A 230686-nucleotide genomic window follows, 5' to 3' on the forward strand; every position below is an offset into this window, starting at 1 on the left:
CCGCTATGAAGGCGATGGACAGCAATCATCTGCCTTACGGATGGAAAACAGCCGGTTAAAACGAGAAAACAACGAACTTTCACATAAAGTGTCTCAACTAGAAGCTGAAGTGAAAAAGCTTGAAAAGGATCAGCTCACCATTCAAGAAGATTATGAAACACTCGTCAAAATCATGAACCGTGCAAGAAAACTAGTTTTGTTTGAAGAGGACGACAGTGCCGCACCAACCTTTAAAATGGACCGGAACGGCAACCTTGAAAAAATGGCAGAATAACCAAAAAGTGCTCCCCACCTGCGGGAAGCACTTTTTTAAATATCCAAAAATAGCATCACGCTAAAAAGGACATTGATCAAGAAGACGAACATAAAAATGTACCTAACTTGCCTCACCTGAAAATCACCAAAGATAAAAATATAAAGCCCTGCGATACCAAGCGTCAGTACAGGCTGAAGAAACGGCACGAAAAGCGAAATGCCGTAGCCGGCTCCTATGATGACAGGAAGCCATAATAAATAGAGATAACCGCCATTTTTGGATTTCAAGAAAACACTCCCTCTCTTTCTTCTATCTGCTTGATTTCAGGCTGAACAAACTTGAGTCCGGCCATTGTACGTCTGCGTTTTTGTGATGTCCAAATCGCAATCGCCGGCTGATCCGTTAGAGATTCTGTGTCAATGGTGATCCGCACTTTTCCATTTAATTCAATTGAATCTTCAAACTCAATTTTGCACCCAGATAAACTGATATCATGTATGATCACCGGCATCTTCTCTTCTAGTCGGTCCTCATAGGCGATCGTACCTGTCACACCTTGCAAAGGCCTTCTCATCCATTTGCGCCGCAGAGCCTTTGGTACCTTCTCCGTTTCTCTTAAAAAGCGGAGAAACGTCCGAACAGCATACGATTTTTTCTCACGATCCGTCATCGCTACATGCTCTCGTGTGAATAAGAAACGGATCAGTGATAAATACTCTGATTTTTGTGTGTCAGTAAAAGCAACACCAACCATCAGCTTGTCTCCCTCTGGATAGCTCCAAACCACGTCACACGCCACACTTTCATCCTCTGAAAAGAATAATTGCGTTTGTCCTTGATAAAGAGAAGACGCTTGGTCCAATGGAATGGATAGACGCGCACCTGAATCACTCATATCTAGTAGAAAACAAGCAATCGACTGATCTTGATGATCAGAACGAAGATGCCCCTCTTTTTCAATGACAAATCGCTCTGATTTCCGGTAACGCGGTCGATCAAACGCCACAAGCAGTGCCATGAATAAGCCTGCACCGTTATAAAGCACCCAAAAAATATTAATCAACATGAGATCAGCGTTCATCGTCCCATTTACCTTCACATCGTAACCTATTTTCACAAGGGCAAGCAATGAGAGCAGCAAGAAGATCAGATGGGGAATCATCGTTTTCAAATGAAAATGCCTTTTGTCCGTTTGAATTCCCTTCGGTGTGACCAGAAATTCAACACGTTTTTTCAAGAACAGTTCACTGAGTGCCACACCAGCTAAGTGGAATGCCATTGAACTTTCATAAATATGACTCCAAAACATACTTCTTTTTTGATTCGACACAAGTTTAAATGCTAAATACGAGCTAAAGAACGCCGGCAGCCAAAACATGAAAACCGACTGGAAATCTGCCCAGAAACTTTGAATACCAAACAATAAAAATAAAATCGGTGTGAGAATATAAATCATTTTAAACAAACCGTTAAACCAATATACAATGCCATCTAAATAAAGAACACGCTGCATAAGCGTTAAGCCGCGCACCTTCAAAGGATTAAACTTACGGGCACACTGAATGTTCCCTCTCGACCAGCGATCTCTTTGCTTTAACAGATCAAGCCAGCTTTCAGGTGCCAGACCGACGGCTAATACTTCTCCGACAGACACAGATTTGAATTTCCCCTGAAGAAGCATTCCTGTTGCCATGTCTTCTGTAATAACTCCAGTCGCAAATCCGCCAATTTCATCTAATGCCGTTCTTCTAAATACCGTATTACTCCCAACATACATGACGGCATTAAACCGATCCTTACCAGCTTGGAGAGTTTGCATGAAGAAGTCCTGCTCATTTGGAATTCGATCTTTCGAGAACATATTATATTGGAAAGGATCTTCGTTATAAAACGCCTGTGGAACTTGAACAAACGCAGTTGCTCCATCATGAAAATAGGGCACTGTTTTTTCTAAAAAGGAAGGAAGAGGGACCATATCTGCATCAAGTGTCAGAATCAGCTCTCCATCCGTTTGAGACATCGCATGATTTAAATTACCTGCCTTAGCAAATCTGTTATCTGTTCTTGTCAGATAATGAACACCAAACGCAGAAGCAAGCTGCTCTACTGCTTCCCTATTGCCATCATCACATAAATAAATTTGAACGCTTTCCTTCGGATAAGAGAGATTCAAACAACCTGCAACAGTGCGTTTCAGCACCTCAATTGGTTCATTATATGTAGCTATGAAAATATCAACTGTTGGCAGCCTTTCAAGATCACTGATCATGACTTGTTTCCGATTTGAAGGCTTCCAAACCAGTGTATAAAACACAAGCAACTGGATAAACCCAATGCATTCACAGGCAACAAGCAAAATGCCCATGACAACATTAAAAGTACCTTCATGCGGCAATGTAAAGAAGAGGCGCCAGCAAATATAGGCAGCATTTGTTAACACACATAGCACAATGATGACTTTTTTCACAGTAGAGGCCATTGGCTGGATACGATATATCATATACAACAGAGACAAAATACAAAGCATAAACAGCGGGTAATACGTGGTGATGAATGACAATACATTTTCCTTCTTTCTTATGTCATAAAGGACTATCACATATAAAATGTCATAGCAAAGGAGGGGATTCTTCCATTACATTGCCCCTCCATGTCTATATAAATCATTTCCACAATCGATCTAACTGATTTGAATAAAAATCAATGGCCTTTCGATAACTCAAAATAGCAGGATCGTTTGTCGTTTCAGTTAAACAGTTCAGTAATATTTCCATGGCTTTGTTATGTTCATTTAAATTATACAAAGTCATGGCATAAAACGTTTGAATGGCTTTATTATGCGGATAAGCTTCCATCGCATGGAGGAATATCTGTTTTGACTGTTCATATTCCCCTATGGTTCTGTATGTACTTCCTAATCCTAAAAAAGCATCTTCTCTTTCTTCTGAAGACAAACCTAGCTCAAGCGCCCTCTCATAAAAAAAGACAGCTTGTTTTTCCTTCCCTAACACATCATAGCTCCAAGCACATTGATAGTGAATGGAGGCATGATCTGGATACTCTTCTACAAGACGGATGAGCATGTCATTGGATTCTTGAAGATGTCCACTTTCTCGAAGTTCAATCGCTTTCAGAAGTTTCGTTTCCATTACATCACCCCTATTTTTAAGATGGCTGGAAAGATATGTTTACGAGAACACTTTCTCATTCCGCTCAATCATCCGTGTCATGTTCTTCTCAAACTCCAGTTGTTCCTCGGTGGTCAACCCTGAAGCGGTCAGTTGCTCGCTCAGCTTTTGAAGTTCTTCTAGTAAAAGACGCATGAGAAGCGCACAGTCAATGGGTTCTCCAGTTAATTCTGATAGGGATGCCATCGTATCAGGCTGTATATCAGGGAATACCGCTTTCACCTCATGCCGTTTATCCTTTAAGGCCGCCTCATAAAAACGGCGAATCAAATCAGCTCGTTCCCGGCCGCTTCCATCTGCACACAAATAGATCTGCACAGCGACCCCTCCGCGTAATCTACGCTGAGAAATGCCGGCAAATTTCTTTCCATTGATGCTTAGATCATAGCTGCCCGGACAATAAGATCCGACAATCTCATAAGCTTCAATGTCCACCTCATACAGCGACAGCATCCGGCGGATCAATTCCACCATCGCATCATATCCTCGGTCAATATCAATGCCCTTCTTTTGTTCCGCAAAGATTAAAGACACATTCAGTACGCCTTCATCCAGCACAACAGCAAGACCGCCTGAATTGCGCACAATCACGCGATATCCCTCTTTCGCAAGAAGCTTTACACCATCTTGGAGAAATGGAAGTCTTGTATCCTGAATCCCAAGAACGATCGTATTGTGGTGCACCCAAGAACGCGCTGTCGCTGGTGAGAGTCCTTTCCCGACCGACGCACAAAGCGTATCATCCATCGCAAAAGATTGCTTTGGGTCTACATAGAGACCAAGGCTCGATTGATCTATGATTCGCCATGTCGGCTGCGTCAATAACTCAATAGGTTCATTTTTCATGTCCTGCATATCCTCTCGTTCATAAACTGTGTTTATTATAACATGGAGGGAGAATGAGAGAGAAAAAAGCTCTATGACAAGGAACGTCACAGAGCTTTTCAACTGGATTTGGTTTTCTTGTTCTTCCTTTTCGAAATGAAATAAACAGCTGCAATCAAAACGACAGGAACCCCAACCACGAGGCATGCAGCGATCAATGTGTTCCACGGCAAATCGATCATCTCCTTAATAGACTAAACTTCTATGAAACAGCCGTGACTTACCCAGCTTAACAAGTCTTCAGCCACTAATTCCGCATGCTGAGGGTCCATCACACCAACATCGACGATCCACACTTTTTTCTCTTCTTCTGCCTGCCGCATAAGAAATACTCGCCCGCCGCCATCGTCACCAATGGCTACATAGCCGCTGGCATAATGATGGACTTCCCATGTTTTATTGCGTTCTACAATGTCTTCAGTTCCGTATAAAAGCAGGTCGCCTCCAATGGAACATCCATTTGATTGTTTCAGTAAGACTTGATGGGCATAAGGAAACATCATATTTAGTTCAGCTTCTGCCTCTTTGATATGTATATCACTTGCTGGTTTGTTTATGACCAGGTTGGGAATCTGAGAAAAATGAATCATTTTGAAAGCCTCCTAAAAGGTTGAACTAGCGTTTATTCAGCTGATTTTGTCATAATCATTTTATACACCCGCAGGAGCACCTTTAATAGAAAATAGAAAATGATGACATCGAGTATAAAACCAAAAAATAGAAATTCAACACCATAATTTGAATGCAGGACTAGCCAATCAATGGGAAAACCCCGATAAACCGAACCGGCATGTGGGACATAAACCCCTCTCATAAAAGCTGTCCCAATGACGAGAAGAACACTGATGCTTAATAGCCAATTGACTGTTTTTTTGTTGATGTGTTTTTTCTGATTCATACGAATTCCTTTCTGTGTTTTTGTATCGCTTTCTAATACAAAGACTTCTACCTATCACTATATAATCAATACAACAATTCTTTTAGTAGACTTTCCGCTTTATGTAATTCATCTAAGAATGGATTTAGATAGTCATTATGACTATCCAAGTAAGCCCTAACTCCGCCAATGATAAAGATCTTTTGGAGATCATCATTGGCTTGCATGATTCTTTGGGCATTCTTGTATCTTCTATATATTAATTCAAGTACACCTTGATGGATCTCTTGCGAATATTCTTTTTCTAGGATGTTGATGACCGTTTGGATTTGTTTCTTTAGTTCTTGTTTTTTGTGCATTTAATGCTCCTCAAGACTTCGGCTCATACTAATAAATATCTAACCGTTGACAATTAAAACTTATAAAATCGCCTTCATTTATATCTCCCGGTATATTGTAATCTAATTCTAATAAAAGTCCGCCTACCTTCACTTTTTCATCACGCTTATCAATTAATTGTCCTAAAAAACTATAACTGAAATTATCATCTAATTTTTCAATTCTATACTCTGACAATTCAGCTTTCACTAAGTCTGACACGTCTAAACAATAAATAGGTTCTAATAGTTCATTTTCTTCAAGGTAATTTAATGGTTGAGCAAAACACATTATTTCCAGTTCGCCATCTGTTACAATCACTTCAGCTTCTGAGGCTTCTTGTGAAATCCAGTTTATTTTTTTTATTTTCAATACGGTCACCTTTTCTATCACTTATTCTCATTTTTTTCGAAAAGAACCTGGTCTTTCCCACTCCTATTAGAGGTTCAGTTAACGATACATTCAGGTGAAAATTTCACAAAAACAGAGTTTGTACCATCATCCATCATTCTTTTTAATTCCTTACCTAATGAATAATTAGAATCTGGTTCTGTTTGCAATACACAAACAATATTTCCACCCTCACCTTGAGTAAGACAGGTTAATTGTAAATATTCATTGTTATCATAAATAAAAGAAACGATGTAATCATAGAAATTACCTTCTAGGTTATCCTTATTTAATTCCTCCGTAAAAACTCTAACTACGGTTCCGGCCCATATTTGAGTATCATCTTCAACTTCCTGAACAGTTATCCAATCATTATTCATCATTCTATTACATCCCTACTTTAATCCTACTTTCACTTCACCATCATGAAATATTTCAATAACATAACCAGAAGATGGTGAAAAAATCCATGTATCAAAACTGACTGCAGTAACATCATCTATAGCTTCAAAAACTTTATCTAAAGTAGATTGAATAATTGGTAACGTCCCTTCATCCCAAATGATATAAACAACATCATTATACTCATCCATTTTTTGATTTAAAAAGGATTGTATCTCATCAAACGTATTCACTTCAGCATAAGAAGATAAATTTTTCCATTCAATTTGCCCCCAATCAGAAAATGGAAATGAACTTTCAAAATGGCTTAATATTTTCTCCCTACTATTATCATATAAAACGTGTACATTCTCACCAAGTGCCTCAATACATTCTTCAAATAAACTCATATAAAATCTCCTTATCTATTCAGATGTTTTAATAAAGATTTAAAAGTACCTTCGTTACCTTCAAATGGTATAGCGATTTTCTTTGCATTAGCTCCTTTGCCATTACGAAAATCTTCAATATTTATATGTGGTCCCTTATTAGGATCATAATCTAATCTCCATCTTACTTTTCCGTCAGCAGACTGCCTACCAACAACTTTACCATACCCAGCACTCGACTTAAGCGTACCTGTATATGGTTGTGCATTGGGTCCTAGGTCTCCAACTAAGTCTACTGTCTTATTTCTGGCTTGTTCATAGGTTTTAACTTTATCTAATATTTGTTCTCCTCTTCCAATACCCTTTGCACTCTTCTCAACCCTCTTAGCTACCTTCTCCCCTTTAATAATCTTAAAAACATATTTCCCCACTTTAACAATGTTAGCGCTTGGAACCATGTACACCCCTGATACCAAACGATCCATACCTGCGACTTTATCACCTGTTATTGGATCTCTTCCTGTAATAACCCGAATCGCGTCGTTTATTCCTGTAAATTCAACTGCTGCATTTAAAATATTTTGGGGTTGATCGCCTGTTTTCACATCAGAAATCGGTTTAACGCTCTCAATCGTTACTTTGTTTTTTTCTGATATCCGTAACCGATACAGCATTCCATCTCTCATGACTTCAACCGTCTTTGCATTTTCGAAGTTAATCTTTTTGTACTCATTTAACTTGTATACTTTTCCATTTAAGGTTACGGTGGTTTGATTAATTTTACTAGACGACATTTCTCGAACCACCGTATCCACATTCGCCTGTTCTTTCTCATTCAATTTCTTCAGCATGATCATCATCGGATTGTCTTTCGGATTGTCTATTTTGTCATTCAATCCGCTGATCGTGCTGTTTATTTTTTCTTCTTTTCCATTTTTGAAAATAGACCCTTTTTGATAGCTCGTGATCTCGATTTTTGGACCGGTGAACATGGTGCTTAGCGTGTTGATGTATTGCTTCATTGTTTGCAATGCACTTGTTGTTTCATTCATAGCACTTGTTTGTTCTCTGTCAAAGGCATGGAGCAGTCCAATGGTTCTGGATGTCTCAAGCCACGCTTTTTGATAGCTCTGTTGAAAAGCAGACTCGTCTACATGAGGCAAGTGAACGATATGACTGACCCTGCCGATCGCCTGGCTCACATCTGAAACAATGTCAGAAATCGCTCGCTCTGCTTTTTTTAAGCCTTGATCAAGTTCGTGTTCAATAAATGCTTGTGATATAAAGCCGTGCTGATTTGATTCAAGTGTATGAAGCGCCTGCTTTGTTTGTTTGAGCGCAGAGCTGTATTCCTCAATGACAACCTGAAAAAATTGCAGGAAGGGAATATGGCATTCTGTATAAAAGGAGCGGATGGCTTGTCCCGCCTCTCCCTTTAGTGCGCCATCAAGTGAGATGATCTGTTGGATTTGTTTTTCTATGGAGCTAATCTGTTGTGATTGCTGTTTTAATGTATTCAGCGTTTGGTCAATTCCGTTTATTAGCGCAAAAGCATCAAGGGTTTTCATTGCGTTCTCCTTTATTTTCTTTTACTGCTGGAAGCAAGCGCCTTGTCCGTTTCGATCATGGTGTTCACCGCTTGTTCTGTTTGTACAAGTTGTTTCTGAAGAATGTCTATGTAGGACGTACTTAATTCGTTCAGCTGCTGATTGATTTTTTCTAATGTGTCTGCCGTCAGGAGCTGATTTCTTCCTTTGATGGTTGTTGGAAGTGTTGCATTCATTTGAGCGCCTGATTGTTTTGCATGCTGCAATACTCGTTTGACCTGACTGGCATCTATTTTAATTTCTCTGCTCATGTGACTACCCTCTTTTTTCTTCCAGTTGTTTCTGCTTTTCTTTCTCTATTTTTCTTTCAACCGAATGAATTTCATGTTCTAATGAATGGATCTCTGATTTTAAGTCGCTGATTTTCTCATCAATTCGGTTCACTAGATTGGTCAGCTGTACACTTTTTATCTCTTGACTGGCGGATACCATCTCGTCTCGAATGTCATCAAACGTATCTGCGAGATGGCCAAACCATGTATGTGATGTCAGATCTGGATGAGTCATTTTCTTGTTAGCATCTGCCAGAGCAGACTTTGCTTCTTTGATTTCTTTTCGACACATGTTCAGTTCTATGATTTGTTCTTTTTTTATGGATATGTCTGCCTTTAACGAATACAAGGCTGTTGTATAACCGATGATAGCTCCAGACATCGTCAAACACCTCTATTCCTCAAATAGTCCTCCGTTATGTTACCATTTACTAGCACAAGAGGCATATGATTGAAAACGAATTCACTAAAAAATGAATCGTATGTATTGGGTTTTTATACCTAATTCACATAAAAAAGCTGAATCCTTCGATAGGATCCAGCTTTTGATGGTTATTTTAAAGTTTCAGTGACTGATGCTGGGTCATGATCGTTACATGCAGCGTCTTTCTTCTCAGGGATATAATGGAGTGAAAACCCGACAAGGCTAAAAAAGGCACTTAACACCAGTGTTGGGTTTTTAAATAGGTTCGTACTAGCAATGATCATATCTCCCTTTTGCAAGAGTATTCCTAGTATTTGACCGAATACCAACAACGTTCCTGACGTTAGGAATAGGACAAGCAGCACTTTAAATAAGAATTCCATCAATACTCTCATCTGTTTCTCCTTTCTATACGGGAAGTATCTCCATTCCAATGAGCCAGCCAATGCCAACGATCGGAAGCATATAATAGAGGATCAGTGGGATAAAGGTTTTTTCTGGTCTGGCCCCTGCTAGACCAGAAGCGATAAATATGGACCCTGATGCAGGCGGGGAAGCGCCTTCAGTTGATGAAAAAGCAAGAATGGCAACTACAGCCACAACTGGGTCCACTCCAACTGAGATCAAAGCTGAAAATGAGACAAGCCCAACAGCAGTTAACGTGGCTGTTGAAGATAGAGGGCCTGCCACCAGTGTGACAAGAACACCCACAATGAGCACCATGAGCCATTTCGGAATGGTAAGTACTGATGTGATTTGCGTCAAATCTTCTGCGAGTCCTAATTCAGCAAGCACTTGACTAGCAGCCACTGCAAACAGCATCAAAGCGCCAATCGTTGTAAACTTAGGAATGGCAGACTTGAAAAACTGAGACCAATCTAAAGCAGACGCCTTGCTTCTTCCAATTGTTAAACTAATCAGCATCATGAGAATCGGAATCCATGTAATTAAAGATATTTGATCCATTGCCTCTGGTCCGATGTTTGGGTTACTTTTTAAATAGTTTGCCAGAGGACCAATCGTGACAATGATAGGAATCAAGGCACCGAAAAAAATAAAGATCGACTTCCACCCTTGTTTTACCGCTTCCCAGAAAGGAAGAATATCATCTGGCGGCATGGCCTGAATTTTATTCTTTTTCACCAGGAGATACACCAAAATAAATCGGTATACGACTTGATACAGTCCTCCTATTAGAAGGGCTATATATAAATCTCCCTCAGATACAAGGGCGGCAACTGGGGCAAACCCAAGCATGATAAACATGGAAGAGTTCGGAGGCAGTGCCGCTCCAAGTCCGCCATTCCCTGCTAGAATCGTGGCCGTATGGGTCCGGCTCCACCCGGATTTAATCATCCAAGAGGCCGTGATAGAGCCAGTCGCAGCTGTGTTTGCAGAATTTGAACCTGAAAGAGCGCCTAACACTGCTGAACCTAACGTACTCATATAAGCTGCTCCACCAGGAAGTTTCCCTACAACAGAATTCAAGATTCGTAAGAGTGCATGAATTAATTCCAACTTTTCGATTAAATAGGCCATGAATACAAATGCGACAGCTGCATAAAGCACCTCATATGTGGATGCAAAGATTAAACCATCCCAGAAAAGTCTTAACGCATCCAATCCGCCAAATAATGTGGTCGCAATAAAGCCTAATAGCATGGCTTCTCCCATATTCCGCTTCACGACGACATTCCATATAATGATGACAGCTATGAACACAATCAACGCAATAAAACCCATATCGTTTCTTCGCCTCCCCTTCATTAAATAAAACGCTTACAAATTATTCCCCTTGCTGCATCACGTCAATGACTTCTTCCCAGCTAGCAGGTTTTACCCCGTCAAATCGTTCAGCAAAGTGAAAATCTGCTAATCTCTCAAGCTTCTGTTGTGCTGCCCGAGACATACTGGCATCAATCTCTGCTTCATCTAGCATTTCAATAGAGCCAAGAAGCTCTACTGCCCGTCTTTTTGCATGCAATGCACTCCCTGTCACAAGACGGTTCATGGTCTCTTCAAAACTTTTGCTATCGATTGTATCGCTTAGTGAAGAAATCACTTGATGTTCCACATTATATTTTTTGGAAATTTCCAAAAATTCAATCAAGAGACCGACAATCCCCTTCATATAAATGCTTCTGATTAGCTTTAGTGCCGAAGCATCTCCTGGCTGGTCACTAATTTTTGTGATATTCATGCCATAAGCATTCATTACTTTCATGAATTGGTCAACTCCACTGCCGCTTGCCGTGATCGGAACCTTGTGTTTGTTGATTGGAAGAGGCCCTAGCATGGCGGCATCTACAAATAGAGCTTCTTGCTTTTCAATTTCGTTTGCTACTTGTTTTTTGATGTCTGGTGTTGATGCCGATACATCTACATATAATTGATTCTTTTTCAAACTTCCCGATACGGATTGTGCCACTTCTAAGGTTTTATTCGCTGGCACAGCTGCAATCACAAGATCAGATTTCTCAATGACTTCTCTAATACTGCTCGTTAATTGAACGCCTGTTTGCGATGCTTTTTCTTTCAACAAGCCAGCTAATTTCTCACTTTGTAATAGGACATCATACGCATAAAATTGATTTAACCCTTCTGTTTTCAATCCCGTTGACAGCTCATATGCTGCTTCACCATATCCGATAAAGCCTATTTTCATCACCGATTCCCCTATCCTTGAAATTTTCTCATTCTGCCTTCCAGCCATGCCGGTGCTAAGAGACTGATGTCTTGCTTTCCTTCGTCCACATACTGTTGAATCGTTTTTAATCTCTGATGTTCATACGCTTGTTTCTCTTCCGCTAGTGTCAGCAGGTGTTCCGCCCTTTCCTTTGGAACGATGACGACTCCATCATCGTCAGCAATGACTAGATCACCTGGGGCTACTTTGACACCGCCGCACGAGATGGTTTGATTCAATTCCCCAGGACCATCTTTATAAGGTCCGTTTGGCATAAATCCCTTACTGTAGATTGGAAAAGCCAGCTCCTCTAAAGAGAGTTTGTCGCGAACAAGCCCGTCAATCACGATTCCTTCTATTCCTACAGCCTTTGCTGAATGTGCCATCAATTCCCCTAAATAGGCATGACCCTTATGGTCTTTCCCATCCACAATCAGTACATCTCCTTCTTTAGCAGAGTAGATCGCTTGATGAAGAAATAAATTATCCCCTGGCCGTAAGCTAACAGTAAAAGCTGTGCCGACTACATTCATGCCTTTCGCAACTGGTTTGATTTGATGATCCATCGCGCCGGTGCATCCCATTACGTCTGACAGCAAGGTCGAGTTAAGCTTTTTTGCCCTAGCGATAAGATCATTTGACACGAAATGAACAGTACTCATTGTTTCCATCATCCCCTTTGAGTTATATTCATTACACTTATTTTTCTTAAAGTAATATTTATTACTTTCGTGCTATGATCATACCACCTCATTTTCAATTAGTAAAGCGCTTTCAAAAAATAAAAAAATGAGTTCCACACGACTAATGTGTTGTGTGGTAACTCATTTTCGTTAACATATGATTGATTTGATCTAAACGTGGTTTTGTTCTTTCAGGATCATTCATCGCTAAGGCACTTAAAATGTAATCGACGATAAAGATAGCAGATACGACAGAGTTATGAGAGCCGACACTTGCTGAGGAACATGGTAATACATATTGTGCATATTTGGTTAATGGAGAGCTGTAGCTGTCTGTGATTAAAAGCACTTCCACCCCATAAGACTTCGCTACTTCGAGCAAGTCCTTCATGCGTTTTGCATACCGCGGATAGCTGACAGCTATAATGAAATCACCCGAGTCGAAATGAACCAAATCATCCACCCAGTCGCTTTTGTCTGCATCAATGTATTGGCAATTCCCCAATAACCGATTGATTCCGAGTGACAGATACTCACCAACAGGTCTTCCACTTCGAACACTTGTACACAAAACGTGGCGTGCGCTGGCTATTTTCCCAACAATCTGCTGAAAGGTTTCTTCCGTGATATTGTCCAGTGCGTACTGGATATTTTGAAATTGAAGTTCTACATGTTCATGCAGGAGCTTATTCTTATTTGAATGCTTGAGATTCGCTTCAAGTCTCGTTTGAGGGTCGGCTTTATGCTTCATAGCTGACTGAAGCTCTTTTTGGAACTCAGAAAAACCGGAATACCCCATCGCAGCAGAGAATCGCATGATCGTTGCTGTACTCGTCCCGACTTTTGACGCCAATTTATCGACAGTTAAAAAAGCGACTTCCATTGGATTTTGTACGATATAATCTGCAATTCTTCTCTGCGCATCGGTTAAAAATGCGACCTTATGCTGAAGTTTATATATTAAATCCTCCATTATAGCACCTGCCTATCCTATCGGCTTTATCTACGATTCGTGTTTTCTTTTCACTCTTTATTGTACACATTTGGACAAAATAAAAAAACAGCCAGCACGAATCTATCGTACTGACTGCTCTAGTCGAGATGCTATTTTATAGTGCTTGAGCTGCTGTAATCAGCGCAAGATTGTAAACGTCTTCGGCATTACAGCCTCTTGAAAGATCGTTTACTGGCTGATTTAGACCTTGTAGGATTGGACCTACAGCTTCAAAGTTACCTAAGCGCTGGGCAATTTTGTAGCCAATGTTTCCTGCTTCAAGGCTAGGGAAAACAAATACGCTAGCATCGCCTTTGATGACGGAATCTGGTGCTTTTTTCGCTGCCACTGAAGGAACGAAAGCTGCATCGAATTGGAACTCTCCATCAAGAACAAGCTCAGGTGCTTTTTCTTTTGCAATGCGAACCGCTTCAGATACTTTGTCTGTTTCGTCTGATTTTGCTGAACCTTTTGTAGAGAAGCTAAGCATTGCTACACGTGGTTCGATGTCAAACATTTTTGCTGTGTTTGCACTTTCGATCGCAATTTCAGCAAGATCTTGGCTGTCTGGTGCAATGTTGATCGCACAATCAGCAAACACATATTGCTCTTCGCCGCGAGCCATAATGAAGACGCCAGAAGTTTTCTTTACGCCTTCTTTTGTTTTAATGATTTGAAGTGCTGGGCGCACTGTGTCAGCAGTTGAGTGTGCTGCTCCGCTTACAAGGCCGTCTGCAAGGCCTTTATACACAAGCATTGTACCGAAGTAGTTTTCATCCAGTAATGCTTTTCTCGCTTGCTCTTCTGTCGCTTTGCCTTTACGTCTTTCGACGAAAGCTTGTACAAGATCGTCAAAACCTTCATATGTATGAGGATCATACACGTCAACACCATCAAGTGTAAGACCTAATTCTTTTGCTTTTGCTTCTACTTCTTCCTTCTTACCTACAACAATTGGCTGCAATACTTTGCCATCTGCTAGTTTTTGAACGGCTGTTAGAATGCGTTCGTCCATTCCCTCAGGAAAAACGATCTTAACTCCTTTACCTGCAACCTTTTCCTGAACTGTTGAAAAAATATCTGCCACTTCAATACCCTCCTTGATTTTACAAAAAAAGCGTTCTCTTTTAAGCATACTCTTCTTCTACATAAATTCAAACTACCAACTTACATTATAGCGCTTACAATTTAAATTCTTATTTTTCAAACTAATTAAATCAATTTCTAGAAAAGCGTTTTCGTCGTTCAAGTTTTGATCACATCTTCATTTGGACAAACTATGTTATAGTTGGAACAGATGGAAAACTGTAAATAGGAGTGAAAGAAATGAGCGAACAACATACAACAAATGAAGCAGCTCAAACACTAGATGGCTGGTATGCGCTGCATGATTTTAGAACGATCGACTGGACAGCTTGGAAGCTGCTGACAAGCGATGAGCGTCAAGCCATCATTCATGAGTTCACAGGTCTATTAGAAAAATGGAAAACAGCCGAGCACCATCAGGCTGGAAGCCAAACAATCTATAGTATTGTCGGCCAAAAAGCAGATATTATGCTCATGATTTTACGTCCGACCATGGAAGAACTAGGTGAAATTGAACTTGAATTCAACAAGACACGACTAGCCGAGTTTACGATTCCAGCTTATTCTTACGTGTCAGTTGTTGAACTCAGCAACTACTTAGCAGGAGGCGGAGATGGCGGAGACCCTTACGAGAACCCACATGTACGTGCGCGCCTCTATCCTGAGCTTCCTTCTTCTCAATATGTCTGTTTCTATCCAATGGATAAAAGACGTTCTGGCAATGACAACTGGTACATGCTTTCAATGGATGAACGTAAATCCCTTATGAGAAGCCATGGCTTAATTGGCAGAAGCTATGCTGGGAAAGTAAAACAGATCATTACAGGTTCTGTTGGCTTTGATGATTATGAGTGGGGCGTCACTCTTTTCGCTGACGATGTGCTTCAATTTAAAAAATTGGTTTACGAAATGCGATTTGATGAAGTGAGTGCACGTTACGGCGAGTTTGGTTCCTTCTTTGTTGGAAACCGATTAGCAAACGAGCAGCTAGCGTCTTATTTCCATGTATGATAAACTCTTAAGGCTTCGGATCTCTCCGAAGCCTTTTTATGTATTTGTTTAGAAAGGTGATCTCATCATGAAAAACTTCCCCATCGCTATTTTTGCGTTAACGCTCGGTGCGTTTTCGATTGGCATGACTGAATTTGTGATCATGGGTCTTTTGCCAAATGTCGCAAATGATCTCCATGTATCTATTTCTGCTTCAGGTCAACTGATTACCGGATATGCACTCGGTGTCGCAGTTGGCGGCCCTATTTTAACGTTATCAACTGGAAAAATGTCGAGAAAACGTCTCCTCATCCTATTAATGATTCTTTTCGTGGCGGGAAATGCTGTCGCCGCTGTATCGACTTCTTATGGTCTGTTGATGGCTGCACGTATTTTAACGTCATTTGCTCATGGTACCTTCTTTGGTGTCGGCGCCATTATGGCTGCACGGCTTGTTCCTAAGGAGCGAAGCGCAAGTGCGATCAGCTTCATGTTTACAGGACTGACAGTAGCCAATGTACTGGGTGTGCCATTTGGTACCTTTATAGGAAATCAATTCGGCTGGCGCATGTCATTTCTCGTCATTGCCGTCATTGGTCTCATTTCCTTAATCGGTATTATCAGTTTAGTACCAAATCAATCGAAAGAAGAAGTATTAGATATTCGAAATGAAATATCGGTGTTGAAAAAGCCGCAGGTCCTCGTCTCCTTTGCGATGACGATTTTTGGTTTTGCGGGTGTGTTTACCGCCTTTACGTATATCAGCCCGATCCTGCTGCAAGTGACTGGCTTTCAGGAAAACGGGGTCACCCTCATTCTTGTCCTCTTTGGGCTTGGGGTCACCATTGGGAATTTAGTCGGCGGAAAGCTTGCCGACTGGAAGCTGATGCCGAGTATTATCATCACATTGATCTTGCTGATGGCTGTTCTGTTGTTATTCACATATACATCTGCCTTTAAAGTGCCTGCCGTGCTGACGATTTTTGTGTGGGGAATTATTTCATTTATTCTCGTTCCTACCTTGCAATTCCGCACGATGAACATGGCACATGAAGCCCCGACACTCGCATCAACGCTCAGTCATTCTGCCTTTAATATTGGAAATGCCGGCGGTGCAGCGCTTGGCGGTCTTGCTATTGAAATCACACATTTACAGCTTGTCCCGCTCTTTGCGGCAGGTGTGACATTCATTGGATTGATCATTACGATCATGAGCTATCAGTCAGATAAACGAATCAAAAGGACCTGAGGGCAGGTCCTTTTTCTATTTCACCACGGTCATTTCTGGCTCTTCTATTTGTTTCACACGTTCCTGAATGGGATGGGTAAAGGAATGCTCTGATAAGACAATATGGGAGACCGTTTTTGTAAAGCCAGACACATCTTGAATAAACGCTTCAATTTCTTCAAGAGAAGAAACAGACAGCTTAATGAAAAAACAGGACTGTCCTGCCACTCGATAAGCAAAGAATGCACGTGGATGCTGGTTCATAAATGTCACAAAACGCTGATACTCCCCATTTAATACGGTGACTTCCAGTAAACAGTCTATCATCAGACCCAGCTTTTTATAATTGACTTGAACAGAATACCCTTCGATAATCCCTGCATCCTCTAGTTTTCGCACTCTTTCTGCTACCGCAGGCGCCGATAAATTCACTCGTTTGGACAATTCCCTCATTGATAAGCGGGCATCTTCTCTCAATTCGTTTAAAATATGCACATCCACATCGGTGATTTTCATTCGTTACGCTCCTATCCCAAAATCGTTCCATTTGAAAAGTATTTTATGATGATACTTATGATACGAAATGTAAAATAAAACTAAATAATGGTAGAATTTATTTTAACGGAATTGAATGAAAAAGCAAGTATGGAGGGATCACTTGATGAAAGAATCTTTAGACAGCCAGGCTTCTAAAACATTTCCCATCACACTTGCCATTGCACTCACACTTGGCGTTTTTGCGGCGGGATCGGAGGAACTGGTGATTTCACCACTGCTGCCTGATTTATCAAACTCCTTTCAGCACTCTCTTGATGTTCTCGCTCTTTCCATCAGCATTTATGGGTTAGCTGTGCTGGTTGGAGCTCCGCTACTCGTTCCTTTAGGGGACCGATATTCAAGAGAGCTGTGTTTGATAATTGGGCTGTCCTTCTTTTTAATTGGAACAGTGATGTGTGCTGCTGCCCCAAATTTGGCAGTGTTTTTTGCAGGCCGTGCTATTTCAGGGCTGGCGACAGGTGTATTTGTGCCAACAGCCTATGCTCTTGTGGGCGACCGGGTTCCATACGAATACCGCGGCAAAGTGATGGGACTCATTGTATCGAGCTGGTCTCTTTCTCTTGTCCTTGGTGTGCCCATTGGCGCCTTTATCGGCCAGAGTTTAAACTGGCGCTGGACGTTTTGGATCTTCGCTATGATGAGTCTCATTGTCCTGCTGCTCGTCATCCTTGAATCAAGAAAACAAGTCAGAGCAGCTGATCCGAAGGCACCTCAAGCTAGAGAGACAACAGGCTCTTTATGGGGAGCTTTGAAAATTGATCGTGTGCCTGCCTATTTGACTGTGACGTTTTGCAATATGCTTGGATTTTACGGCATGTACTCGTTTTTAGGTGCTTATTTGCAAAGTCTGTTTGATGGCGGACAATCAACAGCTGGACTTCTTATTATGGCTTATGGCGTCGGCTTTTCTATGAGTATGTTTACTGGAAAATTAGCAGACTGGTTCGGTAAAACCCGTTCCCTTGTCTTCGTGCTGGGTGGAATTGCGCTTGTTCTAGCCTTGCTTCCTTATGCGCCATTCTCGTGGATGTTGCTGATTTTCGCCCTATTTATTTGGGGTGCAATGCAAAGCTTATCTGTCACGCTTCTAAGCACCGTTCTAAGCGACTGCTCTCAAACCCATCGCGGGAAAGTGATGGCTTTTTACAGCCTGGCCTCCAACCTTGCTGTTATGCTCGGTTCCGCACTGATGGGACCCGTTTATGTCCATTTCGGATATCATACGGTAGGTCTTGTCTGTGCATTGATCACACTTGTTGGTTTTATCATCAGCTTCGGCAGCTATAAACGAGAACGTGCCTTACAGAAAAAACAGCCAACTACACTTGAAACGTAAGCACATTTCACTGCACATCTCGATATGTGCAGTTTTTTAGATCAATTTTTAATATCATTGTATATTACATTTTTTATAAAATTTGTTGACAATTGCCAATTTTAAATTTTATAATCTAGTAAAAATTTGAAAAAGATTGGATGGTAAACATGATCCTAAAGAATGATGTGTTTCATTTCAAAGAAGAGCCTAGCCCTTCACCCAAGATGTTTACAGTCAACACACTAGGTCCTAAGGGGACAAGCAGTGAATACGCAGCAAAACATTTCATCTCTCAATCCACCACTACACTCGGCACTCATACGAAACTATCCCTTTATGACACATTCGAAACTTGCATTGAACATACTCTCTCTCAACCACTTCAATTTACTCTCGTCCCACACGCATATGAAGGCATCAAACACTTCTACATGAGACCAGATCTACAGCTTTTACAAATTTTCAGATGTGACACGCCCATGTATGGTTTGGCTGTCAGACCTGATTTCCCATTCAATGAACAAATGCTCCACCATTTAAAAATTGTCTCACATCCTGCACCTGTCAATTTAATTCAATATTTCATTCACCAAAATGCTGAATTTGAACTTGTTAATTCTACAAGTACTGCCGCGCAGAAAGTAAGGGACGGCGAATTTGATTTTGCTTTAACGAATGAGGTGGCAAGAGCCACATATGGCCTCATCTTCATTCGAACGTTTAAAAGTATACCCATGAGTTGGTCCATATTCGGAAAAGGAGAGATATAAGATGCAAACTGAACAAAAGACGCAAGAACGATATTTTCCTCAAGCGAAAAAATTAGAATGGGATAATGGCGTTATCCAATATTCCACTGTAAGAGGCGGTACGGAAGTGTTAATTTCATACGTCCCTCCCCACACAATCATTGAACCTCACGAACATCCCGAAGCACAAATCGGCATTGTATTAAAAGGCGAGCTTCAAATGACTGTCGGCCAATCGACTCAACTGCTCACCCCATTAGAATCAGCCTATATCGCACCACCGTTTGTCCTTCACGGCGCTTCAAATCTGACAGATGAAGAAGTGATCGCCATTGATATTAAGAGATTAAAGGATGACGAAGAATATACAGCTCCCCCCACTTATTTCTTAGACATTTTCAAAACACGGGATTTACTCCCTGGCATGGAAGTGACTTTTTTTGTGGAGGATTGGATGGAGCTGATGATTGCCAATATCCCTGGAAACGGTGGAGAAATGCCTTTTCATAAACATAGAAATGAACAAATCGGCATTTGCATCAGCGGAGGGTATGATATGACAATCGAAGGCTTTACAGAAAAGATGGAATTTGGCACCACCTATTTCTGTGACCCACGGGAAGATCACGGGGCCATCAATCCAAAGCCAGAAGCTTCAAAGTCTATTAATCTCTTCTTCCCTCCCCGCTATAATCGCTTAAAACCAAAAGCATCTAAGGTGAAGAAATGAAGTTAGACGGAAAAGTTGTCCTCATTACAGGAGGTGCGTCGGGTATTGGGCTTGCTGCTGTCAAGCTCTTCCTCGAGCATGGAGCAAAAGTAGCTGTCGCTGACATCAATGAAAGCAGCGGCAACCAACTCATTGAGTCATTACCGCATGAGCACCTTGCATTTTTTATAACAGATATTACGAAGGAGTCTGACTGTCACCAAACCGTTCAGAGCGTGCTGAGCCGATTCGGTGCCATTGATGTCCTCATTAACAATGCAGGCATCGAAATTGTCTCACCCATTCATGAGATGGCACTGGAGGATTGGCATCGTATTCTTCAGGTCAACCTGACCGGCGTCTTTCTCATGAGTAAGCATACATTGCCGCATATGCTTGAAAAGAAGAGTGGAAGTATTATCAATACCGGATCTGTCGGAGGTCTTGTGGGTTGGCCTGACATTCCTGCATACAACGCAACAAAAGGCGGTGTCATTCAGCTCACCAAATCAATGGCCATCGACTATGCCGCTCATCAAATCAGGGTGAATTGTATTGCCCCTGGCATCATTGATACACCATTAAACGAGAAGTCCTTTTTAGACAATCACACAGAAAGTCTCGAGATCGTCAAAAAGGAAAAAGCAAAGGTAAATCCTATGCTACGGCTTGGAAAACCTGAAGAAATTGCTGGCGTGATGCTGTTTCTCGCCTCTGACCTATCCAGCTATATGACTGGAAGTGTCGTCACTGCAGATGGCGGTTACACCGCTAGATAAAAGGAGTGCTTTCATTGAGTAAAAAAACTGTACTTGTCATTGCTGACTTAGGAGGGTGCCCGCCCCATATGTTTTATGAAAGCGTGGCGGCATCATACCATATCGTTTCTTATATCCCAAGACCCTTTGCGATTACAAAGGGACATGCCGAGCTAATCGAAAAATACTCCATTGCCGTCATCAAAGACCGTGATTATTTTGAGACACACCCTTCTTTTGAACACCCTGATTCTATTTACTGGGCACATGATGATTATCCAAAATCAGAAGAAGAAGTTGTGGAAGACTTCATTCGAGTGGCTTCCTTTTTCAAAGCAGATGCAATCACGACCAATAATGAATTATTCATTGCACCGATGGCAAAGGCCGCTGAACGTCTTGGGCTACGAGGTGCCGGTGTCAAGGCAGCCGAAATGGCGCGTGATAAAAGCCAAATGAGGGCTGCATTCAATGCCTCTGGCGTCAAAGCGGTGAAAACTCAGCCTGTCACGACTTTATCTGATTTCCAAAAAGCCATTGAGTCTATCGGAACACCGCTCATTTTAAAGCCTACATATTTAGCCAGTTCTATTGGCGTCACCTTGTTTCATGACAAAGCCGGAAGTGATGACTTGTTTTTACAAGTACAATCGTATTTGGAAACCATACCAGTCCCAGACGCTGTCACGTATGAAGCACCGTTTGTCGCTGAAACGTATTTAGAGGGTGCTTACGAAGATTGGTATGAAGATGAAGGATATGCTGATTATGTCAGTGTAGAAGGGCTGGTCGTAGAGGGCGAATATCTCCCTTTTGTCATACATGATAAAACCCCTCAAATCGGCTTTACAGAAACGGCTCATATCACTCCGACGATCTTAGACAATGAAGCCAAGCAAATCATCATTGAAGCAGCAAGGAAGGCAAATGAAGGGCTAGGTCTTGAACATTGTGCAACCCATACAGAAATCAAACTCATGAAAAATCGAGAAACTGGACTGATCGAATCAGCGGCTCGATTCGCTGGCTGGAATATGATCCCGAATATTAAAAAAGTCTTTGGCGTCGATATGGCGAAGCTATTGATTGATGTATTAGTTGATGGTAAAAAGGCTGTACTGCCAAAACAGCTACTTTCTGGACATACATTTTATGTAGCGGACTGCCACCTGTACCCTCAGCATTTTAAAGAGAGTGGGCACATACCACCTGAATCCACACATATCACCATTGATCATGTGTCTATTCCGCAGGAAGCATTCGTTGGAGATACTGCGATTGTCAGTCAATCATTCCCTACCAAAGGGACTATTGTGGATCTTGAATTATTTGAAGCTTTTAATGGAATCGTATCTCTTGAATTAAAAGGATCATCCTCACAAGATGTTGCCGCGTCCATCCGCAACATTCAGAAACAGGCAACGATTCAGTTAATGGATGAATTAGTGAAGGGATAGAAAGAGAGGCTGCTGTGGTGAAAATGTTAGCATCTAAAATGATTGAACGGCTGCCTGAACAGAAATTCGGCACCGTTTTTGAAAAAATAGCTCAAAAGACAAAAAACGGAGCAAACATCATGAATCTAGGTCAGGGGAACCCTGATCTACCAACTCCTGCCCATATCGTGAGTGCCCTACAGGAGTCAGCGGGTGTTTTGCCATTTCAACAATATGCCCCTTTTAGAGGCTTTGACTTTTTCAAACAAGCCATTGCAGATTTTTATAGATCGGAATTCGGTGCTGAGATTGATCCGCAGAAGGAAATTGCTCTTTTCACTGGCGGAAAAACGGGGCTGTATGTCATGAGTCAGTGTCTGCTTGATCCAGGAGATATCGCACTCGTTCCCGATCCAGGATACCCTGAATATCATTCAGGCATTTTGATGGCGGACGCCCAGCCATACAGTATCAAACTTGAAGAGAAAAATGGCTATTTACCAGATCTCTCCTCAATTGATCCTGACATAGTCAAAAAAGCAAAAGTACTGTTCTTGAATTATCCGAATAACCCCACGGGTGCTGTCGCAAATGAGGCATTTTTCGAAGAGGTTGCTGCCTTTGCGGCCGCTCACGAACTGTATGTTATTCATGATTTCGCCTATGGTTCATTTCATTATGAACAAACACCCGTGAGCTTCATGAATACTCCTCTCGGGAAAAGTGTAGGAGTGGAATTATATTCTCTATCAAAGACTTTTAATATGGCAGGATGGAGAGTCGCTTTTGCTGTTGGAAATGAGGAGATCATCCAAGCCATCAACACCTTCCAAGACCACGTGTTTGTCAGTATGTATGGCGGATTTCAACATGCAGCGACTGCTGCCTTGCAAAGTGATGACCGTCATATTCAATCATTAAAGGCGATATACCTTCAACGAATCAATTTCTTCATCCGGCAAGCGGCGAGAAAGCTTGGTTGGACAATCGAACGTCCACCCGGCGCCTTTTATTTATGGGCTCCGATTCCTGATGACTTTGAACATTCTCATGCCTTTGCTGACTATTTACTCGAACATGCCGATGTTGTCGTCACGCCTGGAGGAGTATTTGGAGCCAATGGAAGCCGTCATGTACGCATTTCCATGGTTGCCCCGATTGAGGAGCTTGCTCTCTTTATCGATCGCCTGTCCATCCTCCCCATTCGATTTCATCAAAAAACCCGCCTATAGCGGGTTTTTTTCAGTTTATATACTTTTCATCGTTCCACCGTCTACGGAGATTTGTTGACCTGTGATATAAGAAGCTTCCTCTGATGCCATAAAAGCTGCCAATGACGCCATCTCACTCGCTGAGCCCACTCTTTGCATTGGAATACCTGATGCGACAGCTTGTACAGCCTGCTCTCGTGACAATCCCTGATTCGTCATCATATTGCCGATAAATTGTTCATACCGATCGGTTGCAATAAAACCTGGATTTAAACAATTTACCGTAATACTAGACGACGCGAGCTGTGTCGCTGCATTTTTACTGGCATTAATAATCGCTGCATTCATCATACTATTCGTAAACATTTTTTCACCAGGTTCCTTCCACAGGTTCCCGACAATTTGAATGATCCGTCCATATTCATGTCTTTTCATCAATGCTGCTGCACGCTTCATTGTATCGACGTAGGCGATGGCTTTTTGGGAGAAAGCAGCCAGCATCTGGTCAGTTTCACATGAATCAAATGTATCTGGCTTTCCTCCTGGAATGTTATTGATCAGCACATCGAGTCTGCCAAACTCCTTTTCTATTTGTTCAAAGGCTTCCGACCTCACTGCTTCAAGCGACATATCTCCACAGAATAGAGACAGCGGTTCCTTTGTTTCTGTCATATCTTGAATGTGCTGTTTCGTCTGTTCAAGTGAGGCCATATTTCTAGAGTTGATGATCACCTTCATATCGCTCTGAGCGGCAAGTTTTATTGCGATTGCCTTTCCAATGCCTGTACTTGCCCCTGTTACAAATGCAATTCTTTTAGACAAACTCATCCACATCCCTTTTCATCAATATACATAAAATGACACATATAGAATGTATTTCAACAAAAAAAGACCTTTCTCCTGCGAAAGGCCTCTCTTCTCTATTTAAATGTCGTTTCCCAGTTAAATCCGATCGCCTCATCATTCCACGCAATTCTCTTCTCATCTGGGTTTTTTGGGTCGTACGATTCTGTTGTAAAATACACAATCTGCAGCGGCGTCTCCCCTAATACGCGGTAGCCATGTGCAACTCCCTTTGGGATGAGGAGCAGCATCGGATTATCTTCCCCCATATAATACACATCGGTTTGACCCTTTGTCGGGGAATCTTCTCTCAAATCGTATAAAACGACCTGTGCATGACCTGCTGGGAAAAACCAAACATCGTCTTGTTTTTCGTGATAATGAAAGGCTTTGATGACTCCCGGGAAACTTTTCGACCACGACGCCTGCCCAAAGCGCTTCAGCATCGGTTCGTCATCTCGAATAAGCTCTGCGAAAAAGCCGCGATCATCACAATGTTTCATGAGTTTTTTCGTTTGTACACCATCAATCATGCTGCTCGAATCTCCCTTCTTTCTGCAAGTATTCGTGAAGTGCATCTTTCCAATGTCTTGGCTTCCAGCCTGTCGCTTCAATCGCTTGCAGGTCTAACACAGAGTAGGCGGGCCGAGGTGTTTGGAAACCATACTCTTCAGTGGAAATGGGCTCAATTATCGTAGACAGACCGCTTGCTGCCACAATTTCTGTCGCAAAGTCAAACCATGAACAGCTTGCTCGGTTACTGACATGATAAATACCTGCTTTCTGGTCAAACAAGTGAATCAAAGCTTCTGCGGCATCCTTTGTATAAGTAGGAGACCCTAACTGATCATTGACGATGCGCAAATGATCCTTCGTTTCAGCCAGTCGAAGAATGGTATTCACAAAGTTATGTCCCTCATGTCCATAAAGCCACGATGTCCGAATGATCTTCACTTCATCTGACACAAGATGAATCAATTCTTCTCCAAGTTTTTTACTCTTTCCATAAATGGTTTGCGGATCTGCTTGTGCATCAACTTGGTAAGGGGTATTCGCTTGCCCATCAAACACATAATCTGTGCTGACATGTAATACATCAGCCCCTACGTTTTTAGCTTCAAGCGCTGTATAGTAGGCGCCAATCCCATTCACAAGATAGGCTTTTTCCGTTTCTATTTCGCATTGATCCACAGACGTATAAGCAGCCGCACTGACAACAATATCCGGACGGAAATGTCTCATTGCATGTCTGACTGCCTGTTGATCTGCGATATTCAGCATACTCCTTGTTAAAGCAATGACGGTAATGTCTTTTTCTTTCATCTGTTTCGTCAATTCTTTCCCTAATTGGCCGCCTGCACCGGTGATTAAAACTTTCATCGGTCACCCTTCTTCACTTTGATCATATTTGGCACGATACCAATCGATCGTTTTTTCGATACCTTTTTCGAATGAAGTTGCCTGCACCCAGCCGAGCTCTTCTTTTAGCTTACTGGCATCAATGGCATACCGCCTGTCATGCCCTTTCCGGTCTTGAATAAACGCGATTTGATCATGAGAGATGCCTAGATGTGTGAGAATGGTTTTGGTTAAATCAAGATTTGTTTTCTCGTTGCCGCCGCCAATATTGTACACCTGACCGGCTGTTCCGTTTTCTACTACTTGTTTTACGGCTCTCGCATGATCCTCTACATAGAGCCAATCGCGAATCTGCTGGCCGTCTCCGTAAATCGGAATCTTTTCACCATTGACCGCTTTTCTAATAATGGTTGGGATTAATTTTTCTTCATGCTGATAAGGTCCGTAGTTGTTGCTGCATCTTGTGATCATGGCGGGTAATTGGTGGGTGTGGATATAAGATTTCACAAGCAGGTCTGAACTTGCCTTGCTTGCTGAATAAGGATTATTCGGTGAGAGTGGTGTTTGTTCTGTGAAAGCAGGATCATCCGGCTCCAAATCTCCATATACTTCATCTGTGGAAATATGAATGAGTTTATTCGCCTTTCCCTTTAAGACCGCTTCAAGCATACGATAGGTACCAAGGACATTTGTTTGGATAAAGGGTTCTGCTGACTCAATACTGCGATCGACATGTGATTCTGCTGCGAAATGAATGATGGCATCATAGGCTTCATCAAATACTTGATCTAGTTCGTCTTGCAGCGTGATATCTCCTTGGACAAAACGGACATGAGGCAGCTTTGATAAATATTCCATCTCCTCTGGATGACTGGCATATGTTAATTTATCAAATACGGTCAGCCGGACATCGGATTCTTGAAGCAGCAGCTTCACAAAATTCAGTCCAATAAACCCTGCTCCACCTGTAATTAAATAAGACTTCGTCATTCGTATCCCTCTTTTTCCTTCATCGTTTCAAACATTTTTGTTGATGCTTCGTGGAGAGATTCATGAGTTCCTGCATCAATCCACCACCCTTTTAACATATCATAGGTCAGCTGGCTATTTGAGATGTAGAGATTATTCACATCAGTAATCTCTAGTTCACCTCGATCTGACGGCGAGATTTCCTCGATATATTGAAAGACGTCTTGATCATAAAAATAGATGCCCGTGACGCAGTAAGATGACGTCGGATGCTCTGGCTTTTCTTCAATTGATAAAATTCGGTGATGAGCAGGATCAATTTCTGCAATGCCAAACCGTTTTGGATCTGCCACCTCTTTCAATAAAACCTTGGCTCCGCTTTCTTGTTGCCTAAAGGCGTCGACAAAAGGGCGTAATGAATCTTCAAATACATTATCACCAAGCATCAGCACAAATTTTTCCCCTTGAGCAAAGGACTTTGCATAGGATAAACCATCGGAAATACCAGACGCTTCTGGCTGTACTTGATACACAATGTTCATCCCAAGTTCACGATCATCTTCCAGTAACTTTTGAAACAACGGAATTTGTTCTTCCTGTGAAATCAGCATCACATCTACAATTCCTGCTTCTTTCAGTTTGAATAATGACCAATAAATCATCGGGTATGGACCAACCGGCAGCAAGTGTTTGTTGAAAATCTTCGTTAATGGTGCCAGCCGTGATCCCTTTCCTCCTGCTAAAATAACTCCCTTCACATCTACACATCCTTATGTTCTTTTTGGTGTGAATTCATGAGGTGTATAAGAATGTTTTTCACTCGTTCGATTCCTTTTCCATCAATGAGTGAACGTCCATTAAGATGAATGCTTCTGCGGAGAAAATAGCTGTCAGACAGTTTTTGAACAGCTTGCAACAGGTCTTTTTCTTCCACAAGGTCACCTAATCCAAGGTGAAAACAAGCGCCCTTTTGCGCAAACATGCTCGCTGTCACTGCTTGGTGGTCTACTTGCGATAGGACAATGCTGGGCACCCCGATACAAATTACCTCATATAACGTCATACCGCCTGCTACGATAGCCACATCAGCTTCTGATAAAAGAACCGGTAGTTGATCTGTATGTTGAATGAATTGGATATGTTCCGCCTCTACTTGCTCTTTGATGTGAGAGGCTTTTCCTGCGACCGCTAAAATGTCTAGGTGATTTGTTTGAAGAAGCGCCGATACAGCCTTTGATAACAGGCCGCACGGATCACTACCGCCAAGACTGATGACCACCTTTTTACATTCTTTCCGAACCTCATATGTGTCTTTGAATCGTTTAAACTCGTGATCTAACAATAAATAGGGCGTTCCATGATAATAAGCCGTGCCATTAAGCTGCTCGTGCTTCCCGTCCAGACCGCCATAAATGCCGTTTATGACCGTGTCTGCAAGCTGACAGGCTTCCTCTCTTTTTTCCTCAAATAAGACCAGCCTCGCACTATCGCAGGAGTCTTTGATCATTTGAAGAAACTGAAGATCACAATCAAGGACATCTATGACTAAAAGGTCAGGCTTTAGCTTTTTGATGTCTTGTTGGACCTGGAGAAGCGCATTCGACTCATACACCATGTGAACGTGCCACTCTGGGTGCGAAAGCATTTCGACACAAATCTGATCATTTGTATAGAAATATAAGTCGTTCCCTTCCTGAAGCAGTTCTTTTGCCAAATGTTTCATTCTGACAACATGACCCATTCCTCTTAAAAAACCCCCATAAACAACAATCATGATTTTTTTGTTCATTCAGCATCCTTCTGTCTCACAGATTGATTCAAACGAACAATGTCTGGATGTTGTTCACAGATGGAAATGAGCTCAGCTGTCGGCACAGCAATAGAACCACCAGCTTTCTCTAGTAAACGGGTAGCAAACACATAATCTTCTTCTGTATCAATCGTGAATCGATAAGCAGGATATGCAAGTTCTTTGGGCGGTGTGAATAATTGAAGGGAAAATTGCTCGGGATGCTTTCTGATATACAGCGTGACATGCTCACGTTCTGAATAAGTGAGAGGAAATTTGTCGATTTCACATAAAATAGATGCTTCAATCATTTCCCCGGAAATACCGAGTGATGTTCCGTTCGTATATGTGTAATCAGCCTTTTCCTGTCTATGTTTTTCAAGCATTTTCGACAAAAGCGAAGGATCTATAAATGGATTGTCTCCCGTTAAACGTACAACCGTTTTAGGTTCAAATTGGCGGACAATCTGTGCAAACCGCTCAAGCACATCTGCCTCACTGCCTCGAAACACCTTATAACCCTTTGACATACAATATTGAGCCAAATAGTCATCCTCTGGCTCGACCGTTGTGGCAATCATAAGGTTTTGCATGTTGTGATGGTAATCATCTGATTGCTTCACCCGCTCCACAATCAAATCAATCAGCGCCATGCCGCCGATCGGTTTCATCACTTTTTTGGGCAGTCTTGTTGATCCCATCCTAGCCTGAATGACAAAAAGCACATCATGCATCATCTCGAGACTCCTGCATGAGTACGTCTTTCCACGAAACGCCTGTATGGGCTGGGATGTCTCTCACAGCCTTTGTGCCAAGTAAAATCGGCATATATCGCGGATGCAACCCCTGATTTTTTTGTCCAGGGCGCAGCACAGCTACATTTTCTGACGTGAGGATCTCTCCCTTTGCAATGCCTTTGGTCGTAAAAATTCCTCGATACGCAAATTCTCGAATCTGCCCTTCAATGGCTGTTGTCGTTTTATAAGAACTGCCAAGAAGCTCCTCTGGTAATGAATGAACGTCTATTTCCGCTTGATTCCGCTGCTTTTCTGCTGCTCGAATGTGCTGAACCATTTCCTTTAATTCTTCAGGACTAAGAGCAAATGAATGATCCGCTCCGGGTAATGTTTTATCTATTGTAAAATGTTTTTCAATCATTGCTGCACCGAGCTTCACAGCGGCTACTGGCGCTTCCGTCGGGTGTTCACTATGATCTGAAAAGCCAATGACTGCTTCAGGGAAAGCGGACCTTAAGGTTTGAATTACCCGCAGGTTCGTATATGCTCTAGGAGCTGGATACTTTGCCACACAATGCATGATGGCGACTTGCTTATTTTGCTGGCTCGTAATCGTTTCGTATGCTTCATGAACATCAGCAATGGTGGCCCCAGCTGTTGAAAAAATGATCGGCTTGTGAAAAGAAGCCGTATGACGCAAAAGAGGCAAATGGTTGATTTCATAGGATGCCAGTTTAAAAGCAGGCGGATTCGTTTGATTCAATAAATCAGCCGATTCTTCATCACACACGGTGCTTAAAAACATCAGTCCTTTCTCCTTACAACGTCTCAATAAGACAGGCAGCCATTCTGGCGGCAGCTCCATTTGTTCCACTAAAGAAAAAATAGACACTTCTTCTCCTTTGGCCGTTTCGTATAACCCCGGTTCCTTTTGATACATCCGATCCGCTTGAAACATTTGAAACTTCACCGCATCAGTCCCTGCTTCTTTTGCCACATCAATTAAAGCAAGTGCCTGATCCAGCTTTCCATCATGGTTAATGCCTGCCTCTGCAATGATAAAGACAGGCGCATCATCTCCCACTTTGCGATCTCCGATATAGAAATGCGCCATCTTACCTCTCTCCTTTTTTCGGCCACACATGGTAATACAAAAAGGCATTTGTTGTCCTAAACCCCATCTTTTCGTACAGCTGGATGGCTGTCGTATTATGAAGCTGTGTCCCCGCAGAAATGAAGTGATGCCCTCTGTGATGAGACACTTTCATCATCTCAATAAACAGCTTTTTTCCGATCCCTTTTCCTTGAACATCCGGTCTAATCGCAAAAAGCTCAAGCCCCATCTCATGCCCCTTTGTCATACCTTGAATCAAGCCAACCACTTCATCATTCACCTTGGCAACGAGGTTGATATCTGCGCGTCCGAGTAAGTTGTTTCTCATCCACTCCTGATAAAAATGCTGAACAACCCGCTGGTCTAAATATGGATCAAGGGCATAACGGCTTTTCACAAAAGCCTGATCACCTAGTAAGACCGCCTCATCGTAATCCTTTTCATCTGGCACACCCATCACCACATCTTGATCTGATGATGGCATCTCCATGAGGGCAGGCGGTGCCTCAAGCCTAGTGAGACCACCGACATAATACACATGGGATAGTTTTTGAACAATGCGGTTTTTTTCAAGATCAGCCGCCTCAAGACGTAAAAAGAAAAAATCACATTTTTCTGTTCTCATCCAATTGATGAATCTCTCCATCAATTCTTTAAAGAGCAGCGCTGATTCAGCTTTCACAAACTTCACATGAAAAATATGCTTGTCAAAAATGCCGCTCTCCCATTTGGACCATTCGTATAGCAGCACTGCTTTGAGCTTAGCACCGCTGACAAGAGCAAACTGCTTGAATCCTGCCATGCGTTCCGCTTCATGACCATATGTTTTGAGCCAAGCTGCCAGCGCCTGATCGTCTATTGCATGAACGACTTTCATGAAGAGGCCTTCTTGTCTTTTAAAATTGACACGACTGCGGTGATGACATCCTGCACATCTTCATCTGTCATACTTGGATAGAGCGGGAGCGAAAGCGTTCGTTTGTAATAAGTGAGTGCCTCAGGGAAATCCTCTGGTGAATGGTTATAGGTCTCTTGATAATATGGATGCAAGTGAACGGGAATAAAATGAACACTCGTGCCGATTTTATATTCCTTTTGCAGCTGATCAATCATGTCATCGCGTGTGATCAGTGCTTCTTTTGGATCAACTTGCAGCACATATAAATGCCACGCATGTCTTCCCTCATCATGTACAGGCGGCAAGATGAGACCAGCTTCATGTTGAAATGCCTGATTGTATGTCTTCGCAATCTGTTCTCTACGTGTCTGCATCTCCTTCAACCGGCTTAGCTGAACGAGCCCTAACGATGCTTGCACGTCAAACATGTTCATTTTATAGCCCGGTTCCTCGACCTCGTAATACCATGTTCCCTTTTCTCCATAACGATTCCACGCTCCCTTACTCATCCCGTGAAGCGCCAGCCTTCTGATTCTAGCCGCAAGTGCATCATCATTTGTCGTCAGCATGCCGCCTTCACCAGTCGCTATGTTTTTCGTTGCATAGAAGCTAAAAGCGGTCGCATCACCAATTGATCCAATCGGTTGATCATGATAGGTCGTATAGAGGGCATGAGCGGCATCCTCCAGCACGAACAAATCATATTTTCTGGCAATCGCTAAAATTTGGTCCATATCACACGATTGACCAGCAAAATGTACAGGGACAACCGCTTTCGTATGTGGTGTAATGGCCGCTTCTAATTTTTTCGCATCTAGATTGAGTGTCGCCGGATCAATATCCACGAAAATAGGGGCTGCCCCCGTATGGATGATCGTATTGGCTGTTGCGCAGAACGTCAGAGGCGTTGTGATGACCTCATCACCAGCTCCAATGCCTCTCGCCTTTAACGCTAAAAATAGAGCAGCTGTACATGAATTGACTGCTATTGCGTGCTTCGCTCCAGTCAGCTGCCTAAACTCTTCTTCAAACTGTCTAACTTTTGGTCCGGTGGACAACCAGCCGGACTTTAATGTTCCAATGACTTCATCAATTTCTTCCTGTTCAATAAAAGGCAGTGCATAAGGAAGAAATTGTGCTCTCTTTTGTCCCATATCGCTTGCACACCCCTATCTTCATCTCTGAAAATCCACGCCTGTTTTTGTTTTAAGCAGAGAAAGCAGAACATCGGTCGATTGTGCATGCGGATAATGCTCTTGAATGAAACGAGCACCTTGCTGTTTCGCCAGCTTCATTTCTTGTTCATCCGATAAAATACGGATCGCTTTCTCGGCCAACTCAATAGGGTTTTCCATGTGGCAGCTGCCAAGCGACTCGTAATAAGGGTATCTTCTGCCTTCTGTCATTTTTCCAATCAGTACACTCTTTTTAAAGAGCATTGCTTCCAGACCAACTGTTGATGTGAGCGTTATGACCATATCCATATACGGCAGGAGGTCATACAAGTCGATCTCTTTTTTAATTAATCTCACATGGTTCCCCGCACGTTCAATCGCTGTGTAGTCATTTAATCGATTTCGAGCGATTTCCCACGGATGCGGCTTCATAATCAGCTGAATATCTTTCCGTTTTGCAATCGTTTTAAGAACATCACCGTAAAAGGCTTCTGAAAACGGCTGTGTTGCCACGAGCACAGTCTTTTTGGCAGGATTGAAGTTCAATTTACGAAAGACCATTTCCTGTTGAAGCGGTGTTCGCTCCTGCACCAAATCAAATCTCGGGTGACCTGTGATCTCCACCTGCTCAGGCTGACAGCCTTTGTCTACATACCAGTCCTTTTCATATTTTCCAAACACTCCGTGGCAGGTGGTGAAAATCGGCAAAAAGGCTTCGTCTCCCATGAGCGCACCGTGCTGAAGACAAATACTTGTGAGATGGCGCTTCACGGTTTGCAAGGCGAGCACACGGCTATATGCATCCTCCGTCGTACCAACCACGACAGCTGTGATGGGCTGCATCTCAAATAGCGTTTCTATCTGGTCAATCACATCAATAAATTGCACAATGTCCTTCCGAAGCTTTTCTCTAAAAAAGACATTGCCAAAGACAGGATGCTGGGCGTAAGGTTTCAATAGAGCATTTGCTTTTTCAATATATTCAACATGGGCTTCTTTATTAACCTCTCCGGCTAATTCCGGCTTGCTGATCACCGGTAATCCGAAATAATCAGCCTTCTTCCAGCGCGCGAGCACAACTGTTTGGTTCGGATGGAACCGCGTGTAATTTTGTTCAGTAAAACGCAGGTGTTCAAAGTGAAGCAGCACCTTTCCATGACTCGGACGATAAGGGATACGCTTGATCTGCTGTTTATGCTGATCAAAAAAGGGCTGAATGTCTTGCGGCTTTGGACAAGTCGTTGTCAGCTCTTCACCAAACGCCTCATCTTCCATACGTTCCCTCACTTCAGGGCTGATGTATTGATAAAAATTACTGATTAATCCAAGGGGGATGTGGCGATAGGTTAAGTCTTTCATCAGATTCACATACTCAAAGTACACCTGCCAATAATGATGAATATAATGCGACACTTAAGGTCACCTCCCATGTCTTTGTTTTAATATATGACGGAGCTCCCTGCAGGTAGACTGTGGAGGAAGTGCTTGAATAAAATCGCTTTTCTCATCTTCTGCCAACTGATAATGAATAGACTGTTCTGTGATGTAGTTTGTATCCAATACCTCATCAAAAGGGTAGAACGGATAAAAGTGATTTAATCTAAAAAAGAACCGCGCATCCCCTATTCGATAAAAATGCGGACTCTCGTCCCAGTAGGATCCAAACTCAGCTCGAATCTTTGTTAAAATGGATGCACGATGTACAACTGAACAGTGATCAATAGCACAAGGTGCATTCCACTGCACTGTTTGCGCAGGTCGAATCGTTTCCTTTACTGGCTCTTTTTCGCTATTTAAATAGATAACTTTTGAACTAGAATAGACAATATGTTCATTTGGACGAGCATCTAAATAATTCGTGAGCTTCTCTAAACGGTCTGGTGCATAGACATTGTCATCTGTGGCATAGGAAATATACTCGCCCTTTGCCTGTTCTAATGCTTGATTAATGAGGACGGCATAGCGTGTTTTCGCCGTTCTTTCCTCCAGCGTTTTCACCCCGCTTTGGATAAAATGGATGCGTGGATCTTTACGGAAAGGCTCAATAGCAGCAAGGGTTTGTTCGTTTGATCCATCATCCATTATAAAAAGTTCAAAGTCTGACAAGGTCTGCTGCAGCACCGCTTCAATTGATCTTCCAACGTAGGCCGCTTTGTTGTAGCTCGTCATAATGACCGTTACTTTCGTCAATGTTTTCACCTCGGTCTCTTTTAAACTATGGTTATCATATGTGTCTCCTCTTAAAGAGACTGTAGAGTGACCTATTTTTTATAAAATTGGATTTTTTTCATGATCTATCTTTGAAAAACGTAAAAATTTTGGTAATATAAGTAATCATTTATGTGTATTAAAGGAGTAAAGAACATTGGAGTATATGAAGAGTGATCTCTCCCAAGAAGAGGAAGCAAAAGGTTTTTTTCGATTCTTTAAAATTTTTGTCGCGACAAAAACGATTATTCGCTCATATGAACATACCTCTATTCCCATGTGGCTGATGATACTCCTTGCAAGTATCGCTGGTACTAGCTGGATGTACGAAGGGTATTTTAGTGAGTATATGGGCAATCATATTCCATATCCTTTTATTCTGTTACACGGAGCAGGTTTTGGTATTTTAGTAGGCAATTTTCTTCTATTTTTCGGTTCATTCATTTTACAGTGGTTAGGGCGACTGTTTTTTGGCAGTAAAGCGCCGTATCGAGATGTGCTCAAAGCTTGCACACTGACGGTCATTTTTCCTTCCACCTTATTTGCTCTTACTTGGATTTTTACTGTGGGGTTGCTTGGTCCGTATACATTTGTGAAAATCTCACCCTATTTAGACCAGCACTATGAAGTATGGTATTATCTCAGTGTTTTACCACTGGTTGATGCGTATACCAAGACATGGATATTTGGGATGGCTGTTTTAGGCCTTGTCGCTGTGATGAAGCTGAGAATATGGCAGGCCTTTATCATTGCCATCACACCCATCGCCTTATTTTTCCTCATCATGACCCTTATCTATGACGTCCAGCGAGCTATGAATTGGTTGATGTAAACAGGCATTCCTTAGATTGTTGGAAACCTTTGCAGTCTAGGCAGTACGAATATGGGGTTTGTCTGAATACTGAGGAACTGCACAAAGCAGTTCCTCAGATTGTTGACAAAGGGCTAAAATGAACTTTATTTTAGCCCTTTGTCTTCTTTTCAGCGTGATAGAAAACCTTTGCAGTCTAGGAAGGACGAGCATCGGCGCGGAGCGAATTTGACATTCGTGAGCACCGAAGCGCAGGACTGACACCGAATGCGAGGGTTTGTCTACACGCTGAGGAACTGCACAAAGCAGTTCCTTTTTTTCGTTCAATGTACATATTCTCTCTTCCTGTCTCATAGTGTGAAAGAGAAAAAGAATGCTATGGAAACAACAGGCGCTTTTCCGCCTTCTGTTTAGAACACCATGAGGAAAGAGGAGGAACGTTATGAAATTGAAAAATCAATTTGGGCAAGGTTCGGGTTTCGAAGGTCAAGATTTTCGCCAGCAACAATATGGAGCAAATCCGTATCCTGCGCAGCAGATGGGTTATTCAGTCCCTCCCCAAACGCAGGGTCAAATGCAAGGTCAAATGCAGCAGGGGTATTCGCCAATGCCGTCTACTGGTACTTCACAAGGAGGCCAAGGTGGGCAAAGTGGCGGGCAGCCCTATCAAATTCCTTCGGGACCGATTTATCAGCAGAACGTCACCGGTCAGCTGCCGCTTGAGCAGTCCTATATTGAAAATATTTTACGATTAAACCGCGGCAAAGTAGCCACGATCTATATGACGTTTGAGGCAAGTAAAGAATGGAACTCTAAGATTTTTAGAGGAGTCATTGAGGCCGCAGGACGTGATCACATTATCATTAGTGATAACAAAACGGGGACACGATACTTATTGTTAACAATCTACCTTGATTACATTACGTTTGATGGGGAAATTCAATATGACTATCCATACTCGATGTCTACGTATTCTCCGAGATAACCTCAAGGTCATATCAGCAGCAAGGTGCAGACGCCCTTGCTTTTTTCTTTTGTCTAGGTTTTTGACACACCTTCGGGGGAAGGCTCATAAGATGCCTAGTAGTTTTTATTAAACGCCTAGAGGTGACATCAATGACTGTTGAGCTGGATTATACATCGCCGAATGTCAAATATTCATTTGATTTGAATCAAAGCCCCCTTGTGAAATATGACCAACACAACCTGATTAATGTTTTAGGAAAAAAACAATTAAATTCGCTCGATCAAGTATCTCTGCTGGATATATATTTGAGTAAAAGCAAAGTAGTAGAGCCTCATTATCATCAAAATGCTGCCGAGCTTGTTTATTGTATCGCCGGCTCTGCTGCTGTATCCATGCTGAACCCTTTTACAAAAAAGCTGTCCACCTACACCATTACCCCCGGGCAGGTAGCCAATGTGCCACAAGGCTGGTGGCATTACGAAGTCGCCTTACAGGACAAAACCCATTTGTTAGCCATTTTTAACGCATCGACGCCAGAAGTCATCTTAGGTTCAGACCTTCTAACCCTCACGCCTTCACACATCATGGCACATACTTATTGCATGAACGAAACGCAGTGGAAGCAGGCGACGCAGCCTGTGAAACCTGGTGTATTTATCGGGCCTTTCTGCCACCGGGAGGAAGAGACACAAACGCACCCTGTCCCGCCTTCTCACTATGTACCTTATTATCAAGCACCTCCGAACTATTCTCCTTATTGGAGTTAAGAAAAAAACCGATGCCCCTATGAGGGCATCGGTTTTCCTAGCTTATAAATTTTTTGCTGCTGCAATCACTAGCATGATCCAAGAAGCGATAAATGCCACTCCGCCAATTGGCGTAATAGCACCTAAAATCTTCACCTGAGTCAAGGCAAGCACATAAAGGCTTCCTGAGAAAAATAGAATGCCTGCCAGCATCACCCAGCCAGCGGTCGGCACTAGGGAAACACCTGACAGCTTATCTGCCAGAAAGGCGACAATAAACAGGCCAATGGCATGGAACATCTGATATTGAACCCCTTTATTCCATATCTCAATATACTTTTCAGGAATTTTCCCTTCCAGTCCATGTGCACCGAAGGCTCCAAGACCAACCGCAAGCATGGCGTTAATGGCACCTAATATGAAAAATAGTTTCATTCGTCATTCTCCTTATCTCATCAATTATGTTTATCATAGCGCGGGTCTTATCCAACATTCAACTTTCCTATGATGCTGACACGAGATTGTCGGATTTCTTCTTCTTTCGCAGCAGCACTTGATCGACCACAATCGCAATCAGTGTGCCAAGAACAAGACCATTGCTCAATAAAGAAATCAGCACAGGATGCATGCCTTTCAATGCCCCTTGTGGCACAAACATTGCGCCCACGCCTGCTAAAACAGCGATACCAAGCACAAATCGAATGCGCGGGATGTCTTCTTTTTCATACTGATCGAATTCTGACATGGCAATCCCAATCATAGAAGAGAACACCACAAAGTTCACAGCCAGCCCCACAGGTGAAGGCAATGCAGAGAAAAAGCTCATCAATAATGGAAATAAACTAATGAGGACAATGAGCAGACTGCCAAGGAAAAATGGCTTTCTCGATGGAATTTTGGTTGTTTGTATAAAACCCGCTGCCCCTGAAATAGGGACAGGCGCAATCGCACCAATCAGTCCGCTCAGCAAATGACCAAATGCGGCGACAAAACCAGCCGGTCTGGCTCGTTTCCGCTCACGCAGTTCACCAAATGCCTTGACGGAACTTTCCACAATTCGAATACTTGCCAGCATATTCACAATGAGTAAGATCGTAATAAAAAAGGACGTGACAAGCAGTCCACTGTCAAAGACCGGCATGCCAAACGGAAACAGTTTTGGAAACTCAATGATCTGCTCAGGAATGCGAACAGGCTTCGCTAGTCCGAGTAAAGCAAATAACAGCCAGCCGCCTGCAAGTGCAAATAACACAGAAAACTGTCTTAAATAATGCCATTTTGAGCGGCTGATCATGAAGGTGATGACAATAATCAAGATCGATAGACAAAAGACAAGCCCATCTACCTGATTTCCCCGATAGCCGATCCCCATCAGCCCTTTCATGATTGGCTGACTTAACTGCACAACAAGCAGCAGCAAATAAATACCTGTGACAACCGGCGTAAATAAAGACGCAAGCCAATTAATGATTTTAAAGAGACTAAAAATAAAAAAGAACGCTGCACTAAAAATTAACGCCCCTTGCAATGCTTGCAAGGTTTCAGGATATGTAGCAAAAATCGTCCCTGTCATGCCTGCATAAAGGGTATATACCCCCCACCACAGCCCTGCTGGACTTTCATTGATCGGCAGCATATGACCGCATAAACACTGCACCATCGCCACAAGTCCAAGTGAAAAGAATGTACTCTGAATCAGTTCCGCCGACTGCACTTGATTTAATTCAAATGCTTGTGCAATCGCAATCGGCACAGCAATAGAAGCTGCGATAAAAAATGCCATCCACTGAATGGCGCCCAAAAATAGTTTCAACCCGATCACCTTCCCTTTGTCGTGACAAGACCATTAAAAATCAAAAATAGAGTCACCGTTGCCATCTTTCTCTTGTTGACCCTCTTCTTTATGCTGAAATTTCTTTGCACCGCTAGTGCCCATCAATTTCTCTAGCATGGCTTGATCCGTAGACACAGCCGGTGCAGATGGTGTCTGTATAGATGGAGGTGGTGAAATGACCGAAGACTGCGGCATTTGCACCTGTGATGATGTGTCGAGAATGACATCACATAGTGAAGAGATGACCGCCGCTTGACGTTTCACCTCTTCATCATTTCCACTTTGTTTTGCTTTTTGAATGGCTTCCTCCATTTTTTGAAGCAGACTTGATATATGAATATTCAAGGGTAGACCCTCCAATCTAAAAAATTCGTTTTCCAACATTATTTTACCAAATGAACAAACCGAATGGGCTCATTTTTTCAAAGCTGTGTGCTTCTGTTCATCTGATTTGACCCTTCCCCAAGATTCACACATAATAAAAAAGAAACAATATCGTCTTTGAAAGGACTGAAAGATGAGCAAACTCACTGAACTCATTCACAAACAAAAAAACGTGCAAACACCAGCGGTTCAAGATCGAATCCGTCTTCTTAACGATTTAAAAAAAGCCATTAAACATCATGAAAAGGACATATTACAAGCCTTAGCCCATGATTTACATAAATCCGAACAGGAAGCCTATACAACAGAAATTGGCATGGTATATGAAGAGATCAATCATACCGTCAAACATCTTCACAAATGGGCCAAACCATCTCGCGCGAAAACACCTCTGACCCATATCGGATCAAAAAGTATGATCATTAAGGAACCGTACGGCAGTGTTCTGATTATTGCCCCTTGGAACTATCCTTTCCAATTGGCCCTCTCGCCATTAGTTGGAGCCATTTCTGCGGGAAATGCCGTTACTTTAAAACCGTCAGAATTAACGCCGCACGTCTCAAACGTGATTGGCACGATTGTGGAAAGCGTGTTTCAAGAAGATCTTGCAGCGGTCGTTGAAGGCGGTGTGGATGTCAGCACAGAGCTTCTGAAACTGCCATTTGATTATATTTTCTTTACTGGAAGTGTAGCCGTCGGCAAAGTCGTCATGGAAGCGGCCGCAAAACATCTGACACCTGTCACACTTGAGCTCGGCGGAAAAAGTCCATGCATTGTCATGCCTGATGCAGACATCAAGCTCGCTGCAAAACGAATCACCTTTGGTAAATTCACGAATGCTGGTCAAACATGCATTGCACCAGACTATTTACTTGTTCATGAATCGATCAAAGAGGACCTATTGCGTGAAATGACGACCTGTATCCGTGACTTTTACGGGGACCAGCCTGAAACAAATCCGCATTTCGGAAAAAATGTCAGCCAGCGTCATTTTGATCGGCTTTCACAATTTCTCTCAAATGGCACGATGGTGACAGGTGGACAGCGCAATGAACAAGAGCTCAAAATCGCACCGACCATTTTAGATCATATTACGTGGGAAGATCCTGTGATGCAGGAGGAAATTTTCGGACCTATTTTGCCTGTCATCACATTTGACTCTCTTCAAGAGGCAGCTGACATGATTAAGGCAAGACCGAAGCCGCTCGCTCTTTACTTATTTACAACAAATAAAGAAACAGAAGCTTATATTCTAGACAACCTCTCATTTGGCGGAGGCTGCATCAATGATACACTGATGCATGTCGCCACTCCATATTTACCATTTGGAGGCGTTGGTGAAAGCGGCATCGGACGATATCATGGAAAAGAAAGCTTTTTCACCTTTACCCATGAAAAAAGCGTTCTGCGCCAGACCAATCGCTTTGATTTTTCTTTCCGCTATCCAAATGCGAAAAACGGACTCGACATTGTCCGTAAATTTTTAAAATAAACAGGACGAAGGGATTTTCCCTCGTCCTATTTTGATTCAATGTCCTTGATACACCAGTTGATTTCATCGATCCCCATTTGCTTTAAATAGGCGTTTACTTTTGAGAACGGACGGCTGCCAAAAAAGCCGTTTCTTGCAGAAAAAGGACTTGGATGAGGTGACTCAATGATGTAATGCTTGCTTTGATCAATTCGTTCTTTTTTATTTTGCGCATGTCTGCCCCAAAGCACAAAAACGACTGGCTGATCTCGGTCATTCAGGACGTCGATGACGCGGTCTGTCACACGTTCCCAGCCTTTGCCTTTATGCGAGTTCGCTTCTCCTTTTCTTACAGTGAGCACGGTGTTTAACAGCAAGACACCCTGCTCTGCCCAGCTGACAAGCGAGCCATGGTTAGGGACCGGACAGCCGAGGTCATCCTTTAGCTCCTGAAAAATATTTCTCAAAGATGGCGGATGTTTGACACCAGGCTGAACAGAAAAGCTTAATCCGTGTGCCTGTCCTGGCCCATGATAAGGGTCTTGTCCCAAAATCACGACCTTCACATCTTCATACGACGTCAAATGGAGGGCACGATAAATGTCATCTGGCTTTGGAAACACGATCTGCGTACGATATTCTTCCTTTACCCACTCACGTAATTCCTGATAATATGGCTGTTCAAATTCACTTTTCATCACAGCCCACCAGCTATCATTTAAAAATGGCTTCATTTCGGTTGTCCTCCTTCTGTCTGCTGTGCCAATCTTGAGATCATCGGTTTTCCATCCCATACAATCTCACTCTCTGATTCTCGTTTTTTCATCGCTGGTTCTTCTAATAGGACAGCAAAGTTCGCTGTCGGCAAATCACCGAGCCCATGCTTTTCACTCAGATCATCTAAATAGTTCTTCCTTGTTTCACCAAGATCACTCGACTGATTGCCCCCACCATCAAAGAACGCATAGATCACACTGGCAGCTGGCACTCGTTTGGCTCGTGCATGCTGCGTAACACGCAGGAAAAAGTCCCAGTCCCAGTAGTGATGCATCGCTGGATCAAAATAGCCAATCTCATCATGTATGCGGCGTTTGTACATACTGCCAGAAGGAACATATGTAGAAAAAACACGCATGTCCTCAATGTCCGCTGTATAAGCAAACAAACGTCTTGATACTGGAAAACGAGTCGCACCTCGTTCTTCAAACGAAACAATTTCCGCATCCGAAAAGACAAAATCAGCGTCTTCCAGCGCCTTGCTCATACGTTCAATATGACAAGGTGTAAAATAATCATCGTCATCACTCAGCATAATGACGTCACCTGTCAGCTCCCGCACCCCAACATTTCTTGCGTTCACATGCTGGACATTCTCATCTAAATGAATCAAGCGGATTGGCAGCTCGGGATAGAGTTCCTGAATCACGTCCACTCGCTCTCCTGCATCATTTACGACCACAATTTCAAAAGGCTGTACGCTTTGTCTCGAGATGGATTCAAGCAGTTCACACAATGCGCTCAGCCGGTTATGTGTCACAATTAGTAAAGAAATCTTCATATCGGCCTAACTCCTTTAATAGATTCGTCTTTTTCATTAAAACATAAATCGGCTTTCTTCTCATGATATAAAAGGCGGTTTGATTGATCGAGAAAATGGGAATTTTTGATGAAAAGGAGTGATGATGATGGAATTTTTCACAGTTGAGAATAGTAAAGAAGCCAAACAGACGATCGAACAGATACAATCCACAAAGGACGATGTGTTTGTGTTTGCGTATGACCCCGAACGCTCTGATACCGTTACTGAGTACACGGAAGCAAAGAGCATGACAGCTGTCGATCAAGGGATTTTAGATCAGATCGCCAATGTCATTCGCACCAGGGATGATGAACTGATGGCCAAAATCATGTCGACCGGCGCCGATCAAGAATTAGCCTTAACGCTTTTAGAGGAGCTGAAAAAAGGGAAATTGGTGATTTGTAAAAGATAAAGAATGAGGCGTTCCATGAAGAGTGGAACGCTTTTTTATGCCGTTTCATTGTGATAAATGGAAAAGCTGATTATAATAAGGGATAGAACAGTAACTGTTACACATCACATTGGAGGTTCAGCAACTATGTCTATGAATAAAGCACTCACCATCGCAGGTTCGGATTCAAGCGGCGGTGCAGGTATCCAAGCAGATTTAAAAACGTTTCAAGAAAAAAACGTCTACGGGATGACAGCTTTAACCGTTGTCGTTGCAATGGATCCTCATAACAACTGGGATCATCAAGTGTTTCCAATCGATACATCAACAATCCGCGCGCAGCTCTCAACGATCGTGGAAGGCATCGGTGTAGATGCGTTAAAAACAGGTATGCTGCCAACAGTTGACGTCATTGAACTCGCAGCTGAAACGATCAAAACATATGAGCTGAAAAATGTCGTCATTGATCCTGTTATGGTATGTAAAGGTGCGAACGAAGTCCTTTACCCAGAGCATGCTGAAGCATTGCGCGAAAAGCTCACGCCACTGGCAACAGTTATCACACCTAACCTTTTCGAAGCAGGTCAATTAAGCGGCATTGGCGAGATCAAAACGATGGAACAAATGGAAGAAGCCGCAAAACGCATCCATGAACTTGGTGCAAAGTATGTGGTCATCACTGGCGGCGGTAAGCTAAGCCCTGATAAAGCGATTGATTTGCTTTATGATGGACAAACCTTCGAACGCCTTGAAACAGATAAGATCGACACAGAATACACACACGGTGCAGGCTGCACATTCTCAGCCGCAGTCACAGCTGAACTAGCCAACGGCTCAGACGTGAAAGAAGCCATTTATGCAGCAAAAGAATTCATCACAGCTGCCATTAAAGGCTCTTTCCAACTAAACGAATACATCGGACCAACGAAACATTCCGCACATCGTTTGGACAAATAAGGGGAAAATTATCGCAATAAACCATATGTATAAATAAATTTCAAAGTAATTTATAAAACTTACAGAGCGTATTGATGTGTAAACTAGTCATTCCTTTAATATTGCACAATTCATCAACAGTTGAACCCCCTTTTTATATTTGTTGCATTCTATATGTAATAAGTCAATTTTTGGGGTTCAACTTATATCAGTATTACAAGCCTTCCGCTCAGTCATTATAAGAGTTCTTCCACTTAGATATTTTCTGAAATCTCCTATTTTTATAAACTCCGAATGTTCCATTCATTTGATTTAATCAATCTTAATTCGTTTTGATACTATCTTTTCCAAAGATACCTTTCCACATCTTCCGTGGAACATAGAGTTCACATAAAGCGACAATTTTTGGTACTCTTTAAGTCGAACTTCTCCTGATTTCATCTCGTAGCAGTTATTAATATTAGGCGAGAAATCATCATCACGACAAATATTCTTATTTCAACCCGCAAAATAAACACAATTTCAATACTCAAATAAATATTAAACCAAGGTCAAGAAAAATAAGAAAAATAGTCGCCATTATGAATACATATGATGTTTTTCTATCTTCATTCCAAAAATAAAAAATTAAAATAAAAGATACTATTGTAGTGATTAAAGCCCAAATTATCATTTAGTCAACTCTCCTCTATATTTGTAATGCTGTTTATAAATAGTTCTCTACGCTTTTTTCAATTTCCAGGATTTATTATATTATGGTATGAACCATTCATAACATTTTAGTCAAATAAGACTGAAAGGGGACATTAAAATTGCTTAACAATATAGGACAGACTATGCGATCAATTAGAAAGAACAAAGGATATACTCAGCATTATGTTTCTAGTGGTTTGCTATCACAAAGTGCTTATTCAAAGTTTGAACTACATCGAATCGACATACTTGCGTCATCTTTTATGGCTTTACTGGAAAAAGTAGACGTTTCTTTAGATGAGTTTCACTATATTATGAACGATTTTCAATATACTCGAAGGCAAAAGTTTATTAACGATTTTTTTCGTACGACTTTCAATCATCCGAACAAATTAAGACAATTGATAACAGAATCTGAAAGGTTGCTATCAGATTCGGAGGACCAATTGGTCAGTGATATTCAATGTATTTGTACAGCTTTAATAGTGCTTCATGAAACGGGTAGTATTGAACAAGCTTGCAATCACGTAGATACTGTTTGGGAACGTCTTTCTAAGCATGAAAATTGGTACCTGATTGATATTAGACTGATAAACTCTATACTTTTTATATTTCCTATAGAAACCGCTATACATATAGCAAAGAATGCATTGAAAAGACTTAATATATATAAGAATTTTCAAGATACTTATAAAATTGAAATTAATATTCGAGTTAATTTTTCGCTTCTTTTAATAAAATACAATAAATTTAAGTCGGCATTAGTTGTATTAGAAGAAGCAATCCCTCTCTGTAAAAGACATGGTGCATACAGGGAGATGGCAATCTGCTATGGTCGTAAAGGGATATGTCTAAAAAACTTAAACATGGATTCACCTGAAGAGTATACTGAAAAAGCTGTAACAGTCCTTAGTATACTAGAGGAAAAAAAACTAGAAGAAATGTTATATACGGAGATCAAAAACTATTATTAAAGCCATAAAAATAAATTCCACAATTCCATAAGATACAAAATACAATAATTGATCTCACTTTACTGGATTGAAAGTGGGTTCAAGAAATACATAAAAGAATTTCAAAAAATAATCCTAAGACAGACCTTAGGATTATTTTTACTATCTACTCATATATTAAATAAAATATGGATATCAGTTCTCTGTTTTGAGAAGAATGGTTATCCTTCCGCATTGTAATGTTTCTTGCACTTTTATAACTCATATACATTAAATATTCTATCTACAAATTTCTATTATCTTCATACATTAAGATTTAGAATAAAACTGACATAGATAATCTTTAAATAAAAAAAGCATACCCGCTCCCAGGTACACTCTTTCACCATAATTTTTCACCTACTTTTGCTGATCAGATTCTTTCGCCATTTTTCGAATAAAGGCTTCAATGGATTCAACAAATAAGGCATATTCTTTCATTTGTTTATACGTATCTGACAGCTTCTCTTTTAATTCTTCCTGCTCTAGAGAAGGTTCACCGAGAATAGATTGGACTTGAATTAGCAATTCTTTATATTCTTCACGTTTATCTTCAACATGATCTGCCATTGTCTCCAAGCGTTTTCTAGTCGTCGGCTGCTGTTTTGAATTCAAGTAAACAACCCCTTTTTGTCCTACCGCATTTGGATAAACGTCAGCCTCAGCTGTATATATTTTAAAATGATACCATAATTGAACCTGTTATCATATATGTAAAACGTCATCAAACCGCTTCAGGCCAACCTTGTATATACATGATATAGGCTTTAAGATACAGGCTGATCTCACTAGAAAAAAGCAGATCATTGATCTGCTTCTTTTTGCAAATGCCACGTCTTCAATTTAAGCTTCGTTTCATTTCTACCACTGATGGAGATTGATTTATTTCCCGGGGAAGGAAAGTAACGTGCAGTAAATACTTCCCGGCCTCCGTTGACAAAAATCTCAATCGATGATGCATCAATAAAGATATGCAGATCCTGTAATTCATCAATTTCTACTTCACGAACTTCCTTTGTTCGATCTTCAAATCGATCTCGCTCTAATGTTAGTTTGCCTTCATCTTTATCATAAATGATACGAGCAGCAGCACGGATACAGCATTCAAATCCTTTTTGTGTTTCAATTTGATCAATGAATACCTCTGCGCTCGTCAAATCTTCAACAGGAATGGAGTGAACAGATCGTTTAACGTGAAAAACATGCTCCTGCTCATTTGTCCGCATAGATCGAAGTTCACTTACCGGCTTTTGAATAAGACGTCCTTCATCATCTAAACGAAGCTCTCTCGGAATCGTCAAACAATGGATCCATTGATAAGAGACAGTTGGATGATGCTCTTCCCCTTGATCTGGTACACCCATCCATCCCATTAAAATGCGTCTGCCCGATTCATCTTGGAAAGTCTGCTGTGCATAAAAGTCAAAGCCACGATCCAGCTCCTCAAACGCTCCATGCGTATATTGGTAGGTACGATCATCGAATGTACCAACAAAATAACCAGATTGATGTGTATTGTTGTATTTAAATCCATCAGGCTTCAGCCCCTGTGGTGACACGATCAATACATCCTGACCGTCTAATTCAAACAGATCTGGACATTCCCACATGTATCCGAAATGGTCTAATCCATTCTTTCCACTGCCTGCAATAATGCCTTGAAACGTCCAATTGTCTAATGTATCAGATGTGAATAAAACAAGATGTCCTTTGAGATCTTCACTTTGTGCTCCAAGGACCATGTACCACTTTCCATTCCGCTTCCACACCTTCGGGTCACGAAAATGTGCAGTGAATCCCGCTGGCAAAGTCGCCACGACACCTTTTTTCTCAAAATGAACCCCATCCTCTGACACAGCTAAACATTGATATGTCTCACGATTCCCTTGCTCGTCACGGACATTTCCGGTATACATCACGTACATACGACCATCGTCAATGACTGCACTGCCAGAATAACAGCCATTTTGATCAAACCAATCACTTGGCGTGAGGGCAGCCTCTTCATGCTGCCAATTCACTAGATCGGTTGATGTGTAGTGACCCCAGAATTTTGCCCCATGTCCTGTTTTAAATGGCTGCCATTGATAAAACACATGGTAGACTCCCTTCCACTGAATCAATCCATTCGGGTCATTTAAAAGACCGACTGGCGGCATTAAATGGAAGTTCTGACGGTACACATCTTTTTTCACCAAATGCTCATAGTTTCGAATACGATCTGTTACCTTTTGACGAAGTGCTGCGTCCGTTGTTGTCATCACTGTGACCACTCCTTGATTATTTTTCGACTTCTTTGACTTTAAAGATGATGGTAAGAATAAATGAAACAGCAACAGCTATTAACATACCAATAACATAATTTACCACATTTTGTAAACCAAATGGAGCTGCAATGGCAATCATCGGAATCCCTGTTAAACCATAAGCGTTGGCGGCTACCTTCGTGAAGACGACAAACGCCCCGCCTAATGCACCTCCGATCATTGCAGCAATAAATGGCTTACGATAACGAAGATTCACACCGAATATGACCGGCTCTGTAATACCTAAGAAAGCAGAAAATGCTGCTGGTAAAGCAATTTCTTTCGTTTTTGCACGCTTTGCTAAGAAAAAGACCGCTAGCCCAGCTCCGCCTTGAGCGACGTTGGACATGGCCCAGATCGGCAGCAAATAATTCCGTCCAATATCATTCAGAAGTCCTGCCTCAATCGCATGGAAGCTATGATGAACACCTGTCAGTACAATTAAAGAATAAGCACCTCCGAAAATCAGTCCAGCTAAGAATCCTGCATGGTCATAAACATAAGTGAGTGCATTCGAGATCCCTGTACCGAGCATTCTCCCTAGCGGTCCTACAGCAATAAACGTCACAAATCCAGTCACAATCACCGTCACAAACGGCGTCACAAGTAAATCAATACTGTTCGGCACAACTTTTCTTAAGTTCTTTTCAATCACGCACATGATATACACAGTTAATAACACGGGAATGACCGTTCCTTGGTAACCAAGAAGCGCAATATCAAAGTTGAATAGATGCATATATTCTGGTTTTGCGTCTGTCAGTCCCCATGGATTCAGCAAGCTCGGGTGAATCATAATGCCCCCAATGACAGCTCCTAAATATGGATTTCCACCAAACTCTTTGGCTGCACTAACCCCAATTAAAATCGGTAAAATGATAAAGGCAGCACTTGAGAACATATCTAGCATTTGGAAGATGGCAGAGCTTGGATCAGCCCATTTGAAGGCTTTCATCATACCTAATAGGCCCATTAATAAACCGCTTGCTACAATCGCTGGAATGATTGGTACAAAAATATTCGATAGCGTCTTGGCAAAACGTGCAAGTGGATTCATTTTTTGCTTCACGGCTTCATCATGGCTGGCTGGTTTTTGATTCTCGTCGTCTGCCTCAAGACCCGCCTCACGCGCAAAAGGCTCATATACTTTGTTGACAGAACCTGTTCCAAATATGATCTGGAATTGACCCGAGCTTGAGAAGGCACCCTTCACACCCTCAAGTTCTTCAATGGCATCTTTGTCAATTAACGCCTCATCTTTCATCACCAATCGGAGTCGTGTGGCACAATGTGTTGCGCTAATGACATTTTCTTTGCCGCCTAATAATGTTGTTAATTCTTTGGCTGTTTTTTGATAATCCATGTTGTCTCCCCCTTTTTTTAAAACAAAAAAGACCTAAAATTCACTAACGATGAAAGGACATACACGTCCCCTCGTTACGCAAATTTTAGGTCTTGCCTGCCTGACAGTCACAATCCCACGATATTGGTTTTTGATTACGCTTTCATCATAGTATAAGAGCGTGACCTGCGTCAACCTATTTTTTCGAATCAAATGACCCATATACACTAATTAGAGTAGTGTGCATAAAAAAAAGCCTGCGGACAGGCACAACCTTTACACCAATTCGGCATCCTGCAGACGCTGGACATGCAGCGTGATGTAGCCGATCTCCGATTCAGGGAGATGAAGTCCATATTCTTTTTTCAGCAAATCAGCCAGTCCAAGTGCACACCGGTAAGCCGAATCATACTTTGTTTGGATAAAAGTCAGCATGTCATCGTCCATGATTTGAAATGCTTCATTCGATTCCAACCTGCCTAATGCATACCTCAAATGTGTCACAAGGCGCTGATATGAAATACTATCCTCATCAATCGAGCGCTCAAAAACGCTTTCGATATGCTCGATCATTTCTTTGATCATCGTTGTGTATTTGACCGTCTTCTTCATGGACTCCGTATTCATTTTGGCCGTATGAATATGAAGTGCCACATACCCTGCCTCATCGTCCGGCAGGTCAACCCCAAGCCGCTCCTTTACATAACGAATGGCATACTTTCCAATATCATATTCCTGCTTATATAAGACTTTGATCTCACCAAGCAATTTATTATATAAGACAATGCCTTTTTGAACGCGTTCAATGGCAAAGGATAAATGATCTGTCAGTGAAATGTGGATATGATCACTGAGCGGCATCATGAGTTCACCCTCTGCATAACTAATAATATGCTCTGCCACCTCAATATGCGCTTCTGGCAATGTCGCAAGAATTTGTTTGAATTTCTCATTTTCTTCACGCACAACAAAAATCTTCTCTATTTTTTGAACGGGAACGACGTCATTTTTCCCCTTCTGAAAAGCAATTCCGGGCCCCATCACAATTTTCTCCTGATCACCCTCCTTTACAACCACTGCATTGTTATTCAATATTTTATATATCTTCAAGGGGCATCCTCTCCCACAGATAACGTGTCTTATGTGGGATTTTACCCTGTTTCAACTTTTCTGTAAAGATAAGAACGGACCGGCACGAGCCTCTCTCGTTGTCTTTTCATCAAGCATCATCAGACTTTCTTGAAACGGCTTTTCTATCCTGCGCTTCTTCTTCTTTTCAACTGCCAGTTTCTCTAGCTTTCTCTCATTCACCGCAAGAAAGAATCCTCCATCCACTGCTGTCACTTTCACCCCTTGCTTCTTCAGCAGCTCACCAGGATTCACAAGCACATTCATCACAAAACCAAACCATACACTCAACCAGTTCTTCCATTTCTTCACTGAACATCCCTCCGATTTACTTAGAATCTAGCAGTTCTAGCAAATTAACTGTTCCTATCATATCCCGAGAAAAAAGAGAGGTTTGTCACAATCTGGGTGAAAAAACGAACTAGTTTTCAGAAGTTTTGTTGAAAAGTGCAGAAGATGATCATGTTCCACAATGTTTCTATGAAAATTTTATACACACACTATCCCAAAGATAAGCACATCTTATCAACAGGGTTTATCCACATATCAACACCCTCTTACTAGATTTTGTGTATGAGGTTTTTTTATTTTCCATATATATATCTGAATAATCGAGTTATCAACAGATTATTGTGCATAAGTGTGACTTTATAAACAAAATAGTTCTTTATGACTATGTAAAATAAGACCATTTTAGTAAAGGAATTGGTTTCATCGTATGGAATACTTAATAACGGGCAGTGAATCTTTCCTATTTATCCACAAAAAGAAAGGCTATCTCCCTAAATACACAGCTAGAAAGGGGAAAATTAATTGAAAAAAGTAATCTCTCGTTCTTCTGTTCTATTGTTCTCCACTATTTTTACCTTATCCACATTCTTTTCAGGTCAGGCTGCTGCCGCTCCATCGAACAAACAGGTGGAACTGGAAAAAGCAGAAATCTTCGGCGAAATCAATGTTAAGTCTAGAAAACACACCACTGTCATTGTTGAATTAAAGGAAAAATCCTTAGTTGAAGCCAAGCAAGAAGGCGAAGCACAAACAAAGGCCTCCCTCAAAAAATCTCGAACGAAAGTAAAGAATGCAGCACTCAAAAAGTTAGATAAAGCGAGTGTTCGTCAAGAATATGAAAAAGTCTTCTCTGGTTTCTCTATGAAACTTCCTGCAAACGAAATCCCGAAACTGCTCGCAGTTGACGGAGTAAAAGCCGTTTATCCGGATGTTACATATCAAACAGATGAAGTGAAAAAGAAAAGCGTCCAGCTTCCTAATGAGGATGTCTCTCCACTCATGGATAAAAGTGCTCCATTTATCGGTGCCCCAAAAGCATGGGATGCCGGCTACTCTGGAAAAGGGGTAAAAGTCGCTGTCATTGATACTGGAGTAGACTATACCCACCCTGATTTAAAAGGAAACTTCGGATTATACAAAGGCTATGACTTTGTTGATAATGACTATTCTCCACAAGAAACACCAAAAGGAGATCCTAGAGGCGAATCGACAGATCATGGTACACACGTCGCAGGAACAATTGCGGCAAATGGACAAATTAAAGGTGTCGCTAAAGACGCTACCCTTCTCGCCTACCGTGTCCTTGGACCAGGCGGATCAGGAACAACTGAAAATGTCCTTGCAGGCATCGACCGGGCTGTCACTGACGGAGCCGATGTCATGAACCTTTCTCTTGGGAACAGTGTGAATAACCCTGATTATGCAACAAGCATCGCACTGGATTGGGCCATGTCTGAAGGGGTTGTTGCTGTGACATCAAACGGAAACAGTGGGCCAAACAGCTGGACCGTTGGATCTCCTGGGACATCAAGAGATGCTATTTCTGTCGGAGCCACTCAGCTTCCGTACAGTTTATACAACGTGAAATTCCCGAACTATTCAACAGCAAAAGTGATGGGCTACTATCAAGAAAATGATTTAAAAGCACTTGACCAAAAACAAGTCACACTCGTCCAAGCAGGCATCGGTGACGAAAAAGCTTTTGAAAACATCGATGTCAAAGGAAAGGTGGCAGTGATTGAACGTGGAGCCATTGCCTTTGTTGATAAAGTGGACAATGCGAAAGCTGCTGGTGCGATCGGCGTTGTCATGTACAACAATACCGATGGAGAAATCCCTGTGGATGTACCAGGTCTAGCCCTTCCGACGATTAAGCTGTCAAAAGCGGAAGGAACAGCACTTGTTAAAGCCATTGAGGCTGGTAACAATACAACAACTTTCTCGATTCAATTTGTGAAAGAGTTAAGTGAACAAGTCGCTGACTTCTCATCTCGCGGACCTGTTGTCGATACGTGGATGATCAAACCAGATCTTTCAGCACCTGGCGTGAGTATTGTCAGCACCATTCCGACACACGATCCTTCTCAGCCATACGGCTATGGATCGAAGCAAGGAACAAGCATGGCATCTCCTCATGTAGCCGGAGTAGCAGCGATTATTAAACAAGCAAAACCATCGTATTCTACAGAGCAAATTAAAGCGCTGATGATGAATACAGCAGAAACATTGTATGACCCAAATGGCAGCCAGTTCCCTCACAATACGCAGGGCACAGGCAGCGTTCGAATCATCGAATCACTTCAAGCGTCTTCTATTGTGTCTGATGCAAGCTATTCGTACGGCACTTTCTTAAAAGAAAAGGGCGTTCAAATCAAAACGAAGAAGTTCAAGGTAGAAAACCTGTCAAAAGCACCGAAAACCTATACCATTGATTACAAGTTCGATGGCAATGGCATTAGCACAAACGGCACGAAAAAAATCACAGTAAAAGGGAATTCCACAGGGTCCTTTACTTCCGCAGTACAAGTGAATTATGGAAAAACGAAAAAAGGAACGTACCAAGGCAGTATCACCATTCGCGAAAATGGCAGAAAGGTCACTGAAATCCCTACTTTATTGATTGTAAAAGAGCCTGATTACCCGCGCGTCACTTCGGTTTCCGTAGAGCCTGATAACCGTGCTGGAAGCTATGTCATTAGTAGCTATCTCCCAGGCGGTGCTGAAAATCTTGCATTCCTCGTCTACTCGACAGATGGAGAGTATTTAGGTGAAGCAGGAGTTTATCAACATGTTGATAAAGGAGAGCATCGTGTGAAATGGAATGGCACGATCAATAAAGGACAGAAGTTAGAAGCAGGTGAGTATACAATGCTTGCGTATGCAAGCCTGAAAGGCAAATCAGATACGGTTCAAACGAAAGAACCATTCGATATTTATCCTGAATAAACAAGAATCACATAATAAGCCTTGTATGAGCCCATCAGCTCAACAAGGCTTTTCTATCATATATGGAGGAAAGAGAAATTCATGTTGATATGGCTATGGATCGTTTCTTTTATGACGGCTTTTTTTCTCACGATCACCTTGGTTTATTTTTTTACCTTTTTACATGCAAAACAGCCTCGTCCTTTTCATCAAGCATGTGAACTGACTGTCTATACCACCTGCATTTATCCGCTTAGCTTGGCGGTGACAGCTGCCTTTATTCTCACCATGATGCTCCTCTATCCCTTTTATTGGCTGCGCAGACGGTAAATTCACATAAGTTATGCGTCAAAAGCTTCTTTTAATAAACGATACGATGTGAGACGTTCTTGCATGTGATGTGTGATGGTCACAGCGATCACTTCATCTGTACGATACGCCTTTGCGAGTTCTGTCAGCTGCTGCTTCACAGAGGCTGGCGTGCCAACAACCATTCTCTGTCGATTGGCTGCTACTCGTTTTTGTTCATATGGACTGTAGGAATAGTCCTTTGCCTGTTCAAATGAAGGAAAGCCGCCAAGGTTCTGTCCTTGTTCGTTAGCTAATAATGATAAATCTAAGCTAACAGCCAATTTTTCTGCCTGTTCCTCTGTTTCTGCACATAAAACGAAGACCGCAAGACTGACACGCGGCTCACCACCAAATTCTGAAGGTTCAAATCGGTTGATATACTGCGACACAGAGTCTTCTCCGCCTTCTCCATTAATGAAAAGAGCAAACGTATAGCCTGCACCTGCTTTTGCGGCAAGCCGTGCACTTCCTCCAGAGGAACCTAACATCCATACCTCTGGGGCAGTATCTACTTTCGGAGAAGCGGTCAGGTGAGGCAGCGGATAAAATTCATCGGCTAAATCATGTAAATACACCCTTAATTCTTCTACCTGCTCAGGGTATTGATCACCAAGTCGCTTCCGTTCTCCATGATGAAGGGCAATGGAGGAGATCGGCATACCTCCAGGAGCACGTCCAATGCCAAGATCAATTCTGCCCGGAGCCAAGGCTTCGAGCACTCTGAAGTTCTCTGCTACTTTATAGGCACTGTAGTGGGGCAGCATGACGCCACCTGAACCAATACGGATATGTGACGTCACAGCTGATAAATGACCGAGAAGCACCTCTGGACTCGATCCTGCGAGCCGGTTTGAAAAGTGATGCTCTGATACCCAAAATCGATGATAACCCCATTTCTCTGCCTGCTTCGCCAGCTCGACTGTTTGCTTCAGCGCCTCAGCAGGCGTCGCATCTCCAATCAATGGAGATTGATCCAGTATACTTAATTTCATGATGTCGCACCTCTTACAGAAATCCCCCTCTCTCACTTGAAAGGGGGATTTCCTGATTTATTTTCGATTAAAGCCCTTCTCTTTCACAAAATCTCCGAGGAAAGCACGTTTTGGCTGGCTAAAGCCTCGAAGCATTTGCTCAGACCATGTATCTTTTCTCTCACCGTTTGTTCGTTCTTCATAATATGATGAAATACGATCATCGTATTCTTTTAAATAACGATCCACATGAGCTTCGTCTTGCTGATATGTGTTTTCATGATAGATCAGCTCAACGGGCAACCGTTCCTTTTGAGATGATGAATTGGCAGGATGTCCTATGGCCAGGCCGAATAGCGGCAGCACATAGGAAGGCGTTTCAAGTAATTCTGATACTTCCTTCAGCTGATTACGCAGTCCGCCGATATAGCAGATGCCAAGTCCCATAGATTCTGCGGCGACACTGACATTTTGCGCAGCGAGCGCCGCATCAATCACACTGATCAGAAAGGCTTCAGTATTCTCAAGCGCTTCTTGATGGTTTTTCCCTGCTTTTTTTGCGATATAGTCGTGGCGTTTCAAGTCTGCACAGAAAACAAAAAAATGCCCATTCTTCTCAACGTATGGCTGATTTCCAGCCAGTTCAGCAAGCTTCGCCTTCTTCTCCTGATCTGTTACACCAATGATACTATACGCCTGTACATAGCTTGATGTCGAAGCAGCCTGTGCACTTTTGATAAGTGTCAGCACTTCTTCGTCTGTCAGACGCTCATCTGTAAACGAACGGATGGACCGATGATTTAAGATGGTTTCTATCGTTTTATTCAATTCGAAGACCTCCTTCACTCCTACTATCATAAGACAAATGAATATTGCTTTTCAAAAGTTAGAACTCACACCAAAAAGGCAGCCTACGCTTAGACTGCCCTTTACCCGTTTTATTTAAATAAATAACTTTGATATTTCGTTAATTGAACACTTGCATTATAGGCGATACCAAATCCAATCAGAACAGATAAAACAGAGCTTCCCCCGAAGCTGATGAATAAGAGCGGTATCCCTGTTACAGGCATGACGCCTATGTTCATGCCAATGTTCTGGAATGTATGGATGACAATCAATGCTGTATATCCTACACAGAAAAATGACGCAAACCGGCTATAAGGATGGATACGGTCAATCAACACAACAAGCCTGTAAATCAGGAAGAAGAACATGATCACAACAAATGCGCAGCCGACAAAACCAAAGGCTTCCCCTATGATAGAGAAAATCATATCTGTCTGTGCTTCTGGAACATACACTTTTAAGTTTTTAACACCGTTCCCGAAAATTTGTCCTGCCCCAATTGCCATAATGGCTTGCTCGACTTGATATTTATCAGATCCAGATGCATCCTGTGTCTGGGCTTGGTTGGCTGTCGAAGAACTATCAGGCAGCCAAGCGGTAATCCGATTGATCTGATACTGCTGAATCCCGATCTTTTGTGCAAAATCAGGGAATAGAATAATCACGGCTAACACAGCGGCAACTAAGAGCACAACCACTGAACCGATGAGAGAGATCAATTTCCAGTTGACCCCTGATAAAAAGACCATGACAACGACAATAAACATACATACCGCAGCCGTACCTGCATCTTGCAAAAAGATGAGTCCGACTGGTACAGCAGCCACGCCGGCAATTTTTAATAGTAGGAAAATATCATCTTCTAATGTTCGTTTTCCTCTTGGGGTTGCCTTCCCAATGACAGAGGCGAGCATCATAATCAAACCAATTTTCATGAACTCTGAAGGCTGAAATGTTCCAATTCCCGGTAACACAAACCAACTTTTTGCACCATTTTTAATTGGAGCAAAATCATGACCTGCAATTTGTGCAGGAGCAATTTTTAAAAGAATTAAGAGCATAATGCCGCCTATAAAAATATATAGGCTTAACTTTTCTAATTGTTCCAGATCGAAGTAATTAATAGCCACAATACAGATGACCCCGACCATGTAGTAAATGATCTGTCTGGTCCATGCATTAGATCCATATTGCCCAAACTGTCCCGCAGCATAAATAGCGATGACACTGATGGCAAAGAAGGCTAAAAATATAAAAATCAAATCTCCTTGATAGTAAGGAGATGTATTCTGCTTGTTCATGAACTAACCACCCTTATTACAAAACATAAAAGCCCTTATTTATATTAGATTGAAATTTTCACAAAAGCAACTCACCTTAAATATGACGGAAGTGACACCTGAAAGGTTCCATTCTAATTTCAAAAAATGAAATACTTTTCATCCTAACAATAGGAAAAAATTCCTTTCCACTCTATCATGACAACCGATCATAAGTCCTTTAAAAAGATTATTTTACAGATTTTAAGGGGAAAATTCAATGACTTATGTGGCGATATGAAAGGTGCACATCTTGCCAGCATAAGCTTAACTGAGGTATAAGAAAAAAAACAATTTCTGCGGAATAAGGCCCATTTTCCAATTATTGAGTTTACTTCAAAGTCAATTGTGGTATAATATTTGTAACAAAATGTTCACAATATCTCCTAAAAACAGACACAATTGCATCCTGACCTCTCATTTGAATTGAACATCAACTTACAAAGGAGTTGGATACGATGGATATGTTCTTTGCGTACCTATGTATTGCAACAGCTACACCCCTGTTTTTATGGTTGGAAAACAGAAAGATTGCATTAGCATCTATTCCACCCATCATGATTATGTGGATTTTCTTCGGTCTTTACATGACAAGCAGTTTATCTCCAGCAGGACATACCTTCATGATCGCATTCTTTGCCATTAACGTGATTCTGGCTCACATTGCAGCTTTCCTCATCTATGGACTTCCATTCATTCGCAAAAGATTCAGCAGCAGATAGATATCGCATCATCAATTGGAAGCGTTATCACAATCAGCATAAAAACCACTCACCTATGAAAGATGAGTGGTTTTTTATTATTTCTCTGAATGCTCAGACTGCTTTGGCGCAGATGGTGAATAACCGTCTTTGCTGTTCTCTCCGTGGCTGTAGTGAGCCGCAAAGATCCAAACAGACCCGATGACGAAAATGATCGCACAGAACAGACCAAACAAAGTATTTCCGACTTGAACAGTTCCGTTCTCACTCTCTGTCATGTGCATGAACATGAACAGCTGCAAGAATGCTTGAATGAAGGCAAAACCAAAGATAATCCATAGTTTCGCAGAACTGCCAATTTCAGCTCCGATGGCAATCCAGAATGCTAAGATGGTTAGCACAATGGAGAGAATGAAGCCGACTACGTGTTTCCAAGGGAAGTGTTCGTGCTCTGCTGAGGAATGTGTTTTTCCAGCCATATCACAAAAGCCCCCCTAATCCGATCAAGTACACAGCTGTGAAGATGAAAATCCATACAACATCAAGGAAATGCCAGTATAGACTTGAGATAAAGATCTTCGCTGCTGTTTGTGGTGTTAATCCACGTTTTTTAATTTGGAACAAGACACCTGTAATCCAGAAGATACCGATGGATACGTGTAATCCGTGAGTTCCTAAAAGAACAAAGAATGCAGACCAGTATGCACTTGTATGGATGCTCGCACCCTCATGTACATAATGGAAGAATTCGAAAATCTCAAAACCAACGAAACCTGCACCTAGAAGCAGTGTCAGAATCGTCCAAATGACAACCCCTTTTGTACTTCCACGGCGCATTTCATGAACGGCAATCCCACATGTAAATGAACTCACCAATAGCAGGAATGTCATGATCAATACAAGCTTCATATCAAATAGCTCAGCTGGCAAAACGCCGCCAGCTGTTCTGCCATGAAGAACAAAGTAGGTCGCAAAAAGTGTTGAGAATAACACGATTTCCGCGCCAAGGAATATCCAGAAACCAAGGATGTTTAAACGTCCTGTTTCAGACTGATATTCAAGCGGTGCATTTGCATAGCTGCTATCATTATGTCCCATTACTTCTGCGCCTCCTTATTCTTTTTCTCTGTTTCAATCACTTCTTCAACAGGAATATAGTAGCCATCGTCATATTCAAATGAACGTAAAATCATTGTTGCGAATACACCGATTAAGCCGATAACGCCAATCCAGTACCATTCAAATACAAGACCGAATGCACCAAGTCCGAAGAATGCAGACATGATTAGCGGTCTGCCTGAATTGTGCGGCATGTGAATTTTCTTGAATTCTTTTTCAGGATGAACGTCTACATTGTTTTGCTTCCAGTGATGGAATGCATCTGGTGACGTCACTTCTGGAAGTGCTGCAAAGTTATAATGCGGCGGAATTGCAGAAGATGTCGCCCAGTCAAGTGTACGTCCTTCTCCCCAGCTGTCTCCAGACACTTCACGTTTCGCGTGTCTCCAGCTGTAGTAAATGTTATAACAAAGGATGATGAATCCGATACCCATCATGAATGCACCAATTGTTGAAATAAAGTTTAGCGCAGTCCAGCCATCTTCTGGTCCATACGTATAAATACGTCTTGGCATTCCTTGCAGTCCTAAGAAGTACTGCGGGAAGAAACAGATGTTAAATCCGATCATGAATACCCAGAAGAACCATTTGCCGATTCGTTCGTTTAACTTGTAACCAAACATTTTCGGATACCAGAAAACAAGACCTGCAAAACAAGCAAATACAGTACCTGCGATTAATACATAGTGGAAGTGGGATACTAAGAAGTACGTGTTATGGTACTGGTAATCCGCAGCTGCCATCGCAAGCATAACCCCAGTCACACCACCGATTACGAAGTTCGGGATGAAACCAAGTGCCCAAAGCATTGGGGATGTAAAACTGATACGGCCTCGATACATTGTAAAGAGCCAGTTAAAGATTTTCACACCTGTTGGTACAGAAATCGCCATTGTTGTGATCGAGAAGAATGAGTTAACCGCTGCACTGTTCCCCATTGTAAAGAAGTGGTGAACCCACACAAGGAAACTAAGAACAGAGATTGCCACAATCGATACAACCATCGCTTTGTAACCAAACAACTGCTTTCTTGAGAACGTCGCAAAGATTTCTGAGAAAATACCGAAAGCTGGCAGGATAACGATATATACCTCAGGATGTCCCCAAATCCAGAAAAGGTTCGCCCAAAGCATTGGCATACCGCCCGCTTCGAGTGTAAAGAATGCTGAACCGAATAAACGATCGAATGTCATAAGTGCTAAAGCAACTGTTAAAACAGGGAATGCGAAAACGATAATGACAGACGTGATCAATGTTGTCCATGTAAACATCGGCATACGCATAAGCGTCATACCTTTTGTACGCATTTTTAAGATGGTCACCATGAAGTTAATACCTGTCATTAGTGTACCAATACCTGCAATTTGGAGCCCGAGCAAGTAGTAGTTCTGTCCAGGTCCTGGTGAGAAATCATTTCCGGCGAGCGGCATGTAACTCGTCCAGCCTGCACTTGGTGATCCTCCAATAACGAAGGAAATGTTGAACAGCATTGCTCCGACCATAAATGTCCAGAAGCTCAAGTTGTTCAAATACGGGAATGCAACGTCACGTGCACCAATTTGAAGAGGAACCACGACGTTGATTAAACCAATTAAGAATGGCATCGCCATGAATAAAATCATGATCGTACCATGCGTTGTGAAAATTTCATTATAGTGGTTTGAATCTAAAAACGTATTATTAGGAAGCGCCAGCTGCGCGCGCATCATCAGTCCGTCTACCCCACCGCGGAAGAACATAATCACAGCAGCAAGGATATACATGATTCCAAGCTTTTTATGATCAACTGATGTCAGCCATTCTTTCCAGAGCCATTTCCACTTTTTGAAGTAGGTTAAAACAAACACAATGGCAATGGAAGTAAGAGCGATAGAAATTTGCGCACCAAGAATTAATGGGTCTCCAGTTACAAAAAACTCATCCCATTTTAAATGCATAACGGCCTCCTCCTTTCCTTAGTCAGTTTATTCGTTTTCTAGTTTTCTTTTATAGTTCTTCACATTCTCGAAAGGATCTGTCTTGGAATGCGGAGAAACTGATTGGTAACCTAAACGTTTGCGTGCTTGGAGTGCATATTCAGAATCCTCTCCGTGCTTCGCAAAAGATAAATGTGTTGATGAGAATGTCTGCACATCTGCAGCATCAGGAAGCATCAAGTAGTCATACGTTTTCTTCGTTAACTTTGGTGCTTCTTTTTTCGTTTTATTTACCCATTTATCATAGTCAGACTGCGTCATCGCATTGACTTTGAATTTTTGCTGAGCAAAGCCTTCGCCTGTGAAGTTGGCGTTTCTTCCTTCATATGTGCCTACTTCATCAGCTTGAAGATATTGTTCCATTTCCATTCCAGCCATCGCATACTTCTCCCCGCCTAGCTGAGGAATCCATAGTGATGCCATTGTATCAGCGGAAGTGATTTTGAATAAAACCGGCTGATCTTTTGGAATGTTTAAGTAGTTCACTGTTTCAATATTTTCCTCTGGATAGCTGAAGATCCATTTCCAATCAACTGCTGTAGCATAAACGACAAGTGGATCTTTATGACTTGTTGCTTGAGGCGCCTCTTCCAAAGAGTAAATGGTTTTTACAGTTGGAACTGAAAGGGCAGCAACGATTAATATTGGGATCACTGTCCAGACAACTTCTAGAAGCGTATTCCCGTGTAGTTCTGGGTTATAAGAGGCGTTTCCAACGTCCTTACGCTCACGGTATTTAACCAAAATGATGGTAAACAGTACAAATACCGCACCAACGATAAAGAGCATGAATCCAATAGATAAAAGGATTAAGTCTTTTTGTTGTGCTGCGACTGGTCCTTTAGGATCTAAAACAGCGATATTGCTGCAACCTCCTAATACAAAAACACTCACGAGCATCGCTAATAAAAGCATAGGTTTAATGGCTCTGAACAAGAAGATCACCATCCTTCCTTAAATAATGTATAAATTGCTGAATAATTGTGAAAAGCCATCTGCCTTCGAAAACTTTTCTTCCCTTTGTAATGCTATCAAAATCTGTTGGAGTTAGCTCCCCTTTTTTCAAAAGTTCATTTATTTTTCAACAGATTTCTATTGAAATGTCATAAATTCGCCATAAATTTATATTATTGCACACACAATAAATTTCTAGGAATTTGAAAAGTTGAGAGTTGAAGGCAAAGGACAAACAATCAAGAACTTTGTCAAATTTAGGTTTACCACAATAAAAAAGTTTGGTCAAATTTCAATTTAACTTAATGAAATTTTATCTAGGTAAACAATTCTAAAATAGGTATCCCCATATTTAACAAAAACCTTACTCATTTTAACGCAAGTCGACAAGAAAAGAAAGTATCGATCCTCCGCCTATGCGCTGTAATGATTGGTAATGGTGATAAATGAGTGGAAACTCGCTAAAGACTTCCAGCAAAAAACCGGCTCATCGCCGGTTTCTCATTTATTCATCTCTCACCAAAATGTCTGGTCGTCTATAGATGCTTCCTTCATGTTCTATGTCTATATACGTCCACTTGCCTGTATAGGTTAAAAAGCGATTTCCTTCTTTCTCGACGACCATCGTATCTTCTGATTTCAATCCTGGTAAGGAAGGATTCCAAGTGAATACTTGATGAAGCTGGATCTCTTCCACCGATGAAGGAACTGCAATGATCTCTCTAGACACAAATCCAGTCTTGCCTCCTTGGTGAAGCTTTTTCCAGCTATCAGGAAATCCTTCTTTTTCATATTGAGCAATGCCTGCCTTCAATACATCTCCAATGGTTTTCCCTGGACGAGTAGCCGCATTCATGACCGTGTCAATTCGCGCAAGCCTTTCCTTGTTTTCTTCAAGCTCCTTTGGTAGCTGTCCAAAGTAAACGGATCTTGTGACATTTGCCACGAGTCCATGCCGTTCAGCACAAAGGACAACCAGTGCATGCTTTTGAAGTGCTTTTTCTGTTGGGATCGGGTGGCGATATTGATGAATCCGGTCATCTGTCGCCACAAGCAGCACTTCTATCGTCATCCCCTGCCCGATCGCTCTTTGAGCAACAAGCGAAGCAATTTCATGCTCCGTCTGTCCTGGAACGATTTCTTGGCAGACACTTTCTACAATAACCGCTGTTTCATGACAAAGGGTTTCGTATTGGCTGAGCTGTGGCGCTGAAAGGATCGATCGAACACGAGACAAATCAGGTTCGATCCATTCCACTCCTTCCATGTGAATGTCCGCACCGATTCGTTTGTCTTTTATGAGTGTTTGAATGTAAGGAGTCTCATCCTCAAACCAATCCATTGTGACGACTTGAAAGGGATGGTCAAAATACGCCATTTCTTCTTCAATGATTCGTTTTTCTTCCATTTGATTCACAACTAGGACAATATCGTCTTTCAACACAAGTAGCTGACAAACGCCCTCTGGCGTGTTTAACACAATGTGGTTTCTTCTTCCTCCTGTAAGCCAAGAAAAGTTATTACGCTTTTGAATGAGAACTCCGTCGAGTTGTTTTTCTTCCATTAAAGTTCTTACCTGTTCAATCATCAACTCATCACCTGCCTGTATGGAGTGTTTGAATGAAACGTTTAAATGCTGTTTTCCCTTGCTCTGTTCTTTTAAACACACCCGCCTGCGCGAGTATACGAGAAAAAATGAGGCCGATTTCTTTTTGTAAAATGGCTTCTACGTTGTCCTTCGTAAAGGTATTCTCTTCGATCAGACGCTCTGCCCATGACTCGTGCTTCATGATAGACGGGCAGGCTTTGATTTCTTCAAGAGGGTGTTTGGATAGCAGCGCCGCTTTTAGCTGGCTTAATTCCTCTGCTAATCTTCCAGGAAGGACGGCGAGACCCATGACCTCAATTAAACCGATATTCTCTTTTTTAATATGATGAACTTCTTTGTGCGGGTGGAAGATTCCGCCTGGGTGCTGCTTGTCTGTACGATTATTTCGTAGCACAAGATCTAATTCGTACTCATCCCCATGGCGGCGTGCAATTGGTGTAATGGTATTGTGCGGGGTCTCTCCTGTATGAGAGAACAGCCCCGCTTTTGGATCTGAATACATTTTCCACTCATGTAATATAAAATCCGCTGCCTCCGCAAGTGTCTGCTGGTCGCTGCTTTGAAGCCTGATCACTGACATCGGCCATTTCACAATGCCTGCCTTCACCCTCGGAAACTTTTCGAGAGAAAACACTTCTTCCCTCTCTGCTTTCGCCATCGGAAATTCATGAGCACCACCTTGAAAATGGTCATGACTTAATATGCTCCCTCCAACAATGGGAAGATCAGCATTTGATCCTATGAAATAGTGCGGATATATAGATATGAAGGAAAGCAGACGCTCGAAGGTCTTTTTAGATATCTGCATTGGTTCATGCTCGCCCTTGAACACAATACAATGTTCGTTGTAATACACATACGGCGAGAATTGCATAAACCACGACTCATTTGTAAGTGTCACCGGAATAATCCGGTGATTCTGTCTTGCTGGGTGATTGATGCGTCCCCCAAACCCAACGTTTTCTTTACAAAGGAGACAAAGAGGATATTGCTTTTGACTAAGCTTTTTGGCTTCAGCGATCGCTTTTGGGTCCTTTTCCGGTTTCGATAGATTAATCGTGATCTCAAGCTCACCATCTTCTGTCGGTGTAAACCACTGCACATTTTTGGCGATTCTGCCTGTATGAATATAGTGGGCATGCTGCTGCATTTCATAAAACCAGCTTGTCGCTGCCTTTGGTCCGCAATGCTTGCGTTTCTCTTCAAACTTTGCATAGATGACACTCGGAGGCGCCACCAAGCAGCCCATGATTTTGGCATCTAATAAATCACGATACGTATCTGTCCCGTCAGGAATAAGGCCTGTTTCAACTGCCCAATCGAGCATCGGCATTAAGATGTCTTCAAGGTCGTTGTCTCCTGAGACTGTTCTTGCCTCAGCATCATCGAGACCAAGCACCTCTAGCAGCCGGTTCCTTGTATAATCCATATCTAGTGGTGATATCAGCTCTTTATTAACCCCATATTGAATCAGCTGTTCTAGCTTTTCAAAAATATCAATCGCCATTCCCTTTGTCTCCTCCCCTGCCTGCTACACGTTACTCACTTTGATAGCCATCTGGATGTTTCTGAAACCACTCCCATGCACTTTGAATGATGGTGTGGAGATCTGCATATTGCGGCTTCCATCCTAGTTCTTTCAGCGCTTTTTCTGATGAAGCAATCAGCTTAGCTGGATCACCCGCACGTCTTTCTGCCACCTGTGCTGGAATGGCATGCCCCGTCACTTCTCTTGCAGCTTCTACGACCTGCTTCACAGAGAAGCCTGTGCCGTTCCCTAAGTTGTACGTCGCGCTTCCTTTTCCTTCACGCAGACGCTCAACCGCTAGAATGTGCGCCTCTACTAAATCCATGACATGAATGTAGTCTCTAATACATGTACCATCCTCTGTTTCATAATCATCACCGTAAATCATGATTTGATCACGTTTTCCTAAAGCCACTTGCAGAATAATTGGGATTAAATGCGTTTCTGGCTGATGATCTTCACCGACAATCCCTTCTGTATGAGCACCGGCTACATTAAAATAACGAAGCACAACGTATTCGATACCATATGCCTGCTCAGACCACTTCAGCATTTTCTCAATCGCGAGCTTCGTTTCCCCATAAGGATTTGTTGGGTTCGTCTCATCCGTTTCAACGATCGGTACACGCTTTGGTTCACCATATGTCGCAGCAGTTGAAGAGAATACAATGCGTTTTACATCAAATTCATTCATCACCTGAAGTAAAGCCGTTGCCCCTCCGACATTGTTGTCATAGTACTTCAGCGGGTCTGTTACACTTTCTCCAACAAGAGAATCTGCCGCAAAGTGCATGACCGCTTCAATGTCATGCGTTTGAAAAACCCGTCTTAAAAAAGCATGATCCCTTAAATCTCCCTCTTCTAATACGGCACCCTTTACGACTGCCTCTTTATGACCTGTCTGCAAATTATCCACAATCACCACTTGTTCTCCTTTAGCCAAAAGAGCCGCTACCGCATGACTGCCAATAAAACCTGCTCCCCCACATACTAAAATTGCCATCAAAATTCCTCCTTCGTTAATTCTCTAGCGCCGCCTCCAATTCCAGCTGTGTAAAAAGAGGCTTGAATGCCTGTTTTTTCTTGATAAATCGCACCTGTTTCTTCTATAAATGAGTCCAGAAGCTCTTCTTTCACAATGCTGACGGTACAACCCCCAAAGCCAGCACCTGTCATACGGGAACCAATCGCCCCTGGATGTTGCCATGCGGCTTCCGCCAGTGCATCTAGCTCAAGCCCAGTGACTTCATAATCATTCTTTAAAGAAAGGTGAGATGCCTTCATGAGTGCACCTAGTTCTTCCATTTTATCATCTTTCAGAAAATTTACTGCTTTCATGGTCCTCTCGTTTTCCGTGATGGCATGTCTTGCACGTCTTCTACACGTTTCATCTTGTATCAAATGTTCATGCTTAGCGAATTCATTCACCGTGAGCTCACATAAATGACCGATATCTAATTCTTTTCTAAGATCGCTTAAAGCAGATTGACATTCCGAACGGCGTTCATTGTATTTGGAATCTGCAAGTGTTCGTTTTTTATTTGTATTGGCAATGACTAGTGCCAGACCCTCTTGCCGAAATGGACTGTATTCAAAGGAAAGTGTGTCACAATTGAGCAAAATAGCGTGACCATCTTTTCCAAGACTAATTGAAAATTGATCCATGATGCCGCAATTCACACCAATGAACTCATTTTCAGCACGCTGCGCAAGAAGGGCTAGGTCGATTTGCGTTACGCCGAATGACGACCATTCATTGATCAAGACAGCCGTGACGAGCTCAATAGAGGCAGAAGATGACAGACCTGCGCCATTTGGAATATTGCCAGCATACACAATATCAAAGCCTTCTTTCACACCCATGCCTGCTTCAATAAACTGTTGGAATACTCCCTTCGGATAGTTCGCCCAGCCGTCCGATTCTGAGAAAGCGATTTCAAAAAGATCGAACTCTTTCACACCTTCTTCTTCAAAATTCAAGGAATACATTCTGACGCGTCCATCTGATCGTCTTGCTCCCGCAGCATATGTACCAAGAGTGAGTGCACATGGAAAGACATGGCCCCCATTATAATCTGTGTGTTCACCAATCAGATTGACTCTGCCTGGGGCGAAAAAATAGCGGAGTTCTTCCTGATCTCCAAATTGCTGGTGAAATGCTGCTCGTAATGTGTCGATCATATCCATTCCCCTTTTCTCTTCTGATAATCTTATTTTAGTTGCCCCATCAGCTGAAGTTCAATGGTAAAAAAATCGTTAAAAAATACCCTTTTTTTGCTGTGAATGGTACGATGTGATATGAGGTGTAACATGATTCAAAATAGAAAAAGGTTGTTTTTTGCTGTGAAGGAGGGTTTCCAATTTGAAGAAAGAAGCATTTGCATTTCGTTTTCACCATTCTGATGTGACATTGCCGGCCCAAATCTGGTCTGTTGGCTGGGAAGTTCAATCATCTTCGTTATACAGCTGGAATGGCGTAGAGCGGAAGGATCAGGGCAAGTGCATCTTTCAGCTCACACTGTCTGGACACGGCATGATTGAAATCGGACAGAAACGATTCAAAGTATTGCCTGGACAGGCCTTTCTGGTGAAAAGCCCCAGTGCTTATCAATACTATTTTCCAGAAGACAGTGAACATTGGGAATTTCTCTATTTAACACTTTATGGGGAAGCCTGTGACCTTTGCTTTGATCAATTTATCGATCAAGGAAAGCAGGTCATGCGTTTTCATCCGAATTCCAAACCGATCCGCCTGCTAAAGAAGATTTATGATGAAGCCAGTGAAAGACGGATTACCAATCCATTTGAGGGGTCTAGCCTTGCTTATCAATTTGTCATGGAACTGTATTCATATTTGCCAAAGCTTGAGGGACAAATGGAGAAATGGCCTGAGCCCATCGTCCAAGCGGCCTTATTTGCAAGCCACCATTTTCACGAGGAGATTGGGCCTGACGATATGGCAGCTGCGGCACGTTTATCCAAAAGTCATTTTACGAGGGAATTCAAAAAGGCAACTGGCTTCACACCGATTCATTATTTAACCAATATTCGTTTAGAAAAGGCGGAAACGTTACTGAAAACAACGAAATACTCGATTGAAGAAATCGCCACACAGTGCGGCTACCGAAACGCGAATTACTTGAATAAAGTCTTTCGAAAGAAAATCGGCATGTCTCCAAAGCAACTCCGGGAAACAAGCGATGCATAATAAAAAGCAGCCGCTTTTCAATTGGCTGCTTCTTTTACGCTTTCGTTAGGTCAACACGAATTCTCCCTTGTCTTAAAACAATGGTCATTTGCGTATCAGGGGTCATTAAATTTTCTAAAATGTCCGTCGCTGTTTGAAGCGCAATGTCCATTCGGTTGATCTTTTCCTTTTCTTGTTCAGAAAATGCTTCTGGATGTGCGGTCATTTCTTTGACTAGCCTCAACACTTGTTCATGCTGCTTTTCTGTTTGTTGATATATGGCATCATATAATTCGTCTGGCCTGCTGCTCATTTCACATCACCTATCTTTTTCATGTGTTAAATCGCATCTTCTTTTGTTTTCTTGAAGACGAACCATTTACTGGCGACATAATTGACCACGACAATCACAAAGTTAACAAGGATTTTTGCGACGGTTTCGTTGAGCGCCATTTGGCTCACAAATAAAATCATCAGCCCCAGATCTACACCTAGAGACATGAGACGGACACTAAAAAATGAAGAAAGCTCACGCATCAGGCTTTTTGTGTCACGAGCCTTTTGCTTGAAGACATACTTCTTATTGGTGATATAAGCAAAGAGCACAGCAAATACCCATGAAACAACCGTTGCTGTTTTGTAATCCATAGAAAACATCTCAACGAATAAATAGAAGCTGACTATGTTGACAATGGTTGTACACACACCCATGATCAGATACATGACAACTTCTTGATACTTTTGAAAAAGGCTATACATGTCTTTCTTCATTCCTTCTTGGTGAATTCTGTTTCTTTTAGAATACCATCTTAAGAAGAACTTCCCAAACGAACAATATGTGCGTCCTGTAAAGATGAAATTTGTTCTCGCTGATGGCATATGTCAACCTTATGGGTTTATATGAGTCAAATGATTTAGGTCTTTATCATTATTTTAATTTATAATCTTTTAACTGACTTTACAATTGTTTATTATGAGAAGTAAGAATTCAATATTTATGGGTTTTTTAGTCATTTTTTTAGGGACGTGGTAGGTGATAGATTTTACAAAATAGGTTAAATGTCATCATTTTTCGACAAAAATCTATTTTTGTACTCCATTCACATACACGTACAGTTACTAGACGGTTTGTTCAAGTCATTGGTTGCAGATGAATATGTCTTATTGAACTGGAGGATATTATGGATACGCAAGTGAAAAGAAGAGTTGACGAAGAGTGGGTTTATTTGATTCAAGAAGCGAAAAAAATTGGACTAGGCATCGAGGAAATACAAGCTTTTTTAACATCCAACGGTGATCAGAAGATGATAAACAAACCGTAATCAACGCCGTTATCCTTTGTCTTTCAGATTGCTTTGGCTAAAGTTCTAACCTGTCAATTGACCTTTTAAACATCCTTTCATGACGATACGCTACAATAATTGAACACCTCATCATACCAATCCCTTCCACTCAATGGGGTTCTGTCTTTCTATTTTTAGGAGGACAGTCCGTTCCCTGTTCTTTATATGACCCCTTTTTAGCTGTCATTCATGAAAATTGCCCATTTTCGTTATAAAACCAAGCTCCCCACCCATATATTAAGCATAAGACACAAGAAAGAAGAAAGGTGGGTGGCGCGTGAGTTCAGATTCCCTATCTTATTATCATCAAAAGAAGGATCAATATTATCACGGTGTGAACCCTGTGATTGTCCATCGTATTCGCAAGGAATGGACGTCTATCTTGGATATCGGATGCGGCACAGGTCAGCTTGGAAAAGTCTTAAAACAACAAGACCGTACCATATATGGAATTGAATCTTTTGAAGATGCGGCAAAGCAGGCTGAGAAAGCGCTGGATCATGTTTTATGCGGCAATATTGAACAGATGGCGCTGCCTTATCAGCATGAACAATTTGACTGCATCATTTTCGGAGATGTTCTTGAACATTTATTGGACCCTTGGGCCGTTTTAAAAAAGGTCAAACCCTTTCTAAAAAGGGAAGGGGCCATCTTGTCTTCCATTCCGAATATTGGTCATATTTCAACGGTTTTAGAATTACTGGCTGGGAGATTTTCTTATACAGATGCAGGGTTAATGGATCAAACACATTTACGCTTCTTTACCCTTCACGAAATTCATTCCCTCTTTCAGTCAGCCGGGTTTCATGTTCGTGAGCTTGAAACCATTCGTGTACAACACCCTTCCTATACGGGCGTCATGAATGATCTACATGAATTACTCGTAAAACATGGCATCCGTTTTGATTTTAACGAGGCAGCGACAGCCTATCAATACGTGGTTGAGGCGGTTCAACTCAATGAGTAGCCCCACCATCTTATTTGTTTTATGTGTAAATGATGAGTCGATGTTTCAAGCTTGCTTCCGGCAGCTCGCTTCACTTCCTGCTCCGCACGGGTATCATGTAGAGGTTTTGCCCATTAGACATGCATCAAGTATGGCCTCTGGATACAATGAAGCTCTCACTCATCCTGCACAGTTTAAAATTTATCTTCATCAAGATACACTCATCGTCAAACAGCATATGCTTCTCGAGCTGATCCCACTTTTCTTGCAAAATCCATCTCTTGGCATGCTTGGGGTAATAGGTGCAGAAAGTGTGCCAGACAATGGAATCTGGTGGGAGAGCCATGATTGCAGAGGGAAAGTCATTGAATATCGGCACGACACCTATCAGCTACTGACGTTTGAATCTGGTCATCCACAGACAGAGCCCCAAGGTTATATCAAAGCTTCTGCTATTGACGGTCTTTTTATGGCAACACAATATGATATCAAGTGGCGTGAGGATCTTTTAGACGGCTTTCATTTTTATGATGTGTCACAATCTTTTGAGTTTGCACAGCAAGGATATGAGGTTGGGATTGCAAGGCAAGTGGAGCCCTGGTGTATTCACAAATGCGGAGATCATTTTGATGCAGAAGCATATGAAAAAGCAAGACAAACATTTCTTGCGCATTATCGGTAGAAAGCACCCTTTTCGGGTGCCTTTTTTATGATATACTGTCATAAACAACCAGATCGTCTCATATGCATTGGAGTACCTTGTCCCTAATTCGTACAAAGGAGGAAACAATGGCAGACAAAAACGTTCATTATAAGAAGGTTGCCGCTTCAAAGGATTTTCGAAAACTTCTTGAGGAAAAACGCAGATTTATCGTACCGATGACGATTTTCTTTTTTCTCTTTTACTTTTCACTTCCGGTTGCTACATCCTACTTCACCTTTTTGAACACGCCAGCAATTGGAGCGATCACGTGGGCTTGGTTATTTGCCCTCACGCAATTTGTGATGACATGGGTTTTATGTGGGCTTTATGCAAAAAAAGCAGCTCAGTTCGACAAATATGTAAGCGCTTTAAAAATTGAATCAAGAGGTGATGACGAATGAGCATGACCGCTTTTATTTTATTCATAGCGATCGTAGGGCTCACATTGGTCATCACATATTTTGCTGCGAAAAAAACAAGCAATGCGAGTGATTTTTACACCGCAGGCGGCGGTCTGACTGGGTTTCAGAACGGCCTTGCCATTGCCGGGGACTATATGTCTGCTGCTTCATTTTTAGGGATCGCCGGCATGATCGCCTTAAATGGATTTGACGGCTTTTTCTATAGTATTGGCTTTCTTGTAGCGTATCTTGTCGTCCTTTATGTCGTGGCTGAACCGCTTCGAAATCTAGGAAAATATACGATGGCTGATATGATTGCTGCACGATTTAAGCGTCCTGCCATTCGAGGGGTAGCCGCATTTAACACAATCACAGTCTCGACTTTTTATATGATTGCGCAGCTTGTTGGGGCAGGTGCATTAATCAAACTGCTTCTTGGCATAGATTACTGGATTGCGGTGCTGATCGTAGGTGTCTTGATGACCATTTATGTCGTGTTTGGCGGCATGATCGCAACCAGCTGGGTACAGATCACGAAAGCTGTGCTTCTCATGCTGGGCACACTGATTATTTCGCTGCTTGTGTTTGCTAAGTTTGATTTTAGCCTGCTGAAGATGTTTGAACAGATGAAAACAGCGACCCCGCTTGGTGAAGCTTTTCTTCACCCGGGAAATAAATATGATGTGCCTTTAGAGACCTTGTCTCTGAACCTTGCACTTGTGCTTGGAACAGCAGGTTTGCCGCATATTTTGATCCGTTTTTATACGGTAAAGGATGCCATTTCTGCGCGTAAATCTGTTCTATCCGCTACGTGGATCATCGGGATTTTTTATTTAATGACGGTTTTCCTCGGCTTCGGTGCCGCTGCTTTTGTCGGAACAGATGCAATTACGGCAGCCGATGCAGCAGGAAACATGGCTGCACCACTGCTTGCACAGGCCCTAGGGGGAGATTTATTATTTGCCTTTGTTTCCGCTATTGCCTTTGCGACTATACTGGCAGTGGTCACCGGTCTCGTTTTATCCGCCGCGTCTGCCTTTGCCCATGATTTTTATAGCCAGATTATCCGCAAAGGGAAAGCGAGTGAACGGGAACAGGTGAAGGCGGCACGCTTTGCTTCCATCGGCGTGGCCATCCTTTCCATCATTCTTGCATTATTTGCGCAATCTTTAAACGTCGCTTTTCTTGTGTCACTTGCCTTCGCAGTGGCAGCAAGTGCGAATTTACCGTTGATTATCTTCACTGTCTTTTGGAAACGATTTAACTCAACAGGTGCTATCGCAGGAAGCTTAACAGGTCTTCTGAGCGCACTCCTGATCGTGTCACTCAGCCCAAGCGTCTGGGACCCATCAGGGGCAGCCATTTTCACAGGAGAGCCGCTTATCCCACTATCGAACCCTGGGATTATCTCGATCCCGCTCGGATTCCTTGCAGCTTACTTAGGCACCATTTTCTCCTCTGAAAAAGCAGATGAAGACACCTTTACAGAAATTCAAGTAAAAGCACACACAGGCATGCATATGGATACAGATTGATGAGAAAAAGCCGGCTACTCTGCCGGCTTTTTCAGTGTTCTTGCTATTTCAAAACTGTACTCAATATGGGATAAATTGGCCTTTTAATCTCTCTTTATATCTTTCTAACTTGTCACATTTCCTCAACGTGATCAACGAACAGCATGTGATGATGATCAATAGAATTTCATGAACTTCTCCTCTGTTATCAATGATTCTTTTCAACCCTATTACCCCCATAGACTTCAATTCTCTTGTTATTCCTATGTTATCATTTTAAACACATACTGGAAATTCACCCCACAAGGAAGAAGTGAAACATATGCATAAATTGTACTCAGCAAAATTATTATTTGAATCTAGCTCCTCACCAAAGGTGAGACCGGATAAAATCTTTGAGGAACGAATCATTTTAGTGAGAGCAAAAAACAAACGAAAAGTGAAACAAATCGTCAAAGACCATTTTCCAGATGAGACATTTGAAAATGGAGATCATGGACAAACAACCACAAAACTAGCAGCCGTACTAGATATCTTTGAGCTAGTTGAAAACTTAGACGAAGGTCCCCTGCATTTAAGCGAAGTGTACAGCCGATATCTTCTTTTTGATCAAGAAACATCTGCTAAAGAAGCGATTGACGCTTATTCGTTAGACAAATAAAAGAAGCCTAAGCTACCAGTGTGTGAACTCAAATTGCTAAACAGTTAGATAAGAGGGATAAGTGCACTAATAATGGTTGGGTAGATATATATTAGGAGGACTGTTGTGAAGAGGATAATCAAGTATGCAGTGATGATTTTATTTATGAGTGTATTTTTCTATTATTACAATATGTTTGTACCTAAAAACGTTCTGTACATTTTCATTGCATTTCCATTTTGTTTTGTTGCTATAAGTTTGATTGATAAGCTATTTACGGATAAATAAATCTGATAATAAGCAAGCCCCATGCTTGCTTATTATCTCATACTGTCTAATTAGAGGGGATAATATCCGCTCTGCCGGCTTTTTAATATCGCTGGAATAACTCTGGGTTTTTCGGGACGTTTTCTAAATAAACGATCTTTCCTTGATCATCCAGCTCCGCAATATCAATGCCTTCTGCTGTATATACACGACCGTCTGTTAACTTTCCGCAAACAGCCCAGTTTGTTTCATACTTCCCATCTTCTCGTTTCACCCAGCCATCCCACATGTGCTTAATGTCTTCATGTACGTGGAAAAATGTGTTCAAAAACTGTGTGAACGCTTGGATGCCAGGCTTTTCAGCACCATTTAAGACAATCATGACATCATCAGAAAACAATGCCAGCAATTCGTTCATTTGCTCTTGCCCTTTTCCCGCTTCATCATATCGGCGAAAATACGTATCGAGCACTTCCATGATTCATTCTCCTTTATTTACCTGTCATTTCGAAAACAATCAAACAATTTGATTGTACACAATTGTATCTCTTCTGTCTATTTTTCACGCAGGTAGAAAAGACATGGATGAGTCAATCCATGTCTTTTACAGATGAAAGAGCTGCTTTCTCTGACTCGACGAGAGATGTTAGTTCTTCCGCAGCTTTTTTCGGATTAGCGCTTTGGCTAATGGCGCTAATGATGCTAATGCCATCGGCTCCCGCTTGGATGACTGGTGCCGCATTTTCATATGTGATACCGCCGATGCCCACAATGGGAATGTGAAGAGCGTGTTGACGTACTTCGTTGATTAAAGAAACACCTTGGACACTGCGTGTATCCTTTTTTGTTTCTGTAGGATAGACTGGACCCATCCCAACGTAATCTGCCCCGTCCTTCATCGCTTGCCTCACTTCATCTAGATTGTGCGTGGACACGCCTAATATTTTATTCCCGATTCTTTGCCGTACATCTTGTGCAAGTGTATCTTCCTGCCCAACATGGACACCATCTGCATCAAGATCGATTGCAAGCTGTACATCATCATTTACGATAAAGGGGATATTCGCTTCTTGGCAAAGTGCTTGAATCTGCCGAGCGATTTTTTTCTTTTCTTCACCTTGCAGAGCACCTTCACCCTTTTCACGAAACTGAAACATCGTGATCCCGCCTTGAATGGCCTCTTTCACCACATCAAGCGGATGCCGGCTTGTATTCGCTGTTCCCATAATAAAATAAACCGATAATTGCTGTTTGATTAGCTGCTGATCAACCTTCGTCATGCAAAACTCCCCCTATTTTTCCTAACGTGATCACATCTTGACCATTTGTATTGGACAGCGCGTTTAACAATTCGATTTGAAAGGTCCCTGGCCCTTTCTCATTTGTCTGCTGAGCTGCCTTTTCTGCAGCGACACCATAAAACAGCAGAGCTGATGCCGACGCATGAATGGGACGTTCCCCTGTTGCACAAAATGCCCCTATGACAGAGGTGAGTAAACAGCCGGTCCCTGTCACCTTGGTTAACCATTCGTGTCCATTATGAATAGATAGAACCTCTTCTCCATCTGACACGACATCCACTTCCCCTGTAATCGTCACAACGGTTTGAAGTGCTTTTGCCGCCTGCTTTGCTAAAGACGATACATCTCCATTTGCCCCTTTTGCATCCACGCCTTTTGACTGCCAGCCCTCCACTCCAATTAAATGAGCCATTTCAGCAGCATTCCCTCTGACAACAGTGATGTCCACTTGCTGTAACAGCTGTTTCGCCGCACTCGTCCGAAACGTTGTCGCACCAACACCAACAGGATCTAATAGAACTGGTACACCTTTTTCATTGGCCGCTTGTCCAGCAATGACCATTGCCTCCACTGTATCCTGTGTTAGTGTGCCGATATTCAGCACAAGTGCATCCGCTAATTGCGCCATTTCTGCCACTTCTTCTTTGGCGTTTGCCATGACTGGAGAAGCACCTAAAGCAAGCAGTCCATTCGCTGTAAAGTTCGTCACAACTTGGTTGGTGATATTATGGACAAGCGGATTTTCCGCTCGAACCTTTTCCAAAAGATGAGACACGCAGCTTAATTTCATCTGTATCGTCCTCCCTTTTACTCTGCATCCCACACATAGGATTTTGTATGCTTTAACCATTCTCTTGCAGCAAAGGACAAGTAGCGGTCCTTTCGCCAAATGACACCCAAATGCCACGGAATAGACGGATTTAAGGAAATGATCCTCACTTTATCAGGATCTAGATCACGGCAAATCCGTTCAGGCAGAAGCCCGATTCCAAGGTTCTCAGCAACCATTTCACTGATGAAATCCCATTGTGACGTTTCATAAATAACGTTTGGCCTGAATCCCGCATTCATACATTCATTTAAGATTCGGCTGTGCAGAACGAAATCTTCTCGAAAGAAAATAAAAGACTCTTCCTTTAAATCAGCCAAATGAACCTCATCACGTCCTGCCATCGGATGTGATGGATGGGTGACAAGCTTCATATTCTCTTTAATGATGGTGTATGTATGAAAAATTTTATCATTTGCAGGCAGAACAATGACACCAATATCTAATGATCCATCCTCTACCCCTTCCTCTACTTTAATGGAGCCGTGCTCCACCAATTGAAAGGTGACATCTGGATACTGCTGGCGGAATTCCCCCATCACATTTGGGAAAAAGCTTGATCCAATCATGGGCGGCAGTCCTATTCGGATATGTCCTTTTTTCACATTCATTAAATCATTTAATTCACTCGTTAAATTCTGAAAGGATTGTGTGATTTCACTCGCCTGTGTATACATGGTTTGTCCAGCATCTGTCATTTCAACCTGTCTGCCATTACGGTAAAACAACTGCACACCTAGCTCATCCTCTAGGTTTTTGACCATCTTGGAAATGGTCGGCTGCGACACATAGAGCGATTGCGATGCTTTCGTAAAACTCTTTAACCGTGCCACTTCTAAAAAATATGTTAAATGTCTGATGTCCACATGGTTCACCCTTTCTATAGACAAAAGGAATACTAACTATTCGATATATGTATTTTACCTATAATAGAACGTGCTGTACACTTTAAAGTAAGCTCACCAATTAGAACGTTGTGTTGTTTTTGTGAAACAGTGAACAATTTATATAGAAAAAGGAGTGAACAGAAAGTGCAATTGCTCAAAACGTCGCTGATTGCTACCCTTCAGATTATGGCTTTATTTGCTTTTGCGAAATTGATGAATGTGCTGGCGGCCTTTTTGCATTTAAGAATTCCGGGCACGATCTTAGGCATTCTTGTCATTTTCTTATTACTTCATTTTAACATCATTAAATTAAAATGGATTGAACTTGGCGCCGTATGGCTGCTCGGAGAACTGCTGCTCTTCTTTATCCCTTCAGCAGTAGGTGTGATTGATTACGGAACATTACTTTCTCAATCTGGCACAAGTATTGTCCTTGTGGTTTTACTTAGTACCTTTGTGGTCATGCTCTCGACTGGCATGATGACGCAGATGATTGCGAAAAGAAAGGAGCGAAAAAAGCTATGTTAGTTGGCGGACTATTTTTGATCTTAACCATTCTGATCTATCTCGGATCAAAAGCGGTTTATAAACGTCATCCGAAAGTCTATGTCTCCCCTTTACTTGTGACACCGGTTGTTCTTGTGGTCTTGCTGTTAATCGTGAACATTCCTTACGATGCTTACAATCAAGGCGGAAAATGGCTGACAAATATGCTTCAACCTGCGACTGTGGCATTTGCCATTCCTTTATATAAGTATTTTCACATTCTGAAGAAGCATGCAGTAGAAATTATTTTAAATGTGGCTTGCGGTTCTATCGTTGCGATTTTATCAACAGCGTTTATCGCCAAATTGTTTCATTTGGATACGAGTCTGATCGAGAGCCTCGTCCCAAGATCCGTCACAACACCCGTTGCAATGAGTGTGTCTGAAATGATTGGCGGGATGCCGTCCGTTACGGCTGTATTCGTCATTTTAACAGCATTATTTGGCTCAATCATTGGGCCATTGGTTATCCGTTATTTCCGTATTGATAATGACATTGCAATGGGCGTTCTGCTTGGTACAGGAGCACATGGTGCAGGCACATCGAAGGCCTTTGAACTGAGCTCGGTCTCAGGCACGATCTCAAGTGTGTCCATGATCATTTCGGCCATTATTACATTATGTGCAGCGCCTGTCCTAATGTCGTTTGCCCTATAGAAAAAGCCATTTCCCCTTATCGGAAAATGGCTTTTTCTTATGCTTGGATGAAGACAACCTTTAAATAGTTCCCCTCAGGATAATTTTTCGTTGTACGGAAGTCCTCAGGAAGTGTATATTCCTCAAGAATACGATACGTTTTCCCAGATTCTTTAAAGGCCTGTGCAATAAATCCTTTAAACTTTTTCATCCCAAATGCACTGCTATTGGTTGACGCCACAATGACGCCGTTCTCAGCTGTGATCTGGATGGCTTCTTTTAATAGTTTCTTATAATCCTTCGCTGCACTGAATGTGTGTTTCTTCGTTCGTGCAAAGGATGGTGGGTCCAAGATCACAACATCATAGCTCCAGCCTTTTTTCGCCGCAAACGGGAAATATTTAAAGACATCCATGACTTTGATATCCTGCCCGTCTACATCAATGCCATTCACTTCAAACTGCTCAGATGTTTTTTTCAAACTGCGGTTTGCAACATCTACACTTGTCGTACGGTTTGCTCCGCCAAGCGCTGCTGCTACAGAGAAAGCGCCGGTATAGGAGAACGTATTAAGGACGGTCTTTCCTTTTGCATAGCGATCTCGAATTGCTTTTCGCACATGACGCTGATCAAGGAAAATACCTGTCATCGCACCATCATTTAGATAAACCGCCACGTTCATCCCGTTTTCTTTGACGATAAGAGGAAATTCACCTTTCTCCCCTTTTACAAAATCGTCATCTTCGATATATTGTCCAGACGTATCAAATCGTTTCTTTTCATAAATGCCTTTATAGTCAGGGTACACCTGCTCAATCGCAGCCAATACATCTTCTTTTAATGTATAAACACCTTCGCTATACCATTGGATGAGATAGAATCCATCATAATAATCAATCGTGATTCCACCAATTCCATCCCCTTCCCCATTGAACACACGGAAAGCTGTCGTCTGTGCATCACGAAATAGATGCGTTCTGCTTTTGGATGCCTGTTCAAGTTTAGAAACAAAAAAGGGCTGATCTATTTTTTCGTTAGCGTCAAAGGAAAGTACCCAACCGATGCCTTTATTTTGCACACCATAATATCCTTTCCCTAAAAAAGAGCCTCTTTCATCTACCCATTCAATGAGCTCGCCTTCCTGTACACCGTTCACACGCGACACAGCATCTTTTGAAATAAGCGGATATCCCTTTTTCACTTGTTCTGCAAATGTTTGTTTTAATGAGATTTTTTTCATTTGTGTCATCCTTATCCTAAATTGACTCTCTCTATCCTACCATATGAATGTATACGTTACTTCTATTATGATAAGATGAGGAGAAAAATATCAACTCGACATAGAGGAGGCTCTTTTTTGACAACATTACGCTTAGATCATACAGGGATTATGGTGACAAATATTGATCAGTCCATTGATTTTTATGAAAAAGTGGTGGGCATGAAATTAAAGGATCGCATCACTCATACAAACGGAGTCATTGAACTTGCCTTTCTTGGCTTTAAAGACGAAACGGAAACGGAAATTGAACTCATTCAAGGGTATAGCAGTGACCTTCCATCTGAAGGAAAGGTCCACCACCTCGCCTTCACAACAGATAATATTCACGCAGAATTTAACCGTATTCAAAAGCTGCAAATTGAGCTAATAGATGAAGAAATCACAACATTACCCAATGGCTATTGCTACTTCTTTTTCCGAGGGCCAGACCAAGAGTGGATTGAGTTCTTCCAACGATAATATTTCCTAGGAAATGCATGCGAATCGGTATATTCATTCTCGTCACAAAAGAAAAAGAGTAAGAGCATACCTGCTCTTACTCTTTTTTTATAGCACCTTACTAAGAAATGATTTGGTACGCTCATGCTGCGGGTTTCCAAAGAGTGCTTCTGGTTTGTCTTCTTCGACGATATATCCGCCATCCATAAAGATCACGCGGTCTCCCACTTCTCTTGCAAAGCCCATTTCATGTGTGACGACAATCATCGTCATTCCTTCGACTGCTAATTGTTTCATAACAGCTAAAACATCCCCAACGACCTCAGGGTCAAGAGCAGATGTCGGCTCATCGAATAAGAGCACTTTCGGGTCCATCGCCAAGGCTCTTGCAATGGCAACACGCTGTTTTTGTCCACCAGATAATTGGTTAGGGTAACTTTTGGCCTTGTCTTTCAAGCCGACCTTTTCAAGCAAGTCTAATGCTTTATCGACTGCCGCTTTCTTCTCCATCCCTTTTACTTTCACCGGTGCGATCGTGATATTTTCTAACACGGTTTTATGAGGAAATAAATTAAAGTGCTGAAACACCATGCCAACTTCTTGTCGTACTTTATTGATATTCACTTTTGGGTCTGTAATCGTATGTCCGTGGACAACAACTTCCCCAGCCGTAATATCCTCTAATTTATTGAGACATCTTAGAAATGTGCTTTTCCCTGATCCTGAAGGACCAATGACACATACAACCTCTTTTTCCTCGATGACTGCATTAATATCCTTTAAGACTTCGTTATCACCAAAGGATTTCTTCAAGTTTTTCACCGTAATCATACTCATTTCACATCAAATCTCCTTTCTGCGTAGCTAGCCAGTAGAGAAAGTAAATAAATGATCACGAAATAAATGACACCGACAATAAGCCAGACATTCAAAGGATCAAATGTAGCCGATGCTTGAACTTGTCCCCGCTGCATGATATCAGCAATACCGATAATCGATAAGAGAGAGGTGTCCTTCAAACTGATGATAGCTTGGTTAGTAATGGCTGGAAGCATACGGCGGAATGCCTGTGGAAGAACGATAAAACGCATGTTTTGTCCACCTGTGAATCCTAAAGAGCGTGCGGCTTCTGTTTGTCCTTTATCAATGGACTGAATCCCTGCACGAATAATTTCTGAGAAATAAGCCCCTGCATTAATCGCTACTGTAATAATCCCTGCTGGCACTCGATCAAGCGAAATGAATTCAAGTGTATTAAGCCCAAAATAAATGAAGAATAGCTGTACGATAAATGGCGTCCCTCGAATGGCATTGACAAAAACGAGTGAAATAAAGTTCAAGATTTTAAATGGTGACAGGCGGAATAGCGCCACAATCAACCCGATGATAAAACCTAAAATGATAGCAACAACAAAGATATATAAAGTGGTTTGCAAACCCTCCATTAAATACGGAAATGCATTAACAATCGTATCCATGTTTCTCCCTCCCTAATTCACATACGGTTGACACATAAAGAAAACGCGCTCTGAGCGCGCCTCGCTTGTGTTATGACTTCAAATATTTCTCAATAATTTTGTCATATTCACCGTTTTTCTTTAGGTTTTCCAGCCCTTTATTGATTTTCTTCAATAAGTCCTGGTTTTTCCCCTTCATCACTGAGATCCCGTATTGGTCTCCATTCAAGCGATCTCCAACTGTTTTCAATTTCAAGTCTTGCTGTGCGATCGCATACGTAATGACAGGGTAATCCTCAATTAAAGCATCTGCATTTCCATTAGATACTTCTTGGAACATAGATGGACTGTCATTGAATTGAACTACTTCATACCCATATTTGTCTGCGTTATCTGTTGCAAATTTTGCACCTGTTGTCCCATTTTTAACAGCTAGCTTTTTCCCCTTTAAATCATCAATCGATTTGATGCTGCTGTCCTTTTTCACAACAACTGTCAGACCAGCGTCGAAGTATGGATCTGAGAAATCCACTTTCTTTTTACGCTCATCTGTAATACTCATACCACCCATTCCAACATCAAGCTGACCTGCTTGCATCGCTGGAATGATCCCTGAGAAATCCATTGCTTCAAGCTTCACTTTGAAGTCTTGGTCTTTCGCAATGGCGTTAATTAAATCAACGTCTATTCCCTCATATTTACCGCCCTTTTCAAATTCAAATGGCGGATATGTTGTATCTATCCCGATTTTATATGTGCCTTTGCCTTCTCCCGAACCGCTGTCCGATTTTGAACCACAGGCTGCCATGACGAGCACAACAATTAGTCCCATGATCAGTAACATCGATTTCTTCATAAAACACGACCCCCAATTGTCAGTTTTGTCTAAATATTCGCAATAACAATCTTACTATACCACGCTAAAGCTATACTGTGTGATATTTTTTATCAATACCAAAGATCCATACAATTCTAGATCGATAGTCTCTTTAAATTTTACTTTTTTGCGAATAACTCATTTTATTCTGAAAGAAGCATGTTTCACAATATTCATGTGATATAATCTCACAAAAAACCGCGAACACTCCTTTATCAATACCACTTCTTTCTCACCTATGAAAAAACCCTCTTTCACTGTCTCTCTTCCTCTATTGATATCCTGATATATTTTTTTCAACATCCTCTTTTTACCTAAAAAAATGTAAGCGTATACAATTCGATCCCTACTCCCTATTTTTTTCACTACTGGTTGAATTTACATCAAAAAACATGTTTTACAAATTGAGATAGACCGCTTAAAATATAAGAAGATACTTAATATGGAAAGATGATTCAGACAAATAAGAATCAGCAGAAATGAATAGGTGAAGAAAGGAGGATACCAATTGGCAGAAACAGGTGTTTTGTCATCCGTTGATGTAGCAAATATGCTAAATGACTGGTATGTCTTGATGAAAAAAAGAGACATACAAGAAGCAATACAGCTAAAAGAAGAAATTCTTCAAGCATTTGATCGAATGGAAGAGAATCAAGACGTCTTACTCTACTATCAACTTTTAGAATATCGTTTCAAAGATTTAGTCGAAGATACAGCTTCGTTAGATCACAGTCTTTTTGTGGATGAAAATGCGATTCGTACAGATGATATGCTCAGCTACTATTTCTATTTCTTTAAAGGCATGTATGAAATGCGCAGAGGGAATCAAGATTCAGCATTTCACCATTTGAAATTGGCAGAGGATAAATTAGATCTCGTTCATGATGACATTGAAAAAGCAGAATTCCATTATAAAACAGGCTGTCTATACTATAATATAAGATCCACACTTCTCTCCATCCACCACTTAAAAAAGGCTTCGTCTATTTACGACGCAGATCCATGTTATGTGAAAAAATCAATCAGCTGTCAAATGATGCTTGCTCTGAATTATGCGGATCAATCGAAATATGAAGAGGCAGAAACTTTGTTTGGACAGGTGATTCACTCACTAGAACAGATGGAGGATCCAGATTTACTTGGTCACGCATATTGCAATGCAGCCTTTATTAAAAGTCTAAGAAGTGAATACAGTGAAGCTGTGCCGCTCCTAGAAAAAGCTTTATTGATTGAGGCATTCGAAACTTCTTCTCCAGGCGGTTATTTACTGGCCTTGTATGCCTACACGAAAGCGCTATTTAAGCTGAAAAAGCCTGGTTTGTTCCACTATTATGTACAGCTTTCACTTCAAAAAGCAGAAAATTTAAAACAACGAAACATTTCACTTAAATTATCCATTTTAGAAACATTGATGCTCCAGCCAAACAACATGATTGAGCAGATCATTTCTTATTGTGATCAATTAGAATCTATGAATTTCCTTGTTGATCTTGAGGCTATCTGTCAGGATGTAGCCGCCTACTTAACTGAAAATGGTCTTCCGAAAGAAGCAATGTATTTTCAGAACAAGGCATTGTCATTCAAAACTTGTTAAGAAGATGGAGTGATGTATGATGAAAAAATGGCTGATCTCAAGTGCGATTTTTGCGCTCTTGTTCACAGGTGTTTGGATTGGTACTTCTACACAAAAAGGCAGCCCGTCTGCACAATCGCAAGATGACGGTACGATCATTCAAAAGAGAGATCGAGGCACCAACCCTTAATAAGACTAAAAAGAGTAGCTGTCATTCAAAACAGCTACTCTTTTTATTGGTTAATCAATTTCTCGTTTGATATTTTGCATTTTTTCATCTAAGTAGTGAGCGATATCTGCCGCTTCCTTTAGTTCATCGGTGAGCTGATGAGGAACATCGTTTTGCAGTTTATAATAGATTTTATGTTCGAGACTCGCCCAGAAATCCATCGCAATGGTCCGCACCTGAATTTCAACCTTCACATGCTCCACACGATTCGTTAAGTAAACAGGAATCTCAACAATTAAATGAAGACTTCGATAGCCATTTGGTTTCGGATGCTGAATGTAATCCTTCACTTCAAGGATCTTTAAATCCTCTCTTTGCCTCAGAACATCAATAATGTTATAGATATCTTGAATAAACGAACAGATGATGCGGACACCAGCGATATCATGTATGTACTCCTTGGCACATTGTGTGGTGATGTCACATCCTTTTCTCGCTAGTTTATTCACGATGCTTTCAAAGGATTTGATCCGTGATTTAGTATGCTCTATTGGGTTGTGTCCATGGATTAAATTATATTCCTGACTAATAATCGAAAACTTTGTATCCATTTCATCTAATGCAAATTTATATACTAATAATTCATTTTTCCAGTCTTCCATGACACTTTTCAAATCTTCTACATGAGTTGCTGACATATTCATTTCTTTTTGTCATCTCCTTTTGGCAAACAGCTGTTACACTGCTTTCCGTTTACTAGACGGAGAGAGGACGCAAATGGTTTTAAAAAAATACATCTTAGCCACGCTGTTTGTAATAAGTCAGCGCGAGTGCCAGTGCAAGCACAGATCCTTTCACGATATCCATTGCATAATACGGGACAGACATCATCACAAGTCCATTTTGCAAAATACCGATGAGCACCGCACCAATAAACGTACCGAATGCGTTTGGTTTACCTGCTCCCATGACTGAAAACCCGATAAAAGCAGCAGCTACCCCATCCATTAAATATGGCGTTCCTGCGTTAATTTCTGCTGTCATCACCCTTGATGCCAGCACGATACCACCGATCGCCGCAAATAAGGCAGACAACAGATATGCTGCGATTTTGTATTTGTTCACATGAATACCAGATAATCGGGCGGCTTCTTTATTTCCACCAATGATATACATCAACCGCCCATGCTTTGTGTAAGTCATAAAAACATGTGCAAAAAGCACAATGGCCGCCATAATCAAAATGATATAGGGGACCTGCCCAATCTTGCTGAAAAAGGCAGGGATGGTGCCAGTTGAAAAAGTGCCATCAGGCAGCACCATATTTTCAGAAATGGTCGCACCTTTCGTATAGGTTTGTGCCAGCCCTTGAATGATAAACATCATGGCTAGTGTCATGAGCATATCTGGAATCTTCATTTTGACAATCATCCAAGCATTCAGCAAACCGACAATAAGAGAAGCCGCCAGCGCAGAAAGGATCGCAATGAGTGGGTTTTGCGAGAACCATACAAACATGGAAATCACAATTGCATTTGATAACGTTGCAACTGAACCTACAGATAAATCAAAGCCATTCACTGCTAATGAGATCGTCAGCCCTACTGCAATGATGGTTACAATCGAGATCGATCGTAAAATGTTGATGATATTTCCTGACTGTAAAAATGCCGGATTGGCTGCCGCAAAGACAACAATCAATACGACAATCGTTAAGATGGTGCCATATTGATAAAAGAAATCAAACAGATGAAAGGATGGCCGCTGTTTCTTGATTTGTTGAACTGGGGCTGAAACTTGTCGTTCACTCATGATTGTCCTCCTGTTGAATGATATAAAAGCTCTTCTTCAGTCATTGGTGCCGTCATTTCCCGGGCAATGCTGCCATCATATAAGACGTATACTCGGTCGGCAATTCCTGCAATTTCTGAAAGCTCACTTGAAGCATAAATAACCGCTTTTCCTCTTGCAGCTAGTTCTGCAATGAGGGAGAAAATGTCCTTTTTGGCTCCAACGTCTACACCTTTGGTTGGTTCATCAAAGAGATAGACATCTGCCTCAGCCAACAGCCATTTTCCAATCGCAATCTTTTGCTGATTTCCACCAGAGAGATGCTTCACCTTCGCTTCAAGAGAAGGTGTCTTGACGCCAAGCCGCTTGACGATTCCATCTGCTGCCTTCCGTTCCTTAGAACGATGTAAGAAGCTGAACGGCCGTGTAAACGAACGTAGACTTGCAGCTGTTACGTTCCATCCAACAGTTTCTTCTGTTAGAATCCCTTCTTTTCTCCGTTCTTCAGGCACAAGGGCAATACCCGCTCTCACAGCATGATGAGGCGACTTGATATGAATGGTTTGACCATGCAGCTGCACAGTGCCTGACTTTTTTTCTGAGGCGCCGAATAGGGCTTTGCACAATTCTGTTTTACCAGCACCGACTAGTCCTGCAATCCCGAGAATTTCTCCTTTTTTCACATGAAGATGAATGTTGTTTAATTTATGCTGGTCATGCAACTCTTTCACGTCAAGCACAATCGGTGCATCCTCAAGCGGTGTACGGGATGGGAATTGATCCTCTAATGGCGCGCCAAGCATTTCTTCAATGACCTGCTTTGGATCGGTTTCTTTAATGAGGTGCGCCGCCACATCGGTTCCATTCTTCATCACAGTCAGTTCATCACAGATGTTGAAAATTTCTGGCATGCGATGCGAGATAAAAATGATGCCTGTGCCGTTCTTTTTCAATTGATGAATCATTGAGAATAGCTTGCTTGTTTCTGCATGACTAAGTGGAGCGGTTGGTTCATCTAAAATTAAAATGCTGCATTTGATCGACACAGCCTTGGCAATGAGCACCATTTGTTTTTCTGCCAGTGTCAAATCACTCACAAGACGCTTCGTTGAGATGTCAATGTCCATCTCTTGTAACAGCTGTGCTGCCTTGCGGTGAATCTCTTTCCAACGGACGAATGTTTTTTTCTCCATTTCATGGATCATCATATTTTCGCCAACACTTAAATATGGCACTAGAGCTGTATCCACTTCTTGATGGACGGTCTGCACACCGTATGAGGCCGCATCCTTCGGTGTATGAATGGTCGCCGCCTCGCCATTGATGTGGATGGTTCCTTCAAAATGTGAATGAGCACCAGAGAGAACTTTCATTAACGTTGACTTCCCAGCGCCGTTCGCCCCAATCAGGGCATGGACTGTGCCTTTTTTTAATGTGAAATTTGCTTGATCTAACGCTTTGACTCCTGGGAATTCAATCGAAATGTTTTTCATATGAACAAGCGGCGTTGTCATAGGTGTCCTCCTTCTCTCCTGATCGTCAATTGAAAAACGAAACACCCTCTATGAAAAGAGAGTGCACGTTGTTTATTTTGCATAATGCTTCTTCAAGGTCTTCATCCAGTCTTCTTCAAAAGCAGTCGATGATCCGAATCCTTTTACTTCATCTGCAAGATTGACCATATTGATGGCCTTTCCTGCATCCTGAAGCTGCTTTTGTGAAATGAGAGAGGCCTCAAGGTCATAGGAAGATGGCGTTTTCTCGCCAGCTAGTTTCTTCGCAAGAATCCTTACGTCGATTGCGCCAATGAGCTTCGGGTCAACAGCGGCAGTGTACTTCCAAGGACTGTCTTTCGCAGTCATTTCTTGCAGATCGGCATTAGACACATCAATACCGTAAATCTTCACTTCGGTTCTCCCTGCTTCTTTTAAAGCTCTTGCGGCACCAATCGCAAATGCATCCCACGTGGCAAAAATCGCATCCAATTTGCCCTTTGGATATTTATTTAGCATAGCCGCAACCGCATTTTGTGTTTGAACTGATGTATCAGAGGCCGCAACGCCAAATCGGTCAAGTTCCTTGATTCCTGTATGCTGTTTGAGCGTTTCTTGGTACACTTTGTTTCGTCTCACCATTGGAGGAAATCCGTCTACCCAAAGATACGCAATATTTGCTTTCCCTTTAAAATCAGCCACGAGTGCATCTAATGATTTTTTCGCTAATTGCTCGTCATCTTGAGACGTCACTGTGACCCCTTTGATGTCCTTCAGCTTCGGATTTGAATCAAACGCCACAACTGGAATGCCTTTCGCTGTGATCTTCTTCACATCAGCGACTGTCGCCTCATCATCCCCATGAGAGATGATAAAGCCATCATAGTTTTCTTCTAGTGCTTGAGAAATGGCATCATGAAACTTCGCCGTATCACCATTTGCCGTGTAGACATCTACTGTAAAGCCTAGCGCTTCACCTTCTGCCTTCGTTCCTGCTAAAAACTGAGCAGTATGATCGTCTCCGCCAATTTTACGGATGACTTTAATTTTTGCTCCCTGTCCTTTTGCAAATCGCTTCGGGACATTGTCAAAGGAGACCTTTTCGTTTGCATTAGCCTTTGAGCCTGCGCTTGATCCCGTACCGCAACCAGATAATAGCACGGTCAGGACCGTCAATAATACAAGAGATGATGTCCAATATTTACGTTTCATTGCTGTTCCTCCTCAAGTTGTTTTATTTTTCACATCGGAAAACTAGGTAAAAAAGTGGAAATATGCTTGTGAACCCAGTCTTTTGATTCTAAAAAAAGAGATCAAAAAAAGCCTCTCTTGATAAAGAGAGGCTTGATCACCGTTGCATGAAACATGTATCGGGAAGTCTTCCTCTCTTATCTGTCAAAGCTGTAACAGCTTTGCAGGAATTAGCACCAATTTCTTAAATAGAAACGGTTGCTGGGCGTCATAGGGCCAGTCCCTCTGCCTCTCTTGATAAGAGATCCGTTATGAAATTTGTTTTAGTTGAAATGTCTTCTTTACTTTAATGTGATGTCTCATCAATGTCAATGACTTTTTTGAAAATTTCTAAAATGATCATTTGCACCGAATACCTTGTTTAACTGCCGATGATTTTCTTAGCAGGTGATGATGCCTTAAGACGGAAATCATATTTTTTCTCATTCACAAATTGGGGATTGAGGTGTGCTGATCCTTTATCTTGACCGCTTTTCGAGCGATACGTTTTGTAGCCTTCCAGCCATTTCCCGCGCCATACCCACTGTGAGGCTTTTGCACCTTTGCGGTCATCGTAGACATTCTTTTGGAATGTATTTTTCTTGTTCACTTCGTAGAGATTCACGACTAAGTAATGCGAAGCACTGGCTGTCATGATATTATTCGTGATTCGATTGTTCACCGATTGATATTGCATGAGCAATTGACCGCCTTCTAAGCCGGCTGTGTCATTTTTGTACAAAATGTTATGGGAGATGGTCGCGTTTGTGGTTCCGCCCCGCTTCTTGTCATAGCCGCCAATGGAGATGCCTGTATAACGATTTAAATATACTTGATTGTGCTCAATGCGAATGCGTTCGGCCATCTTCCCTTTATGTTCACTTGTGACCTCAATCCCAAGGTCATTATGATGGCTGATGTTATGATCAATCACGATGTCTTTCCCGCCATCCACATAGATTCCTCCTGCGGAGATGTCCTTGCCGTACGCTGGATTCCCAACACTCGTAATCTCATAAACTTTGTTTCTAGATACGACACCATTTCGCACTTGATCATACTTTTTAGAAGGTGCGACATTCTCAAAACCAATTAAATCAATCCCGATATTGTCCGTATGCCGGACTGTATTATGTGTCACGCGGAATTTTTTAACGTTTCCGTTTAGCACAAGGGCTTCACTAAAACCTAGCTTTAACTTTTCCACAGTGTTTCCTTTGATTTCAATGTCTTCAATGGCTGCAGGTGCTTTCGTTCCATAGACCGCAATGCCATGAGCATTCCCATTTTGATGTGTCGTCTGAATGTCGTACACACGGTTGTTAAGCAGTTTGACGCCTTTGCCGCTTCCTGTGATGAATATACCGATGGGTGTCACATCTTCTTGATTCGTTTTAATATGACCGACTGTCAGCCCTTTCAGGGTGATATAGCTTTTTTGATCAATCTTCACAAGACCACCGTCTGCTTGATTTCCTTTAAGAGATGCTCCGCTAATGACAGGCTTCTCTTTTCCATACGCTTGAAAAACAACTGGTGCTTTCTTTGTTCCAGAATGGCGGACAATCAATTTCTCTTTGTATGTACCGCCTCTCATATAAACTGTTGTTCCAGCTTTCGCGATACTTGCCGCTTTTTTCAGCGTACGGAAAGGCTTTTGCTTTGTCCCTGGATGTTTGTCGTTCCCATTTGCTGCGACGTAATAGGCAGTACCTTGCTTCGCACCAGCCTCCTCCGTCATCGCTTGACAGCCAAAACTAATGGCGGTCATCAATAAAATCAATAAGGCGCCTGATATCATTCGTTTCATCTCGTTGTTTGCTCCCTTCCACTCTCTTCTACCTTTATCGGTTAAAAAAAAGAGGATTAAAATATGGCAATGCCCCTTGCAATGTACTAGTCAAAAGGTGTATGGTTGAAAGAATATCTTACAGGAAAATAAATCGCTTTTAAATTGTCAGATTAATCAGTTAATAACGAAATTGGATTTTATTTCTAAGGGGAAACTTCAGTAAAACCACGACAGAGAGGAGGAAAGCGCTTTAACAGATTTTTCTTGTCTGAATTCCAGAAAACCTATTGCTAATATTTTGTGAAGGTATAGAATAGAATCATAATTATTTCATATTATTAGAATTTTCAAATAATCAAACAGCAAGGAGATTTACGATGCCAAAACAACCCATCCGCGTTGAACTTAGTTCAACAAAAAAACCAAAACCTCAATCTGATCAACTTGAATTCGGAAAAATCTTCACAGACCACATGTTTGTGATGGATTATTCAATTGATAAAGGCTGGTATGATCCGAGAATTATTCCTTATCAGGCGATTCCAATGGACCCAGCTTCTATGGTTTATCATTATGGCCAATCTGTTTTTGAAGGCTTGAAGGCGTATGTGTCTGAGGATCAAAAGATTCTCTTATTCCGTCCTGAAAAAAATATGGAACGCTTAAACAGATCAAATGACCGCCTATGTATCCCGCAAATTGATACAGAAACGGTTTTAGAAGGCTTAAATGAACTCATTCGCATTGATAAGGATTGGGTACCTGATGCAGAGGGCACTTCTTTGTATATTCGACCATTCATTATTTCTACTGAGCCCTATTTAGGTGTTGCACCGTCAAGCACCTACAAGCTGATCATCATTTTATCTCCAGTAGGTTCTTATTATAAAGAAGGCATCCATCCGGTCAAAATTGCGGTGGAAAACGAATTTGTCCGCGCTGTTAAAGGCGGAACAGGAAATGCCAAAACAGCTGGAAACTATGCATCGAGCTTGAAAGCACAGCAAGTTGCTGAAACAAAAGGATTTTCACAAGTCCTGTGGCTTGATGGCATCGAGAAAAAGTACATTGAAGAAGTCGGTAGTATGAATATCTTCTTTAAAATCAATGGAGAAATCGTGACGCCTGAACTGAACGGCAGCATTTTAGAAGGGATCACACGGAATTCTGTGCTTGAGCTGTTAAAGCATTGGGAAATCCCTGTGACAGAACGTAAAATTTCAATTGATGAGTTAATTGAAGCACATCAGTCAGGTGAACTTGAAGAAATCTTCGGAACAGGAACGGCAGCCGTCATTTCTCCTGTCGGTGAATTAATTTATCACGATCAGCCATACGTCATTCAAAATGGTCAAACAGGCGAAGTATCGAAGAAATTGTACGAAGCGATTACCGGAATCCAAAAAGGAACTCAGCCAGACATCTTCGGCTGGACAGTAGAAGTCGATTCGGTCGTCAAGCAGGCATAAGCTAGCGAAAGAACCTTTCATTTGATGAAGGGTTCTTTTTTTGTTTCTTTATCTCCTCCACTACCTCATAATGGAAAATATGGATCTATTCCACACTTAAGGAGTGATGGTATGTTTTTTACTTATTTACTTGCGTTCTTTGGGATTTGCATCGGATCAATCATCATCGCTACAGGTTTCGACGATTCACCGTTCTTCACCCGTTTTCTATTTAAGTTTCTCGGGATTTCTATCTTTGTTCTTTCCATTACTTTTGTAAAAGTGAGGCGAAAGAGGTTGCGCAACAAAAAGGCGAAAAAGACTTAGATGTCCATCAGCCTCTCATCAAATCGTGCACCAAAACAAGACCGTTATCCCCACAATGGCCCCTGCATATATCCACTGTTTGCCTTTGATACTCCGCTTTCTCTCGATCAGTAAAAAGATCTCTGGTAAAAAGACGATGATGATTTCTAGGATAAAAACAAGATGATAAACTGGCGGCATCGGCTGGAAATCAAAGTCTCTTTCATCTCCACCGATGGTTGCGAAATACATTAACAGATTGGTTACTGGAATGGTAAAACAAACGAGCAAGCGGAGAACATACATCCACACATCCTGTCTATGCCGAATCAGGCCAATAAATGAAGCGATGATTCCATACAAAAACAAAACCACTGTGCCGTAACTAAGTAGAGGTTGAACGATAAAGCCGTAAAGCATTAACCCAATTGCCACCATATTCTAACCGTCCTTTCTTTGAAGCAGTACATGTTGTTTTTTCTATCATACACTGCTTTCTCCGGTTTCCATATGAAAAAATCATAAAAAACGACCCCATAAAGGGGCCATTTTATTTTACGCATTTACTGATTTGAAGAACTGCGGTAAATATTCACGGTGCGCTTCAAGCATTTCATCTAAGATTTGTTTTGCAATTTCATCAGATGGAACGAGTGGATTGATGGTCATAGCGACAAGAGCCGTCTCGTAATCTCCTGTCACAGCTGCTTCAGCTGCCACACGCTCGAAAGACTTGATTTGTTGAACGAGTCCTCTCACAGCCACAGGCAGATCACCTGTCGCGATTGGTTTCGGTCCGTCCTTTGTAATGATACAGTTCACTTCAACCGCTGATTCGGCCGGAATACTGGCAATCGCTCCTCTGTTCACTGTATTTACTGGTTGAATGTCATGTTTATCATTATAGATGGAGCTGATCAAATTACATGCTGCATCGCTGTAATAAGCCCCGCCTCTTTTTTCGAGCTGCGGCGGTTTAATCGATAAATCTGGGTCTTTATATAACTCAAACAATTCATGCTCGACTTGCTGCACAACCTCTGCTCTTGTTCCTTTTTCTTGAGCCGCTTTTTGTTCTTCCTCCAGCATATCTTTCGTTTTATAGTAATAACGATGATACGGACATGGAATGACCCCTAAGCCTTTGACGAAAGAAGGCTCCCAGTTTTTCGCTTCAATATTCCTCATGGACCACTGGCTATTTGGATTTCCTAATTCATCGAGCACTTGATCCATAATGCTGACCCCGTCTAAATACACATCTAAGCCATAGACCATGTGATTGAGGCCTGCAAATTGTACTTCAATGCGTTCGACATCGACATCCAGCGCTTTTGCAATGCCCATTTTGATTCCAATCGGCACATTGCATAGACCGACCACTTTTTTCAGATTCGTGTAGCGTAACACCGCCTCTGTGACCATGCCTGCTGGATTTGTAAAGTTCACCAGCCAGGCATCTGGGCAAAGCTCTTCCATATCCTTCACGATGTCTAGAATGACTGGAATGGTGCGTAGACCTTTAAATAACCCGCCTGGACCATTCGTTTCCTGTCCAATGACGCCATATTTAAGCGGGATTCTCTCATCCTTGGCTCTGGCTTCGAGCAGTCCTACACGGAATTGTGTCGTGACAAAGTCCGCATCTTTCAGAGCTGCCCGGCGGTCAAGGGTGAGGTGCACTTCAATCGGCAAACCTGCTTTTTCAACCATACGTTTTGCAAGAGCACCCACGATGTTCAACTTTTCCTGACCTGCTTCAATATCCACAAGCCATAACTCCTTTACAGGCAATTCTTGATATCGTTTAATAAACCCTTCGACGAGCTCAGGCGTATAGCTTGATCCACCGCCTATTGTGACAATTTTAATTCCGTCTTTCATGAATTGACACCTCCGAATTGCTTCATTTTTTCATGGAGCTCAATGATTTCAGCTGCAAGCTCTTTGACGGTCATAGCGTTCATCAGATGATCCTGTGCATGAATCATCAAGAGACTGACGTCGGTTTTCTCTCCTCTGATTTCTCCTTGGATTAGCTCTGTCTGTGCGTGATGCGCCTCATTTAACGCGTCTTGTGCTTCCTGCAATTTTTGCTTCGCCTCATCAAAATTGCCTTGCTTTGCACATGTAATGGCCTCCATGGCCGAGCTTCTGCCATTACCACCGTGCAAGATGAGTTGAAACACAATTTGTTCCATTTCCATCGGCCGCATCCCCCTTGTTCCCTCTATTACATGCTGACAACATTTTCATCTGTTGATGCTTTTGCTTCAAGCTCATTTTCTTCTTTCAATTTCTGCTTATCCCACATTCTAAAGAATGGATAGTATAGCGCAAATGACAAGGCAAGGTTAATCAGCTGCATGACCGCGCCAGAGATTTTCCCGCCTGTTGCGAGATAGCCTGAAATGATTGGCGGCATTGTCCACGGGACAGCGATCCCTGCCGGTTTTGCTACAAGTCCTGTGCTCATTCCGATATATGTGGTGATGATCATCATAATTGGCGTAAGGATAAACGGAATGAGAAGCATTGGGTTCATCACAATCGGCATTCCAAAAATGATCGGTTCGTTGATGTTAAAGATGGCTGGCCCAATCGCAAGACGGCCAAGCTGTTTCATTTGTTTACTTCTCGCACGCAAGATCATGGTCAGTACCAAAGCAAGCGTCGCGCCGCTTCCGCCGACATTGATAAAGATTTCAAAGAACTGCGCTGTGAAAATATTCGGCAGCACTTCTCCTGCTTGGAAGGCAAGACGGTTTTCATCCATCGCACCGAGCCAAATCGGACCCATGACTCCTCCGACAATGGTGGCTCCGTGAATACCACATGCCCAGAGGAGCATTTGCACACCGATGGCAACGATACTTCCGCCTAAGCTTCCACCAAGAATGGATAGTGGTGTGCCGATTAAGACCGTGATGATATTATGAATACTCTCAAAAGGTGTCATCTCAATCAGAAGCCTAGCGACCCAGATCAGCGTGATGACCACAAAACCTGGAATAAGTGCGATAAACGATTTACTAACTGCTGGCGGTACACCATCAGGCATTTTGATGACGATATTCCGCTGTACAATAAAGCGATAAATTTCGGTGGAAAGCATGGCAATAATCATGGCAACGAATAGCCCTTTACTGCCCATCAGTGTGACGGGAATACCGCCATTCACTAGGATAGCTTCTGTTGATCCTTCAGGTGTGAACGGTACTTGATAAGGTGTGGCTAGGAGGAAAGCTGCGACAGCAATTGCACCAGATGACAGTGCATCGACTGCATACTTTTCAGCTAACCTGTACGCGATCCCAAAGGTCGCAACAAGTGCCATAATGTCAAAGGTGGCATTCACAGGATAGGATAGTTTCGTGGCCCATTCGGCTCCGAAGACACTTGCCATAAAATCGCTGTATCCTGGAATCGGAAGGTTGGCTAAAATAAGAAACAGTGAACCGACGATAATGAGAGGCATGGTTAAAACAATTCCGTCACGCAATGCTTGTAAATGTCTTTGAGCGGCAATCTTCCCTGCAAACGGCATAACCTTCTCTTCTAGAAATCGGTTGAATCCATTCATCCCTTCCGCCCCCTTTATCCGTTCACTAACTGTTCAGCAGATTTTAAAACCTCAGCGCCATTACATACGCCATAATGCACGGTATTAATCACATCTACTGGAATTCCTTTGTCTTCTCCGAGTTTTTTCATTTGCGGTAATAAATAACGAACTTGAGGTCCTAATAAAAGCACATCGGCTTGATCAATATGATTTTTAGCAGCATCTCCAGATACTGCCCAAATACGATAGTCTTTTCCTTGTTCTTGTGCACTCTTCTCCATTTTTGTGACAAGTAAGCTTGTTGACATACCTGCTGCACAAACTAATAAAATGTTCATTGTAAACGCCCCCTTTTTGAAGTATGAAGCTTTTCTTTACACATTCATCATATTATGAAACCGCTTTCATAAACACCCATACTTTTTCCTTTAGGAAGCGGAAAAAGTTAATATCACACCATTAGTTCTTGTACGAAGGCGCTTTTTTATCCATGACATCCAGCATGTCTTCAAAGGTGTCACAGGTGATGAGGTGCTGAATAAATTTCACATGATGGACAAGCTCTCCAAGCAGACGGTACATGCCTTTTAAGTCTTTGGCGTTCTCCTTTTCGACACAAAGCAAGCACACAAATTGAACTTTTTTCTCTCCCCAAATGATCGGTTTTTCTAATGTACAGATCGCCCAAAACGTCTCTTCTGTCAGCGGGGTCATCGGATGCGGAATCGCTGTATAATGCCCAAATGAAGTCGGTGCAGACTCTTCTCTTTCCATCACAGATTGTGTAAGTTCTGCTGGCGCTAAGCCCATGTCAATGACCTTTTGCGTGAGAAAGTGTATGACCTCTTCCTTTGTTTGAAAGGCGCATTTTGTAAAGACCAATTCCTTTTTCATATATTGCGTGGCTAATGTCACTCTTGTTTCACTTGTCAAAGCTTCTTCTATTTTTAAAAAATCACTGCCTCCTAAAATCGTGTTCACTTGAATGACCGGAATCGGTAACTCCATATGAATGGGAATGGTCGTAATAATTAAATCCAATGCATGTAAAGAGACATGCGGAAGGGAATAAAGCTCTGCTGTGCCTAAAATGGTCAGCTTCGACCCAAATTGTGACCGCAAACGATCTTGAAGTAGCCTTGCACTCCCTGCACCAGACGCACAGACAATCAGGCATCGCTTCGGTGGTATCTCCATTTTCCTGCGCTCTAAGGCCGCACCAAAATGAAGTGCCATATAGCCGATCTCATTTTCATGAATGGACAAACCTGTCTCTTCTTCAATGACCCTGCTCGCCACAATCCCTGCTTCAAAGGCAATTGGATAGCCCGCTTTGATCTCATCAAGCATTGGATTTCTTAAATTCATTCCATACTTACACCGATTGATCGCCGGCTTTAAGTGCAAACTGAGGCCAATCAGCAATTCCGCATCTCCCGCTAAATCCAGCTGCAATTTTTGATCAATGGCTTTCAGCATCAGCTGAACAAGACGGCTCGTGTCATCATCCACAATTTGTTTTTGACCGCCCGTTGAAAAAGACTGTACCATTTTGGCTGTTCCTAGCAAATGAATGGCGATATAAACGATTTCCTCTTGTGGAAATGAGACATCCAGCAGCCCTTCAAGACGCTCAACCATTTTTTTGGCTACCTTGTATTCTTTTGCCCTTGGGATTTCGTTGATTTCTTCAGGCAGCACAGATACATAGTTTCCGTGTCTAATCCGTTTGCAGGCAATAGCAATATGAACAATTAAATTATTCATGCAAATGTCTGATAGATTCATTTTTTCCTCGTTGATATAATCAATCATAGTTCTCTGAATCAATTCCAGCTCATGTTTTGGCAAAATCGTAACCGCCGTGTTCAGCATGGTTTGATAGGAACGCCGTTCATTGAATAAATATTCTGACATGCAATAACGGATTTTCATCTCAGATCCTTTGATCCGGCAGCCTTTATTCGGCTTTGCTTCCAGCTTCAGATCAAAGGGTTCGAGCTTACGTTTGACCCATTTCATGTCATTACTCATCGTCGATTTACTAATAAACAGCTGCTCCTGTAAGTCTTCCAGCTTCACATATGATTCCGCTAGAAGCAGCTTTTTCAAAATAAATCGAACTCGTTCTTCTGGAAGAACAGCAAGCGGTTCTTCCTGTTCGAGTTCTTCCTTCATAAAACGGCGAAAGGCATTCTCATCGTTGATCAACAGCTCATAGCCAGCGCCTCTAACAGCTGATACAGCTGCTTGATATGGGGCTAGACGCTCATTCAGTTCCTTGATGTCTGTTCGGATGGTGCGGCTTGTCACTTGTAAACTGACAGAAAGCGCTGCGCTCGTGAGAGGAGTCTCAGCTGCCATCAGCTGACTTAAAATGTGCGCCAGTCTTTTACTCAGCATTAGGTCGGCCTCCTTCATTTAGGGTGGAGAATCTGCCTTGTTTGGACAGGTTGTATACGCTTACAGTTCTCTTCATTACTCATATTCTACTGAAAAGAAATAAAAATTGCCAACTCATTTATATGACAAACGCCCCTATTTATACAACCAACCATATCTAATGACCTATGAATCTTCTTCTAAGATGCTGTTGTGGAAATCATGAAAAAAAGGCGTTACACCTCCGTGTATCCGCCTTTTTCTTATGAGGAAATCAGTTGTGTAAAGACAACCAATCTTTTTTCATGTGTACCGGCTGCATGATCAAAAGTTCCCGTACATGTGATGAAATTGAGATTCCGTGTAAAGGCGTACCCGAAAAAAGCATTTGGTTTCTCTTCGCGCGGATAGCTTTTCACCTTGAGAACCTCAAAGGTTCGCTTTTCCCCTGACGAGGATGTCACAATGACTTTGTCTCCCTTTTTTAGCTCCTTTAGTCGATAAAAAACAGCTGGACCCCATTTATTATCAACATGACCATTTATGACAGCATTCCCTTTATCACCAGGCTTCGGACCATCTTCAAACCAAGCCGTGTGATCTGTATTTTGCGGAACACCCATACTGCCATCCTTTGATAAAGTCGTTTTCTCCACTTTTGCTTGGACATCAATCGCTGGAATGGAGATGTCAGCGGGGACAATACCCGATGGCTCATCTTTTAACGTGTCGTGTGAATGAGATGGATTCTTGGCTTGTTTTGCTGTCATTGGCTCAGGAGATGATGCAGTTTCAGAGGATGACTTTTCATCTATTGATTGGGATGCGCAGCCCGTGATGATGAGAAGCGTAAGAATACTAAACAGCCATCTTTTCACGCAAGTCGACCTCCTTTTGAAGAAAGGAACGGCACGATTGTGCACGTTCCCTCTTGTCTTGATATTGTTTAATTTGATGGTTTACGGCGAATGAGGAAGAACGCCCCCACTGCACCTCCGGCTAAGATGAGACTTGCCATCATCCCAGCAAATGCTTCATATGACATACCTAATGGACCGGCTGTGCCTCCCATACCTGTTTTCGGCATCTCATTTGGCATGTTGGATTTGAATAATTCAGGATGCTGATCGACAATAGCTGATGCGACATCTTGACCAACCATGAACATATGGCCGTATGCTTCTCTGACAGTCGGGTACAGCTGATCATATTCGCCATTGTGATAAGACGTGTACGTTTTGATGAGCTCATCAATATGGGTTTTCAACCCGGCTTCTAAGTCAGCCGCCTTCAAGCGGCCATCTGTCGCTTGATCTAAAAATTTTGCTTGTTTCATACGGTAAGCATCTAAATCTTTAACAGCCTTCTCTTTTGCTTGCTCGTCTCCTGATGCATCCGCTTTAACATAATCAACTAAATATCCGATATGACTTGACCAGATCGTTTTAAATTGTTTTCCTGCATCTTTTCCATAAACAGAAGCGATCGCATCTGATAGATCATTCGTGTTTTCATTTAACGCTGCTGCCGCTTGGTCAAAGTCCTTGCTGCCATCATTCCCTTTTTGCATAGCCACTACCGCGAGTGCCAAATGCTCTGAGAACAAGTAGTTTAAATCCTCACGAAGATCTGCGGCTGGAGTATCGACTGATTTTTGATCAAATTTCCCAGGAAATTGATCTGTAATCGCCCATGATACACCTTTACCTACTTCAAACATATGATGAATGGATTTTCTGACCGTTTCATAGGTTGTATCAAAATCCTTTTCTGTGTAACTATCAAAAGCTTTTAGCAGTTCATTGACGTGCATTTTTAAACCTTCTTCAAGTTCACTTGCTTTCAATCTTCCATCCGTTGCTTTATCAAGCATATCAGCTTGTTTCATGCGGTATTGATCAAGCTCTTTGACCGCTTTCTTTTTACCTGCTTCATCTTTTTTCGCTGTTGCTTGTACATAATCAACAAAGTAACCGATATGGCTTGACCAAATCTCTTTGAATTGTTTCCCTGCTTTTTTTCCATACACAGAGGCGATCGCATCTGATAGATCATTCGTGTTTTCATTTAACGCTGCTGCTGCTTGGTCAAAATCTTTACTGCCATCAATTCCTTTTTGCATCGTGATCACTGCTAAATAAGCATGTTCTGAGAAGAGCTGATCAAGCGCTGCGCGAAGATCCGTTGCTTTATTTGACACCTCTTGTGATGATGACGACTTTTTTGCATCCCCATGCATATGTCCTTCGTGTGCACTTGCCATTTGAGCAGTTGGTAATAATAATGCTGCACTAAGCGGGATCGTTAAAAATGCTTTTTTCATTTTCATCTGTTTTGCCTCCTCTTTCCGTTTGTTATGTACTTAACGGCGAGAGAAGTGAAATGGATCATTCCCACAGCATATTTTTTTGTTTCATTCATTTCATAAAAAAAAGCCGGATTACCCGGCTGATACGTTACGACTTTTGGATGCTTTTCGTTCTTTGTATATTTTCCTCACCACTGGATAAATCACTGGTGCCCATTTGACAATTTGTTTCAGCCACTTTTTCATTTTCTCCCGCGCCTCCTTATTGTCATTCTTACAAGACAATTCCCGATCTTGTCATGAAATAAACAGGTGCGGGAGAGCAGGAGTTAAATGACGCCTTGTGCGATCATGGCATCTGCCACTTTGCGAAATCCTGCAATATTTGCGCCTACCATTAAGTTTCCAGCGTATCCGTATTCTTCAGCTGTCTCAGTACACTGACGATAAATCGACTGCATCATTTGTTTCAACTGACCATCTACTTCTTCAAAAGTCCAAGACATTCTCGCACTGTTTTGCGCCATTTCTAACGCCGAAACACCCACTCCGCCAGCATTTGCCGCTTTTGCTGGTGCAAACAAAATATCATGTTGTTCAAATACTTTGACGGCCCCAAGTGTGGACGGCATATTGGCCCCTTCTCCTACAGCGATGACACCGTTTGCCACTAGCTGCTGTGCTTGCGACTCTGAAATTTCATTTTGGGTCGCACATGGCAGCGCAATGTCACAAGGAAGAGACCAAATTTGTTCGCAATCTTCAATCAATTCAGCATGCGGGTGAATGTCTATGTAGGCAGCAATTCGCTGGTTGTCGACTTCCTTCAGCTGCTTCACTGTCTCAAGTGAAATGCCTTGAGGGTCGTAAATGGCTCCGCTTGAATCACTACAAGCCACAACCTTTCCGCCTAATTCCAATACTTTTTCCATCGCATAAATCGATACATTCCCTGAGCCAGACACAACAACAGATCGCCCTTCAAATTGCATTCCGTGGGCTTTTAACATTTCTTCCATAAAGTACACCAGTCCATAGCCTGTCGCTTCTTTTCTCGCTAAGCTGCCTCCAAAACCAGGACTTTTTCCTGTCAGGACACCTGCTTCATACGCACCACGCATTTTTTTGTACTGTCCGAACATATAGCCAATTTCGCGTGCACCTACCCCAATATCTCCTGCCGGTACATCTTGATCAGGTCCAATATAACGACTGAGTTCACTCATAAAACTTTGAACAAAACGCATGATTTCTCCATCAGATTTCCCTTTAGGGTCAAAATCTGATCCACCTTTCCCTCCGCCGATCGGCAAACCTGTCAGTGCGTTTTTAAAGATTTGTTCAAATCCTAAAAACTTGATGATGCTTGCATTGACCGATGGGTGAAACCGAATGCCCCCCTTATAAGGACCGATGGCACTATTAAATTGAACCCTGAATCCTCTGTTCACCTGTACTTTGCCTTCATCGTCTACCCACGGTACACGAAACATCACAAGCCGCTCAGGCTCAATTAAGCGTTCTAAGATCCCCTGTTTTTCATACTCTGGGTGTTTTGCAAAAACCGGGACGAGGGATTCCAGAATTTCTTTCACGGCTTGCTGGAATTCCGCCTCGCCTGGATTCCGTTTTTCTACATCCTCTAGCACACGGTGGATGTAGCTTTGTGCTGTTTGTGCTGCTCGATCTAAGGTCAACATGTCTCATCTGCCTCCTTGTCAATATCTCACTCTTTGGTTGTTAGATTTTCTAACGCATATTGAGATTAATTTAACACCATTTGTAAAAACTGATCAATATTGATAACAGATGAAAACGATGCCGAAATGAGATAGATCAAGCAGAATCACCTTCCGTCATGAAAATGACCCGTTCAAAAAATGACTATCGTGCTAGAAATGACGAACTGGACGTTCAACATCCCGCTTTCTTTGACACATTCATGAAACTTTCACTTTTTCTAGATGATGATCATTCAAAAAAAAGGTCAAAAGTTTTACAACGTCTTTCAATCTTTTCTGAGCTTTTCTCCTCTTTTCCGATCAGGTAAGACAACACACAGCCAATATAAAATAGAAGAAGATGGGAAGTTGATTAACCCAATGATACCCCAGAACCATTTATAACGCCCTCTTTTCTTGGCATCCATAAATAAGAGAAATCCCTGTGCAAACAGTAACGGTAATGCGCACAATAAGATGATCATTTCCGTCTGACTCATAAGGAAGACCCTCCTTTAATCTGTTGATATTCCTTGATGCCGACAACCACACAGAGTGGCACGCTCACCACTTGGAGAAGAATGAAGATGATGGGCAAATGAGTAATGGCAGCTGCAAAAAGTGTCATGATGGTCAGACTGACGAGGATGTACGCCAGCACTTCTTGTTTAAAACGTTTTTTCTCTTTTTCCTTTGCCTGCTTTAGCATCAACATCAAAGCTTGTTCACTCGGCTTTTCTACTTCGATTTGTTCATCGAGCTCCTGCAGCTCCTCTTTTAAACGATCGGCCAAACGATCTTCTTTCATCAGTCCCACTCCTTTCGAATTTTCTTGATCCCATGATGAACCCTCGATTTCACCGTACCTTCTCTCACCTCGAGCATCGAAGCGATTTCAGGGTAAGTAAAGCCATAATAGTAATGGAGAAGGATCGGTACTCTCTCCTGAGCCTTTAACTCATTTAAAGCATCCCACATGTCATGCCAAGTATGGCCTTTTTGCTGAACATCCCATTTGAACCGGCGGATGGCTTCTTGATTCGCCTTCCCTTCTCTCGTTTGTTCACGTTTTCTTTTCTTTTGATGATCTAAAAATTGTCTAGATGCAATGGACATGAGCCATGTTGAAAATAATGAATCTCCTCTAAAAGAAGAAAGTTTCATGTACGCTTTGAGCATCGTTTCTTGCATGATCTCCTCTGTCAGCTCTTGTTGAAGGGTCAATTTCATCAAATAACGGTAAAGAAACGAATAATGATGCCGATAAAGGGCGGTAAATGCGGCATCATCCCCCTGTTTTGCCCGCTTAATCCATAAAGTCTCCTCGGTCTGCTCCAAACACGTCCCTCCTTCCTTTCTATCTCTTATTGATTAGACGACACCAGTGATCGCATCGTTTAAAATAGACCTTCTTTTTTTTAATTGGAGCCTTGTCTACCTGTTGTTTAGCGCACGGATCTATTTGATATCCAATTTTTTCTTATGTAATGATTATGACATGTCTTTGTCTCTAACAAAATGACGCTTTCGTAATCATCTTGATTTTCCTTCAAATGGGGAACGTCCTTTTCATAATCACTAGGTTACCCCAATACCTATCGTCAATGATCCTTGTCTCATTTAGATAAATTGAAATAATCATTGCCTTAGTTTCCTTGAAAATCGTGGAATACTTCGTTTCAATTCTTAGCCGATGATACCTTTTTGCGTGCTATGCTCTTCCTACATTCCGAAAGAGGCGATGCTGGCAAAGGAAGGAGGAGCGGTTGAATCGCAGCTTATTTTGGAAACGTTTACATTAAAACAAAATAGAGAATGGAGATGTTCATGTTGAAGAAAAAAGTTCCAATGTTAGCTGGTGTGTTAGCGGTTGGTCTCGTGACTTCATTATTTGCGCCAAATGGGGAGGCAAAAGCAGCAACGAAATATCCAGAAAGCCCTTCGATTATGGCCAATTTTAATCAGCAAGGATTCTCCACATTAAATGGCGGTACAACAGGCGGTGAAGGCGGTAAAACGGTGACGGTGAAAACCGGAAATGAACTATTAGCTGCCCTCAAAAGCAAAGGAACAAATGAAAAATTGAAAATCGTGGTAGACGGAACGATTACTCCTTCTAATACATCGGCCAATAAAATTGATGTGAAAGATACAAACAATGTCTCCATCGTCGGTAAAGGGACAAACGGCGAATTTAATGGGATTGGTATTAAAGTATGGCGTGCCAATAACGTCATCATCCGCAACCTCAAAATCCATCACAGCAAAATCGGTGATAAAGATGCCATCGGAATCGAAGGTGGTTCTAAAAACGTATGGGTCGACCATAATGAACTCTACAACACTTTGAACTCTGGGAAAGATGACTATGATGGGTTATTCGATGTGAAAAATGACTCCGATTACATTACGTTCTCATGGAACTATGTCCATGACAGCTGGAAAACAATGCTGATGGGCAGCTCCGATAACGATAACTACAACAGAAAAATCACATTCCACAACAACCGCTTTGAAAACTTGAACTCTCGTGTACCGTCTATGCGCTACGGAGAAGGTCATGTGTATAACAACTACTACAAAGGCATCCATACAACTGCGATTAACTCTCGTATGGGCGCAAAAATGAGAATTGAGCACAACGTATTTGAAAATACAAACAATGCCATTGGCAGCTGGGACAGCCGTCAAGTCGGTACATGGCATGTCATCAACAACTCATATATTAACAGCACAGGTAGCCTGCCAACGTCTTCAACAGGTACGTACAACCCTCCTTATAACTACTCTTTGCTTAACGTGAACAATGTGAAATCAGAAGTTGTATCAAATGCGGGTGTAGGAAAAGTAAATCCTTAAGCTCAAAAAAACGTTCGGGCAGAAATCTTCTGTCCGAACGTTCTTGTCGTTCAATTTTTACACGACCGAAAATGGACGGTCCATTTCATACAGCTTTTGATAACGCACATTTTCTTTCAGCAAATCATGATGCTGCCCCTGCATCTCAATGCGTCCACCTTCAATAAACATCATACGATCGCATGCCTCACAGCCAGTGAGATGATGGGTGATCCACATGACTGTTTTTCCTTTTAACACACGGAAGATTGTTTCAAGCAATTCACGCTCTGTGCGTGGATCAAGCCCAACGGTTGGTTCATCTAATACAACAATCGGTGTGTTTTGCAGCAAAATCCGAGCTAGAGCCATACGCTGCCTTTCTCCACCAGAGAAACGAACCCCTGTCTCTTGTACACCTGTGTGATAACCTTCTGGTAAAGACTCAATGTAATCGTGCAGCTGCACTTGCCGCGCGGCTTCTTTTACTTGCTCTTCTGTCGCTTCTGGAGAGCCTAAGCGAATGTTGTTTAAAACAGATGTATCAAATAAATAGGGCTGTTGATTGAGCACAGACACATAAGAGGATACCTCCTCTTGAATGCTTTGTACCGGTTTCCCCTGAATGCTGACAACCCCTTGATTTGGCACGACTGCCCCTTCTAACAATTTTAAAATGGTCGATTTGCCTGCACCGCTTTTTCCTAAAAGAGCGAGCGATTCACCTTGCTTCAGTGAAAACGAAAAATGCTTGAGTACATGTTGATCTGCTTCATATCCGAAGGTGACTTGATCAAAACAGACCGCTTCAACGCCATCAGAGACGGGTGTCTCCTCTGCTGCCTTCCTCTCCACTAATCCTTCATACGACTGCTCTTCATAATGATTTAATCTGCTGACGGCATGCTGATAAACAGGAATATCGCCTGCTGCATCTGACAGCGGAAGAAAGGCTTCTGTTAATGGAAACAGCACAAGCACAAAGGCTGCGATGAGCGTGTGTGGCATAGAACCAGCCTGAACGACTGAGCCGCTCCAATACACAACAAGGACGACTGCTCCTCCAATGACTAGCTGTGCTAAAAATTGGCGCAGACGGATAAACCGATGCTTTGCCGCTTCGAGCGCTAATAGCTTTGCTTCTTTTCGTTCATAGCCTTCAACAAAATCGTTCTGTCTGCCGCTAAACAACCAGTCACTTACGCCCATGACGGCATCTGTTAAATGGCTGTACAGTTCATTTCTGCCTTTCTTCATTTGAATTTGTCGTGCCCGGTTCACAAGTACTGTGATGTATGGGAATACAAATACGAGCAGCGCCATATAAAGCAGCATCAATCCGGCAAAAGGCCAAGAAAAAAGCCCAAGTGCTCCAATCGAAGCGGCATATAAAAGCAGCGCACCGATGGATGGAAAAATTGTTTTTAAATACGCATCCTGTAATCTCTCCACATCTTCTGATAACAGCCCAAGCATTTCACCTGTTCCAAGCTTCGTCTGTTTGGCACTTCGTTCAGCCATGTCATAAAGACGTACCCGCATTTTTTCAATCATCGTCAAAATGAGCTGATGACTCGCCAGTCTCTCTGCATAACGAGCCGCTGAGCGTGAAATACCAAAGGTACGTACTGCCACGATTGGGACATAGACCATCAAAATATTCTCAGGTCTTGTGGCAGCTTTTGAAATGAGGAACCCTGACGTATACATGAGCATAGAAGCAGAAAACACCGCAATCGCCCCTAAAAAAAGCACCAAGGCAAACAGCTTTTGATTCTCCTTGATATAAGGTATAAACCAGCCTTTACTGACCATGTGTGACCGCCCCCATTTGTTCCTGTACCAATTGATAGTACACACCTTTTCTTTCCATTAATGATTCATGAGTCCCCATCTCTGCAATCGTCCCATGATCCATCACAATGATTTCATCCATATCCGTCATCCAATGAAGTCTGTGTGTGGCTAAGAACACAAGTTTATTTTCAAACAATGGAAGCATTGTTTTCTTCAATTCATACTCTGTCTCAATATCCAGATGAGCCGTTGGTTCATCTAACAGCATAATGGATCGCTGGCCGAGCACTGTACGAGCGAGGGCAATCCGCTGCGCTTGTCCACCGCTCAGTCCTCTGCCCTGTTCGCCAATGACCTCATCCAGTCCATTGGGGAGATCAGCTACGAGCTGAGACAAACCTGCCTCTTGCACCGCTCTTTCGACGTCTTCATCTGTTGCATTCGGTTCATAAAAACGAATGTTTTCTCTCAGTGACATGTAAAATAAATAAGGATGCTGCGGCATATAAACGACTTCTTTTTGCCATGCCGCCAGCTGTAAATGAGCAAGCGGCTTGCCGTTTAGGATGATTTCACCTGCAGACGGTTCAACAAAACCGCCGAGAACATCCGTTAACGTCGATTTCCCCGAACCACTGGCACCGATGATCCCAATCTTTTTCTTTCCTTTCACAGTGAGATCGACATCCTGAATCGAATAAGGAGCATGTTCATCATGCAAAACACTGACATCTTGCAGTGTGAGCTCAGATTGCTCATTCCACTCGTTCAGCTGCACAGATTGTGTCTCCTGCTCTCGGAAGCCCTTTTCCTCTAAAATCACTTGAATCGCCTCATTCGCTTCTTTACCGTTTAACGTCGCATGATAATCATTTCCCACTTCACGGACTGGCAAGAAATATTCTGGCGCAAGCATCAGTGCGGTCAAAGCCGGCAATAACAAAAGATCTCCTTCAATTAAGCGCAAGCCGAGAAATACAGCAACAGTCGCAATGGACAGCATAGAAAAGAAATCGAGAGCAAAAGATGAAAGAAAGGCGACTTTCAGTGTGCTCATCGTCGCCTTTCGATAACGCTTTGAGACCTCTCCAATATTGCGAGAATGCTTTTTGCTAATCCCTAAGTAGCGAAGCGTTTCGAGGCCACGGAGAGAATCAGTAAAATGATTGGATAATTTCTCATACGATTTCCATTGTTTGGCCGCTTTACGCTGAGCGACAAGTCCTAGCAAAATCATAAAAACAATTAAAATCGGCAGCGTGACAATGAGAATGACAGCAGATGTTTCATCTAATGTCCAAACATAGACAAGCACCATCACCGGAATAACTGCCATGTTCACCATTTTCGGCAAAAACAGCTGTAAATACTGACGATATTGGGCAATGCCCTCCATCGCCAATGTCACAAGCTTTCCTGTTCCTTTTTTCTTCGTGAAAGCTGGACCTAAACGAAACAGCTGGTCCAACAGCTGCTTTCTCACGTCTGCTCCAATTCGGGAAGAATAGGTGAACATGACCTTCTCCCGCATCAAGGTGAGACCGTGCCGCACCAGAAAGGCAGCAAGAAACAGCAAGACATAAGGCGTTGCCTGCATGAGGCTCTTCCCGTCAAACAGCGTTGTTATGGCATGTGCCAGCCACTGTGCTTGAAAAATAATACTTGCTCCTTGGATGATTGACACAATACCTAAGAGGGCAAGAAGCCCCCTCATTCCTTTTAGTTGAAGCAAACGTTTATCCATTAGTAGGTCATTGGCTCCTTACCGCTTACACGTTTACGGAAGACATAGTAGCTCCAGATTTGATACCCAAGCACAAAAGGTAGCAAAGAAATGGCAACAATCGTCATGACCGTCAGTGAATAAGATCCTGATGCAGCGTTTTGAATGGTGAGGTCGAATGCATGGTTGATCGAACTAATCATGACACGCGGGAATAATGCTGTGAAAAGCATGGTCACCGTCACCATAATACCTGCACCTGTGAATAAAAATGTCCATCCATCACGCTCTTTTCTCATAAAGAATAGAGCCGCTACATAACAAACCACAATGAGTACAGTTAAAGGGATTGTGATGATCGGACGCACGGTATAAATGTCTGTTTCAAGAATAGACACACCAACAAATAGAACAAGAACTGGTAGTGCAATCAATAAAACACGCTGACCGAGCTTTCTTGCACGATTTCTTAAATCACCCTCAGTGCGGAGTGTGACGAAAATCAATCCATGCAGAAGGCAAAGAACCGTCACGGCTACCCCGCCGATCACTGAATAAAGATTCACAAAGTCTGTAAATCCAGCGTACATATTCATGCTTTGATCAATGGGCATTCCTCGTAAAATACTTGTGAATAGCACGCCGAGTAAAAATGGCGGAAGTAGGCTGCCAAAGAAGATCACCCAGTCCCACGTTTTGATCCATGAAGCCTTCTCGACCTTCCCTCTAAATTCAAAGGCGACCCCCCGCCCAATGAGCGCTAATAAAAGAACTGCAAACGGAATATAGTATCCGCTGAACATCGTAGCGTACCAATGAGGAAAAGCGGCGAAAATAGCCCCGCCAGCTGTAATCAGCCAGACCTCATTCGCATCCCAGAAAGGGCCAATCGTATTGATTAAAATGCGGCGCTCATGTGCATCTTTTCCAAGAAGCTGCATGGACATCCCGACACCAAAATCAAATCCTTCTAAGAAGAAAAATCCAACAAACAGTACTGCGACAAGAATAAACCAAATCTCGTTAAGATATGCCATGATATGCGCCTCCATCAAATGGATCTGTAGACAGGTCCGTTTCATCCTTTTGATCTGTATTCTCTTCAGAATGTGCACCTTTTTTAATTTCTCGAATGAATAAGTAGGCAAGCACGATGGCAAGAATCAGATAAATGGTCGTAAAGCTAATGACTGAGAATAGCAACATGCCGTACGATACGTTTGGTGAAATGGATTGTGCGGTTGTCATCATACCAAAGACTGTCCACGGCTGACGCCCAATTTCCGTCATGATCCAACCAGCTGAGTTTGCAATAAACGGGAACGCAATCATCCATACCATGAAGCGTAAATACCATTTGTTTGATTCTAGTTTTTTTCTAAAGCTCAAATACAAACCAATCATACTAGCAAAAATCATCAACATGCCGGCACCCACCATGATTCTAAAGCTCCAGAAGGTTGTTTTGACTGGAGGAATGTAATCTCCAGGACCAAACTTGGCTTCATATTCTTTTTGAAGGGTCAGCATGCCTGGCACATCTCCACTAAACTTAGAATAGGCCAAGTAACTTAAAGCAAACGGGATATTGATCTCCGCAGAGTTTTCTTTTTATCTGTGTCAATGTTGGCAAATAGTGTCCAAGCCGCTGGATCTCCACTATCCTTCCAAAGGGCTTCACTTGCTGCCATCTTCATCGGCTGTGATTCCATTAAGTGTTTCGCTTGATCATGTCCAGAGAACGCTACACCTAAGCCAGAAATGAAAGCAAGCACCATGGCAATCTGGAAAGATTTTTTGAAAAAGGCGACTTCTTGTTTTTTGATCATTTTATAGGCACTGACTCCTGTGATAAAGAAAGCACCGGTTGCCAATGCACCAAACAGAACGTGCGGGAACTCTACCCAAAGTTGCGGGTTCGTTACAAGAGCGCCAAAGTCATTCATTTCTGCACGGCCATTTCTAATCACAAATCCAACTGGCTCCTGCATAAATGAGTTGGCGAGTAAAATCCAAAACGCCGAAAAGATCGTACCAAGAGAAACGAGCCAAATACATAACAAATGGATTTTTTTCGGTAGACGGTCCCAGCCGAATATCCAAAGACCAATAAAGGTCGATTCAAGGAAAAAGGCCAATAGCGCTTCAATGGCAAGCGGTGCACCAAAGACATCACCGACAAACCTTGAATAATCAGACCAGTTCATCCCAAACTGGAATTCTTGCAGAATCCCTGTCACCACACCTACTGCAAAGTTAATTAAGAAAAGGTGACCCCAAAATTTTGCCATCTTTTTATAGATGTCTTTTTTCTTCACCACATAAAGGGTTTGCATCAATGCAACGATAAATACCAAACCTATAGACATAGGAACAAAAATAAAATGAAATAATGTCGTTGAGGCAAATTGAAATCTTGCTAAAAACAGCTCACTCACAGCCTTACATCCTCCCTTACTTTCGCATGCCGAATGATTCGAGATATTTATGCTCAACATTTCACAAAAAGTTCACTATTTGTTCAATGATTCACAAATGAAAGTCCATTTGATATAGTTCACTCGGTGAAATTTTACTCTTGATTTTCATTCGGTTAGTTATTTATACCTGTACTTTACACCCATGCGCTTCAAAAATAAAGTAAATTTTACCTAAAATTTGGATGGGATTGTGTCAGTTGTTTGAATACTTTGTCAAAAATATGTGACGGAAAGAGACAATCACAAAAAAATAGCGCTGCTTCTTCGCTGCAGCGCTTTTGAATATTTAGGCTTTTTTCTGTAAAGCGGGTCTTGTGACTTGCACTTCATAGTACGTAATTTTGTTTTTTAACAGGCCTTCAGGTTTCGCCTTTCCATGAGCGTGCGCATCACCAAATGCCTGAGATTTTGTCCAATTCACAAAGTCTTCTTTTCGATTCCAGCGGGTGTGAATGGTCACTTCATCGTAATCAGTTGTCTGTTGAGTGACCCATACTTCCATTCCTAAAAAGCCTTCCATAAATTCTACTTGTCCCTGCTTGTTAAACCGTTTAACAAGGTGGTCTGCACTGCCTTTTTCTACTCTTACTTGGTTGTTTACAATAATCATGTTTGGTTCATCTCCCTTTTGTTGTTGAATGGAGGCAATGGGGATAATGAGCGGATGCGGTCCGTCTAAGTGAACCTCCGCCTGAATCCCAAAAACCTCCTTGAAAAAGTCTTCTGTTAACACTTCTTTTGGTGAGCCAATTTGATGCACTTGACCTCGCTTCATAGCAATGAGACGGTCACAATATTTTGCGGCCTGCTGCAAGTCATGGAGAACCATTAAAATGGTGATGCCATGTGTTTGATTCAGCTGTTTGAGCAGCTCCAGTAATTCAAGCTGATGCGCAATGTCTAAATAAGTGGTTGGCTCATCCAGAATGATAGTCTCTGTCTTCTGAGCCAGTGCCATTGCAATATATGCCTTTTGTCTTTCTCCGCCTGATAATGTATGGAGCATTCTGTTTTCATTCATGCGGCTATTCGTCACCTCAAGCGCCCACTCAATCGCTTCATGATCTGACGTGGTGCTTTTTTTCCAGATGGAACGATGCGGACTGCGTCCAAGTGCGACTAGCTCACGTACTGTCATCGATGGAATGGCGGTTCTTGTTTGCATGAGAACTGCCACCTCCTTGGCGATCTCCTGTGCCGTCATCTCTTTTTGCGGGATGTCGTGAATGTAAATCATGCCGCTTTCGATTGAGGTCAGTCGTGCGGCCGCTTTGATAAAAGTCGACTTACCTGACCCATTCGGGCCAATGATTCCGGTCACACTCCCTTTAGGAACAGCTGCTGAAATGGAAGACAGCCGAAAGCCGCCTTGACTGAGACTCACGTCATCCATTGCAATGACATCCATCTTAACCCCTCCCTTTCTTTTTTAATAAATAGAGGAAGAAAGGTGCACCGATGCAGGCAAGCAAGATCCCTACAGGCAATTCAACCGGTGTAAACCAGACCCGTGCCGCTGTATCGGCAAAGACCACAAGCACGCCCCCTCCAAGCATTGAAATCGGTAGCAAATACCGGTAGTCATCTCCGATTAAAAGACGGATAAAATGGGGTACAACAAGCCCGACAAAACCGATTAAACCGCTGACACTGACAGCTGCTCCAGCTAAAAGAGCGGCCAGCGCAATGAGAAAAAATCGAGTCCGCTCTACTCGAAGGCCCAATAGCTGAGCCGATTCATCGCCAAGCAAAAGGAGATTGGACGGTTTAATGGCGAAAAAACAAAGACATAATCCAGCCAGCGCATATGGCGACACAAAGCTAAGATGATGCCAGCTCCGCCCGTTTAATCCCCCTGATAGAAAAGGCAAAACAGCCTGCACACGCTCACTGTAAAGCACCATAAACCCATTCATCACCGCACCAAGCAAGGCATTGACGGCAACACCTGCCAAGATCAATTTAAGCGGTGAAACCCCTTGATCAAATGACAGCATATACACGACAAGAGCTGCTAATAAGGCGCCCAGAAAAGCGGCTGCCGGAAGCAAATACGTGAATTGCGGAAGAACAATCATGCTGAGGACAGCAGCTAACCCGCCGCCCGCAGTCACACCAATGATTCCAGGGTCAGCCAGTGGATTTCGGACAACTCCTTGTAAAATCGCTCCTGATGCTGCGAGGCAGGCCCCAACGAGAAAACCAATGAGCACACGCGGCAACCGTAAATCCATGACAATTTTTTCATGAACAGGCAGACCTGATCCCGTGAACACAGCCATTAAATCCGTCAGCGACAATTGGACAGAACCTACCGCAAGTCCTAGACAGACGCCCACACATAAAGAGAGGAACAATCCTGGTAACAGCCATTTTCGTCTTGACTGCCTTTTTTGAAAATCTAGTTCTGCATTCATCTTCATGATGACAATCGCTTCAATTTCTTCTCTAATTCATCGATCGCTCTGATGACTTCTGCGCCTGGATTTGTCCCAAATAGGTCACTTGGCAGAATCTCAACGTGTCCATTTTTGACAGCTGATACATCGTGCCACGCCGCATTTTGCTTCATTTCACTCATAAAGCCTGCTTTGACATCTTCAGGATTGCTGTGGGTCATCAGCAAGATGAGATCTGGATCGGCCTCGATTACCTTTTCTGCATTGATTTGTGCATATTGCGGAAACTTTTCGAGTGCTGGTTCATTTTCAGCAATATTCGCCCCACCAGCGATCCGCAGCAGATCACCACTTAAAGATTGTGGAAGTGCAGCCATATATGTGCCGGGCGCACCATATACAACGAGTGTCTTTACTTTTTTCTCAGGCTGCTTCACTTGCTTAATCCGCTGATCGATTTGAGTATTGAGCGCTTTGGCCTTTTGCTGCTTTCCAAGTAAATCACCAAATAAAGTAACTTGACGCTGGATATCCTTCACTGAGTTGGCACTTGTCAAAAGAAGCTGTGAACCAATTCCTTCTATAGTAGAGATATCCTTGCTGTTTAATGATTCATTCCCAAGCACCACATCGGGCTTTAAACTCGTGATCAGCTCGACATCAAATTGATGGGTTGTGCCAATTGATTGTACGGACTTTGCCTTTTGTAGATTGTCTGGCAATTCGGCAGTTGGCCGGCCGACAACCTGGCCACCTAAGGCATAAATGATGCTCATGTCGCCAGTTGACAACGAGACGATCCGTTCAGGTGATTCATGAAACGATAATGTTCTGCCGGCAAAATCCTGAATGTTGAGCGCACCTTGCTTGCTCCCATTCTCGACAGGCGCCGCCTGGCTGCATCCGCCGAGGAGAAGCACGACGACGAGTCCTGCCCAAATCACATGTAAACATTTCAACCGTCTGTCTCTCCTTTTCTAGTAAACTTTCTTTAGCTTCGCCTGTACCACGAGACGCTTGTTTTTAGGTGCCAGCACATGATCACAGGTCGATAATGTGAGAATCAAGTCATCTGTGGATACGTCTGTTTTCGTTTGATAGATGGACTTCTTACGCACAGCTTGCAAGTAGTGCGCATATTCACCAAGATCCTGAAAATCAGTCTGAATATAATCAAAGTCGACTGTCGTCTCATACACAGCAAAAATCTCTGCTTCATAGCTTTGGTACAGCGTATCGTACTGAAATGTGCGATGATCTTGGAAGAAATCTTTTTTCAAATAGTTTGTGAGACCAGCAAACATAGAGCCATCCCTCATTCGATGACCGTACACCACTGTATTGGGACTTTCATGCAAGACGTCATTACGATAATCCATAAAGATACTGCCTGCCCGTGTGTCATCCTTTACATAATTACGAGTTAAATAGAATGCATTATCGTTTGACTGAACAATTGGATACTGAATCATCGTGTCCTTCATATCAATCCAACCGACAATGTCTTCATTCACCTTTCGCAAATCATCAAATGACTGACGAATTTCTCCAGGTTTTCGCTGTTTCATTCCATCCTCGTGTGTGTAAAGTGTCTGAGCCTTTGCAAGCACCTGACGATTTTGATAATAGCCAAAGAGCTCCAAGCCAATGGCAGTACCGCTATATAGAAAAATACCTAAACAGACGATCGTCAGCATTCGCTGCCCGATCCTTTTCCCTCGTTTCACACTGTCTCACCTGCTTTTTGCACAACTTATATGCCTACAGGCACGATATACATCCCTGTTTCTGCATCCTGCTTAATTGTGACGGACACATGATAAATGTGCCGCACCATCTCTTCTGTTAACACATCATTGGGCCGTCCTTCGCGAATAATTTGTCCATCTTTCATGGCGATGATGACATCACTATAGCGAATCGCCTGATTCATATCGTGCAGGACCATCACGATGGTTAATCCATGCTCGACATTGAGCTCTCGAATGAGCTCCAGAATGTCAAATTGATAATACATATCCAAATAAGTCGTCGGTTCATCTAAGAAAAGCATCGGTGTTTTTTGCGCTAAAGCCATCGCAATCCATACACGCTGCCGTTCTCCGCCTGACAATGAGGCGAGTGGCACCTTTCGCTTATCCGTCAGCTTGGTACAGGACAGCGCCCACTCGATTGCTTTCTCATCTTCTTCCTTGTCACTACCGCGCATCGTTTGGTACGGCGTTCTCCCAAATGCCACGACTCGTTCGATCGTTAAATCGAGCGGCGCTTCATTTTGCTGATGTACGACTGCCAGCTTTCTCGCGAGTTCCCTTGGCTTGAACGCATTCAGCTCTTGTCCATTTAAATGAATCTGTCCTTTATGTGGACAATGGTTATGTGCCATCAAAGAAAGCAGCGTGGATTTGCCAGAGCCATTTGGACCGATAATGGTCGTGATTTTTCCTTTTTCGATGTGCGTGGTGACCGATTGAACAATGTCCCTCTGCCGATCATAGGAAAACGACACCTCACGAATGTCCATGCAGACGATCCCCCCTTCTTAATAAAAAGATCAGAAACGGTCCGCCAATGACAGCCATGATTGTAGAAGCAGGGATTTCATTTGGTGCCACTAGCGTTCTGCCGAGCGTATCAGCCGTCAAAATGAGCAAGGCCCCGCTTAACGCAGAAAATGGAATCAGTACCCGATGGTCCGAACCGACGAGCCTTCTAGAGATATGGGGAATGAGCAAACCGACAAAGGCAATCACGCCCGCTACCGCAGCAGTCACCGCTGCTAATAACACCGCCGTGATTGAAATCAAAAGGCGCATTCTGGTCACACGCAATCCTAAGTTTTTCGCCGTCTTATCCTGAAGGGCAAGCAAGTTACACCATCTGCTAAAGAAAAGCGCAACCACAAGCCCAATGACGCCATAGACACCAATTAAACGGACATCTCCCCACGTTTTCATCGTCAGATTCGACTGTCCCGACTGATTAATGGTGATATTGAAATAGCTGCAAATGGTCACAAACGCTTCTGCCATCCCTGTAAACATGGCATTGATGGCGATCCCCACCAAAATCATTCGAATCGGGCTTAAGCCGCCTTTCCAAGACAACACGTATACGAGGAAGCAGGCAATTGCCCCGCCTAAAACTGAAAATAAAGGAGAGTAGAAATAAAATTGAGGAAGCGCTGTAATTGCCATTAAAGAAAAGAAGCTAGCTCCCGATGAAATACCAATAACACCGGCATCTGCTAATGGATTCCTCATCACAGACTGCAAGAGGACACCGGAGACAGATAAAGCCGCCCCTGTAAACATCGCAATGAGCATGCGGGGGATTCTTAAATCTTTAATGATTTCTACCTGTGCATGTTGACCTGTCATAAGCCCTTCCAATAATTCAATCGGTGTAACATGAATGCTCCCCGTAATGGCGGAATAAATAAATACGCCGGCTAGTAAGAGACTGACTATCAGAAATAAAATCCCTGTTTTTTTCATCTTGAACGTCCTTTTATCATTAAGATTCGCCGCTTATGACGGGTACAACATACGAGTTAATTCATCTAATGCCTCTGCTGCCTTTAAGTTGCCTGTTGTCCCGAATAAGCTTTCTTCGAGGTCGTACACCCGGTCTTGTTTGACCGCATTAAAATGTTTCCAAATATCATTTGTTTTAAATTCTTGATCAAACATTTTGACGACTTCATCCGGCATCCCATGTGCGGCTCGGAGAATGATATCTGGATTGGCTTTTTGTAAATACTCCGTATTGGATGCCAAATACTCCATTTTCTCACCTTTTACGATGTTCTTTCCTCCTGCAATACGCACAAGATCACCGATATACGAATTCTCTGTTGCCACTAAATAACTGCCTGGTACACCAAGCAAAATGAGAACGGATGGCTTCGCTTTTCCCTTCGTTCTCTCTTGTATGTCTTTCTTTTTTTGTTCAAAATCATCCACAATGCGTTTCGCTTGTGTCTTTCTATCATATTTTTCTCCAAGCTTTGTGATGGCGTTCTCCATCTTGTCCAGGCTCTCAAGGTTGAGGTATGTCGCAGGGACAGAAGCTTGTTGAAAAGGCGTTTCTAAATCATATTGAAGGGTCGTGACAGACAGGACATCTGTCGGTTGAAGTGATTGGATGATTTCCATGTCCGGGCTCATTGGGTTACCGACTGCTGGGAGTCCTTTGTATCGAGCCGGCAAGGATTTTTGACTTGTTGGCACCCCGACAAGATCCACCTCTAGCGCATCCATGATCTCAGCAGCAGCTACAGTCGTTGCCACAATGCGGGCACTTGATGCTGCGCTTTTTTTGCCTTTCGCTGAGCTTTCAGCTGATTGTGAGCAGCCTGCTAAAAAGACGCACACACATAGAGCCGTGATCAGGGTACATAACATTCGATGCTTCAAAAAACGGAAGCCTCCTTTCGAAAAAAAGGAAGTGGATGCGCCGAGATGAATGGCGCACCTCACTTAACATAGATTCTTTATCTTGTACGAGTTTGATACTTTCTGACGAGCACGAATAGTGACCCGCCGAATAAAAGAATGTACACCCAAAGAAGTGAAGTATCTCCTGTTTTTGGGTTCAGCTGACCTGTCTCAGACTTGGTTTGGTCATCTGATGGCGTAAAGGTCATCTGCTCTGCACCCGTTTCCTCAGGGGCGAGATTCGCAAGCTGGTTTGGTTGAGAATCGTGATCATTTGGATTTTTCACAAATCCGATGCTCTCATCGTCTCCGATCACCGTCGCAATTCCGCTTCCTTCACCACTTGCGATACCTTTCGTATCATAGACAAGTTTGACATCGTACTGCTCATGATAATTTGCAGCTGGAATGTCAATTTTCACGCGTGCTGCCTGATCACTACTCAAACTTTTTGCTTCATATTGAATCACTCGTGTATCTGCTTTTTGATCAGCCTTTGCAACTAGCGTCTCTTCAAATTTACCGCCGGTTCCTACTTGGAACGACGTGATGGCTGAGCTGTTCTTCACAGTGTATGAAACGAAATGGCGGCCATTTTTCACCACCAATGTCGCAGGGCTCACGACGTAATCGTTCATGCGAGAAAGCTCATCTTTGTCTGCTTTTTTCATTGAAAAAGGAAGCTTGTACACTCCGTCTTTTAGCTGAACTGTCTCTTGATTCGTTCCGCCGTTCGTTGTGTCTGGTGCTGGTTTATTTGGTTTTGGTGTTTCTGGTGTAGCCGGGGTTTCTTCCTCTATTTGACCGTCCTTCAGTGGAACGATACTTTTTGAATCAAATTGAAAACGAATATCGTACGTTTGATCATAGTGAGCGGCTGCTACTACAATGTGTACTTTTCCGTTAACTGCTTTTTTCAGATCAGACACTTCAAATGAAACCACTCTTGTGTTCTTTGCTTGATCTGTGCTCACGTTTTTCACTTCTTGATAAGAACCGTTTCTCTCTATTTTCAAAGAATCAACTGACGTATGATCCTTCACCGTAAAGGAAACGGTTTGCGTTCCATTTTTAACGGTTAACGATGCTGGATGTGAGAAGTATTGGCTCATCCGAGATGCCTCATCCTCATCGCCCTTCAGCACACTGTAGTTGATACGATACACACCATCTTTTAATTGGTTCTGCGTCGAATCAACTGGTGTTGTGCCGTTTTGATCATCTGGCTTTGTTTCGCTGTCGCCTGGCGTCGTGCCACTTTGATCATCCGGCTTTGTTTCGCTGTCGCCTGGCGTCGTGCCGCTTTGATCATCCGGCTTTGTTTCGCTGTCGCCTGGCGTCGTACCATTTTGATCATCTAGTGTTGTTTCGCTGTCGCCTGGCGTCGTACCGTTTTGATCATCTGGTGTTGTTTCACTATCGTCTGGCTTCGCAGGCGTGACAAGTGTGAGACTGCTCTCGTCGAAAGCGATCTGTACGTCATACGCCTCATCATAAATAAAGCCGCCTAAGTCCCAGTAAATTTTGACCCAGCCATTTAATTTGGCTGATACATCGGCTACATCAAATTTGATCACACGCGTATTCGCTGTCTCATCTTCACTGACCGTTTCAGTGGTGACGAGAGAGCCATTTTGTTCGACCTTGAAATCTGTGATTTCTTTGCTTTGCTTCAGCGTAAGATAGGCAGTCGTCTTGCCATTTTCGATGATGAGCTTAGCTGGCTTTTCTGTATACGTATCCATCATGGATGCTTCAGTGCTGCCATTTTTTAAAATGGTGAATCCGGCCGTATATTCACCATCAGCCAATGATGCCGCCTGAGCCGTTCCTTGAGGCAGCTGAAACGCAGTCAACAAACTGAATAAAACGAGCAGAATAGCTGTCTGTAGATGAAAAAGACGTTTCAAAAGATGACACTTCCTTCCGTTAATGCTTGATGATCCACTTTCTCGCTAAAAACCCGCCTGAACATAAGACAAGCACAAGGAGCCATCCCATCTGGCTTGTATCACCAGTTTGAGGATTTTCTTCTTGTTTTGTTTTGGTGGATGAATCAGTTGTTTTGGTTGTTTCTTTTGATGTTTCTTGATGTTTTGCTGCACCTGCTGTTTCTTTTGAACTGTCAGAAGAAAGTGACTTGATGCTGCTTTCATCGAATTTCAGCTGGATGGTATAGTCGTGATCATAATCAGCCGATTTGACTGTGACATGGATTTTTGACTTGATTGGTTTAGACAAACTCTGTGCTTGGAATTGAACAAGCCTTGTATTGGCTTTCTTATTCGTTGATAGAACCGTCGTATCGACATAGCCACCATTTCCCGGCACTTTAAATTCCGTTACCCAGCTGCTGTTTTTAATGGTCATTTGCACAGTCAGCTTGCCATTTTTCACGATCACTTTTGCCGGCTTCAGCCAGTAATCATTTGCCATCGAAACGGCAGTTCCTTCGGCCTTCATCACAGTGTAATTGACGGAGTATGTACCATCATTTAATGAGGCAGCCTGTGCATTTGAAAAAGGCAGTATAAGTGCCAGCAATAATGCAGCCACAAAGGCTGGCATCCTGATCCATTTTTTCATCAGATGAATTTCCTCCCTTTTTATTGAACAGTTGCTGCATCAAACTTGACGCGAATATCGTAATTGCCTGTATATCCAATGACCGGTACAGTCACACTCACTTTAGCTGGTACAACATCTGTCAGGCTGTTGACATTGAACTCTACCGTTCTCTTGTTGGCAGCTGCGTTTGTACTGATCACCTTCGCATCTTTGTAGACACCTTGATCCAATGTTTTAAAGCTTGTAATCCAAGAGCTGTTCGTTAACGTGACTTGCGCTTTGATTTTTCCGTCCTTCACAACAAGCTTAGCTGGTTTTTCAAAATACGTATTTGCTGTTGAAGTTGAATCACTGTCTGCTTTCCATACCACATATTGTGCTGAATATTGACCATCTGCTAAGCCTGCTGCTGAGGCAGAGCTAACCGGGGCTAGAGCAAACAATAGAACAAAGCTAAAGAATAATAAGACGTGTGATGCTGAACGAAGTGATTTCATATATATCCTCCTAATTGATATTGATAATTATTCTCAATAGATAATAAAAAAAATAACCTTTATCAGCGTATGAATCACACTCATAAATGATTATGATAATCATTATCAATTGAGTTTAAAAAATAAATCTTTGCTTTCGACAAGTCAAAGATGTCTGCTGCTACATGATGTAGTGATACACGGTTTAGGTAATCTGTCCCATTCATGATACCATGGCATAACCTCCCCATTCCATTACAGGGAAAAGAACCCTCTTCTCCTTGATATTATATGATGAATGAATTTATTGTCAACATCATTTTTCATACTATTGACTTAGATTTTTGGAAAATCACAAAAAAAATCGATCAGGGACACTGATCGAAATCGATTAAGAAGGGACATGTTCACCCTTTTCACTATTTTTACGCTCTAAAGACCAAGCATACATTTCCCGTATGACTGGTTCAATTTTCTTTCCTTGTTCTGTTAGTTCATATTCAATCCGCACGGGAATGTCGGGATATACTTTTTTCTCAACAAGGCCTTCAGCTTCTAAATCTTTCAGCCTTTCTGATAATAACCGTCCGCTGATGTTCATTTCATTTTCTAGCTGACAAAAACGTTTTGGCCCTGTCAAAAGCTGATTGATGATGAGAATCACCCACTTCTTCCCTAAAATCTCCATGGCATCTGTAATTGGGCAGCCATCTACTTGAGCCATACTTTACTCCCTCCTGCTTTTCTCTACTTTTTTTCATTATAACATAATTAATTACTTGAAATAAGTCACTAACTATTATATAGTTTAGTTACTAAAAGTAACAAGGTAATCATTTTTATCAATTTTCAATAAACCATTGAACATACAGATGCATATAACATGAAGGAGATGACCGAGCTTTGAATACAATAGAGCAGGTAAGATTAGGTGTAACAGAATTACATGTGTCCAGCTTTGAGCGTTCTTTGCCTTTTTATACAGACATTTTAGGTTTTACTTTATTAGAACAAACGGATTCTACTGTCACGCTTGGCAGCAACTCAAAGGAACCAATCCTTGTGCTGAAAGAAGATGTGCAGCTGAAAGAGAAGCCGGATCATGAGCCAGGACTTTATCATTTTGCGGTTTTATTACCTACCAGAAAAAACCTGGGCACATGGCTGGCGCATGTGATCAAAAAAGGCTATCCTTTAATTGGAGCAAGCGATCACTTTTTCAGTGAAGCCATTTATTTAAGTGATCCAGATGGCATCGGCGTTGAGATTTATGCTGATCGTCCTCAGGACATATGGGTAGGTGAGCATGGAGAGCTGAAAGGTGGCGGAAATGCTCCGCTTGATGGAGATGGTCTCCTGCAAGAAGCCGCTGATTCCACCTGGGAAGGACTCCCGGCTGGTACAGTCATGGGACACTTGCATTTCCATCTCAACCCAGAAGAAGCCGATTCCTTTTATGTGAACACGCTCGGTTTTCATATCCGAATGGCTCCCCCAGCCAGCTTATTCGTTGCTGGTGGCGTCTATCATCACCACCTTGCCTTTAATGCATGGGGACGCGGGAGAAAAGGAGCCATTGATCCACGTTTTTCAGGAATTAGAAGCTATACACTGGTTTTCCCAAAAGAAGACGATAGAACATCCGTCGTCGAACGTCTGACAAAAGCAGGTGTTCACATGAACACGACAGGAAAAAGTAACGAATTTATTGATCCATTTGGCGTTCTCGTTCGTTTACAGATTGAAGAAACAGACAAAAAAGAAGGTGCAGAATATGGACAAACACACAGAGGTTAAAACAGCCATTTTAAAAGATAAAATCAAACGAGTACAGCAAGAAGACGGATTTATATATATCACTGGACCTATTAAACTGCCAGTGAATTTAGACGGTAGAACGGTCATGTTTAACTGGTATTCATGGTTAAAAGACGATGGGAAAGAACCATTATCAGATGAAGCTTTAATCGAAAGCCTTTCCTCCCGTGAGCTTGCAGATCATCAGCAATCAAGTGTCCTTGTTTACGGAGATTTCGAACATGCTGATGAAGCGCTGATCCGCATGCATTCCATCTGCCACACCGGCGATATTTTCGGAAGCAAACGCTGCGATTGCGGGTTCCAATTGAAACAGTCTATGCGAATGATTGAGGACAATGGAGCAGGCGCACTGTTTTATTTAGCCAACCATGAAGGACGCGGGATCGGTCTTTTCAGTAAAGCCATGGCCTACATCTTGCAAGAAAACGGCTACGATACAGTAGAAGCAAACGAAGCACTGGGCTTTGAAGATGATACACGTCAATATGAAGAAGCGATTGCTGTTCTTCAAACACTTCGTACAAAGCCAGTCAGACTTATCACAAATAATCCGAAAAAGACGGATGCCATCAGCCATGCAGGCCTTTCTCTTTCTGGACGGATTCCACTTTGGGGTGATGTCTCTGAGTTCAATGAGAAATACTTGCAGACAAAAATTAACCGCTCAGGTCATATGAAGGCGGATCAAGAGGTGCGTACGATTGCCACATCATGAGCGATATATGAAACTAGCCCTTGAAAATGCTGAAGCAATGAAAGGTCAGACATCTCCCAATCCGCTTGTCGGGGCTGTGATTGTGCGAGAAAATGAAATTGTTGGGGTCGGGGCGCATATGAAGGCCGGCGAACCACATGCAGAAATTCATGCACTTAAAATGGCTGGAGACAAGGCAAAAGGTGCCACGATCTATGTAACACTAGAGCCTTGTTCCCACCATGGCCGCACAGGCCCATGCGCTGAAGCACTTGTGAAAGCTGGCGTAGAAAAAGTCGTCGTTGCTGCACTGGATCCGAACCCGCTTGTTGCCGGGCGCGGGATTGCCATTTTACAAGATGCAGGTATTCAAGTCATCACAGGCGTCATGGAGCAGGAATCCATTCTCATGAATGAAGTGTTCAACCACTTTATTACGAAAAAAACGCCTTTCGTGACACTCAAAGCAGGCATTACGTTAGACGGAAAAATTGCATCTGCTACGTCTGACAGCAAGTGGATTACATCAGAAACGTCCCGTTATGATGCGCACCACATTCGCAGTATCAACGATGCGATCTTGGTCGGTGCGCAAACCGTCATTCACGACGATCCTTCATTAACAGCACGGATTCCAAACGGTCATCATCCAATTCGAATTGTCTTAGACTCTAAGCTGTCTATCCCGCTGACGGCAAAGGTGGTCACGGATCAAATGGCGCCAACATGGATCTTTACAACAAAACAAGCCGATGAAGAAAAACGAGCTGTTTTAGAAGCAGCTGGCGTCAGCGTCATCATGACGGATAGCGATATCCGGGTGCCCTTACAAGAAGTACTTCAAGTGCTCGGAGAAAGAAATATCTCCTCCCTGATGATTGAAGGCGGAGGACAAATCAATGCCTCATTTTTAGAACAGCAGCTGGTCGATAAACTCGTCATCTACATGGCGCCCAAGCTCATTGGCGGACGACTCTCTCCTTCTTTTTTCGGAGGCGAAGGCATACGCCTCATGAGTGATGCAATTGAACTCGATCAACTCTCTCTTGAACCACTCGGAAAAGATATAAAGATAACGGGTTATCCTGTTTATCAATAACCTACTTTCATAAAATAAGGATGTCGAGATTTTCTCGACATCCTTATTGTTTCTCACAAGATTTATTTTCTACAGTCTCTCTAAAAATTCAATTCGATTTCCAAATGGATCATCTACATAAAACCTGATGGCTCCATCTAACGGCTGATCTTCCTTTATAAGAATATGATGTTTCATTAATGTCTCTTTTAAATTTGATAATTTTTTTACTTGAAAAGCTGGATGAGCTTTTTTCGCTGCTTGAAACTGATCTTCAATGCCAATGTGAAGCTGTTGATTGCCACACTGAAACCAAACACCACCACGTTTTGCTAGGTGAACAGGCTTAGGTATTTCCTTCATTCCTAGAATCTCCCCAAAAAACAAACGTGCCTTCTCTTCACTCCCCTTTGGGGCAGCTAACTGGACATGATCAATTCCAAGAAAATTTGACATCTTTGCTCTCTCCCTTTTCACATCATTTAAAAAACATTATGTGTGACGTTCACGTCTGAAGAATATACCTAGATGTGTACTCAAGCCCGATGATGTTGTCGATCCACAAATCATCTCCACGAAACGTGTCGTAAAATGTTTCATGTGAAACATCTGTGATCTAATATTGATCAATTTCCCTCTATCAGCCTGCCGAAGCTTTCGGGTGAAAGTCCTGGTGAAATGCGAAGGCGGTGTAAGGACATCATGCCTTGTTCCTTTTTCGCATGTCCTGGTTCAGTGGTCACAGCCATTTCATATCCTGCTTCCTTCGCCAGCTTCAGTGTGTCTTCGTTATAGCGACCGACCGGATAGCTGACCATGATCGTTTGTTGAGAAAACCGCTGGTCAAAGAATACCTTCGATCCTTTTAATTCTTCTTCCTGCTGCTTCTGTGTTAAACGATTGAGTTCTAAATGATGAATGGTGTGACTCTCTATTGAAATACCATGCGCCATCATATCATCCATTTGAGCATCGGTTAAATGATGCGGACGGCCAATGGACTGCTCGATCATAAAAATCGTGGCTTTCATTCCATATTCTTTTAAAATCGGAAATGCCTTTGTGTAGTTATCCGTGTATCCATCGTCAAATGTGATAAGAACATACTTTTCACTTGGTGTCGAATTGGTCGCGAGAACTTGATATGCCTCTTTCGGCGACAGCGTGACATAGCCGTTGTCTTTCAGCCATTTCATATGAGCCGCAAATTCGCTTTTTGGCACACGTAACGAATTACCGCTGGAAATACTGTGATACATCAAGATTGGAAGCGCAACGGGTTCCTTTTGCTGAATCCAGTTTTGTTTGTCTATCTCTGCCGCTTCAATTTGCTGCGTTTCTGTTGTTTCTTTCGTTTGTACTTGACCCTTTACCTCTTTGATGGCTTGCTGGTTTCCTTCTGTTTGCTGTTTCGTACCCATACAGCCCGAAATGAGCAGCATGACTACACCAACTGCAAGCCACATACATGTTTTTTTCATTCACCAATCCTGCTTTCTCTTTATCTACCGAATGATTATAACAGAAATTGGTTAATAACTGATATCTATTTTGACAGGGTATTCATTTTTTTACACATTTCGATCATTTCAATGGCAAGCAGATGGATGGTCTCTGTTGTGAGCATTTGGTCTTCTGCATGTATGAGCAGTAAAGAAAAGGGAAGCTGTTCCCCTGCCGCCTCTTTTTGTATCAGCGACAAGTGCAGGTTATGGATGCTTCGAAACGCTTCCTCCCCTTTTTCAATCAACTGCTGCGCTGCTTCAAAGTCATCCGCTCTTGCTAGACGAATGGCTTCTACATAATGGCTTCGTGCCTCACCTGCATGGGCAATGATTTGAAAGGCTGCTCCCTGCATTTCCTCTAATACCGTCATCTGCTTCTCCTCCGATTGCTCAAGATTCATTTGCTAGTTTCAGTGCATGTTCTAGAATTTTTTCTCCATTCGCTGTTCCATATAATCTTACATTTATCACATCGACAGGTATATGATAAGGTGCCGCTGTTTTTTCTGCTGCCTTTCTCATAAAGCTAACTTGCGGCCCTAGCAAAATGACCTTTACATCGTCCCCATGCTCTTCTAATTCGTCCGCAATGGCCCCTTCAGGTATCGCATAAATTTCATAATCCAGCCCTTTTCCTTCTGCGGCTGCCTTCATTTTAGATACCACAATCGACGTCGACATTCCTGCTGCACAAGCGAGAATGATTCGCTTCATATCCCATCACTCCTATTGATAAATGACATCTGGTTCATCCCTTAATTTCCTCGTTTGGATTAATGTTTTGAACCAGTACCCTGACGCTTTCATCTGACGATTCCGTTCATTCTCCAGTTGGATCTCTACTAATCCGTAGCGATTCTTGAATGCATTCATCGGCGAGACATTATCCGTAAAAGCCCAGAGCATATATCCCTTACAGTTTGAACCTTCTTTTTTCGCTTGAAGGGCTTTTTTCAAATGCTGGCTGATAAATGAAATTCGGTACTGATCATCAATGATGCCGTCTTCGTTTTTAAACCGCTCTTCCTGCTCGACCCCCATACCGTTTTCAGCCACAAACCACTCGATATTGCCGTATTCTTCTTTTATTCTCATGCCCATATCATAGACGATACTCGGATAGATTTCCCAGCCTCTGAATGGATTCATTTTTCTCCCTGGGAGCTCAAATAGATCGTAATAATAAGATGGATGAAACGGTGTGTTTTCGTTCCAAGCCTTGCTAGGTGCCTTAACGCGATGCGGATAGTATAAATTAAGACCGACCACATCGACTGTATGATCTTTAATGATCTGAAGCTCTTCTTCCGTTGCATCGAAAAGAATGTCATGCTTTTTCAATACATCAAGCAGTTCTTCTGGATACTCGCCTTTAATGGAGGGATCTAAGAACACGCGATTAAAAAACAAATCATACATGCGGGCAGCTTCTTGATCATGCGACGCAGTCGATCTCGCATACGTCACTTCTGGATTGAGAATGACACCGATTTTTGCACCGGCTGATTCCTTCAAGTCCATTTCCTGAAACAGCTTCACCACTTTTGAAGTCGCCAAGGCTTTATGATAGTTCCACTGCATCCACTTCTTCGTATTTTGCTCGAAAGGATAACGAATAGCATCTAGATACACACGAGTCTGAACAACAATCGGTTCATTAAAGGTAAACCAATGTTTGACCCGGTCTCCATAGCGTTCAAACACCTTTTCTGCATAGAGAACAAACAGCTCGACAACATGTTTAGATGACCAGCCGCCGTACTTTTCAAGCAAAACGGCAGGAAGCTCATAATGCTCTAAGCAAAACATTGGCTCTACACCTGCTTCAAGTAATTCATTGATGAAATCATCAATATAACGAGCATAGGTCTCATCTACAATTCCATTCTCGTAATCTATGAGAAACCTCGACCAATTGATCGATGTCCGGTAATGAGATAACCCAATTTCCTTCATAAGGGCTACATCTTCAGGATAGCGCTCGTAAAAATTCGTTGCTCCTGCTGGTCCGTATCCTTCGTGCCATACGTGATACCCCTCCTTATACCAAAGGTCTATATACGAATCCTGATGCGGTTTCTTCCCTTTCCAACCCTCCGTCTGCCAAGCAGAAGCCGCAGCACCTAGAATAAAGTCATTGGGTATGTCGATTTTGTTCATGTTGCCACCTGACCTTTCTTCGTGTGAATTTGAAGTCCTTCCCACATCCCTTGTAAATACATAGCTCCAAGTGCTCGGTCGTATAATCCATAGCCAGGTCTGCCCGTCTCACCAAAGATCATTCGTCCATGATCTGGCCGGACATAGCCAGCAAATCCTTCCTTAAACAATGCGTTCACAATCGCTCCCATATCGAGGCTACCTGCTGACGACAGGTGTGCCGACTCTTCAAAATCACCGTTTTCATACAAATTGACATTGCGTAAATGAGCAAAGTGTATACGCCCTTTTTTGGCATACTTTCTCGCAAGTGAAGGAACATCATTTTTCGCATTACAGCCTAGGGAACCGGAACAAAAGGTCAGTCCATGCTGTGAGCGTTCATCGAGCTGAAGGATACGATCTATTTGTTCTTCACAACTGACAATGCGGGGCAGACCAAATATGTTCCAAGGAGGGTCATCTGGATGCAGTGCCATGTTCATGTTCTCTTCCGCTGCAACTGGAAGGATATTTCCCAAGAAATAGTCTAGGTTCTCAAACAACCCTTCCTCCCCCAATGCCCTGTATGCAGCCATCAACTTTCTCATTTCTTCCTGCGTATAAGACGTATCCCACCCTGGTAAGGAAAGTCGATCTTTTTCTATATCCATCTGTTCAAGCTGATGCTGAAAATAAACAAGAGTCGTCGATTGATCAGCTAGTGGGAAATCGAGCTGTGTTCGTGTCCAATCAAGGACTGGCATGAAGTTATAACAAATGACCTTCACACCATGCCTTGCTAATCTCCGGATATTTTCTTGATAATGCTCGATATAAACATCCCGGCTAGGCTTTCCCAGCTTAATATCTTCATGGACCGGGAGACTTTCTACGACTTCAAAAGCAAGATCGTGACGTTCGATTTCAGCTCTTAAGTGAGTAATACTTTCCTCCGGCCACAGATCACCAGCCGGCACATCATAGACTGCACTGACAATCCCTTTCATGCCGGGAATTTGCCGAATATATGAAAGGGAGACAGGATCTTCTTTGCCATACCATCTAAATTGCATGTTCATTCATGAGCCCTCCTTCTATTCTGAATCAGGTGCTGCTTCTGGCTTCCGGTTGGATAAGAGAACAAAAGGTAAATAGATGAAAACAGCGACAACAATACAGATAAGCTGTGTGATGACAGCCCCCATACTGCCAGCGGTAGACAGCCAAGCATTCACAATCGGAGGTGTCGTCCACGGCACCATCACCACCGCTTTCCCCGCAAAACCTGTAGCGGTTGCGATATAACCAATCGTACCTGTCACGAGTGGTGTAACAATAAACGGAATCGCCATCACAGGGTTCAGCATGACAGGTAATCCGAAAATAACTGGTTCATTGATGTTAAACAGTCCAGGTCCCGATGAAAGCTTGGCAATGCTACGCATCTCTTCCCTTCTACCCGCTATAAAAATGGCGATCAACAGACCAATCGTCACACCCGAACCACCAATGCTCATATACACATCCCAAAATGGCATCGTGATAATATTTGGAATCTCTTTGCCCTCTTGAAATGCTGTCATATTCACTGCAATTGATCCTAATAAGAGCGGCTCGCGAATCGGTTTAATCATTTGATTGCCATGTATACCGATCACCCAGAAAAATTGAGCCACAAACATTAACGTTAAAATACCAGGCAGTCCCTGCACAACACTTTCAAGCGGACGCTGCACGACGTTATACACCGCTTCATGCAAATAAATGCCTGTCAGACGGTGAAACGCAAATCCGAATGAACTAATGATTGTAATCGTAATAATTGATGGGAAAAGTGAAGAAAAAGATGTCGCCACATTTGATGGAACAGAATCTGGCATCTTAATTTGCAGCCACTTCACCTCGGTAAGCTTACAAAAGATCTCTACAGAGACGATGGCAATGATCATACCCAAAAATAAGCTTTTTGGATCGGAGAATTGCCTCGCCAACACATCGACAACCTCACGCATTGATCCATCGACTTCAAGAAGAAGTGTCGTCGGAATAACGGATATAAATGAAATCAATGCCATTAATCCTGGGAACAATGATTTGTGTCCATTGATTTTCCCGAGCTCAATCCCGATAAGGAACACAGCCCCGATCGTTAAAAAGTTCAGCGTGGCATAATTGATTGCCTTCATAATTGGCTGAAGCTCTGCTAAAAACCTGAATATCTCAAAATGGGCAAGCCCCGTTTCCGGGCTCATGATCATATTTGCGACCAGTACAGCAAATGCCCCCGTAATGATGATTGGCATTAATGTGACAAATGCTTGCTTAATCGCCATAATATATTTCTGATTTGTAATACGATAAGCGACATGTCCCATGACGTCGGCCGCTCTCTCTTTAAAGCTCATGATCCGTCTCCCCCTTTACAAAAACTCGTGATCATCCTCCTTTTTGATGTTATTTTAAAAGCGCTTTCATTAACATCCAATCTTTTTCCTCACAGATGCGGAAATGGGTGTCCTTTTTTTTCATCTGGCTGTTCCAACACGTGCAGCGCCGCCGTCAGTTCTTCAAATGAAGCAGCTTTGATGATTTGCTCCACCACTTCCTTCTGCTCTGTCAAACGCACAAGAAATTGATAAAGTGACTGCAATTCTTTCTGATACGTCTTCTGTATACTTAACAAACAGACGACCTGTACCCGATCGTCGCCCCACAGCACTGGTTTCCTCAACGTACAGATCGCACAAAACGTATCATCTGTTGCCGGTTTGATTGGGTGAGGGATCGCGACCAAATGACCGAACGACGTAGGTGACACTTCCTCTCTTTCCAGCAATAACTGTTCAAAATCATCCGGGATTCGGTTTTGTTCCTGCAATACATTCACGAAAAATTGAAGAACCTCTTCCCTTGTTTGTAGATCTTGCTGAAAAAAGGTCATCTTCGGACTGATATATCGCAAGACCCCCATTTCTTGTGACCCCTGTACAAATCGTTTCAGCCTCAACATATCGTCTTCACTGAGGATCGTATGTACATCAATCACTGGCACAGGTAGTGTGTTCTGAAGCGGGATGGTACTAATGATCAAATCAATACTTCTCAAGTCATACGACAAAAGGTCACTGACACTTGCAGTACCAGCAATCTCTAGCCTTTCGCTAAAGGCGGCCTTCAGCTTATGGAGAAGAAGCTGACTGCTCGCGACACCCGTTGCGCACACGATCAAGCATTTTTTTCTCACAGTCTGAGTTTTTGTCCGCTCTATGGCAGCACCAATATGCAGCGCCAAATATCCGATTTCATCTTCATGAATCTCTACATTCTCTTTTTCCTTCAACCATCTTCCCATATAGACACCTGCTTCAAAAGCAATCGGATAATGCCTTTTTATGTCTGATAAATAGGGGTTACGGATGTTCATATCATATCGGAACCGATGAATCGCTGATCTCAGGTGAAGACTTAGTCCCACAATCAATTCCTTGTCTGTCTGAATATCAAGTGACATGTGCTCTTCAACATAACCAAGTAATTGGTGAGTTAAACGGAAATGCTCTTCATCAAGCATGTGAAATAGCGTGTGGCCCGTTTCTCCATACGCCATCATTTTGGCCCCCATTAAATGAATCGCAATATAGGCCATTTCAGATAATGGAAAATCTATACCGAGTACGTGACGCATATCTTCTGCCATTTGCCTCGCCACTTGAAAAGCGGGCTGTGTTTGAATGTCTTTGAGTTCTCCTTCCGGCATCATCACCAATTTTTTCTCTTCAATTCGTTTGCACGCAATGGCGATATGTGTCACTAAGTTGCTTAAACCGATCTCTGACACATGAAGACCGCTTGCCTTTGTTCGTGAACGCACCATATCTTGAATCAATTGATATGTTTCTTCAGGTAAAAGGGCAGGGTTCGGATGCTCCTGCTGAAACACATGCTCAGCTAGACAATACCTTAATTTCATTTCATCTCCAGTCAGCCTCAGTCCATATTTAGGTCGATGTGCAACAGAGAGACCATGTAAAGAGAAAATATGCTTGACTGCTTTCAGGTCATTTTTCACAGTAGATTCACTCACAAATAATTCCTCGGCCAATTCATCTAATTTCATATAGTCTTCGGACAATAAAAGCCTTCTCAATAAATAAGAGATACGATCCTCCGGCTGATTTGGAATGACTTGATTCTTTTTTTCATTTCTTTCTCTCATTGAGTTTTTCAAAAAAGTACGAAATGCTCCATAATCTTCGACAGTCAATGTATACCCTGCTCCACGTTTCATATGAAGTGTTGCCCCATGTGCTTCTAATATTGATTTAAGCGCTTTCATATCTGTTCGAACTGTTCGTGATGTGACGCCTATCAGGCGTGCAATTTCTTCACCTGTCAGCTCCTGCTCTGCCTGCATTAACCGCCTCAACAGCTCCTCCTGACGTAGAGATAACATAGACTCCCCTCCCTTGGTCAATTACTTTTGCCTATCATCATAAACGAAAATAGAACTCTTTGCCCAGTTTTTCTTTCCGACCGGGAACTTTGTTATGGCTCAAACGTATGAATATGAAACAAGAGGAGGGATACATCATGTTTGTTATCATCATCATACTAGCTTCTTTAGGCGCCATTGCCGCCCACATGTTTACACCAAAAGATAAGCGATCATCTTCTAAGCATTCTGCACATCACAGTTCAACAACCAGTAACTATACTGATTCGTATACACATCACGCTTCTGATGCCTCCTGCGGTGGTGATTCAGGTGGTAGCGGCGGATGTGACTAAACCAAAAAAAACAGCCGCTTGTTCAGCCGGCTGTTTCGTTTATTTTATTAAAGAGCTTTCCAGCCCCGTTCAATTAAATGTTTGACATCCTTTGCAAAATCCTCGCCCTTTTCCATCACATCTTGGGCTCTTCCTGCAAAATTACTAGCGACAGCGAGTTCCATTTTTTTTAACTCAAAGTGCATAATTTTTTGGTCTATCTCCGTAATATAGGTTTCATACTCATTGTTCACAATGTCGTGCAGCACGTGATAGGCTTCTTTCCGATGACGGTGAAAGTCCGTTCCTCTCTCACCTTTCCATGACGAATCTAGAGCAGGCTTCTTGATTTCCTTTATGTCAGACTGCGCAAGATCTTGTTCTGTTCGAATATTACTTTTGGCTGTCTTTAACCGAGAGATCATTTCGTCAAATTCTGCACGTTTGTTTTCAATCCCCATATGCAGATGGTGCAGCATCTCGGATAAACTCATGTCATCCACCTCTATTAGACCTCATAAGAAAGCACGGCGTCAGCGTTTTTGAAACCGAGCAGATCATCTGCTTTTTCCAGTCCTGACATTTCTATCGTTCGCTTTCATTAAGTATAGTATAAGGTGAAAAGCCTTAGGCTTAAATAGGGAAAAGGTGTCCTTTTAACATGGTGTTTGGAAGAAAAACGGAATAATATAAGGTCATAAATCCCGAATTATATATGAGTCTTTACGACTATATTTTACATCGCACTCAGCTACGCTATCAATAAAACGATTGGGGCTTATGATTTTGCCGCAATCGCTTCATCCTGTTCTTTTAGCGTCTTCACATTTGAGCGTGTATCCTGAACGTTTTTGATCAAGGCTTCTTTAAAGCTTGAGACCATTTCGCCCACCTCTGCTTCACGTGCCGTCCATTTGGTTACAAATTCAAGGCTGTTTTCACCAGCTTTATCTGCTGCTTTTTTCATTGTTAAAGCTTCAACTGCTTGGGAGACTTCATCTAGTTTATCCATCACTGTTTGGTAGTTTAACTTAATTTGTCCCATTATGATATCCTCCAGATTTGTTCAGCAAGAAGCTCGCTTACAAGCTGCTCCATGCTTTTGAGATCAAGCGTTTTGCGTCTTCTACTGCGTCTTCTCCTTTTTCAGCCAAACGTGCGGCATCTCCAGCTAAAGAGCTGGCAAAGGATAAGGCAGCCTGCTCTGCTTCTAGTGTACTGATTTTGAATTCAATTCGGCTCACGTAGCGTGGGTATTTATCGCTTACGATCGTTTGCAGCGCATCATGCGCTTCATTTCGCTCTGATTTAAAATCTTGGCTTCGTTCACCTTTCCAAGAGGCCCCAAGCTTTGGCTGCTTGATTTGTTTTAGGTCTGTTTCTGCGGCATCTTGTTCACGTTCAATCTTACTTTTTGCCTTTTTGAGTCGAGCAATTTTCTCTTCGATCTCTGCCTTTTTATTTGAAATGCCACCGTTAAGGGCAGACAGCATATCCGATAAGCTCATATGGGTTCCTCCTCCTGTCAAAAATAAAAACGCTGCTTAGAGTCCTCTAAACGAGCGTAATGATGAATCGCACTTTTTCCAATATTGTTATTATAAGGTTCAAAGACTCATGTTTGAATAGGGATTTGTGCCCTTTTTATGGTATAAATATGCTTTCGATCTGCTTCATACCACACCTTAAGCCCTCTTTTATAGGGGGTCAAAATACACAACCACCCTTCTGGAAACACACATAGTCTTACGGTCCTAGGACAAACAAAAGCCGCCCGGGGGAGGGGCGGCTTTTGCAGTGGCTTATGATGCCGATTCTTCTGAGTCTTGTTGATTTTTCACGTACCAAATGAATTTCCCTGTATATCCGTAGATGATGGCAAGACCAATGGCAACAAAGCTCAGCCACATAAATGGTAAATAAGAGAATGTCGAGACGCCTAGAATCCCTGCCATGTAAATTCCGTTATCTGACCATGGAACCATACCAGACGTCATTGTTCCACCGACTTCAGCGTTTCTAGATAGAACACGTCTGTCTATTTTCAATTTATCGTAGCTTTTTTCCATAATTTTCGGTGTGAGAATTAATGAAACGTACATCGCACAGCCGAAGATATTTGCGAAGAATGCAACAACAAGTGTAGATAAGGTCACATTTCCCGCATTATATAATTTCTTCTCGAAAGTAGCGACAATTACTTTTAAGATGCCAAGATATTCAAGTACGCCACCAAAACCAAGTCCGAGAATAATGACCACTAGAGATCCAAGCATATTCACAATACCGCCACGATTTAACAGCGTATTTAAGAAATCTACATCTGAATTAATAGAGAAGCCATTGTATGCTGAGCCAATCGCATCTGCTGGATTCATTCCTTGGAAAGCCATTGCCCAAATGGCTCCTAAAAGTGCACCAATCGCAATAACTGGCATTGAAGGTTTCTTAAATACGAGCAGTAATACAACCACTACTGCTGGGATGACCATCCAAATGTTGATTGTGAATGTATCATGAAGGGCATTTTTCAAAAACTCTACTTTACCTTGATCAATGTTGCGTCCGCCATACATAAAGCCTGTAACCGTAAACATAATCGCTGTAATCACAAAGGCTGGTATGGATAAAACCATCATTGCTCGAACATGCGCCAGCACGTCCACTTTTGAAAGAGAGGAAGCGAGCACTGTACTATCTGATAATGGGGATAATTTATCTCCAAAATAAGCACCAGATAAGACGGCCCCTGCAACAATCGGAAGTGGAATACCAAGACCTTCACCAATTGCGATCATCGCAATCCCTGCCGTTCCAACTGTACCCCAAGAAGTTCCTGTTGCAATGGACATGATTGCACAGATGACAAGTGTAGCTAATAAGAAAATATTAGGATGAATGAATTCTAGACCATAGTAGATGAGCGTAGGAACAACTCCACCTGCAATCCATGTTCCAACAAGTGCACCTACTGCAATTAAGATCAAAATGGCTTCTAACCCATTCGATATCCCTTTTGTGATCGCATTTTGGAGATCCTTATAGGAATGCCCTAATCGAATACCTAATGCAATAACCATAAACCATGAGATGAACAATGCTAGCTGAATATCTAATTTGAAGTAAAGAGTGAATGATAAAACAATTGCTAAAAATAAGCCAAGTACAGACACGACTTCTAAAATAGACGGTAGACGTGGTGTTTTCATTTTGTTTCCTCCCTTTGTGCGTGCGTTAAGCGTTTTCAAAATATTGTGAAAAAAGTGTGTCAATTCGAAAGAAAGTGAATTGCCTGTTTTTCTCTATTTCACAGGCAATTCCACATATTAATAAAATAAAATTTTTGATATTATTATCGCTCTAGGAGCTCTGCACCCGCAATACCAGGCTTTGTCATCTCGTAAGGATTCAAAATAATATCAAGTTCTTCTTCTGTTAACACATCATTTTGCAGGCAAAGATCTCTGATCGATTGTCCTGTTAAAATGGCTTCCCTTGCGATTCTAGCCGCGGCTTCATAGCCTAAGTGAGGGTTTACCGCAGTAATGACACCTGCACTTTTTTCGACATATTCTTTCAAACGTTTTTCATTTGCTTCGATGTCCGCTAAACAATGATCTGTGAATGAGCGGAATCCGTTATTCATTATACTAATAGATTGAAGCAAGTTAAAGACCAGAACAGGCTCCATCACATTTAACTCAAGCTGGCCTGCTTCAGAAGCAAGACAGATGGTGTGGTCGTTCCCAATGACCTGGAATGCGATTTGGTTAATGAGCTCTGCCATGACTGGATTGACTTTCCCAGGCATAATGGATGATCCCGGCTGACGGGCTGGCAATGCAATCTCAGCAAGACCTGCACGTGGGCCAGATGCCATTAAGCGAAGGTCATTCGCAATTTTAGACATGTTCATCATGCATACTTTTAAGGCAGCAGATACTTCTGTGTATGCATCTGTATTTTGCGTCGCATCTACGAGGTGCTCTGCGCCTACTAATGGCAGTCCAGAAATATCAGCAAGCTTTTTCACTACGATTTCAATGTAGCGAGGATCTGCATTGAGGCCTGTCCCAACAGCGGTCGCACCCATATTTACTTCATATAAATGCTGTTTTGATTGGTTGATTCGTTTAATATCACGGCTGAGCACACGGCTGTATGCTTCAAACTCTTGTCCTAAACGGATCGGAACAGCGTCTTGTAAATGAGTACGCCCCATTTTGATGACATGATCGAATTCTTTTGCTTTCTTTTGAAATACGTCCTGCATGGCCTGCATCGTCTCAAGTAAAATGTCTAACTGCTTGAGCACTGCAATATGGATCGCCGTTGGGAACGAATCATTTGTCGATTGTGACATGTTCACATGTGTGTTTGGACTTAAATGAATGTATTCGCCCTTTTGATGTCCCATGATCTCGAGGGCTCTGTTTCCAATGACCTCATTGGCATTCATATTCATAGACGTTCCTGCGCCGCCTTGAATCGGGTCTACGATGAAATATTCATGGAATTTGCCTTCAATGACTTCATCTGAAGCTTGAACGATCGCATTTCCAATTCCTTCATATAAACGTCCGACTTCCATGTTGGCTTGAGCTGCTGCTTTTTTGACAATGGCAAATGCTCGAATGAGTTCTTCATGCATGCGATATCCTGTAATCGGGAAATTCTCTTTTGCACGAAGCGTTTGAACACCATAATACACGTCTGCGGGAATTTCTTTTTCACCTAGAAAATCCTTCTCGTAACGATAAGTTGCTTGAACCATCTCGTATGACCTGCTTTCTATAGAATAGTTAAATCACTAAATCTTCTGCGATTGGCGTTTCCATAATCTTTTTCACTTCTCGTGGATCTGTTGTTTTACCTAATGCCCACATGAGCTTTGGCACGATGGCTTCTGTGTTCATGTTTCTTGAACGAGCAACCAGTTCTTGATTGATTTTACGTCCTACCTCATACACACTCATGTCTTCTCCTTCTTCGAGACACTGAGTGGTGATCACAACAGAAATGCCTTCTTCCAGCAATTCGTTGATTTTTTCTAAAAGGTTTCTTCCTTCGAAAGGAATTCCGCCGCTGCCGTAGCTTTCAATGACGACCCCTTTGTACAAACCTTTGATTGAATCTAAAAACTCAGGCTTCAGTCCTGGATGCAGTTTTAATAAACAAACGTCTGTGTTCAAGGATGCATCTAATTTAAGCGGTTTCATTGATGATCTTTTTACTTTGCTATTGTATTCAATTTGATGATTTTCAATCGATGCAATATATGGGTAGTTAATACTTTCAAATGCATCGTAGCTTTTCGTTCTTAGTTTGATTGCGCGAGTTCCTTGAATGACTCTGCCATCAAACACGACGTATACGCCGCCAACACCGTCACATGCAAAACGAATCGCATCTGTAATGTTTTTCTTCGCATCTGTTTTCTTAAACGTAATTGGGATTTGTGATCCTGTAATGACAATTGGCTTATCAGGATTTTGCAGCATATACGATAGTGCTGCTGATGTATAGGCCATTGTGTCCGTACCATGCGTGACGACAAATCCGTCATATTGATCATAATTTTCATAAATGGCTGTTGCGATATCAACCCAGTATTCAGGCTGCATATTGGTACTATCTATACTCATTAGGGACTTTGTGTCCATTGTGTAGTCTGCATTAATTTCGTTTAAATAGCTTAAAAGGTCCTCAGCTTTAACACCTGGAGCTAAACCATTTTCACTCTCTACAGATGCAATCGTCCCACCAGTGGTTAAAAGCAATAATTTCTTCAACAGGTCCACCTCTTTCAGTAAAATTACTTCGTTTGTCACACATATTATAAGCCAGCTTGTGCTATTCTATAATATACGCTTTACGCGTACCTTCATTGCCATTATAGTCACATAACGCGAATTAATCAAGAAATTATTACGCATAACGCGTACACTCTTTGTCAAAATATGATATACTGTTGTTGTATATAAAGGAGCGTTCATGTATGATACTCGATCGTTTAACCACCCTTAGAAAAAAGAAAAAATGGTCTCTCCAGCATACGGCAGATCGCCTAGGTATCGCCAAAAGCACCTATGCCGGTTACGAATCTGGGTACCGACGACCTTCGCTTGAAGCAGTGAAACTGCTGGCTGATTTGTATGATACGTCCATTGATTTTTTACTTGGTAGAACGGACGAGCCAGAGATCCAACGCAAAATCTCTGATATCAAAATTGAGCTGACGGAAGCAAAAGAAGGAACCATCCATGTAGACGGCGTTCCACTAACAGATGAAGAAATCAAACAGCTTGTTGCCTTTATTCGGGCGAAAAACACTCTGAAAGTATAAACAACACAAAAAAGAGAGGTCCCTGTCATAGAGGGACCTCTCTTTTTCTGCTTACGACAGCTCACTTAATTCCTCTAACCGCCGCTTCGCTTCTTCTTTATTAAAGGAACTATAATAGCGATAATTCTCATCATCTAAGATTCGGTAATGCTGGCTTAGTACATTCTGCTGAAGACGAAACGTACCTTTTTTCACAGACGTCCGCCACCAAACCTTTCCACCAATCGTACGTTCAACAGATAAATGCAATTCATCGTGGGCGACGACTTCCAAAATCTCAAGCGGATCATCCCCAAGTGTCCCTTTTAAAATGTCACTATCCCTGAATAATGCACATACGGCCGCAGATTGCGTCCAGTTGAGGCGAAGACGATTCTTTTCTACCTGCTGCAAATGCCGCTTGGATAGACCAAGCACCTCAGCCATACGGTCCTGCGTATAGTCTTTTTCTTTTCGAATTCGTGCCATTTGTTCTGTGACGAGGTCGATTACCATTTCTTTGTCCATCTCTCATCACCTCTTGATTGTTCAGTCTTTACTGACATCATACACGATTTCTTAAAAAAAGTGGCGTCTCACCTCATGGAATGATGGCGAAAACATCTATTGATTCTGCTTTTCACCATGACCATGCTGCTGTTTCCAATTCTCTTGGGCAGTCTCATGTAAATATGGATAAATGTTTTGTTTCACCGTTTGCTCAAATACTTCTTCATCTAAAATACTGTACGCCGGAATCTTGATCAATTTCCCATCCATTTTCCGAATGAGCACATCCATGAACAGAAATCCCCTCATACTGTAACGATGCCTGCGCATATCAATAGATTGAATGTCTTGAAAAGGGATTGTTTGTTGCCGATATAAAACAGCGCCATTCTCTCCTCGCTGAATGCGAAAAATTACATTTCCCCTCTTCGTAAAAGCCGGAAGAATCATCAAAAAAGAGATCCACCCATAGACAATGCCTAATAATCCGCCTAAAAATAAAAACAACGTATAATTCGATTCAAATGTAAGAGCTTCTGAAAATAACCAAATACCGATGATGCCAAACCCGCCCGTTGCTAAGAATGCCCATACTCTTAGAAAGGGTCTGCTCCTCACTTCTATTACTTCACTTGGATTCAAGCGCCATTCTCCTTTTCTCCATTAGAATATAGAACGTAATCCGTCCCTATGAGCCGTCTCTATCCGAAATTCATTTTCCTTCATGCCCGACACTAGCCAAGAATGCTTCTGCCCCGGAATAACAAATATCATAGACTCTACATCCGGCGTATTATTTTTATCATAAGTGACCTTCATCAAAGAATCCATTTTTCCTTTTCTGACCCTTACATCAGAAACAAATGCCCGCACAAGCTCTTGGTTCTCTGCTTTATTTAGAAAAGAAGGGCAATCCTCATTCCCTTGACTGGCTTGTTCTAACAGCAGTTCAAATTCTTCCGCCTGCAAATTGATGACTGGTGTGAGGTGTTCACTCATGTGTATGTTCAAAAAGGTTGTCACTTGCTCCACAGTCTGCTGATCGTCTTTTAGTTTGTGAATCTGATGCACTTGTTGATCATAAAGCGTATGGTGTGAATACACACCTGCCTGAGTCGTATGAAAGGACGTACTGACCTCTTCATCTAATGCACCAAACCTTGAAGCTTTCACGGTATGTGATGCATCGTTCATGGCCTGAATAAAATGCCGGTATTTTTCTTTATAACGGTATTGTCTATTTCGAAATTCCAGCACGTCTTTTGCCAGCAAAGAGCGACATGCAATTTCAAATAAAAATCCAAGACGTTCATCCTCTACATCTGGATAATAGGCTTCCTTTAAAGACATCCCTTGCTCAAAATAGCCTTCACTGTAAAAACTAAAGATGAGTTCCTCGATACTTAGACTTAGCTGATCCAACTTGATCTCTCCTTATCCAAAAGAAAATGCGCCCTTCAAGAAATCACCTGCACCTTTCAACAGCGAATCTGCGGTTTCTTTTGTTTTTTCTATTCCTTTATGTATCACCTGATTTGCTTGATCAATGGTGTCATTGACTGCTTTAACACCTTGACCTGCCAGTTCAAATGCTTTTTTTCCTTTATCGACAACCGCATGAATTGGGTCTTTTAATTTCACTGCGACCTGTTCTGCAAAACCAGAAGTAAGCTTGGCGACTTTTTCACCAATAAAGCCACCTACTGCTGATCCTATCGCACCGCCAACCACTGTTCCAATCGGTCCTGCAAAGCTTCCAAGAGCGCCGCCCACAACGGCACCTGCAACAGATCCGCCTGCAATAAAGACCGTATTATTCACTGCATTTCCAACAGCCTTTGCATTTTCACGCTTGAGAACTTCTGGCTGATCCCCAAATTCCGCATAGTTCTCCGCAATTTTCAGACCGCAGCCAACCGTTTCTGTTGCACCCGTGACGACCGTTGCAATGATGGCATTTCCTTTCGCAAACCTTGCACCATTTTTCAGAACAGACTTGATGCCAGCTGTGTCCTTCCAATTGATACTTCCTTTTGTGAAATCACGTACACTGTTCGTGAACGCAACTGTATCGCTAGGATAAAATTTCGTAAATTTCTTATGGACTAGGTCAGCCATCGACCAATTCGATCGTTTTAATAATTCTTTTTTGCTCAGCCAAATCCTTGCCAGCCGGTCAAATCTCGTTCCTTCTACCCGTCCGGTCACATCAAGAAGGAGCTTTGAATGTTGCGCAGCATAGCGGCCATTTTCTTTGATAAAGGTTGTCATGCCAAGCCCATAGTATTTCGCCTGCATCATCACAATACCAGCTAAGCTCGTGAGTGTACCATATTGATCATACAAACTGTACATTTTCCTTAAAATATCATCAGCTTCGACCATTTTATCCGTTACATGACGAATGGCAATGTCGTCACTGCTCAATTTGCTCATTAAGGCTTGTCCAGAACCCCACGCATCTCCTACTCCAGAAAAACAGCTTCGATAACGGGGATCACAGCCTAGGATGAGGCCATCCAGTTCACTATGTAAATCGTGGTGCTTTGTTTCGATGGCCGAAAGCTCTCCTACAAAATCATTCGCCAGCCCTGTCAGCTGATCTGGATCTACTACAATGTCACGCGCCATCACATCATCTCCCTTCTCGGTTTCTTTCTCTCCGTTCTTCTCGCCTTTTTCGCTCAAGCTCTTCCATTCTGGCGATTTCAGCTTTACGTTCCTCGATTTTGACAGCAGCATCCCGCAGTTCCTGACTTGTTTCAAGCAAGTCCTTTTCAAATTGATCATAGCGTGTCACTGTTTCCTCAAAGCTTTGATCAAATTTATCTCTTGCTTCCCCATGCCAGCCTGATCCAACTGCCTTCAGCCGATTCTCAAGCAGCTGCTTCGACTGCCGAATGCCATCAGCAGCTTCCTGGAACTTTTGAGCGAGTGCAAGTGTTTGACTAGAATCCAACTTTCGCACCCCTTTCTCCCAAATTAACGTACAAATGGATGATTTTATATGTCCTCATTATAAATAAAAAGACACCCGAAAAAATCACCCTAAAGAACCATTCAGCACATCGCAAAATAAAAGTAGGTCTTTTTCCTCTCTAATTGCCAGAGAAAGCCTTTCTTGTTATGAAGCGCATTCAAGACATGATAAAATGAACATATTCTACAAAAGGAGTGACGTATTGATGAAAGAGGAAATGATCCAGCGATTCACAAGTTATGTAAAAGTGGATACACAGTCTGATGCAGACATAGAGAGCTGTCCATCCACTGAAGGACAGCTGAACTTAGCAAGGCAGCTTGTTGAAGAGATGAAATCCATCGGTATTCAAGAAGTGACAATGGATGAAAACGGTTATGTCATGGGCACGATCCCATCTAACACAGACAAAGAAGTGCCAACCATTGGCTTCCTAGCTCATATCGACACAGCCACTGACTTCACTGGCAAGAACGTGAAACCGCAGATTCATGAGAACTATCAAGGCGGGGACATCACGTTAAACGAAGATCTACATATCGTATTATCTCCAGCACAGTTTCCAAATTTACAAAAATACCAAGGACATACGCTCATCACGACTGATGGCACGACCCTGCTTGGTGCAGATAACAAAGCAGGTATCGCAGAAATTATGACCGCCATGCATTACCTGATTGAGCATCCAGAAATCAAGCATGGAAAAATTCGTGTCGCCTTCACACCAGATGAAGAGATCGGCAGAGGACCTCACAAATTCGATGTTGATGCCTTTGGCGCTTCTTATGCTTATACGATTGACGGCGGCCCGCTAGGAGAGCTTCAATATGAAAGCTTCAACGCCGCAGGTGCAAAAGTATCAATTAAAGGAAACAACGTCCATCCAGGGACAGCAAAAGACAAAATGGTCAGTGCTGCAAAGATCGGCATGCTCTTTCACAACAAACTTCCTTCAGATGAATCTCCAGAATACACAGAAGGATACGAAGGCTTTTTCCATCTCACAAGATTTGTAGGAGAAGTAGAAGAAGCAGAGCTACAATATATTATTCGTGATTTTGATAAAGAGAAATTCAACAAGCGCAAAGCACTGTTTGAAAAAATCGCACACGACTTAAAAGCGGTCTACGGCGAAAACAGCATCACCCTTAGCATTCAGGATCAATATTACAATATGAGAGAAAAAATTGAGCCAGTCAAACATATCGTAGACATCGCTCATGAAGCCATGGAAAACCGCTCAGTGACACCTGTCATTGAACCAATCCGCGGCGGTACAGATGGCTCACAGCTTTCATATAAAGGACTTCCAACGCCAAACATCTTTACTGGCGGGGAAAACTTCCACGGTAAATTTGAATTCATCTCTGTAGAGAACATGCTGAAAGCGTCAGAAGTGATCGTGGAAATTGCACGTTTATTTGAAGAAAAAGCATAAACATGTTTACAACCGTTCCTGTTCGGGAACGGTTTTTTAATAAAAGTTTACAATTTTCTGAAACTTTTATGACACTTAATCGTACTAATAGAGACAACCCCAGAAAAATTCTTCTTGACGAGTGAAATAACTGGAAATATAATAGTTAAAAACAACCAGTATTTTAGACCTAAAAAAACAACAAGAATAAACCTTTAGAACTAAACGCTATTTGCTAACTATTTTCAGTTATAAACATCACTCACCCTGTCTACACTTAAAGAATAGGATGAATTGGAGGAATGTCATATGATGATTTTATTGATTATCGCTTCACTTTGCTGCTACTTACTATTCTCTTTCAAAAAAGATAACCGCACCCAAAAACGAAAAAGCGCAGAGCTTTCGGAGTTTGAAATCTTTCGTATGCGCCGCCACTACAACGGCAAACGCCGTCACCCACTAAACGATGCACCCAAACAAGTATAAATGTAAAAGAAGAGCCTCATCACTAGGGGCTCTTTTTATGTATAAAAAAACGACCAAATTCATGGCCGTTTCTCTTGTTTATTTATACACCTTCGCAGGTACTTGAATCATAGGAATTCCTACATAGTACGGTGAAATTTCATATGGCTGGAAGACAACAGCGATTCCCTTTTTCGTGAAGTAGTACTGCGTGTCGTAGCCGATTTGAATATCGCTTTTTTTCAGATTCGCATAGAATTTACTTTTATGCTTCTTTGTGTAGTTATAGATATAATCTCTTACTTTTGTACGCTTTTTCTTTGTTTTTACCACATCTGTAAAGTACAGTTGCTTTGTTTTTTTCTTTGTTAACACATAGTTCATGCTCGTAACCATCGTATCCCCGTGCATACTACCGTCATTCATGTAATCATAGTTTAGGATACTTAGTTTCTTCCCATTGTTAAATTTCGTTTTAAACGATCTCTCGTATGTGATCTTCCCAATGCCTTCTTTTTTCGCTTCGTCCTTTAAGAACAAGTACGTAGAATAGGAAAATGCGATATCTTCTTTTAAATCATGGTTGATGGTTTTCATATGCGCTTTACTAAGGTTTTTCACCTGTGCATATTTAAACGTTTTTTTCTTTTTATAATAGTGTGTGCTTACTTTTGCTTTTTTCACTTGTTTGGCATCCGCAGATCCAACTGGCGCAAACAATGAAACAATCAGCGAAAAAATGAGCAGGCTGATCGTTAGGCCTTTTTTCATTGTCATAGTAAAAACCCCCATTTTTGTCTATTACCAATTGAGTATACCATGACAAAAGAACCAAAAGAAGTGTTCTTTTCCATATTATTCTTTATTTTTCATGTGAGGTTTGTTTACCGTTTTCATAAGTTCCTGTATGCTTAAGATAGAATGTTAGATGAAGTGTGGTGTTTATCATAGAAGAGAATATTTTTAGTCATATCCGGACAACATTTCATAGTTTGTCCCCTACCCAGAAAAAGATTGCCAATTACATTTTACAAAACCCTCAGAAAGTTGTGCTTCATTCGATTAGTGCACTCGCTGCTGAATGCAACACAAGTGAAACGACGATCTTTCGTTTTCTGCGAAAAATTGGCTATGAGTCCTATCAAGTGTTTCGTGTCCATGTCGCGCAGGATATTGCGACCAATACACCTCAATCCATATACGGTGAGATCGAAGCATCTGATAGTGTCGCAGATATTAAACATAAGGTCATAGAGTTAACAACCAACTCTATTCAGGATATGAAACATATTTTAGAAGACCAAGCTGTGACACAATTTATTGAACAAATGAAACAGGCTCATAAAACCGTCTTCTTTGGAGCAGGTGCCTCCAGTTTTATTGCCGGAGATGCCTATCATAAGTTTCTCCAGCTTGGCTTTGAAGTGAGTCTATGCAGTGATCCTCATATGATGAATATGATTGCAACACATGCAACGGAACATGATTTTATCGTCGCGATCTCACATTCAGGAGAAAGTAGAGAAATCCTTGATGCCGTGCAATTTGCAAAGGAAAAAGGTGCAACGGTCGCCTCGATCACGAGCTATCCGAAATCAGAGCTCGCCAAGAAATCCGACTTTCATCTGCTCAGTTCATCGAGAGAAACAACCTATCGTTCTGACTCAATGATTTCTCGTATTAATCAGCTTGTGATTATTGATGTTTTGTACGTCACAGCTGTTTTAGAATTAGGATCAAATGCAATCGACAACGTCAAACGTTCTCGATTAGCTGTAGCTAAAAATAAAACATAATCGACCATAGACCGGAGCTGTTTCCGGTCTTTTTTTTGTGACTTTTCTCATATTTTCCGTTGACACATTCCTATTTCGTCATGTACATTAAATGAACAATAGTTTATTTCCTACTATTAATTTAAATCGATAGTATATATACTAACAAAAAGAAAAGAAAGCGCTTTTTGTAAGGGGTTTCTAAATAGGAGGCGGACAAAATGGCAAAGAAAATTGGATTCATTGGATTAGGCATTATGGGGAAACCTATGGCCTTTAATCTATTAAAAGCCGGTCATACTGTGACTGTTTTCGATATTCATACAGAAGCTGTTCTAGCATTAAAAGAAGTGGGCGCAAATGCCGCTGCATCAGCTGCTGAGACAGCATCTGTAAGCGATATCATCATCACGATGCTTCCAAAAGGTGAGCATGTAGAAGCAGTCGTAGCAGGTGAACAAGGCATATTGGCTACAGCAAAACCTGGCACGATCATTATAGATATGAGCTCTATTTCACCTGTTACTTCTAGAGCTTTAGCGGCACTGGCAAAACAGCATCAGGTCGAATTTATCGATGCTCCTGTCAGTGGCGGAGAGCCAAAGGCGATAGACGGGACACTTGCGATTATGGCGGGCGGAGAAGAAGAGATCTTTGAACAAGTAAAGGATGTCCTCTATGCCATGGGCACAGATGTCGTATTAGTTGGTTCAAATGGAAGCGGGACAACCGCTAAGCTTGCGAATCAAATCATCGTCAACTTAAATATCGCTGCCATGTCCGAGGCACTCGTTCTTGCCGCTAAGTCTGGCATTGCGATTGATAAAATGTATGAAGCCATCCGAGGTGGACTGGCAGGAAGTGCTGTACTCGATGCGAAGGTTCCTCTCATTTTAGAACGAAACTTTGAGCCTGGCGGACGTATTGACATCAACTTAAAGGATTTAACCAATGTCATGGAAACTGCCCACGATATCGGCGTTCCTCTCCCGCTTTCTAGTCAGCTGCTAGAAATCTTCCACGCCCTCAAAGCGGACGGAAAGTCTGGACTTGATCACGGCGGGATCGTTCAATATTACGAAAAAATGGCTCATGTTGAAGTGAAGAAAGGATGAGGTTCTATGAAACAAAGCATTGAGATACTAAATGCCATTCCGAAAGCGGATTCAGCCCGCATTCAATCAGCATACGAACAAGCACTAAACCATTTTCACCATAAAGTGATTGTATTAGACGATGACCCAACAGGCATTCAAACCGTACACGGCGTCTCTGTTTTCACCGATTGGTCAGAGAAAAGCATTGAAGCTGGTTTTTTTGAAGACAGCCGTATGTTCTTTATCTTAACCAACTCTCGCAGTATGACAGAGAAAGAAACGGCGGTTCTTCATGAAACGATCGCATCAACGATTGTGAAAACGGCTGAACGGCTTGATCAAGATTTCATCATTGTCAGCCGGGGGGACTCCACCCTACGTGGACACTTCCCGCTAGAGACTGACATTCTCAGAACGACCATTGAACAGCAAAGCTCCCGCCAATTTGACGGCGAAATCCTTCTTCCCTTTTTTAAAGAAGGCGGCCGTTTTACGATTGGCAATATTCACTACGTACAGGAAGGTCACGAATTAATTCCTGCTGGTGACACAGAATTTGCATTGGATCGTACATTCGGATTTCAATCTTCCCACCTTGGAGAATGGATTGAAGAGAAATCAAACGGATCGTTCACTAAGGAAAACACTACTTATATTTCTTTAGAAGATATCCGGGCTTTACGTATTGAACAAATCAAGGATCAGCTGATGACCGTGAAGGATTTTCAAAAAGTGGTTGTCAATGCAGTAGACTATGACGATGTCAAAGTCTTTGTCGTTGCCCTCATAGATGCCATCAAAGCAGGTCAGCACTTTCTATTTAGAAGTGCAGCCGCTCTCACAAAAGTGCTTGGCGGCATTGAGGATCAAGCACTTTTAACTAGACAAGACTTAATACAGGAAGAAAGCACGCACGGTGGCCTCATCATGGTCGGTTCCCATGTCAAAAAAACAACCGAACAATTGCGAGCGCTGCAGCAAAATAAAGACATCGCATTTATTGAATTTGATACACACCTCGTGTTAGAACCTGAAGCATTTCAAGAGGAAATGGACCGCGTGATTCAACAAACTGAACGGCTTTTAACAACCGGGCAATCGGTTGCTATTTATACAAGGAGAGAACGGCTTGATCTTGGGGACGATCGTCAAGAGGAAGAATTGAAGCTGTCTGTTCAGATTAGTGATGCTGTGACAAGCATTGTTCAGCGCCTCTCCATTCGCCCTAAGTACCTCATTGCCAAAGGTGGAATTACCTCAAGCGATATTGGAACAAGAGGACTCAGCGTCAAACGTGCGACCGTCGCAGGTCAAATCAAACCAGGTATTCCCGTTTGGCAAACAGGAGAAGAAAGCAAATTCCCATTTATGTCTTATGTGATTTTCCCGGGAAATGTTGGCTCAAAGGATACGTTAAAAGAAGCAGTAGACATACTTGAAGGATAAAGCAGAGGGAGCGTTCACGCTCCCTTATGCAGCACAAAGGAGGAAAGATCATGTCGTTAGTTTTTATCGGACTTGGCGTTTTGTTATTACTTTTACTCATGGTTGTCTTTAAGTTAAACGCTTTCATTTCGTTGATTATTGTCTCTTTAATCGTTGCCGTTTTAGAAGGCATGTCACCACTTGAAGCGATTGCTTCAGTCGAAAAAGGGCTTGGAAGTACACTCGGCCATCTGGCGTTAGTTCTTGGCTTTGGAGCGATGCTTGGTAAATTGATGGCTGATTCTGGCGGTGCTCAGCGTATTGCCATGACACTCATCGACCGCTTTGGTATCGGGAAAATCCAATGGGCGACGATGCTGACTGGATTTGTTATCGGAATTGCTCTATTTTATGAAACCGGATTCATTATTCTTATTCCATTAGTCTTTACCATTGCTCAAGCCGCAAGACTCCCTGTGTTATATGTGGGAATGCCGCTCGTCGCTGCACTCATTACAACACATGGCTTCCTCCCTCCTCACCCAGGGCCGACAGCCATTGCCAATGTATTTCAAGCCAACATGGGACAAACCTTATTGGTTGGAATTATTTTAGCCATTCCTGCTGTTTTAGTAGGCGGACTTCTGTTTACGAAACTATTTAAGAAAGACCAACTGCATGCACACATTCCAAAGGACTTGTTTAATCCAAAGGAATTTACAGAAGAGGAAATGCCAAGCTTCGGCATTAGTATTTTCACCGCTATTTTACCTGTATTGCTCATGACATTCAGAGCATGTTTAGAAATTTTCTTCCCGTCCTCCCCGCTGCTACCGGCGGCTGAATTTTTAGGTGAGCCGGCGATTGCCCTATTAATCTCTGTGCTGCTTGCCATCTACACATTTGGTCTTGGCAGAGGAAAGAGCATGCAGGACGTCATGAAGTCGATTACGGATTCAATTGGCTCCATTGCGATGATTCTATTGATCATTGCAGGTGGCGGCGCCTTTAAACAGGTGCTCATTGACAGCGGCGTTGATCAATACATTGCAGGGATTATGCAAGGAAGCACACTGTCTCCTCTGCTCCTCACTTGGCTAATTGCAGCTGTCCTTCGTGTCTCTTTAGGGTCAGCGACTGTCGCGGGTCTCACAGCAGCTGGCATTTCTGCACCGCTGATTGGTTTGACGGGAGTCAGCCCAGAATTAATGGTGATTGCAACAGGCGCCGGCAGTATAACATTCTCTCATGTGAATGATGCAGGTTTCTGGATTTACAAAGAATACTTTAATTTGTCGATGGCTCAAACTTTTAAAACGTGGACATTGATGGTGACTGTTCTATCACTTGTTGGATTAGCAGGTGTTCTCGTCGCTGATTTGTTTATGTAGGAAAATAAATAGTAAAAACCATTGACTTTTTCTCGAAAAGATTGAATAATTGTGTTTATTAAGAAAATTGAATCAAAGGTAACCTTATTAAGAGTGGTGGAGGGACTGGCCCTGTGAAACCCGGCAACCGCTGTTCCTAGGAACAGAATGGTGCTAATTCCTTAAGCAAGCTGATGCTTGTTTGAAGATAAGGCAGAGATCTCACAGTATATGATGCTCTTCCTTATCTAAGGAAGAGCTTTTTTATTTGATTTATAACCTGAAGAAAGAAGGGATTCAGCATGACACAAGTACAAACCATTGGTAAGAAAACAACAAAGCCGCCATTTCGCGCAGATCAAGTAGGGAGTTTACTTCGTTCTGAACGCATCAAAGTAGCCCGCAAGCAAAAAGCAGACGGTACACTGACAGCAGAACAGCTCAGACAAATTGAAAACGAAGAAATCACTCGTATTGTAGAGAAGCAAAAGGAAATTGGATTAGAGGTTGTCACAGATGGAGAATTCAGACGTGCATGGTGGCATTTTGACTTTCTAGAAGGGCTTGATGGGGTCGAAGGATTTGAAGCAGACCAAGGCATTCAATTCCACAATACGACGACAAAAGCGAGAGGCATCAAAGTAACAGGTAAGATTGATTTTACTGATCATCCAATGCTAGAGGATTATCGCTTCCTTCACAGCATCGCGGGTGATCATACGGCTAAAATGACGATTCCAAGTCCGAATATGCTCTTTTTCCGTGGAAAGCTTGAAGAAGGTGTGTACGACAGCTTAGATGATTTTCACCATGACGTGGCACAAGCTTATAAAAAAGCCATCCGTGCTTTTTATGATGCAGGCTGCCGTTACTTACAGCTAGATGATACAGCTTGGGCTGTGTTCTTTTCTGAAAAAGGACATGAACAAATCAAAGCCTTTGGCCGCGAAGAAGATGAGCTTCGTGAATCGTTTGCGAAAACAATCAATGAAGCGGTTGCCGATCGACCAGATGATTTAGTGATCACCATGCACATTTGCCGTGGTAACTTTAAATCAACTTGGGCAGCCGAAGGTGGTTATGAGGCAGCGGCAGAAACGATTTTTGCGGGTCTCGATTTGGATGGTCTCTTCTTAGAATTCGACGATGACCGTTCTGGCGGATTTGAACCCCTGCGTTATGTGAAGAATCCAAACCTTCAAATCGTACTAGGTCTTGTTACTTCAAAGTACGGAGAACTTGAACCCGTCGATCAGATCAAAAGACGAATCGAGGCAGCGGCTCAATATGTGGACATCAACCAAATCTGTTTGAGCCCACAATGCGGATTCGCCTCAACAGAGGAAGGCAATTTGTTAACAGAAGAACAGCAATGGGAAAAGCTGCGTCATGTGATTGAGATTGCGGATCAAGTGTGGACATCATAGTCCACTGACAAAAAAAAGAGACAAACCGTTTTATCAGCGGTTTGTCTCTCTTTTTTATGCGTCTAAATGCTTTCCATTTGTCGCAATCACTTGTTTATACCAATCAAAGCTTTTCTTTTTCTTTCGATCTAATGTACCGTTACCTTCATTGTCGCGGTCGACATAAATGAAGCCGTAGCGTTTTTTCATTTCAGCTGTTGATGCACTGACAAGGTCAATTGGGCCCCAGCTTGTATAGCCGATCAGATCAACGCCGTCTGCGATCGCTTCTCTTGCCTCAAGCAAATGACTTCTGAGGTAATCAATTCGGTAATCGTCTTGAATGGAGCCGTCTTCTTCTACTTGATCCACAGCACCCAATCCATTTTCTACGATAAACAATGGTTTTTGGTAGCGGTCATATAGTTGGTTTAGTGTTGTACGAAGTCCTTTTGGATCAATTTGCCAGCCCCAATCACTTGCTTCTAGATAAGGGTTTTTCACGCCTTCAAATAGGTTACCACCAGTAACTTGTCCAAGAACCTCTGGATCTGTACTTGTCACAAAACTCATATAATAGCTGAAGCCAATATAGTCGACTGTATGGTTTCTTAGAATGTCTTCGTCACCGTCTTGGAATTCAATATTGATGTTATTTTCCAGGAAATAACGTTTCATGTATCCAGGGTAATAGCCTCTTGACTGTACATCTGAGAAGAACAATGTTTTACGATCTTGATCAATCGCAGCAAACATATCTTCAGGTCTTGAGCTGTACGGATATGTGGTCATCGCTGCAATCATACAACCTATTTTCGCATCTGGAATGATTTCGTGTCCTGCTTTAACAGCTAGAGCACTTGCAACAAACTGATGATGCGCTGCTTGATATTGAATGCTCTTCTCGTCTTCGCCTTCTTCAAATACAAGGCCACCCCCTGTGAAAGGAGCATGTAACACAACGTTGATTTCATTAAAAGTCATCCAATATTTCACTTTATCTTTAAAGCGAGTGAACAATGTTTTAGCGTATGTTTCATAAAGACCCACAAGCTTACGGTTTCTCCATCCGCCATAGTTTTTCACAAGTGCAAGCGGCATTTCATAGTGAGAGATCGTGACAACTGGCTCAATTCCATGCTTATGCAGTTCATCAAATACTTTTTCATAGAAAGCGAGGCCTGCTTCATTCGGTTCCGCATCGTCGCCATTTGGGAAAATACGTGGCCAAGAAATGGATAGTCTAAAGCACTTGAATCCCATTTCTGCAAACAGGGCAATATCTTCTTTGTAGCGATGATAGAAGTCGATCGCATCATGATATAAGTTAAGGTCTTTCATTGATTCATCGAATGGGTGCATAATACCATGTGGTGATACATCCGCTGTCGATAAGCCTTTTCCATCTTTGTTATAAGCGCCTTCAATTTGGTTGGCGGCTACTGCGCCGCCCCATAAGAAACCTTTAGGAAATGTTTTTTCTAAATTCGTCATGTTGAATGCCCTCCTCATTTTCTTCTACACTGACTGTAAGCAATGTCTCTTTTACTGTAATCGCCCCATCTGTTTTCGCATCAACTTGTGCAAAATCATTTGTGTTGGTGACGATAATTGGCGTTGTTACATCATAGCCATCTTGCTGAATGCCCTTGATATCAAATTCAACTAGCAGATCTCCTGCTTGAACGAGATCACCTGACTGCACATGACTTGTGAAATGTTTACCGCCAAGTTTTACTGTATCAATCCCCACATGGATGAGAAGTTCTGTGCCTTGATCACTCTTTAAACCAATGGCATGTTTTGTTTGGAAAATGGTTTCAACTCTGCCATTGAACGGTGCTACTACACGTCCAACTGTTGGGACAATGGCTGTTCCTTTACCCATGATTTCATTAGAGAATGTTGCATCATTTACTTGATTGAGCGGCTTTAGTTGACCTTCAAGCGGGCTTTGTACCACTTCATTTTGAAGCGCTACTGTGTCTTTCTTTTCTTCTGGTTTGTCTGCTTTTGTATCATCTTTCACTGGTACATCTTTGAATCCTAGAACAAGTGTCATGATGGTTGCTACAACAAAGCCGATCACTAATCCAATGATGGAGTAAACAAATGTCGGTCCAATGAACGTTGGGAGACCTGGGAGACCTGCTGATCCAGATATCACATATGACTTTACTTTGAAGATGGACATGAACACGCCGCCTGCTGCTGCACCAATGAGGGCTGCAAGGAACGGTTTTTTCAATCGCATGTTCACACCATACATAGCAGGTTCAGTAATACCCATTAATGCAGTGATACTTGTAGACATCGCCAATGATTTGAATGTTTTGTTTTTTGATCTTAAGAAGACACCGAATGCTGCGCCTGCTTGTGCCATATTCGCTACAAACATCATTGGAAGAATGAAGTCAAAACCGTTTAATGTAATGTTGTTGATCATGATTGGAAGTAGTGCATAGTGCATGCCCGTAATGATCAATGGTGACATAAAGCCACCGATTAAGAGTCCGGCCAAAATACCTGCATGTTTGAACAATAAATCAATTCCACCTGAAAGGCCATTTCCGATAATCCCACCAAGCGGTCCAACCGCGATGAGCATAACTGGTACCACGACAAGAAGTGTAACTGTTGGAACAAGAATGATTTTTAGTGATTTCGGACTGTATTTTTCTGCGAATCTTTCCACATATGAGCCGAGCCAGATAGTGAGTAGAATTGGAATCACCGATGAAGAGTACACAACGGCAACCACTGGCAAGCCTAGAAATTCTGTATTTCCTGCACCTAATAAAGCAGTGAGCTGCGGGTGCAGTGCGGCTGCTGCAATGGCAGCAGCGATATACTGATTTGTGCCAATTTTTTTGGCTACGCTTACAGCGAGCAGAATCGGTAAGAAGTAAAAGGCTCCGTCTCCGATAGCTGTTAAAATCGCATATGTGCTGCTTTTATCTGAGATCCATTGGAACGTCAGCATTAATGCCAAGATCCCTTTGATCATACCAGCTCCAGCGATGGCTGGAAGAATCGGTGTGAAGACACCAGAGATAAAATCGAAAAGCTTTGAAATCACATTTTGTTTTGATGCTTCTTCTGAATCGCCTGACTTTACATCTGTTGATAACCCAGAATCAGCAATCATTGCTTGATAGACGTTTGATACGTCGTTGCCAATAATGACATGGTATTGACCGCCGCTTTGATTCACGCCCATGACGCCATCTGTTGATTGCAGCTTCTCCTTATCCGCCTTGCCTTCATCGTATAAATTGAAGCGAAGTCTTGTCATACAATGCGTGACTTGCTTTACATTCTTTTCACCGCCGACAAGCTCTAGAACTTCTTTTGCTGTTTGTTTGTGGTTCATTGTGTTACCCTCCAATCGTTGATTTCATCTTGATATAGAAAAAACCTAAACATCCATTAATGCCCGAAAAATAGCGATTCAGACATTAATCGATATTTAGGTTTTGCCTGCTTAACCAGTAACAATCCTTCATAGCGATTGATCGTTATTCAATTTTATAAGCCTTTAGATACAAAAAAACCTAAATCATGCCTTATCAAAGATAGGGACAATGATTTAGGTTTTGCCTGCTTGACCAGTAACAATCCTAAAAGATTGTGGGTTATTGAGTTTATAGTTATAAATTAGCATGTTAATTTTGATATGTCAACGCTTTCTTTTTGATTTATTTTCTTTTTATGACTCGATCGATGTGCAAAGTTAAGTATAACATCTCATCTTCTATGAGACTTCGGTTGTATTCTTTTTGAACATAGTCATTAATTTTCTCCGCACATTGAAAAGCGGCTGTATTTTTTTCCTTTACCACTTCATACAGAAACTCATTTTGATTTTCCATTTGTGTTTCGTTAAACAGACGCTGTCCAAAAAACTTCAAATGCGTGACAAAACGGAAATAATTTAATGATTCTTCGTCCAAATCAATTTGGAAATGATACTTTACGATGTTCAAAATATCTTGAATCAGTTTTGTAATTTGAATGACATTCGGCATTTCCTCATTCAGTTCTGCATTGACAATATGCATCGCAATAAAGCCTGCTTCATCCTCGGGAAGATGGATGTTGAGCTTGTCCTGTATGATCCGAATCGCTTCTACACCACACATGAATTCCTCTTTGTACAGCCGTTTGATTTCCCAAAGCAAGGCATTTTTAATGTCCATTCCTTTTTGATGACGTTCAATAGCAAAGGTAATATGATCCGTTAATGTGACATAGATGCTGTCATTTAAATTTTTGTTAAGGGTCGTTCTCGCGTGATCGATAATTGCCTCACACACTTGCATATACTCGATCGGAATATCATAAAGCAGGGTTTTGAATTTTTCTGATATATCTTTATTTTGAATGGAAAATACTTTTTCGATACGTTCTTCGTCAATTGGGTCTCCGCTTTTCTTTTGAAACGCAATCCCTCTGCCCATAATGACCAGCTCATGCTGCTCGTCATCATACGCACTGACCACATTATTGTTGATTACTTTCGAAATGATCAATTGATCCCCCCCCAGTACATTCCGCTTTTTCGAGCATTTCATTGTTGATTGATATGTCATTTTATTATTATTTTCAAAAAAGAGGACTTTAAGATGATTTTACATTTTTTTTTGATACGGTCAACTAGAAAGAATGACATATTACCTCTCAGAAATGACGATTTAGGGGCAAAAAGGCTAAAAATAGACAAAAAACACTCTTCAAAAAGAGTGTTTTTTACAAAATTAGGAGCAATCCCAGTTATAGACGACATTTTCGAAATGTTTTCGTTTGAGGTCTTCTGGTTTGATAAAAAAGTTAGCAATGCCGCAATCTCCCCACAACATGTCCACTTCATCATCTGAGTCAATTTGCAATAATAGCACAGTATGTTCTTGGTCTACATAGGTACGCGGGTCTTCTTGTGTAAAACCTGGATATCCGCCAACTTTATGGCCAAAACCACTTGCTGTCTCATAAAATTCATCTAGCAATTGATCTGCTTCATCACCATCAATACCAACAGCATCTTCGAATAGATCCCAGCTTTGCTTTCCTGTGACTTTTTCAAAGCGGAAATCTCCTACACTGATCGTTTCGCTTGATAATTCACCTGTAATCGCACCTTCCTTCGTAACTGGAAAATAAAATTCGTCAGGAATTTTCACGAATGAAAAATCAGTCAATAAGTCTTCTTCAGCTAAGAAAGGTTCCTCAATAAATTTGATCCGAAAATCTTTTTGCTCTGTTTTTTGGTCAATATTCATCCCATAAAGATCATCATGTACAGAAATAAACACTTGCAAAAGTCCTGTTTCTGGGTAATCTTTCAGCTTTGGTAGCTGGCCGAAATTGATTTGTGCCAGCAGCTTCATAGGATGGCCTTCTCCATCAACGGGATATTCGTCGTTTTTGGGGAAATAAGGATCACCTGCTATTTTGCTGTCATATGGTCCTGTTTTTCCTTGTTTTATCTGTAATTGAATCAGTGGTTTTTCAGTTTGATCTAACGATGGACGGTAAGGCGCAAGTACTTCTTGCAGCTTTGCTGATTGTGTCAAGATGGTCTTCCTCCTTATGAATAGGTCTAATGATCAAAACAGGTCTATCTTTTTCTATCATACAGAAGTGTAACTTCCCTGTCAGTGAAAAACCCGTCAATATCATGACAAAAAACTCACTTCAACACGTTAAAAAACCTCCGATACGGCTGGAGGTTTTGTGATTCGTTTATTTATTTCACTTGATAATTCACTAAGTCTGTTGCCAATGTTTTCATCGTTTCGTTCGTTTCGTGCAGCCCCTCAATAATTTTTGTGAAAGTGCCAACGAGTTCTGCTTGATGTTCAGAAGAAGCCACGATTTGTGCTATTTCTTCTTCCATTCCTTTGATTGAGCCTTGCACATCTTTTAGCGCTGTTTCAATATCAGTCGTTGCTTGCTTCGCGTGAGTAGACAGCTTTCTCACTTCCGTAGCAACCACCCCAAAGCCTGCTCCTGCTTCACCGACTCTTGCAGCCTCAATGGATGCATTGAGTCCAAGTAAGTTCGTTTGATCAGAGATACCTTTGATGAGATTAGACACTTGGTTGATTTTAGAGGAATTTTCGACAGTGGTTTTTGTATTTTGTAGAATTTGTTCACTTGTCGCTTGTAGTTCCTCTGAATGTGCAGCCACTTGCTGTACCATCGCGACCAGTTTTTCGGAAGCATCGTTACTTTCCGTCATAATGTGTTCTAATCGTTGTTGATTCGTTTGGTCATATGCTACACAGAAGGCAGCGATCACTTGACCATTGTCATCTTTAATCGGGACGGCGACGATGTCCATAGGAATACCGTACACCTCTTTAGGAATCTGGATAAATGATGGCTCTCTCCCATTTTTCAACATCGAAAAGTTTTGGAACCCGGGAGCTACAACGTCCCCTGCTTTAAACCCTAAGTCAATGTTCCCGTGCTGCTGATAATAAAGAACCTTCTCTTTCCCTAATACAGAAAAGGTTAGCTGCTCTCTCATAGCTAGTCCAACGATTGGTAAAGCGTCTATTATGTTATCAATTCTCTGTGACATTCGCTCACGTTCATCCTCTCTTTTTCTCAGTACACTCTCTTTATCGGTTCTTTATATGATCTATTACAGCCTGCAATGTGTACTAATATCAACCAAATGACCTAAGACATATAAAACAGCCACATTCTATCAAGAGAATGTGGCTGTTTTTAAAAGAAGAAGATGCATATCAACACACTAATGACGATGAAAAAAAGATACATGCAGTCGATCCATGAAGTGCTGATGACATGATAATACGTTCTCTCCCTCGTCCCTGTGAAGCCTCTTGCTTCCATCGCAATGGCTAGTCGTTCAGATTTCCGTACGCCTTGCGTGAAAAGGGGGAGTGCATAACGTATAAAGGCTTTCCAGCTGTTTTTTTGCTTGTAACCTCTAATTTTATGTGCAGCCTTCATTTGCTTCAATTCACTTTGAAACAACGGGATAAACCGGAAGCCTGCCAGCATCCCATATGCCCATTTGGGTGACATTCGGCATTGATGGATTAAGCTCATCATAAAGGCCGTCAAATCAGTTGTTGATGTAAAAAGGAGACCAAATGTCACAAAGCCAAGCATTCTAAAAGAAATGGTCAGCCCATTTCTTAAACTCTCCTCTGTAATATGAAACCATGCCCACTTCCAAACTGTATGATCTCCCTTGCCAAAGGCCGCGATCATCCAAAACACGAGAATGAAAAAGAGCAGATAAGGTACAAGTCTGGTGATGAGGTATTTCAAATTCCAGCCGCCTAGGACAAGTCCAATTCCAAGTGCAAACAGCCAGATGATGAACGTCGTTTTAGGATCAGAAATCGCCATCAGACAGCACATCGCAAGGAGATGGGCGAGTAATTTCATGACTGGATTTACAGTGGATAGAAAGGAGTGATTACTTTGCAATCGTCATCACTTCCTTTCTTTCAGCCATATAGCGATAATGTATCGGCACTCTCAGCTCACAGGAAGTGACAAGTTCCTGATGAGAAAATAAATCAAAAGGCGTACCATCATAAACATGCTCCCCTTGATGAAAAACAAGCACCTGATCAGCGCACTCATCAACGAGTTCCATATCATGTGTGACCATGATAATGGTGGTGCCTTGTCGTTGCCGTTCTTTTAAACGCCGGATTAACTCCCTCGCCGTTTTCTCATCCTGCCCGAAGGTCGGCTCATCTAAAATGAGTACATCCTGATCAAAAAGAAGCATCGTGGCAACACTTAATCTTCTTTTTTGTCCTAAGCTTAAGGTGAAAGGATGCGCGTCTCTATGCTTCTCTAGACCGAACTCTGCCAATAGCTGATTCGTTTTTTCTTGCACCACAGACTCTGGCCAATTTCGCTGTCTCCCACCAAATGCGATTTCATCAAACACTGTGTCCTGTATAAATTGAAGTTCTGGATTTTGAAATACAAAGCCTGCTTTTTCATATAATGTTCGGTCAGACCAATTTTTCAGGTGTTTTCCTTTTAAAAAAATGTGACCTTTCTTTATTGGTTCTAAACGGATGACATGTTTAAGAAACGTACTTTTTCCGCTTCCATTTTCACCGATGATCGCAACCCAATCTCCGGCTTTTATATCAAGGTGCAGGTCATCTATAATGCTTTTTTTCCCGTAGCTTAATTGTAGATGATCTGTGCGAATGATTGTCTCTCGATTTGTTGATGTCTCATGACGTTCTTTTCTCGCCTCAAAGGTTTGCAAGAGTGTTTGACTCAGTGGATGAAACGGATTTTGTACGATAGTGGACCATTTCTCGGGAAATATTTTCGGACGCCAAATGCCGGCTTCTTTCATTTCTCCCTCAAATGTGTTCATCACGTCTTTTGGCGTTCCATCTGCTATGATACGGCCTTGATGATCTAATAAGATCACCCGATCCATCCACTCGATGACACCGTCTAACACATGCTCCACAAAAATCATCGTCTGATTCTGTTCAGCTGAAAGCTGCTGAAGCAATTGAAATATCTCCATTCTTCCTGCTGGGTCAAGCTGTGCAGTCGGTTCATCAAAGAACAGGACATCTGGCTCTAATGCTAGTAAACAAGCAAGCGCCAACCTCTGCTTCATTCCGCCAGATAAGGTATGAATATCTGTGTTTGGGTCGACATCCAGCTGTACCTTTTTCATGAGATGCTGAATCATGTCATCCATTTGTTCTCGAGGGACAGATCGATTCTCTAAGCTAAACGCAATTTCTTCATTGACTCGGTGCATACAAAACTGCGAATCTGGGTCTTGAAACATGACACCAGTATGCCTTTGCCGCATCACTTCTCCCTGTACTTCAGCTTCCATATGCTCTGGAATAATGCCAGCAAGCACAGAAATCAGCGTAGATTTCCCGCTTCCACTTGGTCCTAATATCAGCACCTTTTCCCCCTTTTGAATAGAAATAGATACTTGATGAAGAACGGGATTCGCCTGTTCATAAAAACGGACAGTGAGATTACTGCACGCGAGAAATGAATCCATGCTGGTCACCCTTACTTCGTTTTTCTTTCATGATGGCATATTGATTCAGCACACCCGTTTTAGATAAAGCATCCACCACAACCTTTGCCAAGCAACCACCGAGTAACATACCGCTGATGACTTGAGTGACAAGAGTCATGAGTAACACTTGAGGCGTGTAATAGCCGAATCCATTGGCAATGAGGCTATATGCCATTGCCCCTACTGCTGCAAAGGCACCAGACAACATGAGTGTCCACATGCGATATCGCTTATAGCCAAATAGAGCGAAGGCGATTTCTGCTCCAAGTCCTTGGCATACACCAATCAAAAGCGCAGAAAGACCGAAGTGGCTGCCTGTCAGTAATTCCACGGCAGCAGCAGCTGTTTCTGCGATGAGGGCAGCGCCTGGCTTTTGGATAATGTAAGCAACGATTGGACTAGCAATGACCCAAATTCCGAACATGATGTTGCCTCCTGCTGGACCGACAAGGGCTGTAATCGGTAAATAAAGCGTCGACCACCCTAAATAGATAACTCCGCATGCCACTGATAAAATGACAGCGAGAACGACTTCTTTCATCTTCCATGTCATGAAGAATGCACCTCCATTTGGACTGGCCACTCTTCGACAGTAAAGGCCATTTCCCAGAATTTATACTCAAGCTGACAGCTTAAGATGAAGTGCTGTTTCATTTTCTCCTTTTCCTTCTCACTTGCTCCTTCCGCCCACTGATCAAGCCGTTTGCAAAGCTCCACTGTAACAGAGTCCGTTAACCCGCCATAAAACGTGATCCACTCATAGAATGGATGGGCAGGATCGGGCTCTACATCTCTGAGCATTCGTTTGCCTATTTCCCAATAGGTCCAAGGGCAAGGGAGCAAAACCGCAATGATTTCTCCTAGCGTCCCTTCCTCGGCGACTTGCAGCATGTGATGAATATAGTGATGAGCACTTGGCGCCAAAGATGCACCTTGCAGTTCATCATAAGCGACACCTGCCACCCGGCAAAGGTTTTGATGAGGATGTGTCTCACTATCAAGGACAAAAGCCATTTGTTGATGGAAAAAGGTAATGTCCTCTCTGTCTGTACATCTGCTAATGGCTGCCGCATAAATTTTAATAAAGGCATTTAAATATTCTGCATCCTGTTTGACATAATGAATGATCTGTTCCTTTTCGAGTTCTCCTGCTGCGAGTCCTCTCACAAACGGATGCTGATAAATCGCTTCAAATAATGGTTCTGCTTCTTGCCTTAATTGGGTTGAAAATGTCATAAAAAAAGCCTCCTCTTCTTCAGTTGAATAAATGAAAAAGCCACCCCAAATGGAGCGGCCTTCTTATCGATTCAATCATGAATAAGACAAGGTCCAGCTCCACTTCCCTCCGCTAGTACAAACTAGATCAGGTTCAAAGGGTCCAAGATTTCCTCTTGTCTCAGTCATACATGACTCCCCTAGTGGACTTTTGTCATTTAATTATCTTTACTCTACACATGTGGCGATTTGATGTCAACCGCCGATCTTAATTCAATGTATTGATCGTTGGCAGCTTCTCAATCCCTGCTGCATAGTAGAAATTAAGGACACTGAAAAAATCAATTGGCTTTCCTGTCTTTAAATCAACAGCCAAAATATGATCGCCGTAATTTGTCAGGTCATCAATGTCTAAACGCCTTGGCGTTGTCTTTCCGAGAGTATCAACAAAGCTGCTATGGTAGTACTGCCCACTAGCAAACGATGATTCATGATACATAAATAATGTCTCCACATCTAAGTAGACAAGAATGGCCTCAGAGGAACTCGCATATGGAGCAGAGTACGATACTGGTGCCGAAATACTTTTCACTTTTACACTGTCAACAGAATGCGTTCTCTGTTGATATTTTCCATCATATGAGAAATAAAATACACGCTCCCATTTATAATCAGCGGTCTTAGATTGTTTGTTATACACTTTTGTACCATTTGCGAAAACATCCCCATTGGCATACGAAGCAACAAAGTATTGCAATGTTGATGACAGGGATTCAGCACCTGTGAAATTTGGTGGGTTTTTTGCATTCACCTGTAATGTATATGAGTCTCCAAAGTCTCCACCGCTAGTAATACCAAACGCATAATCACCCGCTGGTAAATTGCTTAACGCAAGCAGACTGCCTGCCGGTTGAATCAGATCCGTTGGATAAGCTTGTCCTTCTTCATAATCAATAACAAATAACTGAACGAAATAATCAGCATTTGGAGAGGTAATCCTGCTGATGAGCGCCTGAGGGGACGATGTACTTAAGAACCATAAATCAACTGGATCTTCCTCGTTTAAAACTGCCGATTGATTAATGGCTAGTCCATCAATAGAGCGAACGGCAGACGTGCGCATCTTTCCATCTGCAGCCGCTTTTCGTTTAATACTTATTCCCTTTTTCTTATCTACTTTAAATGATTTTTTTACTTCCTTCTGTTGAACCGCAGTCCCTTTATCCTGCTTTTCAAACGACTCTTGCACTTGCTGAATGGCTTTTTCAGTCAGTGACGATACTTTTTCACTTGATTTTGGTGCATCTTCTGCTTTGATTGCTGGTGAAAATAAACCTGTTGTGACCAATAAAATAGACAGTAAGGCGGCGGTGATTTTGACATAAAATGCTCTCACAGGAACATCCCCTTTTCCCTAATTTGGGTTTTTTACCCTGTGATTATTTTACCATTTTTCTAATACTTGTTTTGGACTTTTTTAGGAAATTTTTATAACAAAAAACCAGCCGTATGAGTCACGACTGGTTTTTTTGATGATTTATGCAATGGTTTTGACAAATAAGCGTGCTGTTTCTGCACTTGATCCTGGATTTTGTCCAGTAATGATTTGTCCATCTACAACAGCGAATGGCGCAAATGCATCGCCTTTTTCAAATGCTGCCCCTTGCTCGCGAAGTTTTGTTTCCAATAAAAATGGAACTTTAGATGTCAGCTGAACAGCATCCTCTTCCTCATTTGTGAATCCTGTTATTTTCTTGCCGTCGATAAATGATTTTCCATCACGATCCTTCACATCAACAAAGGCAGAAACGCCATGGCAAACTGCCCCAACGGCTCCATTTTTGTCTGAAATCGCTAAGATCGCATCGGCAACCAATTGATTGGATGCAAAGTCGATCATTGGGCCATGTCCTCCAGCAAAGAAAATGCCATCATACTCAGCTGGGTTTACATCTGTCAGTGCCTTTGTGTCTTGAAGTAATTCATACACATCTTGATATTGTGCTGGAACTCCTTCAGGAATTGAATTTTTATCGATCGGTACTGTTCCACCTTTTATTGAAACAATTTGCACGTTGAGTCCATTTTCTTTAAAAATATGAAATGGCTCGGCCAATTCTTCTAGCCATAAGCCTGTTGGGTGTCCGTTCATTTCTGAGCTGCTTGTTGATACTAATAAAACGTTCTTGCTCAACTTTATCATCCTTTCTATTTATCATGTGGCTATTTTATATTTTGCACAATTAAATATCAAGCAATCAGACTTGGATACAACTCTTTATGTTATACCCGATTTTTTAAAAAATATAGCCTCACTTCAAATCTAATCATTCTGTCACATTCTATTGACAGGGAATTTCATGTAAAATTGTGATGAAATGATATAATATGAGAAACAATTGACAGACCTCTTGCGCTAGAGGGAATTTAAAAGGAGTGGAAAAAGAGATGAAAACCTATTCGATTGTGATGATTATCATCACGCTCTGTATCATATTGGCTGTCTTTTTAATGAATCTTACGGGCGTCATGTATGGAAAAATCATATTGGCTGTCGCTGTTGCCCTTTGTCTTACGTCCATTATTCGTTTGATGGGAATGCGTAAAAGATAAAAGCCGCCCTCTGGGGCGGCTTTACTGTGTAGACAAACCCTCGCATTCGGTGTCAGTCCTGCGCTTCGGTGCTCACCAATGTCAAATTCGCTCCGATGCTCGTCCTTCCTAAACTGCAAAGGTTTTCTATCACGCTGATAGGATTATATAGCCAGGATAAGTGCAATTAATGCAAGAAAAGCTGGTAACCCTTGTTTGATGATAATCGATTTATTAGACGTCACCCCGCCAAATACTGCTGCGATGAACACACAAAGAACGAAAAATAGCTGAATCATATATCCTACGGTATTCGAACCAAGAATGAGCCCCCAAATGAGTCCAGCAGCTAGAAAGCCATTGTATAGCCCTTGATTAGCAAACATCACTTTCACATTTGGATCCTTTTGTAAGTGTTCAGGCAGATTGAAAGATCTTTTCGCCATTTTTGATTCCATAAAAAACATTTCTAGTAACATGATGACAATGTGCTCTAAAGCGACAATTCCTACTAAAATCATTGCTAAAATATTCAATTTAGTGAATTCCTTTCTGATAGACGGTCTCGTATTTGTATTTTGTCCGTGTATAAATCAAAGTCTTGGATTAGCTCTAACGCCTCATGAAAACGACTTTGTGGAATGTCTTTCATTTTTCTTACACCAAATTCCTTTTTAATAAAAGCCATGATGGTATTAATATGAAGCTTACCGTGGCCATCATACTCTAAATGGCTGCAAAAAGTCTGCATCGTCCCTCGAATCACCTTTAATTGCTTGGCAGTGACACAACTCATTGGTAACGCTCATCCTTTCTTGGTTTTTTAACAACTAAAAAGAACATTGAATGAAAGAAAAACCTTCCAACCTCTATTATATAATGGTTTCATTCGGATATCAAAATAAAAAAGAACAAACATTCGATCAAAGACGAGTCATACGCTAAAAATCCATGTCTTAACGTATCAAAAAGCCGGATTCATGGATAGAATCCGGCTTTTTGTTTAGTTGCTTTTAGAAATTAATACCTTTCCAACAGAACGGTCCTTACTTTGTCCGACGACTTTAAAGGATAGGCCGTATGTTGGCACATCACGTCCTGCATCCGGGTTATTTGGATTCACATAGTTCTTTTTATCACTAAATGTACGCGTTGGGCGGATATAACGATCCTCTAAGGTTAAGCCTGTTGTCGCTGTATAATCAATATTCAGCTTCGTGCTTGGATTCAAAGAGAATGCTGCATCATGTACTTGGAAACCTGTCGCTGCAATAGAGCCGTCACTCCATTTCAACACTTGTTGATCTGCATCTACGACTCCAAGGAAGCCGTTCCCTGGATGTTTTCCAACCCAGTTATCACTGTACGATTGATCGACGTACCACACGACCAAACCGTTATTATAGCTCATCAGACTTGCTCCTCGTTTGATATGCTTTAAGCCTTTATCGACATCAGCATAAGAGCGCCATTCTAGTAAATAATACTGAGCGGCATATTGTTTTCCATTAGATTGAGAGAATCCATTAAAAGTGAACGTGGACGTTCCCTCGGCATCATCTGACCACACTTTTGATCCATCTGCTGTAATCTTTAGATCATCTACAAATAAACCTGGCAGTGAATATCCTGCATCGGTTGTATAGCGGAATTGCAGATCGATCTTCTTCCCTGCATAAGCAGAAAGATCAAAGGATGCATCTACCCATCCATCTGATTTTCCATCGATGCCATTGCCTTCATTCGCTCCTGCCTCATTTCGATCATTCGTAATATTACCAGCAATGGTTGTCCATTTGTCTGTCCCAGTTTCACGAACTTCTACATACGCATAGTCATAATCTTCTTCGATATCGTACCATGCTTTAAACGTAAGCTCGGCTTTGCTTCCCTTCGACAAATCAATCCCAGATGTCGTCATGGTAGCATTCAAATTGTCACCTGTTCCGCTGAAGTATGAATATTGCCCTTGTGCAGGCTGAGTGACCACAATCTCTTTATCTGGCAAATCGACTCGAACCGCATCATGGTTGGTTCCTTTTGTTGCTGCTTCATCGATTAAAACTGTTTTGCTTTTTGTTAATGTCTTACCATCAATGGTTTTTCCAGAAAGCCAGTTGCCGCCATGCAAGTTTTGAAGCATTTCTTTTGCATATGGACTAAAACCTGTTGGTTCCGTACCAGGTACTTTACCTGCCCAGCTTCCGCTTGACATGATAGACCAATAAGAAACGGGCTCTCCTCTGCCTGTGTATTGTGTATCGTATTCATCAGGCAGACCAAGATCATGTCCAAATTCATGTGTGAACACACCTGCTGCGCCATCTTCAGGCTCAATCGTATAATCTAGAGCGCCTAACTTTCCGCCTTGACCCACTTCTGATTCAGTGTTTGGAATCTCAAATACATCACCAAGTGACCAGCGATGCGACCAAATCGCGTCAGAGCCAAGCTGTCCGCCGCCAGCTTCTTCACCTACGCCAGCGTGTACAACCATGAGGTGGTCAATGATACCGTCCGGCTCATTATAAACACCGTCCCCATCCATATCATAGCGGTCCCATTGATCATATTCACCAAGGTCAATGTTTGGATCCTTTGCCGCTGCTTCGAGGGCTTCTTTCACCAATTCGCGCGGTCTGCCGTCACTGCCTGATTCGTCTGGTACGTTCCCGCCATAATATGCTGCTTCATGCTTGGCTGTATACCATCCAGCTACTGTTCCACTAATCGTGTAGCTTCCACCGGACTGCTTTTCATAATACTGCTTCATAGATACTTTTCTTTTACCATCTGGACCAATGTAGCCATTTTTTCCGAAAAGCATATCTTGGTAGTGCTGCTGATCGTACTTGTCATAGTACATATCAGTCTCTTCTTTTTTAATACTATTATGCTTATAATCTTTAAAATCTACTAATAAGACCAAAACTTTATCATTACGGACGTCGCCTTTATATTTTTCCTTTTTCACCGGCTTTACTTGATTGCCTTCTTTTCCTTTATGCTTCTTTAACTTTTTCTTTTTGGCTAGTTTATTATGTACATTTTGTTTGTATTCTTTTAGGAATTCAGGTTCTTCTGTTAAGGTACTTGCGCTTTGTTTCATCGCTGCTTCTTCTTTTTTCTTTAGGTAGTTCTTTAATGCTTTTTGGGTTTCTGCCTCATTGGCATTCTTTTTGATCTTTCCTTGTTTTTTCAAGGCTTTGATGAGACGGTCTTCATTGACAACACTTGCGTCGAATGGAATACCTGAATAATGACCACCATCTGAGGATGTTGACTTTTCTGAGGTGTGGGCAGATAGAGGGGTGCTGAAAGCTGTCAATGTGCCTAAACTGAGGACAGCTGTTAGTGCGATGCTCGTCCATTTCCCTTTTTTCATATTGGTTCCTCCCTAATTTGGTAATAAATAATATCTAATTCTAGCATATTCCAATATACTTAAGTCGAAAAACATTTTATTTTCAGAAATTTTGTGGAAAATGCACAATACGAGATTGAAATAGGTGAAACGAATCGTCGAAAATAAAAGAACCCTAGGCTATAAATGCCTAGGGTGTTTGTTGTTTTTCTATGATAGCTGCTCTCCTTGATATGCAACAACATCAAGTGGAGCGGCTAAAAATTCTTTTGCCTTTGCGACGAAAGCTTGGAAATGTGCACTTGCATTATGGCTTTGAACCGCTGCTTCATCTTTCCACACTTCGACCATTAAAAAGGTGTTTTCTTTCTCTGTATCCTTGAAAAGCTTGTAGGACACATTTCCTACTTCTTCCTGTGAAGCTTTCATTAAACCGTTGATTTCTTCTAGAAATACGTTTTCTTTCTCTGGATGAATGGTCATCCCTGCATGAATAATAATCATATGATCGTCTCCCTTTTTTTAAAAATTATTTCCACTCTGTGATGCGATCGATCGGTAAACGGTAAGAAGCATAACCTTCGTCAGCCGCTTTCCCAATGGATAGAAGCATAACTGGTACATAGCGCTCTTTATCCCAGCCGAATGTTTCAGCGATGACTTCTTTGTCATATCCGCCAATTGGGTTTGTATCATAGCCATGCGCACGAGCAGCAAGCATCAGCTGCATTGACACAAGTCCACCGTCAATTAAGATCGTTTCACGATTCACTTGCTCTGGAAGAGCTTCAAAATGTGCAGTTAATGCAGCAATTTGTCTTTCTTTTACTTCCTGCGGCATGTAGCCATTTTCTACTGCTTTTGAATAAATTTCTTCTAAGTATTCATTGTTTTTCATATCTGCAAACACAGCGATGACAGCTGCTGATGTAGCTACTTGTGTTTGGTTGAATTTTGCGAGTGGTGCAAGCTTTTCTTTTCCTTCTGGGCTGTCAATGACCATGAAGCGCCAAGGCTGTGCATTCACTGATGATGGTGCTGTTGTTGCCTCTTCTAAAATCTCCGTCATTTCTTCTTTGCTAATTTTCACTGCTGGATCATAGTTACGAATGGAGCGGCGCCCTTTCATAATATCCATAAAATCGTTTGTTTTTAATGTTGTAGCCATGTGTAACACTCCTTTAGGTTGTTTGAATCTTTTCGATGTTTTGTTGTATACGGATGAGCACATCAGTGAGAAGCTTTCGTTCTTCATCACTTACGTTTTCAAGCATTTCTGAGATAAATCGTTCTTTTTCTTTTTTAGAAGCTTCGATTCTTGTTCTGCCTTCATCTGTCAGACGAACAAGCGTGACTCGATTATCTTCCGGCTTTCTTCTGCGCGTGACCATTCCTTTTGTTTCTAACTGTTTTAAGTGACGCGTCACAGCCGCACTATCAATATTTACTTTTTTCTGCAAATCGGATTGGCTGATTTCGTCGGCTTGGAATAACAGTGATAGTAACTCCAGTCTTGATTGGCTGATGCCCGTGCATGCTTCGAACTTCACACCCATCATACGGTTCACGCACTGCAAACGATATAATACCTCTGCTTCTTCAGAGCAAAATGCAGTCAATGCCATCCCCTCTTTTCTATTCAGATCAATTAGTTGATATATCAATCATTGACTCGTCAACTAATATACACCCATTGTTTCATGATTGCAAGAGGTTTGTTTCATAAAGTGAAATTTTTTATTTCAATTAAAAAAGACGAGCTTTTGCTCGTCTCAGACAGTAGACAAAGGGCTAAAATGTAGTTTATTTTAGCCCTTTGTCTTCTTTTCAGCGTGAAAGAAAACCTTTGCAGTCTAGAAAGGACAGCTACTTTTGCGGAGCGAATTTGACATTCGTGAGCACCAGCGCGCAGGACTGACACCGAATGCGAGGGTTTGTCTTCACGCTGGGACGAGCTTTTGCTCGCCTTAAGAACTTGGTGTCGATGTTGGTCCCACATAGTAGCTGATAAATCCAATAATCATCAAGACAACAAAAATAAAGAGAATGAGTTTGAGCATTCTCATGGTATATCCCCTCCCACTCATCTAACTTATCATATCTAGAAGAAGCGCTACCTAAAATTTACATAAAAAAAGACAAAAGCGATTCATCACTTTTGTCTTTTTCTCTTTATTCTGTAATCACTGTATGAATCAAAGTCGGAGCATCAGCATGGTCAGCGATGCGGATGTTGTCATAAATTTTCTCCATGACATTCGCTACATCTTCACGATTTGCATGCAGCGTCACGAGAGATTCACCTTTTTCTACACGATCGCCTACTTTTTTGTTAAGCATGATGCCAACAGATAGGTCGATATCGTCTTCTTTTGTTGCGCGTCCTGCTCCAAGAATCATCGCTGCAACACCGATTTCGTCTGCGACGATTTCAGCGATCACACCTGATTCTTTTGCCGGCACTTCGATTTGATAAGGTGCTTGTGGCAGTTTTTCCGGTTGATCTACAATCGAGCCGTCTCCACCTTGGTTTTCTAAAAATTCCTTGAATTTCTCAAGTGCTTTGCCGTTTTTCATGACTTCAATTAGCTTTTCTCTTGCTTCATCAAGTGTCTCTGCTTTTTTCGCAAGAACGACCATTTGACTTCCTAATGTGAGCACAAGCTCGTTTAAGTCTTCAGGGCCTTCGCCTTTAAGCGTGTCAATCGCCTCTTTCACTTCAAGGGAATTTCCAATCGCTAATCCTAGCGGCTGAGACATGTCTGAGATGACAGCCATCGTTTGTCTGCCAACATTATTTCCGATACGAACCATTGCTTTTGCAAGCTTCTCAGAGTCTTCAGGTGTTTTCATGAAAGCACCTGCACCTGTTTTCACATCTAATACGATTGCATCTGCGCCAGCAGCGATTTTCTTACTCATAATCGAGCTTGCAATGAGCGGGATTGAGTTAACAGTCCCTGTTACATCACGAAGGGCATACAGTTTTTTATCAGCAGGTGTCAGGTTGCCTGATTGTCCAATGACCGCTACTTTATGACGGTTCACCAGCTCGATGAACTCGTCTTTTGTAATTTCAACGTGGAAGCCTTTGACTGCCTCTAGCTTGTCGACAGTTCCACCCGTATGTCCAAGACCACGCCCAGACATTTTTGCAACAGGTACATCAAGTGCTGCAACAAGAGGAGCGAGTACAAGCGTTGTTGTATCGCCTACACCGCCTGTTGAATGCTTGTCTACTTTAATGCCGTCGATAGCAGACAGGTCAATTGTGTCCCCTGAGTTTGCCATAGCGAGTGTTAAATCTGCACGTTCTTGGTCCGTCATATCTTGGAAGAAAATCGCCATCGCCAAGGCGCTTGCTTGGTAGTCAGGAATTGTTCCGTCCGTATAACCTTTGACAAAGAAAGAAATTTCCTCTGAAGATAATTCTTTTCCGTCACGTTTTTTCGCAATGATATCTACCATTCTCATTGTTTTCACCATTCCTTTTTTAGTTTAGTAAATCAAACCGACAACGCCTGCTGTTAAGAAGCTGACGAGTGTTGCACCGAATAACAGCTTTAATCCAAAGCGTGCGACAACGTTTCCTTGTTTTTCATTTAAGCCTTTCACTGCTCCAGCAATGATACCGATAGACGAGAAGTTCGCAAATGACACAAGGAATACAGAAATGATCGCTTCTGTACGAGCAGTGAAATGAAGACCGTCGCCAGATAGAGCAAGCATCGCTACAAATTCGTTAGATACCATTTTAGTCGCCATAATACTTCCTGCTTGTACCGCTTCACTCCAAGGTACACCAACAAGGAAAGCAAATGGTGCAAACACATATCCAAGTACATCTTGGAAAGAAACACCGATGGCAGCTGTGAAAATACCATTAATCATCGCAATTAATGCAACAAATCCAATCAACATCGCAGCCACAACAATGGCTACTTTGAAACCATCCATAATGTATTCGCCGAGCATTTCGAAGAAAGATTGTCTTTCTTCTTCTACGACTTCAAGCATGTCTTCGTCTTTAGACACTTCATAAGGATTGATGATAGACGCAATAATAAATCCACCAAATAGGTTCAGCACAAGTGCTGTAACAACGTACTCCGGTTTAATCATTTGCATATACGCACCGACAATGGACATTGATACAGTCGACATCGCAGATGCACACAATGTATAAAGACGCTGTTGAGGTAATAATCCAAGCTGCTTCTTAATGGAAATGAACACTTCGGATTGACCTAAAATCGCTGACGCTACGGCGTTGTAAGATTCTAGTTTCCCCATTCCATTGACTTTACTAAGCAAATACCCAATTCCGCGTACGATCAGCGGAAGGATACGCCAATGCTGCAGGATACCAATCAAGGCAGAAATGAAGACGATCGGGAGCAAGACATTGATAAAGAAAGTTGACGCATTATCATTCATTAAACCACCAAATACGAAGTTGATCCCTTCACCAGCATAGCCTAGAAGCATTTGGAATCCTTTTGCAAAGCCCCCGACTAGGAAGTTCCCAACACCTGTATTGAGCAGAATATAACCTAAAATAAATTGCAGTACAATCATGACAATGACTGGACGGAATTTCACTCGCTTTTTCCCGTTACTTGCCAGCCATGCAATGGCGAGAATCACCAGCAAACCGATAATACCAATGACGTATTTCATGTTTTTCCTCCTTGAATGAATTCGTTTACATTAATGTGCTTGTATGGAACAAACCCTATTTCGCAAACAAATTGCGGAAGAAAATCCCAGAAATGAGATCCTTCCGCATATGACTTTTTCATCATCTAATGAGTCATGATTGTTATCCTACCATAGGATCGTATGAATTAATAGTCTTTAGAAGGAGCTGATTGATCCCCTTTAATAATGGAAACGCCTGCACTGGCACCAATACGGGTTGCGCCTGCAGCTGTCATCGCTTCTACGTCTTCTTTTGTTCTCACGCCGCCTGATGCTTTGACACCGATATCAGGTCCAACTGTTTTACGCATTAATGCGATGTCCTCAGCTGTTGCACCGCCTGTACTAAATCCAGTCGATGTTTTGACGAAATCAGCGCCAGCTTTTACAGAAAGTTCACAAGCTCGTACTTTCTCTTCATCTGTGAGTAGACAAGTTTCAATGATGACTTTCACTAAGGCTTTGCCTTTTGCTGCGTCTACAACGGCACGAATATCTTGTTCAACTGCATCATATTCGCCATCTTTCAATGCCGCAATATTGATGACCATGTCCACTTCAGTTGCACCGTTTTCAATGGCATCCTTTGTTTCAAATGCTTTCACTGCTGTGGTGTTTGCACCTAACGGGAAACCGATGACTGTACATACATCAACGCCTGTTCCTTCTAGTTCTTTCGCCGCAAGAGATACCCAAGTTGGGTTCACACAAACGGAAGCAAATTGATATGTCTTTGCTTCTTCTAGTAACTGCATGATCGCAGCTTTAGATGTATCTGGTTTTAGTGCTGTATGATCAATGAGCTTTGCTATTGTCATGATTCACACTTCCTTTTAAATATGATACTTTCATCTTAAATGACTATTGAACAATTGTAAATATAGTTATGAAATTTTGTTCATTTATTTTGTGACATTTAAAAGAGCTCTTGCTGTGTGCTGATCGATCACCAATACGTTCGCATATTTTCCTCTCAGCGCCCCATGGATAGAGGCAACCTTTCGATGTCCACCAGCCACAAGAATGGAGCGCTCTTTTGTTCTCAAATCATCCAGCTCCACACCGATTGTGCGATTGTTAATCGCTTCACTGCAAATGCGTCCTTCTTGATCATAAAAACGCGAACAGATATCTCCGACACTGGATGTCTTGAGCAGCGCCTTTTCTTCTTCACGGAAATAACCAAGCCTAAACAAAAGCGCCTCATCTCTTACCGTCCCAACAGTAAACACAGCGATATTTGCCTGTTTGCCCATTTCAATAATGCGATGAATATGTCTGTCCTGTTCGACCATCTCTTTAACGGCGGCACTATCGAACACAACAGGCAGTGGCAAATAGCGTGGTGCCGTTTGAAAAGCTGATGCGAACAGCTGAATCGTTTCCGCAGAATATGTATTCACATGTGAATGGCTGATTCCACCTTTCAACTGAACAACTTCTACCCCTTTTACCTGTTTAGGTTGCATCTTTTGAGCAATTTGATACATCGTGGTGCCCCAGCTCACTCCAACGATATCGCCGTCTTTCACCGTATTCTGAAGATAATCTGCACCAAACCGGCTCAAGTAATCCGTAATCGTTGGATAATCGTCCTTTGGTGAAAATACCACATGAGCCTCGAGCAGATCATATTTTTCTTTCAGCAATAAGGACAGCTCATTTAAATCCTCAAATGGGTCCATCACTGTAATTTGGACGTACCCTTTTTCCTTCGCATACTGAAGCAGACGAGACACCGTTGGCCTCGACAGGTCAAGCTGCTTGGCGATTTCCTGCTGACTGTAATCAGATAAGTAATAGAGCCTTGCTGCTTCAATACTTAATTGCTGTTTGTCCCGATCCATTCGTACGCCTCCTTTTTTCCTCTATCATAACAAATTGTTCACTTCACCATGCACAAATGTTCATTTAAAGAAAATGGTGTAAGCTGCGTGAAAGGTCTCTTGCTTCTCTAAGGTTTGAATGCCGAATTTCTCCTTATACTGCCCGTTTGTCCCTTCCATATCAGCGATCCCATACCAAGGCTCAATACAAACAAAAGGAGCCATTGTTCCCTTTTCTTGATCATATGGAGACCAAATACCAACGAACGGAAAACCACTGAGATCGACCTCAACGCCGTGACCTGCTTGAGAAGTCAATGATACTTGCTCAATATGACTAAAGATCATTGCATCGTTCTGAAAAAGTTCTGGGCGAAGTTGAATCGACTCAAACTCAACACCTTTCTTCTTCTCTCTCACAAGTGAATCATGAAGTTCATATTGAATTGGATCATGTTCGGTGGAAGGGATCAATGTGAGTGAATAATCAGCTGTCTGCTCGCCTTCAACAAGCGGGACATGAAATGCCGGATGCCCACCAATCGAGAAATACATCGTGCCATCTCCTTCATGAACAATTTCCCAGGAAATCGTTAGTCCATTTTCCGACAGTGCATAACTGATGCGCGCTGTAAATTCATACGGATATTGTGACGTGTGACGGCCATTTGATTGATATTGAAAAATCACCTGATCTTTTGCTTCTTCAAATAGTTCAAAATCAACATCACGCAAAAATCCATGCTGCGAGAGTTGATACGTTTGATCGTCTATCTTGTATTGATCATCCTTCAACCGTCCGACAATCGGAAATAAGACGGGCGACACCCTGCCCCAATAAGCAGGGTCACCAGACCACATATATTGACGTCCACTTTCTTTATGAAGCACCTCTCTCACCTCGGCACCTCTCTCATTGATTTGAACCAATAACAGATCATTTTCAATCGTTCTCATTCAACACATCCCCTTTCCTTCTTCTTTTATTATGACAGGGATTTTCGGTTTGAGTATAAAAATAAGAATCCCTCAAGCCTTAGAATAATTCTTCATATAAAAAAATTTTAAAAAAGACAGAAATTCGCCAACAAAATGTAATGCTGATTCGTCTAATCTTATATAAAATAAAAGAATCGTTGTTCTTTTGGAGTGACAACAAAAAAGACGCGTTTGACATTGATGGGGGATTCTTTTTCATGAACAGCAAGGAAAACCGTTTACGTTACATATTAGGATTAGATGGGCTGAGAGCTGTTGCCGTATTGGCGGTCATTGCTTATCACTTACATATTGAACCCGCAAGCGGCGGGTTTCTTGGCGTTGATTTGTTTTTTGTGATTTCTGGTTACTTGATTACAACCATCTTGCTGCATAAGCAGGATTTGGGCTATCAAGAGCTTCTGCCTTTTTGGATGGGCCGCATCAGAAGGCTGCTTCCAGCTGCCTACGTCATGATTTTTTTAATCGTCAGCTGGTGCGCCATTGCTGGTTCAAATGCATTAATGTCCATTCGTGGCGATGCCTTATCGTCCTTTTTTTATGTGAGTAACTGGTGGTATATTTTTCATCAGCTCTCTTACTTTGACAGCTTCAATGCTGTATCTCCACTAAAAAATTTATGGTCTTTGGCGATTGAAGAGCAATTTTATCTCATTTGGCCGGTACTGTTGATTGCTGGACTGAAATGGGTGAAAAATAGATCCCATCTTCCTATGATCACCTTTGGTCTGGCACTTGTATCTGCGTTATGGATGGCCATTCTCTATTCACCGGATACTGACCCGAGCAGGATCTATTATGGAACAGACACACGTGCGTTTGCACTCCTCATCGGGTGCAGTCTTGCATTTGTCTGGCCCATGCACAGACTTTCCAGCAGAAAATTACTTCCTGTCGGCAGACGTATACTACATATAGCCGGATTCGGTTCGATGGTCATTTTCCTCTTATGTGTTTATGCAGTCGATGAATTTGACGGCTTTCTCTACCAAGGCGGTATGCTTTTATTCTGTCTGAATGCAGCGATCTTAATTGCGTGTGTCTGCCATCCTGCCAGTCTTATTGGGAAATGGCTGTCTTTTCAACCACTCGTTTGGCTCGGGAAGCGGTCTTATGGCATCTACCTATGGCATTATCCAATTATCGTGCTGACCACACCGGTCATTGAGATTGGACAGCCTTCTATGGGACGTGTCACATTGCAGCTCATCGCAATTCTACTCATATCAGAGGCTTCCTATCATTTGATCGAACAGCCGATTCGTAAACTCGGGTTTAGACACTATTTTGCCTCTTGGTCGATTTGGAAAACAGGAATCAAGCAATGGTCTATGTCCAATAAAGTGTTTCTTGGGATTGCCGCAGTCCTTTTGATTTTATTTACCATTGGCATGTCTAGCTCGTCTCATACATCCCCGCATGCACAAGAAGTAACACAAATTAAGACAGCGCCCCAAAAGGCAGGCGGTCAGACAGAATCAAAAGTGAAGAAAAAGAAAGACAAACATGAGAAAAAAGCAGCGGATCCTAAACAATTTCACCAAGTTCTTGCCATTGGTGATTCCGTCATGTTAGACATTGCTTCAAATTTAGAAAAAGCCTATGAACCCATCACCATTGACGCAAGGGTCGGAAGGCAAATGAACGAAGCCATCCGCATCGCCCCTCAATATGCTTCTTTTAACAAGGCTGATGCCGCTGTTATTATTGAGCTTGGCACAAATGGTTATTTTACAGAGGGGACTTTGACCTCATTCATTCAACATTTCTCGAAGGCTCATATTTTTCTTGTGAACACTCGCGTTCCAAGATCTTGGGAAAATGATGTGAATGCAGTCATTGAACGTGTGGCCAATCAACATCACAACGTGAGCTTAGTCGATTGGCATTCAGCTGCCACAGGACAGCCATCCTATTTTCAGCCAGATGGTGTTCATCTTTCCACAAAAGGCTCTGACACATTGACTGAGCTCATTAAAGCCAGTATCAAGAAAAAAGGAGATGTGTCCTCGGCATCATAAGAAGACTAGCATCCTGTGAAGAGAGATTCAAAAAAGACATGCTTTCCTATGATTGGAGGCATGTCTTTTTTTGTGATGGATGAGCACGGAGCTGCATTATGTTTTACTTTTAAAAGACCAAACGATGACAGGGATGAGAATTAACGATAAAATTCCTCCGCTTAAAGATAATGTAGCATAACTCGTATTCGCAACGACCATTCCTGAAAGGGCACCGCCAGAAGCACCTGCTAACGCAACAAAAACATCGAGTGTTCCTTGGGTTTTTGCCCGGGTTGATGGATCTGTAGAATCCACTATTTGAGCAGTACCACTAATTAAACCAAAGTTCCATCCCAATCCAAGTAAAGACAAAGCAATGATTAATAGAATCATTGAATCACTTGGTGCGAATGCTGCTAATAAACCAGCAAGTAACAATGTGATGCCCGACGCTATGCTCATAGCTGTTCGTCCTAGTTTATCTACAAGTACACCCGTGATAGGTGAAGGAAGATACATGGCCCCTATATGAAAACCAATCACAATGCCCACTTCGGCTAATCCATGACCATGATGCTGCATATGCACCGGTGTCATGGTCATGAGTGCCACCATGACAATTTGAGTTAAGATCATCACTGTGGCACCTACTGTAAGCCCTTTTTTATCTGTTTTTTTATCAGCAGCATCTGCTTTATTTCCATGCCCATGTTCTGCTTTGTAAGTTGCTATTCTTCGGGCAATGTCTAATGGATCAGGACGCAGCAGAATAAAAAGAACAAGACCAGCTACAATAAATGCTGCTGCTGATAAAATAAAAGGACCGGCAAGTGCTGGAACACCAATGGACACTGCAAATTTACCCATCACTTCAACTAAATTCGGACCTGCTACTGCTCCAAATGTTGTCATGACCATTGTTGTACTAATGGCAGTTGCACGCTGTTTAGAATTCGCTAAGTCCGTCCCAGCATAACGCGCTTGTAAGTTCGTGGATGTTCCTGCTCCGTAAATGAAGAGCGATGCAAATAATAAAGTGACACTATTCATCATAGCTGCCAGCACAACGCCAATTGCTCCGAGCCCTCCAGCAACAAAACCTGTCGATAAACCGATGCGTCGTCCATAACATTGCGAAAGCTTTCCTACAATGAAAGCTGACCCAGCTGACCCCAAAGTAAATAAAGCGATTGGGACTCCTGCATAGGCTTCAGTTCCAAGCATTTGTTGCGCTAAAATGGCACCTACCGTAATTCCTGCAGCTATTCCAGCCCCTCCAAATATTTGCGATAGACTGACAACGAACAATACTCGTTTATATAATTTTTTCAATTTTTGGGGTGAATCTATATAATTCTTCACTACATCTTGTTCTGTATCTAACACTTGTAAACACCCACTTGAGATTTATTTGCCCAATGTAACCATTATATCAGCTCCGACTACCATCTTTGATTGCCTCTCGGCCATTTACATGGAGAGCAAGCGGTTGTTTTCGGATCATGAATAAAGCGCCCACATGACTGACCTGTACTTTTGAGCTGATGCGTATCTTTTGTCGTTTTCTTTTATGCCGTTAAAAGGCTGGCTCTCAATGCTAATGCGTGCTTTTCCTTCGTTTTTTGATCCACCAACGCAAAATCACCATTCTCATACGCTAATGAAAATAATTCTTCGATATGAAAGACACCTGCCTGAAACTGCCTGCTCAATACATGCAGTGCCGCAGCACTGGCGACTTGAGCCGTTGCTTGAGACTCATCGCGACCTTTTATTCCAAGCGCTGCTTGATGAATTTCGTTACCCTTCATTCCTACCGCTTCCACTTTCACTGCATATTGATCTGTACCCATTTGAGCAGATTGAATCAGTGAAATGGCTCGTTCCTTGATTTTCGGCATCGTGAGAAGGGACGTCATTCCGAGTTTCCTTGTGAGAGCAAATGCACGTGTCGCTACACCAGAATCAAAACAGAGCCTTGTTGTCACAGAAGGCACATGGAGCGTTGAAGGCAATGTTTGCTGGTCAGAGAAAGGGAATTGATAGGCTTGCCGCTTTCCAAGCGTTTTGCCAAAATCAATGCGTTTCCCTCCAGTAAAACTTTTGACTTTCTTTCGCTGATGATTCTTCGTTAGCTCATAATCCGTATGCACATGATCAAGCGTCCATTCAATAGCTGCTTTTCCATGCTGGTCACCTAGCCCAAGCATGATACTAATATCAATTTGCTCCACAGAGGTCAGAATAGATGCCGCCTTCGCTGCAAGCAAATTGGTGAGACCAGGTGCAAGACCTACGCTCAGCACAGCCGTTGCGTTCAATTGCTGTTGATGGACCTTTGCTAGCTTCTCAATATAGGCTCCTTTTGCCGAAATATCGAGATAATCAATACCTGACCGTAAGCATGTTTCAGCAAATGACGTGTCATCTTGATCCAGACACATGATTACGAGTTTCGTTTCATCCATCCAGTCCGTATCCATTGGTTGTCTGACATCTATCTGAAATGGACGTACACGCCCATTCGTTTGGCGTGCAAATTGTTCAGCCTTCTCATAACTTCGGCCAGCCGCAAAGACTTGCCCAGGATACACGTCACTTAATTGAAGACATATTTGCTGCCCCACATGTCCATAACCGCCTATCACCATCACTTTTGACCTCATTTTCCAACCGCCTTTCTATCGCCTCTTTTACAAACAATCCCTTTGATCATGCCCGCTTGAAAATAAGGTCTGATGTCTTGAAATCCTGCTTCGGTTAATTGTGCTGTCATCTTTTCTTCAGACACGGGATATGTTGTGACACCCAGCCTTTCTCGGAAGGACGTAAACACTTCCTTTCCCAAGCCTTGACGATTCATGAATAGAGAAAGCATATGAAGCTCCTGCTGAAATGTCGGCGTTTCCAGGTCTCCTTGAATAAACGCCAACACGAGAGGAGCACCTGGTTGAAGCCGGCGGGCGATCTCCTGTAAAAAGGTCAGCTGATCTTTTACAAAATGAATGACAAGCAAACTTACTGCTGCATCGTACGACTTTTCAACCGGCACTTTGTCTAAGGCCATTTCATACCATGTGACGCGATCTTGCATATGAAGCTGTGCCACTCTGCGCTTGGCCATCTCAAGCATGGTTGGAGATGGATCAACCCCTGTGATATGCCAGTCTTTATTTCTTTGAAGCATGTTGATAATCTCTTCGCCCCCACCTGCTCCGACTGTTAACATGCGAGAAGCCGCTCCCATTAATTCGATTTCTACTCTATCCACTGTCAGCTCATGCAAAAGATGATAGCCCGGTACTTTATGTGCAATTGTCGCTGCATAGGATTCAGCAACAGGATCATGCCAATGTTGATTTACACTCATATGTCTTCTCCTCCAGTTTCCGCTTTGCTTCGTTTCCTTTACACTAACGGTATGTTATCTTCATTGTAAGAAGATAGATGAGAAAAAACGATCCCTAAAAGTAGGGATATTGAGGAGGAGATCAAATGAACAATCCAGCCGCTCATTTTCAGCAGCTGAGAAAAAGCATTCGAGATGAACTTGCTGCTATCTGTGATTTTGATGCTGCCTGTATCACAACCATTGATCCAGCTACTCTCCTCTCGACGGGTTCTTTTACAGATGAACCGATTGAAGCCATACATAACGAGCTGTTTCAAAATGAATATTTAAAAAAAGATGTGCACCAGCATGAAGATCTAGCGAAAGGTCCTGTCCACGCTGCAAGTCTCGTCCAAAGCGGAGAATACATCAATAGTGGTCGATACCAGCACATTTTGTTACCTAACGGATGGACAGATGAATTGCGGGCAGCCCTTGTGATTCAAGGTGAATGCTGGGGAATTGCCAGCCTTTATCGGAAAAAGGAGAAGGAACCTTTTCATGAACAAGATATACAAGCGGTTAGTCGCCAAACACCAGCACTCGCAGCCAAGCTGAGAGATGAACTTTTTAAAAGAAGAGAAACGGAAGAAGATGAAACGGCGGAACACCAAGGCTTCCTCATTCTTTCACACGATTACCATCTTCTTTATGGAAATGAAACCGGACTTCATTGGCTCCACACCTTCCAAACCTTTGAGCAAATTCATGACGGTGCCATCATGCCCCGTCCGTTTAGAGCATTAGGTGCTAAGCTTTTATATGGCGGCGGTGACCAAACAGCGGTCAGCATCACCAGAATGCCGACAGGGCGTTTTCTCTCTCTTCAAGCATTTCGATTAGCACAGGCAGCCGGGGAGGAAGAGGCTGTCATGATTCATATTAAGCGAGCTCAAACAAGTGACATCCTTCCTTATATAGCGAAAACATATCGGCTAACAGAAAGAGAAATGAACGTCCTTGACTGTTTAATAAAAGGACAATCCACAAAGGAAATTGCCAGTACGTTATTTATCTCGCCTCATACGGTGCATGATCATGTAAAGGCGATGCTCGAAAAAACAAATTTGAACAGCAGACGTATGCTTGTTTACTTTTTCTCACACATATAAAAAAGCGGCTACCTCGGGACTGACCCCCGTTTTTGAGACAGGGATCAAAACACCTTTATGAAACAGCCAATTGCCGATAGTTTATCGGTGATTGGTTGTTTAGTTTCGTTTGAATACGAATGTTGTTATAATAATAAATGTATTCTTTGACAGTGCGTTCTACGATGGTGGTCGTAGTGCGATCAATCCTGTTAAGATAGAACGTTTCAGACTTTAGTGAGGAATGAAACGATTCGATGGAGGCATTATCAGCGGGCGTCCCTTTACGGGACATGCTCATGGTAATGCCTTTTATATGAACAGCTTTCTGATACTCGTAAGATGTATACACAGAACCTTGATCGCTATGTAACACGCAATTCTCAGGAAGTGCTGGGAGCTGATTAAGTGTGTTTAAGATAAAGTCTGTGTCCTGCTTATCACCAATTGTAAAAGCAATCACTTCTCCATTATATAAATCCAATATACTGGAAAGGTACAATTGTTTCTGTCCATAAGGCAAATACGTGATGTCCGTGACTAGTTTTTCAAGAGGGCGATCAGACTGAAAATTCCGATCCAGTATATTACCAGCCACGGCATAGGGCTGCCCATTCTTCTTACGCTTTTTCATTTTAACCCGGCATTGCCACTGGTTTTTCTGCATGATACGTTGAACAGTTTTATGGTTAATACGCATTCCCATTTTTAGTATGGCTGTGATTTTCCGATAACCATATCGATATTTGTGCTTTCGGCACAACGTGCCGACCTGTTTCTCTAGTTGTCTTTTAGAATGATTCTGAGTCAGATTCTTTTTCCATCTATAATACGAAGTGCGTGAGATGCCTAAATGGACACAGATGTCCTGTACCGTCATCGTTTTGCACAATTCATCTACCAGTTTGCTTGACGTTTCCTTATCAACTTCCTTTCCAATTCGTTGTACTTTTTTAAAACCTCATTCTGTTGACTCAAATAGCGATTTTCTGCCTGAAGTCTCTCTAATTCTGAAGAGTACTCGGGACCCTTTCCATAGGTATATTGTTTTCCAACAGGTTGTTCGAACCTGTGTGTATCCCCAGTTTTATGCCATCTCACCCATGTCTGAACCTGCGTCTTATTCTTGATATTCAATTCCTGCATGATCTCTTTCATAGGTACGCCTGCCAATCTCATTTCTACAGCCTTCTGTTTGACTTCAACCGGATAACTCACTCTTGTCCCCATAGAAAAAACACCTCCATGTTTTATTTCGGATCACAACGATCCGTTTTCAAACTTAAAGGTGTTTTTTATTTGTCTCATCTTTTGGGGTCAGTCCCCTCATTGGTAGACCGCTCTTTCTTTATTTTCCGATGACTCGCTCATGCAAGATATGTGCGACTCCTGCTTCGTTATTGGATTTTGTCACAACATCCGCAACTGCTTTGACATCTTCAATGGCATTTCCCATCGCAACGCCACAGCCCGCAAATTCTAGCATCGACACGTCGTTCCCATTGTCACCAATCGCCATCACTTCTTCACGAGAAATCCCAAGTTCATGCGCTAGAAGCTTCACGGCATTCCCTTTGCTCACATCAGGATGAAGAATTTCTAGGAAGAAATCTGTGCTTTTTACCATCATGTACTGATCCTTCACTTCAGATGGAATGGCTTGTATCGTCTTTTCCAAACGTTCCGGCTGATCAATATACATCATCTTCGGAAGTCTCATGGATGGGTCTGCCTCTTCGACAGGTAAATACTTAAGCGGCAATTTCGTTAAATACGATTCAAGTACCGTGTATTCACTAATATCCCGATTTGGTGTGTATAGATGAGCCGAATCGAAATAATGCATAGGTGTATCCAGCTGACGGCTCAGTTCATATAAAGAAGTCAAATCATCATAGGATAAAGTTAATTCTGATACGACTTCATTTGTATGGCTGTTTTGTACAAGCGCTCCATTATAGGCGATGACATAATCCCCCTCTTGATCAAGCTGCAGCTCTTTTAAATAGCGGTGCACCCCGCCAATCGGCCGGCCTGTACATAAAACAATTTTAACGCCTTCTGCCTTCGCCTGTTGAATCGCAGCGAACACCTCATCCGGCACCATATGCTGATCATTTAATAACGTACCATCCATATCAATTGCGACTAATTTATACATTCACTGCTCCCCTTTTCTCAGCAAAACGTGCTGTCACTATTTTGAGTGATCGTCTACATGATCACATGCTATTCATCATACTATATACCTATTTTAGCCTATCGTTTTTTTCTCACGCTGTCTACTTGTTCCTATCTGTAACAAAAAATCACTTCATCCTCATCTATTATAACCTATTCTATAGAATCCGCTGTGAATAGAAGAGACCTGTCATTTTAACAGTATGAAAAGGAACAAATGTTCATCGGAGAATATTTTGAAACTAGCAAATCTAATTGTATGATGGATAGCAAAGAAAGGAGGTGCAGGGAATGATTACATTTACGAGAGGAAAATTGTCAAAAATGTCTGGTGTACATATTGAAACCATTCGTTTTTATGAAAATGAGGGTGTGCTCCCCGAGCCTAAGAGAGCACATAACGGCTATCGTTTATATGATAAAAAATATGTACTCATGCTATCCTTTATCACTGAAGCAAGAAAGCTAGATTTCTCACTCAAAGAAATTCGAGAAATTATCACGTCACTATTCGAGAAACAGTCGAAAACAGAAGCGGAACAGCTGCTCGAACAAAAAGTAGAAGATATTCAAAAATCCATTCAAGAGTTAAAAAAGAGGAAGGCGGCCATTCAACTGTTAACGAAACAAACATTAGCTAACATTAGTTAATTGTAGAGACTGCCAAAGATGTGCCGGTATTTTTTACTGGCACCCCTCTGCGCCTAGCTGTTAAGTACACGTTGTATGAAAACATCAGGTATACTAGAGACAGCTTGACGTGACATCAATCGTATGGAAGGGGTTATGAATAGAATGAGAATAGCAACCATTGGAACAGGTGTGATTGTGGAAGGTTTCCTCCAGGCAATTGAACAGCTTGAAGGTGCTTCTTGCCACGCTGTCTATTCAAGAAAGGAAGCGACGGCAAAGAAACTCGCAGATCAATTTGGGGTGCAAACGACTTATACGGATTTAACCACTATGTTAGAAGATCCCCATATAGAAGCGGTATATATCGCATCACCCAATCGTTTACATAGCGAGCATGCCACGGCTGCATTGAAACACGGAAAACATGTGATTTGCGAAAAGCCTTTTACCTCTAATGTGAAAGAGCTAGAAGCCTTAATCGCTCTCGCAAAGGAAAAGCAGCTCTTCCTATTTGAAGCCATTACGACCGTTCATATGCCCAACTATCATTTAATCAAAAAACACCTTCATCAATTAGGCAGAATCAAACTCGTTCAATGCAACTATAGTCAATATTCAAGTAAATATAATCAGCTGCTCGCCGGGGAAACGCCGAATGTCTTTAACCCAGAGTTTTCTGGCGGTGCCCTCATGGATATTAACATTTACAATGTTCATTTCATTATGAATCTATTTGGTTCACCGAAAGACGTTCGTTACCAGGCCAACCGCCATCCAAACGGCATCGACACATCTGGTGTTTTAACTTTTACTTACAATGATTTCATCGCCACAAGTGTTGGCAGCAAAGATACAAGCAGTATGAATTTCGCTTTGATTCAAGGGGAAAAAGGGTTCCTGCATGTCAAAAATGGTGCGAATGGCTGTGAGGAAGTGTTGCTGCATATAGGAGACCAAGTCACTTCACTCAATGCACAAACCAATTCAAACCGCCTGTTTTATGAAGCAGAAGCATTTCAGCATATCATTGAAACAGGAAATGTCGAAAAGTGTTATGAATGGCTTGATGACAGTCTTTCTGTCATGAAGGTTCTTGAAGACGCTAGGAAAGACGCCGGTATTGTTTTCCCAGCAGATCATGCTTAAATAAAAAAACCGCCTTCTGATGAAAAGGCGGTTTTTTGTGACATTAGATACTCTTTGAATATGCCACCAGACGCTGAGACATATGATTCACTTCATCAACTGAAGCGTTCACTTGCTCTGTTAAAGCAGCCTGTGTTTGCGTAAGAGCTGTCATATTGGAGATATTTTCAAGAATTTGATCGATTTGTGTTTTCATTTCAGTTAAACTAGATTCGATATTTTCTGTCGCATTGGCACTATGAAGCGCTAGCTTACGTACTTCATCGGCAACGACTGAGAAACCGCGGCCCTGCTCGCCTGCTCTTGCTGCTTCAATTGCGGCATTCAAACCAAGCAGATTCGTTTGGTTTGCCACTTCTTTGATTAAGTCTGAAATGTTCTTCGTCTCATCTGCACTGTTTTTCGCCAAATTAGCAGCAGACGTTGACTGCTCTTGGGCGACAGCAAGCTCTTGTGCTTGGTTTGTCACAGAACTGATGCCAGATACCATTTCACTAATAGAACTTGAAAGCTGCTCTACTTGGGAAGCCATTTCATTGGCTGTTTTTTCTTTATTTTTTTCTAACGTAATATCACGAATCGTTCCTGCGACACGTAAAGGGACACCCTTCTCATCACGAATGGTTTCACCGCCCGCATGATACCAGCGATACTCGCCATTTTTACTCTGCAATCTATAATCAATGTCAAATGGTGTGCGCCCAGAATGGTCATTTAAGTGATCCGCAAAGGCTTGGAGAGCCGATTCTTTATCTTCAGGATGCAAACGATCACTCCAGCTGCTCAATACGTTCGGGAAATCTTTTTCATCTGTAAAACCAAGCGTTTTTCTAAACTGTGGAGACCACCAGAATTCATTGTTTGGATTGACAGAATCGCCAGCCTCTACAACCATATCCCAAGGCGCTTCCACAAGCGCACGGTTGATCAAGTCATATCTTGTCACGAATGCTTGCAGCTCTTCTTCTTTCAATTTCTGATCATGAATATCAAAAAGAGCCCCTGCCACACGAAGAGGTACCCCATTTCGATCTCGAATCGTCGTTCCAGTTGCTTTGAACCAGCGATACTCGCCATTTTTCAACTTCAGACGATACTCGATATCATACGGTGTACGGCCAGAATGATCCAATAAATGCGTAGAGAATGCATTCAAGGTGTATTCCTGCTCATCTGGATGAATTCGAGATGCCCAGCTGTCTAAGACATTAGGAAAATCGTTTTCATTTTGAAAACCTAGCATTCTGCGGAAATCATCTGTCCATGTGAATTCGTTTTTTGGATTCACAGGATCTCCTGCTACAACCGTCATATCCCATAGACCCACTTTAATCGCTTTTGTCACTAAATTCATACGCATATGAATATCTTCTTGCGCTTCTTGCATCTTTTGCAACGCTTCATTTATTTGAGCCACTGCTTCTATTGTTTGACTAGAAGAGAATGCAGCAGTATCAATTCTGGCTGAAAAATCTCCCTTCTCAATTCGTTCAACTAATTGACTGCTTTCACTAAGAAGGGCCCCCGACGATGAATCACTTGCTTTTCTCATAAACATCTTCAATAACTCCTTTCATTCTTCCATACTTTTTTGAAATATTTTACAGTTATAAATAATTCTTTATTAGGACTTTAGTAATACAAAAGATATATCGACAAAAACTGAAAATTGTTTATGTCAGAATGAAGGCAAATGATCATTTTTTCACGAAGTTTCAGATTTTGGGGATGGGTCATGGAAAGGATTTATGGAAGAAAACGGATCATTTGATAGAATCAACCACCTATTTTGTCTGAAAAATCTCTTTTTTTATATTGACACTGACCGCTCGAAAAAAGAAAATGGAACATAAGCATTTTAAAAAAGGAGAACGTCATGAGCGCGAATCAGGAACAACACGAATTAAAAAAGCTTTTATCGCCGCGTCATATTCGCATGATTGCGATGGGCGGGGTCATTGGTACAGGAATCTTTAAAGGAAGTGCCGATACAATCGGCTTAGCAGGTCCTGGAGTCATCTTTTCCTATGTATTTGCTGGATTGCTTCTTCTCATTGTCATGGCGGCTTTAGCTGAAATGGCCATCGTCTACCCGGGGAATAACCTTCGCGACCTCATACAGATTGCGCTTGGTCAACGTTTTTCATTTGTTGTCGGATGGGTTTACTGTTTTATGTGGCTCACTGTATGTGTCATTGAAATCATTGCAGCGGGGAGTTTACTTCAATATTGGATGCCAAACGTACCTTTATGGTCTTTATGTTTACTTTGCTCACTCTTAGTCATCGGAATTAATTTAAATAATGTAAAATACTTTGGTGAAATTGAGTTTTGGTTCGCTGGAATGAAGATTTTCGTTATTATTGTGTTTATTATTCTCGGTGCTGCATTATTATTTGGAATCATTCCGAGCGAACAAAGCACGCCTGTTCTCACCAATTACCAAAACTTTGTCCCGAACGGATGGGGCGCTGTCTTTGCTTCATTATTAGTGGTGATCTTCTCATATGGAGGCTCAGAATTGATCGGGCTGACCATTACAGAAACAAAGGATGCAGAAAAGGTGTTACCTGGTGTTGTCAAAAGTATGATGTGGCGCATCATCTTGTTTTACACACTGCCGATTTTGATTATTTGTGGACTCATTCCTTGGAATCAAATTGATCCGAATAACAGTCCATTTGTCCAAGTCTTTTCAGCAGCTGGCATGCAAGGTGCCTCTCACTTCATTAATTTCGTCTTAATTACAGCTGTTCTATCTGCCGCCAACTCTGGTATTTACGGTACGACGAGAATGATTCATTCTCTATCTAAATCAGACGGCGGTCCAAAAAAGCTGGCACAGGTCAACAAAAGAGGTGTACCTATTTTAAGTTTATGGGTGACCGTTCTGTTTCTTTTAATCGGAACATTCTTTGCTTACTTGTACCCAGATCAAATTTTCAGCTATATGCTGGCTATCCCTGGTTTTGCGGTTTCTCTTATTTGGATCAGCATCTGTCTGGCACATTTGAAACTGCGTCCAAGATATCCGCAAGAGCCGTATTTCAAAGTTTGGTTATTTCCGTATTTCACTTTATTTGCTGGTCTTGTACTCAGTGTCAGTTTTGTTCTGTTCCTATTCAGACCGGAGAACTTACCTAGCTCGATTATCAGCATTGGTTTCTTAGCAGCCGCCATCATTGCTTCATTTTTAATGAAAAAGAAAGCTTAGAAACGAAGCAAAAACCCGCCTCAGTGGCGGGTATCAAATTGTTGACAAAGGGCTAAAATGAACTTGATTTTAGCCCTTTGTCTTCTTTTCAGCGTGATAGAAAACCTTTGCAGTCTAGGAAGGACGAGTACTGGCGCGGAGCGAATTTGACATTCGTGAGCACCAGCGCGCAGGACTGACACCGAATGCGAGGGTTTGTCTACACGCTGAAACCCGCCTCAGTGGCGGGTTTTTTCATGAGCAGCTGCTGCGACTTCGAAATCAACAGACGCTTTTGGGATGCCGTTGATGATGATGGTTAATGTATGAATGCCCTCATAGTGCTTTCTCGTTGTCATATTTTGAAACGACTGTGACCGGACAAATTCTCTATGCAGCGTCGATCCTGTTTCAAATTCTGTGATTTTAAATACCTTTTGATTGCGTGTACCACGAGCTTTCACGTAATCAACAGCATACTCTACGCGCAGCTTTAATGGCTTATCTGCCTGAAGAATAAAATGAAAGGTCAGCTTCTCTCCAATACGAACGGGGTCTTGCATCACCTTCAAATCCATTACTTGGATAGACGGATCATCTCCATAGCCAAATAAAGCCATGATATCTGGATCGCCTTTTTTCAATAACGTACGGGATGCATGTTTGACAATCCAGTTTGTATGTTCATTGGTTCCATACCAGCTTTTGACCATTTGCTTCATGAGGTCTGGCTGAATTGCAGAAATATCATTTAAATGATTCGCTACACTTTTTTGCACATACTTGGCCGAATCTGACTTCAAGTTTTCCAAAATGGGCAGCGTGACAGAAGGGTCCTTTTTCAGCGCAGGGACGGATAATCCCCACGGCAAACGAGGCCTGCATCCTTCACTAGCGAGACGGCGAATATGTTCATTTTGATCCTGTGACCACACAAGCATCTGCGCCAGCATTTTCTCTTGATCTTGTATGAGAAAAGGTCGAACGGCAAATTCAGCAGTGGAAAACGGTGTAAAGAATTCAAGTGTTTTGATCGAGATATCCCAATGGTCAACACCATATGTCTCGACGTAGTCTGGAAATACGAGCGCACTGAGCCCTGTAAAATGCGGTGCTGTCTGACGCAGTACATCGATTGCCTTCTCATAATCCTCAGGCAGACAAGCGTGCATCGATTCAGTCACTCTTCTCATTCGTCCTTTTAACTCCAGCTGCTCCCAATCCTCTTGAAACACGAGCTGCTGAAAGTGATCAGCATCAAATACAGTTGACGCTTGCGCAAGTTTTTCTGCTAAATGTTGAATAAATGGTTCATTATATACATGTTTTAAAGGTTCGATCATGTCCGCCTCCCATAGCTCAATATCATTATTTTATCCTAAATTGTCAAAAGCGGCATAACAACAAGCCAAAAACAGCCCAATCCCGAAGAATTGAGCTGTTGTGCCGTTATATAAACATATTAATGATCATAATAAATGCAATGGCGCTAACGGAAATGATGGTCTCCATAGCCGTCCATGTCAAGAACGTCTCTTTAATGGTCATACCAAAATACTCTTTGATCAGCCAAAAACCAGAATCATTGACATGAGACAAAATCAGTGAACCCGCTCCTGTTGCTAAAACAAGCAGCTCTCTGCTCACATCCGGCATGGATGCAGCGATTGGGGCTACAATTCCGGCCGCTGTCATCATGGATACTGTAGCAGATCCTGTTGCCACACGAATAACCGCAGCAATTAGCCAGCTAAGTAAAATCGGTGAGATTGGGGAGTGTTTGGCTAAATCAGCAATATAATCCCCAACACCTGAATCGATCAGTACATTATTGAACGCTCCGCCTGCACCAATCACAAGCAGAATGGAAGCGATCGGTCCCAAACATTCATTACTAAATGACAGCACTCGGTCACGGCTCATCCCTTGTATAAAGCCAAGGCTAAAGAAAGAATACACTGTTGCAATCAATAAAGCTGTTATGGGATCTCCAATGTACTTGAACATCTGATACCACATACTATCCTCTGGCAAAATAATATCCGCCAACGTGGCAAGCAGCATAAGAATGACCGGCACCAAAATGGTAAACATCGTATTCGCAAAACCAGGAAGCTTCCGATCAGCATGTCGTTCCGTGAATTGCTTTCTGAGCATCTCTGGAACTGGTTTATGTATTCGTTTTCCAATCCACTTACCATACAACGGTCCAGCAATAATAGCTGTTGGCAAACCGACGATGATTGAAAAGAAAATCGTTTTCCCCACGTTGGCATGATAGATGCCTACTGCTGCCATTGCAGCTGGATGAGGCGGGACTAGCCCATGCACAACAGACAAGCCTGCGATTAATGAAATCCCAATCGTCACGAGCGAAATGCCCGTTTCAATCGCAATGGTAAAGAGTAAGGGAATGAGAAGAACAAATCCGACCTGGAAAAAGACAGGTATCCCCACGATAAAGGCTACAAACATCATCGCCCAATGCACATTCTTCGTCCCAAAACGACTGATGAGTGTTTGAGCGATCCGCTCAGCGCCCCCTGACTCAGCCATCATTTTCCCAAGCATGGTCCCAAGCGCTAGCACAATCGCCAGTAACGATAACGTGTTCCCTAATCCCGTTTTAATCGATTGAATGATTTCCTGTAAATCCATTCCTGTAGCAAAACCTACTAGCATAGAGGTAATAATCAAACTCACAAACGGATTCAACTTAGCGACTGTAATGAGAATGAGTAAAAGGACAATCGCCGCAATCACAATGAATAAAAGCATGTTCTCCCACCTTTTCCCCGATGTTTAACGATTTTGTTTTAATTGCAACGCACTAATGACATCAAATTCATCCTTCAGTTTGTCATAGAGACGCTCATATAAATAAAATAGCTCTATGTATGTTTCGTTGTTCTCCATATTTGGTTCATGGCGAGCAGAAATACGAATCCATTCCTGTACTTCTTCTATCTCTTCCATATGACCTAAACTATGAAGTGCAAGGACAGCCGCCCCAAGTGCGGAAGCCTCGTAGCTTTCTGGAACGAGAACTTCTCTGCCCATCGTATCCGCCAAAATCTGCCTCCATAGCGGGGATCTCGCAAATCCACCAGAAGCCCGGACATCCTTCGCTGGACCTGTTAAATCTCTTAGTGCCACACCGATCGAGAAAACACTCATAATGACGCCTTCTAACACGGCTCTAATAAAGTGCTCGCGCTTATGCTGAAGACCAATCCCGAAGAACGTGCCTCTTGCGTTTGGATTCCAATAAGGTGCACGCTCACCTGTTAAAAATGGTAGAAACAGCAGTCCTTCTGAGCCAGCTGGAACCTTCTCTGCAATATCAATCATCAGATCGTAAGGGTCTACACCTAGACGCTTCGCTACCTCCACCTCTGACGACCCAAATTCATCCTTCAGCCATCTCAGCATAATCCCGCCGTTATTGGTCGGTCCTCCGACTACCCAGTGCTTGTCCGTCAATGCATAGCAAAATGTTCTTGATTGCTCATCTGTAATCGGCTGATCTACGACTGTACGTACTGCACCACTTGTCCCAATCGTGACTGCTACCTCACCTTTGCCAATCGCACCAACACCAAGATTCGCTAGGACACCGTCATTTGCACCCACAACAAATGGTGTATCTTCTTCAATGCCCATTCGCAGCGCAATTTCTGGCTGAAGCCCACGCAGCTGATGCGTCGTTGGAACAAGTTCAGACAGCTGATTCACCTGAATTCCTGCAATACGTAGGGCCTCCTCGTCCCATTGAAGCGTTTCCAATCGGAACAGTCCTGTTGCTGATGCAATTGAATAATCGACCACATACTGACCGAAGAAATGATAAAGAACATACTCTTTGATGGAAATGAATTTTGCTGCCTGATTGAAGACGTCAGGTGTCATTTCCTTGATCCATCGTATTTTTGAAAGCGGTGACATTGGATGGATCGGTGTTCCGGTTCTTTTATAAATTTGAAAGCCATCTAAGTCCGTTATGATTCGTTTCGCTTGTTCTGCACTTCTGTTATCAGCCCAAATGATACTGTTTGTTAATGCTTTTCCATTCTCATCCATGACGATTAACGAATGCATCGCCGTACTAATTCCCACACCTATGAGGTTTTTTGCATCAAATGCTGCTTTCGTCAATGCGCCTCTTACACTCGCAATCACAGCATCTAAAATATGTTCAGGGTTCTGCTCAACCCATGCTGGCTGGGGGTGAATGAGGTCATAAGGAACAGAATGTTTTGATATGACTTTCCCCTGTGGTCCAAATAGAACCGCCTTTGTACTTGTTGTTCCAATATCCAAACCAATTACCGCCTGGTTTCCCTTCATCTGTATCACGCCCAATCATTGATTTGAAATAAAGTGTCGTGGTGCCGGTGTACCTGATAAATCCCATTATAGGAATATTTTTTTCGACATTCAACGATCAAAAAGAAAATAATTTTCATTTAAAACCTTAGAATCGTTACCACAACAGCATTTTTCACTAATAGAAAAATTTATTTTTGAAACCATTACACTCTTTTTTGAGAGATGGTTTCTCTCATTTGCTTTAAGTTTGTTAATGTTTCCTGCTGCCTTAAATGTGCAAGCGCAAAATATAGCACATCAATCACAGTAAGCTGGGCAAGCCTAGCAGACATCGCTTCCGTTCGGAAAGCCGTTTCTTGCGTTGATGTATACAGCGTGACATCTGCAAGCTGACTCAATGGAGAACGCTGATAGCTTGTAATGCCAATGGTTTTCGCTCCTTTTTCCTTGGCTGTTTTCATCGCATCCAGTAAATCCTTATTTCGACCAGAATGAGATATACCAAGCACTGTGCTCTTTTGATCAAGCAGACCTGCCGACATCGCTTGAAAGTGAGAATCTGTATGAACAATACAGTTGATGCCTGTTCTCATAAATTTGTGGAAAGCATCTGTGGCGATGAGGCCAGACCCACCACTGCCATAAAACTCTAAGCGCTCTGCCCCATGGATTAATTGTACGGCTTTTTCTACATCTTCTGGATTCAACAATTGAAAACTATCCTTTAATGCAGTGATGTTTGCCTGAAATACCTTTTGCATAAAAACGGCAGTATCATCGTCAAGACTCATCTCTTCATCTACATAATCAGGCTTCGTTTGGTCTATTTCCTGGGCAATAGCAATCTTCAAATCTTGATACCCCTCAAATCCAAGCCTTTTACAAAGACGAAAAATCGTTGCCTCTGAGCTCGCTGTCTTTTTGGCAAGCTCGACAATCGACAAATGGATGATGTCGCGGGGCTCACTTGTAATGTGCTCAGCAATTGCTTTCAGTTTTGGCGGCAATCCTCTGCTTGCTGCCCTTATCTTATCCATACTACTTAAAATGACAGAAGCCAATTGACTTCACTCCTTCCTCATTCATGTGAGCGCATACATTCCCTCATGTTCCCATCTTATAAAAAAGAAGCCTGTTTGCACAGACTTCTTTTTTAAGAATTCAAGACTTTGATCATTAAATCAAAAAACCCTTCAGCATCTACATCCATACACACTTGAAGATTGCGATCTTTTCCCCATTGATGCTGAAAATCACATATCATTTGACCATCGCAGAACTCACTCTTCGTCTCCACTTCTACATGAAAAGCCTGTGTATTCACAAGTTGTTTATCAATTGCAAGACTTACAGCAAGCGGATCATGCATGGCACATGCCCACACCCCATTCCGCTCAAAATAGCGCTGGCGGTAAATGCTTGTGCTCTCTCTGATATAAATGGCTAACGTTTCATTTTGAATGGCATCAATTCTCTCATCCGTTAACAAGACCTGTCTTGTGACATCAAGCCCTACTTGAGTCAATGAAGGGAAACCAGCCTCCAGCACCAATTTCGCCGCTTCTGGATCTGCATATGTATTAAATTCCGCAACCGGTGTGACATTTCCCTGTCCCTGCACGACACCCCCCATAAAAATGACTTCTTTCACATGATGAATCAGCTCAGGGCATTTTTTTACCGCAAGGGCTAAATTCGTTAACGGCCCTGTCAACACGAGCGTAACCTGCTTCGAATACTTCAGCACTTGGTCAATGATAAAATCAGGCGCAAAACCTTCATCCGCGGTCTTCTTAGGCCGGGCGTCCTTTAAAGCGCCGCCAATTCCATCCTCCCCATGCACCCGATGTTCATAATGAGGGGCTCTCAAAAGAGGCGTCGCTGCACCTTTGATGACAGGGATTTCCTCTGCCTCAACCAGCTCAAGCACTTTACACGTATTCAACGTAGCCGCTTCAACAGACACATTCCCGCACACCGTTGTGATCCCCAACATATCAAATCGCTTACTTTTCACTGCAAGCAAAATACCAATCGCATCATCAATTCCAGTGTCTACATCCAAGATCAATTTCTTTTTATTTGCCATGTTTGAAAGCTCTCCCTTGTTTGTAAGTGTTGTTAGGGGAATGATAGCATATTACTTTGGTCATCGTTTTTTAAAGAACATACGGCTAACGGATATTTTTCACTCTTTTTCTCCAATGTCTCTCAGATACTGTTCACGTTCCTCCTTAGTAAAACTTTTAAGGTAATTTTCTTTCACTTCCGGCTCATCTTTATATTCTTCCCAATCTATAAAGCGGTCTGATAATTCAGGGTCATAACTCATTGAACCGATTTTTTTAGCTCTATATTGTAAAGAAGCTGAGAAACCGTACTTTTCCGGTTCATCATTTATATATCCTCTAATTACGATGTAGCCCATTGGATCAATAGTTACCCTCTTCTTAAACGTTATGGTCTTAATAAAGTGATGGATGTCTTCTTTGCGTAAACATTCTTCTATTTTAGGCTTCATTTTTTCTGCGAGCTCTTCTGCTTTTTCTTGATCGCTCTTTTCTTTTACCACATCATTTGTTTTACTTTGCTTATTGTGCTGAGTGATTAACGAAGTCACTGAGACAATGATGATAACGACCAAAACAGATACAAGTTTTAAAGTATTTTTCATACAACGCAACACTCCTTACAATCAAAACTTCTCAATTAATGATAATAAAAAAATAAAACAGGTGGGTAGACACCTGCTTCACTCTTTTTCTCCAATGTCCTTTAGATATTGCTCTCGTTCTTTTTCAGAGAGTCGTTTAAGATAGTTTTCCTTTAATTCTGGTTCATCTTTAAATTTATCCCAATCTTTAAAACGATATGACAACTCAGGATCATAACTCATTGAACCTATTTTTTTAGCTCTATATTGTAAAGAAGCTGAAAATCCGAACTTCTCCGGTTCATTATTTATATAGCCATCGATTATAATATCCCCCATAGGATTGATGGTCACATCTTTTTCAAACGTTATGGTTTTAATAAAGTGATGAATGTCTCTTTTATGTAAATGCTCTTCTATCTTAGGCTTCATCTTCTCTGCGAGTTCTTCTGCTTTTTCTTCATCGCTCTTCTCTTCCACTACATCATCCGACAGACTCTGATTAATGTACTCTACAATGAAAGCAGTTACTGAGATGATGACGACCACAATTAATATAGAAAATTTCATTGTATTTCTCATAAAAAATAAAAACTCCTTTATGAACCTTTAATCAATCTACCAATGAAATTGACACAAATAAAAACAGGTAAGTGAGTACCTGCTTTACTCTTTTTCTCCAATGTCCTTTAGATATTGCTCCCGTTCTTTTTCAGAGAGTCTGTTAAGGTAGTTTTCTTTTATCTCAGGCTCATCTTTATATTTATTCCAGTCTTTAAAACGATATGACAACTCTGGGGAAAAGCTCATAGAACCAATTTCATTAGATTTATGCATTAAAGATGCTGAGAAATAAAATTTTTCAGGATCATCATTTATATAACCATCAACTGTTACATATCCCATTGGACTAATGGATACCTTTTTTTTGAATGTTATTTTTTCTATAAAATGATAGATATCCTTTTTATGTAATCTTTCTTCTATTTTTGGTTTCATTTTCTCTGCGAACTCTTCTGCTTTTTCTTGATCACTTTTCTCTTTCACAACAGTTTCCCCTCCTGAATCATTCGATTTTTCTTTCTTATTTTGTTGGATAATAAGAGAAACTATTAGAATAATAACGATAGTAAATAATATAATCACAACTTTGATTGTGTTTTTCATTAGATAAATCCACCTTTGTTAATCTAGAGGATTTTAATCCTCTTTTTATAGATATCTATCATACAATATCATATAATATATAAGATAAATATTACAGGAGTGACAATTTTGTCTAAAACCGTAGCCCAAAACGAACTTTCTGATAAAGACTATAATCTTATTTCCAATGCATCTTATAAAATAGATTACTATAGAATTTCTAGTGAAATAGAAATTAGTAAAAATAAGACCATGTATGTCATTGATTATAAAGAAACAACTAAAGGTCTTAATGCACTAACTATCGTTTCCGAAGAAGATTTTGATCGCTCCGATGGAGGAAAAGACCTCACAAAAATCAAAAACGCCGTCATCGCCTACCGCGGCTCAGAACCGATTGGGGCAGGCCAATATAAAGATACCATTAAAAAACATGGAAAAAAAGAGTCAGATGATCTTCTTTCTACCATTTTGACAAAGCTTCCTCCTTTTAGCCAGTCAGAGACGTCAAAGGAAGTCACGACGAAGATGACGACAGGGACAACGACCTATACAAATGAGATTGTACAAGATTGGTTGATTTCAGATACGAAGTATTTGATTAAAAATATCCCTTTTGAACACGGTGCAGAGAATCAAATGGTGCAAGCGGACCGGTATGCGAAAGAGATCCATAAGAAAATGCCGAATGCGAAGATGTATGTGACAGGGCATTCACTTGGCGGATCAAATGCTTCTTATGTTCTTGTCAAAAATGATTTTATTCAAGGCGGGGTCACCTTTGAGAATCCGAATATTTACCCAAATCTATCGGATGGTCTGCAAGCCAAAGCATTAAAAGGTGATTACCGTAGTAGATTAACAGAATATATCAATCTCAATGACGGGCTATCTCTCTTAAATCGTCATACGACAGAAATCGGTCGTGTGAAAGTGATGTATGATGCCGCTTTACCTGAAGGCGTCGATTACACTGAGGACTCCTCAAAGGCCGTCCAGTTTATGAAAAATCTCCTCAATCGGGCAATGAGTGTGAACCCTTCACTTGATGCGAATTTATTTCTTGAAGCCCTCGCCGGCAGCCATGGCTTAGACCGGTATTCCTTTTCGTCAGATGGCTCCGTTCAAACCATTGATGATATGTTGAGAAAAAACCCTTCTCTCACTGCCGCCATGTTACATCAATTGAGCCAATCAAATGTCCATCCGCAAAGTGTGGTAGCGATTTTAATCAAGTCGCATGTTCTCATGAACACAGGTCGTACATTCTCTACATATGCCGAGCACCATATGCAGCAAATCATTCGCAAAATTGAGAAACTCGATGACAAAGTGGATCAATCGGTGGAACGCGTTCGTTCAAGATACAAACAAATTGTCGGTTTTGGTTCGTATGACCAGCTGACGGCTTCAGATGTGGATGCTGTCATTCGCCACTTAAAAACAGAGGGTCTTGAAAATGAGTTCTATTCGGTCAAAAAGTATGATGCAGCGATTGATCATGCGATGGATATGAAAAGGTGGATGGACTCAATATCAGATGATATGAGCCAGCTAGGAAAACAATACCACGATGCAGATACAACCCTTGCCAAGAATATGGGTATTTCTTAAGGAGTACGACAAATGGAATTTTCAAAGAAACAACCAACAGACGCAGATCGTTTTTTGCAGAGAGTCACAGATACGCATACATCTAGCTCCATCTTCTCTCAAGCAAACTTTAACACGGAAGACATGACACCAGCAGAGCTGGCTGCTTTGAAGGCAAAGATCAAAGAAGAACAGAAAACAGCGCTTATCAGAGCCATCCGGCATCAGCTGCAAAATGAATTTGCAGAGGATCGCCAAGAAGCCAAAAAAATAGTAGATCTGATTGATGACCTTCTGATTAACGTGTACAAACATCAAAGGAACATCCAAATCCATATGTCAGGTGAAGCCATTGACGCCTTAATCGAAAAAATCGAACAAAGACTCACATTTTTTGAACTGAAAGAAGATGTTCAATCCGCCATCGACTCGATCGGCATTTAAATGAACCTGTCATCCGGTGAATCTTTTCCCCGTCTCACTCGTATATACTAAAAGAGTGATTGATTTGAAAGGAGATCTGTTTGTGGGATATATGTTGTTATTTTCGGTTGTGATCGGTCTTGTCCTGACCCTTTTGCTCACACCACTCAGGTTAATCGTTAGAAAGAAAGGAACTGAACAACAGGTGCCGCTTATGTGGATTGCGGGACTGGCACTGCTGTTTATCATCGGGATTTTCGGCTTCTACTACATCACCAATTTAGACCGCAACCCATCATCACTGTGGCTCATTGGACTTGTTGTGACAGCAGCAGGTGCCTTTTTATCAGTGGGATTGGAGCGGAAGATCAAGGGCGTTTTATTTCTCATATTATTGTTGCTCGGTGTTTATATGGCAACCGCTTTTCTATTCAATGCAAATGAGAAATTCGACGTGTCTAAGATGGATCAAAAAGTCGAAATCAAAGCGTTTGATGAGACAGAAACACCTGCGAGTGTACCACCGCAATTTGCTCGCAATAAGATGAAGAAATCGTTCGGACAGGTGCCAAACACGAGCTACTACGAGCTTGGCAGCTTGCAAATTCAGAAGGTCAATGGTGAGTATGTGTATATCGCACCCGTCGAGTTCTCCGATTTCTTTAAATGGATTCGTTCTGGTAGCACACCAGGTTACTTTACATTAAGTGCGACCGACTCATCTGCCAATCCAAAGTTTGTGAAAACCGAGATGGTCTATACGCCTTCTTCCTATTTCAATAAGGAAATTGAGCGGCATATCCGTCTTCAGTATCCAGATTTGATTTTCTATGGAGATACGCAGCTCGAGATCAATGATGATGGCAAGCCTTATTACATCCAAACATTTGGAGATTTCATCTCTGCACGAAACGGGTTTAAAGCTTCAGGTGTGGTTGTTGTGGATGCCAAAACGGGTGAAACGAAGAAATATTCCTTAGACAAAGTACCAGCCTTTATTGATGGCGCTGTTTCGCCAGAGGCCGTCAGTCTGCAAAATAGTTACTTCGGCAACTATGTTCATGGTTTCTGGAACAGTATGTTTGGAAAATCAGATGTGAAACTGCCTTCAGACGAGGGAACGGAAGCCAATGTAAGTCCAGTGTTTGATTCAAAAGGGGATATGTATTACTTCACAGATTTCACCAGTCCAAAAGAGGGCGTTGATTCCATGCTCGGGTATGCACTGACAAATGCCCGAACAGGAAAAGCTACGTATTATACGGGTAATCTTGAAGAATCCTACATGGATTCACAGGGAGCTTTGCAAATTATTGAGAAACGATTTATCGAGAAGAAATGGAAGGGCCGCATGCCGATTCTTTATAATTTCTACGGGGAAGCCAGCTGGCTTACACCTGTTCTCGATTCAAACGGGTTCCTGCAAAACTACTTTATTGTTTCGGCAGCCAATCCTGAAATCGCCGCATATGCTTCTACACCAAACGAAGCACTAAGAGCCTATAAAACAGCTCTTCAAAAAGGCGGCGGTACCGTCAATAGTTCATCAAAGCAAGAAAAGAAAGAGTCGACAGGCAAAGTGAAGAGGGTGTATAAGGAAAAGACCGGTGATTATACAACCGTCACCTTCTTACTAGACGATGGGAAAAACTACACCATGTCATCTGAAAAAGAGCCTCTTATTATTTATTTAAAAGAAGGCGATCAAGTCAACATGAAGTACACAGATACAGGTGAGATTTTCCTCCCAGTCGATGAAATCAACATCAAAGGGTTATAAAAAAAGACGTTTCTCCCTACTGCGGAGAAGCGTCTTTTTTCTCTTTTCTCAACAACTCAACAAGCAATTCCTTATTTTTATTCCCACCTGTCATCGGGGATTCGACATAGGAAAATGTCCGTTTAAAGTCCATTCCCCTCACAGAAATGACAGCCAATTCCCCGCCAATGCTGCCCCGCTGGAGGACATATTTAGATAAAACAGACAGCCCCATTCCATGAATGACAGCTTCTTTAATCGCTTGATTGCTGCTAAATGTCACAAAGGTCCGCGCTTTCAGTCCATTTGATTTCAGGACGTGCTGTAAGTATTCTCCTGTCCCAGATCCTTCTTCTCTTGTGATCCATGTTTCATTTTGCAATTGATCAATGGTGACATCCTTTTTCTTTGCAAACGGATGGTCTAATGGGGCAACGATATACAGTTCATCCTCTAGGAACGTTTCTACAGAGAGTTCTTTGTCATTGGTTTGTCCTTCAATCAGTCCGATGTCGACATGGAACAACCGAACATGTCTAGCGATCGCCTCTGTATTATCAATGACTACCTCAATATCAACATGCGGATAGAGCTGATGAAATTGTGCCAAAATTTGCGGCAGCACATACTCCCCAATGGTAAAACTCGCTCCAATCGTGAGCTTTCCTCGTGCCAGATGATGATGCTCATAAATATCCTGCTTCGCCTGTTCATATAAACGAATGATTTGTTTTGATCGATGGTACAGCATATCCCCAGTTGGCGTCACCGTTAATTGCTTTGGCGAACGATTGAGCAGAACCGTCTGAAATTCCTGCTCCAAGTTCTTAATGTGAAGACTGACACTCGGTTGAGAAATCCGTAGCTTCTGAGCTGCTTTTGTAAAGTTTTTCTCTTCTACCACTGTCACAAATGTCTTCAGTGCATCATAATACATCTGTCCCTCTCCTATCAGAAATCTTAATCCTACATCTTCAATACATATATCTTACTAATTCCTTTCCAACTCGTAAAGAATAGCCTAAACCAATCAATTTAATAAAAATATTTACTAATTTTTTTAAAGACTCTATACTGAAAGGAGATATTTTCTATAGGAGGTGCTGACTTGGCAGCTAAAATAAAGGACATTGCGGAAAAAGCCGGATTATCCATCGCCACCGTGTCTCGCGTACTGAACCAAGATCCCAACCTATCGGTTACGGATCAAACACGTGAGAGAGTATACGCGGCAGCAGAAGCTTTGTCCTATCAAAAAAAGACATTCAAACATTCACTAAAAAAAATTGCCTTTCTCTATTGGATGACCGAAAAAGAAGAGCTTGAAGATATTTATTTTAAATCCATTCGTCTAGGCATTGAGGAACTCACCAATACCAGAAGCTTAAATGTTACCGCTTACAACCCATCTGATGGTCTTCAATCGATTGATCCTTCTACAGAAGGCATCATCGCCATCGGTCGATTTAAAAAAACTGAGCTTGATCAATTATATGCGATCACAAAACATATCGTCTTTATTGATACATCACCAGATGAAGACCGCTTTGATTCTGTGAAACCAAACCTGAAACGAATTGTAGAAAAGATTATTGATTCTTTTATCGAAAAACAGCACACATCCATCGGATTTATTGGCGGGACAGATCTTGATCTCAATACAAATAGGCGTATTCCAGATATTCGTGAAACGACCTTCCGCCAGTACATGACAGCACACAACAAACTGGATGAACAATTGGTCTATATCGGTCACCACTTCTCTGTAGATGAAGGCTATTCATTGATGATGAAGGCGATCGACGAGCTCGGCGATCACCTGCCAACCGCTTTTTGTGTCGCAAGTGATCCTCTTGCGATAGGCTGTTTACAAGCATTAAATGAACGCGGTTTTTCTTTACCAAATCGAGTGAGTGTCTTTAGTATCAACGATATTCACGTCTCTCAATATGTGTCACCACCGCTCACAACTTATCACATCCATACCTCTTTACTTTGCGAAACAGCTGTCGATTTACTTTTAGAAAGACTTGTTGATGGCAGAACATTACCAAAAACCGTGCTGATTGCCTCAGAACCTGTCTTTCGGAAAAGCACGATATAAACAGCTGGAAGGCCTGCCGTATATGGTGGGCTTCTTTTCTCTTTATTTCAGTAAAAAATTTTACTTAATAAATTTAATAAAATGTGTTTACTTTTTTTACTCAAGTTGATATTCTCACATTAAGAAAGCGTTTTCTTATCATCTGTGAAAAAAGAACGAGAGGGGATTACGAATGAAAAAGGGAAAATGGGCGACATTATCGGCAGTCGTTGGTACTGCTGTGCTGCTACTGTCAGCATGCGGACCAGGAGATGACAATTCAAGCGGTACACAGCCGGCATCTACAGGTACAAAGACCTTGCTAGTGTGGGAGGATGTCAAAAAGTCTGATGGGATTCAAGACGCTGTCAAAGAATTTGAAAAACAAAACGACGTGAAAGTCAAAGTAGTCGAAAAAGCATATGCCGACCAAATTGAAGCGCTTCGTCTTGATGGCGCAGCCGGCACTGGTCCAGATGTCATCACCATGCCTCACGACCAAATTGGATCAGCTGTCACAGAGGGATTGTTACAAGAAATCAAACCAGATGAAAAAGTGATCAATTCCTTCACAGACGAATCGATTCAATCACAAACGGTAGATGGTAAGCTGTATGGCCTGCCAAAATCCGTTGAAACCACTGTGCTTTTCTATAACAAAGACCTTGTGAAAAAGGCACCAACGACACTCGATGGCTGGTATGACCTTTCGAAAAAGCTGACAAAGGACGGGAAATACGGTTTTGTTGCGAAGTGGGATGAAATTTATTACGCACAAAGTGTATTAGGCGGTTCAGGCGGCTATATTTTCAAACAGAAAAACGATGGGTCTTATGACGTCAATGATATTGGTCTTAATAACGATGGTGCCATCGAAGGCGGAAAATACATTCAGACATTCTTTAGCGAAGGACTTTTCCCCAAAGGCATCATTGGTGAGCAAGGAATCAATGTCCTCAATTCCTTATTCACTGAGAAAAAGGCAGCGGCTGTGATTTCTGGTCCATGGTCATTTGGTCCTTATAAAGAAGCGGGTATCGACTATGGCGTGACAGAACTGCCAACACTCCCTAACGGAAAACATATGAGCTCGTTCTTAGGTGTAAAGAGCTACAACGTCTCCTCTTATTCTAAAAATAAAGAACTTGCCGAGAAATTTGTTGAGTTTATCACGAACGAAAAAAATTCGAAAAAGCGCTTTGAAGTCACAGAGGAAATTCCACCAGTGAAAAAGCTGATGAAAGACCCAGTGATTACTGAAAACGCAAATGCGGATGCTGTTTCAAAGCAAACGAAATATGCCACGCTGACACCGAACAATCCAGAAATGGCAGAGGTGTGGAAGCCGATTGACAGCGCATTAGGGCTGATTGCGACTGGCCGTACCGATGTGAAAAAGGCATTTGATGACGCGGTCAAACAAATCGACTCGCAAATTAAAGCGAATCACTCCAAATAAACATCAAGCGCAGGTAGCTGTTCATCTATCATGCTGCCTGCACTTGTTCTAATTTCATATGAAGTAGGTGTTAGACGTGACGGGTAACCTTGAACTAGACCGCACACACATAGTGGAATCAAAGACACACCGGAGACGGGCGCTAATGTTCTCTCTTATACCCGGGATGGGGCAAATATACAACAAACAGTATGGCAAAGGGGCACTCTTTTTCCTGTTTGGCGTTTCTTTTCTAGTAGTGTTTTATGATTTATTCAATATTGGCTTCTGGGGGCTGTTCACACTTGGTACAATGCTGCCTCGTGACAACTCTGTTTTCCTTTTAGCAAAAGGAATTATTGCACTTTTAACAGCTGGATTTGGCATCGGTTTTTATGTACTCATGATACGAGATGCATTTATGAACGGAAAGAAACGTGATCAAGGGGTTCCGCTTCATTCCATCCGTGCTCAATACCATCAGCTCATCGACCAAGGCTTTCCTTACTTAATGAGCACTCCTGCTTTCTTTTTACTTCTATTCTCTGTTGTCTTTCCTATTATGTTCAGCTTTGCGCTGGCCTTTACAAACTATGATTTATACCACTCGCCTCCTGCCAATCTCATTGATTGGGTAGGCATCAAAAACTTTCAAAATATCTTTTCAATCGATATTTGGAGAGACACATTCATTGATGTACTGGGCTGGACGGTCGTATGGACGTTGGCTGCATCGACCCTTCAATGTGCTGTCGGCATTTTCCTAGCGGTTCTGCTCAATCAAAAAGATTTAAAAGGAAAACGGTTTTTCAGAACGATTTTGATTCTGCCGTGGGCTGTTCCAGGATTTGTGACCATTTTGGTGTTTGCTGGATTGTTTAACGACACGTTTGGTGCGATCAACAATACCCTTTTTGCATCGATTGGAATTGATCCAAAACCATGGCTGACAGATCCATTTTGGAGCAAAATCGCTCTTATTGCGATGCAAACTTGGCTTGGTTTTCCTTTTGTGTTCATTATGACAACCGGTGTTTTGCAGGCCATTCCTGAAGATTTATACGAGGCTGCAACCATTGATGGGGCAAATTTCTTCCAGAAATTCCGTTCCATTACATTACCGCTTGTCCTCTATTCAATTGCACCTATATTAATCACGCAATATACGTTTAACTTTAACAACTTTAATATCATCTACCTATTTAATGGCGGAGGACCGCCTGTGGCTGGATCTACAGCGGGGGGCACAGACATCTTGGTGTCTTGGATTTACAAACTGACGATGCAGTCTTCTCAATATGCACTCGCTGCCGCTGTTACGATCTTACTGTCAATCTTCGTCATTGCCATTGCACTTTGGCAGTTTAAGAGAACGAATTCATTCAAAGAGGAGGACATGATGTGATATGGGATCAAAACAAAATAAGCTCATTCGCCTGAGTATCACTTATTTCATCCTTTTCATTGCCTCCGTTTGTATTCTATATCCACTCCTTTGGACGATCGGCGCTTCCTTTAATCCTGGGAACAGCCTGATGAGCACAAGCATGTTTCCGAAGAATCCAACGTTCAGCCACTTTACAGAACTCTTCTTCGGTCAGGGAGCACTTTATGCAAAATGGTATTGGAACTCAATGAAAATCAGTATTGCGACTATGCTCTTAACGTTGATACTTGTCAGCTTTACAGGTTATGCCTTTTCTAGGTTCCGATTCAAAGGACGCAAGAATGGACTGATGCTCTTTTTGCTGCTGCAAATGATTCCTCAATTTTCAGCGCTGATTGCCATTTTTGTATTGGCACAAATGCTTGGACTCATTAACAGCCACCTCGCATTGATTTTGATTTATGCAGGCGGACAAATTCCGATGAATACGTATTTAATGAAAGGCTATCTTGATGCGATTCCAAAGGATCTCGATGAATCAGCCAGAATGGATGGCGCAGGGCATTTCCGGATTTTCATCCAAATTATTATGCCGCTTGCCAAGCCGATTTTAGCCGTTGTTGCCATCAACTCATTTACAGGACCGCTGGGTGATTTCATCATCTCCAGTGTCATTGTCCGTTCACCCGAAATGTATACGCTCCCAATTGGTCTATACAATCTTGTATCAGACAAAATGGGTGCCAGCTACACGACCTTTGCAGCCGGGGCTTTACTCATTGCGATTCCAGTTGCTTTATTGTTTCTTGTTTTACAAAAACAATTTGTATCCGGCCTCACACAAGGCGGGACAAAAGGATAAGGGGAGATTTGATGAAGAAATGGTTGCTTGTCACTGTTGTCGTTTTCTTTCTGATGGGGTTAGGTATTCTGCCTGAAGCAAAGGCTGATACGATTTCGGTGAAACCGATCAATGGATTGCAAGGTGATTTCATCAAAGGAGCCGATATCTCCATGCTCGCAGAAGTGGAGCGAAGCGGCGGCAAATACTACAACCAAAACTGGCAGCAGGTTGATCCGCTCAAGCTATTAAAAGAGAAAGGTGTCAACTATGTGCGCATCAGACTCTGGAACCATCCATACGACAACCAAGGCCGTGCCTATAACGGGGGGACAAACGATTTAAATACCGCCATTGCTCTATCGAAACGTGCAAAAGCACAAAATATGAAAGTGCTCCTTGATTTTCACTACAGTGATTTCTGGACCGATCCCGGTAAACAGTTCAAACCGAAAGCTTGGACCAATCTCTCCCAAAGCGATTTAGAAAAAGCTGTTGGCACTTACACAAGCGATGTACTTAAAGCGATGAAAGCACAAAATGCCCTACCAAATATGGTACAGGTCGGGAATGAATTAAATTCAGGTATGCTTTGGCCGAACGGAAAGAGCTGGGGTGAAGGCGGCGGTGAATTTGACCGACTCGCTGCTTTGCTAAAAGCGGGGACAAATGCTGTCCGCTCTGTCGATTCAAACATCAAAGTCATGCTTCATCTTGCACATGGAGGGGACAATGGTGCATCTCGCTGGTGGTTTGATGAAATCACCAAACGAGGCGTTTCGTTCGATACGATCGGTTTATCTTACTACCCGTATTGGGACGGGGGATTTAGCGGTCTTACTAACAACATGAATGATATTAGCGCCCGCTATAACAAAGATGTCATCGTGGTAGAAACCGCCTACGGCTTTACAACAGCAAATGGTGACAACCTCGATAACTCATTTAACCAAGATTCAGTCAATACGGCCGGTTATCCAGCATCACCACAAGGGCAGGCATCTTTTATACGAGATCTATCAGAAAAAATTTCACAAGTAAAAAACAATCGCGGGAAAGGGTTCTTTTATTGGGAGCCGCTTTGGATTCCAGCAAAAGGTGCTCCGTGGTCTAGTCAATACGGGCTCGCTTATATTCAAACAACCGGCACAGTCGGGAATGCTTGGGAAAATCAGGCCATGTTTGATTTCAACGGAAAAGCCCTGCCTTCTCTTGATGTATTTAAACAAATGACACCGTAATTAAACAGATAGGACGTGACAAAATGGGAAAGCGTTACCCACTCGTTCACCCAAATGTGAAAGGCTTTTTGCATGGTGGCGACTATAATCCTGATCAATGGCTTCATATGCCGGAGATCATTGACGAAGATTTTCGATTAATGAAGCTTGCACACTGTCAAACATTCTCTATCAACATTTTCGCTTGGAGCAAGCTCGAGCCAAAAGAAGGGGAATATGATTTTGCCTGGCTGGATGATATCATGGACCGCTTGGCAGCGCAGGGGGCTCACGCCATTCTCGCCACGCCAAGCGGAGCAAGACCTGCTTGGCTCTCGCAAACATATCCAGAAGTCTTACGCGTTGAAGCAAACCGCCAGCGCAACTTACACGGACTTCGCCATAATCATTGCTTCACCTCACCGGTTTATCGAGAAAAAACGAATACACTCAATCGTTTGCTTGCTGAACGCTACAAGGACCATCCAGCGCTGATCATGTGGCACATTTCAAATGAATACGGCGGCGAATGTCATTGTGATCTTTGCCAAGAAGCATTTAGAGACTATTTGAAAGACAAATACAACCATGACCTTGAAGCTTTGAATCAAGCATGGTGGACGGGATTTTGGAGCCACACATATAGTGATTGGTCACAAATCGAGTCACCTGCACCGCACGGAGAGCACATGATTCACGGCATGAACCTAGACTGGAAGCGTTTTGTCACAGCGCAAACGATCAATTTTTATCAAAATGAAATTGAACCTCTGAGAGAATTAACACCTCATGTGCCAGTAACCACCAATTTTATGGGCGACTATCCGCATATGCGTCCATTCCTTGGACTGGATTATCATCAATTTGCAAAAGAAGTCGACGTGATCTCATGGGATAGCTATCCAGCATGGCATAGCGGCAGAGAAACCACTGCAGAATTAGCGTCAAACGTCGCCTTCGTTCACGATTTGTATCGTTCATTAAAGGGCGGTCAGCCGTTTCTTGTGATGGAAAGCACACCAAGCCTCGTGAACTGGCATGAAGTGAATAAGGTGAAGCATAAAGGAATGGCACACCTCTCTGCCATGCAGGCGATTGCCCACGGGTCCGACTCCGTCCTTTATTTCCAGTGGAGACAAGGCCGGGGCGCCTCTGAAAAATTCCACGGCGCTGTTGTGGATCATTCAGGACATGAACACACGCGTGTGTTTCAAGAAGTCGCTGATTTAGGAAAACAGCTGGAGCAGCTTCAACCGATTGCGGGTACATCCGTTCAACCAGAAGTCGCCATCATATATGATTGGGAAAACCATTGGGCAATTGATGATGCGCAAGGCTTAAATAATACCAACAAACGCTATGTAGAGGCTTGCCAAACTCACTATCGCAGTTTCTGGAAAAAGGGCATCCCTGTTGATATTGTCGGGATGGAAAAGGATTTCTCATCCTATCGAGTGCTTGTGGGACCAATGCTTTACATGATCAAACCAGGTGTGGCAGAAAAGATCGAAGCATTTGTCAAAGAGGGCGGCATTTTTGTGGCAACGTACTGGAGCGGCATGGTCGATGAAAACGACCTCTGTTTCCTTGGTGGTTTCCCCGGTCCTCTCCGTCATGTACTTGGTATTTGGGCAGAGGAAATCAACACATTGATGCCAGATGAACACGTCTTAATGACCACAGGAAATGGTCGCACTTATCATGTCGGGCAATATTGCGAGTCCATTCATCCTGAAACAGCCTCTGTGTTAGGGCATTTTGAGAATGGCTGCTATGAAGGACAGCCCGCCCTTACTGTCCGTCCATTTGGCAAAGGGAAAGCATACTATATGGCTTCTGAAAATGAGCAGGCGTTTTATGATGATTTTTACGAAGATCTCATCACAGGAATAGGGATAAAACCGATCCTATCCTCTTCAATTCCAGAGGGCGTCAGTGTCCAGAAACGAACAGATGGATCGCAGGACTTTGTGTTTATGATGAATTTTACAGAACAGCAACAGAACATTTCACTAGATTCAGCGGAAAGCTATGAAAATATGCTGACTGGACAGCATACATCTCAACGGTTACAACTGAATCCTTACGAATATGTTATTTTGAAAAAATAGTGTGAAAGAAGCGTCCATCCAAAGGGCGCTTTTTACTTTTTGTTGAATCTAAATACCTGTATATTTTCTCCCGATAGTAGATTATAAATAGAAGTATTATTTTTTATCTAAATTTTTTGACATATTAAACACCACACCCTGATTGGCCCCGCCATCCTTTTTTACCATTGTATAGGTATGAAAGCGGTTGCCTAATACTCATATTTTTGATACTCTTTTTTTCAATGCAAATGTGGGATTGCATTGGTAAAAAAACAAACAAATGTAAACGGTTTATTGTAGGGGGAGGGGCTTATGTTAACGTTTGTTGGATTGTTGATTATTTTAACGATTGTTGTTTTGCTGATTTGGGGGAAAGCAAGTCCAATTGTCGCCATGGTCATGGTGCCTTTAATAGGGGCGCTCATCGCAGGATTTGGTATCAATGACATTCAAACTTTCTTTGAACAAGGGATTATCAAAGTATTGCCAGTGGCGACCATGTTCATCTTCGCCATTTTATTTTTTGGCATTTTACAAGATACAGGGTTCTTTGAACCTGTAATTAAAGCGTTAATCAAGCTGACAAAAGGGAATGTTGTCACAGTTGCGATGGGAACTGCCTTGATTGGAGTCATCGCACACTTAGACGGAGCAGGCGCTACAACCTTTTTATTAACTGTACCTGCACTGCTTCCACTTTATAAAAAATTACATATGAGTCCTTACTTACTGCTATTGTTAATCGGGACAAGTGCTGGATTAACCAATATGGTGCCTTGGGCCGGCCCCACAGGACGGGCAGCGAGTGTCCTTAATATGGACCCATCTGAACTGTGGGTACCGCTCATTCCAATTCAGTTGATCGGGGTCGTGCTCATATTAGGAATGGCATTCATTTTAGGAAAAAGAGAAGAAAAACGAATTCGGGTGAAAGTTGCAGCAAATGAAGTAGCTGCGGTTCAATTAGAAGGCGCTGATTGGGATCGTGCCATTCAATCAATCAGCGAAACAGGCGATGCGTCTTTAAAGCGTTATCACTTAATCTGGGTCAACTTCATTCTATTTTTAGCTGTTGTTGTCCTTCTCGTGCTGAACGTGATTCCTGCTAGTTATATGTTTATGATTGGTCTTTCACTAGCACTTTTGGTGAACTATCCGAATGTGAATGTACAAATGGAGCGAATTAAGGCACATGCTCCAAGTGCACTAATGATGGCGGCTGTTATTTTCTCCGCAGGTTCTTTTTTAGGGATTCTTGAAGGAACGGGCATGCTGAAGGCGATTGCAGTGGACAGTATTCACATTTTGCCAGCTTTCTTACTGCCATTTTTACATATCATTGTGGGGATATTTGGGGTTCCGCTTGATATGCTGACAAGTACGGATGCCTATTATTATGCACTCTTGCCGATTGTCGAATCGATTACATCAGAGGTTGGTGTGTCAGGGACATCTGCGGCATACGCCATGATGATTGGAAATATCATCGGCACCTTTGTCAGCCCCCTTGCACCTGCTGTATGGCTTGCCATCGGTCTTGCAGGGGTCGATATGGGGAAACATATCCGCTACTCCTTCTTTTGGATGTGGGGGTTCAGTATCGTTTTACTCATCATCGCCAAACTGATTGGCATCATATAAAAAGAAAGACATGCGCAAACCAGCGCATGTCTTTTTCTTTTGAATTATGAAGGATATTCACTCGTGTGAATGTCTGTTTTCGGTTTTCTAATCAGTGACATCAATCCAACGATTAGCAACAAGATCATCGGAACGAAAGCAAGACCAACAGTTCCAATTAAAAGAGTCACAGCGGAAACCAAGAAAAGAATACCAGAAAGCACGGCACGGCGGTCTGTTTTCAAAACAATCACACCAACAAGGGCTAAAACAGCCGCAATTGCGGAAACAACCATAAACTGAACGCCAAAGGCATGAACCGATGCCTCGAGTGTTTCAACTGGCAAGGCGCTGCCTTCCTCTTGTAAAATTTCATTCATTTCTTCATAAAATGCTGGGTCCACAGAGAGCATCAATGCCCCAAAACCAACACCAATTACGTTGAGGACAATACTGATAATCCCCATAATTTTTTCACCTTTACGCTTAATCATTGATAGAAACCTCCTAAAAAGTTAAATTAACCTGTTTTTACTTCTCGCTTTTGGAAGACGATTAAAGCAACCGCCAAGAAGATGGCCCAATAAATGACTAGGACCGTTAGTGAGAAACCTAGGGACATGCCTTCGATAACAGTAACCTGTTCCATAAAGTATTGGGATGGATCATTTGCGAATAACAAATATTTTGTCCAATCAAAGAAGAGCATTAAAATACCTGTAATCGTTCCACCTACAATATAAGCTAACACACTAATGGCAATGGAGATAGCTTCACTTCTGAAAATTGTTGATATAGCGAACGAAAGTGTCCCTAACACAACAAACATTGCGCAATTAGCTAAATAATAAAAAACCATATTGGCAAACTGCGAACGTTCAATCACTTCACCATTTTGATAGATCACACTCACATAATCAGTATTGAGTCCGAAGAAAATGGCACCCAATATAAATGACAAGATAAACAGCACCACCACCAGTAGAAGAGCATACAGTTGCACCGTAATATATTTAGATATTAAGATTTTTAGTCTTGATGGTGGGCGAATCAATAATAATTTAATTGTACCATGCTTGTATTCAGCCGAGACAATGGTGGAAGCGATAATGATCACAAACACACCTACAAGCTGAAGTAAACTGGCGTTTGTTTTCACATAGTCCCATACACTGTCGCTAAACTGATCAGCTGGCGGCAAGTTATGCTTAATTCGATAATCATTAATAGCGATCTCTTTTTCAAGGTTTCTTTTAAAGTAACCATTTTCTATTTCTTTGAGTTCCTTCTTGTTCTCAGTATTCATCATCTCTAGCTGGGCTTTCCATGCTCCAGATGATTGATCTTCGTCGTTTGTTTTAAGTGCAAAAATCAACGTCGCAATCATACCTAAAACAAGAAGCCCAACCATAATCCAAGTACCCACACGATAACTGATTTTCATCCACTCGTTTTGAATGAGGCGAATCATACGTCTGCCTCCTTTTTACCTGTTAAGCTTAAGAACTTATCTTCTAAGGTTTGTTTTTCTATTTTGATTTCGTACAAATGAATAGAAGCCTCGCTCAAATGACGAATCAATTGTGGCATTTTCTCTTCTAGGATGGAGAAGAATAAGTACTGCTCCTCTTCTCTAACTGTGATGCCTTCCTCAAATGCTTTAATGAGCTTTTGAGTTTCTTCTAGCTCACTTGATGCTACTTTCATACGATAGTTGACCAAATCATCCTGCTTCGTCTCTGCACGCTGATCCTCAATCGCAATCAGCTTTCCTTTTTGGATAATGGCGAAACGATCACACATCAATTCCATTTCTGACATGAGGTGACTTGAAACAATGACAGCAAGCCCTTCTTCCTTTGCCAGCCTTCTCAAGTAATCTCGTATCATACGAATTCCCTCTGGATCTAGTCCATTGGTCGGCTCATCTAAGATTAGCAGTTTCGGTTTATGTATCAATGCCTGAGCAATCCCCAAACGCTGCTTCATTCCTAATGAAAACGTACGGACACGCTTATGTTTCACATGCTGCAAACTAACTAGTTCTAGCAGTTCATCAATTCGACCTTCATCCACTTTTCCATTCATTCTGGCAAAATGAACAAGGTTTTGTCTTGCCGTTAAATGATTATACATTTCTGGATTTTCAATAATTGCACCGACATCTTGGATGGCATGCTGATATGAGGTTTGAATACTATGACCATTAATCAGAATGTCACCGGATGTAATGGGAGAAAGACCGACCATCATGCGAATGGTTGTCGTTTTTCCTGCGCCATTCGGTCCTAAGAAGCCAAAGACTTCGCCCGCTTGGACAGAGAAACTCAAGTCTTGAACAATCTTTTTCCCGCGAATATGCCTAGATACATGTTGCAGTTCTAAAACGTTCGTCACGTTACCTCTCCTTCTTTGTCTAAGTATCATCTATCATCTATTTCCTGATAAACACCATGATCCGTCAAAAATAGAAGAACACTTCCATATGGTACAGCAATGCCCAAAAGTTGTGAAGGGGATTAGGCAAAATTTAGAGAATCATCTGCCTTTTTTAAGGTAGAGTTAAGAAAAGCGTGAATTTTTATAAGAAAAGAGGCTTGATTTTTTAAAAAAAGAATGATTTTCAATAGGTACATATGTATGAAATGATGTTTAAGATTATACCTTTCACCTATAAATATCGAAATAAAAAAGAGGCTGATGATCGACAGCCTCTTTTCATATATTATACTTTCTTCACAAACTCCGATTTTAACTTCATCGCGCCAAAGCTAGGAATTTTACAATCAATGTTATGATCGCCTTCGACTAAACGAATCCCTTTGACCTTCGTCCCTATTTTTAAAACCGAAGAAGAACCTTTGACTTTTAAATCTTTAATCACAGTGACCGTGTCACCATCACTTAATAGATTTCCATTCGCATCTTTGACAACAAGCTGCTCCTCTGCCGCTTGTTCTTGTTCTAGCGACCATTCATGCGCACATTCTGGACAAATAAGCATGCTGCCATCCTCGTATGTATAGGTTGAACTGCACGATGGACAATTCGGTAGATTAGACATTTGTGTTTCCTCCAACTTTTTTTCATTTAGAACCATTTTACCACATTTCTATAGAAAGGAATGTGATAGAAAAGGAAACATTTTTCATCATTTACTTATCTCTTCCAAATGTTATGACAGCCGCAATATTCCTTGCTGTTCTCTCTACATGCACACTAGCATCATGCATGGCTTCAGCCAGAGTCGTGATGCCTGGGACAATACTAAAAAGTGCATCAATGCCATGATCATGTACGACTGCACTGTCTTTTGAGAGGGACCCAGCGATGCCAATGACAGGGAGTCCATATTGTTTCGCAGCTTTGGCTACACCGATCGGCGTTTTGCCGTAAATGGTCTGCTGATCAATCCGCCCTTCCCCTGTAATGACTAGGTCAGCGTCCTTGAGTACGTCAGCAAAATGTACGGCTTTCAGTACAATATCAATTCCCTTTTGCAGATCAGCCTGTAAAAAGCCTAATAAACTCGCGCCGAGTCCTCCTGCCGCTCCTGCACCTGCCGCATCCCCAAAGGAGACATGAAGCTGCTGCTTAGCCACTTGTGCAAAATGAGATAAATTCTTGTCCAACAGTTGAACCATTTCTGTATCTGCTCCCTTTTGAGGACCGAACACAGCAGACGCTCCTCTTTCACCAGTTAAAGGATTATCCACATCACACGCCACTTCCAGACGGACTGATCGCAATCTTGGATCCAGTCGAGATAGATCAATAGAAGCTAATTGATTCAGTGATCCACCGCCCGGCGTGAGGTCTTGGCCTGCTTTATCGAGAAAAGAAGCACCTAAACCTTGCATCATGCCAACGCCACCATCATTTGTTGCGCTTCCGCCAAGCCCAATGATTAAATGCTTCGCTCCTTTATCCAGCGCTGCAAGCATTAATTCTCCTGTCCCTCTAGACGTTGTGAATAAGGGGTTCCGTTTTTCTGGCGGGACAAGATGTAATCCTGATGCTGCTGCCATCTCTATGACAGCTGTCTGCCCATCTCCCAACATACCAAAAAAGGCATCCACAGGTTTGTCAAGCGGACCTGTGACCACTTGCTGGACAATGGTTCCGCCTGTCGCATCCACTAACGATTGAACTGTGCCTTCTCCTCCATCTGCCATTGGGATTTTCATATATTCTGCATATGGCAAAATAGAGCGAAATCCTCGTTCGATGGCACATGCTGTCTCATAAGCAGATAAACTTTCTTTAAATGAATCTGGTGCGATCACAATTTTCATCCAAAAACCCCTCGTTTCTCATTAAGTCCTCAGCCGAACAGCTGGAAAATACCAAAGATAATGGTCGATACCACAGTTAATGTCAAACCAATTAACGATTCAAAGGGCATTAATTTCAACCGTTCTTTTATATCCATTTGAACACTTCCCGCCGTTGCATGGAAAAAGCTTCCGTGCGGCATATGATCGAGAACAGTTGCGCCAGCGTGAATCATAGCTGCGCCTGAAAGGGCAGATACACCAAGACCAATAAGAGTTCCGCTAAATACACCACTTGCAACTGCCGTCCCTGCAGTTGTCGAAGCTGTGGCTGCCGACATAAAAATTCCAGACGTTGGTGCAAGCAAGTAAGGAGGTAATCCCGAAGCGTCAAGCGCCTGAATAAATACCTCTTTCATGGAAGAATTCGATACAATTCCAGCTAATGTGCCTGTCCCTAGTAACATGATCGCTACACCTGACATTTTATGCAGCCCTGACATCGCATAATCATTGAGAAACTTCCCTTTTTTCATGAAAAGAGCGCCAACAATTCCTCCTATTGGTAAGGCAATCATTGGATCAATATTTATTTGAAACAACGGTCTTAAGGCTAACAAGAGAATGGTCACAAGCGGGCCTATAAGCGCTTGTAGAAAACCAGGTACTTGAACCTCGCCTTGGTCAGCTCCCTCTTCCAGAACAGGTGTCCCTTTATTCGCAAGCTTTTTGGCTAATACATATGTGACGGCTATCCCGAAAATAGCCGGTATGACACCTGCCGCCATCAGGGAAGTAAGCGGTACACCAAAGGCATCAGAGGCTGCAATGGCATTCGGATTCGGTGACATGATATTCCCCGCCTTCCCTCCTCCAATCATCGCAAGTAAAATCCCCGTTTTAGAAAGTTTTGCACGCTTGGCAATGGCAAGTGCGATTGGTGCTACTGTAATGACTGCTACATCTACAAAAACACCCACCGTTGTTAAAATCATTGTTGCAAGTGCGAGTGCTAAAAGTGCCCTCGCCTCTCCAAGTTTTTTCACGATGGCCTCCGCAATAGATAACGCTGCACCCGACTCAATTAAAACCCCTGCCAGTACACCTGCCGCCATGATTCGAAGAACAGCCGGAATCATGTCCTTTGCGCCTTCCATCATGACGTTCACGGTCTGCACAACATCTACACCGCCAACCAAACCGCCAATAAATGCGCCTGCCAGCATGCCATAAGCAGGTGATACTTTTTTTAGAATGAGAACAATAGCGATCACAAGCGCAGTCAATGCGCCCAATGTACTTACTGTCACATCTCCACCCATACTCCATCCCTCCTGATTGTCTTTTCTTAATTGTAAGCGTTTACCCATTGGGATCGAGTTGTGAATCTAGATGAACTTCTTTTATTTATTTCTTTATCCAGTTGTGCAAATGCACAATTAAGACAGTTGATGGTCCAATTGTGCTATGTACAGCTCCATCAACTGTTTCACATGACGAGGATCTTTTCCGGTCAATGCCTGGATTTTATCTAAACGATATCGCAGTGTATTGCGGTGAATAAATAGACGATCAACGATTCTTTGTAAGTCCCCGCCCTCTTCAATGTAAACCTTTAACGTTTGAACGAGTTCCGTTTCTTGTATCAGCGGATGATAAAAATCACTCCACCGTTTGCCCTCTTTGGCGGCTCTCGCTTTTATAAACAAGCTTTCAAGCTGATAAGATTCAAAGACATATATGCTTTCCTCTGGATGGAGCACCTTTCCTAACCGCAGGGCCTCTCTCGCATGCTGAAAGGACAACGGTAATTGACTCATATCCTCAGCGACAGTTCCTACACCCACGAGCACTTGTCCATCAACTGCACCTGCCATTGTTTGTTGTAGCTGTTTCATCACATGCTTGAATTGATGGTCACATATCGGCTGTCTTAACAGGATCAATTCATGACGGAAGGTCATGCCTAGTAAATCATCCGCATTCTTATCGTATTGAATGGCATGCATCATTTTGTGTACCGTATCCTCGGACGATGGAATCGGCTGAAAAACAATAGCCATTCGCCGCTTGTCTAAATCCATTCCAAGCCAGTCAGCACGGTGCTTCAGCTGATGATCACCCATGTCAGACTCGGAGATGAGCTGATTCACAATTTCACTCTCTATTCGCTGCCGCCACTGGAAGCGTTCAAGTAGAAAAGACTGCTCTAATACGAGCTCAGCTGCCATTTTCACCAGCTCGGCATGATGACGAATATCCCCTGGCTCACCCGTAATCCCAATGACACCAACAACTTGTTCGCGAAAGCAAATAGGCAGATTGATTCCAGGTCTCACGCCTTTTAAGCGGTGGGATGTCTCCTGATCAATCTCCACACTATCTCCGCTTGACAGCACTAGACGTGCTCCATCATGTTTTTGTCCAATCCTTTTTCGTTCACCAGACCCAATAATGACACCATCCGCATTCATGACATTGATGTTTTGATGTAAAATATGCATCGTACGTTCAACCATCTCTTGCGCCAATTCACTGGTTAAAAATTGCATTCAGCATCTCTCCTGAAGGGGTTTTCATTCAATGTATCATAGTGTCATTGCACAATAAATGCAAAGCTGAAAAAAACAGCCGTTGACAAAGATACGCCAAAAAGTGTTTAATCAAATCAAGGGACCGACCGACAGTCTAGTCAAAAGAAAGGATGGCTTTATGAGAACCGTTAAACATCCTGAGGAACGCAAAAATGACATCTTAAATGCAGCAGAGAAGCTTTTTTCAACCAAAGGCTATCAGCAAACCACAATTATTGACATCCTCAAAGCCGTTGGCATTGCAAAAGGCACATTCTATTATTACTTTACTTCCAAAGAAGAAGTGATGGATGCAATCATTGACCGGATCATAAAAGCAGATATCATCGAGGCAAAGCGTATTGCCGCTGATCCAGATATCTCAGTGGTTGATAAATTATTTCGCATCATCATGGCACAATCTCCTAAACAGGGCAGCCATAAAGAAGGCATGATCGAACAATTTCATCAGCCTGCTAATGCAGAGATGCATCAAAAAAGCTTGATCAAAGCCATTACAGAGCTATCACCCGTTTTAGCAGAAGTCATTCAGCAAGGGGTAGAAGAAGGGATATTTCAAACGGATTACCCGCAAGAAACTGTCGAATTTCTCCTCGCTTCTGCTCAGGTTATCTTTGATGAGGGACTTTTCCAATGGACCGCAGCGGAAAGCATACAACGAGCTCTAGCATTTATCGCAATCCTTGAAGCCTCATTACATGCAGAAAAGGGAAGTTTCTCCTTCCTTCTCCAACGTTTAACTGGAGAACCGGAAGACAATAATCAGTGATTGGTCACTTCAATACCAATCCTGCATACATTATAGACTGACGGTCGGTCTAAAAGGAGAGTGATTTTCATGTCGTTATCAGCCAAAAATGGCTCCACCCATTTTATCTATCTCGTTCTCGGGCAAATTATTTCCGTTTTCGGGTCTTCCTTGATTCGTTTTGTTCTATCTTTACACGTCTTGGATATGACACATCGTGTTGATTTATATGCTCTGCTTTTCGCTTTATCCAATATCCCGCTCCTCCTTTCGCCATTAGCAGGAGCAATTGCTGACCGGTTTAACAGAAGAAATTTGATGATTTTATTTGATGTTCTTACTGGCATTATGATTCTGGCTTTTTATTTCTGGTTATTTTCAGGTCATGATTCACTTTATATGATTGGAGCCGTCATGATTCTCCTTGGTGTCATGAGTACGTTTTATGCTCCTGCTGTGATGTCCAGTATTCCTCAGCTAGTGAAAGAAGACAAATTAGAACAAGCGAATGGCATCGTGAATGGCGTGCAGGCCCTTTCAGGTGTTGTCGCTCCTATCATTGGCGGCGTTTTATACGGACTCATTGGGAGCCAGGTCATCATAGGCGCTAGCAGCATTGTATTTTTTCTATCAGCATGCATGCTTTTACGGTTAAATATCTCTTTCTCACCTAGCCCACTCGCAGAACCGATGACCAAAGTACTCTTGAAAGATATGAAACAAGGATTTTCCTATATCGGAAGCCAGCCATTTTTAAAAAGAGCCATGCTGCTTGCAGCGCTGCTAAATTTCATCCTCACACCATTTTTTATCGTTGGAGGTCCCATTATTTTAAGGGTCACAATGAAAAGCAGTGACATCATGTACGGAATAGGAATGGGTATCATTGAGTTTGCCGTCATCGCAGGCGCCCTGCTAGTTGGGCTTGTAGCGAAACATTGGCGCATTCCTACTTTGTATCGCTGGCTGCTCGTCATCGCAGTCATTTTGCTGCCTGTTGCTTTTTCAACATCCAAGATGGCTCTTCAATTTGGTACATTTCCAGCCTATTTTCTCTTTTTAGCAGGGTGTCTCCCAATTGCCATGCTGCTCACCATGATTTCGATCGTTGTCATCTCACATGTGCAAAAGAAAACACCCAATGCTCAATTAGGAAAAGTCATGGCCAATCTGACAATGGTCTCTCAATGTGCTGCACCGCTCGGTCAAATGATGTACGGGTTCTTGTTCAACACTTTTTCCGCCAGCATGTATGTGACCGTGTTAATCGTCAGTGCCTTGATGTTTGCACTTGCCTTCCTTACAAAAAATATGCTTCGACATGAAGGAGAATCAGCCTCATGAGATTGACGTTTATCAAGAAAGACCTAACCCGCCACCGTCTCATTTCAATCGGCTTAACCCTTTGCATCATGATGACATCATTTTTAGCAACAAGCGCTGCGCAAATGACGGTCCAGCTGAATGGTTCCATTTCTGATCTACTCCAATCAGCCAAAGCACCAGACTTTGTCCAAATGCACGATGGCAGCTTAGATGAAAAAGCGGTCGATATATTTTCAAGTAAACAGTCGATGGTAAAGGCACATCAAATTGTTCCAATGATTCCGATCGAACACGTCAGCATCAAGTTCGGGCAGGAGCCTGCTCAAGCGGGTGTGATGGATCATTTATTTGTAAAACAAAATCGCTATTTTGATTTTCTTTTAAACGAACGAAATGAAAAGCTCACTGTCAATAAAGGAGAAGTAGCAGTCCCTATTTATTTTCAACAAAAATACCATTTAAAGATTGGCGAAAGGTTACTCATTACAAAAGGCTCTCATCAATTCTCTTTTCAAATCAAAACGTTCTTACGAGATGCCCAAATGAATCCAAGTCTTGTCAGTTCAAAGAGATTTCTTCTGCATGATGCGGACTGGGCGACACTGAATCAAGTGTTTCAAAAAAAGGAGTACTTAATTGAATTCTTATTGCATGATGCTAGTCAAGCAGATGCTTTTCAATCACTCTATCAATCATCTGAGCTGCCACAACAAGGGCCTGCTGTCACATTACCCCTGCTTCACATGCTGAATGCCCTAACAGATGGTATGGTGATCGCCATTCTCCTTCTTGTCTGCTTTCTGCTCATTAGCATTTCCCTCCTCTCTCTTCGTCTCGCTATGACGGCCGCTATAGAAGAGGATGAACGTGAAATTGGAATCTTAAAAGTGCTAGGAATTCCTTTATCAAAAATCAAAAAATTATACGTTGGGAAGTATGCTGTGCTTGCCTGTATAGGGTGTATAGCAGGATATTTGATGACACTCATGTTTGGTGATTTGTTTACAACCAATATTCAGCAATATATGGGGAATCGCCTCTCTTTTATTCATCAGGTGATCCCGCTTTTGGTATCAATTTTGACGGCAATGATCGTCATCTCATTCAGCTATACTGTCCTAAGAAGATTTGGTCAAATATCAGCAGCTCAAGCCATTCAAGGCGGCATAAGCTCACCAAGCCATAAAAAACAAATTCCTATGCACCTCCAGAAAAACAGATTCCTCCCAGTCAATTTTTGGTTTGGTTTGAAAGATCTGTTCTCGCGAATAAAGATGTATTCAACAATTACCTGTATTATTGCGCTTTGTACATTTTTAATGTTAATGCCGATTCAGTTATGGTACACATTACAATCACCAGATTTCGTCACATATCTTGGCTCAGGAAAAAGTGACCTTCGAATTGATATTCGGCAGGGAAATCATTTAGAGAAAAGTACAAATAAAATAGAGTCTATGATTAGCGTAGACCAAGACATTCAAACATTTGCCGTCTATGAAACAACTTCTCTACAAGCCAAAACAATGGAGAATACACTAGAAACGCTCTATTTAGAAACAGGTGATCTATCAGCATTCCCTCTCACCTATTTACAAGGAAGGGAACCGTTGAAGGAGGAAGAGATTGCTTTATCGGTGTTAAGTGCTGACTCACTTCAGAAAAAGATAGGCGAAAAAGTCACTCTCGCCACAAATGGACAGCAAGTTCAAAAAATGGTTACCGGCATTTATCAAGACGTCACTAACGGAGGGAAAACAGCTAAATCATTATCTCAGCCTTTTCCTCATTCATCCCTTTGGAAAACCATTCAAATACAATTAAAACAAGGAATAGATATGGCAGGGAAAAAAGCAGCACTTGAAACAAATATGTCTCCTGCAAAAGTGACGGATATGAAAGAATATGTGCATCAAACAATAGGAAGCACCGCATCTCTAGTAAAAGTGATTGCATTATTTTCAACCATCGCAGCTTTTGGAACAGCCAGCCTCATGTTAATGATGTTTCTGCACATGTTAAGGGCGAAAGATTTAAATCGTACTCACTTGTTAAGGACGATTGGTTTTTCTCAAAAAGATTTAACCTATCAATACTTAACAAGTTTTATCGTCGTTCTCTCTATTGGTGCCTTCATTGGAGCAATCGCTGTTCATACTATTGGTCCGGCGTTGATGAGTGCAGGCGGCGCATCATTAGGAGCATCCAGCCTTCAGTGGTTAGCCCCGAAATGGGTTTGGATTGTGTATCCTCTCCTGCTGTTTATAGTGAATTTAACTGTCATCTCGTGGTTATTGAAGTCCTTTTTTTCTAGTAAAATCAGTCGTCATACTCTTTCATAAGGAGATGTTTCACATGGAACAATTAATTGAAGCGAAACAATTGTCTTTACAAATTGATTCATTTAAAGGACAAAAACAGACCATTCTTAGAAATATTCACTTAACCATTAAACGTGGAGAATTTGTCACCATTATGGGACCTTCAGGGTGCGGAAAAACCTCTTTGCTTTATCAACTTAGCTGTATAGAGACATCCTCCAGAGGAGAAATCAAATATAAAGGTCAACTGCTATCAGAAATGACAGACAAACAGTTAACAGCTTTGCGCTTATCAGAGATGGGATTCGTCTTTCAACACAGCCACTTACTAAAAAACCTCAATCTATTTGATAACATCATTGCTGCAGCTTACTTAGCGAAGAAAATGCCGAGAAAAGAAGTCAATGAACGAGCAAAATATCTAATGGAGAAACTTGATATTGATCATTTAGCTGATAGATATTTATCAGAAGTATCAGGAGGACAGCTCCAAAGAGCCTCTATCTGTCGAGCTCTTATGAATGAACCAAACATTCTTTTTGCCGATGAGCCCACAGGTGCTCTTAATTCAAGCACCACAAAGGAAGTCATGGATATTTTTTCACAAATCAATTCTGAAGGAACAACTTTGCTTCTCGTCACCCATGATCCAAAAGTGGCCCTTTGCTCTGAAAGAATTTTATTTATGAATGACGGTGAAATTTCAGCCCATTTAAATTTAGGAAAATACGATCGCTTCACCGCTGAGAAACGAGAGGCCTTGTTAAACAAGTGGTTACAAAACTTAGGGTTTTAATTGGTGTCAAACAGGCAGAAAGCTGCCTGTTTTATTTTTTCTTACACTCAAAGGAGTAATCCATAGTCATACTATTTGTTTCTAGTATGATTTTGCCGTCTTCTTGTTGACAAGATTCTGTCAGCAACTCAATTTCTTTGCTATAAAAGTATCTCTTTGAGATATAAAGAGTGACTAAAACAAGTAAAAGCGTCGTCATCACAATTGTCATTTGCCAGTTTAACATTTGAAATCTTTTTTTCATTTCAACATCCTTTCTGAAAGGTCAACACTTGTCTCGGATATTCACCTTTCTCAGTAACTTCCAGTTTCTTTTCCAAAATCATCTAGCAACATCATAACTGATTTTCCCTTCTAGATCGACCTTTCATTGTTCTTTTCTCATAGCTAAAATAGCTTTATTTCATATATTCAGATGGTATTTTCGACCATAAACTTAAAACTAATAGTATCTATCACGTTTTTAGACTTCCAAAAAAAGATTTTACTCATTTGAATAAACAATCAATCATCATTACAATAACGTACATCTCATGACATAAGGTCCTTTTTATTACCTCCTGTCAATCACCTCCCAGAAACGATTATATTTTACCAAAAATTGTGATATCGTTTTTTATTGAAACAGGCGAAAGGATGTTAAAGAGGTGAAATTTCCATGAAAATCATTTCAGCTGAACAGGTGGGGAACCGTTTAAATGATTGGCGAATTGCCATTCGTAAGCATGATGTACACAATGCAAAGACACTCTACACAGAATTAAAGGAATTACTTCAAGAGATGGAAGAGAATCAGGAGGTCTTGACCTACTATTCATTGCTAGAAGGCAAGTTTAAGCTCATGTTATATGAACGAAGAGGTAAAAAACTGAATGAACCGACAGTGCTAGAATACCCTTCTAAAACAAACGACTTAATTGAATATTATTTTTACCTATATAAAGCCCTTTACGCTTCATATAACAGAGACTATGCATCAGCCATCGGACTGTTTAAAATTGCTGAGAAAAAACTACAAAACATTCCTGATGAAATAGAAGTAGCAGAATTCCATACGAAGGTCGCAAACCTATATATGATGCTTCACCAAAGCCTGATTTCACTTCATTATATTCAGAATGCCATCGATATTTTCAAAGGTCATGATGGCTATGAAAGAAGACTGGCAGCAGCTTTTGTGATCGCAGCCACCAACTTCATGGATATTGGCGATTTCAAAAGAGCTGAGAATTACTACACAAAAGCATTACACATCTCAAATCAATTAAACGATCATTTTCTAGCATCACAGCTTTATCACAATATCAGTATTCTATATGCCGAAGTTGGAGAATCAAAAAAATGTATTGATGCCCTAGAAAAGGCTCTTAGTGATGATGACTACCTTTCATCTTGTTATTTCGAACACTCCATGTTTATGTTACTAAAAGAGCTACTCTCCATTGATGAAAAGTCGCAAGCTCTCTATTATTTTGACTTGGTCAAACAAAAACAAGAAATAGACAGAAACCCCATCTATACAGCAAAAATGAATTTTCTCTATCACCTATATTTCACTGAAGACATATCCAAAAAAGCTCAAACCTGTTTCGATGACATCAGTATTCTGAAAGAATTAAAGGATGTTGAAGGTGCCCGTGAATTAAGTGCACTAGCTGCCAAACACTTTGAAGAGCTGGGTTCAATTCACCAAGCATATCTCTTTTTGAAGGATGCCTATCAATTGGAACACACTACACTTAACTGGAGGAATTATGATGAAAAAAGTGAGTTTACTCATTTTCGCTTTAGCCATCGTTGTTTTCGGACAAACGGTGTCTTACAATTCGTTAAATGATACAAATCTTAACCCAACAGAACGACCTATCGGAACATAAACCGATACAATACAAATAACCACTTGCCTCATTACAAGGCAAGTGGTCCACATTTATTTTAGTTCTTGATAAGAAATGAGGCGGTGAATATGTACCGCCAGATACGTAAGTTCGTCATTTGGAATAACAATACTGTGCACCTGTTTAATATAATCTTTGATTTTGAAAGCCACATCCATCGCTTGAGGATACAAGTGTGCAATTTGTTCAAACAACTCATTTTCTTGATCTGATAATAATTTATTTGCGTAAAATCTTTCAACAAAGAATTTCACATGTGTAATAAATCGGCTGTAATGAATATTCTCTTGATCCATTTTCATATTCAACGTATAGCGGACGAGATTCACAATACTTCCGATCATCTTGGCATACTTCATGCCATCTTTGGAATCGGACTCTTCACCTAACGCATTAATTAAATGAAAGGCGATATTGGCCGCTTCTTCCTTTGGTAATTGTATGCCCAATGTATCGTTGACTAACTCAAGCGCATAATTACCTACTTCAAATTCTTCAGTATAGTAGTTTTTGATTTCCCAGTATACTCGATTTGTAATATTAATATTCTTCTTGTGCCGTTCTACTGCAAAATTCAAGTGGTCCATCAAGGTAAAATAGACACCAGAATTCAGACTTGAGTTTAAGCGCTTTTCAGCATATTGAACAATATGCTGAGTTAAATCGATAAACTCTTGTGGCATTGAATCTAATAGTTGGAGAAATTCCTTCGCTCTCATGTTATCGACAGACATAAACACTTGATCTGCCTTCTTTTCTTCAATCATTTGACCTGGTTTTTGTCCATAACCAATCCCCCGGCCGAATAGAACCATCTCCTGTTGGTTCTGATCTTCAGCCAGAACCACACTCGAGTTTAAAACTTTTTTGATTTTAAACATCGTCATCACCTGTTTTCATGATTGTGGTTTTTCAATCAAGCGATTCACCATTTGTTTCAATGACCTTTTTGTACCAATAAAATGAGTCTTTACGAGAACGTTTTAATGTACCGTTTCCATCGTCATCTTGATCTACATGAATGAACCCGTATCGTTTTGACATCTGTGATGTACCTGCACTAATAATATCAATTGAGCCCCAGCTCGTATATCCGAAGAGGTCAACGCCTTCTTCCACCGCTTCTCTCATTTGGCGGAAATGCTCTTTGAAATAGTTAATACGATAATCATCGTGAATTGATCCATCACTTTCAACAACATCTTTTGCACCCATGCCGTTTTCTACAATGATCAGTGGTTTTTGATAACGATCATATAATTCTATTAAAGAAATTTTCAGACCAACCGGATCAATTTGCCATCCCCAATCAGTAGATGGAAGGTAAGGATTTTTGACCCCACGGATGGTATTTCCATCCGTTTTTTCTAATCCTTCATCAGCTGATTCAGTTAAAGACATATAGTAGCTGAACGAGATAAAATCTACTGTATTTTCTTTTAAAATAGAAAGATCATCTGATTCCATTTGGATATGAATGTTTTTTCTCTCAAGCATGCGCTTGATAAGCGGCGGGTATTCACCAAATACCTGAACATCTGCATAGAAATAGTTTTCTAAGTTTTGTTTCAATGCCCGCTCCACATCATTCGGATGACAAGTGTGCGGATACGTTGTTAATTTTGTCAGCATACACCCTACTTGACTGCCTGGTATGATGCGATGACAATCTGCTGTTACGAGTGCAGAGGCAATGAATTGATGATGGAGTGCTTGATAAACCGTCTCTTCCTCTTTCCCTTCTGGACAGCGATCAGGAATAATTCCTGCTGTAATAAAAGAGTGGCGGTGAATACTATCTATTTCATTAAAGGTCAGCCAATATTTCACATCATGTTTATAGCGTTCAAAACATACATTGGCGAACTTAACAAAGAGATCAACGACTTTTCTTTCAACCCAGCCATTATATTTCACGCTCAGTGCTAACGGCATTTCATAATGTGACAGTGTCACAATCGGTTCTATGTTGTGTTTTTTCATTTCTGCAAATACACGATCGTAAAATTGGAGTCCTTTTTCATTTGGTTCGTTCTCTTCTCCAGTTGGGAAGATACGGCTCCATGCAATAGAAATGCGAAGAGTTTTAAAACCCATTTCAGCAAATAGAGCCAAATCCTCTTTATAGTGATGATAGAAATCAACACCTCTGCGTTTTGGATACTTTTTATCATCTGGGTCTTTCATCGCTCGATCTATATTTTCAGAAGTAACAGCTAGATGCCCTTCATAATCTTCTACACTCAAATTAGACCGGTACATCGCAATATCAGCAACAGATGGGCCCTTTCCATCTACATTCCAAGCGCCTTCTGCTTGGTTGGCGGCAATGGCGCCGCCCCATAAAAATCCTTTTGGAAAACCTTTTATTGTCGTCATATGTTTAGCCTCCTAATTGGGTGATAACCATCAATGTATCTTGGCGATTGACCTCTTGTAATGGCTGTACCTTAATATCATATTGATCTGTATTCGTGATGACAGCAAGCGTAACTGGATCGTATCCTGCTTCCATGATTTTTTCTACATCAAATTCAATGAGTAAATCCCCTGCTTGTACACGATCTCCTGCCTGCACTTTTGGATAAAAATACTGTCCTTCCAACTGTACAGTATCAATGCCAATATGGAATAATACTTCAACCCCTTTGTCCGTTTTCATACCAAGTGCATGGTTTGTTTCGAACAGCAAGGTGACCTCACCATCTACTGGTGCATATAACGCTCCTTCTGAAGGAATAATGGCAATTCCGTCTCCCATGACCTTTGAAGAGAAAATATCATCTTTTACTTCAGCTAGAGAGATCATTTGACCAATCACAGGGCTTTTGAAAGTTTCCCCTGCTCCAATTTGTTCAGCAAATGCATCTTGATCATTTGTCTTTTCTTCTACTTTTTTATCCTTACCTAATACAAAAGCAGCGATAAAAGCAACAACGAAGGAAATGACAGCTCCAATGACAGCAAACATTAGATTTCGTGGAAGCTCATCTGATATAAACATCGACATACTTGCTAATCCAGGACCAACAAGTACAAAAGCTTGTATACCAACTAATCCAATGAAGATCCCGCCAACAAACGAACCAATCATGACACTTCCAAGTACGCGTTTATTTTGAAGTGTCACACCATACAAAGCAGGCTCTGTGATGCCAAAAAATGCTGAAATTCCTGCCGAAATAGCTGTTGATCTGAGTACCTTGTCTTTCGTGCGTAGTGCCACTGCGAAACATGCTCCACTTTCCGCAATATTATGCGCAAGTGATGCTGGTAAATAAAGTGCTTCTTTCCCGAGGTTCCCCATCGTTGTCACTGCATAAGGGACCATTGCTTTGTGCATGCCTGATGCAACCATAAACGGGAGTACCGCTGCTAAAATTGCGACAGCTACCCAACCTACTGTATTAAACATCGCAAGAATAACGGATGAAAACCCTTGTCCTGCTGTAAAACCAAGTGGTCCTAATAACAGTAACGTAACGGGTACAGTAATGACTAATGACATCATTGGGACAAAGAAAATCCGAATTGGTTTTGGTGAAAATCGTGTGAAGAATTTTTCCATTTGAGCGTAAAGCAATACAGAAAGGATTGCTGGAAACACTTGATACGCATAAGCTATATTTTTTACGTCGAATGACATTAATTGCGCACCTTCAGTAAGCATGGCTGTCATGTTCGGAAGAAGGAGTGCACCGACTGCTGATAATGCGACCAGTGGGTTTACCTTTAGTTTATTTGCCGTTGTGACAGCGACTAGTAATGGCAGGAAGTATAGTGGTGCGTCACCCACCATGTTCAGTATTTGATAGGTTTGGCCTTTTGCATCCACCCATCCTAATAAAGAGAAGAGGAGAAGAAATGATTTTAAAATCCCTCCGCCTGCGATAGCCGGAACAAGCGGCTGGAAGACACCCACAATGAAATCTAATAGAACTGTGCCTGCTTTTCTTTTTTCTTTTGGCTGATTGGATGGCATGCTTTGCCCAGACGAGCTGCCGCCCATTAAATTTGTTACCTGTTGATACACTTCAATCACGTCATTCCCAATGACCACTTGGCATTGTCCTGACATTCTGACAGCTATGACACCTGGTGTTTTTTCTAATGCTGGTACATCTGCTTTTTTCTGATCAATTAGTGTGAAGCGAAGTCTTGTTGAGCAGTGTTCAAGGTGCGCAATGTTTTCTTTACCACCTACATGCTGTAAAACATCTTTGGCGACTTGTGTGTAATCCATTTTTTCTCCTCCTTTTCTCATACATGAGACCTATATTTTGGCAATAAAAAAAGGATCTAAAACGACAAATTAAAGAAATTCATCGTTTTTAGATCCTGCCTGCATGACCAGTCACATGTCTAATTTATTTATATTGGATTTGTTTTTAGTATATATTGATTATATGAAAGCGTCAACATTTATTTTTCTGAAATTTATTAAGGTCTATATACCCAAAATACTTTTCTTTATTTACTTAAAGCAACTCTTTTGTTCCTTCTATCATCAATCAACAAAATGTTTCTCCATAAAAAACCAGATAAGTTGATTCACTCATCTGGTTTAAGACGCCTATTTTCTCTTTTCTTCTGCTTTCTTTTTAAATGCTTTCGCTTGTTTTTCATATTCCTTTTTCGTGACAGCTTTTAACTCTACCGAATCGCCTGTCATGATATATGGTTTAGGGAGTTTTTTATATTCCTGACGCGTGAAAGCTCTTAACTCTATTGTACCGTTGGTCTTTTTAACTGGCAGTTTGATTGATTTTGCATCTCGATCAGTCGAACCTATCAGTACACCTTGTTCAATTATAGGATCATAGCTCATGTCTAAAAATCCTCCACCATCCGTAAAGCCTCCGACTTCTAATTTCATTTCTTTATATGGCTTACAACCATCTTCAGAAACAGTTGTTATTAGAAAAGAGCCGAGCCATCCATTCTCAATATGCATGCTTTCCACTTGTAAAAATAGTTGTTTGTCCTCTGCCGTATATAGAAAACCATATACCTTGGCTACTTTATCCCTGAAGTGCCTCATATTGTCATAAAATCTAGTTTCTGATGTATCAACTAGATGTTGATGTCGATCTTGAATTTTTTTGTGATACGAATCTAGCTTTTTTCGATTGATTGCTTTATATATTCTGCTTTTCTTATCACCTTGTTTTTTCACAGATAGGTCTTTACCGGACATTTGAACTTCGTATATGATTGTTTCTTTGCCTTGTTTGACTCGAAATTCATAACCGTTTTCCTTTGAACTCCCGGACACTACATATTGTTTTTTATATATTTTGGGATCCCACCATATTTCTTCTATATACTTTTCATTCAAATGCCCCGTTACTTTGCCTTTATTCTCAGATATCTCAAACCAGCTCATTTTATCCTTCGTTTTATACGCAAATGCATAGGCATGATTCAATGAATTCTTTTGTGCAATTGCTTGATATGCTGTCCAGCCGCCTCCACCTAAGATGAGTA

Annotated in this window: 228 protein-coding genes, 2 pseudogenes and 3 riboswitches (2 of these 233 only partly in view); of the genes and pseudogenes, 66 read left to right on the forward strand and 164 right to left on the reverse strand. The window is 42.0% G+C overall.

Annotated elements, in window-relative coordinates:
- Positions 1 to 274 carry the end of an RsfA family transcriptional regulator gene (locus LCD32_RS16895; RefSeq protein WP_007497717.1) on the forward strand. It extends 527 nt beyond the left edge of the window, so 274 of the gene's 801 nt are visible here — the last part of the coding sequence; its start codon lies beyond the left edge, outside the window; the stop codon is at positions 272 to 274.
- A gap of 35 nt (positions 275 to 309) precedes the next feature.
- On the opposite strand, the gene LCD32_RS16900 is transcribed toward LCD32_RS16895, so the two are convergent.
- From LCD32_RS16900 to pta, 19 genes are all read right to left on the reverse strand, one after another.
- Entirely contained in the window at positions 310 to 543 is a 234-nt protein-coding gene (locus LCD32_RS16900) for a DUF5970 family protein (RefSeq protein WP_008343557.1), read from the reverse strand.
- Positions 540 to 2816 carry a glycosyltransferase gene (locus tag LCD32_RS16905; protein WP_224564307.1) on the reverse strand — a complete coding sequence of 759 codons (2277 nt, stop codon included), beginning with the start codon at positions 2814 to 2816 and terminating at the stop codon, positions 540 to 542. Before LCD32_RS16905 ends, LCD32_RS16900 begins: the two co-directional genes overlap by 4 nt.
- A 103-nt stretch (positions 2817 to 2919) precedes the next feature.
- Positions 2920 to 3405, reverse strand: a complete 486-nt coding sequence (locus LCD32_RS16910; RefSeq protein WP_008343561.1) for a tetratricopeptide repeat protein — start codon at positions 3403 to 3405, stop codon at positions 2920 to 2922.
- 39 nt (positions 3406 to 3444) lie between these two features.
- The gene (locus LCD32_RS16915; RefSeq protein ID WP_008343563.1) at positions 3445 to 4290 is read right to left on the reverse strand and encodes a biotin/lipoate A/B protein ligase family protein; all 846 of its coding nucleotides are present in this window, start codon (positions 4288 to 4290) and stop codon (positions 3445 to 3447) included.
- A 233-nt stretch (positions 4291 to 4523) separates the two neighbouring features.
- Entirely contained in the window at positions 4524 to 4919 is a 396-nt protein-coding gene (locus LCD32_RS16920; RefSeq protein ID WP_224564310.1) for an SMI1/KNR4 family protein, read from the reverse strand.
- A gap of 32 nt (positions 4920 to 4951) precedes the next feature.
- Positions 4952 to 5227, reverse strand: a complete 276-nt coding sequence (locus LCD32_RS16925; protein WP_048002983.1) for a hypothetical protein — start codon at positions 5225 to 5227, stop codon at positions 4952 to 4954.
- Positions 5228 to 5292: 65 nt separating this feature from the next.
- Positions 5293 to 5565: a hypothetical protein gene (locus LCD32_RS16930; RefSeq protein WP_048002984.1), complete on the reverse strand. Its 273-nt coding sequence runs from the start codon at positions 5563 to 5565 to the stop codon at positions 5293 to 5295.
- 28 nt (positions 5566 to 5593) lie between these two features.
- Complete coding sequence (locus LCD32_RS16935; protein WP_017360093.1) at positions 5594 to 5956, reverse strand: hypothetical protein; 363 nt, start codon at positions 5954 to 5956, stop codon at positions 5594 to 5596.
- Between the two features lie 74 nt (positions 5957 to 6030).
- Complete coding sequence (locus LCD32_RS16940) at positions 6031 to 6357, reverse strand: hypothetical protein (RefSeq protein ID WP_048002985.1); 327 nt, start codon at positions 6355 to 6357, stop codon at positions 6031 to 6033.
- Between the two features lie 12 nt (positions 6358 to 6369).
- Positions 6370 to 6765 (reverse strand): hypothetical protein, encoded by a 396-nt coding sequence (locus LCD32_RS16945; protein ID WP_017360095.1) that lies wholly within the window; start codon positions 6763 to 6765, stop codon positions 6370 to 6372.
- A gap of 11 nt (positions 6766 to 6776) precedes the next feature.
- Positions 6777 to 8312: a T7SS effector LXG polymorphic toxin gene (locus tag LCD32_RS16950; protein ID WP_224564317.1), complete on the reverse strand. Its 1536-nt coding sequence runs from the start codon at positions 8310 to 8312 to the stop codon at positions 6777 to 6779.
- An 11-nt stretch (positions 8313 to 8323) separates the two neighbouring features.
- On the reverse strand, positions 8324 to 8602 hold the full coding sequence (locus tag LCD32_RS16955; protein WP_008343583.1) for a YwqI/YxiC family protein: 279 nt from the start codon (positions 8600 to 8602) through the stop codon (positions 8324 to 8326).
- A gap of 4 nt (positions 8603 to 8606) precedes the next feature.
- Positions 8607 to 9005: a DUF5082 family protein gene (locus LCD32_RS16960; RefSeq protein ID WP_224564320.1), complete on the reverse strand. Its 399-nt coding sequence runs from the start codon at positions 9003 to 9005 to the stop codon at positions 8607 to 8609.
- A gap of 170 nt (positions 9006 to 9175) precedes the next feature.
- Complete coding sequence (locus LCD32_RS16965; RefSeq protein ID WP_045033886.1) at positions 9176 to 9442, reverse strand: hypothetical protein; 267 nt, start codon at positions 9440 to 9442, stop codon at positions 9176 to 9178.
- 13 nt (positions 9443 to 9455) lie between these two features.
- Positions 9456 to 10790, reverse strand: coding sequence for a TRAP transporter large permease subunit (locus tag LCD32_RS16970; RefSeq protein ID WP_045033885.1), 1335 nt, complete (start codon positions 10788 to 10790; stop codon positions 9456 to 9458).
- Positions 10791 to 10833: 43 nt separating this feature from the next.
- Positions 10834 to 11712 (reverse strand): prephenate dehydrogenase/arogenate dehydrogenase family protein, encoded by an 879-nt coding sequence (locus LCD32_RS16975; RefSeq protein WP_224564322.1) that lies wholly within the window; start codon positions 11710 to 11712, stop codon positions 10834 to 10836.
- Positions 11713 to 11723: 11 nt separating this feature from the next.
- Entirely contained in the window at positions 11724 to 12395 is a 672-nt protein-coding gene (locus LCD32_RS16980) for an RraA family protein (RefSeq protein ID WP_224564324.1), read from the reverse strand.
- A 142-nt stretch (positions 12396 to 12537) separates the two neighbouring features.
- Entirely contained in the window at positions 12538 to 13389 is an 852-nt protein-coding gene (locus tag LCD32_RS16985) for a MurR/RpiR family transcriptional regulator (protein WP_224564326.1), read from the reverse strand.
- A 136-nt stretch (positions 13390 to 13525) separates the two neighbouring features.
- Complete coding sequence (gene pta / locus LCD32_RS16990) at positions 13526 to 14497, reverse strand: phosphate acetyltransferase (RefSeq protein WP_017360101.1); 972 nt, start codon at positions 14495 to 14497, stop codon at positions 13526 to 13528.
- Positions 14498 to 14736: 239 nt separating this feature from the next.
- Between pta and hemQ the strand changes: the two genes are divergently transcribed.
- Together hemQ and LCD32_RS17000 are read left to right on the forward strand one after the other, a co-directional pair.
- Complete coding sequence (hemQ, locus tag LCD32_RS16995; protein WP_017360102.1) at positions 14737 to 15507, forward strand: hydrogen peroxide-dependent heme synthase; 771 nt, start codon at positions 14737 to 14739, stop codon at positions 15505 to 15507.
- Between the two features lie 67 nt (positions 15508 to 15574).
- Positions 15575 to 16735 carry an MFS transporter gene (locus LCD32_RS17000; protein WP_017360103.1) on the forward strand — a complete coding sequence of 387 codons (1161 nt, stop codon included), beginning with the start codon at positions 15575 to 15577 and terminating at the stop codon, positions 16733 to 16735.
- 15 nt (positions 16736 to 16750) lie between these two features.
- On the opposite strand, the gene LCD32_RS17005 is transcribed toward LCD32_RS17000, so the two are convergent.
- The gene (locus tag LCD32_RS17005; protein WP_008343601.1) at positions 16751 to 17230 is read right to left on the reverse strand and encodes an Lrp/AsnC family transcriptional regulator; all 480 of its coding nucleotides are present in this window, start codon (positions 17228 to 17230) and stop codon (positions 16751 to 16753) included.
- Positions 17231 to 17375: 145 nt separating this feature from the next.
- Here LCD32_RS17005 and LCD32_RS17010 point away from each other — a divergent pair, with 145 nt between their 5' ends.
- The 6 genes from LCD32_RS17010 to LCD32_RS17035 all read left to right on the forward strand — a co-directional run bounded on the left by LCD32_RS17010 (position 17376) and on the right by LCD32_RS17035 (position 23474).
- Positions 17376 to 18608, forward strand: coding sequence for an MFS transporter (locus LCD32_RS17010; RefSeq protein WP_039963017.1), 1233 nt, complete (start codon positions 17376 to 17378; stop codon positions 18606 to 18608).
- A gap of 149 nt (positions 18609 to 18757) precedes the next feature.
- Positions 18758 to 19360, forward strand: coding sequence for a bacilysin biosynthesis protein BacA (locus tag LCD32_RS17015; protein ID WP_065461268.1), 603 nt, complete (start codon positions 18758 to 18760; stop codon positions 19358 to 19360).
- 1 nt (position 19361) lies between these two features.
- On the forward strand, positions 19362 to 20069 hold the full coding sequence (locus tag LCD32_RS17020) for a cupin domain-containing protein (protein ID WP_065461270.1): 708 nt from the start codon (positions 19362 to 19364) through the stop codon (positions 20067 to 20069).
- Positions 20066 to 20827 (forward strand): SDR family NAD(P)-dependent oxidoreductase, encoded by a 762-nt coding sequence (locus LCD32_RS17025; RefSeq protein WP_007497757.1) that lies wholly within the window; start codon positions 20066 to 20068, stop codon positions 20825 to 20827. Before LCD32_RS17020 ends, LCD32_RS17025 begins: the two co-directional genes overlap by 4 nt.
- Before the next feature lie 14 nt (positions 20828 to 20841).
- A complete protein-coding gene (locus tag LCD32_RS17030) occupies positions 20842 to 22263 on the forward strand; it encodes an acetyl-CoA carboxylase biotin carboxylase subunit family protein (RefSeq protein WP_046526759.1) in 1422 nt (473 codons plus the stop codon).
- A 17-nt stretch (positions 22264 to 22280) separates the two neighbouring features.
- Positions 22281 to 23474 carry an aminotransferase class I/II-fold pyridoxal phosphate-dependent enzyme gene (locus tag LCD32_RS17035; protein ID WP_046526810.1) on the forward strand — a complete coding sequence of 398 codons (1194 nt, stop codon included), beginning with the start codon at positions 22281 to 22283 and terminating at the stop codon, positions 23472 to 23474.
- A 15-nt stretch (positions 23475 to 23489) separates the two neighbouring features.
- Here LCD32_RS17035 and LCD32_RS17040 read toward each other — a convergent pair whose 3' ends face one another.
- The 12 genes from LCD32_RS17040 to LCD32_RS17095 all read right to left on the reverse strand — a co-directional run bounded on the left by LCD32_RS17040 (position 23490) and on the right by LCD32_RS17095 (position 34527).
- Entirely contained in the window at positions 23490 to 24281 is a 792-nt protein-coding gene (locus LCD32_RS17040; RefSeq protein ID WP_318010840.1) for an SDR family oxidoreductase, read from the reverse strand.
- Between the two features lie 92 nt (positions 24282 to 24373).
- Entirely contained in the window at positions 24374 to 24829 is a 456-nt protein-coding gene (locus LCD32_RS17045) for a dTDP-4-dehydrorhamnose 3,5-epimerase family protein (protein WP_008343612.1), read from the reverse strand.
- Entirely contained in the window at positions 24822 to 25676 is an 855-nt protein-coding gene (rfbD, locus tag LCD32_RS17050; RefSeq protein ID WP_224564343.1) for a dTDP-4-dehydrorhamnose reductase, read from the reverse strand. Before rfbD ends, LCD32_RS17045 begins: the two co-directional genes overlap by 8 nt.
- Before the next feature lie 3 nt (positions 25677 to 25679).
- Positions 25680 to 26645, reverse strand: a complete 966-nt coding sequence (gene rfbB / locus LCD32_RS17055) for a dTDP-glucose 4,6-dehydratase (RefSeq protein ID WP_098680519.1) — start codon at positions 26643 to 26645, stop codon at positions 25680 to 25682.
- Positions 26642 to 27382 (reverse strand): sugar phosphate nucleotidyltransferase, encoded by a 741-nt coding sequence (locus tag LCD32_RS17060; protein ID WP_017360113.1) that lies wholly within the window; start codon positions 27380 to 27382, stop codon positions 26642 to 26644. Before LCD32_RS17060 ends, rfbB begins: the two co-directional genes overlap by 4 nt.
- Before the next feature lie 2 nt (positions 27383 to 27384).
- Positions 27385 to 28413: a glycosyltransferase gene (locus LCD32_RS17065; RefSeq protein ID WP_017368265.1), complete on the reverse strand. Its 1029-nt coding sequence runs from the start codon at positions 28411 to 28413 to the stop codon at positions 27385 to 27387.
- Entirely contained in the window at positions 28410 to 29150 is a 741-nt protein-coding gene (locus LCD32_RS17070) for a cytidylyltransferase domain-containing protein (RefSeq protein ID WP_224564347.1), read from the reverse strand. The genes LCD32_RS17065 and LCD32_RS17070 overlap by 4 nt, the downstream gene beginning before the upstream one ends.
- Positions 29140 to 30264 carry an N-acetylneuraminate synthase family protein gene (locus LCD32_RS17075; RefSeq protein WP_052320456.1) on the reverse strand — a complete coding sequence of 375 codons (1125 nt, stop codon included), beginning with the start codon at positions 30262 to 30264 and terminating at the stop codon, positions 29140 to 29142. The genes LCD32_RS17070 and LCD32_RS17075 overlap by 11 nt, the downstream gene beginning before the upstream one ends.
- A gap of 1 nt (position 30265) precedes the next feature.
- Positions 30266 to 31141 (reverse strand): GNAT family N-acetyltransferase, encoded by an 876-nt coding sequence (locus LCD32_RS17080; RefSeq protein WP_224564350.1) that lies wholly within the window; start codon positions 31139 to 31141, stop codon positions 30266 to 30268.
- The gene (locus tag LCD32_RS17085; RefSeq protein ID WP_045033856.1) at positions 31138 to 32316 is read right to left on the reverse strand and encodes a DegT/DnrJ/EryC1/StrS family aminotransferase; all 1179 of its coding nucleotides are present in this window, start codon (positions 32314 to 32316) and stop codon (positions 31138 to 31140) included. The genes LCD32_RS17080 and LCD32_RS17085 overlap by 4 nt, the downstream gene beginning before the upstream one ends.
- Positions 32317 to 32337: 21 nt before the next feature.
- Entirely contained in the window at positions 32338 to 33750 is a 1413-nt protein-coding gene (locus LCD32_RS17090; protein WP_052320458.1) for a CDP-glycerol glycerophosphotransferase family protein, read from the reverse strand.
- Between the two features lie 6 nt (positions 33751 to 33756).
- Positions 33757 to 34527, reverse strand: coding sequence for a glycosyltransferase family 2 protein (locus tag LCD32_RS17095; RefSeq protein WP_041508123.1), 771 nt, complete (start codon positions 34525 to 34527; stop codon positions 33757 to 33759).
- A gap of 175 nt (positions 34528 to 34702) precedes the next feature.
- On the opposite strand from LCD32_RS17095, the gene LCD32_RS17100 reads away from it, so the two are divergent.
- From LCD32_RS17100 to LCD32_RS17110, 3 genes are all read left to right on the forward strand, one after another.
- Complete coding sequence (locus tag LCD32_RS17100; protein WP_052320459.1) at positions 34703 to 35377, forward strand: YIP1 family protein; 675 nt, start codon at positions 34703 to 34705, stop codon at positions 35375 to 35377.
- Between the two features lie 421 nt (positions 35378 to 35798).
- Positions 35799 to 36341, forward strand: coding sequence for a spore coat protein GerQ (gene gerQ, locus LCD32_RS17105; RefSeq protein WP_007497781.1), 543 nt, complete (start codon positions 35799 to 35801; stop codon positions 36339 to 36341).
- Positions 36342 to 36472: 131 nt separating this feature from the next.
- Positions 36473 to 37090: a cupin domain-containing protein gene (locus tag LCD32_RS17110; protein WP_019743221.1), complete on the forward strand. Its 618-nt coding sequence runs from the start codon at positions 36473 to 36475 to the stop codon at positions 37088 to 37090.
- A 42-nt stretch (positions 37091 to 37132) separates the two neighbouring features.
- Here LCD32_RS17110 and LCD32_RS17115 read toward each other — a convergent pair whose 3' ends face one another.
- From LCD32_RS17115 to LCD32_RS17125, 3 genes are all read right to left on the reverse strand, one after another.
- Entirely contained in the window at positions 37133 to 37504 is a 372-nt protein-coding gene (locus tag LCD32_RS17115) for a DUF423 domain-containing protein (RefSeq protein ID WP_003215282.1), read from the reverse strand.
- Between the two features lie 67 nt (positions 37505 to 37571).
- Entirely contained in the window at positions 37572 to 38882 is a 1311-nt protein-coding gene (locus LCD32_RS17120) for a purine/pyrimidine permease (RefSeq protein ID WP_007497786.1), read from the reverse strand.
- Positions 38883 to 38915: 33 nt separating this feature from the next.
- Positions 38916 to 39248 carry a YwdI family protein gene (locus tag LCD32_RS17125; protein ID WP_008343634.1) on the reverse strand — a complete coding sequence of 111 codons (333 nt, stop codon included), beginning with the start codon at positions 39246 to 39248 and terminating at the stop codon, positions 38916 to 38918.
- A 172-nt stretch (positions 39249 to 39420) separates the two neighbouring features.
- On the opposite strand from LCD32_RS17125, the gene LCD32_RS17130 reads away from it, so the two are divergent.
- Entirely contained in the window at positions 39421 to 40779 is a 1359-nt protein-coding gene (locus tag LCD32_RS17130; protein WP_035389868.1) for an aldehyde dehydrogenase, read from the forward strand.
- 26 nt (positions 40780 to 40805) lie between these two features.
- Here the strand turns inward: LCD32_RS17130 and LCD32_RS17135 are convergent, their stop codons facing one another.
- Both LCD32_RS17135 and LCD32_RS17140 read right to left on the reverse strand, forming a co-directional pair.
- The gene (locus LCD32_RS17135; protein ID WP_017360124.1) at positions 40806 to 41492 is read right to left on the reverse strand and encodes a uracil-DNA glycosylase; all 687 of its coding nucleotides are present in this window, start codon (positions 41490 to 41492) and stop codon (positions 40806 to 40808) included.
- Complete coding sequence (locus LCD32_RS17140) at positions 41489 to 42316, reverse strand: glycosyltransferase family 2 protein (RefSeq protein ID WP_008343643.1); 828 nt, start codon at positions 42314 to 42316, stop codon at positions 41489 to 41491. Before LCD32_RS17140 ends, LCD32_RS17135 begins: the two co-directional genes overlap by 4 nt.
- A 127-nt stretch (positions 42317 to 42443) precedes the next feature.
- Between LCD32_RS17140 and LCD32_RS17145 the strand changes: the two genes are divergently transcribed.
- From LCD32_RS17145 to LCD32_RS17155, 3 genes are all read left to right on the forward strand, one after another.
- On the forward strand, positions 42444 to 42749 hold the full coding sequence (locus LCD32_RS17145) for a general stress protein (RefSeq protein ID WP_025208177.1): 306 nt from the start codon (positions 42444 to 42446) through the stop codon (positions 42747 to 42749).
- Between the two features lie 126 nt (positions 42750 to 42875).
- A complete protein-coding gene (locus LCD32_RS17150; protein WP_008343648.1) occupies positions 42876 to 43685 on the forward strand; it encodes a bifunctional hydroxymethylpyrimidine kinase/phosphomethylpyrimidine kinase in 810 nt (269 codons plus the stop codon).
- 791 nt (positions 43686 to 44476) lie between these two features.
- Positions 44477 to 45331, forward strand: a complete 855-nt coding sequence (locus tag LCD32_RS17155; protein ID WP_056704120.1) for a helix-turn-helix domain-containing protein — start codon at positions 44477 to 44479, stop codon at positions 45329 to 45331.
- Positions 45332 to 45709: 378 nt separating this feature from the next.
- On the opposite strand, the gene LCD32_RS17160 is transcribed toward LCD32_RS17155, so the two are convergent.
- The 5 genes from LCD32_RS17160 to LCD32_RS17180 all read right to left on the reverse strand — a co-directional run bounded on the left by LCD32_RS17160 (position 45710) and on the right by LCD32_RS17180 (position 50437).
- The gene (locus tag LCD32_RS17160) at positions 45710 to 45964 is read right to left on the reverse strand and encodes a hypothetical protein (protein ID WP_008359596.1); all 255 of its coding nucleotides are present in this window, start codon (positions 45962 to 45964) and stop codon (positions 45710 to 45712) included.
- 188 nt (positions 45965 to 46152) lie between these two features.
- On the reverse strand, positions 46153 to 47610 hold the full coding sequence (locus LCD32_RS17165) for a glycoside hydrolase family 32 protein (protein WP_017360128.1): 1458 nt from the start codon (positions 47608 to 47610) through the stop codon (positions 46153 to 46155).
- Positions 47611 to 47629: 19 nt separating this feature from the next.
- The gene (locus tag LCD32_RS17170; protein ID WP_008345474.1) at positions 47630 to 49018 is read right to left on the reverse strand and encodes a sucrose-specific PTS transporter subunit IIBC; all 1389 of its coding nucleotides are present in this window, start codon (positions 49016 to 49018) and stop codon (positions 47630 to 47632) included.
- 255 nt (positions 49019 to 49273) lie between these two features.
- Entirely contained in the window at positions 49274 to 50107 is an 834-nt protein-coding gene (locus tag LCD32_RS17175) for a PRD domain-containing protein (protein ID WP_026050173.1), read from the reverse strand.
- A gap of 51 nt (positions 50108 to 50158) precedes the next feature.
- Entirely contained in the window at positions 50159 to 50437 is a 279-nt protein-coding gene (locus LCD32_RS17180) for a hypothetical protein (protein ID WP_048002996.1), read from the reverse strand.
- Positions 50438 to 50938: 501 nt separating this feature from the next.
- On the opposite strand from LCD32_RS17180, the gene LCD32_RS17185 reads away from it, so the two are divergent.
- Both LCD32_RS17185 and LCD32_RS17190 read left to right on the forward strand, forming a co-directional pair.
- Entirely contained in the window at positions 50939 to 53362 is a 2424-nt protein-coding gene (locus tag LCD32_RS17185; protein ID WP_060781539.1) for a S8 family peptidase, read from the forward strand.
- Between the two features lie 81 nt (positions 53363 to 53443).
- Positions 53444 to 53671: a hypothetical protein gene (locus LCD32_RS17190; RefSeq protein ID WP_017360133.1), complete on the forward strand. Its 228-nt coding sequence runs from the start codon at positions 53444 to 53446 to the stop codon at positions 53669 to 53671.
- A gap of 11 nt (positions 53672 to 53682) precedes the next feature.
- Here LCD32_RS17190 and LCD32_RS17195 read toward each other — a convergent pair whose 3' ends face one another.
- The 3 genes from LCD32_RS17195 to LCD32_RS17205 all read right to left on the reverse strand — a co-directional run bounded on the left by LCD32_RS17195 (position 53683) and on the right by LCD32_RS17205 (position 56813).
- A complete protein-coding gene (locus LCD32_RS17195; protein ID WP_304362746.1) occupies positions 53683 to 54687 on the reverse strand; it encodes an LLM class flavin-dependent oxidoreductase in 1005 nt (334 codons plus the stop codon).
- A gap of 54 nt (positions 54688 to 54741) precedes the next feature.
- The gene (gene nfsA / locus LCD32_RS17200; protein ID WP_017360135.1) at positions 54742 to 55491 is read right to left on the reverse strand and encodes an oxygen-insensitive NADPH nitroreductase; all 750 of its coding nucleotides are present in this window, start codon (positions 55489 to 55491) and stop codon (positions 54742 to 54744) included.
- 110 nt (positions 55492 to 55601) lie between these two features.
- Positions 55602 to 56813 (reverse strand): FtsW/RodA/SpoVE family cell cycle protein, encoded by a 1212-nt coding sequence (locus LCD32_RS17205; RefSeq protein WP_008345489.1) that lies wholly within the window; start codon positions 56811 to 56813, stop codon positions 55602 to 55604.
- Positions 56814 to 57289: 476 nt separating this feature from the next.
- On the opposite strand from LCD32_RS17205, the gene LCD32_RS17210 reads away from it, so the two are divergent.
- Positions 57290 to 57553 (forward strand): spore morphogenesis/germination protein YwcE, encoded by a 264-nt coding sequence (locus LCD32_RS17210; protein WP_008345491.1) that lies wholly within the window; start codon positions 57290 to 57292, stop codon positions 57551 to 57553.
- A 77-nt stretch (positions 57554 to 57630) separates the two neighbouring features.
- Here LCD32_RS17210 and qoxD read toward each other — a convergent pair whose 3' ends face one another.
- The 8 genes from qoxD to LCD32_RS17250 all read right to left on the reverse strand — a co-directional run bounded on the left by qoxD (position 57631) and on the right by LCD32_RS17250 (position 66899).
- Entirely contained in the window at positions 57631 to 58011 is a 381-nt protein-coding gene (gene qoxD / locus LCD32_RS17215; protein WP_007497818.1) for a cytochrome aa3 quinol oxidase subunit IV, read from the reverse strand.
- A gap of 1 nt (position 58012) precedes the next feature.
- Positions 58013 to 58630 (reverse strand): cytochrome aa3 quinol oxidase subunit III, encoded by a 618-nt coding sequence (gene qoxC / locus LCD32_RS17220; RefSeq protein WP_007497820.1) that lies wholly within the window; start codon positions 58628 to 58630, stop codon positions 58013 to 58015.
- Positions 58630 to 60588: a cytochrome aa3 quinol oxidase subunit I gene (gene qoxB, locus LCD32_RS17225; protein ID WP_008345496.1), complete on the reverse strand. Its 1959-nt coding sequence runs from the start codon at positions 60586 to 60588 to the stop codon at positions 58630 to 58632. The genes qoxC and qoxB overlap by 1 nt, the downstream gene beginning before the upstream one ends.
- Before the next feature lie 27 nt (positions 60589 to 60615).
- On the reverse strand, positions 60616 to 61572 hold the full coding sequence (qoxA, locus tag LCD32_RS17230) for a cytochrome aa3 quinol oxidase subunit II (RefSeq protein WP_089374137.1): 957 nt from the start codon (positions 61570 to 61572) through the stop codon (positions 60616 to 60618).
- 514 nt (positions 61573 to 62086) lie between these two features.
- Complete coding sequence (locus tag LCD32_RS17235; RefSeq protein WP_035702476.1) at positions 62087 to 63169, reverse strand: M24 family metallopeptidase; 1083 nt, start codon at positions 63167 to 63169, stop codon at positions 62087 to 62089.
- A gap of 7 nt (positions 63170 to 63176) precedes the next feature.
- Positions 63177 to 64697: a UDP-glucose--hexose-1-phosphate uridylyltransferase gene (gene galT / locus LCD32_RS17240; RefSeq protein WP_224564354.1), complete on the reverse strand. Its 1521-nt coding sequence runs from the start codon at positions 64695 to 64697 to the stop codon at positions 63177 to 63179.
- Positions 64698 to 64728: 31 nt separating this feature from the next.
- Positions 64729 to 65721 carry a UDP-glucose 4-epimerase GalE gene (galE, locus tag LCD32_RS17245; protein ID WP_224564358.1) on the reverse strand — a complete coding sequence of 331 codons (993 nt, stop codon included), beginning with the start codon at positions 65719 to 65721 and terminating at the stop codon, positions 64729 to 64731.
- Positions 65721 to 66899 (reverse strand): galactokinase, encoded by a 1179-nt coding sequence (locus tag LCD32_RS17250; protein ID WP_411908499.1) that lies wholly within the window; start codon positions 66897 to 66899, stop codon positions 65721 to 65723. The genes galE and LCD32_RS17250 overlap by 1 nt, the downstream gene beginning before the upstream one ends.
- 181 nt (positions 66900 to 67080) lie before the next feature.
- On the opposite strand from LCD32_RS17250, the gene LCD32_RS17255 reads away from it, so the two are divergent.
- Positions 67081 to 67926 (forward strand): AraC family transcriptional regulator, encoded by an 846-nt coding sequence (locus tag LCD32_RS17255; protein WP_008345501.1) that lies wholly within the window; start codon positions 67081 to 67083, stop codon positions 67924 to 67926.
- Positions 67927 to 67960: 34 nt separating this feature from the next.
- Here the strand turns inward: LCD32_RS17255 and LCD32_RS17260 are convergent, their stop codons facing one another.
- Together LCD32_RS17260 and LCD32_RS17265 are read right to left on the reverse strand one after the other, a co-directional pair.
- Complete coding sequence (locus tag LCD32_RS17260) at positions 67961 to 68218, reverse strand: hypothetical protein (RefSeq protein WP_008345502.1); 258 nt, start codon at positions 68216 to 68218, stop codon at positions 67961 to 67963.
- 26 nt (positions 68219 to 68244) lie between these two features.
- Positions 68245 to 68628: a GtrA family protein gene (locus LCD32_RS17265; RefSeq protein WP_024719496.1), complete on the reverse strand. Its 384-nt coding sequence runs from the start codon at positions 68626 to 68628 to the stop codon at positions 68245 to 68247.
- Between the two features lie 458 nt (positions 68629 to 69086).
- On the opposite strand from LCD32_RS17265, the gene LCD32_RS17270 reads away from it, so the two are divergent.
- The 6 genes from LCD32_RS17270 to LCD32_RS17295 all read left to right on the forward strand — a co-directional run bounded on the left by LCD32_RS17270 (position 69087) and on the right by LCD32_RS17295 (position 73473).
- Positions 69087 to 69227 (forward strand): anti-repressor SinI family protein, encoded by a 141-nt coding sequence (locus LCD32_RS17270; protein ID WP_008345506.1) that lies wholly within the window; start codon positions 69087 to 69089, stop codon positions 69225 to 69227.
- Between the two features lie 298 nt (positions 69228 to 69525).
- Positions 69526 to 70215, forward strand: coding sequence for a class I SAM-dependent methyltransferase (locus tag LCD32_RS17275; RefSeq protein WP_224564363.1), 690 nt, complete (start codon positions 69526 to 69528; stop codon positions 70213 to 70215).
- Entirely contained in the window at positions 70208 to 70876 is a 669-nt protein-coding gene (locus LCD32_RS17280; protein WP_035389886.1) for a glycosyltransferase family protein, read from the forward strand. Before LCD32_RS17275 ends, LCD32_RS17280 begins: the two co-directional genes overlap by 8 nt.
- Positions 70877 to 70983: 107 nt before the next feature.
- Positions 70984 to 71298 (forward strand): DUF485 domain-containing protein, encoded by a 315-nt coding sequence (locus tag LCD32_RS17285; protein ID WP_017360149.1) that lies wholly within the window; start codon positions 70984 to 70986, stop codon positions 71296 to 71298.
- Positions 71295 to 72833 (forward strand): cation acetate symporter, encoded by a 1539-nt coding sequence (locus LCD32_RS17290; protein WP_007497838.1) that lies wholly within the window; start codon positions 71295 to 71297, stop codon positions 72831 to 72833. Before LCD32_RS17285 ends, LCD32_RS17290 begins: the two co-directional genes overlap by 4 nt.
- A 301-nt stretch (positions 72834 to 73134) precedes the next feature.
- Positions 73135 to 73473: a DUF4288 domain-containing protein gene (locus LCD32_RS17295; protein WP_025208192.1), complete on the forward strand. Its 339-nt coding sequence runs from the start codon at positions 73135 to 73137 to the stop codon at positions 73471 to 73473.
- 349 nt (positions 73474 to 73822) lie between these two features.
- On the opposite strand, the gene LCD32_RS17300 is transcribed toward LCD32_RS17295, so the two are convergent.
- The 4 genes from LCD32_RS17300 to cidR form a co-directional block, all read right to left on the reverse strand.
- Positions 73823 to 74197 (reverse strand): nuclear transport factor 2 family protein, encoded by a 375-nt coding sequence (locus LCD32_RS17300; protein ID WP_008345523.1) that lies wholly within the window; start codon positions 74195 to 74197, stop codon positions 73823 to 73825.
- A gap of 112 nt (positions 74198 to 74309) precedes the next feature.
- Positions 74310 to 74999 (reverse strand): thiamine phosphate synthase, encoded by a 690-nt coding sequence (gene thiE, locus LCD32_RS17305; protein ID WP_144716442.1) that lies wholly within the window; start codon positions 74997 to 74999, stop codon positions 74310 to 74312.
- Positions 74986 to 75810, reverse strand: a complete 825-nt coding sequence (thiM, locus tag LCD32_RS17310; RefSeq protein ID WP_224564365.1) for a hydroxyethylthiazole kinase — start codon at positions 75808 to 75810, stop codon at positions 74986 to 74988. Before thiM ends, thiE begins: the two co-directional genes overlap by 14 nt.
- Positions 75811 to 75827: 17 nt before the next feature.
- Positions 75828 to 76715 (reverse strand): cidABC operon transcriptional activator CidR, encoded by an 888-nt coding sequence (cidR, locus tag LCD32_RS17315; RefSeq protein ID WP_008345526.1) that lies wholly within the window; start codon positions 76713 to 76715, stop codon positions 75828 to 75830.
- 165 nt (positions 76716 to 76880) lie between these two features.
- Here cidR and LCD32_RS17320 point away from each other — a divergent pair, with 165 nt between their 5' ends.
- Positions 76881 to 77264 (forward strand): CidA/LrgA family holin-like protein, encoded by a 384-nt coding sequence (locus LCD32_RS17320; protein ID WP_008345527.1) that lies wholly within the window; start codon positions 76881 to 76883, stop codon positions 77262 to 77264.
- A complete protein-coding gene (locus LCD32_RS17325; protein ID WP_025208195.1) occupies positions 77258 to 77938 on the forward strand; it encodes a CidB/LrgB family autolysis modulator in 681 nt (226 codons plus the stop codon). Before LCD32_RS17320 ends, LCD32_RS17325 begins: the two co-directional genes overlap by 7 nt.
- Positions 77939 to 77975: 37 nt before the next feature.
- On the opposite strand, the gene LCD32_RS17330 is transcribed toward LCD32_RS17325, so the two are convergent.
- Complete coding sequence (locus tag LCD32_RS17330; RefSeq protein ID WP_224564367.1) at positions 77976 to 79157, reverse strand: class I SAM-dependent rRNA methyltransferase; 1182 nt, start codon at positions 79155 to 79157, stop codon at positions 77976 to 77978.
- Between the two features lie 117 nt (positions 79158 to 79274).
- Between LCD32_RS17330 and LCD32_RS17335 the strand changes: the two genes are divergently transcribed.
- Positions 79275 to 79658: a VOC family protein gene (locus tag LCD32_RS17335; protein WP_034660421.1), complete on the forward strand. Its 384-nt coding sequence runs from the start codon at positions 79275 to 79277 to the stop codon at positions 79656 to 79658.
- Between the two features lie 87 nt (positions 79659 to 79745).
- On the opposite strand, the gene LCD32_RS17340 is transcribed toward LCD32_RS17335, so the two are convergent.
- From LCD32_RS17340 to LCD32_RS17350, 3 genes are all read right to left on the reverse strand, one after another.
- Positions 79746 to 80474 (reverse strand): amino acid ABC transporter ATP-binding protein, encoded by a 729-nt coding sequence (locus tag LCD32_RS17340; RefSeq protein WP_025208197.1) that lies wholly within the window; start codon positions 80472 to 80474, stop codon positions 79746 to 79748.
- Positions 80471 to 81115, reverse strand: coding sequence for an amino acid ABC transporter permease (locus LCD32_RS17345; protein WP_024719504.1), 645 nt, complete (start codon positions 81113 to 81115; stop codon positions 80471 to 80473). Before LCD32_RS17345 ends, LCD32_RS17340 begins: the two co-directional genes overlap by 4 nt.
- 70 nt (positions 81116 to 81185) lie before the next feature.
- Positions 81186 to 81950: a transporter substrate-binding domain-containing protein gene (locus LCD32_RS17350; protein WP_035389894.1), complete on the reverse strand. Its 765-nt coding sequence runs from the start codon at positions 81948 to 81950 to the stop codon at positions 81186 to 81188.
- 529 nt (positions 81951 to 82479) lie between these two features.
- On the opposite strand from LCD32_RS17350, the gene LCD32_RS17355 reads away from it, so the two are divergent.
- Both LCD32_RS17355 and LCD32_RS17360 read left to right on the forward strand, forming a co-directional pair.
- On the forward strand, positions 82480 to 83565 hold the full coding sequence (locus tag LCD32_RS17355; protein WP_007497864.1) for a tetratricopeptide repeat protein: 1086 nt from the start codon (positions 82480 to 82482) through the stop codon (positions 83563 to 83565).
- A gap of 19 nt (positions 83566 to 83584) precedes the next feature.
- Positions 83585 to 83734 carry a hypothetical protein gene (locus tag LCD32_RS17360; protein WP_017368302.1) on the forward strand — a complete coding sequence of 50 codons (150 nt, stop codon included), beginning with the start codon at positions 83585 to 83587 and terminating at the stop codon, positions 83732 to 83734.
- A 50-nt stretch (positions 83735 to 83784) separates the two neighbouring features.
- On the opposite strand, the gene LCD32_RS17365 is transcribed toward LCD32_RS17360, so the two are convergent.
- The 5 genes from LCD32_RS17365 to LCD32_RS17385 form a co-directional block, all read right to left on the reverse strand.
- On the reverse strand, positions 83785 to 84417 hold the full coding sequence (locus LCD32_RS17365; protein ID WP_007497867.1) for a GTP pyrophosphokinase family protein: 633 nt from the start codon (positions 84415 to 84417) through the stop codon (positions 83785 to 83787).
- A gap of 94 nt (positions 84418 to 84511) precedes the next feature.
- Positions 84512 to 85525 (reverse strand): ABC transporter permease, encoded by a 1014-nt coding sequence (locus tag LCD32_RS17370; protein ID WP_017368303.1) that lies wholly within the window; start codon positions 85523 to 85525, stop codon positions 84512 to 84514.
- Complete coding sequence (locus LCD32_RS17375) at positions 85522 to 87018, reverse strand: sugar ABC transporter ATP-binding protein (RefSeq protein WP_144667565.1); 1497 nt, start codon at positions 87016 to 87018, stop codon at positions 85522 to 85524. The genes LCD32_RS17370 and LCD32_RS17375 overlap by 4 nt, the downstream gene beginning before the upstream one ends.
- A 72-nt stretch (positions 87019 to 87090) precedes the next feature.
- Positions 87091 to 88209 carry a sugar ABC transporter substrate-binding protein gene (locus LCD32_RS17380; protein ID WP_007497873.1) on the reverse strand — a complete coding sequence of 373 codons (1119 nt, stop codon included), beginning with the start codon at positions 88207 to 88209 and terminating at the stop codon, positions 87091 to 87093.
- A 173-nt stretch (positions 88210 to 88382) separates the two neighbouring features.
- Positions 88383 to 88492, reverse strand: a riboswitch (SAM riboswitch).
- 117 nt (positions 88493 to 88609) lie between these two features.
- A complete protein-coding gene (locus LCD32_RS17385; protein ID WP_224564371.1) occupies positions 88610 to 90037 on the reverse strand; it encodes a right-handed parallel beta-helix repeat-containing protein in 1428 nt (475 codons plus the stop codon).
- Positions 90038 to 90396: 359 nt separating this feature from the next.
- Here LCD32_RS17385 and LCD32_RS17390 point away from each other — a divergent pair, with 359 nt between their 5' ends.
- Positions 90397 to 91488 (forward strand): branched-chain amino acid aminotransferase, encoded by a 1092-nt coding sequence (locus tag LCD32_RS17390; protein ID WP_008345553.1) that lies wholly within the window; start codon positions 90397 to 90399, stop codon positions 91486 to 91488.
- A 324-nt stretch (positions 91489 to 91812) separates the two neighbouring features.
- Here the strand turns inward: LCD32_RS17390 and LCD32_RS17395 are convergent, their stop codons facing one another.
- From LCD32_RS17395 to sigY, 13 genes are all read right to left on the reverse strand, one after another.
- Positions 91813 to 92211 carry a hypothetical protein gene (locus LCD32_RS17395; protein ID WP_008345555.1) on the reverse strand — a complete coding sequence of 133 codons (399 nt, stop codon included), beginning with the start codon at positions 92209 to 92211 and terminating at the stop codon, positions 91813 to 91815.
- A gap of 117 nt (positions 92212 to 92328) precedes the next feature.
- Entirely contained in the window at positions 92329 to 93657 is a 1329-nt protein-coding gene (locus LCD32_RS17400; protein WP_007497885.1) for a 6-phospho-beta-glucosidase, read from the reverse strand.
- A complete protein-coding gene (locus LCD32_RS17405) occupies positions 93654 to 93980 on the reverse strand; it encodes a PTS lactose/cellobiose transporter subunit IIA (RefSeq protein ID WP_008345561.1) in 327 nt (108 codons plus the stop codon). The genes LCD32_RS17400 and LCD32_RS17405 overlap by 4 nt, the downstream gene beginning before the upstream one ends.
- A 26-nt stretch (positions 93981 to 94006) precedes the next feature.
- Positions 94007 to 95356: a PTS cellobiose transporter subunit IIC gene (celB, locus tag LCD32_RS17410; RefSeq protein ID WP_007497888.1), complete on the reverse strand. Its 1350-nt coding sequence runs from the start codon at positions 95354 to 95356 to the stop codon at positions 94007 to 94009.
- 14 nt (positions 95357 to 95370) lie between these two features.
- Positions 95371 to 95676, reverse strand: coding sequence for a PTS sugar transporter subunit IIB (locus LCD32_RS17415; RefSeq protein ID WP_007497889.1), 306 nt, complete (start codon positions 95674 to 95676; stop codon positions 95371 to 95373).
- A 121-nt stretch (positions 95677 to 95797) separates the two neighbouring features.
- Positions 95798 to 97741: a BglG family transcription antiterminator gene (locus tag LCD32_RS17420; RefSeq protein ID WP_224564374.1), complete on the reverse strand. Its 1944-nt coding sequence runs from the start codon at positions 97739 to 97741 to the stop codon at positions 95798 to 95800.
- 242 nt (positions 97742 to 97983) lie between these two features.
- On the reverse strand, positions 97984 to 98598 hold the full coding sequence (locus LCD32_RS17425) for a class F sortase (RefSeq protein ID WP_017368312.1): 615 nt from the start codon (positions 98596 to 98598) through the stop codon (positions 97984 to 97986).
- Between the two features lie 68 nt (positions 98599 to 98666).
- Positions 98667 to 100049, reverse strand: coding sequence for a hypothetical protein (locus LCD32_RS17430; protein ID WP_048002463.1), 1383 nt, complete (start codon positions 100047 to 100049; stop codon positions 98667 to 98669).
- A gap of 111 nt (positions 100050 to 100160) precedes the next feature.
- Entirely contained in the window at positions 100161 to 100274 is a 114-nt protein-coding gene (locus tag LCD32_RS17435; protein WP_008345567.1) for a hypothetical protein, read from the reverse strand.
- 83 nt (positions 100275 to 100357) lie between these two features.
- Complete coding sequence (gene gdhA, locus LCD32_RS17440) at positions 100358 to 101728, reverse strand: NADP-specific glutamate dehydrogenase (RefSeq protein WP_035389910.1); 1371 nt, start codon at positions 101726 to 101728, stop codon at positions 100358 to 100360.
- Between the two features lie 308 nt (positions 101729 to 102036).
- On the reverse strand, positions 102037 to 102249 hold the full coding sequence (locus LCD32_RS17445; RefSeq protein ID WP_008345569.1) for a hypothetical protein: 213 nt from the start codon (positions 102247 to 102249) through the stop codon (positions 102037 to 102039).
- Positions 102246 to 102557, reverse strand: a complete 312-nt coding sequence (locus tag LCD32_RS17450; protein WP_224564377.1) for a YxlC family protein — start codon at positions 102555 to 102557, stop codon at positions 102246 to 102248. Before LCD32_RS17450 ends, LCD32_RS17445 begins: the two co-directional genes overlap by 4 nt.
- Entirely contained in the window at positions 102557 to 103087 is a 531-nt protein-coding gene (gene sigY, locus LCD32_RS17455) for an RNA polymerase sigma factor SigY (RefSeq protein ID WP_213407080.1), read from the reverse strand. Before sigY ends, LCD32_RS17450 begins: the two co-directional genes overlap by 1 nt.
- Before the next feature lie 489 nt (positions 103088 to 103576).
- Here sigY and LCD32_RS17460 point away from each other — a divergent pair, with 489 nt between their 5' ends.
- On the forward strand, positions 103577 to 104608 hold the full coding sequence (locus LCD32_RS17460; RefSeq protein WP_008345573.1) for a polysaccharide lyase family 1 protein: 1032 nt from the start codon (positions 103577 to 103579) through the stop codon (positions 104606 to 104608).
- 57 nt (positions 104609 to 104665) lie between these two features.
- On the opposite strand, the gene cydC is transcribed toward LCD32_RS17460, so the two are convergent.
- From cydC to LCD32_RS17540, 15 genes and pseudogenes are all read right to left on the reverse strand, one after another.
- Entirely contained in the window at positions 104666 to 106402 is a 1737-nt protein-coding gene (gene cydC / locus LCD32_RS17465) for a thiol reductant ABC exporter subunit CydC (protein WP_057078879.1), read from the reverse strand.
- The gene (gene cydD, locus LCD32_RS17470; protein ID WP_048002465.1) at positions 106392 to 108128 is read right to left on the reverse strand and encodes a thiol reductant ABC exporter subunit CydD; all 1737 of its coding nucleotides are present in this window, start codon (positions 108126 to 108128) and stop codon (positions 106392 to 106394) included. Before cydD ends, cydC begins: the two co-directional genes overlap by 11 nt.
- A complete protein-coding gene (gene cydB, locus LCD32_RS17475; protein ID WP_025208210.1) occupies positions 108128 to 109144 on the reverse strand; it encodes a cytochrome d ubiquinol oxidase subunit II in 1017 nt (338 codons plus the stop codon). The genes cydD and cydB overlap by 1 nt, the downstream gene beginning before the upstream one ends.
- Positions 109131 to 110545: pseudogene (locus tag LCD32_RS17480) on the reverse strand (cytochrome ubiquinol oxidase subunit I). Before LCD32_RS17480 ends, cydB begins: the two are co-directional and overlap by 14 nt.
- A 328-nt stretch (positions 110546 to 110873) precedes the next feature.
- Positions 110874 to 111995: a heme oxygenase gene (gene isdG, locus LCD32_RS19310; RefSeq protein ID WP_035702523.1), complete on the reverse strand. Its 1122-nt coding sequence runs from the start codon at positions 111993 to 111995 to the stop codon at positions 110874 to 110876.
- 1 nt (position 111996) lies between these two features.
- Entirely contained in the window at positions 111997 to 113010 is a 1014-nt protein-coding gene (locus LCD32_RS17495; protein WP_008345586.1) for a FecCD family ABC transporter permease, read from the reverse strand.
- A complete protein-coding gene (locus LCD32_RS17500) occupies positions 113007 to 113945 on the reverse strand; it encodes an ABC transporter substrate-binding protein (protein ID WP_065461330.1) in 939 nt (312 codons plus the stop codon). The genes LCD32_RS17495 and LCD32_RS17500 overlap by 4 nt, the downstream gene beginning before the upstream one ends.
- Positions 113946 to 113963: 18 nt before the next feature.
- Positions 113964 to 114713: a class B sortase gene (gene srtB / locus LCD32_RS17505; protein ID WP_048002469.1), complete on the reverse strand. Its 750-nt coding sequence runs from the start codon at positions 114711 to 114713 to the stop codon at positions 113964 to 113966.
- A gap of 26 nt (positions 114714 to 114739) precedes the next feature.
- Positions 114740 to 115510 carry an ABC transporter ATP-binding protein gene (locus tag LCD32_RS17510; protein WP_224564380.1) on the reverse strand — a complete coding sequence of 257 codons (771 nt, stop codon included), beginning with the start codon at positions 115508 to 115510 and terminating at the stop codon, positions 114740 to 114742.
- A complete protein-coding gene (locus LCD32_RS17515) occupies positions 115497 to 116483 on the reverse strand; it encodes a FecCD family ABC transporter permease (protein ID WP_007497915.1) in 987 nt (328 codons plus the stop codon). The genes LCD32_RS17510 and LCD32_RS17515 overlap by 14 nt, the downstream gene beginning before the upstream one ends.
- Before the next feature lie 33 nt (positions 116484 to 116516).
- Positions 116517 to 117404 (reverse strand): heme ABC transporter substrate-binding protein IsdE, encoded by an 888-nt coding sequence (isdE, locus tag LCD32_RS17520; RefSeq protein WP_035389930.1) that lies wholly within the window; start codon positions 117402 to 117404, stop codon positions 116517 to 116519.
- A gap of 77 nt (positions 117405 to 117481) precedes the next feature.
- Positions 117482 to 119335, reverse strand: coding sequence for an NEAT domain-containing protein (locus LCD32_RS17525; RefSeq protein WP_165379201.1), 1854 nt, complete (start codon positions 119333 to 119335; stop codon positions 117482 to 117484).
- Between the two features lie 19 nt (positions 119336 to 119354).
- Positions 119355 to 120011, reverse strand: a complete 657-nt coding sequence (gene isdC, locus LCD32_RS17530; protein ID WP_057078871.1) for a heme uptake protein IsdC — start codon at positions 120009 to 120011, stop codon at positions 119355 to 119357.
- Between the two features lie 20 nt (positions 120012 to 120031).
- Positions 120032 to 120490, reverse strand: coding sequence for an NEAT domain-containing protein (locus LCD32_RS17535; protein ID WP_058337097.1), 459 nt, complete (start codon positions 120488 to 120490; stop codon positions 120032 to 120034).
- Between the two features lie 370 nt (positions 120491 to 120860).
- On the reverse strand, positions 120861 to 121193 hold the full coding sequence (locus LCD32_RS17540) for a winged helix-turn-helix transcriptional regulator (protein WP_007497926.1): 333 nt from the start codon (positions 121191 to 121193) through the stop codon (positions 120861 to 120863).
- Positions 121194 to 121372: 179 nt separating this feature from the next.
- On the opposite strand from LCD32_RS17540, the gene LCD32_RS17545 reads away from it, so the two are divergent.
- From LCD32_RS17545 to ribD, 3 genes are read left to right on the forward strand one after another with little or no spacing between them, the layout of a single operon-like run.
- Positions 121373 to 122266: a VOC family protein gene (locus tag LCD32_RS17545; RefSeq protein ID WP_060781557.1), complete on the forward strand. Its 894-nt coding sequence runs from the start codon at positions 121373 to 121375 to the stop codon at positions 122264 to 122266.
- The gene (locus LCD32_RS17550) at positions 122244 to 123005 is read left to right on the forward strand and encodes a GTP cyclohydrolase II (protein WP_008345606.1); all 762 of its coding nucleotides are present in this window, start codon (positions 122244 to 122246) and stop codon (positions 123003 to 123005) included. Before LCD32_RS17545 ends, LCD32_RS17550 begins: the two co-directional genes overlap by 23 nt.
- On the forward strand, positions 122992 to 124083 hold the full coding sequence (gene ribD, locus LCD32_RS17555) for a bifunctional diaminohydroxyphosphoribosylaminopyrimidine deaminase/5-amino-6-(5-phosphoribosylamino)uracil reductase RibD (RefSeq protein ID WP_065461343.1): 1092 nt from the start codon (positions 122992 to 122994) through the stop codon (positions 124081 to 124083). Before LCD32_RS17550 ends, ribD begins: the two co-directional genes overlap by 14 nt.
- Before the next feature lie 69 nt (positions 124084 to 124152).
- Here ribD and LCD32_RS17560 read toward each other — a convergent pair whose 3' ends face one another.
- The 8 genes from LCD32_RS17560 to LCD32_RS17595 form a co-directional block, all read right to left on the reverse strand.
- Positions 124153 to 124518, reverse strand: coding sequence for a VOC family protein (locus tag LCD32_RS17560; protein WP_024719529.1), 366 nt, complete (start codon positions 124516 to 124518; stop codon positions 124153 to 124155).
- Between the two features lie 170 nt (positions 124519 to 124688).
- The gene (locus tag LCD32_RS17565) at positions 124689 to 125543 is read right to left on the reverse strand and encodes a polysaccharide deacetylase family protein (RefSeq protein WP_060781559.1); all 855 of its coding nucleotides are present in this window, start codon (positions 125541 to 125543) and stop codon (positions 124689 to 124691) included.
- A gap of 65 nt (positions 125544 to 125608) precedes the next feature.
- The gene (locus LCD32_RS17570; protein ID WP_060781560.1) at positions 125609 to 125938 is read right to left on the reverse strand and encodes a PTS lactose/cellobiose transporter subunit IIA; all 330 of its coding nucleotides are present in this window, start codon (positions 125936 to 125938) and stop codon (positions 125609 to 125611) included.
- 19 nt (positions 125939 to 125957) lie between these two features.
- Complete coding sequence (locus LCD32_RS17575; RefSeq protein WP_007497939.1) at positions 125958 to 126281, reverse strand: PTS sugar transporter subunit IIB; 324 nt, start codon at positions 126279 to 126281, stop codon at positions 125958 to 125960.
- A 12-nt stretch (positions 126282 to 126293) separates the two neighbouring features.
- Positions 126294 to 127727, reverse strand: a complete 1434-nt coding sequence (locus tag LCD32_RS17580) for a glycoside hydrolase family 1 protein (protein ID WP_224564383.1) — start codon at positions 127725 to 127727, stop codon at positions 126294 to 126296.
- On the reverse strand, positions 127724 to 128788 hold the full coding sequence (gene uxuA, locus LCD32_RS17585) for a mannonate dehydratase (protein WP_058213452.1): 1065 nt from the start codon (positions 128786 to 128788) through the stop codon (positions 127724 to 127726). The genes LCD32_RS17580 and uxuA overlap by 4 nt, the downstream gene beginning before the upstream one ends.
- 15 nt (positions 128789 to 128803) lie before the next feature.
- On the reverse strand, positions 128804 to 130114 hold the full coding sequence (locus tag LCD32_RS17590; RefSeq protein ID WP_007497945.1) for a PTS sugar transporter subunit IIC: 1311 nt from the start codon (positions 130112 to 130114) through the stop codon (positions 128804 to 128806).
- Positions 130115 to 130203: 89 nt separating this feature from the next.
- The gene (locus LCD32_RS17595; RefSeq protein ID WP_060781562.1) at positions 130204 to 132162 is read right to left on the reverse strand and encodes a BglG family transcription antiterminator; all 1959 of its coding nucleotides are present in this window, start codon (positions 132160 to 132162) and stop codon (positions 130204 to 130206) included.
- A 137-nt stretch (positions 132163 to 132299) separates the two neighbouring features.
- Here LCD32_RS17595 and LCD32_RS17600 point away from each other — a divergent pair, with 137 nt between their 5' ends.
- Positions 132300 to 132497, forward strand: coding sequence for a hypothetical protein (locus LCD32_RS17600; RefSeq protein ID WP_039963061.1), 198 nt, complete (start codon positions 132300 to 132302; stop codon positions 132495 to 132497).
- Between the two features lie 47 nt (positions 132498 to 132544).
- Here the strand turns inward: LCD32_RS17600 and LCD32_RS17605 are convergent, their stop codons facing one another.
- From LCD32_RS17605 to LCD32_RS17630, 6 genes are all read right to left on the reverse strand, one after another.
- The gene (locus tag LCD32_RS17605; protein ID WP_007497950.1) at positions 132545 to 132970 is read right to left on the reverse strand and encodes a DUF5082 family protein; all 426 of its coding nucleotides are present in this window, start codon (positions 132968 to 132970) and stop codon (positions 132545 to 132547) included.
- Positions 132971 to 133254: 284 nt separating this feature from the next.
- On the reverse strand, positions 133255 to 133521 hold the full coding sequence (locus LCD32_RS17610) for a YwqI/YxiC family protein (RefSeq protein WP_008345634.1): 267 nt from the start codon (positions 133519 to 133521) through the stop codon (positions 133255 to 133257).
- 37 nt (positions 133522 to 133558) lie between these two features.
- Positions 133559 to 133984: a DUF5082 family protein gene (locus LCD32_RS17615; protein WP_017358667.1), complete on the reverse strand. Its 426-nt coding sequence runs from the start codon at positions 133982 to 133984 to the stop codon at positions 133559 to 133561.
- A 294-nt stretch (positions 133985 to 134278) separates the two neighbouring features.
- Positions 134279 to 135685, reverse strand: coding sequence for a Na+/H+ antiporter NhaC (gene nhaC / locus LCD32_RS17620; RefSeq protein ID WP_073413177.1), 1407 nt, complete (start codon positions 135683 to 135685; stop codon positions 134279 to 134281).
- 143 nt (positions 135686 to 135828) lie between these two features.
- Positions 135829 to 137250 (reverse strand): aspartate ammonia-lyase, encoded by a 1422-nt coding sequence (aspA, locus tag LCD32_RS17625; protein WP_007497957.1) that lies wholly within the window; start codon positions 137248 to 137250, stop codon positions 135829 to 135831.
- Positions 137251 to 137278: 28 nt separating this feature from the next.
- Positions 137279 to 138268 carry an asparaginase gene (locus tag LCD32_RS17630; protein ID WP_017358664.1) on the reverse strand — a complete coding sequence of 330 codons (990 nt, stop codon included), beginning with the start codon at positions 138266 to 138268 and terminating at the stop codon, positions 137279 to 137281.
- 206 nt (positions 138269 to 138474) lie between these two features.
- On the opposite strand from LCD32_RS17630, the gene LCD32_RS17635 reads away from it, so the two are divergent.
- Positions 138475 to 138822 (forward strand): helix-turn-helix domain-containing protein, encoded by a 348-nt coding sequence (locus tag LCD32_RS17635; protein WP_017368336.1) that lies wholly within the window; start codon positions 138475 to 138477, stop codon positions 138820 to 138822.
- Between the two features lie 51 nt (positions 138823 to 138873).
- Here LCD32_RS17635 and LCD32_RS17640 read toward each other — a convergent pair whose 3' ends face one another.
- The 5 genes from LCD32_RS17640 to LCD32_RS17660 form a co-directional block, all read right to left on the reverse strand.
- Complete coding sequence (locus tag LCD32_RS17640; RefSeq protein ID WP_017368337.1) at positions 138874 to 139329, reverse strand: helix-turn-helix domain-containing protein; 456 nt, start codon at positions 139327 to 139329, stop codon at positions 138874 to 138876.
- A 96-nt stretch (positions 139330 to 139425) separates the two neighbouring features.
- Positions 139426 to 139953, reverse strand: coding sequence for a YfjD family protein (locus LCD32_RS17645; protein WP_224564387.1), 528 nt, complete (start codon positions 139951 to 139953; stop codon positions 139426 to 139428).
- Between the two features lie 21 nt (positions 139954 to 139974).
- On the reverse strand, positions 139975 to 140733 hold the full coding sequence (locus LCD32_RS17650; protein ID WP_224564389.1) for a hypothetical protein: 759 nt from the start codon (positions 140731 to 140733) through the stop codon (positions 139975 to 139977).
- Positions 140734 to 140745: 12 nt separating this feature from the next.
- The gene (locus tag LCD32_RS17655; protein ID WP_224564391.1) at positions 140746 to 141942 is read right to left on the reverse strand and encodes a DUF6861 domain-containing protein; all 1197 of its coding nucleotides are present in this window, start codon (positions 141940 to 141942) and stop codon (positions 140746 to 140748) included.
- A 4-nt stretch (positions 141943 to 141946) separates the two neighbouring features.
- Positions 141947 to 142270: a WXG100 family type VII secretion target gene (locus LCD32_RS17660; RefSeq protein ID WP_224564392.1), complete on the reverse strand. Its 324-nt coding sequence runs from the start codon at positions 142268 to 142270 to the stop codon at positions 141947 to 141949.
- Between the two features lie 226 nt (positions 142271 to 142496).
- On the opposite strand from LCD32_RS17660, the gene pepT reads away from it, so the two are divergent.
- Both pepT and LCD32_RS17670 read left to right on the forward strand, forming a co-directional pair.
- Positions 142497 to 143729: a peptidase T gene (pepT, locus tag LCD32_RS17665; RefSeq protein WP_060781563.1), complete on the forward strand. Its 1233-nt coding sequence runs from the start codon at positions 142497 to 142499 to the stop codon at positions 143727 to 143729.
- 288 nt (positions 143730 to 144017) lie between these two features.
- A complete protein-coding gene (locus LCD32_RS17670; protein ID WP_008345664.1) occupies positions 144018 to 144197 on the forward strand; it encodes a hypothetical protein in 180 nt (59 codons plus the stop codon).
- A 78-nt stretch (positions 144198 to 144275) separates the two neighbouring features.
- Here the strand turns inward: LCD32_RS17670 and LCD32_RS17675 are convergent, their stop codons facing one another.
- Positions 144276 to 144953, reverse strand: coding sequence for a DUF3298 and DUF4163 domain-containing protein (locus LCD32_RS17675; protein ID WP_017368341.1), 678 nt, complete (start codon positions 144951 to 144953; stop codon positions 144276 to 144278).
- 161 nt (positions 144954 to 145114) lie between these two features.
- Here LCD32_RS17675 and LCD32_RS19315 point away from each other — a divergent pair, with 161 nt between their 5' ends.
- From LCD32_RS19315 to LCD32_RS17700, 5 genes are all read left to right on the forward strand, one after another.
- Positions 145115 to 145972, forward strand: a complete 858-nt coding sequence (locus LCD32_RS19315; RefSeq protein WP_024719230.1) for a MurR/RpiR family transcriptional regulator — start codon at positions 145115 to 145117, stop codon at positions 145970 to 145972.
- A 200-nt stretch (positions 145973 to 146172) separates the two neighbouring features.
- A complete protein-coding gene (gene garR, locus LCD32_RS17685) occupies positions 146173 to 147066 on the forward strand; it encodes a 2-hydroxy-3-oxopropionate reductase (RefSeq protein WP_048001182.1) in 894 nt (297 codons plus the stop codon).
- A gap of 6 nt (positions 147067 to 147072) precedes the next feature.
- Positions 147073 to 148494: a four-carbon acid sugar kinase family protein gene (locus LCD32_RS17690; RefSeq protein ID WP_060781564.1), complete on the forward strand. Its 1422-nt coding sequence runs from the start codon at positions 147073 to 147075 to the stop codon at positions 148492 to 148494.
- 50 nt (positions 148495 to 148544) lie between these two features.
- Positions 148545 to 149864 carry a gluconate:H+ symporter gene (locus tag LCD32_RS17695; protein ID WP_008345676.1) on the forward strand — a complete coding sequence of 440 codons (1320 nt, stop codon included), beginning with the start codon at positions 148545 to 148547 and terminating at the stop codon, positions 149862 to 149864.
- An 81-nt stretch (positions 149865 to 149945) separates the two neighbouring features.
- Positions 149946 to 150058, forward strand: a riboswitch (SAM riboswitch).
- 87 nt (positions 150059 to 150145) lie between these two features.
- On the forward strand, positions 150146 to 151270 hold the full coding sequence (locus tag LCD32_RS17700; RefSeq protein ID WP_060781565.1) for a 5-methyltetrahydropteroyltriglutamate--homocysteine S-methyltransferase: 1125 nt from the start codon (positions 150146 to 150148) through the stop codon (positions 151268 to 151270).
- A gap of 54 nt (positions 151271 to 151324) precedes the next feature.
- On the opposite strand, the gene LCD32_RS17705 is transcribed toward LCD32_RS17700, so the two are convergent.
- From LCD32_RS17705 to LCD32_RS17755, 11 genes are all read right to left on the reverse strand, one after another.
- Positions 151325 to 152743: a glycoside hydrolase family 1 protein gene (locus LCD32_RS17705; protein WP_060781566.1), complete on the reverse strand. Its 1419-nt coding sequence runs from the start codon at positions 152741 to 152743 to the stop codon at positions 151325 to 151327.
- On the reverse strand, positions 152715 to 154622 hold the full coding sequence (locus LCD32_RS17710) for a beta-glucoside-specific PTS transporter subunit IIABC (RefSeq protein WP_060781567.1): 1908 nt from the start codon (positions 154620 to 154622) through the stop codon (positions 152715 to 152717). Before LCD32_RS17710 ends, LCD32_RS17705 begins: the two co-directional genes overlap by 29 nt.
- 325 nt (positions 154623 to 154947) lie before the next feature.
- Positions 154948 to 155781 carry a BglG family transcription antiterminator LicT gene (licT, locus tag LCD32_RS17715; protein WP_017368351.1) on the reverse strand — a complete coding sequence of 278 codons (834 nt, stop codon included), beginning with the start codon at positions 155779 to 155781 and terminating at the stop codon, positions 154948 to 154950.
- 225 nt (positions 155782 to 156006) lie between these two features.
- Positions 156007 to 156822 carry a YwqG family protein gene (locus tag LCD32_RS17720; protein ID WP_060781568.1) on the reverse strand — a complete coding sequence of 272 codons (816 nt, stop codon included), beginning with the start codon at positions 156820 to 156822 and terminating at the stop codon, positions 156007 to 156009.
- 173 nt (positions 156823 to 156995) lie between these two features.
- The gene (locus LCD32_RS17725; RefSeq protein WP_008345693.1) at positions 156996 to 157835 is read right to left on the reverse strand and encodes a methyl-accepting chemotaxis protein; all 840 of its coding nucleotides are present in this window, start codon (positions 157833 to 157835) and stop codon (positions 156996 to 156998) included.
- Positions 157836 to 157984: 149 nt separating this feature from the next.
- Positions 157985 to 158719 (reverse strand): energy-coupling factor transporter transmembrane component T family protein, encoded by a 735-nt coding sequence (locus LCD32_RS17730; RefSeq protein ID WP_024719222.1) that lies wholly within the window; start codon positions 158717 to 158719, stop codon positions 157985 to 157987.
- Positions 158709 to 160301 (reverse strand): ABC transporter ATP-binding protein, encoded by a 1593-nt coding sequence (locus LCD32_RS17735; protein ID WP_224564393.1) that lies wholly within the window; start codon positions 160299 to 160301, stop codon positions 158709 to 158711. The genes LCD32_RS17730 and LCD32_RS17735 overlap by 11 nt, the downstream gene beginning before the upstream one ends.
- On the reverse strand, positions 160276 to 160875 hold the full coding sequence (locus LCD32_RS17740; protein WP_019743666.1) for an ECF transporter S component: 600 nt from the start codon (positions 160873 to 160875) through the stop codon (positions 160276 to 160278). The genes LCD32_RS17735 and LCD32_RS17740 overlap by 26 nt, the downstream gene beginning before the upstream one ends.
- Entirely contained in the window at positions 160872 to 161558 is a 687-nt protein-coding gene (tenA, locus tag LCD32_RS17745) for a thiaminase II (protein ID WP_025208236.1), read from the reverse strand. Before tenA ends, LCD32_RS17740 begins: the two co-directional genes overlap by 4 nt.
- An 87-nt stretch (positions 161559 to 161645) precedes the next feature.
- Positions 161646 to 161749: riboswitch (TPP riboswitch) on the reverse strand.
- Between the two features lie 56 nt (positions 161750 to 161805).
- The gene (locus LCD32_RS17750; protein WP_046344794.1) at positions 161806 to 162933 is read right to left on the reverse strand and encodes a hypothetical protein; all 1128 of its coding nucleotides are present in this window, start codon (positions 162931 to 162933) and stop codon (positions 161806 to 161808) included.
- A gap of 141 nt (positions 162934 to 163074) precedes the next feature.
- On the reverse strand, positions 163075 to 163731 hold the full coding sequence (locus LCD32_RS17755) for a type 1 glutamine amidotransferase domain-containing protein (RefSeq protein ID WP_017358640.1): 657 nt from the start codon (positions 163729 to 163731) through the stop codon (positions 163075 to 163077).
- Positions 163732 to 163958: 227 nt separating this feature from the next.
- Between LCD32_RS17755 and LCD32_RS17760 the strand changes: the two are divergent.
- A pseudogene (locus LCD32_RS17760) lies at positions 163959 to 164150 on the forward strand (hypothetical protein); the annotation flags it as partial.
- A gap of 143 nt (positions 164151 to 164293) precedes the next feature.
- On the opposite strand, the gene LCD32_RS17765 reads toward LCD32_RS17760, so the two are convergent.
- The 11 genes from LCD32_RS17765 to LCD32_RS17815 all read right to left on the reverse strand — a co-directional run bounded on the left by LCD32_RS17765 (position 164294) and on the right by LCD32_RS17815 (position 174977).
- Positions 164294 to 164665, reverse strand: a complete 372-nt coding sequence (locus LCD32_RS17765) for a DUF1304 domain-containing protein (protein WP_007498006.1) — start codon at positions 164663 to 164665, stop codon at positions 164294 to 164296.
- Entirely contained in the window at positions 164662 to 164925 is a 264-nt protein-coding gene (locus tag LCD32_RS17770) for an ORF6C domain-containing protein (RefSeq protein ID WP_008345710.1), read from the reverse strand. Before LCD32_RS17770 ends, LCD32_RS17765 begins: the two co-directional genes overlap by 4 nt.
- Before the next feature lie 207 nt (positions 164926 to 165132).
- Positions 165133 to 167514 (reverse strand): immune inhibitor A domain-containing protein, encoded by a 2382-nt coding sequence (locus LCD32_RS17775; RefSeq protein ID WP_025208238.1) that lies wholly within the window; start codon positions 167512 to 167514, stop codon positions 165133 to 165135.
- A gap of 189 nt (positions 167515 to 167703) precedes the next feature.
- Complete coding sequence (locus LCD32_RS17780; RefSeq protein WP_046526801.1) at positions 167704 to 167997, reverse strand: putative quinol monooxygenase; 294 nt, start codon at positions 167995 to 167997, stop codon at positions 167704 to 167706.
- 25 nt (positions 167998 to 168022) lie between these two features.
- Positions 168023 to 168661, reverse strand: a complete 639-nt coding sequence (locus LCD32_RS17785) for a nitroreductase family protein (protein WP_017358636.1) — start codon at positions 168659 to 168661, stop codon at positions 168023 to 168025.
- 13 nt (positions 168662 to 168674) lie between these two features.
- Complete coding sequence (locus LCD32_RS17790; RefSeq protein ID WP_045033720.1) at positions 168675 to 169118, reverse strand: MarR family winged helix-turn-helix transcriptional regulator; 444 nt, start codon at positions 169116 to 169118, stop codon at positions 168675 to 168677.
- 547 nt (positions 169119 to 169665) lie between these two features.
- Positions 169666 to 170967 (reverse strand): pyrimidine-nucleoside phosphorylase, encoded by a 1302-nt coding sequence (locus tag LCD32_RS17795; protein ID WP_039164991.1) that lies wholly within the window; start codon positions 170965 to 170967, stop codon positions 169666 to 169668.
- A gap of 24 nt (positions 170968 to 170991) precedes the next feature.
- Positions 170992 to 172173, reverse strand: coding sequence for a NupC/NupG family nucleoside CNT transporter (locus tag LCD32_RS17800; RefSeq protein ID WP_017358632.1), 1182 nt, complete (start codon positions 172171 to 172173; stop codon positions 170992 to 170994).
- Positions 172174 to 172340: 167 nt separating this feature from the next.
- Positions 172341 to 173012 (reverse strand): deoxyribose-phosphate aldolase, encoded by a 672-nt coding sequence (deoC, locus tag LCD32_RS17805; protein ID WP_007498018.1) that lies wholly within the window; start codon positions 173010 to 173012, stop codon positions 172341 to 172343.
- Positions 173013 to 173096: 84 nt separating this feature from the next.
- On the reverse strand, positions 173097 to 174041 hold the full coding sequence (locus LCD32_RS17810; protein ID WP_060781570.1) for a sugar-binding transcriptional regulator: 945 nt from the start codon (positions 174039 to 174041) through the stop codon (positions 173097 to 173099).
- Between the two features lie 60 nt (positions 174042 to 174101).
- A complete protein-coding gene (locus LCD32_RS17815) occupies positions 174102 to 174977 on the reverse strand; it encodes an aldose 1-epimerase family protein (protein WP_035702610.1) in 876 nt (291 codons plus the stop codon).
- Between the two features lie 239 nt (positions 174978 to 175216).
- Here LCD32_RS17815 and LCD32_RS17820 point away from each other — a divergent pair, with 239 nt between their 5' ends.
- The gene (locus LCD32_RS17820; protein WP_035702613.1) at positions 175217 to 177040 is read left to right on the forward strand and encodes an acyltransferase family protein; all 1824 of its coding nucleotides are present in this window, start codon (positions 175217 to 175219) and stop codon (positions 177038 to 177040) included.
- A 96-nt stretch (positions 177041 to 177136) separates the two neighbouring features.
- Here the strand turns inward: LCD32_RS17820 and LCD32_RS17825 are convergent, their stop codons facing one another.
- The 3 genes from LCD32_RS17825 to LCD32_RS17835 form a co-directional block, all read right to left on the reverse strand.
- Positions 177137 to 178408 carry an MFS transporter gene (locus LCD32_RS17825; protein ID WP_060781571.1) on the reverse strand — a complete coding sequence of 424 codons (1272 nt, stop codon included), beginning with the start codon at positions 178406 to 178408 and terminating at the stop codon, positions 177137 to 177139.
- A gap of 182 nt (positions 178409 to 178590) precedes the next feature.
- On the reverse strand, positions 178591 to 179688 hold the full coding sequence (locus LCD32_RS17830) for a saccharopine dehydrogenase family protein (protein WP_017358626.1): 1098 nt from the start codon (positions 179686 to 179688) through the stop codon (positions 178591 to 178593).
- Entirely contained in the window at positions 179685 to 180392 is a 708-nt protein-coding gene (locus tag LCD32_RS17835) for a class I SAM-dependent methyltransferase (RefSeq protein WP_025208246.1), read from the reverse strand. Before LCD32_RS17835 ends, LCD32_RS17830 begins: the two co-directional genes overlap by 4 nt.
- A gap of 125 nt (positions 180393 to 180517) precedes the next feature.
- Between LCD32_RS17835 and LCD32_RS17840 the strand changes: the two genes are divergently transcribed.
- Positions 180518 to 181525 (forward strand): helix-turn-helix transcriptional regulator, encoded by a 1008-nt coding sequence (locus tag LCD32_RS17840; protein ID WP_060781572.1) that lies wholly within the window; start codon positions 180518 to 180520, stop codon positions 181523 to 181525.
- A gap of 55 nt (positions 181526 to 181580) precedes the next feature.
- Here the strand turns inward: LCD32_RS17840 and LCD32_RS17845 are convergent.
- Together LCD32_RS17845 and yidA are read right to left on the reverse strand one after the other, a co-directional pair.
- A protein-coding gene (locus LCD32_RS17845) for an IS3 family transposase (protein ID WP_224562648.1) occupies positions 181581 to 182734 on the reverse strand; the annotation gives its coding sequence in 2 pieces (ribosomal slippage) (positions 181581 to 182461 and positions 182461 to 182734; 1155 coding nt in all).
- A gap of 118 nt (positions 182735 to 182852) precedes the next feature.
- Positions 182853 to 183665: a sugar-phosphatase gene (gene yidA / locus LCD32_RS17850; protein ID WP_060781573.1), complete on the reverse strand. Its 813-nt coding sequence runs from the start codon at positions 183663 to 183665 to the stop codon at positions 182853 to 182855.
- A gap of 311 nt (positions 183666 to 183976) precedes the next feature.
- On the opposite strand from yidA, the gene LCD32_RS17855 reads away from it, so the two are divergent.
- Both LCD32_RS17855 and LCD32_RS17860 read left to right on the forward strand, forming a co-directional pair.
- A complete protein-coding gene (locus LCD32_RS17855; protein ID WP_007498034.1) occupies positions 183977 to 184336 on the forward strand; it encodes a MerR family transcriptional regulator in 360 nt (119 codons plus the stop codon).
- Positions 184337 to 184480: 144 nt separating this feature from the next.
- Positions 184481 to 185464: a Gfo/Idh/MocA family protein gene (locus LCD32_RS17860; RefSeq protein ID WP_060781574.1), complete on the forward strand. Its 984-nt coding sequence runs from the start codon at positions 184481 to 184483 to the stop codon at positions 185462 to 185464.
- Positions 185465 to 185507: 43 nt separating this feature from the next.
- Here the strand turns inward: LCD32_RS17860 and LCD32_RS17865 are convergent, their stop codons facing one another.
- The gene (locus LCD32_RS17865; protein ID WP_060781575.1) at positions 185508 to 187022 is read right to left on the reverse strand and encodes a PAS domain-containing methyl-accepting chemotaxis protein; all 1515 of its coding nucleotides are present in this window, start codon (positions 187020 to 187022) and stop codon (positions 185508 to 185510) included.
- A gap of 318 nt (positions 187023 to 187340) precedes the next feature.
- Here LCD32_RS17865 and LCD32_RS17870 point away from each other — a divergent pair, with 318 nt between their 5' ends.
- Complete coding sequence (locus LCD32_RS17870) at positions 187341 to 188678, forward strand: amino acid permease (protein WP_007498042.1); 1338 nt, start codon at positions 187341 to 187343, stop codon at positions 188676 to 188678.
- Between the two features lie 218 nt (positions 188679 to 188896).
- On the opposite strand, the gene LCD32_RS17875 is transcribed toward LCD32_RS17870, so the two are convergent.
- The 8 genes from LCD32_RS17875 to LCD32_RS17910 form a co-directional block, all read right to left on the reverse strand.
- Positions 188897 to 189997, reverse strand: a complete 1101-nt coding sequence (locus tag LCD32_RS17875; protein ID WP_375831561.1) for a DNA alkylation repair protein — start codon at positions 189995 to 189997, stop codon at positions 188897 to 188899.
- 109 nt (positions 189998 to 190106) lie between these two features.
- A complete protein-coding gene (locus LCD32_RS17880) occupies positions 190107 to 191435 on the reverse strand; it encodes a GntP family permease (RefSeq protein WP_048002495.1) in 1329 nt (442 codons plus the stop codon).
- 24 nt (positions 191436 to 191459) lie between these two features.
- Positions 191460 to 193004 carry a gluconokinase gene (gene gntK / locus LCD32_RS17885; protein ID WP_048002496.1) on the reverse strand — a complete coding sequence of 515 codons (1545 nt, stop codon included), beginning with the start codon at positions 193002 to 193004 and terminating at the stop codon, positions 191460 to 191462.
- 185 nt (positions 193005 to 193189) lie between these two features.
- Positions 193190 to 194023 (reverse strand): MurR/RpiR family transcriptional regulator, encoded by an 834-nt coding sequence (locus LCD32_RS17890; RefSeq protein WP_224564671.1) that lies wholly within the window; start codon positions 194021 to 194023, stop codon positions 193190 to 193192.
- A gap of 116 nt (positions 194024 to 194139) precedes the next feature.
- Positions 194140 to 195075: a nucleoside hydrolase gene (locus tag LCD32_RS17895; protein ID WP_224564395.1), complete on the reverse strand. Its 936-nt coding sequence runs from the start codon at positions 195073 to 195075 to the stop codon at positions 194140 to 194142.
- Between the two features lie 99 nt (positions 195076 to 195174).
- Positions 195175 to 195660 carry a hypothetical protein gene (locus LCD32_RS17900; protein ID WP_008347333.1) on the reverse strand — a complete coding sequence of 162 codons (486 nt, stop codon included), beginning with the start codon at positions 195658 to 195660 and terminating at the stop codon, positions 195175 to 195177.
- Positions 195661 to 195738: 78 nt separating this feature from the next.
- Positions 195739 to 196221 carry a DUF1433 domain-containing protein gene (locus LCD32_RS17905; protein WP_008347335.1) on the reverse strand — a complete coding sequence of 161 codons (483 nt, stop codon included), beginning with the start codon at positions 196219 to 196221 and terminating at the stop codon, positions 195739 to 195741.
- 84 nt (positions 196222 to 196305) lie between these two features.
- A complete protein-coding gene (locus LCD32_RS17910) occupies positions 196306 to 196806 on the reverse strand; it encodes a DUF1433 domain-containing protein (RefSeq protein ID WP_224564396.1) in 501 nt (166 codons plus the stop codon).
- 99 nt (positions 196807 to 196905) lie between these two features.
- Between LCD32_RS17910 and LCD32_RS17915 the strand changes: the two genes are divergently transcribed.
- From LCD32_RS17915 to LCD32_RS17925, 3 genes are all read left to right on the forward strand, one after another.
- Positions 196906 to 198399 carry a lipase family protein gene (locus tag LCD32_RS17915; protein WP_224564398.1) on the forward strand — a complete coding sequence of 498 codons (1494 nt, stop codon included), beginning with the start codon at positions 196906 to 196908 and terminating at the stop codon, positions 198397 to 198399.
- 12 nt (positions 198400 to 198411) lie between these two features.
- Positions 198412 to 198822: a hypothetical protein gene (locus LCD32_RS17920; protein ID WP_008347340.1), complete on the forward strand. Its 411-nt coding sequence runs from the start codon at positions 198412 to 198414 to the stop codon at positions 198820 to 198822.
- A gap of 82 nt (positions 198823 to 198904) precedes the next feature.
- The gene (locus tag LCD32_RS17925; RefSeq protein WP_079919986.1) at positions 198905 to 200581 is read left to right on the forward strand and encodes a hypothetical protein; all 1677 of its coding nucleotides are present in this window, start codon (positions 198905 to 198907) and stop codon (positions 200579 to 200581) included.
- 16 nt (positions 200582 to 200597) lie between these two features.
- On the opposite strand, the gene LCD32_RS17930 is transcribed toward LCD32_RS17925, so the two are convergent.
- Positions 200598 to 201497: a LysR family transcriptional regulator gene (locus LCD32_RS17930; protein WP_025208260.1), complete on the reverse strand. Its 900-nt coding sequence runs from the start codon at positions 201495 to 201497 to the stop codon at positions 200598 to 200600.
- 171 nt (positions 201498 to 201668) lie between these two features.
- Here LCD32_RS17930 and LCD32_RS17935 point away from each other — a divergent pair, with 171 nt between their 5' ends.
- The 7 genes from LCD32_RS17935 to LCD32_RS17965 all read left to right on the forward strand — a co-directional run bounded on the left by LCD32_RS17935 (position 201669) and on the right by LCD32_RS17965 (position 211263).
- A complete protein-coding gene (locus LCD32_RS17935; protein WP_024720441.1) occupies positions 201669 to 202664 on the forward strand; it encodes a LacI family DNA-binding transcriptional regulator in 996 nt (331 codons plus the stop codon).
- A gap of 172 nt (positions 202665 to 202836) precedes the next feature.
- Entirely contained in the window at positions 202837 to 204102 is a 1266-nt protein-coding gene (locus tag LCD32_RS17940) for an extracellular solute-binding protein (RefSeq protein ID WP_035703994.1), read from the forward strand.
- A gap of 145 nt (positions 204103 to 204247) precedes the next feature.
- Positions 204248 to 205486, forward strand: coding sequence for a carbohydrate ABC transporter permease (locus tag LCD32_RS17945; RefSeq protein WP_007497272.1), 1239 nt, complete (start codon positions 204248 to 204250; stop codon positions 205484 to 205486).
- 1 nt (position 205487) lies between these two features.
- Entirely contained in the window at positions 205488 to 206330 is an 843-nt protein-coding gene (locus LCD32_RS17950) for a sugar ABC transporter permease (RefSeq protein WP_007497274.1), read from the forward strand.
- 11 nt (positions 206331 to 206341) lie between these two features.
- Positions 206342 to 207550: an arabinogalactan endo-beta-1,4-galactanase gene (locus LCD32_RS17955; protein WP_039962843.1), complete on the forward strand. Its 1209-nt coding sequence runs from the start codon at positions 206342 to 206344 to the stop codon at positions 207548 to 207550.
- 23 nt (positions 207551 to 207573) lie between these two features.
- Positions 207574 to 209640: a beta-galactosidase gene (locus LCD32_RS17960; RefSeq protein ID WP_224564400.1), complete on the forward strand. Its 2067-nt coding sequence runs from the start codon at positions 207574 to 207576 to the stop codon at positions 209638 to 209640.
- A 294-nt stretch (positions 209641 to 209934) separates the two neighbouring features.
- On the forward strand, positions 209935 to 211263 hold the full coding sequence (locus LCD32_RS17965) for a CitMHS family transporter (RefSeq protein WP_035703989.1): 1329 nt from the start codon (positions 209935 to 209937) through the stop codon (positions 211261 to 211263).
- 44 nt (positions 211264 to 211307) lie between these two features.
- Here LCD32_RS17965 and LCD32_RS17970 read toward each other — a convergent pair whose 3' ends face one another.
- The 7 genes from LCD32_RS17970 to LCD32_RS18000 all read right to left on the reverse strand — a co-directional run bounded on the left by LCD32_RS17970 (position 211308) and on the right by LCD32_RS18000 (position 218068).
- Positions 211308 to 211736 (reverse strand): DUF4064 domain-containing protein, encoded by a 429-nt coding sequence (locus LCD32_RS17970; protein WP_007497283.1) that lies wholly within the window; start codon positions 211734 to 211736, stop codon positions 211308 to 211310.
- Positions 211737 to 211762: 26 nt separating this feature from the next.
- A complete protein-coding gene (locus LCD32_RS17975) occupies positions 211763 to 212713 on the reverse strand; it encodes an ABC transporter permease (protein ID WP_035703987.1) in 951 nt (316 codons plus the stop codon).
- Positions 212710 to 213639, reverse strand: coding sequence for an ABC transporter ATP-binding protein (locus LCD32_RS17980; protein WP_035390031.1), 930 nt, complete (start codon positions 213637 to 213639; stop codon positions 212710 to 212712). Before LCD32_RS17980 ends, LCD32_RS17975 begins: the two co-directional genes overlap by 4 nt.
- Positions 213640 to 213967: 328 nt before the next feature.
- Positions 213968 to 214306, reverse strand: coding sequence for a zinc ribbon domain-containing protein YjdM (locus tag LCD32_RS17985; protein WP_017359922.1), 339 nt, complete (start codon positions 214304 to 214306; stop codon positions 213968 to 213970).
- A gap of 91 nt (positions 214307 to 214397) precedes the next feature.
- Entirely contained in the window at positions 214398 to 215537 is a 1140-nt protein-coding gene (locus LCD32_RS17990) for a glycerate kinase (RefSeq protein WP_035703983.1), read from the reverse strand.
- Between the two features lie 29 nt (positions 215538 to 215566).
- Complete coding sequence (locus tag LCD32_RS17995; protein WP_035703981.1) at positions 215567 to 216838, reverse strand: GntP family permease; 1272 nt, start codon at positions 216836 to 216838, stop codon at positions 215567 to 215569.
- 117 nt (positions 216839 to 216955) lie between these two features.
- Positions 216956 to 218068, reverse strand: coding sequence for a CdaR family transcriptional regulator (locus LCD32_RS18000; protein ID WP_035703978.1), 1113 nt, complete (start codon positions 218066 to 218068; stop codon positions 216956 to 216958).
- Between the two features lie 160 nt (positions 218069 to 218228).
- Here LCD32_RS18000 and LCD32_RS18005 point away from each other — a divergent pair, with 160 nt between their 5' ends.
- The 5 genes from LCD32_RS18005 to LCD32_RS18025 all read left to right on the forward strand — a co-directional run bounded on the left by LCD32_RS18005 (position 218229) and on the right by LCD32_RS18025 (position 225138).
- Positions 218229 to 218879, forward strand: coding sequence for a TetR/AcrR family transcriptional regulator (locus LCD32_RS18005; RefSeq protein WP_035703974.1), 651 nt, complete (start codon positions 218229 to 218231; stop codon positions 218877 to 218879).
- 69 nt (positions 218880 to 218948) lie between these two features.
- Positions 218949 to 220202, forward strand: coding sequence for an MFS transporter (locus LCD32_RS18010; protein WP_035703969.1), 1254 nt, complete (start codon positions 218949 to 218951; stop codon positions 220200 to 220202).
- Positions 220199 to 222526, forward strand: a complete 2328-nt coding sequence (locus LCD32_RS18015; protein ID WP_060781583.1) for an FtsX-like permease family protein — start codon at positions 220199 to 220201, stop codon at positions 222524 to 222526. Before LCD32_RS18010 ends, LCD32_RS18015 begins: the two co-directional genes overlap by 4 nt.
- Positions 222527 to 222539: 13 nt before the next feature.
- Positions 222540 to 223301, forward strand: coding sequence for an ABC transporter ATP-binding protein (locus LCD32_RS18020; RefSeq protein ID WP_060781584.1), 762 nt, complete (start codon positions 222540 to 222542; stop codon positions 223299 to 223301).
- Between the two features lie 658 nt (positions 223302 to 223959).
- Positions 223960 to 225138 carry an aspartate phosphatase gene (locus LCD32_RS18025; protein ID WP_060781585.1) on the forward strand — a complete coding sequence of 393 codons (1179 nt, stop codon included), beginning with the start codon at positions 223960 to 223962 and terminating at the stop codon, positions 225136 to 225138.
- Between the two features lie 93 nt (positions 225139 to 225231).
- Here the strand turns inward: LCD32_RS18025 and LCD32_RS18030 are convergent, their stop codons facing one another.
- The 4 genes from LCD32_RS18030 to LCD32_RS18045 form a co-directional block, all read right to left on the reverse strand.
- The gene (locus LCD32_RS18030; protein ID WP_060781586.1) at positions 225232 to 226080 is read right to left on the reverse strand and encodes a PRD domain-containing protein; all 849 of its coding nucleotides are present in this window, start codon (positions 226078 to 226080) and stop codon (positions 225232 to 225234) included.
- Positions 226081 to 226111: 31 nt separating this feature from the next.
- Positions 226112 to 227578 carry a glycoside hydrolase family 1 protein gene (locus LCD32_RS18035; RefSeq protein WP_065461409.1) on the reverse strand — a complete coding sequence of 489 codons (1467 nt, stop codon included), beginning with the start codon at positions 227576 to 227578 and terminating at the stop codon, positions 226112 to 226114.
- 4 nt (positions 227579 to 227582) lie between these two features.
- Complete coding sequence (locus LCD32_RS18040; protein ID WP_017368397.1) at positions 227583 to 229442, reverse strand: beta-glucoside-specific PTS transporter subunit IIABC; 1860 nt, start codon at positions 229440 to 229442, stop codon at positions 227583 to 227585.
- Positions 229443 to 229772: 330 nt separating this feature from the next.
- Positions 229773 to 230686 carry the 3' portion of a hypothetical protein gene (locus tag LCD32_RS18045; RefSeq protein ID WP_065461410.1) on the reverse strand. The gene runs 40 nt beyond the window's last position, so only the last 914 of its 954 coding nucleotides appear in the window; its start codon lies off the right edge, out of view; the stop codon is at positions 229773 to 229775.

The sequence above is a fragment of the Bacillus sp. RSS_NA_20 genome (assembly GCF_020165915.1).
GTDB lineage: Bacteria > Bacillota > Bacilli > Bacillales > Bacillaceae > Bacillus > Bacillus altitudinis.

Bases quoted from the DNA above. Each gene is read 5' to 3' on its own strand.
- LCD32_RS16910 (WP_008343561.1), bottom strand. From the start codon at position 3,405: ATGGAAACGAAACTTCTGAAAGCGATTGAACTTCGAGAAAGTGGACAT.
- LCD32_RS16915 (WP_008343563.1), bottom strand. From the start codon at position 4,290: ATGAAAAATGAACCTATTGAGTTATTGACGCAGCCGACATGGCGAATC.
- LCD32_RS16920 (WP_224564310.1), bottom strand. From the start codon at position 4,919: ATGATTCATTTTTCTCAGATTCCCAACCTGGTCATAAACAAACCAGCA.
- LCD32_RS16925 (WP_048002983.1), bottom strand. From the start codon at position 5,227: ATGAATCAGAAAAAACACATCAACAAAAAAACAGTCAATTGGCTATTA.
- LCD32_RS16930 (WP_048002984.1), bottom strand. From the start codon at position 5,565: ATGCACAAAAAACAAGAACTAAAGAAACAAATCCAAACGGTCATCAAC.
- LCD32_RS16940 (WP_048002985.1), bottom strand. From the start codon at position 6,357: ATGATGAATAATGATTGGATAACTGTTCAGGAAGTTGAAGATGATACT.
- LCD32_RS16945 (WP_017360095.1), bottom strand. From the start codon at position 6,765: ATGAGTTTATTTGAAGAATGTATTGAGGCACTTGGTGAGAATGTACAC.
- LCD32_RS16950 (WP_224564317.1), bottom strand. From the start codon at position 8,312: ATGAAAACCCTTGATGCTTTTGCGCTAATAAACGGAATTGACCAAACG.
- LCD32_RS16955 (WP_008343583.1), bottom strand. From the start codon at position 8,602: ATGAGCAGAGAAATTAAAATAGATGCCAGTCAGGTCAAACGAGTATTG.
- LCD32_RS16960 (WP_224564320.1), bottom strand. From the start codon at position 9,005: ATGTCTGGAGCTATCATCGGTTATACAACAGCCTTGTATTCGTTAAAG.
- LCD32_RS16965 (WP_045033886.1), bottom strand. From the start codon at position 9,442: ATGAGAGTATTGATGGAATTCTTATTTAAAGTGCTGCTTGTCCTATTC.
- LCD32_RS16970 (WP_045033885.1), bottom strand. From the start codon at position 10,790: ATGGGTTTTATTGCGTTGATTGTGTTCATAGCTGTCATCATTATATGG.
- LCD32_RS16975 (WP_224564322.1), bottom strand. From the start codon at position 11,712: ATGAAAATAGGCTTTATCGGATATGGTGAAGCAGCATATGAGCTGTCA.
- LCD32_RS16980 (WP_224564324.1), bottom strand. From the start codon at position 12,395: ATGAGTACTGTTCATTTCGTGTCAAATGATCTTATCGCTAGGGCAAAA.
- LCD32_RS16985 (WP_224564326.1), bottom strand. From the start codon at position 13,389: ATGGAGGATTTAATATATAAACTTCAGCATAAGGTCGCATTTTTAACC.
- hemQ (WP_017360102.1), top strand. From the start codon at position 14,737: ATGAGCGAACAACATACAACAAATGAAGCAGCTCAAACACTAGATGGC.
- LCD32_RS17000 (WP_017360103.1), top strand. From the start codon at position 15,575: ATGAAAAACTTCCCCATCGCTATTTTTGCGTTAACGCTCGGTGCGTTT.
- LCD32_RS17005 (WP_008343601.1), bottom strand. From the start codon at position 17,230: ATGAAAATCACCGATGTGGATGTGCATATTTTAAACGAATTGAGAGAA.
- LCD32_RS17010 (WP_039963017.1), top strand. From the start codon at position 17,376: ATGAAAGAATCTTTAGACAGCCAGGCTTCTAAAACATTTCCCATCACA.
- LCD32_RS17015 (WP_065461268.1), top strand. From the start codon at position 18,758: ATGATCCTAAAGAATGATGTGTTTCATTTCAAAGAAGAGCCTAGCCCT.
- LCD32_RS17020 (WP_065461270.1), top strand. From the start codon at position 19,362: ATGCAAACTGAACAAAAGACGCAAGAACGATATTTTCCTCAAGCGAAA.
- LCD32_RS17025 (WP_007497757.1), top strand. From the start codon at position 20,066: ATGAAGTTAGACGGAAAAGTTGTCCTCATTACAGGAGGTGCGTCGGGT.
- LCD32_RS17040 (WP_318010840.1), bottom strand. From the start codon at position 24,281: ATGAGTTTGTCTAAAAGAATTGCATTTGTAACAGGGGCAAGTACAGGC.
- LCD32_RS17045 (WP_008343612.1), bottom strand. From the start codon at position 24,829: ATGATTGATGGTGTACAAACGAAAAAACTCATGAAACATTGTGATGAT.
- rfbD (WP_224564343.1), bottom strand. From the start codon at position 25,676: ATGAAAGTTTTAATCACCGGTGCAGGCGGCCAATTAGGGAAAGAATTG.
- rfbB (WP_098680519.1), bottom strand. From the start codon at position 26,645: ATGACGAAGTCTTATTTAATTACAGGTGGAGCAGGGTTTATTGGACTG.
- LCD32_RS17065 (WP_017368265.1), bottom strand. From the start codon at position 28,413: ATGAACAAAAAAATCATGATTGTTGTTTATGGGGGTTTTTTAAGAGGA.
- LCD32_RS17070 (WP_224564347.1), bottom strand. From the start codon at position 29,150: ATGATGCATGATGTGCTTTTTGTCATTCAGGCTAGGATGGGATCAACA.
- LCD32_RS17075 (WP_052320456.1), bottom strand. From the start codon at position 30,264: ATGGCGCATTTCTATATCGGAGATCGCAAAGTGGGAGATGATGCGCCT.
- LCD32_RS17080 (WP_224564350.1), bottom strand. From the start codon at position 31,141: ATGAAAGTCGTTCATGCAATAGACGATCAGGCGCTGGCAGCTTGGCTC.
- LCD32_RS17085 (WP_045033856.1), bottom strand. From the start codon at position 32,316: ATGGGACAAAAGAGAGCACAATTTCTTCCTTATGCACTGCCTTTTATT.
- gerQ (WP_007497781.1), top strand. From the start codon at position 35,799: ATGAAATTGAAAAATCAATTTGGGCAAGGTTCGGGTTTCGAAGGTCAA.
- LCD32_RS17110 (WP_019743221.1), top strand. From the start codon at position 36,473: ATGACTGTTGAGCTGGATTATACATCGCCGAATGTCAAATATTCATTT.
- LCD32_RS17115 (WP_003215282.1), bottom strand. From the start codon at position 37,504: ATGAAACTATTTTTCATATTAGGTGCCATTAACGCCATGCTTGCGGTT.
- LCD32_RS17130 (WP_035389868.1), top strand. From the start codon at position 39,421: ATGAGCAAACTCACTGAACTCATTCACAAACAAAAAAACGTGCAAACA.
- LCD32_RS17135 (WP_017360124.1), bottom strand. From the start codon at position 41,492: ATGAAGCCATTTTTAAATGATAGCTGGTGGGCTGTGATGAAAAGTGAA.
- LCD32_RS17140 (WP_008343643.1), bottom strand. From the start codon at position 42,316: ATGAAGATTTCTTTACTAATTGTGACACATAACCGGCTGAGCGCATTG.
- LCD32_RS17145 (WP_025208177.1), top strand. From the start codon at position 42,444: ATGGAATTTTTCACAGTTGAGAATAGTAAAGAAGCCAAACAGACGATC.
- LCD32_RS17150 (WP_008343648.1), top strand. From the start codon at position 42,876: ATGTCTATGAATAAAGCACTCACCATCGCAGGTTCGGATTCAAGCGGC.
- LCD32_RS17165 (WP_017360128.1), bottom strand. From the start codon at position 47,610: ATGACAACAACGGACGCAGCACTTCGTCAAAAGGTAACAGATCGTATT.
- LCD32_RS17170 (WP_008345474.1), bottom strand. From the start codon at position 49,018: ATGGATTATCAAAAAACAGCCAAAGAATTAACAACATTATTAGGCGGC.
- LCD32_RS17190 (WP_017360133.1), top strand. From the start codon at position 53,444: ATGTTGATATGGCTATGGATCGTTTCTTTTATGACGGCTTTTTTTCTC.
- LCD32_RS17205 (WP_008345489.1), bottom strand. From the start codon at position 56,813: ATGAACAAGCAGAATACATCTCCTTACTATCAAGGAGATTTGATTTTT.
- LCD32_RS17210 (WP_008345491.1), top strand. From the start codon at position 57,290: ATGGATATGTTCTTTGCGTACCTATGTATTGCAACAGCTACACCCCTG.
- qoxD (WP_007497818.1), bottom strand. From the start codon at position 58,011: ATGGCTGGAAAAACACATTCCTCAGCAGAGCACGAACACTTCCCTTGG.
- qoxC (WP_007497820.1), bottom strand. From the start codon at position 58,630: ATGGGACATAATGATAGCAGCTATGCAAATGCACCGCTTGAATATCAG.
- qoxB (WP_008345496.1), bottom strand. From the start codon at position 60,588: ATGCATTTAAAATGGGATGAGTTTTTTGTAACTGGAGACCCATTAATT.
- LCD32_RS17235 (WP_035702476.1), bottom strand. From the start codon at position 63,169: ATGATTGAACAGGTAAGAACTTTAATGGAAGAAAAACAACTCGACGGA.
- galT (WP_224564354.1), bottom strand. From the start codon at position 64,697: ATGGCGATTGATATTTTTGAAAAGCTAGAACAGCTGATTCAATATGGG.
- galE (WP_224564358.1), bottom strand. From the start codon at position 65,721: ATGGCAATTTTAGTATGTGGGGGAGCAGGTTTTATTGGCAGTCATGCG.
- LCD32_RS17250 (WP_411908499.1), bottom strand. From the start codon at position 66,899: ATGATCGACACATTACGAGCAGCATTTCACCAGCAATTTGGAGATCAG.
- LCD32_RS17260 (WP_008345502.1), bottom strand. From the start codon at position 68,218: ATGAGCAGCAGGCCAGACGAATTATATGATGCCATATATCAACAAACA.
- LCD32_RS17265 (WP_024719496.1), bottom strand. From the start codon at position 68,628: ATGTATCTGATCATGGGTGTGTGTACAACCATTGTCAACATAGTCAGC.
- LCD32_RS17270 (WP_008345506.1), top strand. From the start codon at position 69,087: ATGGATACGCAAGTGAAAAGAAGAGTTGACGAAGAGTGGGTTTATTTG.
- LCD32_RS17280 (WP_035389886.1), top strand. From the start codon at position 70,208: ATGAGTAGCCCCACCATCTTATTTGTTTTATGTGTAAATGATGAGTCG.
- LCD32_RS17285 (WP_017360149.1), top strand. From the start codon at position 70,984: ATGGCAGACAAAAACGTTCATTATAAGAAGGTTGCCGCTTCAAAGGAT.
- LCD32_RS17290 (WP_007497838.1), top strand. From the start codon at position 71,295: ATGAGCATGACCGCTTTTATTTTATTCATAGCGATCGTAGGGCTCACA.
- LCD32_RS17295 (WP_025208192.1), top strand. From the start codon at position 73,135: ATGCATAAATTGTACTCAGCAAAATTATTATTTGAATCTAGCTCCTCA.
- LCD32_RS17300 (WP_008345523.1), bottom strand. From the start codon at position 74,197: ATGGAAGTGCTCGATACGTATTTTCGCCGATATGATGAAGCGGGAAAA.
- thiE (WP_144716442.1), bottom strand. From the start codon at position 74,999: ATGACGAAGGTTGATCAGCAGCTAATCAAACAGCAATTATCGGTTTAT.
- thiM (WP_224564365.1), bottom strand. From the start codon at position 75,810: ATGAAATTAAGCTGCGTGTCTCATCTTTTGGAAAAGGTTCGAGCGGAA.
- LCD32_RS17325 (WP_025208195.1), top strand. From the start codon at position 77,258: ATGTTAGTTGGCGGACTATTTTTGATCTTAACCATTCTGATCTATCTC.
- LCD32_RS17330 (WP_224564367.1), bottom strand. From the start codon at position 79,157: ATGAAAAAAATCTCATTAAAACAAACATTTGCAGAACAAGTGAAAAAG.
- LCD32_RS17340 (WP_025208197.1), bottom strand. From the start codon at position 80,474: ATGAGTATGATTACGGTGAAAAACTTGAAGAAATCCTTTGGTGATAAC.
- LCD32_RS17345 (WP_024719504.1), bottom strand. From the start codon at position 81,115: ATGGATACGATTGTTAATGCATTTCCGTATTTAATGGAGGGTTTGCAA.
- LCD32_RS17350 (WP_035389894.1), bottom strand. From the start codon at position 81,950: ATGAAGAAATCGATGTTACTGATCATGGGACTAATTGTTGTGCTCGTC.
- LCD32_RS17360 (WP_017368302.1), top strand. From the start codon at position 83,585: ATGAAAAAATGGCTGATCTCAAGTGCGATTTTTGCGCTCTTGTTCACA.
- LCD32_RS17365 (WP_007497867.1), bottom strand. From the start codon at position 84,417: ATGAATATGTCAGCAACTCATGTAGAAGATTTGAAAAGTGTCATGGAA.
- LCD32_RS17370 (WP_017368303.1), bottom strand. From the start codon at position 85,525: ATGAGTGAACGACAAGTTTCAGCCCCAGTTCAACAAATCAAGAAACAG.
- LCD32_RS17375 (WP_144667565.1), bottom strand. From the start codon at position 87,018: ATGACAACGCCGCTTGTTCATATGAAAAACATTTCGATTGAATTCCCA.
- LCD32_RS17380 (WP_007497873.1), bottom strand. From the start codon at position 88,209: ATGAAACGTAAATATTGGACATCATCTCTTGTATTATTGACGGTCCTG.
- LCD32_RS17385 (WP_224564371.1), bottom strand. From the start codon at position 90,037: ATGAAACGAATGATATCAGGCGCCTTATTGATTTTATTGATGACCGCC.
- LCD32_RS17390 (WP_008345553.1), top strand. From the start codon at position 90,397: ATGCCAAAACAACCCATCCGCGTTGAACTTAGTTCAACAAAAAAACCA.
- LCD32_RS17395 (WP_008345555.1), bottom strand. From the start codon at position 92,211: ATGGTGGCAATTGGGTTAATGCTTTACGGCTTTATCGTTCAACCTCTA.
- LCD32_RS17400 (WP_007497885.1), bottom strand. From the start codon at position 93,657: ATGAAAGACGGAATTAAAATTGTCACAATAGGCGGTGGATCAAGCTAT.
- LCD32_RS17405 (WP_008345561.1), bottom strand. From the start codon at position 93,980: ATGGAAATGGAACAAATTGTGTTTCAACTCATCTTGCACGGTGGTAAT.
- celB (WP_007497888.1), bottom strand. From the start codon at position 95,356: ATGAATGGATTCAACCGATTTCTAGAAGAGAAGGTTATGCCGTTTGCA.
- LCD32_RS17415 (WP_007497889.1), bottom strand. From the start codon at position 95,676: ATGAACATTTTATTAGTTTGTGCAGCAGGTATGTCAACAAGCTTACTT.
- LCD32_RS17420 (WP_224564374.1), bottom strand. From the start codon at position 97,741: ATGCTGAGTAAAAGACTGGCGCACATTTTAAGTCAGCTGATGGCAGCT.
- LCD32_RS17430 (WP_048002463.1), bottom strand. From the start codon at position 100,049: ATGAAAATGAAAAAAGCATTTTTAACGATCCCGCTTAGTGCAGCATTA.
- LCD32_RS17435 (WP_008345567.1), bottom strand. From the start codon at position 100,274: ATGAAAAAGTGGCTGAAACAAATTGTCAAATGGGCACCAGTGATTTAT.
- gdhA (WP_035389910.1), bottom strand. From the start codon at position 101,728: ATGTTGACCTTAGATCGAGCAGCACAAACAGCACAAAGCTACATCCAC.
- LCD32_RS17445 (WP_008345569.1), bottom strand. From the start codon at position 102,249: ATGAGTCAGACGGAAATGATCATCTTATTGTGCGCATTACCGTTACTG.
- LCD32_RS17450 (WP_224564377.1), bottom strand. From the start codon at position 102,557: ATGAAAGAAGATCGTTTGGCCGATCGTTTAAAAGAGGAGCTGCAGGAG.
- LCD32_RS17460 (WP_008345573.1), top strand. From the start codon at position 103,577: ATGTTGAAGAAAAAAGTTCCAATGTTAGCTGGTGTGTTAGCGGTTGGT.
- cydC (WP_057078879.1), bottom strand. From the start codon at position 106,402: ATGGTCAGTAAAGGCTGGTTTATACCTTATATCAAGGAGAATCAAAAG.
- cydD (WP_048002465.1), bottom strand. From the start codon at position 108,128: ATGGATAAACGTTTGCTTCAACTAAAAGGAATGAGGGGGCTTCTTGCC.
- cydB (WP_025208210.1), bottom strand. From the start codon at position 109,144: ATGGCATATCTTAACGAGATTTGGTTTATTCTTGTCGCAGTACTGTTT.
- isdG (WP_035702523.1), bottom strand. From the start codon at position 111,995: ATGGATGTCATTGCAATGGATGACGTGAGTCTCAGTCAAGGCGGCTTT.
- LCD32_RS17495 (WP_008345586.1), bottom strand. From the start codon at position 113,010: ATGAAGATGAATGCAGAACTAGATTTTCAAAAAAGGCAGTCAAGACGA.
- LCD32_RS17510 (WP_224564380.1), bottom strand. From the start codon at position 115,510: ATGGACATTCGTGAGGTGTCGTTTTCCTATGATCGGCAGAGGGACATT.
- LCD32_RS17515 (WP_007497915.1), bottom strand. From the start codon at position 116,483: ATGAAAAAAACAGGGATTTTATTTCTGATAGTCAGTCTCTTACTAGCC.
- isdC (WP_057078871.1), bottom strand. From the start codon at position 120,011: ATGAAAAAATGGATCAGGATGCCAGCCTTTGTGGCTGCATTATTGCTG.
- LCD32_RS17535 (WP_058337097.1), bottom strand. From the start codon at position 120,490: ATGAAATCACTTCGTTCAGCATCACACGTCTTATTATTCTTTAGCTTT.
- LCD32_RS17540 (WP_007497926.1), bottom strand. From the start codon at position 121,193: ATGGCTCAAGTAGATGGCTGCCCAATTACAGATGCCATGGAGATTTTA.
- LCD32_RS17550 (WP_008345606.1), top strand. From the start codon at position 122,244: ATGGACAAACACACAGAGGTTAAAACAGCCATTTTAAAAGATAAAATC.
- LCD32_RS17560 (WP_024719529.1), bottom strand. From the start codon at position 124,518: ATGTCAAATTTTCTTGGAATTGATCATGTCCAGTTAGCTGCCCCAAAG.
- LCD32_RS17565 (WP_060781559.1), bottom strand. From the start codon at position 125,543: ATGAAAAAAACATGTATGTGGCTTGCAGTTGGTGTAGTCATGCTGCTC.
- LCD32_RS17570 (WP_060781560.1), bottom strand. From the start codon at position 125,938: ATGACGGTATTAGAGGAAATGCAGGGAGCAGCCTTTCAAATCATTGCC.
- LCD32_RS17575 (WP_007497939.1), bottom strand. From the start codon at position 126,281: ATGAAGCGAATCATTCTCGCTTGTGCAGCAGGAATGTCGACGTCGATT.
- LCD32_RS17580 (WP_224564383.1), bottom strand. From the start codon at position 127,727: ATGAACAAAATCGACATACCCAATGACTTTATTCTAGGTGCTGCGGCT.
- uxuA (WP_058213452.1), bottom strand. From the start codon at position 128,788: ATGAACATGCAATTTAGATGGTATGGCAAAGAAGATCCTGTCTCCCTT.
- LCD32_RS17590 (WP_007497945.1), bottom strand. From the start codon at position 130,114: ATGAGCTTTAAAGAGAGAGCGGCCGACGTCATGGGACATGTCGCTTAT.
- LCD32_RS17595 (WP_060781562.1), bottom strand. From the start codon at position 132,162: ATGTTATCTCTACGTCAGGAGGAGCTGTTGAGGCGGTTAATGCAGGCA.
- LCD32_RS17600 (WP_039963061.1), top strand. From the start codon at position 132,300: ATGTTTGTTATCATCATCATACTAGCTTCTTTAGGCGCCATTGCCGCC.
- LCD32_RS17605 (WP_007497950.1), bottom strand. From the start codon at position 132,970: ATGAGTTTATCCGAGATGCTGCACCATCTGCATATGGGGATTGAAAAC.
- LCD32_RS17610 (WP_008345634.1), bottom strand. From the start codon at position 133,521: ATGGGACAAATTAAGTTAAACTACCAAACAGTGATGGATAAACTAGAT.
- LCD32_RS17615 (WP_017358667.1), bottom strand. From the start codon at position 133,984: ATGAGCTTATCGGATATGCTGTCTGCCCTTAACGGTGGCATTTCAAAT.
- nhaC (WP_073413177.1), bottom strand. From the start codon at position 135,685: ATGAAAACACCACGTCTACCGTCTATTTTAGAAGTCGTGTCTGTACTT.
- aspA (WP_007497957.1), bottom strand. From the start codon at position 137,250: ATGGTTCAAGCAACTTATCGTTACGAGAAGGATTTTCTAGGTGAAAAA.
- LCD32_RS17635 (WP_017368336.1), top strand. From the start codon at position 138,475: ATGATACTCGATCGTTTAACCACCCTTAGAAAAAAGAAAAAATGGTCT.
- LCD32_RS17640 (WP_017368337.1), bottom strand. From the start codon at position 139,329: ATGGACAAAGAAATGGTAATCGACCTCGTCACAGAACAAATGGCACGA.
- LCD32_RS17655 (WP_224564391.1), bottom strand. From the start codon at position 141,942: ATGGCGCGTGACATTGTAGTAGATCCAGATCAGCTGACAGGGCTGGCG.
- pepT (WP_060781563.1), top strand. From the start codon at position 142,497: ATGAAAGAGGAAATGATCCAGCGATTCACAAGTTATGTAAAAGTGGAT.
- LCD32_RS17670 (WP_008345664.1), top strand. From the start codon at position 144,018: ATGATGATTTTATTGATTATCGCTTCACTTTGCTGCTACTTACTATTC.
- LCD32_RS17675 (WP_017368341.1), bottom strand. From the start codon at position 144,953: ATGACAATGAAAAAAGGCCTAACGATCAGCCTGCTCATTTTTTCGCTG.
- garR (WP_048001182.1), top strand. From the start codon at position 146,173: ATGGCAAAGAAAATTGGATTCATTGGATTAGGCATTATGGGGAAACCT.
- LCD32_RS17690 (WP_060781564.1), top strand. From the start codon at position 147,073: ATGAAACAAAGCATTGAGATACTAAATGCCATTCCGAAAGCGGATTCA.
- LCD32_RS17695 (WP_008345676.1), top strand. From the start codon at position 148,545: ATGTCGTTAGTTTTTATCGGACTTGGCGTTTTGTTATTACTTTTACTC.
- LCD32_RS17700 (WP_060781565.1), top strand. From the start codon at position 150,146: ATGACACAAGTACAAACCATTGGTAAGAAAACAACAAAGCCGCCATTT.
- LCD32_RS17705 (WP_060781566.1), bottom strand. From the start codon at position 152,743: ATGACGAATTTAGAAAAAACATTTCCTAAAGGTTTCTTATGGGGCGGC.
- LCD32_RS17710 (WP_060781567.1), bottom strand. From the start codon at position 154,622: ATGAACCACAAACAAACAGCAAAAGAAGTTCTAGAGCTTGTCGGCGGT.
- LCD32_RS17725 (WP_008345693.1), bottom strand. From the start codon at position 157,835: ATGTCACAGAGAATTGATAACATAATAGACGCTTTACCAATCGTTGGA.
- LCD32_RS17735 (WP_224564393.1), bottom strand. From the start codon at position 160,301: ATGGATTCATTTCTCGCGTGCAGTAATCTCACTGTCCGTTTTTATGAA.
- LCD32_RS17740 (WP_019743666.1), bottom strand. From the start codon at position 160,875: ATGACATGGAAGATGAAAGAAGTCGTTCTCGCTGTCATTTTATCAGTG.
- tenA (WP_025208236.1), bottom strand. From the start codon at position 161,558: ATGACATTTTCAACCCAATTAAGGCAAGAAGCAGAACCATTATTTGAA.
- LCD32_RS17770 (WP_008345710.1), bottom strand. From the start codon at position 164,925: ATGAGTTGTGTCACTGCCAAGCAATTAAAGGTGATTCGAGGGACGATG.
- LCD32_RS17775 (WP_025208238.1), bottom strand. From the start codon at position 167,514: ATGAAAAAAGGGAAATGGACGAGCATCGCACTAACAGCTGTCCTCAGT.
- LCD32_RS17780 (WP_046526801.1), bottom strand. From the start codon at position 167,997: ATGATTATTATTCATGCAGGGATGACCATTCATCCAGAGAAAGAAAAC.
- LCD32_RS17785 (WP_017358636.1), bottom strand. From the start codon at position 168,661: ATGGCTACAACATTAAAAACAAACGATTTTATGGATATTATGAAAGGG.
- LCD32_RS17790 (WP_045033720.1), bottom strand. From the start codon at position 169,118: ATGGCATTGACTGCATTTTGCTCTGAAGAAGCAGAGGTATTATATCGT.
- LCD32_RS17795 (WP_039164991.1), bottom strand. From the start codon at position 170,967: ATGAGAATGGTAGATATCATTGCGAAAAAACGTGACGGAAAAGAATTA.
- LCD32_RS17800 (WP_017358632.1), bottom strand. From the start codon at position 172,173: ATGAAATACGTCATTGGTATTATCGGTTTGCTGGTGATTCTCGCCATT.
- deoC (WP_007498018.1), bottom strand. From the start codon at position 173,012: ATGACAATAGCAAAGCTCATTGATCATACAGCACTAAAACCAGATACA.
- LCD32_RS17810 (WP_060781570.1), bottom strand. From the start codon at position 174,041: ATGGATCGGGACAAACAGCAATTAAGTATTGAAGCAGCAAGGCTCTAT.
- LCD32_RS17815 (WP_035702610.1), bottom strand. From the start codon at position 174,977: ATGAGAACGATTGAAAATGATCTGTTATTGGTTCAAATCAATGAGAGA.
- LCD32_RS17820 (WP_035702613.1), top strand. From the start codon at position 175,217: ATGAACAGCAAGGAAAACCGTTTACGTTACATATTAGGATTAGATGGG.
- LCD32_RS17830 (WP_017358626.1), bottom strand. From the start codon at position 179,688: ATGAGGTCAAAAGTGATGGTGATAGGCGGTTATGGACATGTGGGGCAG.
- LCD32_RS17835 (WP_025208246.1), bottom strand. From the start codon at position 180,392: ATGAGTGTAAATCAACATTGGCATGATCCTGTTGCTGAATCCTATGCA.
- LCD32_RS17840 (WP_060781572.1), top strand. From the start codon at position 180,518: ATGAACAATCCAGCCGCTCATTTTCAGCAGCTGAGAAAAAGCATTCGA.
- yidA (WP_060781573.1), bottom strand. From the start codon at position 183,665: ATGTATAAATTAGTCGCAATTGATATGGATGGTACGTTATTAAATGAT.
- LCD32_RS17855 (WP_007498034.1), top strand. From the start codon at position 183,977: ATGATTACATTTACGAGAGGAAAATTGTCAAAAATGTCTGGTGTACAT.
- LCD32_RS17860 (WP_060781574.1), top strand. From the start codon at position 184,481: ATGAGAATAGCAACCATTGGAACAGGTGTGATTGTGGAAGGTTTCCTC.
- LCD32_RS17865 (WP_060781575.1), bottom strand. From the start codon at position 187,022: ATGTTTATGAGAAAAGCAAGTGATTCATCGTCGGGGGCCCTTCTTAGT.
- LCD32_RS17870 (WP_007498042.1), top strand. From the start codon at position 187,341: ATGAGCGCGAATCAGGAACAACACGAATTAAAAAAGCTTTTATCGCCG.
- LCD32_RS17880 (WP_048002495.1), bottom strand. From the start codon at position 191,435: ATGCTTTTATTCATTGTGATTGCGGCGATTGTCCTTTTACTCATTCTC.
- gntK (WP_048002496.1), bottom strand. From the start codon at position 193,004: ATGAAGGGAAACCAGGCGGTAATTGGTTTGGATATTGGAACAACAAGT.
- LCD32_RS17890 (WP_224564671.1), bottom strand. From the start codon at position 194,023: ATGGATAAGATAAGGGCAGCAAGCAGAGGATTGCCGCCAAAACTGAAA.
- LCD32_RS17895 (WP_224564395.1), bottom strand. From the start codon at position 195,075: ATGGCAAATAAAAAGAAATTGATCTTGGATGTAGACACTGGAATTGAT.
- LCD32_RS17900 (WP_008347333.1), bottom strand. From the start codon at position 195,660: ATGAAAAATACTTTAAAACTTGTATCTGTTTTGGTCGTTATCATCATT.
- LCD32_RS17905 (WP_008347335.1), bottom strand. From the start codon at position 196,221: ATGAGAAATACAATGAAATTTTCTATATTAATTGTGGTCGTCATCATC.
- LCD32_RS17910 (WP_224564396.1), bottom strand. From the start codon at position 196,806: ATGAAAAACACAATCAAAGTTGTGATTATATTATTTACTATCGTTATT.
- LCD32_RS17920 (WP_008347340.1), top strand. From the start codon at position 198,412: ATGGAATTTTCAAAGAAACAACCAACAGACGCAGATCGTTTTTTGCAG.
- LCD32_RS17930 (WP_025208260.1), bottom strand. From the start codon at position 201,497: ATGTATTATGATGCACTGAAGACATTTGTGACAGTGGTAGAAGAGAAA.
- LCD32_RS17940 (WP_035703994.1), top strand. From the start codon at position 202,837: ATGAAAAAGGGAAAATGGGCGACATTATCGGCAGTCGTTGGTACTGCT.
- LCD32_RS17945 (WP_007497272.1), top strand. From the start codon at position 204,248: ATGTTCTCTCTTATACCCGGGATGGGGCAAATATACAACAAACAGTAT.
- LCD32_RS17950 (WP_007497274.1), top strand. From the start codon at position 205,488: ATGGGATCAAAACAAAATAAGCTCATTCGCCTGAGTATCACTTATTTC.
- LCD32_RS17955 (WP_039962843.1), top strand. From the start codon at position 206,342: ATGAAGAAATGGTTGCTTGTCACTGTTGTCGTTTTCTTTCTGATGGGG.
- LCD32_RS17960 (WP_224564400.1), top strand. From the start codon at position 207,574: ATGGGAAAGCGTTACCCACTCGTTCACCCAAATGTGAAAGGCTTTTTG.
- LCD32_RS17965 (WP_035703989.1), top strand. From the start codon at position 209,935: ATGTTAACGTTTGTTGGATTGTTGATTATTTTAACGATTGTTGTTTTG.
- LCD32_RS17970 (WP_007497283.1), bottom strand. From the start codon at position 211,736: ATGATTAAGCGTAAAGGTGAAAAAATTATGGGGATTATCAGTATTGTC.
- LCD32_RS17975 (WP_035703987.1), bottom strand. From the start codon at position 212,713: ATGATTCGCCTCATTCAAAACGAGTGGATGAAAATCAGTTATCGTGTG.
- LCD32_RS17985 (WP_017359922.1), bottom strand. From the start codon at position 214,306: ATGTCTAATCTACCGAATTGTCCATCGTGCAGTTCAACCTATACATAC.
- LCD32_RS17990 (WP_035703983.1), bottom strand. From the start codon at position 215,537: ATGAAAATTGTGATCGCACCAGATTCATTTAAAGAAAGTTTATCTGCT.
- LCD32_RS17995 (WP_035703981.1), bottom strand. From the start codon at position 216,838: ATGGGTGGAGATGTGACAGTAAGTACATTGGGCGCATTGACTGCGCTT.
- LCD32_RS18000 (WP_035703978.1), bottom strand. From the start codon at position 218,068: ATGCAATTTTTAACCAGTGAATTGGCGCAAGAGATGGTTGAACGTACG.
- LCD32_RS18005 (WP_035703974.1), top strand. From the start codon at position 218,229: ATGAGAACCGTTAAACATCCTGAGGAACGCAAAAATGACATCTTAAAT.
- LCD32_RS18010 (WP_035703969.1), top strand. From the start codon at position 218,949: ATGTCGTTATCAGCCAAAAATGGCTCCACCCATTTTATCTATCTCGTT.
- LCD32_RS18015 (WP_060781583.1), top strand. From the start codon at position 220,199: ATGAGATTGACGTTTATCAAGAAAGACCTAACCCGCCACCGTCTCATT.
- LCD32_RS18020 (WP_060781584.1), top strand. From the start codon at position 222,540: ATGGAACAATTAATTGAAGCGAAACAATTGTCTTTACAAATTGATTCA.
- LCD32_RS18025 (WP_060781585.1), top strand. From the start codon at position 223,960: ATGAAAATCATTTCAGCTGAACAGGTGGGGAACCGTTTAAATGATTGG.
- LCD32_RS18030 (WP_060781586.1), bottom strand. From the start codon at position 226,080: ATGTTTAAAATCAAAAAAGTTTTAAACTCGAGTGTGGTTCTGGCTGAA.
- LCD32_RS18035 (WP_065461409.1), bottom strand. From the start codon at position 227,578: ATGACGACAATAAAAGGTTTTCCAAAAGGATTTTTATGGGGCGGCGCC.
- LCD32_RS18040 (WP_017368397.1), bottom strand. From the start codon at position 229,442: ATGGATTACACACAAGTCGCCAAAGATGTTTTACAGCATGTAGGTGGT.